The sequence below is a fragment of the Paraburkholderia sp. HC6.4b genome (assembly GCF_014200875.1).
Classification (GTDB): Bacteria; Pseudomonadota; Gammaproteobacteria; order Burkholderiales; family Burkholderiaceae; genus Paraburkholderia; species Paraburkholderia tuberum.
In genome coordinates, this window is the sequence record NZ_JACHDC010000004.1 from 1 (window position 1) to 230686 (window position 230686).

At 62.8% G+C, this 230686-nt stretch carries 203 protein-coding genes and 21 pseudogenes (1 of these 224 cut by a window edge); 109 read left to right on the forward strand and 115 right to left on the reverse strand.

Annotated elements, in window-relative coordinates:
• Nucleotides 1-321: pseudogene (locus HDG34_RS06645) on the forward strand (integrase core domain-containing protein); the annotation flags it as partial.
• 29 nt (nt 322-350) lie between these two features.
• Here the strand turns inward: HDG34_RS06645 and HDG34_RS06650 are convergent.
• From HDG34_RS06650 to HDG34_RS06665, 4 genes and pseudogenes are all read right to left on the reverse strand, one after another.
• Nucleotides 351-815: pseudogene (locus tag HDG34_RS06650) on the reverse strand (DUF2778 domain-containing protein); the annotation flags it as partial.
• A gap of 16 nt (nt 816-831) precedes the next feature.
• Entirely contained in the window at nt 832-1356 is a 525-nt protein-coding gene (locus HDG34_RS06655; protein ID WP_184058633.1) for a type VI secretion system tube protein TssD, read from the reverse strand.
• Between the two features lie 207 nt (nt 1357-1563).
• Entirely contained in the window at nt 1564-1818 is a 255-nt protein-coding gene (locus HDG34_RS06660; RefSeq protein WP_184058635.1) for an AlpA family transcriptional regulator, read from the reverse strand.
• Nucleotides 1815-2138: pseudogene (locus tag HDG34_RS06665) on the reverse strand (hypothetical protein); the annotation flags it as partial. The gene HDG34_RS06660 and the pseudogene HDG34_RS06665, both read right to left, overlap by 4 nt.
• Nucleotides 2139-2578: 440 nt before the next feature.
• On the opposite strand from HDG34_RS06665, the gene HDG34_RS06670 reads away from it, so the two are divergent.
• Complete coding sequence (locus tag HDG34_RS06670) at nt 2579-3496, forward strand: mechanosensitive ion channel family protein (protein ID WP_184058637.1); 918 nt, start codon at nt 2579-2581, stop codon at nt 3494-3496.
• 83 nt (nt 3497-3579) lie between these two features.
• Here HDG34_RS06670 and HDG34_RS06675 read toward each other — a convergent pair whose 3' ends face one another.
• Nucleotides 3580-5529 (reverse strand): M48 family metallopeptidase, encoded by a 1950-nt coding sequence (locus tag HDG34_RS06675; RefSeq protein WP_184058639.1) that lies wholly within the window; start codon nt 5527-5529, stop codon nt 3580-3582.
• 51 nt (nt 5530-5580) lie between these two features.
• On the reverse strand, nt 5581-6180 hold the full coding sequence (locus HDG34_RS06680) for a LemA family protein (RefSeq protein ID WP_184058641.1): 600 nt from the start codon (nt 6178-6180) through the stop codon (nt 5581-5583).
• 327 nt (nt 6181-6507) lie between these two features.
• On the opposite strand from HDG34_RS06680, the gene HDG34_RS38605 reads away from it, so the two are divergent.
• Nucleotides 6508-6669, forward strand: coding sequence for a hypothetical protein (locus HDG34_RS38605; protein ID WP_176078954.1), 162 nt, complete (start codon nt 6508-6510; stop codon nt 6667-6669).
• A 52-nt stretch (nt 6670-6721) separates the two neighbouring features.
• On the opposite strand, the gene HDG34_RS06685 is transcribed toward HDG34_RS38605, so the two are convergent.
• The gene (locus HDG34_RS06685) at nt 6722-7048 is read right to left on the reverse strand and encodes a LysR substrate-binding domain-containing protein (RefSeq protein ID WP_311734863.1); all 327 of its coding nucleotides are present in this window, start codon (nt 7046-7048) and stop codon (nt 6722-6724) included.
• A gap of 155 nt (nt 7049-7203) precedes the next feature.
• Here HDG34_RS06685 and HDG34_RS06690 point away from each other — a divergent pair, with 155 nt between their 5' ends.
• The 6 genes and pseudogenes from HDG34_RS06690 to HDG34_RS06715 form a co-directional block, all read left to right on the forward strand.
• Nucleotides 7204-8064, forward strand: a complete 861-nt coding sequence (locus HDG34_RS06690) for a transporter substrate-binding domain-containing protein (protein ID WP_184058643.1) — start codon at nt 7204-7206, stop codon at nt 8062-8064.
• 95 nt (nt 8065-8159) lie between these two features.
• Complete coding sequence (locus tag HDG34_RS06695) at nt 8160-8882, forward strand: ABC transporter permease (RefSeq protein ID WP_018422333.1); 723 nt, start codon at nt 8160-8162, stop codon at nt 8880-8882.
• Nucleotides 8883-8900: 18 nt separating this feature from the next.
• Nucleotides 8901-9647, forward strand: coding sequence for an ABC transporter permease (locus tag HDG34_RS06700; RefSeq protein ID WP_184012210.1), 747 nt, complete (start codon nt 8901-8903; stop codon nt 9645-9647).
• A gap of 25 nt (nt 9648-9672) precedes the next feature.
• The gene (locus tag HDG34_RS06705) at nt 9673-10467 is read left to right on the forward strand and encodes an ABC transporter ATP-binding protein (protein WP_184058645.1); all 795 of its coding nucleotides are present in this window, start codon (nt 9673-9675) and stop codon (nt 10465-10467) included.
• Between the two features lie 19 nt (nt 10468-10486).
• Complete coding sequence (gene hutH, locus HDG34_RS06710; RefSeq protein ID WP_184058647.1) at nt 10487-12097, forward strand: histidine ammonia-lyase; 1611 nt, start codon at nt 10487-10489, stop codon at nt 12095-12097.
• Between the two features lie 52 nt (nt 12098-12149).
• Nucleotides 12150-12383 (forward strand): annotated as a pseudogene (locus HDG34_RS06715) (GntR family transcriptional regulator); the annotation flags it as partial.
• On the opposite strand, the gene HDG34_RS06720 reads toward HDG34_RS06715, so the two are convergent.
• Complete coding sequence (locus HDG34_RS06720; RefSeq protein WP_409259253.1) at nt 12376-12498, reverse strand: hypothetical protein; 123 nt, start codon at nt 12496-12498, stop codon at nt 12376-12378. The pseudogene HDG34_RS06715 and the gene HDG34_RS06720 overlap by 8 nt on opposite strands.
• A gap of 175 nt (nt 12499-12673) precedes the next feature.
• On the opposite strand from HDG34_RS06720, the gene HDG34_RS06725 reads away from it, so the two are divergent.
• Nucleotides 12674-13741: a purine nucleoside permease gene (locus HDG34_RS06725; RefSeq protein WP_090811167.1), complete on the forward strand. Its 1068-nt coding sequence runs from the start codon at nt 12674-12676 to the stop codon at nt 13739-13741.
• Nucleotides 13742-14091: 350 nt separating this feature from the next.
• On the opposite strand, the gene HDG34_RS06730 is transcribed toward HDG34_RS06725, so the two are convergent.
• The 4 genes from HDG34_RS06730 to HDG34_RS38910 form a co-directional block, all read right to left on the reverse strand.
• The gene (locus HDG34_RS06730) at nt 14092-14628 is read right to left on the reverse strand and encodes a nucleoside deaminase (RefSeq protein WP_184058649.1); all 537 of its coding nucleotides are present in this window, start codon (nt 14626-14628) and stop codon (nt 14092-14094) included.
• 26 nt (nt 14629-14654) lie between these two features.
• Nucleotides 14655-15767, reverse strand: coding sequence for a BMP family ABC transporter substrate-binding protein (locus HDG34_RS06735; RefSeq protein WP_184058650.1), 1113 nt, complete (start codon nt 15765-15767; stop codon nt 14655-14657).
• 232 nt (nt 15768-15999) lie between these two features.
• Nucleotides 16000-17436 (reverse strand): AAA family ATPase, encoded by a 1437-nt coding sequence (locus HDG34_RS06740; protein WP_260321054.1) that lies wholly within the window; start codon nt 17434-17436, stop codon nt 16000-16002.
• Between the two features lie 63 nt (nt 17437-17499).
• Nucleotides 17500-17868, reverse strand: a complete 369-nt coding sequence (locus tag HDG34_RS38910; protein ID WP_260321055.1) for a winged helix-turn-helix domain-containing protein — start codon at nt 17866-17868, stop codon at nt 17500-17502.
• 328 nt (nt 17869-18196) lie between these two features.
• Between HDG34_RS38910 and HDG34_RS06745 the strand changes: the two genes are divergently transcribed.
• Nucleotides 18197-19126 (forward strand): LysR family transcriptional regulator, encoded by a 930-nt coding sequence (locus tag HDG34_RS06745; RefSeq protein WP_184058652.1) that lies wholly within the window; start codon nt 18197-18199, stop codon nt 19124-19126.
• A gap of 203 nt (nt 19127-19329) precedes the next feature.
• Here HDG34_RS06745 and HDG34_RS06750 read toward each other — a convergent pair whose 3' ends face one another.
• The gene (locus tag HDG34_RS06750; protein WP_409259281.1) at nt 19330-19542 is read right to left on the reverse strand and encodes a tyrosine-type recombinase/integrase; all 213 of its coding nucleotides are present in this window, start codon (nt 19540-19542) and stop codon (nt 19330-19332) included.
• A 153-nt stretch (nt 19543-19695) separates the two neighbouring features.
• Between HDG34_RS06750 and HDG34_RS06755 the strand changes: the two genes are divergently transcribed.
• The 4 genes from HDG34_RS06755 (at nt 19696) to HDG34_RS06770 (ending at nt 23754) form a co-directional block, all read left to right on the forward strand.
• Nucleotides 19696-19992, forward strand: coding sequence for a hypothetical protein (locus HDG34_RS06755; RefSeq protein ID WP_184044542.1), 297 nt, complete (start codon nt 19696-19698; stop codon nt 19990-19992).
• Between the two features lie 640 nt (nt 19993-20632).
• Entirely contained in the window at nt 20633-22051 is a 1419-nt protein-coding gene (locus HDG34_RS06760) for a DUF4384 domain-containing protein (protein ID WP_184058654.1), read from the forward strand.
• A gap of 117 nt (nt 22052-22168) precedes the next feature.
• On the forward strand, nt 22169-23164 hold the full coding sequence (locus HDG34_RS06765) for a tetratricopeptide repeat protein (protein ID WP_184058656.1): 996 nt from the start codon (nt 22169-22171) through the stop codon (nt 23162-23164).
• A 17-nt stretch (nt 23165-23181) separates the two neighbouring features.
• Nucleotides 23182-23754, forward strand: a complete 573-nt coding sequence (locus HDG34_RS06770) for a pentapeptide repeat-containing protein (protein ID WP_184058658.1) — start codon at nt 23182-23184, stop codon at nt 23752-23754.
• Nucleotides 23755-24099: 345 nt separating this feature from the next.
• Here HDG34_RS06770 and HDG34_RS06775 read toward each other — a convergent pair whose 3' ends face one another.
• Both HDG34_RS06775 and HDG34_RS06780 read right to left on the reverse strand, forming a co-directional pair.
• A complete protein-coding gene (locus HDG34_RS06775) occupies nt 24100-24471 on the reverse strand; it encodes a hypothetical protein (protein WP_184058660.1) in 372 nt (123 codons plus the stop codon).
• 73 nt (nt 24472-24544) lie between these two features.
• Nucleotides 24545-25456, reverse strand: a complete 912-nt coding sequence (locus HDG34_RS06780; RefSeq protein WP_184058661.1) for a hypothetical protein — start codon at nt 25454-25456, stop codon at nt 24545-24547.
• Between the two features lie 63 nt (nt 25457-25519).
• On the opposite strand from HDG34_RS06780, the gene HDG34_RS06785 reads away from it, so the two are divergent.
• On the forward strand, nt 25520-31447 hold the full coding sequence (locus HDG34_RS06785; protein ID WP_184058663.1) for a DUF3320 domain-containing protein: 5928 nt from the start codon (nt 25520-25522) through the stop codon (nt 31445-31447).
• 118 nt (nt 31448-31565) lie between these two features.
• Here the strand turns inward: HDG34_RS06785 and HDG34_RS06790 are convergent, their stop codons facing one another.
• Complete coding sequence (locus HDG34_RS06790; protein WP_184058666.1) at nt 31566-32285, reverse strand: IS6 family transposase; 720 nt, start codon at nt 32283-32285, stop codon at nt 31566-31568.
• Nucleotides 32286-32524: 239 nt separating this feature from the next.
• Between HDG34_RS06790 and HDG34_RS06795 the strand changes: the two genes are divergently transcribed.
• Nucleotides 32525-34522, forward strand: coding sequence for a PhoX family phosphatase (locus tag HDG34_RS06795; RefSeq protein WP_184058668.1), 1998 nt, complete (start codon nt 32525-32527; stop codon nt 34520-34522).
• A 223-nt stretch (nt 34523-34745) separates the two neighbouring features.
• On the opposite strand, the pseudogene HDG34_RS06800 reads toward HDG34_RS06795, so the two are convergent.
• Nucleotides 34746-35165: pseudogene (locus HDG34_RS06800) on the reverse strand (integrase); the annotation flags it as partial.
• Between HDG34_RS06800 and HDG34_RS06805 the strand changes: the two are divergent.
• From HDG34_RS06805 to HDG34_RS06825, 5 genes are all read left to right on the forward strand, one after another.
• Complete coding sequence (locus HDG34_RS06805; protein WP_409259256.1) at nt 35050-36183, forward strand: DNA-binding protein; 1134 nt, start codon at nt 35050-35052, stop codon at nt 36181-36183. The pseudogene HDG34_RS06800 and the gene HDG34_RS06805 sit on opposite strands and share 116 nt — an antisense overlap.
• A gap of 24 nt (nt 36184-36207) precedes the next feature.
• Nucleotides 36208-36420 (forward strand): hypothetical protein, encoded by a 213-nt coding sequence (locus HDG34_RS06810; protein ID WP_184059275.1) that lies wholly within the window; start codon nt 36208-36210, stop codon nt 36418-36420.
• Nucleotides 36421-36431: 11 nt separating this feature from the next.
• Entirely contained in the window at nt 36432-37337 is a 906-nt protein-coding gene (locus tag HDG34_RS06815) for a hypothetical protein (protein ID WP_260321056.1), read from the forward strand.
• Between the two features lie 254 nt (nt 37338-37591).
• Nucleotides 37592-37954 (forward strand): DUF1016 N-terminal domain-containing protein, encoded by a 363-nt coding sequence (locus HDG34_RS06820; RefSeq protein ID WP_184058672.1) that lies wholly within the window; start codon nt 37592-37594, stop codon nt 37952-37954.
• A gap of 206 nt (nt 37955-38160) precedes the next feature.
• Nucleotides 38161-38763 (forward strand): SCO family protein, encoded by a 603-nt coding sequence (locus HDG34_RS06825; protein WP_184058674.1) that lies wholly within the window; start codon nt 38161-38163, stop codon nt 38761-38763.
• A 329-nt stretch (nt 38764-39092) separates the two neighbouring features.
• On the opposite strand, the pseudogene dmeF reads toward HDG34_RS06825, so the two are convergent.
• Together dmeF and HDG34_RS06835 are read right to left on the reverse strand one after the other, a co-directional pair.
• A pseudogene (gene dmeF / locus HDG34_RS06830) lies at nt 39093-39638 on the reverse strand (CDF family Co(II)/Ni(II) efflux transporter DmeF); the annotation flags it as partial.
• Nucleotides 39639-39646: 8 nt separating this feature from the next.
• Entirely contained in the window at nt 39647-39955 is a 309-nt protein-coding gene (locus HDG34_RS06835; protein WP_184059198.1) for a metal/formaldehyde-sensitive transcriptional repressor, read from the reverse strand.
• 728 nt (nt 39956-40683) lie between these two features.
• On the opposite strand from HDG34_RS06835, the gene HDG34_RS06840 reads away from it, so the two are divergent.
• Together HDG34_RS06840 and HDG34_RS06845 are read left to right on the forward strand one after the other, a co-directional pair.
• The gene (locus HDG34_RS06840) at nt 40684-40908 is read left to right on the forward strand and encodes a helix-turn-helix transcriptional regulator (RefSeq protein ID WP_260321057.1); all 225 of its coding nucleotides are present in this window, start codon (nt 40684-40686) and stop codon (nt 40906-40908) included.
• Between the two features lie 256 nt (nt 40909-41164).
• Nucleotides 41165-41512, forward strand: a complete 348-nt coding sequence (locus HDG34_RS06845) for a hypothetical protein (protein WP_090811191.1) — start codon at nt 41165-41167, stop codon at nt 41510-41512.
• An 80-nt stretch (nt 41513-41592) separates the two neighbouring features.
• On the opposite strand, the gene zigA is transcribed toward HDG34_RS06845, so the two are convergent.
• Together zigA and HDG34_RS06855 are read right to left on the reverse strand one after the other, a co-directional pair.
• Nucleotides 41593-42783 (reverse strand): zinc metallochaperone GTPase ZigA, encoded by a 1191-nt coding sequence (zigA, locus tag HDG34_RS06850; protein WP_184058676.1) that lies wholly within the window; start codon nt 42781-42783, stop codon nt 41593-41595.
• A gap of 103 nt (nt 42784-42886) precedes the next feature.
• Nucleotides 42887-43894: a GTP-binding protein gene (locus HDG34_RS06855; RefSeq protein WP_184059200.1), complete on the reverse strand. Its 1008-nt coding sequence runs from the start codon at nt 43892-43894 to the stop codon at nt 42887-42889.
• A 227-nt stretch (nt 43895-44121) separates the two neighbouring features.
• Between HDG34_RS06855 and HDG34_RS06860 the strand changes: the two genes are divergently transcribed.
• The 4 genes from HDG34_RS06860 to HDG34_RS06875 are packed head-to-tail and all read left to right on the forward strand — an operon-like array spanning nt 44122 to nt 47758.
• Nucleotides 44122-45138 (forward strand): metal ABC transporter solute-binding protein, Zn/Mn family, encoded by a 1017-nt coding sequence (locus HDG34_RS06860; RefSeq protein ID WP_260321058.1) that lies wholly within the window; start codon nt 44122-44124, stop codon nt 45136-45138.
• Nucleotides 45139-45143: 5 nt separating this feature from the next.
• The gene (locus HDG34_RS06865) at nt 45144-45965 is read left to right on the forward strand and encodes a metal ABC transporter ATP-binding protein (RefSeq protein ID WP_184059204.1); all 822 of its coding nucleotides are present in this window, start codon (nt 45144-45146) and stop codon (nt 45963-45965) included.
• 6 nt (nt 45966-45971) lie between these two features.
• Complete coding sequence (locus tag HDG34_RS06870) at nt 45972-46883, forward strand: metal ABC transporter permease (RefSeq protein WP_184058678.1); 912 nt, start codon at nt 45972-45974, stop codon at nt 46881-46883.
• 17 nt (nt 46884-46900) lie between these two features.
• Nucleotides 46901-47758, forward strand: a complete 858-nt coding sequence (locus HDG34_RS06875; RefSeq protein WP_260321085.1) for a metal ABC transporter permease — start codon at nt 46901-46903, stop codon at nt 47756-47758.
• 103 nt (nt 47759-47861) lie between these two features.
• On the opposite strand, the pseudogene HDG34_RS39805 reads toward HDG34_RS06875, so the two are convergent.
• Nucleotides 47862-48056, reverse strand: a pseudogene (locus HDG34_RS39805) (hypothetical protein); the annotation flags it as partial.
• Between HDG34_RS39805 and HDG34_RS06885 the strand changes: the two are divergent.
• Nucleotides 48049-48222 (forward strand): hypothetical protein, encoded by a 174-nt coding sequence (locus HDG34_RS06885; protein ID WP_184058680.1) that lies wholly within the window; start codon nt 48049-48051, stop codon nt 48220-48222. The pseudogene HDG34_RS39805 and the gene HDG34_RS06885 sit on opposite strands and share 8 nt — an antisense overlap.
• Here HDG34_RS06885 and HDG34_RS06890 read toward each other — a convergent pair.
• A complete protein-coding gene (locus tag HDG34_RS06890) occupies nt 48204-48857 on the reverse strand; it encodes an IS6 family transposase (protein ID WP_184058682.1) in 654 nt (217 codons plus the stop codon). The two genes, HDG34_RS06885 and HDG34_RS06890, sit on opposite strands and share 19 nt — an antisense overlap.
• 220 nt (nt 48858-49077) lie before the next feature.
• Here HDG34_RS06890 and HDG34_RS06895 point away from each other — a divergent pair, with 220 nt between their 5' ends.
• The gene (locus tag HDG34_RS06895) at nt 49078-51819 is read left to right on the forward strand and encodes a LuxR C-terminal-related transcriptional regulator (protein WP_311734860.1); all 2742 of its coding nucleotides are present in this window, start codon (nt 49078-49080) and stop codon (nt 51817-51819) included.
• A 55-nt stretch (nt 51820-51874) separates the two neighbouring features.
• Here the strand turns inward: HDG34_RS06895 and HDG34_RS06900 are convergent.
• Nucleotides 51875-51973: pseudogene (locus tag HDG34_RS06900) on the reverse strand (transposase); the annotation flags it as partial.
• A 51-nt stretch (nt 51974-52024) separates the two neighbouring features.
• Complete coding sequence (locus HDG34_RS06905) at nt 52025-52495, reverse strand: YbhB/YbcL family Raf kinase inhibitor-like protein (RefSeq protein WP_184058686.1); 471 nt, start codon at nt 52493-52495, stop codon at nt 52025-52027.
• A gap of 539 nt (nt 52496-53034) precedes the next feature.
• Here HDG34_RS06905 and HDG34_RS06910 point away from each other — a divergent pair.
• Entirely contained in the window at nt 53035-53229 is a 195-nt protein-coding gene (locus HDG34_RS06910; RefSeq protein ID WP_184054110.1) for a hypothetical protein, read from the forward strand.
• A gap of 241 nt (nt 53230-53470) precedes the next feature.
• On the opposite strand, the gene HDG34_RS06915 is transcribed toward HDG34_RS06910, so the two are convergent.
• The 10 genes from HDG34_RS06915 to HDG34_RS06960 all read right to left on the reverse strand — a co-directional run bounded on the left by HDG34_RS06915 (nt 53471) and on the right by HDG34_RS06960 (nt 64551).
• Complete coding sequence (locus HDG34_RS06915; RefSeq protein WP_260321059.1) at nt 53471-54208, reverse strand: GntR family transcriptional regulator; 738 nt, start codon at nt 54206-54208, stop codon at nt 53471-53473.
• 84 nt (nt 54209-54292) lie between these two features.
• A complete protein-coding gene (gene hpxZ / locus HDG34_RS06920) occupies nt 54293-54691 on the reverse strand; it encodes an oxalurate catabolism protein HpxZ (RefSeq protein ID WP_184059208.1) in 399 nt (132 codons plus the stop codon).
• Nucleotides 54692-54696: 5 nt separating this feature from the next.
• A complete protein-coding gene (locus HDG34_RS06925) occupies nt 54697-55359 on the reverse strand; it encodes a cysteine hydrolase family protein (protein ID WP_184058688.1) in 663 nt (220 codons plus the stop codon).
• Nucleotides 55360-55402: 43 nt separating this feature from the next.
• Nucleotides 55403-57016, reverse strand: coding sequence for an ABC transporter ATP-binding protein (locus HDG34_RS06930; protein ID WP_184058690.1), 1614 nt, complete (start codon nt 57014-57016; stop codon nt 55403-55405).
• 2 nt (nt 57017-57018) lie between these two features.
• Nucleotides 57019-57711 carry a cysteine hydrolase family protein gene (locus tag HDG34_RS06935; protein WP_090811211.1) on the reverse strand — a complete coding sequence of 231 codons (693 nt, stop codon included), beginning with the start codon at nt 57709-57711 and terminating at the stop codon, nt 57019-57021.
• A 79-nt stretch (nt 57712-57790) separates the two neighbouring features.
• Complete coding sequence (locus HDG34_RS06940; protein WP_184054130.1) at nt 57791-58717, reverse strand: ABC transporter permease; 927 nt, start codon at nt 58715-58717, stop codon at nt 57791-57793.
• Complete coding sequence (locus tag HDG34_RS06945; protein WP_184058692.1) at nt 58710-59864, reverse strand: ABC transporter permease; 1155 nt, start codon at nt 59862-59864, stop codon at nt 58710-58712. Before HDG34_RS06945 ends, HDG34_RS06940 begins: the two co-directional genes overlap by 8 nt.
• Before the next feature lie 30 nt (nt 59865-59894).
• On the reverse strand, nt 59895-60992 hold the full coding sequence (locus HDG34_RS06950; protein WP_184058694.1) for a BMP family ABC transporter substrate-binding protein: 1098 nt from the start codon (nt 60990-60992) through the stop codon (nt 59895-59897).
• A 32-nt stretch (nt 60993-61024) separates the two neighbouring features.
• The gene (atzF, locus tag HDG34_RS06955) at nt 61025-62875 is read right to left on the reverse strand and encodes an allophanate hydrolase (protein WP_184058697.1); all 1851 of its coding nucleotides are present in this window, start codon (nt 62873-62875) and stop codon (nt 61025-61027) included.
• A 956-nt stretch (nt 62876-63831) separates the two neighbouring features.
• Nucleotides 63832-64551 carry a TetR/AcrR family transcriptional regulator gene (locus tag HDG34_RS06960; RefSeq protein WP_184058699.1) on the reverse strand — a complete coding sequence of 240 codons (720 nt, stop codon included), beginning with the start codon at nt 64549-64551 and terminating at the stop codon, nt 63832-63834.
• A gap of 343 nt (nt 64552-64894) precedes the next feature.
• Here HDG34_RS06960 and HDG34_RS06965 point away from each other — a divergent pair, with 343 nt between their 5' ends.
• The 5 genes from HDG34_RS06965 (at nt 64895) to hydA (ending at nt 72058) form a co-directional block, all read left to right on the forward strand.
• Complete coding sequence (locus HDG34_RS06965) at nt 64895-66160, forward strand: Zn-dependent hydrolase (RefSeq protein WP_184058701.1); 1266 nt, start codon at nt 64895-64897, stop codon at nt 66158-66160.
• A gap of 127 nt (nt 66161-66287) precedes the next feature.
• On the forward strand, nt 66288-67682 hold the full coding sequence (locus HDG34_RS06970) for an NAD(P)-dependent oxidoreductase (RefSeq protein WP_184058703.1): 1395 nt from the start codon (nt 66288-66290) through the stop codon (nt 67680-67682).
• A gap of 39 nt (nt 67683-67721) precedes the next feature.
• Nucleotides 67722-69002 (forward strand): NAD-dependent dihydropyrimidine dehydrogenase subunit PreA, encoded by a 1281-nt coding sequence (preA, locus tag HDG34_RS06975; protein WP_184058705.1) that lies wholly within the window; start codon nt 67722-67724, stop codon nt 69000-69002.
• Nucleotides 69003-69055: 53 nt separating this feature from the next.
• Nucleotides 69056-70558 (forward strand): NCS1 family nucleobase:cation symporter-1, encoded by a 1503-nt coding sequence (locus HDG34_RS06980; RefSeq protein WP_184058707.1) that lies wholly within the window; start codon nt 69056-69058, stop codon nt 70556-70558.
• A gap of 42 nt (nt 70559-70600) precedes the next feature.
• Complete coding sequence (hydA, locus tag HDG34_RS06985) at nt 70601-72058, forward strand: dihydropyrimidinase (RefSeq protein ID WP_090811231.1); 1458 nt, start codon at nt 70601-70603, stop codon at nt 72056-72058.
• Nucleotides 72059-72285: 227 nt separating this feature from the next.
• Here hydA and HDG34_RS06990 read toward each other — a convergent pair whose 3' ends face one another.
• From HDG34_RS06990 to HDG34_RS07000, 3 genes are read right to left on the reverse strand one after another with little or no spacing between them, the layout of a single operon-like run.
• Nucleotides 72286-73395 carry an oxidoreductase gene (locus HDG34_RS06990; protein ID WP_260321060.1) on the reverse strand — a complete coding sequence of 370 codons (1110 nt, stop codon included), beginning with the start codon at nt 73393-73395 and terminating at the stop codon, nt 72286-72288.
• Nucleotides 73396-73413: 18 nt separating this feature from the next.
• Nucleotides 73414-73752: a type II toxin-antitoxin system RelE/ParE family toxin gene (locus tag HDG34_RS06995; RefSeq protein WP_184058709.1), complete on the reverse strand. Its 339-nt coding sequence runs from the start codon at nt 73750-73752 to the stop codon at nt 73414-73416.
• Entirely contained in the window at nt 73752-74036 is a 285-nt protein-coding gene (locus HDG34_RS07000; protein ID WP_184058711.1) for a type II toxin-antitoxin system Phd/YefM family antitoxin, read from the reverse strand. The genes HDG34_RS06995 and HDG34_RS07000 overlap by 1 nt, the downstream gene beginning before the upstream one ends.
• Before the next feature lie 222 nt (nt 74037-74258).
• On the opposite strand from HDG34_RS07000, the gene HDG34_RS07005 reads away from it, so the two are divergent.
• Both HDG34_RS07005 and HDG34_RS07010 read left to right on the forward strand, forming a co-directional pair.
• Nucleotides 74259-74444, forward strand: coding sequence for a hypothetical protein (locus HDG34_RS07005; protein ID WP_260321061.1), 186 nt, complete (start codon nt 74259-74261; stop codon nt 74442-74444).
• Between the two features lie 77 nt (nt 74445-74521).
• Nucleotides 74522-74731 (forward strand): annotated as a pseudogene (locus HDG34_RS07010) (helix-turn-helix domain-containing protein); the annotation flags it as partial.
• Between the two features lie 340 nt (nt 74732-75071).
• Here the strand turns inward: HDG34_RS07010 and HDG34_RS07020 are convergent.
• Together HDG34_RS07020 and HDG34_RS40090 are read right to left on the reverse strand one after the other, a co-directional pair.
• Nucleotides 75072-75389 carry a CcdB family protein gene (locus tag HDG34_RS07020; RefSeq protein WP_184058713.1) on the reverse strand — a complete coding sequence of 106 codons (318 nt, stop codon included), beginning with the start codon at nt 75387-75389 and terminating at the stop codon, nt 75072-75074.
• Entirely contained in the window at nt 75389-75487 is a 99-nt protein-coding gene (locus HDG34_RS40090; RefSeq protein ID WP_260331844.1) for a type II toxin-antitoxin system CcdA family antitoxin, read from the reverse strand. Before HDG34_RS40090 ends, HDG34_RS07020 begins: the two co-directional genes overlap by 1 nt.
• Before the next feature lie 726 nt (nt 75488-76213).
• Here HDG34_RS40090 and HDG34_RS40095 point away from each other — a divergent pair.
• Nucleotides 76214-76687 carry a TOTE conflict system archaeo-eukaryotic primase domain-containing protein gene (locus HDG34_RS40095; protein WP_409259257.1) on the forward strand — a complete coding sequence of 158 codons (474 nt, stop codon included), beginning with the start codon at nt 76214-76216 and terminating at the stop codon, nt 76685-76687.
• Nucleotides 76671-79121, forward strand: a complete 2451-nt coding sequence (locus HDG34_RS07030) for a glycoside hydrolase family 15 protein (protein ID WP_184058715.1) — start codon at nt 76671-76673, stop codon at nt 79119-79121. The genes HDG34_RS40095 and HDG34_RS07030 overlap by 17 nt, the downstream gene beginning before the upstream one ends.
• Before the next feature lie 515 nt (nt 79122-79636).
• Here the strand turns inward: HDG34_RS07030 and HDG34_RS07035 are convergent.
• From HDG34_RS07035 to HDG34_RS07050, 5 genes and pseudogenes are all read right to left on the reverse strand, one after another.
• On the reverse strand, nt 79637-80440 hold the full coding sequence (locus HDG34_RS07035) for a transglutaminase family protein (RefSeq protein ID WP_090811454.1): 804 nt from the start codon (nt 80438-80440) through the stop codon (nt 79637-79639).
• Nucleotides 80441-80750: 310 nt separating this feature from the next.
• Complete coding sequence (locus HDG34_RS07040) at nt 80751-80987, reverse strand: hypothetical protein (RefSeq protein ID WP_184058717.1); 237 nt, start codon at nt 80985-80987, stop codon at nt 80751-80753.
• A gap of 470 nt (nt 80988-81457) precedes the next feature.
• A pseudogene (locus HDG34_RS38920) lies at nt 81458-81640 on the reverse strand (LysR family transcriptional regulator); the annotation flags it as partial.
• A gap of 94 nt (nt 81641-81734) precedes the next feature.
• A complete protein-coding gene (locus HDG34_RS07045) occupies nt 81735-84761 on the reverse strand; it encodes an ankyrin repeat domain-containing protein (protein ID WP_184058719.1) in 3027 nt (1008 codons plus the stop codon).
• Between the two features lie 427 nt (nt 84762-85188).
• A complete protein-coding gene (locus HDG34_RS07050) occupies nt 85189-85962 on the reverse strand; it encodes a helix-turn-helix transcriptional regulator (RefSeq protein ID WP_184058721.1) in 774 nt (257 codons plus the stop codon).
• A 116-nt stretch (nt 85963-86078) separates the two neighbouring features.
• Between HDG34_RS07050 and HDG34_RS07055 the strand changes: the two genes are divergently transcribed.
• A complete protein-coding gene (locus HDG34_RS07055; RefSeq protein ID WP_184059214.1) occupies nt 86079-87158 on the forward strand; it encodes a zinc-binding alcohol dehydrogenase family protein in 1080 nt (359 codons plus the stop codon).
• 231 nt (nt 87159-87389) lie between these two features.
• Here HDG34_RS07055 and HDG34_RS07060 read toward each other — a convergent pair.
• Nucleotides 87390-87515 (reverse strand): annotated as a pseudogene (locus tag HDG34_RS07060) (IS30 family transposase); the annotation flags it as partial.
• Between the two features lie 75 nt (nt 87516-87590).
• Between HDG34_RS07060 and HDG34_RS07065 the strand changes: the two are divergent.
• From HDG34_RS07065 to HDG34_RS40100, 5 genes are all read left to right on the forward strand, one after another.
• The gene (locus HDG34_RS07065) at nt 87591-87809 is read left to right on the forward strand and encodes a hypothetical protein (RefSeq protein WP_090811471.1); all 219 of its coding nucleotides are present in this window, start codon (nt 87591-87593) and stop codon (nt 87807-87809) included.
• Nucleotides 87810-88005: 196 nt separating this feature from the next.
• Nucleotides 88006-88314 carry a hypothetical protein gene (locus HDG34_RS07070; RefSeq protein ID WP_184058723.1) on the forward strand — a complete coding sequence of 103 codons (309 nt, stop codon included), beginning with the start codon at nt 88006-88008 and terminating at the stop codon, nt 88312-88314.
• Between the two features lie 318 nt (nt 88315-88632).
• Nucleotides 88633-89433 carry an alpha/beta hydrolase gene (locus HDG34_RS07075; RefSeq protein WP_184058725.1) on the forward strand — a complete coding sequence of 267 codons (801 nt, stop codon included), beginning with the start codon at nt 88633-88635 and terminating at the stop codon, nt 89431-89433.
• Nucleotides 89434-89436: 3 nt separating this feature from the next.
• On the forward strand, nt 89437-89778 hold the full coding sequence (locus HDG34_RS07080) for a hypothetical protein (protein WP_184058727.1): 342 nt from the start codon (nt 89437-89439) through the stop codon (nt 89776-89778).
• A gap of 175 nt (nt 89779-89953) precedes the next feature.
• Nucleotides 89954-90271 carry a DDE-type integrase/transposase/recombinase gene (locus tag HDG34_RS40100; protein WP_409259258.1) on the forward strand — a complete coding sequence of 106 codons (318 nt, stop codon included), beginning with the start codon at nt 89954-89956 and terminating at the stop codon, nt 90269-90271.
• Here the strand turns inward: HDG34_RS40100 and nirD are convergent.
• The 9 genes and pseudogenes from nirD to HDG34_RS39810 all read right to left on the reverse strand — a co-directional run.
• On the reverse strand, nt 90165-90485 hold the full coding sequence (gene nirD, locus HDG34_RS07090) for a nitrite reductase small subunit NirD (RefSeq protein WP_090811477.1): 321 nt from the start codon (nt 90483-90485) through the stop codon (nt 90165-90167). The genes HDG34_RS40100 and nirD overlap by 107 nt on opposite strands.
• Before the next feature lies 1 nt (nt 90486).
• On the reverse strand, nt 90487-90855 hold the full coding sequence (locus tag HDG34_RS07095; RefSeq protein WP_090811480.1) for an SUF system Fe-S cluster assembly protein: 369 nt from the start codon (nt 90853-90855) through the stop codon (nt 90487-90489).
• 8 nt (nt 90856-90863) lie between these two features.
• A complete protein-coding gene (sufU, locus tag HDG34_RS07100) occupies nt 90864-91319 on the reverse strand; it encodes a Fe-S cluster assembly sulfur transfer protein SufU (protein ID WP_184058729.1) in 456 nt (151 codons plus the stop codon).
• Entirely contained in the window at nt 91316-92569 is a 1254-nt protein-coding gene (locus HDG34_RS07105; RefSeq protein ID WP_311734859.1) for a cysteine desulfurase, read from the reverse strand. Before HDG34_RS07105 ends, sufU begins: the two co-directional genes overlap by 4 nt.
• Nucleotides 92566-93888 (reverse strand): Fe-S cluster assembly protein SufD, encoded by a 1323-nt coding sequence (sufD, locus tag HDG34_RS07110; protein WP_184058731.1) that lies wholly within the window; start codon nt 93886-93888, stop codon nt 92566-92568. Before sufD ends, HDG34_RS07105 begins: the two co-directional genes overlap by 4 nt.
• Entirely contained in the window at nt 93885-94676 is a 792-nt protein-coding gene (sufC, locus tag HDG34_RS07115) for a Fe-S cluster assembly ATPase SufC (protein ID WP_184058733.1), read from the reverse strand. Before sufC ends, sufD begins: the two co-directional genes overlap by 4 nt.
• Before the next feature lie 29 nt (nt 94677-94705).
• Entirely contained in the window at nt 94706-96154 is a 1449-nt protein-coding gene (sufB, locus tag HDG34_RS07120) for a Fe-S cluster assembly protein SufB (RefSeq protein WP_184058734.1), read from the reverse strand.
• The gene (locus HDG34_RS07125) at nt 96126-96611 is read right to left on the reverse strand and encodes an SUF system Fe-S cluster assembly regulator (RefSeq protein ID WP_409259259.1); all 486 of its coding nucleotides are present in this window, start codon (nt 96609-96611) and stop codon (nt 96126-96128) included. Before HDG34_RS07125 ends, sufB begins: the two co-directional genes overlap by 29 nt.
• A 940-nt stretch (nt 96612-97551) precedes the next feature.
• Nucleotides 97552-97973 (reverse strand): annotated as a pseudogene (locus HDG34_RS39810) (AraC family transcriptional regulator); the annotation flags it as partial.
• 369 nt (nt 97974-98342) lie between these two features.
• Between HDG34_RS39810 and HDG34_RS07135 the strand changes: the two are divergent.
• Complete coding sequence (locus tag HDG34_RS07135) at nt 98343-99485, forward strand: porin (RefSeq protein WP_184058736.1); 1143 nt, start codon at nt 98343-98345, stop codon at nt 99483-99485.
• Nucleotides 99486-99497: 12 nt separating this feature from the next.
• A complete protein-coding gene (locus HDG34_RS07140; RefSeq protein WP_184058738.1) occupies nt 99498-101225 on the forward strand; it encodes a tannase/feruloyl esterase family alpha/beta hydrolase in 1728 nt (575 codons plus the stop codon).
• Nucleotides 101226-101284: 59 nt separating this feature from the next.
• On the opposite strand, the gene HDG34_RS07145 is transcribed toward HDG34_RS07140, so the two are convergent.
• On the reverse strand, nt 101285-101515 hold the full coding sequence (locus HDG34_RS07145) for a helix-turn-helix domain-containing protein (RefSeq protein ID WP_311734857.1): 231 nt from the start codon (nt 101513-101515) through the stop codon (nt 101285-101287).
• Here HDG34_RS07145 and HDG34_RS07150 point away from each other — a divergent pair.
• The 5 genes and pseudogenes from HDG34_RS07150 (at nt 101498) to HDG34_RS38935 (ending at nt 104105) form a co-directional block, all read left to right on the forward strand.
• Nucleotides 101498-102300: pseudogene (locus tag HDG34_RS07150) on the forward strand (sulfite exporter TauE/SafE family protein). The gene HDG34_RS07145 and the pseudogene HDG34_RS07150 sit on opposite strands and share 18 nt — an antisense overlap.
• Before the next feature lie 44 nt (nt 102301-102344).
• The gene (locus HDG34_RS07155) at nt 102345-102776 is read left to right on the forward strand and encodes a YeeE/YedE family protein (protein WP_184058740.1); all 432 of its coding nucleotides are present in this window, start codon (nt 102345-102347) and stop codon (nt 102774-102776) included.
• A 1-nt stretch (nt 102777) separates the two neighbouring features.
• On the forward strand, nt 102778-103215 hold the full coding sequence (locus tag HDG34_RS07160) for a YeeE/YedE family protein (RefSeq protein ID WP_184058742.1): 438 nt from the start codon (nt 102778-102780) through the stop codon (nt 103213-103215).
• A 63-nt stretch (nt 103216-103278) separates the two neighbouring features.
• On the forward strand, nt 103279-103809 hold the full coding sequence (locus HDG34_RS07165; protein WP_184058744.1) for a cytochrome b: 531 nt from the start codon (nt 103279-103281) through the stop codon (nt 103807-103809).
• A 101-nt stretch (nt 103810-103910) separates the two neighbouring features.
• A complete protein-coding gene (locus tag HDG34_RS38935; RefSeq protein ID WP_260321064.1) occupies nt 103911-104105 on the forward strand; it encodes a hypothetical protein in 195 nt (64 codons plus the stop codon).
• Nucleotides 104106-104245: 140 nt separating this feature from the next.
• On the opposite strand, the gene HDG34_RS07175 is transcribed toward HDG34_RS38935, so the two are convergent.
• Complete coding sequence (locus HDG34_RS07175; protein ID WP_311734856.1) at nt 104246-104815, reverse strand: cytochrome b/b6 domain-containing protein; 570 nt, start codon at nt 104813-104815, stop codon at nt 104246-104248.
• A gap of 536 nt (nt 104816-105351) precedes the next feature.
• Between HDG34_RS07175 and HDG34_RS07180 the strand changes: the two are divergent.
• Nucleotides 105352-106472, forward strand: a pseudogene (locus tag HDG34_RS07180) (putative bifunctional diguanylate cyclase/phosphodiesterase); the annotation flags it as partial.
• On the forward strand, nt 106473-106601 hold the full coding sequence (locus HDG34_RS38940) for a hypothetical protein (protein ID WP_260321101.1): 129 nt from the start codon (nt 106473-106475) through the stop codon (nt 106599-106601).
• 78 nt (nt 106602-106679) lie between these two features.
• Here HDG34_RS38940 and HDG34_RS07185 read toward each other — a convergent pair whose 3' ends face one another.
• Entirely contained in the window at nt 106680-108713 is a 2034-nt protein-coding gene (locus tag HDG34_RS07185) for a glycoside hydrolase family 28 protein (protein WP_184058746.1), read from the reverse strand.
• Between the two features lie 415 nt (nt 108714-109128).
• On the opposite strand from HDG34_RS07185, the gene HDG34_RS07190 reads away from it, so the two are divergent.
• Entirely contained in the window at nt 109129-110850 is a 1722-nt protein-coding gene (locus tag HDG34_RS07190) for a ShlB/FhaC/HecB family hemolysin secretion/activation protein (RefSeq protein WP_184059220.1), read from the forward strand.
• 61 nt (nt 110851-110911) lie between these two features.
• Here the strand turns inward: HDG34_RS07190 and HDG34_RS07195 are convergent, their stop codons facing one another.
• Together HDG34_RS07195 and HDG34_RS07200 are read right to left on the reverse strand one after the other, a co-directional pair.
• The gene (locus HDG34_RS07195) at nt 110912-111589 is read right to left on the reverse strand and encodes a phosphoribosyltransferase (RefSeq protein WP_184059222.1); all 678 of its coding nucleotides are present in this window, start codon (nt 111587-111589) and stop codon (nt 110912-110914) included.
• A 231-nt stretch (nt 111590-111820) separates the two neighbouring features.
• Complete coding sequence (locus tag HDG34_RS07200) at nt 111821-112771, reverse strand: acetyltransferase (protein WP_184058748.1); 951 nt, start codon at nt 112769-112771, stop codon at nt 111821-111823.
• 174 nt (nt 112772-112945) lie between these two features.
• Here HDG34_RS07200 and HDG34_RS07205 point away from each other — a divergent pair, with 174 nt between their 5' ends.
• Complete coding sequence (locus HDG34_RS07205) at nt 112946-113254, forward strand: hypothetical protein (RefSeq protein ID WP_184058750.1); 309 nt, start codon at nt 112946-112948, stop codon at nt 113252-113254.
• A complete protein-coding gene (locus HDG34_RS07210; RefSeq protein WP_184058752.1) occupies nt 113251-114912 on the forward strand; it encodes a bifunctional aminoglycoside phosphotransferase/ATP-binding protein in 1662 nt (553 codons plus the stop codon). Before HDG34_RS07205 ends, HDG34_RS07210 begins: the two co-directional genes overlap by 4 nt.
• A 111-nt stretch (nt 114913-115023) precedes the next feature.
• On the opposite strand, the gene HDG34_RS07215 is transcribed toward HDG34_RS07210, so the two are convergent.
• The 3 genes from HDG34_RS07215 to HDG34_RS07225 all read right to left on the reverse strand — a co-directional run bounded on the left by HDG34_RS07215 (nt 115024) and on the right by HDG34_RS07225 (nt 117265).
• Nucleotides 115024-115266 (reverse strand): hypothetical protein, encoded by a 243-nt coding sequence (locus HDG34_RS07215; RefSeq protein ID WP_184058754.1) that lies wholly within the window; start codon nt 115264-115266, stop codon nt 115024-115026.
• A 248-nt stretch (nt 115267-115514) separates the two neighbouring features.
• On the reverse strand, nt 115515-116396 hold the full coding sequence (locus HDG34_RS07220; RefSeq protein WP_184058756.1) for a F0F1 ATP synthase subunit gamma: 882 nt from the start codon (nt 116394-116396) through the stop codon (nt 115515-115517).
• A gap of 341 nt (nt 116397-116737) precedes the next feature.
• The gene (locus HDG34_RS07225) at nt 116738-117265 is read right to left on the reverse strand and encodes a flavodoxin (RefSeq protein WP_184058758.1); all 528 of its coding nucleotides are present in this window, start codon (nt 117263-117265) and stop codon (nt 116738-116740) included.
• 368 nt (nt 117266-117633) lie between these two features.
• On the opposite strand from HDG34_RS07225, the pseudogene HDG34_RS07230 reads away from it, so the two are divergent.
• From HDG34_RS07230 to HDG34_RS07245, 5 genes and pseudogenes are all read left to right on the forward strand, one after another.
• Nucleotides 117634-117888, forward strand: a pseudogene (locus HDG34_RS07230) (universal stress protein); the annotation flags it as partial.
• Nucleotides 117885-118712 carry a universal stress protein gene (locus HDG34_RS07235; protein WP_184058760.1) on the forward strand — a complete coding sequence of 276 codons (828 nt, stop codon included), beginning with the start codon at nt 117885-117887 and terminating at the stop codon, nt 118710-118712. The pseudogene HDG34_RS07230 and the gene HDG34_RS07235, both read left to right, overlap by 4 nt.
• A gap of 247 nt (nt 118713-118959) precedes the next feature.
• A complete protein-coding gene (locus tag HDG34_RS38945; protein ID WP_260321066.1) occupies nt 118960-119088 on the forward strand; it encodes a hypothetical protein in 129 nt (42 codons plus the stop codon).
• Between the two features lie 65 nt (nt 119089-119153).
• Nucleotides 119154-119801 carry a response regulator transcription factor gene (locus tag HDG34_RS07240; protein WP_090811511.1) on the forward strand — a complete coding sequence of 216 codons (648 nt, stop codon included), beginning with the start codon at nt 119154-119156 and terminating at the stop codon, nt 119799-119801.
• A 142-nt stretch (nt 119802-119943) separates the two neighbouring features.
• On the forward strand, nt 119944-120975 hold the full coding sequence (locus HDG34_RS07245) for an Acg family FMN-binding oxidoreductase (protein ID WP_184058778.1): 1032 nt from the start codon (nt 119944-119946) through the stop codon (nt 120973-120975).
• A 250-nt stretch (nt 120976-121225) separates the two neighbouring features.
• Here the strand turns inward: HDG34_RS07245 and HDG34_RS07250 are convergent, their stop codons facing one another.
• A complete protein-coding gene (locus tag HDG34_RS07250) occupies nt 121226-122215 on the reverse strand; it encodes a zinc-dependent alcohol dehydrogenase family protein (RefSeq protein ID WP_184058780.1) in 990 nt (329 codons plus the stop codon).
• 151 nt (nt 122216-122366) lie between these two features.
• Nucleotides 122367-124400, reverse strand: coding sequence for an ATP-binding protein (locus HDG34_RS07255; protein ID WP_184058782.1), 2034 nt, complete (start codon nt 124398-124400; stop codon nt 122367-122369).
• A gap of 259 nt (nt 124401-124659) precedes the next feature.
• Between HDG34_RS07255 and HDG34_RS07260 the strand changes: the two genes are divergently transcribed.
• Nucleotides 124660-125778 (forward strand): patatin-like phospholipase family protein, encoded by a 1119-nt coding sequence (locus HDG34_RS07260; RefSeq protein WP_184058783.1) that lies wholly within the window; start codon nt 124660-124662, stop codon nt 125776-125778.
• Between the two features lie 142 nt (nt 125779-125920).
• On the opposite strand, the gene HDG34_RS07265 is transcribed toward HDG34_RS07260, so the two are convergent.
• From HDG34_RS07265 to hppD, 3 genes are all read right to left on the reverse strand, one after another.
• Entirely contained in the window at nt 125921-127126 is a 1206-nt protein-coding gene (locus HDG34_RS07265; protein ID WP_184058785.1) for an amino acid aminotransferase, read from the reverse strand.
• A 44-nt stretch (nt 127127-127170) separates the two neighbouring features.
• Nucleotides 127171-128553, reverse strand: a complete 1383-nt coding sequence (locus HDG34_RS07270) for an amino acid permease (protein WP_409259263.1) — start codon at nt 128551-128553, stop codon at nt 127171-127173.
• A 94-nt stretch (nt 128554-128647) separates the two neighbouring features.
• Complete coding sequence (gene hppD / locus HDG34_RS07275) at nt 128648-129721, reverse strand: 4-hydroxyphenylpyruvate dioxygenase (RefSeq protein ID WP_184011854.1); 1074 nt, start codon at nt 129719-129721, stop codon at nt 128648-128650.
• Nucleotides 129722-129991: 270 nt separating this feature from the next.
• Between hppD and HDG34_RS07280 the strand changes: the two genes are divergently transcribed.
• A complete protein-coding gene (locus HDG34_RS07280) occupies nt 129992-130465 on the forward strand; it encodes an Lrp/AsnC family transcriptional regulator (protein WP_090811524.1) in 474 nt (157 codons plus the stop codon).
• Between the two features lie 126 nt (nt 130466-130591).
• On the opposite strand, the gene HDG34_RS38950 is transcribed toward HDG34_RS07280, so the two are convergent.
• The 5 genes from HDG34_RS38950 to HDG34_RS07300 all read right to left on the reverse strand — a co-directional run bounded on the left by HDG34_RS38950 (nt 130592) and on the right by HDG34_RS07300 (nt 135875).
• Nucleotides 130592-130789: a hypothetical protein gene (locus HDG34_RS38950; protein ID WP_260321089.1), complete on the reverse strand. Its 198-nt coding sequence runs from the start codon at nt 130787-130789 to the stop codon at nt 130592-130594.
• 136 nt (nt 130790-130925) lie between these two features.
• Nucleotides 130926-131678: an AAA family ATPase gene (locus HDG34_RS07285; RefSeq protein ID WP_184058787.1), complete on the reverse strand. Its 753-nt coding sequence runs from the start codon at nt 131676-131678 to the stop codon at nt 130926-130928.
• A 9-nt stretch (nt 131679-131687) separates the two neighbouring features.
• Nucleotides 131688-133262, reverse strand: a complete 1575-nt coding sequence (locus tag HDG34_RS07290; protein ID WP_260321090.1) for a tryptophanase — start codon at nt 133260-133262, stop codon at nt 131688-131690.
• On the reverse strand, nt 133184-134716 hold the full coding sequence (locus HDG34_RS07295) for a B12-binding domain-containing radical SAM protein (protein WP_184058789.1): 1533 nt from the start codon (nt 134714-134716) through the stop codon (nt 133184-133186). Before HDG34_RS07295 ends, HDG34_RS07290 begins: the two co-directional genes overlap by 79 nt.
• Nucleotides 134717-134765: 49 nt before the next feature.
• Nucleotides 134766-135875 (reverse strand): hypothetical protein, encoded by a 1110-nt coding sequence (locus HDG34_RS07300; RefSeq protein ID WP_184058791.1) that lies wholly within the window; start codon nt 135873-135875, stop codon nt 134766-134768.
• Nucleotides 135876-136467: 592 nt separating this feature from the next.
• Here HDG34_RS07300 and HDG34_RS07305 point away from each other — a divergent pair.
• The 11 genes from HDG34_RS07305 to HDG34_RS07355 all read left to right on the forward strand — a co-directional run bounded on the left by HDG34_RS07305 (nt 136468) and on the right by HDG34_RS07355 (nt 152709).
• Nucleotides 136468-137238 (forward strand): Coq4 family protein, encoded by a 771-nt coding sequence (locus HDG34_RS07305; protein WP_184058793.1) that lies wholly within the window; start codon nt 136468-136470, stop codon nt 137236-137238.
• 17 nt (nt 137239-137255) lie between these two features.
• On the forward strand, nt 137256-137585 hold the full coding sequence (locus HDG34_RS07310) for an acyl carrier protein (protein ID WP_184058795.1): 330 nt from the start codon (nt 137256-137258) through the stop codon (nt 137583-137585).
• A gap of 107 nt (nt 137586-137692) precedes the next feature.
• Nucleotides 137693-138499, forward strand: coding sequence for a hypothetical protein (locus HDG34_RS07315; protein ID WP_311734854.1), 807 nt, complete (start codon nt 137693-137695; stop codon nt 138497-138499).
• 26 nt (nt 138500-138525) lie between these two features.
• The gene (locus tag HDG34_RS07320; RefSeq protein WP_184058798.1) at nt 138526-139608 is read left to right on the forward strand and encodes an SDR family oxidoreductase; all 1083 of its coding nucleotides are present in this window, start codon (nt 138526-138528) and stop codon (nt 139606-139608) included.
• An 18-nt stretch (nt 139609-139626) separates the two neighbouring features.
• The gene (locus tag HDG34_RS07325; protein WP_184058799.1) at nt 139627-141288 is read left to right on the forward strand and encodes a nucleotidyltransferase domain-containing protein; all 1662 of its coding nucleotides are present in this window, start codon (nt 139627-139629) and stop codon (nt 141286-141288) included.
• Nucleotides 141289-141303: 15 nt separating this feature from the next.
• A complete protein-coding gene (locus HDG34_RS07330; RefSeq protein WP_184058801.1) occupies nt 141304-144048 on the forward strand; it encodes a phosphoenolpyruvate synthase in 2745 nt (914 codons plus the stop codon).
• Between the two features lie 51 nt (nt 144049-144099).
• Complete coding sequence (locus HDG34_RS07335) at nt 144100-145089, forward strand: fatty acid desaturase (protein ID WP_184058803.1); 990 nt, start codon at nt 144100-144102, stop codon at nt 145087-145089.
• A 30-nt stretch (nt 145090-145119) separates the two neighbouring features.
• Complete coding sequence (locus HDG34_RS07340; RefSeq protein ID WP_184058805.1) at nt 145120-146790, forward strand: fatty acyl-AMP ligase; 1671 nt, start codon at nt 145120-145122, stop codon at nt 146788-146790.
• Between the two features lie 20 nt (nt 146791-146810).
• Complete coding sequence (locus HDG34_RS07345) at nt 146811-147899, forward strand: efflux RND transporter periplasmic adaptor subunit (protein ID WP_184059227.1); 1089 nt, start codon at nt 146811-146813, stop codon at nt 147897-147899.
• Entirely contained in the window at nt 147896-151147 is a 3252-nt protein-coding gene (locus HDG34_RS07350; RefSeq protein ID WP_260321067.1) for an efflux RND transporter permease subunit, read from the forward strand. The genes HDG34_RS07345 and HDG34_RS07350 overlap by 4 nt, the downstream gene beginning before the upstream one ends.
• A gap of 2 nt (nt 151148-151149) precedes the next feature.
• A complete protein-coding gene (locus tag HDG34_RS07355) occupies nt 151150-152709 on the forward strand; it encodes an efflux transporter outer membrane subunit (protein WP_409259265.1) in 1560 nt (519 codons plus the stop codon).
• A gap of 34 nt (nt 152710-152743) precedes the next feature.
• On the opposite strand, the gene HDG34_RS07360 is transcribed toward HDG34_RS07355, so the two are convergent.
• Complete coding sequence (locus tag HDG34_RS07360) at nt 152744-153532, reverse strand: class I SAM-dependent methyltransferase (RefSeq protein WP_260321068.1); 789 nt, start codon at nt 153530-153532, stop codon at nt 152744-152746.
• A gap of 285 nt (nt 153533-153817) precedes the next feature.
• Between HDG34_RS07360 and HDG34_RS07365 the strand changes: the two genes are divergently transcribed.
• Complete coding sequence (locus HDG34_RS07365) at nt 153818-154123, forward strand: CPBP family intramembrane glutamic endopeptidase (protein WP_184058809.1); 306 nt, start codon at nt 153818-153820, stop codon at nt 154121-154123.
• 18 nt (nt 154124-154141) lie between these two features.
• On the opposite strand, the gene HDG34_RS07370 is transcribed toward HDG34_RS07365, so the two are convergent.
• Nucleotides 154142-157435, reverse strand: coding sequence for an adenylate/guanylate cyclase domain-containing protein (locus HDG34_RS07370; RefSeq protein WP_184058810.1), 3294 nt, complete (start codon nt 157433-157435; stop codon nt 154142-154144).
• A 250-nt stretch (nt 157436-157685) separates the two neighbouring features.
• On the opposite strand from HDG34_RS07370, the gene HDG34_RS07375 reads away from it, so the two are divergent.
• Nucleotides 157686-159914: an SLC26A/SulP transporter family protein gene (locus HDG34_RS07375; RefSeq protein WP_184058812.1), complete on the forward strand. Its 2229-nt coding sequence runs from the start codon at nt 157686-157688 to the stop codon at nt 159912-159914.
• Nucleotides 159915-159950: 36 nt separating this feature from the next.
• Here the strand turns inward: HDG34_RS07375 and HDG34_RS07380 are convergent, their stop codons facing one another.
• The 5 genes from HDG34_RS07380 to HDG34_RS07400 form a co-directional block, all read right to left on the reverse strand.
• Entirely contained in the window at nt 159951-161072 is a 1122-nt protein-coding gene (locus HDG34_RS07380; protein ID WP_184058814.1) for an asparaginase, read from the reverse strand.
• A gap of 73 nt (nt 161073-161145) precedes the next feature.
• Complete coding sequence (aspA, locus tag HDG34_RS07385) at nt 161146-162564, reverse strand: aspartate ammonia-lyase (RefSeq protein ID WP_184058815.1); 1419 nt, start codon at nt 162562-162564, stop codon at nt 161146-161148.
• Between the two features lie 95 nt (nt 162565-162659).
• Complete coding sequence (locus HDG34_RS07390; RefSeq protein WP_184058818.1) at nt 162660-164126, reverse strand: aspartate/glutamate racemase family protein; 1467 nt, start codon at nt 164124-164126, stop codon at nt 162660-162662.
• The gene (locus tag HDG34_RS07395; protein WP_090811568.1) at nt 164123-165418 is read right to left on the reverse strand and encodes a dicarboxylate/amino acid:cation symporter; all 1296 of its coding nucleotides are present in this window, start codon (nt 165416-165418) and stop codon (nt 164123-164125) included. Before HDG34_RS07395 ends, HDG34_RS07390 begins: the two co-directional genes overlap by 4 nt.
• A 122-nt stretch (nt 165419-165540) precedes the next feature.
• Nucleotides 165541-166455 carry a LysR substrate-binding domain-containing protein gene (locus tag HDG34_RS07400; protein WP_184058820.1) on the reverse strand — a complete coding sequence of 305 codons (915 nt, stop codon included), beginning with the start codon at nt 166453-166455 and terminating at the stop codon, nt 165541-165543.
• A gap of 160 nt (nt 166456-166615) precedes the next feature.
• Here HDG34_RS07400 and HDG34_RS38955 point away from each other — a divergent pair.
• Nucleotides 166616-166862: pseudogene (locus HDG34_RS38955) on the forward strand (transposase); the annotation flags it as partial.
• Nucleotides 166863-166929: 67 nt separating this feature from the next.
• Here HDG34_RS38955 and HDG34_RS07405 read toward each other — a convergent pair.
• Genes HDG34_RS07405 through HDG34_RS07460 form a run of 12 tightly spaced genes read right to left on the reverse strand, consistent with a single transcriptional unit; the run spans nt 166930 to nt 176227 of the window.
• Nucleotides 166930-167634: an aspartate/glutamate racemase family protein gene (locus HDG34_RS07405; protein ID WP_184058822.1), complete on the reverse strand. Its 705-nt coding sequence runs from the start codon at nt 167632-167634 to the stop codon at nt 166930-166932.
• Nucleotides 167635-167655: 21 nt separating this feature from the next.
• Nucleotides 167656-168357: a hypothetical protein gene (locus HDG34_RS07410; RefSeq protein ID WP_184058824.1), complete on the reverse strand. Its 702-nt coding sequence runs from the start codon at nt 168355-168357 to the stop codon at nt 167656-167658.
• 32 nt (nt 168358-168389) lie between these two features.
• The gene (locus HDG34_RS07415) at nt 168390-169466 is read right to left on the reverse strand and encodes an asparaginase (protein WP_184058826.1); all 1077 of its coding nucleotides are present in this window, start codon (nt 169464-169466) and stop codon (nt 168390-168392) included.
• 4 nt (nt 169467-169470) lie between these two features.
• Nucleotides 169471-169896: a non-heme iron oxygenase ferredoxin subunit gene (locus HDG34_RS07420; RefSeq protein WP_260321069.1), complete on the reverse strand. Its 426-nt coding sequence runs from the start codon at nt 169894-169896 to the stop codon at nt 169471-169473.
• Nucleotides 169893-170831, reverse strand: coding sequence for a dihydroorotate dehydrogenase (locus HDG34_RS07425; protein WP_018422043.1), 939 nt, complete (start codon nt 170829-170831; stop codon nt 169893-169895). Before HDG34_RS07425 ends, HDG34_RS07420 begins: the two co-directional genes overlap by 4 nt.
• Nucleotides 170825-171694, reverse strand: coding sequence for a dihydroorotate dehydrogenase electron transfer subunit (locus HDG34_RS07430; RefSeq protein WP_184058828.1), 870 nt, complete (start codon nt 171692-171694; stop codon nt 170825-170827). The genes HDG34_RS07425 and HDG34_RS07430 overlap by 7 nt, the downstream gene beginning before the upstream one ends.
• On the reverse strand, nt 171691-172335 hold the full coding sequence (locus HDG34_RS07435) for a nuclear transport factor 2 family protein (protein ID WP_184058829.1): 645 nt from the start codon (nt 172333-172335) through the stop codon (nt 171691-171693). The genes HDG34_RS07430 and HDG34_RS07435 overlap by 4 nt, the downstream gene beginning before the upstream one ends.
• Nucleotides 172332-173663 (reverse strand): NAD(P)/FAD-dependent oxidoreductase, encoded by a 1332-nt coding sequence (locus tag HDG34_RS07440; protein WP_184058831.1) that lies wholly within the window; start codon nt 173661-173663, stop codon nt 172332-172334. The genes HDG34_RS07435 and HDG34_RS07440 overlap by 4 nt, the downstream gene beginning before the upstream one ends.
• A gap of 9 nt (nt 173664-173672) precedes the next feature.
• A complete protein-coding gene (locus HDG34_RS07445; protein WP_184058833.1) occupies nt 173673-174023 on the reverse strand; it encodes a cupin domain-containing protein in 351 nt (116 codons plus the stop codon).
• Between the two features lie 12 nt (nt 174024-174035).
• Entirely contained in the window at nt 174036-174440 is a 405-nt protein-coding gene (locus HDG34_RS07450; RefSeq protein ID WP_184052474.1) for a cupin domain-containing protein, read from the reverse strand.
• A 52-nt stretch (nt 174441-174492) separates the two neighbouring features.
• Entirely contained in the window at nt 174493-174900 is a 408-nt protein-coding gene (locus HDG34_RS07455; RefSeq protein ID WP_184058835.1) for a hypothetical protein, read from the reverse strand.
• A gap of 13 nt (nt 174901-174913) precedes the next feature.
• Nucleotides 174914-176227 carry an SRPBCC family protein gene (locus tag HDG34_RS07460; protein WP_311734853.1) on the reverse strand — a complete coding sequence of 438 codons (1314 nt, stop codon included), beginning with the start codon at nt 176225-176227 and terminating at the stop codon, nt 174914-174916.
• Between the two features lie 313 nt (nt 176228-176540).
• Here HDG34_RS07460 and HDG34_RS07465 point away from each other — a divergent pair, with 313 nt between their 5' ends.
• The 3 genes from HDG34_RS07465 (at nt 176541) to HDG34_RS07475 (ending at nt 179887) form a co-directional block, all read left to right on the forward strand.
• Complete coding sequence (locus HDG34_RS07465) at nt 176541-177134, forward strand: TetR/AcrR family transcriptional regulator (RefSeq protein ID WP_018422052.1); 594 nt, start codon at nt 176541-176543, stop codon at nt 177132-177134.
• Nucleotides 177135-177386: 252 nt separating this feature from the next.
• Nucleotides 177387-178694 (forward strand): MFS transporter, encoded by a 1308-nt coding sequence (locus HDG34_RS07470; protein WP_184058837.1) that lies wholly within the window; start codon nt 177387-177389, stop codon nt 178692-178694.
• 149 nt (nt 178695-178843) lie between these two features.
• Nucleotides 178844-179887 (forward strand): porin, encoded by a 1044-nt coding sequence (locus HDG34_RS07475; protein ID WP_184058838.1) that lies wholly within the window; start codon nt 178844-178846, stop codon nt 179885-179887.
• 157 nt (nt 179888-180044) lie between these two features.
• Here HDG34_RS07475 and HDG34_RS07480 read toward each other — a convergent pair whose 3' ends face one another.
• The 6 genes from HDG34_RS07480 to HDG34_RS07505 all read right to left on the reverse strand — a co-directional run bounded on the left by HDG34_RS07480 (nt 180045) and on the right by HDG34_RS07505 (nt 186986).
• Nucleotides 180045-181448, reverse strand: coding sequence for a DNA-binding protein (locus tag HDG34_RS07480; RefSeq protein WP_184058840.1), 1404 nt, complete (start codon nt 181446-181448; stop codon nt 180045-180047).
• Nucleotides 181449-181636: 188 nt separating this feature from the next.
• Entirely contained in the window at nt 181637-182605 is a 969-nt protein-coding gene (lipA, locus tag HDG34_RS07485; RefSeq protein ID WP_184058842.1) for a lipoyl synthase, read from the reverse strand.
• A gap of 5 nt (nt 182606-182610) precedes the next feature.
• A complete protein-coding gene (locus tag HDG34_RS07490) occupies nt 182611-183720 on the reverse strand; it encodes an acetoin dehydrogenase dihydrolipoyllysine-residue acetyltransferase subunit (RefSeq protein ID WP_184058844.1) in 1110 nt (369 codons plus the stop codon).
• Between the two features lie 3 nt (nt 183721-183723).
• Nucleotides 183724-184728 (reverse strand): alpha-ketoacid dehydrogenase subunit beta, encoded by a 1005-nt coding sequence (locus tag HDG34_RS07495; RefSeq protein ID WP_184058847.1) that lies wholly within the window; start codon nt 184726-184728, stop codon nt 183724-183726.
• Between the two features lie 136 nt (nt 184729-184864).
• Nucleotides 184865-185848, reverse strand: a complete 984-nt coding sequence (locus tag HDG34_RS07500; protein ID WP_184058848.1) for a thiamine pyrophosphate-dependent dehydrogenase E1 component subunit alpha — start codon at nt 185846-185848, stop codon at nt 184865-184867.
• Nucleotides 185849-185930: 82 nt separating this feature from the next.
• Nucleotides 185931-186986, reverse strand: a complete 1056-nt coding sequence (locus HDG34_RS07505) for an NAD(+)/NADH kinase (protein ID WP_184058850.1) — start codon at nt 186984-186986, stop codon at nt 185931-185933.
• Between the two features lie 439 nt (nt 186987-187425).
• Here HDG34_RS07505 and HDG34_RS07510 point away from each other — a divergent pair, with 439 nt between their 5' ends.
• Nucleotides 187426-189366 (forward strand): sigma-54-dependent Fis family transcriptional regulator, encoded by a 1941-nt coding sequence (locus HDG34_RS07510; RefSeq protein WP_184058852.1) that lies wholly within the window; start codon nt 187426-187428, stop codon nt 189364-189366.
• A gap of 326 nt (nt 189367-189692) precedes the next feature.
• Nucleotides 189693-191489 (forward strand): hypothetical protein, encoded by a 1797-nt coding sequence (locus HDG34_RS07520; protein ID WP_221309065.1) that lies wholly within the window; start codon nt 189693-189695, stop codon nt 191487-191489.
• A 217-nt stretch (nt 191490-191706) separates the two neighbouring features.
• On the opposite strand, the gene HDG34_RS07525 is transcribed toward HDG34_RS07520, so the two are convergent.
• The 7 genes from HDG34_RS07525 to HDG34_RS07555 form a co-directional block, all read right to left on the reverse strand.
• A complete protein-coding gene (locus HDG34_RS07525) occupies nt 191707-192873 on the reverse strand; it encodes a porin (RefSeq protein WP_184058858.1) in 1167 nt (388 codons plus the stop codon).
• A 136-nt stretch (nt 192874-193009) separates the two neighbouring features.
• Nucleotides 193010-193381, reverse strand: coding sequence for a hypothetical protein (locus HDG34_RS07530; RefSeq protein ID WP_260321070.1), 372 nt, complete (start codon nt 193379-193381; stop codon nt 193010-193012).
• Nucleotides 193382-193432: 51 nt separating this feature from the next.
• Nucleotides 193433-194857: an ammonium transporter gene (locus HDG34_RS07535; RefSeq protein ID WP_184058860.1), complete on the reverse strand. Its 1425-nt coding sequence runs from the start codon at nt 194855-194857 to the stop codon at nt 193433-193435.
• A gap of 28 nt (nt 194858-194885) precedes the next feature.
• A complete protein-coding gene (locus HDG34_RS07540; protein WP_026226100.1) occupies nt 194886-195224 on the reverse strand; it encodes a P-II family nitrogen regulator in 339 nt (112 codons plus the stop codon).
• A gap of 691 nt (nt 195225-195915) precedes the next feature.
• Nucleotides 195916-196188 (reverse strand): hypothetical protein, encoded by a 273-nt coding sequence (locus tag HDG34_RS07545; RefSeq protein ID WP_184058863.1) that lies wholly within the window; start codon nt 196186-196188, stop codon nt 195916-195918.
• A 441-nt stretch (nt 196189-196629) separates the two neighbouring features.
• Nucleotides 196630-197757 (reverse strand): aminotransferase class V-fold PLP-dependent enzyme, encoded by a 1128-nt coding sequence (locus tag HDG34_RS07550; RefSeq protein WP_184058865.1) that lies wholly within the window; start codon nt 197755-197757, stop codon nt 196630-196632.
• A gap of 147 nt (nt 197758-197904) precedes the next feature.
• On the reverse strand, nt 197905-198414 hold the full coding sequence (locus HDG34_RS07555) for a DUF1269 domain-containing protein (protein WP_184058868.1): 510 nt from the start codon (nt 198412-198414) through the stop codon (nt 197905-197907).
• 264 nt (nt 198415-198678) lie between these two features.
• On the opposite strand from HDG34_RS07555, the gene HDG34_RS07560 reads away from it, so the two are divergent.
• The 5 genes from HDG34_RS07560 to HDG34_RS07580 all read left to right on the forward strand — a co-directional run bounded on the left by HDG34_RS07560 (nt 198679) and on the right by HDG34_RS07580 (nt 206161).
• On the forward strand, nt 198679-199341 hold the full coding sequence (locus tag HDG34_RS07560; RefSeq protein ID WP_184058870.1) for a dihydrofolate reductase family protein: 663 nt from the start codon (nt 198679-198681) through the stop codon (nt 199339-199341).
• A gap of 62 nt (nt 199342-199403) precedes the next feature.
• Nucleotides 199404-200351 carry a pseudouridine-5'-phosphate glycosidase gene (locus tag HDG34_RS07565; protein ID WP_090811608.1) on the forward strand — a complete coding sequence of 316 codons (948 nt, stop codon included), beginning with the start codon at nt 199404-199406 and terminating at the stop codon, nt 200349-200351.
• A gap of 303 nt (nt 200352-200654) precedes the next feature.
• Nucleotides 200655-203960 (forward strand): adenylate/guanylate cyclase domain-containing protein, encoded by a 3306-nt coding sequence (locus HDG34_RS07570; protein ID WP_184058872.1) that lies wholly within the window; start codon nt 200655-200657, stop codon nt 203958-203960.
• A 118-nt stretch (nt 203961-204078) separates the two neighbouring features.
• Nucleotides 204079-205524 carry an adenylate/guanylate cyclase domain-containing protein gene (locus HDG34_RS07575; RefSeq protein ID WP_184058874.1) on the forward strand — a complete coding sequence of 482 codons (1446 nt, stop codon included), beginning with the start codon at nt 204079-204081 and terminating at the stop codon, nt 205522-205524.
• Between the two features lie 226 nt (nt 205525-205750).
• Nucleotides 205751-206161, forward strand: coding sequence for a BON domain-containing protein (locus tag HDG34_RS07580; protein WP_184058875.1), 411 nt, complete (start codon nt 205751-205753; stop codon nt 206159-206161).
• A gap of 105 nt (nt 206162-206266) precedes the next feature.
• Here HDG34_RS07580 and HDG34_RS07585 read toward each other — a convergent pair.
• Together HDG34_RS07585 and HDG34_RS07590 are read right to left on the reverse strand one after the other, a co-directional pair.
• A pseudogene (locus tag HDG34_RS07585) lies at nt 206267-206698 on the reverse strand (glycine cleavage T C-terminal barrel domain-containing protein); the annotation flags it as partial.
• Between the two features lie 8 nt (nt 206699-206706).
• Nucleotides 206707-207621 (reverse strand): AraC family transcriptional regulator, encoded by a 915-nt coding sequence (locus HDG34_RS07590; RefSeq protein ID WP_184058877.1) that lies wholly within the window; start codon nt 207619-207621, stop codon nt 206707-206709.
• A 99-nt stretch (nt 207622-207720) separates the two neighbouring features.
• On the opposite strand from HDG34_RS07590, the gene HDG34_RS07595 reads away from it, so the two are divergent.
• Entirely contained in the window at nt 207721-208470 is a 750-nt protein-coding gene (locus HDG34_RS07595) for an SDR family oxidoreductase (RefSeq protein ID WP_184058879.1), read from the forward strand.
• 32 nt (nt 208471-208502) lie between these two features.
• Here the strand turns inward: HDG34_RS07595 and HDG34_RS07600 are convergent.
• Nucleotides 208503-209128, reverse strand: a pseudogene (locus HDG34_RS07600) (Tn3 family transposase); the annotation flags it as partial.
• 1229 nt (nt 209129-210357) lie between these two features.
• Here HDG34_RS07600 and HDG34_RS07605 point away from each other — a divergent pair.
• The 13 genes and pseudogenes from HDG34_RS07605 to HDG34_RS07665 form a co-directional block, all read left to right on the forward strand.
• A pseudogene (locus tag HDG34_RS07605) lies at nt 210358-210480 on the forward strand (IS5/IS1182 family transposase); the annotation flags it as partial.
• A gap of 386 nt (nt 210481-210866) precedes the next feature.
• Nucleotides 210867-211175 carry a ferredoxin family protein gene (locus tag HDG34_RS07610; protein ID WP_184058881.1) on the forward strand — a complete coding sequence of 103 codons (309 nt, stop codon included), beginning with the start codon at nt 210867-210869 and terminating at the stop codon, nt 211173-211175.
• A 15-nt stretch (nt 211176-211190) separates the two neighbouring features.
• Nucleotides 211191-212243 carry an iron-containing redox enzyme family protein gene (locus HDG34_RS07615; RefSeq protein ID WP_221309066.1) on the forward strand — a complete coding sequence of 351 codons (1053 nt, stop codon included), beginning with the start codon at nt 211191-211193 and terminating at the stop codon, nt 212241-212243.
• A gap of 34 nt (nt 212244-212277) precedes the next feature.
• Nucleotides 212278-212985: a 2OG-Fe dioxygenase family protein gene (locus tag HDG34_RS07620; RefSeq protein ID WP_184058883.1), complete on the forward strand. Its 708-nt coding sequence runs from the start codon at nt 212278-212280 to the stop codon at nt 212983-212985.
• A gap of 25 nt (nt 212986-213010) precedes the next feature.
• Nucleotides 213011-213856 (forward strand): ThiF family adenylyltransferase, encoded by an 846-nt coding sequence (locus HDG34_RS07625; RefSeq protein ID WP_184058885.1) that lies wholly within the window; start codon nt 213011-213013, stop codon nt 213854-213856.
• 10 nt (nt 213857-213866) lie between these two features.
• Entirely contained in the window at nt 213867-214940 is a 1074-nt protein-coding gene (locus HDG34_RS07630; RefSeq protein WP_184058887.1) for a pyridoxal phosphate-dependent aminotransferase, read from the forward strand.
• Between the two features lie 19 nt (nt 214941-214959).
• Nucleotides 214960-215910 carry an N-acetyl-gamma-glutamyl-phosphate reductase gene (gene argC, locus HDG34_RS07635; RefSeq protein ID WP_184058889.1) on the forward strand — a complete coding sequence of 317 codons (951 nt, stop codon included), beginning with the start codon at nt 214960-214962 and terminating at the stop codon, nt 215908-215910.
• A gap of 59 nt (nt 215911-215969) precedes the next feature.
• Nucleotides 215970-216848, forward strand: a complete 879-nt coding sequence (dapF, locus tag HDG34_RS07640; protein WP_184058891.1) for a diaminopimelate epimerase — start codon at nt 215970-215972, stop codon at nt 216846-216848.
• Nucleotides 216849-216872: 24 nt separating this feature from the next.
• The gene (locus HDG34_RS07645) at nt 216873-217391 is read left to right on the forward strand and encodes a GNAT family N-acetyltransferase (protein ID WP_184058893.1); all 519 of its coding nucleotides are present in this window, start codon (nt 216873-216875) and stop codon (nt 217389-217391) included.
• A gap of 89 nt (nt 217392-217480) precedes the next feature.
• Nucleotides 217481-217894, forward strand: a complete 414-nt coding sequence (locus HDG34_RS07650) for a hypothetical protein (RefSeq protein ID WP_184058895.1) — start codon at nt 217481-217483, stop codon at nt 217892-217894.
• 20 nt (nt 217895-217914) lie between these two features.
• Entirely contained in the window at nt 217915-218835 is a 921-nt protein-coding gene (locus HDG34_RS07655; RefSeq protein WP_184058897.1) for a DMT family transporter, read from the forward strand.
• Nucleotides 218836-218899: 64 nt separating this feature from the next.
• On the forward strand, nt 218900-219796 hold the full coding sequence (locus HDG34_RS07660; protein ID WP_184058899.1) for a sterol desaturase family protein: 897 nt from the start codon (nt 218900-218902) through the stop codon (nt 219794-219796).
• A gap of 274 nt (nt 219797-220070) precedes the next feature.
• Nucleotides 220071-220428: pseudogene (locus tag HDG34_RS07665) on the forward strand (Tn3 family transposase); the annotation flags it as partial.
• Between the two features lie 75 nt (nt 220429-220503).
• Here the strand turns inward: HDG34_RS07665 and HDG34_RS07670 are convergent.
• On the reverse strand, nt 220504-221244 hold the full coding sequence (locus HDG34_RS07670; protein WP_184055638.1) for an SDR family NAD(P)-dependent oxidoreductase: 741 nt from the start codon (nt 221242-221244) through the stop codon (nt 220504-220506).
• Between the two features lie 121 nt (nt 221245-221365).
• Between HDG34_RS07670 and HDG34_RS07675 the strand changes: the two genes are divergently transcribed.
• Nucleotides 221366-222256: a LysR family transcriptional regulator gene (locus HDG34_RS07675; protein WP_184058901.1), complete on the forward strand. Its 891-nt coding sequence runs from the start codon at nt 221366-221368 to the stop codon at nt 222254-222256.
• An 87-nt stretch (nt 222257-222343) separates the two neighbouring features.
• Here HDG34_RS07675 and HDG34_RS07680 read toward each other — a convergent pair whose 3' ends face one another.
• Complete coding sequence (locus tag HDG34_RS07680) at nt 222344-223234, reverse strand: LysR substrate-binding domain-containing protein (protein WP_184058903.1); 891 nt, start codon at nt 223232-223234, stop codon at nt 222344-222346.
• A 100-nt stretch (nt 223235-223334) separates the two neighbouring features.
• On the opposite strand from HDG34_RS07680, the gene HDG34_RS07685 reads away from it, so the two are divergent.
• Together HDG34_RS07685 and HDG34_RS07690 are read left to right on the forward strand one after the other, a co-directional pair.
• Entirely contained in the window at nt 223335-223925 is a 591-nt protein-coding gene (locus HDG34_RS07685; protein WP_184058905.1) for a LysE family translocator, read from the forward strand.
• A gap of 2 nt (nt 223926-223927) precedes the next feature.
• Nucleotides 223928-224089 (forward strand): annotated as a pseudogene (locus HDG34_RS07690) (cupin domain-containing protein); the annotation flags it as partial.
• A 144-nt stretch (nt 224090-224233) separates the two neighbouring features.
• Here HDG34_RS07690 and HDG34_RS07695 read toward each other — a convergent pair.
• The 3 genes from HDG34_RS07695 to HDG34_RS07705 form a co-directional block, all read right to left on the reverse strand.
• Complete coding sequence (locus tag HDG34_RS07695) at nt 224234-225583, reverse strand: NAD(P)/FAD-dependent oxidoreductase (RefSeq protein ID WP_184058907.1); 1350 nt, start codon at nt 225581-225583, stop codon at nt 224234-224236.
• A gap of 312 nt (nt 225584-225895) precedes the next feature.
• Nucleotides 225896-226153, reverse strand: a complete 258-nt coding sequence (locus tag HDG34_RS07700; protein WP_184058909.1) for a hypothetical protein — start codon at nt 226151-226153, stop codon at nt 225896-225898.
• Between the two features lie 7 nt (nt 226154-226160).
• The gene (locus HDG34_RS07705) at nt 226161-226631 is read right to left on the reverse strand and encodes a ribonuclease (protein ID WP_184058911.1); all 471 of its coding nucleotides are present in this window, start codon (nt 226629-226631) and stop codon (nt 226161-226163) included.
• A gap of 160 nt (nt 226632-226791) precedes the next feature.
• Between HDG34_RS07705 and HDG34_RS07710 the strand changes: the two genes are divergently transcribed.
• Complete coding sequence (locus HDG34_RS07710; RefSeq protein WP_184058913.1) at nt 226792-227211, forward strand: DUF1810 domain-containing protein; 420 nt, start codon at nt 226792-226794, stop codon at nt 227209-227211.
• A 73-nt stretch (nt 227212-227284) separates the two neighbouring features.
• Here the strand turns inward: HDG34_RS07710 and HDG34_RS07715 are convergent, their stop codons facing one another.
• Entirely contained in the window at nt 227285-228439 is a 1155-nt protein-coding gene (locus tag HDG34_RS07715; RefSeq protein ID WP_184058915.1) for an SMP-30/gluconolactonase/LRE family protein, read from the reverse strand.
• A gap of 278 nt (nt 228440-228717) precedes the next feature.
• On the opposite strand from HDG34_RS07715, the gene HDG34_RS07720 reads away from it, so the two are divergent.
• Both HDG34_RS07720 and HDG34_RS07725 read left to right on the forward strand, forming a co-directional pair.
• The gene (locus tag HDG34_RS07720; RefSeq protein WP_184058917.1) at nt 228718-230403 is read left to right on the forward strand and encodes an FAD-dependent oxidoreductase; all 1686 of its coding nucleotides are present in this window, start codon (nt 228718-228720) and stop codon (nt 230401-230403) included.
• Between the two features lie 5 nt (nt 230404-230408).
• A complete protein-coding gene (locus HDG34_RS07725; RefSeq protein WP_013094246.1) occupies nt 230409-230600 on the forward strand; it encodes a DUF2783 domain-containing protein in 192 nt (63 codons plus the stop codon).
• A 10-nt stretch (nt 230601-230610) separates the two neighbouring features.
• Here HDG34_RS07725 and HDG34_RS07730 read toward each other — a convergent pair whose 3' ends face one another.
• A protein-coding gene (locus HDG34_RS07730) for an IclR family transcriptional regulator (RefSeq protein WP_184058919.1) crosses the window boundary here: on the reverse strand, nt 230611-230686 show its end. Its footprint extends 779 nt past the window's final position; 76 of the gene's 855 nt are visible here — the last part of the coding sequence; the start codon falls outside the window, past its right edge; its stop codon occupies nt 230611-230613.

Consider the following 230686-nt stretch of genomic DNA (forward strand, 5'->3'; position numbering starts at 1 on the left):
CCGGAGTTTCCGGTCACAGGCTTCGAGGACCTGAACGCTGCTCGCACCTGGGCTGCCGGCTTCGTGCAGTGGTACAACTTCGAGCATCGTCATAGTGGCATCCGCTACGTGACGCCTGCGCAGCGTCACGCCGGTGACGATCGTGCGCTTCTCGCCGCTCGGCATGCACTGTACGAGAGGGCCCGCGAGCGCAATCCGGCCCGCTGGTCGCGCCACACGCGCAACTGGACACCGGTTGGTGCCGTGACGCTTAACCCCGAACGCGACTCAGTCGTCGAGATGGCGTCGATCAGCGCAAATAAACAGCCTCTGGCTGCATGAGTGAGGCGACAACTTGCTTGACGCGCGCCGCCCGAACTGCCGGCCGGGATCGTCATGGTGCGCAGCAGCGCCGAACGGATTCTCAGGAAATCCGCACGGCTCGGCAGGGTAATGCAGCCAAGTGACACCCCCGCACCACCTGCGGGATGTAACCGGAACTGTCCACGTTTGACGCCACCAACCCACGTTACATCGTCAATCATCCCGTCATCGCGATATAGCGCGAACCATTCGAAGTGATCCGATGGCGTGCCGAATGTTGAGTTGAAGGTGTCTTTAGCCCATGCGTAAGCCTGAGAGCGGATACCGCTAGTGGGCCTGTCAACGATCCAATATTTGCCAGCCGGTATTGGGCCATCGTTAGGCAACGCTGTGCATCCGCCTTGATTGCGGTACTGATGATTGCCTGAAAACGCGTTGAATGTGCCAATGCCGAAGATGGTGAGCGGTGATAGAGGCGCGTTATTCACCAGAAACTTTCCCGAATAAGCCATGTTTCAATCCTCTCGCTTATGCGCGTTCGTTCCACGCGTCCGTGAATTTGATATTGCCGTCGAGATAATGCCAAGTGATGCGCTCGTACATCAGCGAGACCGCCTCAACGTGATTGAGCAGCGAGTCGGGTGACAGCTTGGTATTCATCATGCCAGGATTGATGCCGCAGACCTTTACGCCTTCGAGTAGCATCACGAAATAAACTTCCTCCTTCCCCGCGTCGTTGATGCGATACCACTTTATCTCAGCAGACTGCAACGTTTGCCCCTTTGCCACGGCCTTGTAAAGATAAGGCGTAGCAGCGTCAAACTCCTTTTCTAACGCAACCGGCGAGTGCGAGCGCGCGCCGGTAATCGTGCCGTTAGCCGCATCAACCGGCAGATTCACGCCGTGGCTGAAGCCGATAATTTCAATACTTCCCTCGCGATCCTGAACGGTTGACGAGCCTTTGATGTCTGCGCCGCCATCATCTTTCAGCCACATATGGGCAGGAAATCGGCATCTTGAATTTTTCCTTGAATGGTCAAATGAGCGCTGCATGGTTACGACCTCATTTTTAATAAGGTATGCGCTACGAACGGACAATTTTTTTACCCGGCTACGCAAGCATTTGCAACGGGGATGCTATGCACTATCAATACTTTGACGTGATTTAACAAACATCGGAAGTGTGACTGCGATCTGATCGAGCGCAGCGCGCAGGCAAAAAAAGACCCGCGCGATGCGGGTCGGGTGGATGTCCTGCGATCAGATCTCGGATCGCTGGCGCTTCGCCTTCCCTGGCGGCTTTATCTGCGCCTTGCCTGAGTCCGGGTTGTGCTGCAATGTGCCTGCCGCACAATCTGCGATCCATTGATTGACCTCGCTTTCACGCCAGCGCACCGCCGCCACGCCGACCGTGATGGGTTTGGGGAACTTGCCTTGCGCGATCTTCAGATAGATCGTCGATCCGGTCAGGCCGATACGCTGCTCGACCTCCGCGCGGCGTAGCAGGGCGCTCATTCATGCGCTGTGTGACCTCTTATCGCCGCGAGCCACCGGAAGGGTTGCCAGACCACGGCGATGCCCGCGCCACGAAAGAGTATGGCTTGGCCGAGCTCGACGAAATGCGTGGTGGGCGCGGCGAGCATGACGTTCTGCACGAACTGCGGCATGCTGCGCGCGAGCGTGGCCATGAAAATGCCCATCGAAGTGGTGGCGAACAGGTGCAGCGCCGCGCCAGCGAGAAAGAGCGCGACCGATCCTTGAATCGGTACGTGCAGCGCGCCGCGCACGATGAAGGTGAGCGAGAGCGCCGCCGCGGCGACGGCGGCTCGTCCGACACGCGTGTGGCCGCGACGCAGCCGACCTATCGGAAGCATGTGAGTGAAAACCAATGCGCTCAATGAGTTGAGCGAGTCATGAGCCTGTTGTCCACAGGCTTGTGCCCAGCTTCTGTGGGTATCTTGAGTGGTTTATCGAAACGCCTGCAGAGAAGGTCGAACGGGGCGTGAGGACATCGTTTCCGTCTCCTCAAAGTCACGCCGGCGGGGCCGTTCACGGAACTCGGGGCGGGCAGCCGCTAGCTCGGGCGGCTGCCGTTACGACAGAAGCGATCTGGATAACAGGCTCAGAAAAAACACGCAGCTTTAACCGCTGATAATGCCCAAAACGGAAGTTATCTGGTTAAATTCCCGGAAGCCAGTCGAGTTCGTCCACATATACCGTCGATGCTCGCGCGCGGCAATCTACCCGCTGTCCAATATAGGGATCGTCAAGACACATGGAGAATCTTCTCGTCGAAATCAGTCCGGGCAGATGGGCCTTCCTGCTCGATATGCTCACCGCGTTCTCGATTCATCTGGGCGCCGCTGCGGGCATACTGGTGATCGGATGGTGGGTCGCGCGCCGCGCTTCGATGTCGCTGAGCCGGCTCCTTGCGCGTCAGTCACGCATGGACGCCACGCTGCGACCGATCCTCTGCGACATCGGCCTGTGGGGCATTCGCATTGTCGCGATCGTCGGTGCGCTGTCGCAGTTAGGCATCCAGACGGCCAGCATCATTGCCGTGCTTGGCGCAGCCGGTCTTGCGGTCGGTCTCGCGCTGCAAGGCACGATGCAGAACATCGCGGCCGGCATCATGCTGCTAGTGTTGCGGCCGTTCAAGGTCGGCGAGTATATCGAGGGCGGAGCCGGCAGTGTCGCGGGCACGGTCGACGAAGTCAATCTGTTCACGACGCGTCTCACCAAACCCGACGGCATCTGCGAATACGTGCCGAACAGCGCGTTGTGGAGCAATTCGATCCGCAACTTCAGCCGTAATCCGATGCGCCGGCTCGATCTCGAAGTGGAGATCTCGATCGGTGACGATGTGGATCGCGCGCTTGAGGCGCTGCGCACGCTCGCCGCCGCCGACCCGCGTGCGCTCCGCGATCCCGCGCCGCAGGTGATGGTCATCCGCTTCGACGACAGCACGGCGGTGCTGAATATCCGCGTCTGGTCGAACACGGACATGTTCTGGACCATGCGCTGGGAACTCGCGCGCCGGGTGCGTCAAACACTGACCGACGCGCAATGTTCGCTGCCGTTGCGCACCCGTGAATTGCACATCGTGCCGAGCGCGACGGCCGCGTCGGTCACCGGCGCAGCCGCCGGTCAGGCAGGGTCATCCGCGATCAGAAAACCGGAGCAGGGGGTGTAACCCCCGGTTCTTCGATCCCGCGGCATAGCGATCGCAGTTGTTCTGCGTTCCTTGCCGCGACAAAACCCTGCATGCAAGGTCGTTCATCGTCTTTCCGATTCGCTCGCGACGAGCGGCGGTAGCGGGCAGTCGAGCGTATCGCAAATGGCGCGGAGCAGCTCCGCTTCACGGACGGTGACCTGCTGGTTCGCCACGATGCAGCCCGCGCAGGCGGCGACAATCCGCTGCTTGATGGCCGGGATGGATTGATCGAGCGTTTGCAGGGCCGCGTCGAACCCGGCGAGGGTGCATTTCTCGCGGGGCGGCAAGCGGTGGGTTTGGTCGCCGCCAATGTAGCCGCGCATGCCGGTATCGAAAGCCCGGGCGGCCTGGTCGGGTTCCGGCTGGCCTTCCCAGGCCAACAGCGCTAACACCGTCGCCACCGGCTGCGCCAGTTTTTGCGGCGAACTGTGCATTGGACGAGTCTGACGCTGCGGCAGGAACTGGGCGTCGAGATGGCGATGCAGCACACAGCGGAGCGTGTACTCGAACAGGCTCAGCCGCTGGTCGGCGATCACTAGCATCTCGACCTGGGCGCGGAAAGCCCGGTGCTGGCGCGGCGACATCTGCCGCAGGGCTGGCAAGGTCAGGTCCAGCAGCGGCAACCGATGCGTGTCCGGCAGTACCTGGACAGGGACAACCAGCCGCAAGGCTTCCGCGAAGTCCTGGGGCTCAGCGTCGGCCTTCAGCTGGGTCAGCTGGAGTTCCCGCAGGTCCGCCCGCGGGTCCATGAGAAGAGCATAGACCAGGGCGCGAGCACTGAACGGCTCCTGTGCGGCGACCCGGAGCACCTCGGGCATGCTGTCGTGCAGCTCGTGGGCGTAGTCAATCACTTGTGGATCAATGTGGCCGACGCGGGACGCCGCATCGGCGGCGAAGCCCAATACCGGCACCGGCACCTGCGGCAGCCCCGGTAACGTGGGAACCCCGGCGAACGGCGGGACGCGGCTGGGGCGGGTGCCCTCGAGTTGTTCCCGCTCGACATCGACCGGTCGCACTTCCGGGAACTGGCCGTCGAACTGGGGATGGAGCCGGCGGATGCGCTCGACGAGGGGCGGGTGGGTGGCCAGCAGTCCGGCGAGCCCCTCGCCGGCGAAAGCGTTGGCGAAAAACATGTGACCAGCCTCGGCGGCCCGGGGGGTGTCGATGCGCGACCCCTCGGCCAGCCCGCCGATCTTCTTGAGTGCCCCGCCAATCCCGTCGGGGTTGCGCGTGAATTGGACGGCGCTCGCGTCGGCCAGGTACTCGCGCTGCCGGGACACCGCTGCCATGATCAGCCGACCGAAGAACGCTCCCACCAGTCCCAGCACAAACACGCCCAGTCCTAGTAGCACCATGCCGCCGCGGGAATCCTGTCTTCCCGACGAGCGTGCGCGGGAAGCGAACATGAGGCTGCGGCCGATGATCGACAACGCCATGATCCCAAAGATCAGGCCGATCAGCCGGATGTTGAGCCGCATGTCGCCGTTGAGGATATGGCTGAACTCGTGCGCCACCACGCCCTGCAGCTCGTCACGGGTCAAGTAGTCGAGGCAGCCCTGGGAGACGGCGACCACAGCATCGCCCGGGGCGTAGCCGGCCGCGAAGGCATTGATGCCGGTCTCCGGCAGAACATATACGGGGGGCACCGGCACTCCCGCAGCGAGGGCCATCTCCTCGACGACGTTGAGCAGCCGCTTCTGCCGCGCGTCGGTGGTCGTGCCGGGCACCTCCTTACCGCCCAACATCAAGGCGACGGCCTGCCCGCCAGAAGCGAGCTGGGACACCTTGAGCGCGCTGGCACCACCGACCAGGATGCCCACCGCCGGCGCCGCGAGCAGGAGCATGTCAGGTTGCCACCAGGACACGGGCTCGTGAGCGCCATACATGCTGAGCGCCACCAACAGACCGTACACGAGGGCGATCAGAATCAGGATCGCGAGGACGAAATAGACCACCAGCTGGAAGGTCTTGCGCCGTGCCGAATCCTGCTGCTGAAAGAAATTGGTGGCCATGGTCGGCGCGGTTTTGAGAGCGTGAAGCGCACGGAGCCGTGGCGGTTCCGGTTACCGGAACGACACCTTGGGCGCTGCGCGCTCGGCCTCTGTGGTTTCGAGCAGTGACGCTTCCTTGAAACCAAACATGCCGGCCACCATGACGGCTGGGAAGACTTCGCGCTGGTTGTTATAGTCGGTGGCGGCGTCGTTGAAGGCTTGCCTCGCGAAGCCGATCTTGTTCTCGGTCGAGCTCAGTTCCTCCTGCAGGGCGAGCATGTTCTGGTTGGCCTTGAGGTCCGGGTACGCTTCGGATAGCGCAAAGAGCCGGCCCAGAATGCCGCCGAGCTGGGCCTCGGCCTCGTTAAACCCCCTGATGGCCGCCGGGTCGCTGGGGTTGGCGGCGACTTTCTGCTCGGCTGCCATCGCGCTGTTGCGGGCCTTGATGACGGCGTCGAGCGTCTCCCTTTCGTGACCCATGTAGCCCTTGACCGCTTCGACTAAGTTCGGAATCAGCTCGTAGCGGCGTTTGAGCTGCACGTCGATTTGGGCGAAGGCGTTCGCGAAGCGGTTCCGGGCGACCACTAGCCCGTTGTAGATGCCCATGAGGCGGAGCGCGAGCAGTAGCCCGACGCCCAGCAGCACGAGCAGGGTGACGACGACGGGACTCATTGGCCGTGACCTCCGACGAGAGGACTGCTGGTTTGGACCATCGCGCGACTATGGAAACAGGATAAGTGAAATGACATTTAATTCAATCAATTCGTGAAACTGTTATAAGACAAAGGGTACGAATTAAGCGTGCTCCATCAATTGCCGGGTACTGGAGTAAAGAGGGCGCAGTCCGCGTGTGTGCGACGTTTTTTCGAAGACGCTTTTCCACGATGGCGATCTGTGCGGAGAGCGTCGTAATGACCGCGACGTTCGCGCGGACCTCGGGTGCAACGTCGTCGGCGAGATGCAGCTGGTCGACAGGACGCGATCGACGAGCGGCAACTCGTGCTGCCGTTTAAAACCGCCGTTGGAAGTGGTGACGCGTATTACCTCACCAGACCGGAAGATTCCGACCAAGCGGCGCAGGTGCAGGAACTCCGCACCTGCCTGGAAAGCAGGCTGCCAAAACTCACCTGGCCGGGTATCCAGTTCAAGACACTGAGCTAGCGCCTAAGCCTTCGGTCGACTCATTGAGACGATCAGGAAAGGGCGAACTTCGTTACGCAGATCGGGAGCCTCCCGAGAGGTAGCTGGCCAGCAATGCAGAGCAGCGCTCGCGCAGGAAGGCATTCAACGCGCTGATCGTCGGTGTCAGTTGCGCACGGTGAGCACAAATCAAGTGCAGCGGCGAAGGCTCGCAATACGCCGGCGGAAACAACTCCACCAGTCGACCTGCCTTCAGATCGTCGATGAGGTCCAGTCGCGACTTGGAGACAAGGCCTTCCCCGGCTATCGCCCAGCGACGAACTGCATCGGCATCGTCGCTGATGCGATTACCCGTGACTGCCACTGTGCGTTCGCCGCCAGGCGGGGTAAAGCGCCAGATCCGAGACCCTGACCTGGTGGATACCCTGAATCGGCGACATTTTCAGAAATTGCGCTTGCGCCAAAATTCGACTTCCCGCATCTTGTCTAGACAAGACGAAACCGCGATTGGCGCGCTACCGTAATGAAGTTTTCGGCAATCCAAGGAGTGTGGACATGCAGGCGAAGTGCAGATGGTTGGTCAAGAGTTTGATCGGTGCCGCGTTTGGAGCGGCGGCGCTTGTGGGCAACACCGCCGAAGCGAAGGACTGGACGACAGTGACGATCGCCCTCGAAGGCGGCTACGCGCCCTGGAACATGACGCTGCCGGGCGGCAAGCTGGGCGGCTTCGAACCCGAACTCGCCGCTAACCTGTGCGCGCGGGCGCAACTCAAGTGCAATCTCGTGGCGCAGGACTGGGACGGCATGATTCCCGGCTTGCAAGCCGGAAAGTTCGATGTTCTGATGGATGCGATCTCGATCACGCCAGAGCGCGAGAAGATCATTGCCTTCTCGAAGCCGTATGCGTCCACGCCGGCGACCTTCGCGGTCACCGACACGAAGATCCTGCCGAAGGCAACCGGCAACCCGGCGCCGCTGAAGCTCGACACCGACGCCAAGTCGAACGCGCCCGCCGTCCAGGCGCTGCGCACGGCGCTCAAGGGCAAGACCATCGGCATTCAGTCGGGCACGGTCTATACGCGCTTCATCAACGAGAACTTCAAGGATGTCGCGTCGATCCGCGTCTACAAGACCTCGCCGGAACGCGATCTCGATCTGTCCAATGGCCGCATCGACGCGTCGTTCGACGATGTGACGTACTACGCCGCAAATGCCGACAAGAAGGAAGCGGTGCCGACGGTGACGGCCGGCCCGAAGATCGGCGGCCTGATCTGGGGGCCGGGCGAAGGCCTCGCGTTCCGCAAGCAGGACGCGGACCTGAAGGCGAAGTTCGACGCGGCGATAACGTCGGCGATTACCGACGGGACCGTGAAGAAGCTTTCGGAGAAGTGGTTCAAGACCGACGTGACGCCCTGAGCGTCGCTCACAACGTGACCGCGCGCTTCGGCCTGATCCGGCTCGAAAGGCTGATGCCGCGCGGCTTGTTTCGCAGGCTTGGTTGAGGTGGCGTGATGGCTCTTTTCGAAATGCTCGGCTTCGGGACCGATGGCTGGGGCGGCCTGCTCCTGCTCGGTGCGTTCATGACGGTGGTGCTGACGCTTGCGGCGCTCGCGATCGGCGCGGTATTCGGCGCGCTCGTCGCAGCGGCAAAGCTCTCGCGTTTTCGCACGGCGCGCGTGATCGGCGACTTCTACACGACCGTCTTCCGCGGCGTGCCGGAACTGCTTGTCATCTATCTGTTCTACTTTGGCGGCTCGACGCTGGTGTCCTCGATCGGGCAGTGGTTCGGTGCCGACGGCTTCATCGGCGTGCCGCCGTTCGTGATTGGCGCGTTCGCGGTGGGCATGATTTCCGGCGCGTATCAGACGGAGGTCTATCGCGCCGCCGTGCTAGCTGTCTCGCGCGGCGAACTCGAAGCTGCGCGCGCGATCGGCATGCCGACGCTCACCATGGCGCGCCGCATCCTGATTCCCCAGGTGCTGCGATTCGCACTGCCGGGTATCGGCAATGTGTGGCAGTTGAGCCTCAAGGACTCGGCGCTGATCTCGGTCACCGGTCTCGTCGAATTGCTGCGTGCCAGCCAGGTCGCGGCGGGATCGACACACCAGTACTTCCTGTTCTTCGTCGTTGGCGGAGCGCTCTATCTCGCGATGACGGGCGTTTCGAACCGTGTGTTCGGCCGGGCGGAGACGATCGTCGGCCGCTCCTTCAAGCGCAACTTCGCGCGCAACTGACGCAAGGGCGGCCTCATCATGCATATCGATTTCGATTTTCTTCTCGACACGACGCGCCAGCTCGTTGCCGCCGTGCCGACCACGCTGAGCCTCTTTTTCACCTCGCTCGTGCTCGGCGGCCTGCTTTCGCTCGTGATCGTCACGATGCGCGTCTCGCCGCACTGGCTGCCTAACCGCTTCGCGCGCGCCTATATTCTCGTGTTCCGCGGCTCGCCGCTGCTGATCCAGATGTTTCTCGTCTACTACGGGCTCGGACAGTTCGGCGTGATCCGCGAAAGCTTCCTGTGGCCCGTGCTGCGCGAGCCCTACGTGTGCGCCGTGCTCTCGCTCGCGCTGTGCACGGCGGGCTACACCGCCGAGATCATCCGCGGCGGCCTGATGGCCGTGCCGGTCGGGCAGATCGAGGCAGGTCATGCAATCGGCCTGTCGGGCTTCGCGCTGCTGCGCCGCGTGATCGGCCCCATCGCGTTGCGGCAGTGCCTGCCCGCCTATTCGACTGAAGCCGTGCTGCTCGTCAAGTCGACGGCGCTCGCAAGCCTTGTCACCGTCTGGGAAGTGACAGGTGTCGCGCAACAGATCATTCAGCAGACCTATCGCACGACGGAGGTGTTCACGTGCGCTGCGCTGATCTATCTATGCCTGAATTTCCTCGTGGTGCGCCTCATCGGCCTCGTCGAGCGGCGCCTCTCGCGCCATCTGCGCGCCGCGCCCACCGTCGTGCGCCGCCCCGCCACGCAACTCGAAACCCGCCGCGTCGCGTCTTGATCGGCCCATCTTTCCGGAGAATCGTATGAACGCAGTCGCACCGGTCGCCGCCCTGTCCGTGAGGAACATCCACAAGTCGTTCGGCGATCATCACGTGCTCAAGGGCATTTCGCTCGACGCCCACGAAGGCGACGTGATTTCGATCCTGGGTGCGAGCGGCTCGGGCAAGAGCACGTTCCTGCGCTGCCTGAACCTACTTGAGATGCCCGACGACGGCACCGTCGCGCTTGCCGGCGAAGCGCTGAAGATGAAGCGCCGCCGTGACGGCAAGCTGCAACCGGGCGACCGCCGCCAGGTGGACCGCGTGCGCTCGCAACTCGGCATGGTGTTCCAGAACTTCAACCTGTGGTCGCACATGACGGTGCTGCAGAACCTGATCGAAGGCCCGATGCGCGTGCAAAAGCGCAGCCGCGCCGAAGCGGTCGAGGAAGCCGAGGCGCTGCTCGCGAAGGTCGGCCTCGCCGACAAGCGCGGCCACTATCCCGCACATCTCTCGGGCGGCCAGCAGCAGCGCGTGGCAATCGCGCGCGCACTCGCGATGCATCCGAAGGTGATGCTGTTCGACGAGCCAACTTCGGCGCTCGATCCCGAACTCGTGGGCGAAGTGCTGCGCGTCATGCGCACGCTTGCCGACGAGGGCCGCACGATGCTCGTCGTCACGCACGAGATGGGCTTCGCGAAACACGTTTCCAATCGCGTGATGTTCCTGGATCAGGGCCAGGTCGATTCGGACGGCACGCCCGCGGAGGTATTCGGCGAACTGAAGTCGGAGCGCTTCCGCCAGTTCGTGTCGAGCCATCAGGACCGCAACGCACATTGATCCATAGTCAGGGTTCATCATGACCGTCATCCGTACCGGAAACCCGCTGGACTGGCGCGAAGTCTGCGCCGTCGCGGCAGGCGCACCGCTCGAGCTCTCCGAGCAAGCGCGCGAGCGCATTGGCGCCGCGCGCGCGCTCGTTGAGCAGATCATCGCGCGCGGCATGCGCGCCTACGGCGTGAACACCGGGGTCGGCGCGTTGTGCGACGTGGTGGTGTCGCCGGCCGAACAGCACACGCTTTCGCACAACATTTTGATGAGCCACGCGGTGGGCGTCGGCGCGTCGCTCGGCGCGCAGGAGACGCGCGCGATCATGGCCGCAGCCATCAACAATTACGCGCACGGGCATTCGGGCGTGCGCGTCGAACTCGTCGAGCGGCTCGTCGCGCTGCTCCAGGCCGATTGCCTGCCCGAAGTGCCCGCGCTCGGTTCGGTCGGCTATCTGAGCCACATGGCGCATATCGCACTCGTGTGCGTCGGCGCGGGGCACGTGAACTGGCGTGGTGAGCGCATCAGCGGCGCCGAGGCGCTGCGCCGGCTGGGGCTCGAACCCTTGTCGCTCGAAGCGAAAGAAGGCTTGAGCCTCGTGAACGGCACGCCGTGCGTGACCGGGCTCGCGGCGCTCGCGCTGCAACGCGCGCACCGGCTGCTCGACTGGGCCGACGCCGTGGCGGCGATGAGCTTCGAGAATCTCGGCGGCCAGATGGTGGCGTTCGACGCGGGCTCGCTCGCGTATCGCGTCTCACCGGGCCTTGCGCAGGTCGGCGCGCGCATGCGCGCGGCGCTGCTGGGCAGCGGTCTGCTGGCGGCGGCACTCGGACGGCGTACGCAGGATCCGCTCAGCATGCGCACGATTCCGCATGTGCACGGTGCGGCGCGCGATGTGCTGGCTGCGACGGCCGAAGTCGTGAACCGCGAACTCGCCTCGACGACTGACAATCCGATCATCGCCGGCACGCCCGAGGAGCCGCGCGTGTTCTCGCAGGCGCACGCCGTCGGCGCGTCGATCGCGCTCGCCATGGACAGCCTCGCGGTTGCGGTCGCGCAGGTGGCCGCGATGGCGGAGCGGCGTCTCGATCGTCTCGTCAATCCGCTCGTGAGCGGGTTGCCCGCGTTTCTCGCGCAAGCGAGCGGCACGCGCTCGGGCTTCATGATCGCGCAATACACGGCGGCGGCGCTGGTCGCGCAGAACCGCCGCGAGGCCGCGCCCGCGAGCCTCGACGGCGGTGTGACGTCCGGCTTGCAGGAAGATCACCTTTGCCACGCCACGCCGGCCGCGCTCAAGGCGCTGGCCGTCATCGACAACAGCGGCCGCATATTTGGCATTGAACTGCTTGCCGCGGTTCAGGCATACGACCTGCAGCCTATCGCAGCCGAGCGCGCGCCGTATACGCAGGCGTTGTATAGCCAGGTTCGCGCTGTCTTGCCGACCTACCGTGACGACCGTCCGCTTGCGGACGACATGACACGCGCATTCCACATGATCATGGATGATGGTCCGCCGCCGTTGCCCGGCCCGCTGACGGTCCGGCCCTCACGGGATTTCTGCATTCCGGCACCAACGGACTGCGTGGCGGGCAGTGCGGCGGCCTCGGCGAACGATGCTTTGCCCGGGGCGGTGGGTACTTGAGGCTGGCGTCGCGCGGCGCGCGCAAATCGTTCACGGTGCAACCAGGACAGTCATGACTGAGGCGGCGCGGGCGGGTGGAGAGGCGAAGCGGTTGAAGCTGCAGCGCAAGCTTGCGCCAGCATACGAACAGATCAAGCGCTATGTAATCGAGCGCATAGCCGATGGCACCTGGAAGCCTGGAGACGCAATCCCTTCGGAAACCGAGTTGGTCAAGGAGTCCGGAGTCGCACGCATGACCGTTTCGCGCGTGTTGCGCGAGTTGAGCGCACGACATGTGCTCACGCGGCGGTATTTTTGAGGCCGAGCTTCGCCAGGTTGACTTGGCCTTTGCGAATGCGATGCGTCAACTCAATGCCTGCCAGAGTGATCGCGGCGTTCCTGAAACGGTTGAAGCCGAGCATGACATTCGTCCGCCTGGCAATACAGATTTTTCTCTGCTTATACTCACTGTCACCTGAACGGCTCACGCCCAGGTCCCACGCTGCACGCCGACAAAAAACCACGACGTCAGTCGACAACACGGCACGCGACTCACTTTTCGCAACCGCAGTTCTTACATATCAGGTGGGACCTCTTATGCTAAATCGTGCTTTTGGTGCAGCGATTTCATCGTTGCTCGTGGCAGGCGCGGCAGTTGCACCGGCCATCGCGCATGCCGACGACAGCTTCGCGCAGGACGACGGCGCGTCGCATGGCCGGCCGGTCAAGGTGATGATCATTTCGATGTTCGGTCCGGAAGGCCAGGTGTGGCTCGATCATCTCGGCCCGTGGCAGGACATCACCGTCGCGGGCCTGTCTCCTGACTACCCTGCCGTACACTGCAATCGCCAGGAGGTCTGCGTGATGACGACGGGCATGGGGCACGCGAATGCCGCCGCGTCGATCATGGCGCTGACGTTCTCGCCGCGTTTCGACTTGCGTCATACGTACTTCATGGTGGCGGGCATCGCTGGTATTGATCCGCTTCAGGGCACCGTCGGTTCCGCTGCGTGGGCGAACTGGCTCGTCGACTTCGGGATTCAATGGGAAATCGACGGACGCGAAATTCCGCCGGGCTGGAATACCGGCTATCTCGGCATCAACACGACGGGCCCGACGCAGAAGCCGCCGCTCGACTATCGCACCGAAGTGTTCCAGCTCAATCCGGCGCTTTCGAACGCGGCATTCGCGCTGTCGCGCAACGTGACGCTGACCGACGACGCACAGGCGCAGGCTGCCCGCGCCAAATACAACTATGCGCCCGCGAACCGTCCGCCGACCGTGATCCAGTGTGACACGCTGGCGGGCGATACCTGGTGGTCGGGCACCGATCTCGGCGAGCGTGCGCGGCAATGGACGAAGATCCTGACCGACGGCAAGGGCACCTATTGCACGACCCAGCAGGAAGACAACGCCACTTTCGAGGCGCTGACGCGCGCGGCGACCGTGCATCGCGTTGACCTGAACCGTGTCGCGGTGCTGCGCGCTGGTTCGGACTTCGACCGGCCGTACGCGGGCCAGTCGAGCGCGGACAATCTGCTCAACTACTCGTCGCAGGGGGGCTTCACGATCGCGATCGACAATCTGTTCCTCACGGGCAATCCGCTCGTGCAGGACATCGTCACGCATTGGGGCGAGTGGCGCGACGGCGTACCGCAGCGGTAGCGCGTTTGCGGCATGGTGGAGCGTACCGCGTGCCGGTCTGCACAGCGATCGTGTCCACCGTTGTCGTCTGCTGCCGCGGCGCGAGCGGTGGCCACGCCTACGCCAACGCAGACCGGTGGTGTGCTCGGAGCACCGGCATGCGACCTGACGGGATCTGACCGCGCCATCTCAGCATTTGTGCTCCTACCTCAGCGTAGGGGTACGTTCGGGTGGTCTGATCCGGCGAACGGCCGCAACTGCGCAAGGCCCGAACTGAGCCCTGCGGGCGCGGTGGCCGCGGCGGCCGCTGCGCGGGCGGTGGCGGCTCCGCGCGCGGCATGATGCGAACATAAGGCCGCGATGCGCCATGCTCATCGGCGTCCCCAGAACCTGCGCTGCACCTGCATCACTTCTTCCTCGACCTCGGCCACGGGCCCAACCAGTTCAATGCGCTTCTGGCAATGGTCGAAGACATACCGCGACGACACACTCATCGTGGGATTCTCTGCATGATTGCCCGTGGCTTGCAGCAGGCGCTCTTCCGTCATTGCAAAAACCACCCGCCCAATGTTGGCCCAATATGCCGTGCCTGCGCACATGCAACATGGCTCAACCGTCGTATAGAGCGTGCAACCCCACAAGAATTGCGGCGTAAAGTTGAGCGCGGCGATACGCGCGAGCACCGCTTCCGCATGATTGACGGAATCGACATTGCCCTGTTCTATTAGAACCGACTCCTGATCAGGCCCGACGAGTATGGCGCCAAACGGGTGACGGCCCAACAGCATCGCACGTTCTGCGATGACGCTTGCATGACGCAGATGGCGGACGATCTGCTCGCGTGTCGGCGCGAGCCCCTGCTCAGGGAACGCCGACGCGTTCTGTTTCGGGGAAATGACAAGGCTCAAAGTGTGTCTCCTCCACGTTGGCTGAGTTACTTCGGCAACGTGCCCTCGACCCCCTGCACGAACCAGTTGAGCCGCAGCAACTCGGCGTCGGGCAGCGACGTGCCGGCTGCCACCTTGATCGCGCCATTCTGATCCCTGATCGGTCCGGAGAACGGATCGAATCTGCCCGCGATAATGTCGTCGCGCTTTTGCGCCAGCGCCTTTTGCGCGGCAGGCGATACGGCTGCAGTGTTGATGTCAGCGAGGTCGATTGCTTTTTCCTTGAGACCCCACCACGTCGGCGCGTTGGTCCACGTGCCGGATTGCACCTGTTCGATCAGGTGAGAGTAGTAGACGCCCCAGTAGCTCACGCATGCGCCCAGTTGGGCATTCGGGCCGAACTTCTTCATGTCCGAGTCCCAACCGAACGCGTGCACTTTCTTCTGCTCGGCAGTCTGCATTGTCGCCGTCGAATCGGTGTTCTGGATCAGCACGTCGGCTCCCTGGCCAATCAGCGTTTCGGCCGCCTGTTTCTCCTTGCCTGGATCGAACCAGCTATTGATCCATATGACCTTTACCTTCGCATTCGGATTGATCGAACGCGCACCCATTGTGAAAGCGTTAATGTTGCGCACCACTTCCGGGACCGGCACCGAGGCGACGAAGCCGAGCGTATTCGTCTTCGTCGTATAGCCGGCGACGAGCCCAGCCAGATAGGCGCTCTGGTACGTGCGCACGTCATAGGTCGCAAAGTTCGTGGCCTTCTTGTATCCGGTCGCATGCTCGAAGACGACGTCGGGATAATCCTTTGCAGTCTTCAGTTCGAAGTCCTGGAATCCGAAGCTCGAGCCCACGATAATCTTGTTGCCCTTGTTCGCGAGGTCGCGAAACACGCGCTCGGAGTCAGCGGATTCGGGTACGTTCTCGACGCGCGTGACCTTGATCTTGTCACCGAACCTCGCTTCGATCGCCTTCACACCCTGTTCGTGTGCGTAGGTCCAGCCAGCGTCACCGGGGTTGCCGAGGTAGACGAACGCGACGCCCATCGGCACCGCGGCGGTGGCAGTGGGGCTCAACGCGACATAGATGCCAAGCGCGGCTAAAAGCGTAACCGCAGGGCGCAGTGAGCGCACCACCGCGCGAGTGAAGTTTGTTCTCATGGAGTCTCCGAAGATGGGGAACGGGAAGGAGACGACGCCAGTCGTCCAGCCGACTGGCTGCGTCGCGTCAGCGATGATGGTGGTGAGTCAATATCAAGGCCGAAATATCGATTCGTTATGTGTCGTATAACGGAATGGATATGAATCCATTGGGAAATTGGCCTGCGGATCGCGGAGTTCGAATAGGAGACAGCGATCGTCGTGTGGACCAGCGACAGGCCGCGCTCGGACATCATTGTCGAATGATGAGATCGGGGGGCAACACCTTAACCGATTCACCTTCACTATTTGCACCAGAACCGTCGCCTCTATCGCCAGCAAGAGCCAGCAGTTCCGTCCACGATTGTGCCGACTTTGACACGGGCCCCTGAGCATAGATCAATGCCGAGGCGAGAGTGGCACGTACGCGCATTTCGGTGTCTGAGTCCACCGAGGCAGGGGGCAGTTCTTCAAGCGCATCGATGGCCTGCTCAGCACGCGTGCGGCATTCGTGAATCAGGCCCGCATCGAGCAGCGCCTCTGTGAGACCTGCCGCGAGCTCGACTCCAATCCGCGTATCGCCATGCCGCGAGAACGCCCAATCGAAAGCGCTGCGTGCATCATCCAGCGACTGCCGGAAATCGATTTCCAGGTCCAATTGTTCAGCGACACTGTCAGCCAGACACGGTCGCAAGCAATGGGAGGCATAGCGTGCATGGCGCGCCGCGATCAGCCTCTGCTCGCCTTGCGCATGCAGCTTCTCCAGCGCATAGGCACGTGCCGAATCGGAAAGGCGATACCTGCTTACCGGCCCCTCCAGCTCAATGTTGACGAGCGATTTCGCCACCAGATCGCCGATGCCGCCGATCGCGTCCGCCACAGCGTATTTCTCGTCGCACATCACCGCGCACATCGCATCGAACGTAAAGCCGCCGCTAAATACCGCGAGGCGCTGATGGCATGGATTCAGGATGAAGAAACTCCAGTCGAACGTCGCACGTAAGGTTTGATGGCGTGGCAGAGCGGTCCGGTAGCCGCCCGTCAGCAAACTGAAACGGTCGTGCAGATAGCGATGAACACCCCCAATGCCGAGGCCAGCGACGCGCGTCGCTGCCAGCTCGATCGCCAAAGGAATGCCGTCCAGCCGGCGGCAGATCTCGCCGATGAGATGAATTTCCTCGCAGCCGGCGTATGCATACCGTTGGATTGAATTGACGCGCAGCAAAAACAACTTTACCGCTGGAAACTGGACGATCTCCGCATGGGTTGAATGCGAAGGCGGCACGTCGAGTGGCTCGACCCGGTACACCGTCTCTTGCATCAGGCGAAGTGGTTCACGACTCGTTACCATCACACGCAGAATTTCGCTTGTCGCTACGAGTGCGTCGACGATCCGCGCGACGGCGTCGATCACATGCTCGGCGTTATCCAGCACGAGGAGCAGACGTTTGCCGGAAACCGCCGCAGCCAGTTGCGCAATGTCGACTGCAGCATCGAGCGTGGACAGCCCGCATGCTTCGGCGACCTCGCATAGGACCGCATCTTCGGTTGTTGCCGTGGCAAGTTCGACAAAACACACAGCGCGGGAAGAATCGTTCGATGCCTGCCGTGCTACCTCTATAGCCAGGCTCGTCTTCCCTATACCGCCGGCTCCAGTGAGCGTCAATACCTGCGTCGTCTGGAGCAACATGCTGATCTGCCGAACGGCTGCGTCGCGGCCTGTGAGCCGGGTTTCGCGTAGCGGCAGGCTACGTCAGAAGGCTCTGGACTCGACCGCAGGAGCCCGGCTCTCAACGGGTCGTTGTCGCAACTGATACCCGCGACCAGGGATCGTGACAATCAGGTTGCGATCCTCACCAAGTATTTTGCGTAACGCGGACAGATGGACCTGGATATTGTTTTCTTCGACGACGGTTTTCGGCCAGACACTATCCAACAACTCGTCTTTCGTAACGAGTCGTCCAGCGGCCGACACGAGCACGGCAAGAATATCGAAGGCGCGAGATCCGACAGGTACGAGCGTGCCGCTTTGGTGCAGCGTCCGCATCTCCAAATCGATCTGAAACCGGCCCAGGCCGATCATGCTGGTGCCGTAATTCGCGGGTCGCTCGGTAACCGTCATGTTTGTGCTCGCATTGATCGAGGTGAGTTGCGCGCCGGCTTTATGCCGATGTCAGTCGCATTCCGGCTAAGCAGAGTTAGTTGCCCGCCTGGTCTGCGCAAGCCTGAACGTCGCGGCGTATGTCTCCAGAAACAGCCTGTTTGATTTATTAAATCTCCGTGACATTGGAGAAAGTTTTGTCTCACCAGACTCGACAGCGCGCCTGCGCCTTCCGGCGGCTGTATTCCCTCGCGAAGGAATTGAGGATTCTGACGGACCGAGTCTGCCAGCTTTACTTTTGTTCACAAAACCGGTCTATAAACAAAATTCTTTTGAAAAGAAATCAAGAATGAATATCACCCTCGACGAATTGGCGACTTTCATGGCCGTGGTCGATACCGGCTCGATGACGGCAGCTGCCCAACATCTCGACCTGACAGTGTCGGCGGCCAGCCGGACGCTGGGGCGCCTCGAGGAAAAGCTGAAAACGACCTTGATGCGCCGGACCACGCGCAGGATGGAGCTGACCGAGGAAGGGCGCGCGTTCCTTCAACACGCGCGCGCCATCATCGATTCCGTGGAAAGCGCGGAGGAACAGATGGTCGCGCGGCGGGAAAACCCATCGGGGCTCCTGCGGATCAATGCAGCGTCGCCTTTCATGCTGCACGTGATCGCACCGCTTGTGCAAGGCTACCGCGTGCGCTATCCGCACGTTCACCTGGAGCTGAACACGAACGACGGCATCATCGATCTACTCGAGAGCCGCACCGATGTCGCTATTCGAATTGGCCGGCTCAAGGATTCGACGCTGCATAGCCGGCTTGTTGGCAGTAGCCGCATGCGTGTTCTTGCGAGTCCCGACCACCTTGAGGCGCACGGACATCCGCGCGAGGTCGCTGACCTTGGCAAGCACGTACTGCTGGGCTTTACACAACCGGAGTCGCTCAATGTCTGGCCGTTGCTCGGTGCCGACGGTGAGCCGTACCGTATCGAGCCGGTGGCAAGTTCATCGAGCGGCGAGACGCTTCGTCAACTGGCGCTCGAAGGCGTGGGCGTTGTCTGCCTGTCGGATTTCATGACCGACCGGGACCGTGAAACAGGGCGTCTCGTGCAGATCCTCGCCCGTCAGACCAAGGACGTCCGTCAGCCAATCCATGCTGTCTATTACCGCAATACAGCCGTTTCTTCGCGAATAGCGTCGTTCATCGATTATCTGATGGGCGAGATTGGAGGCAACGGAGCGACTCAGCATCAGACTGCGCGGGCGCGTCAAGCTTAGCCCGGATCGACTACAGCCCGTGCCTGGCTATTTGCGAGGTTTAACGTTTCCAGTCGCTTGAACGTCCGTTACGGAGAAATCCAACTGTCCCTTGTGGGTCGGGATGGGCCGATCAGCGTCGGGCAGAGGTCGGCCAGGAGCCTCTCAAAGGCGCGATCGATTGCGCAATGCCCTCAATAGCCATAAGGTGAAGTGGATACCCCTCACCAGTCGATGTGGTGTTTCAGTTCTGTTTCCTGATGTCGCTGAACATCGTCGCTGTGCAGATACAGGCTTGTGGTCGTCAGCGACGCGTGGTCGAGCTTGTCGTGTGCGAGCCGCAGATCGAGGTTGCCATCGGCCATGTTCGACCCCGCGCTATGGCGAAACCAGTGGACAGAAGCGCACTTGAGCCGCGCCGCGCATGCGACGTCCACCCCTGGCAAATATAAACTTGTAATTTAAGAGTACTCTTATTGTATGTTTCGATGAAAAGTCGGAAGATGGAGCTGTTGCATGAACAATGGTTGCAAATGATATTTAACGGCCGTTGCATTTTTTCATTCTATTTTTACATTTTTGGATAACTAATGAAGTCATACATTCTGTGCGCGCTTCTCGCCTGTTCTGCCAGCGTCGCTATAGCTAAGGTGGAGATCGCAGGAAATAATAACCAGAGCACCACGATCAAGAACTCCGGGATTGCCAACTCGGCTGTCGGTGTTGGATCGGAATCTGTTCTAAACGCCAATTCGGTCGAAGGCAACGTGAAGATCGGCGGCAATAACAAGCAAACGCTGAGCATCGAGAACAGCGGTTTGGCCAACTCATCCGTCGGTGCCATGAGTAAGGCGAAGCTCAACATCGGCTCCGTCTCGGGCAAGTAAGACTTAGGCGCCGCGAACATCGTATCTCGCGGCCTTAGCGGAGCTCACCGAGTGCGCGCCATTCTCTTCGCAATAGTTACTAATGCTGTCATTTTCGCCGCACTGCATGGCGCGTCCACGCGCGCCAACGAAATTGGTTCTCGAACCGGTCTTGATCCCAGTCAACAGAGCAAGGTGACCAGTGCACTGGCGAGAAATCGTCTGTTGTCGAAAAGCACCGGGGCGGATTCCAACCCTGGCTCTTCTTCGTCCAGTAGTTCCGCGTCATCAGGCGCGTCTGTTGGCAAGGGCTGCACAACAGACATCGGCAATGTAGACCTTGGTAACCAGCGTCCAGGGGTCAGGGCGCCGAAAGATAATATCGTCGTTATCAAGGGTCCCATAGTTAACGGCTGTTGAGTGCCACTTATTGTTTTTTCAGGCGAATCAATTGGGAATTTACCGTTATTTTCAACGGAGGCCGCACCCTGTCGCCTCCGTTGCAGGTCGTGTTTGCGCGGCCATCACAGCGGTTTCGGTCACATCGTGTGCGCTTACGCCTCGCGACCATAAGGAAGTCATTTCGCAGGCCTATTCCGAAGGCAGTCCCGTCGTCGAGCCGGTTCGTTCGATCAGCTCCTTCAGTCGCTCGTTGGCGTGCATGGACGAAATGCTCGCCAGCACCCATCAGACTCCTATCCGCATCACGAGTAAATCTATCGCCGATCCCTCCGGCAAGGCTGGAACATCGGTCAAGGACCTCGTGATTACCGCGCTGGCGCAAATGTCCGAGCGCAGCAAGACGTTCCAGTTCGTCGATTACGAAATCAATCTGGTTCAGCAGGACACTGTTCAATATCTCAGCAGTCTGCTGCTCGGAATGAACGCAATGAACATCGAGCCGCCGCAGGTCTATGTGTCCGGCGCGGTTAGCTATATCGACGAAAACGTTGTCGGCAAGCGGCGTAGCCTCGGCATTTCGGCAGACGGGTTGATTCGTGGTCACGAATTCAGCACAGACTTGGCCTATGATGGCGACGTGCATGCGTCGATTATTGCGCTTGAATTGCACCTGGGCGAGTTACGAACCCGCACGCTGGTGCCAGGTATCTATGCGGCCAACTCCGCCATCGTTGCAAAAAGCGGCAGCGGAATCGAAGGGGGCGGCACGATCTTCAAGACGGGGGTGCAGTTCTCGTTGAGCAACGACCATAGCCAGGGGTCCGGACTCGCACTGCGCAGCCTCGTCGATCTCGGCATGATCGAGCTGGTCGGAAAGTGGCTGAAACTGCCATATTGGCAATGTCTGTCGCTCAACGAAGCAGCGCCGGAATTCCAGCGGGAACTGCGCACGTGGTACGACGCGGCAACACCGGCATATCTCACGATGCTCGCGCAGACTGTCCTGCGCCGGGAAACCTATTACGACGGTCCCGTGGACGGTATATCGTCCACCGAACTGAAGGCTGCGATTGCGGAATTCCAGATGGACCAGGACATTCCGTCCACGGGATTGCTGAGCTTCCCGACCTATCAGGCGATGCTTGCGAAGCGAGTTCCGGTTGACGTCCACGGAAATGTACAGAAGGTTGATCTATCCGCGGTCGCTCCGGCGTCGGACGCCTTGTCATTGAAGGAGGGAGGGCAAGGTCCGATCGACGTCACGCTGAGTGCAGAAGGCGGCGATCATCCCCGGGTGGGTGACGAGCTCAATCTGGACGTGCGGCTCAATCGAAGTGCGGCGCTGCGTTGCTACTACGAAGATGCGAGCCATACCGTTACGCAGATTTATCCCAACCCTTTCGAGCCGATGAGCGAGGTGCAAGCCTATTCGAGCACATCGATTCCTGTTAAAGACAAGCGATTTTCAATCCGTTTCGAAAAACCGGGCCACGAGGAGGTGCTGTGTTTCGCTGCAAACGCTTCTGTGTTCGAACATCTTCCATCCGAGTTGAAGGGTCCAGGGCTCGAGACCATCACGGGATTCCCGGCACTGGTAGACATTACGAACGCGATGCTTGCGCTCAATGCGCCGAGCCTCAGTGTGGGTCGGCTAAACGTCGCTGTCGGCAGCCGATAGTGGGGCTCATCCGAGCCCCGCAAACTCAAGTGAAATCGAAATATGCAAAGAAAGATACGTGGCCGATTTCGGCAAAGATGGACTTGCTCGGCCAGCTTCCTTCCGCTGATCGTATCGATGAGTATGCCTTCCGCGCACGCGACCGTGGTCATTCACCAATCCACGATAGCGCCGGATGTCCAGGGACTGTCTGACAGGTTTTCCGACTTCCGTATTCGCGGTGAGAGCGATGCATCGTTCTCTGCAAAGCGCGGCGTGACCGAGCAAGGCGCAACCACATACGACGATCTGGCCGACAAGACCTATGACGACGGCCTTACGGCGTATCGTGCTGGCATGGCGGCAATGGAATCGGATGACACTGGTCGCCAGTTTCAATACGCGGCAGCGATCTGGCAGCAAGGTCTAAATTCCGGTGACGCTCGGAACTATGTTGCAATGGCTGTGCTGTACCTGTACGGGCGTGGTGTTGCACGCGACCTCTTCTCCGCTCAGTCCTACGCGAATGATGTGGCTGTGAAGGGCAATGCCGGCGGACGACTGGTTTTGGGACTCGTTATGCGGGCAACTGGAGATGTGGAGAAAGGACTACGTGAGATTCGTACGGCGGCGTCAGCAGGCAACCGGGTCGCCGAGAACGAACTCGGAGTAATCTACGAGTCGGGCGACGGAGTCCCGGAAGATCTGGCCGAAGCAAAGCGATGGTACGCCTCTGCCGCTATGAAGGGACTGGTTGCTGCCTCTCGCAACCTGATGCGATTGAATGGCGGGAATGAACCGAAAACAGCCCGCGAGCAATTTGCCGATGTACGTCAGGAAGCAGAGAAGGGCGATCGGGTTGCGATGTATGAACTCGCGACGATGTACCACATCGGCAAGGGGACCACTATCAATTATTCGGCGGCGCTCGTCTGGTACAGGCGCTCCGCAGAGCGACAGTACTCCCGCGCGAAGAATATGCTTGGATTGATCTTCTCAGCAACTAATGGCGAGCAGCTTGATCCTGCCTGGATGAGACAGATTGCGCAGACAAGCATTGCTTCGTCCTCCAATATCTCCGCCGACAAGCCGCTACACGCAGATATTCTCTCGGAAGAGGTTGTTGAAAAATGAATCTAGGAAGACACGTAATGGCAATGTGCCGCGCTTTGCTATTTGTCTATGTGGCGCTATTCGGCCGCGCTGCGCTGGCCGAAAATTCATTCACCGAATCCAATCAGGTACTCGAGCTGCATAATGTCACTATTACTAACAGGCAAATCGGTCTGGGTTCGACGGCGACAATGAATATCAGTGGTGTTCGGCCGTCCAGCGTGACTAAAGGATCTGCATCGGATCAGGTTTCGTCGTCACACATCGTCCTTCAGAATACTGAATTGAAGGGGGTGAGCTGGAAGAAGAAGGATCTGTCCCATGCGACTCTTGAAAACGTCGGTGCAGTCCGTGCCGACCTCGCCTCGGCATCGTTGCGGGAAAGCGTGAGCAAAAATGTGGATTTCAGTGGCGCGGATCTATCTGGTGTCGACTTTTCTCGAGCCGACCTGACAAACGTCTCGTTCGATAACGCGAATCTACGCAATTCCAACTTCGAAGACGCGCGGTTTGTGAATGTAAGCTGGAGCGGATCTGATCTGTCTGGTGCCCGATGGACCCACGGGCAACGGTGTCTGCCTAAGTCGATCAATGGGTGCAAGCTGGAATAAGGCTCGGCTGAGCAATGAGCGCACCGAGACCTGCCTGGCGGGGCGACTCGAGCGGCAGACGGCGTGGTTCGAAAAGCGCCGATTTTGGGTAACACGGACGAACTGAGCCGCACCGCTCGTGGAGGGCGGTGTGTTGATTGTTGATTAGTATCCCGATGTATTTGGAGGTCTTGGGTATCGACCTTCCGCGCTCAGGCTTGCCGCGGTTGAAGCGCTCCGAGTCCCAGCATCGTGAGCCAGTGCGGGTGGTCCAGCCCTGTCATCAACTCGCACGGACTTTTGCCTTGACGCTCGGCCCGGCGGCTGCGCACGAAGCGCCGATGATTCAGGAAGAAGCGCAGTAGGTCAAGGTAAGGGGGCGCCCAGATGGCGACGCAGCGTGAAATAGTTGCGCAAGCGCGAGTTCAGATTTTCGACGAGCGCACTGCTGCGCGGCGTGTGGGCCATGGCCTCGGACACCGCGGCGAACACGGCGTGGAACTGGCCGCCCAGTCTGGCGCGTAGCCGGCCCCATCCCTGCCAGTACGCGGGTGAGGTGCGCGGCTTGCGATGCAGCACACACGCGGCGCGCACGAGCTCATCCGAGACGTTGGCGCGCTGCGCGATCGCGGCGAGCTTCTCATCGAGCACGCCGGCGAACGCGAGCAGGTCATCGCGCTGGCTCTGCAGCGCGATGCGCACCGGGCGGATGCGGCACGTATCCAGCGCTTCGCGCACGCCCAATTCCTAGACGATGAAGTCGAACAGCGCTTGCCGCGTGGCGAGTTGCGGACCCGCCAGCGACACGATGTCATGACTGAGCCACTGGGTCAGCGTGCGGATGTCGCAGGCAAACTGATGCGCCTGCGCTTCTGTCCGGCGTGCCCGCCTCAGCTGGGCAGCGAAGCCGCCGGCGCACCCCCGCGAGCGCGGCTGGTTGAGCCTGGCTTGCAGCTTCTCGCGCCGCGACCGGGCGCCCCTGGCGAGGGTTGCCCAGCGTGTTGGCCAGTCCTTCGCACTGGCGCTGGATGTGGAACACATCGCCATGGCACGGCGTGTCGCCCCAGGCGGCCTTCTGCCCGGCGCGCAGGCCCCGGCCGGCATCGGCAATCGTGTAGTCGGGCGCCAGTCCCTGCTGCGCCGCGTCCAGCAGGTGCACGCCCCAGGTGTCGCCGTCGCGATGGGCCTCGGCCGCCAGCAAGTAGCAGTAGGTCGACTCGGCATCGACGCCGGCCAGCACCGGCCGCGAGCCCTGGAAGATCTCGTCGTGCAAGCCCACGCGAATGCCGGACAGGTCTTGCTCGCGGTTGAGCGCGGCCGCTTGCTGCGCGGCCCATTGCTGCACGTCGTGAACGTTGCCCACACTGGTGGACACGCCCAGCAAGTCGCGCATGAACTCCACCACGCCGCGATACGAGCTGCGGCAGATCAGCGTCAGCGCGACCATCACCTGACGCAGCCACCTCTTGCTGACCGGCAACTCGAACAGCACTTCATCCTCCGGTACCGCTGACGCAAACGCGTCCGCCAGCGCGACGCCGGCCTTGCGCGTTTGCGCGTAGACGAACTTGCGGCTCACGCCGTCCCGCGCGGCCAGCGCGCTGATCGTCTCGGATCCCTCGAGACAGGGGTGGCAAAAGCGTGTCCGGGCCAGATTGCTTGAAACAGCCCGCGATTCAATGCAGCCAATAATGCGATTTCGGCTTTCCCGATTGACGGCCATCTGGCGTATTCTTACGTGCAAAACCTGAGAACGATTTAAAAAGAACGCTGATAAGGGGGTACGATGGACGTCCAACAAGAACCGGATCTGGAATCCGTAACCGCCGAGGAAACAACCCCTGCGCCGCTGCTTCTGGAGATCGAGGCCGACCCTACACTGGGCTATGCGTCGATCCAGAATTCCGTGCCCGTAGTCCGTGCCTTGCGCGTAACGAACCGCGGTAGCGAACCTCTCGAGGCCGTGGATGTCCTGGTCGGGTGCAATCCTCGCTTCGCTCAAGGCGTGAAGCTTCACTTTGCAAAGCTCACTCCGGACGAAAGCAGGCGCATATCCCCTTTAGATCTGGCAGCCGACCACGGTTATCTGGCCGACCTCCAGGAGGCTATTACCTCATCGGTTACTGTGGTCGCGCAGGCCGGCGATATAGAACTGGCCCGGATAAACCACCCCGTCGAGATTCTGGCCTACGATCAATGGGCCGGTACGCGCGCCATGCCCGAGTTGCTCGCGTGCTTCTCAATGCCGAACAACCCGGCGATCGACATCCTCATTGGCAAGGCGTCCAAGTTGCTTCGCGAGCAGCACAGCGACCTGTCGATGAATGGATATCAGTCGAAGAGCCGCGATGTGGTGTGGAAGCAGATTTCCGCGATTTACAGCACGCTGGCCGCGGAGAATTTGCAATACGCTGAGCCGCCAGCTTCTTTCGGGGTGGATGGTCAGAAAATCCGAACCCCTGACCGTGTTATCGAGGGAAGAGTAGCCACTTGCCTTGACCTCGCGATGCTTTTCTCGTCATGTCTGGAGCAGGCTGGTCTACGTCCCGTTGTCTTGCTCAAGGATGGTCATGCCTGGGTAGGTGTATGGCTTCATCAGGCCTGTTTCGCCGATCCTCTCACCGACGATGTTCAGGCGGTACGGAAACGCGTCGATAGCGGCGAGTTTCTGGTATTCGAGACCACGGCAGTCGCACAGCATTCGAGCCGTCGCCCCTCGTTGAGAATCGCCCTGGAACAGGGTGCGGTCCATCTGCTCGAAGAAGGCACGTTCCGGTATGCGGTTGATATCCATCGGGCCCGAGAACTGCAAATCAGGCCATTGCCGTCCCGCGTAGCAGGGATTAAGCGATCCGAGACCGAAGACGCGGAAAAGCCCGCGGCCATTGAACCGACGCCGGTCCTCCCACCGCTTGACCCAGAGTCTCTGACGTCTCTCGATCTAGGTGGCGACGAGACCCCGGAAGGGCGCTTGTCGAAGTGGAAATCCCGGTTGCTGGATCTGACGCTTCGTAACCGGCTTCTCAACTTCAAGTCGACTAAATCGACACTGGCGCTGGTCGCGCCGGACCTGGCCAAGCTCGAGGACGCCATCGCCGAAGGCGTCGAGTTTCGCGTGCGGCCAATGCCGACCCTGATGGAGGGAAATGATCCGCGCATGGCCGAGGTCCGTGCGAGTCGCAGCGGACACCACCCCCTTGACGACATGGCACTCAACGCCCTGGATAACAAGGAGTTGATCGCACGGATGCCGCAGGAGGCGTTGGATGGCAACCTTCTGAGCATTTTTAGTGCGGCGCGGACTGGTTTGGAGGAAGGCGGCGCGAACACACTCTATCTCGCCTTGGGCATGTTGCGGTGGACGGAGGCGGAAAGCGCCGAGAGCGTGCATCAGGCGCCTATCATCCTGGTTCCCGTGGCGCTACAGCGCCAGTCGGTGCGAAGCGGTTTCCGGCTTAGCCGTCATGACGATGAGACGATCATCAATCCAACGCTGCTGCAGATGTTGCGTTCGAACTTCGAATTGCGCATTCCAGGTTTGGACGTTATGCCGATGGATGAGAAGGGCGTCGACGTCGGGAAGGTGCTCCAGGCGTTCCGTCTGGCGGTGCGCGAGATCCCCAAGTGGGAGGTCGTCGAGCAGGCGCACCTGGGTATTTTCTCTTTCACCAAGTATTTGATGTGGAAGGATCTCCAGGATCGGACAGAGCAACTCAAGGCGAATCGAGTAGTCCGACATCTCATAGAGAACCCCGGGCAAGCATTTGAGAAGGAGGAGGGCGACGAACGTTTCGAGAGGCTGGATGAATCGCACAAGCCTCAGGACCTGTTCACGCCAATGCTGTCTGACTCGTCGCAGCTAAAGGCCATCTGCGTAGTCGACTCCGGGCGTGATCTGGTTCTTGAGGGCCCGCCCGGTACGGGCAAAAGCCAAACCATCACAAACCTGATTGCCCATTTGTTAGCGAGAGGTAAGACGGTCCTGTTCGTATCCGAGAAGATGGCCGCGTTGGAGGTTGTGCATCGGCGACTCGAGTCGGTCGGTCTGGGGCCGTTTTGTCTTGAACTGCATTCGTCCAAAGCGCGGAAGTCGGAAGTCCTGCAGCAACTCGGCAAGGCTCTGGATTTCAGCGGCCAGCGAACGAGCGAAGACTGGAGCCGGGAAGCAGGACGTCTGGCCCAACTGCGGCAGGATCTGAACGATCTCGTCGATGCATTACATCACCCGCACTCCAACGGGCTCACCGTATATCAGGCAATCGGAACTTGCATCGCGCACGATGGCGAGGAAGCCTCCCTGATGTCTTGGGCAGATGCATCCGCTCACGATCGCAAATCCCTCGAAAGCCTGCGAGAAACATCGAGACGGATGGCCACCCTTTCCGGGGCGCTCGTCGCGCTGCATGGCCATCCGCTTGAACATATTGGCAGAACCGACTGGAGTCCGAGCTGGCAGGACGAACTCTTGACAACTGCGCGTTCGCTTGAGCAGGCGATCCAGGCATTCAAAGGCGGTGCAGCCGAGGCGGAACGCAGCCTGGGACTTCCGGTTTCCGGTTTGAGCCTTGAGGGATACGAAAAGGTTGACCGTTTGGCAGACGTTCTGCTCGGAGCGCCACAGGTGCCTCAAGGCGTTGCCGCACAAGCTTACGACGCTGAAGTCCGGGCACAACTGCAACGGCTTGCCCGGCATGGGAAGGCGCGCAACGAGTCATGGAGCAATCTCGAGGCGAGTTGGACTGAGCGGATCTCAGAAGTCAGCGCGAAATCTCTAAAAGACGAGTGGGCGCAAGCGTCGAACACCTGGTGGCCTAAATCAGCGATCAAGAAGCGCGCTATCCGCACACGGCTTGCGAGCTACAGCATTACCGGAGCGCGGCCGACGGACGAAGCTGTTGGAGCAATGTTGCCTCATCTTGCAGGCGTCAATGCCGAGGACGAGCAGCTTCTCGCGATGAAAGGCAACGCGGAACGTGTACTGCAGGATACGTTCAACGGCGTGAAGACGGACTGGGACCAGGTATTGCGGTGCGAGCAATGGGCTCAACGTTTCTCAGATGCTGTCACCTTGGTTGCTGGAGATCCGGTCGCGGCAGCTGAACTGCGAACCCGTTTCCAGCATATGGTGGTCGAAAACCGTGCTTTGCTGCAGCCGGGAGGTCCGATGAGCAAGTCGCTGGTTGCTTATCGCGACGCGTGGCGTGAAGTGCGTGCCAGCCTGTCGGCGCTGGAAGCACTGGCAGAACCGACTGCACCATTGCAGGGGCCGACTGACACTGACGGCGCTCTGGAGCGGATGCTCGGTATTACTGCGGCGTGGCATCGGGCGAAGAGCCAGTTTATGTCATGGTGTCTGTGGCGGCAGGTTCGAGAGCAGGCCGTGCATCTGGGGTTGCAAGGCGTCGTAACTTCGCTGGAAGATGGCCGTGTGCCACTGGATTGTGTCGAGGAGCACTTCGAGTACAGCTACCAGAATTGGTGGGTGAAAAAGGTCATCGACAAAGACTCGGTGCTGCGCACGTTTTCCAGCGCTGACCACGAACGGAAGATTCGTGAGTTCCGCCAGTCCGACGAGCGATTCCAGCATCTGACGGCGCAACATGTTGCCGCGACGCTTGCTGGCAAGGTGCCGGCGGGAAAAGGCATGGTGGTCAGCAGCGATAGTGAACTCGGGCTGTTGCGAAGGGAACTGCAAAAGAAGACACGCCACGCGCCGGTGCGCCAACTGATGCACGGACTTCCGAGTCTGCTCCCCAAGCTGAAACCGTGTCTGTTGATGTCGCCGCTATCTGTGGCTCAGTATCTCGACGCTGGGCACGCACAGTTTGATGCCGTCGTCTTCGATGAGGCTTCCCAGATTCCCGTGTGGGACGCCGTGGGCGCCATAGCGCGTGGCAAGCAACTGGCCGTTGTTGGAGACACGAAGCAGCTGCCACCCACGAGCTTCTTCAGTAAGTCGACGGATTCAGACGACAACGGCGGCGATGATGCTCAGATCGAAGACCTCGAAAGCATTCTGGACGAATGTCTGGGTGCGGGGATGAATCGTCAGCGGCTGCAGTGGCATTATCGCAGCCGGCATGAGAGTCTGATTACCTTCAGCAACGTTACCTATTACGACTCGCAACTCATCACCTTTCCGTCGCCGGTGACGGACGACGTGGCGGTGCGCCTTGAGCGCGTCACGGGTGTCTACGACAGAGGTGGTAGCCGGACAAACCGGGCAGAGGCCGAAGCGATTGTGCGTGGAATCGAGCAACACTTTCTGGATTCAAAGCACCAACATCTGACTTTGGGCGTTGTCACGTTTAATCAGCCGCAGCAGTCGCTCATTGAGTCGTTGCTTGACGCGCGTCGCCGAGCCAATGCCGCGCTCGACAAGGCGATCTCTGCGCAGTCGCGCGAGCCGTTGTTCATCAAGAACCTTGAGAACGTTCAGGGCGATGAGCGCGACGTGATTCTTTTTTCGATTACCTACGGTCCCGACGCAGCCGGCAAACTCACCATGAACTTTGGGCCACTGAACAGCGAGGGTGGACAGCGACGACTCAACGTGGCGGTGTCCCGTGCTCGCGAAAGAGTGGTGATTTTCAGCACCCTGCGACCGGAGCAGATCGATCTTTCCCGCGTGAGGGCTGCGGGTGTGCGCGACCTGAAGCACTATCTCGAGTTTGCGCTGAAGGGCCCCAAGGCGTTGCTGGAGCAATCATTGCCTACTGGAATGGAGCCGGACAGTCCGTTCGAGGGCCAGGTCATCAAGGTGCTCCGCGACCACAACTGGGTTGTTCATCCTCAAGTGGGTTGTTCTGGGTATCGCATCGACATTGGCGTCGTTGATCCCCGAGCACCGGGCCGTTATCTCATCGGGATAGAGTGCGATGGTCGCGCCTACCACTCGGGTGCGACTGCGCGTGATCGAGACCGCCTTCGTCAAGTAGTGCTCGAAGGGTTGGGATGGCGCATACATAGAATCTGGTCGACCGACTGGTGGTTAAATCCGGATGTCGAGGTTCAGAAGCTCCTCGCTCGTTTGGACAAGCTACTTCTCGATGATGATGGTGCCGACGAGGAGGCTCCAGCAGCGGCGTCAATCCCGGAGACGGTAGAGACCGAAATCGTCGACAGCGTTCCTTCGGCCACTCTTGCATCGGACATTGACGTCTCTCTACCTAAGTACACGGTCATCATCCCAGCGGGAGGCAAGCCGGAAGACTTTTACGACCTCACCCACGGCCGGAAGCTGACGGAACAACTGATCGAGATAATCGAAGCTGAAGGACCGATTCACGAGAGTGTCCTTCACCGCAGAGTCGCAAGAGCGTGGGGTTTGGAGCGAACGGGTACGCGAATTGTTGATCGTCTCCGGATGCTGACGCCTCGCGAGCAAGGTCGAACCTCGGACGGAAACGCGACGTTTTACTGGCCAGCTAAGGTAAATCCGGCAGAGTGGGGCGTTTTTCGTGAGGCCTCGGATGAGGAGACTTCACGTCGGAAGGTCGATGATGTGTGCCTGGAAGAGTTAGCTAACGGTGTGCTTCATGTGCTTGAAGAAACGGGCAGTGCACCAACCTCTGACGTCGCCAAATCCGTGTGTCGGCTGATTGGAATGTCGCGTACGCCGGGAGATGCCGAAGCTAGGGTTGGGCTTGCGATATCACGTCTTGTATCAAGTGGGAGCGTGACGATGAGTGGCACCGTTTTGAAGCTTTCGTAATCGAAGGATCGTATGCGGGGCGTGGAGCAGCAGTCGTCAAGACGAGGCTCCACATACGTAAGGTGGCTGTGGTGCAAACTGGGTAGGCGGGCGAGAAATCGCCCATGTTTCGGAGACCTCAACGAGCTGAAAGAACCGGCATCCAAATCGAGGGCGAAGTGGTATCTTTGAGGTGCATGCTGGTGAGATCGAACTGGCCTTTGCGAATGCGATGCATCAGTTCGATGCCGGAGAGGGTAACGGCGGCGCTGTGGAACCGCTTGAACCCGAGCATCACGTTCACCCGCGATTTGATGTGGCAGTGATCCTGCTCAATGAGGTTATTCAGGTACTTCGAGGATCGCAATTTCGTTCGCCTGGGTAGCGACTCGTCGGTCCTCATCTCGCGGACCGCCCGAAGAGATGCCGCGTAGCCGTCCAGCGTAATCGTCTCAGGAGCGCGTCCCTGAGTTCTGATTGCCTTCGCGAAGAACGCCTTTGCTGCCGCCACGTCGCGCCTCGCGCTGAGGCGAAAATCGATCGTCTTTCCCGCTCGGTCAACGGCGCGGTAGAGATAGGCCCATTTGCCGCGAATCTTCACGTAGGTCTCGTCGACTCGCCACGACTGACCGGCTGTCGTAGCCAACCGATTCCAGCGTTTGACGAACTCCGGCGTGTAGCGCTTCACCCAACGCAGGATCGTAGTGTGGGCGAGGGACAGGCCGCGCTCAGCCATCATCTCGACAAGATCACGCAGACTGAGCTTGTAGCGCAGATACCAACGCACGCAAAGGACGATGACTTCGCGGTCGAAATGACACCCGTTGAACAACCGTTCGAGATCTTTCAGCTTGCTCATTGGCTCGTGGTCGTCAAAAGCTCAAGAGTAACAGACCGACGCACCGGAATTGCACCACAACCGGGCAGGCCGGCTGACCAGGTTGATTCAAAAATTACTAAAACCTGTCAATATACTTTCATATTAACTTCATAGAATCCTCGCGTCATAGCGGCGCGAGCGTGAACCATGTGGTTTCGGGCTGACTGCGTGCCGGCTGTGCATTCACCCACGCTACCCGAACCCTGGATCACGACAACATGGCAGAGCCGTTCGACATTTCCCGCCGCAAGGCCCTGAAACTACTTGCCGGTGCGCCGATGCTGCCGCTAGGCGGCATCGCCACGGCGTCGATGCTGACCGCTTGCGGCGGCGATCTGGCGACTCCGTCGGCCAATTCCGCCACGCCTACTACGCCTGCCACCCCGGTCGCGAACTTCACTTCGGCGTCTTTCACCAGCATGCCGGCGCCGTCGCTCGCCAATCCGTCGCTGATGGCAACCACCACGGTCGGCTCAGGCCTGACGGTTTCGTATTCCGACGGCTCCCAAAAGGCTTACAAACTCGCGTACCAGCCGTTCTTCATGACCGGCGATCTGGTCCCGGACGGCAACGGCGGCACCGTGCTGGCAGGCGGGTACTTCGACATCAACAACCAGCCGATCGACGACGATTCGGTGCCCGCGCAACGGCGCCAGTTCTTTTCGGACTCGCCGGACGGTACGTCGCTGCTGAAGATCGATGGCGCGAAGGTCGCCGGCGTAAAGGGCAACACGGTGTTCGCTGTGGTCCAGTTCGAATACACGACGCGCTCGCAGTCCGGCAGTGACATGTATGGCCGCCTCCCGTCGCCGATCGCGGTGCTGACGCTGGATCAGGATCCGGCCACCGGCAAGTTGACGCTCGTCAAGTATCACAACGTCGACACGTCGCCCGCGAATGGACTGTGGATCACCTGCGGCGCGAGCCTGTCGCCGTGGAACACGCATCTGTCGAGCGAGGAATACGAGCCGGATGCGTTCACGGCCAGCTCGAGCAATCTGGCGCAGTACAAGGCGTTCAACGATAACCTGTACGGCAACACGAACATTGCTTTCAACCCGTATCTCTATGGTCATCTGCCGGAAATCACGGTCAAGGCGGATGGCACCGGCTCGGTCAAAAAGCACTATTGCCTCGGGCGCATTTCGCACGAACTGGTGCAGGTGATGCCGGACAACCGCACGGTCCTGATGGGCGACGACGCGACCAACAGCGGCCTCTTCATGTTCGTGGCGGACAACGAGAAGGACCTGTCGGCCGGCACGTTGTATGTGGCGAAAGTGGGCGCGGGCTTCTCGGTCGATCCGGCCGCGGCGGGCGCGGACCTGACGTGGATCAGGCTGGGTCACGCGACGAGCGCGGAAGTCGAGGCCATGGCGAAGTCGAATCGGCCGCAGGACGTCATCGACGTCAAGTGGACCGATCCTGCCGACGCTAACTACCGGAAGATCTTCGCCGGCGGCACCGCGCAGTGGGTCAGGATCATGCCGGGCAAGGAGAAGGTTGCGGCTTTCCTCGAAACCCATCGCTACGCTTACCTGGCGGGCGGCAGCATGGGCTTCACGAAGATGGAAGGGACGACGGTCAACATCAAGGACAAGATCGCGTACTCCGCTTTGCAGAACATCGTCGACTCGATGGTGAAGGGCAACGCGAAGGGCTGGAACGCGGAGAGCAACATTTCCGTCGACGCCGCGATCAACGCCGGCGGCGTGCTTCAGCACAAGCTCGCGGGCGGCCAGAAGGATAACCAGGGTGCCGCGATCAACAGCGAGTGGGTGCCGGTGCACACCAGCGCGCTGCTGGTCGGCAAGGACATCGCCGCCGACGCGCTCGGCAACAAGGCCGACCCGGAGTTGGTCGCCAACCCGGACAACCTGAAATTCTCGGAGAAGCTGCGCACGCTCTTTATCGGCGAGGACAGCGGCTACCACGTGAACAATTTCCTGTGGGCGTACAACGTCGACACGAAGCAGCTCACGCGTCTGCTGTCGACACCCGCCGGCGCCGAATCGACCGGTCTGCATGCGGTCGACGAACTCAACGGCTGGACCTACATCATGAGCAACTTCCAGCATGCCGGCGACTGGGGCAGCCAGCATACGCAGGCGCTCAGGGACACGCTCGATCCGCTTGTGCGCGTGAATTACAGGGATCGCTTCGGCGCGTCGGTCGGCTATCTGACAGCAGACCCGACATCGATCAAGCTGGTGTGACGGCAAGGCTCGCAGAGATCCTCGCAAGTCTCATTGTGGGGAAATTGATGGCGCGTTGATCCGATACGAAAAGCACGGTTCGCGAGCGGTTCATCGCCCCCTCTCTGGAGGGGGTTTTTTATTGGAGCCGGGAGGCAAAGTTGTGTGTTCGCAAGACACTCTTCGAACTGTGACATAGCCCTGCATTCAGGCAACTGCGTGGTGACAGTCAGCGACTACGGGGCGGATTGCCAGCCGGATAGCCGGCTTCGACGAGCCACGCGAACAGCGCGTTGATGATCACCATCGCCTGGTACTGGCTACTCGGCCGGAGCGTCCTGTAGAACGGCCGCCAGCGCGGATCATGGCGCGGGTATTTGCGCCCGCCGTCGGCGACCCAGCGCGCGTGCGGCAACGGGTCTTTCAGGAATTGCCGGAAGAGTTGCAGGTCTTCGTGCGTGAGCCACGACAGCGGCTTGCCCAGTTGCACGATCGCCCATAGCAGCAGCCGTTCGGCTTCCTTGCGGTAATTCTCGAAGGTGGCCTTTTTGTCGGCGACCCGCGCGAGCCATGCGCGGACCGCATTCAGGTCGTCGTGGGCGGCGATCTGTGAATGCCCGCGCGCCCGGTTGCTGCCATCGCGGCCGTCGAGATCGGCGGACAGTTCAAGCGCATCGAGGGGCGTCCTGCCCGACGAAACCCGCCTCTCGGCTGAAATCGACCGCCTGAAAGGCGAATTCCCGAAGACCCGCGAGCTGTACCGCGAAGTCTGCGCGCTACTGTTCTTCCGCTTCGGGATCACGCCGACCGCGAACCGGCTTTACCAACTGGTGAAGCGCGGCAGCATGAGCACGCCGACCCAGGTGCTCGGTGAATTCTGGGCCGAACTGCGCGAAAAGAGCCGGGTGCGCATCGAACACCCCGACCTGCCCGCCGATCTGGGGCCGGCTGCCGGCGAACTGGTCGCGGCGCTCTGGACCCGCGCAACCGCCTCTGCCGAAGCCGCGCTCGACGCGCTGCGCGACGAGGTCGAGGCGCAACGGTCGGTCGTTGCTGCCCGCGACGAACTGGGTCGCGTCGAGACCGCGCTCGAACAGCGCACGGCGACGCTCCTTGCCGCGCAGGTCGAGGTGCGCGAACTGGAAAAGGCGCAGACCGAGGGCCACGCGGCGCGGCAGGCGTGCGAGGCCGAGGTCGTCCGGCTCAAGGCCGAGGCGCTCGTGCGCGACCGTGAACTGGACAAGGTGCGCGAAGGTTTCTCGCGGGATCTCGAGAAGCTGCGCGAGAGCGCGGAACGCGCCGAAGAGCGCCTGCGAGCATCGGAAAAGCGCGCGCTGCTGGAGATCGACCGCGAGCGGGGTGCGGCCGCGAAGCTGCGGAAGGACCTCGATGCCGCGGTGAAGCGGGCCGACAGTCGCGGGGCGGACCATCACCGGGCGGTCGAGGCGCTGCAGGCGCAGCTCGGGGACGTGCGTCACCAGGCGGGCGTGCTGCAGGGACGGCTCGATGCCGTGCTGGCCACGAACGTCACGCTGCAGCAACAGCTGGCGGCACTGCGGCAGGCGGATACACGCGACGCCCGTCCAGCCCGTGCGAAGTCCGCCTCCACCCGGCGCGCCCGGTGGCGACACGCCCTTCACGCGCGCCGCGCGTCACGCCCGCGCCAGCCAGCAAGACCGTAGTGCACCGCAAGCGGGGAAAGAGGGATGGAAAATAGAACCCGCCCGCGCAAGAGACGGAAGGCCCCGGTCTGTCCGCCGATCGGCGCGCTGTTGCGCCATGGCGAGCGGACCGTGCGCGTGATCGCCGAAGCGAGCGGCCAGCGCGCGATCATCGAGTCGGTGCACGAAGACGGAAGCACCTTCCGCAGCACGGTGAAGTGGGCTAATCTGGCCGCTCTTCACGATCAGCTCTTCTGAGCGGGATGAACATGCAGCAGCCCACCATTCAGCAGCTCGACATTTTCGCCGACAGCCGTGATGTCATGTTGCGTAACGACGTGCTGGAGCCGCTGCAGCGGCGCGATGCGGTGGCGGCGCGAACGGCACTGGAGCTGCTCGCCGGCGAATATCCGGACGATGGCGCGCTCCCAGCGATGAGCGTGCTGGTTCGTGAGCTGGAACGCGGATCGCCCACGCCCTTTTCTGATCACGAGACGCTGGCCAGCGCACGCCGGCATCTCGAGGACGAGGTCGTACCTGCCGCCCGGCGGGTGCTGCCCGCGCAGAATGTTCAGTCGTGGCTCACGCCGTGCTGGCGAGCGCTTGCCCAGCGGGCCGAATCGCTACCGTTTCGTACCGCCGACGCAGACAGTCACGCCGTGCCGCTGTGGCTTTTGGCGGGCGACGGGGCGGCTGCGATTGAAGCAGTCGAAGCCATTGAGTCCTGGTCGCGCATCCCGGCACCGCTTGCGTGGATGACCGAGGCACGCTACCGGGCGGCCGGCCTGGATGCGGCGTGGCCGCTGCTCGCGCAGCTGGCGTGGCTGGCGCCGGCGAGGTTCGTGGCGTTGTTGCCCACCTTGGGTGATGCTTCGCTGGACGCGCTGCGCCGGCGCTTCGATGCCGAATTCCCTGGCACCGGCGAGGTCGACGACTATTTGTGGTTCCCGGCATGGCTACTGTTGGTGAAGCCGGCGCTCGCCGGCAGGTTAGGTGAGGTGCGCGTGCAGCGTGACCAGGCGGCATCGCGCGCGACGGCCCTGCTCGGAGAGATCCGGCGCCGGGAGCACGAAGGCGACCAGCATGAACTCATCGGGCTGCGCCAGGAGCTCAGCCGGCTGCATGCGGGCCTGTTCGACACCTACATGGCGACACGGAAAGTGCAGCACCGTTGATCGGTGAGCGAGGCCGCGAATGGTCACATCGGGCAGTCGTCCTGCAATCATTCGCGAGATGCGACCCGGGGGCGGACGGTTCGCCCGGGCGAGGAGACGGCCGCGAGGCCGAACAGGTATCCGTAATTGTCTCCGCACTGCGGAGACAATTCGGACGCTCGCCGGCGCAAGCCCCGGTGACGGGTTTGAAGACAGATTGGGCCGTCCGCGGGCAGTTTTAACGCGGCGGTAGCCGCACACCTGAGCATGAAAGTATGAACGACCTTACGCCTTCCTCCTTGCTTGACGAAGTCCGACTGCTGATCGATTCGGCGCGCGAACGGGCCGCGGTTGCGATCAATGCAGAACTGACACTGCTGTACTGGCAGGTGGGGCATCGTATTGAGGCAGAGGTATTGCGGGGCGCCCGCGCGGAGTACGGGCAACAGGTGATCGGATCGTTGGCGCGTCAGCTTACCGCCGAATACGGGCGCGGTTGGAGCGACAAGCAGTTGCGCCACTGCATGCGTCTTGCGGAGGTTTTTGCCGACGAAGCGATGGTCTCCGCAGTGCGGAGAGAATTGAGCTGGACGCACCTGAAGACGCTGATCTACATCGACGACCCGGTGAAGCCTTAAGCATTCCCTCTTCGCTTCCCGCCTTACGCGCGACATTTTGGCGCGCTCGGGTGACGCGGCCTGTGGCGCAACGGCCCTCGAATGGAGCCTTGTCGTTGAGAGTTGTAAAGCGGATGAGGCACTACGCGGGCAGACGAATGAAAGCTCTCCGCAATAGACTGTACTTCCCAATCCTGATCTTTGCGACGGCAATGCCGCACCAATCCATGCCCCCATTCTTTGATCGCTGTGTGCGTCTCGTTGTCGGCGCAACGCTCTCTGTTTCACTTGCCGCCTGCCACCATGAAGAGCCGTGGAAGCTCACGGACGTCCAGGGGCATTTGCCCGATCTGGATTTCGCGCTGACCTCCGACGCCGGCAAGCAGATTAGCCAGGCGAACCTGGCAGGTGATGTCACACTCGTCTACTTCGGCTACACGCATTGCCCGGACGTATGCCCGGAGACGCTGGCCAAACTGGCCCAGGTGACGCATCAACTGGGCGGCGCCGCACAGCATGTGAAGGTCCTGTTCGTGAGTGTCGACCCGGCGCGGGACACGCCCGCAGTGATGCATGCGTATGTCGATGCGTTTGACGCAAAGCACGACGTCGGCCTGACCGGTTCCGACAGCGCGATCAAGGCGCTCGCGCAACGCTATCGCGTCGCGTACCAGGCTGACAAGCCCCGCGCGAACGGTGGATACGAGGTAACCCATAGCTCGGCGATCTACATATTCGATGCGAAAGGGCGCGCGCGCCTGATCGGTGCGAACGACGATCCGGTCGACGCATTTGTGCACGATCTGCGTCAATTGGCCGACGAGACCTGACGACAGGCGCCCGCGACGGTGCTGAAGAGGCCGCGAACGAGCCCGCGCACCCACGGTGTTTTCAACAGATAGAGTCGGACGTACGTCGGAGATTCCGGCCAGATTCGCCCGGAGGAGCGCTTGTTGTCGTCGCCCGAAGTTCCACGCATACCACCGCGTTCAGCTGGTCAATAACCGGCTACGACCAGAATCCCTATGCACGCTCAACGCAAGGTTTCCTGGCATACAAGTGTGTGGCGCCGGTAGCATCGTGGATCACGCCACCGCTTGAGCAGGCTGGACCTCGACCGTGACATGGGACAACCCCTTAAAGCGCTGGAGCACCGCATGATGCCATCTTCGAAGATGGAAACGGCAAACACACCGGACGGAGCGAAGATCTTCTGCGCCTCGTCTTCGTAACCATGCCCGTGATGGTCGCCGAGCAGCCACGCGCTCGGCAGGTTGACCAACAGGCCTACCACCGCGATGGGAATCGCTTCGCCGAAATGAATCGATACTGGCGGCAGAAAGCGCGACACAGCCTCGTACCCAATCAGCACTGCGATCATGGCAAGTACGATGGCACTCGTGAAGCCCGCGAGATCGCCAAGCTTGCCAGTACCGAAAACGAAGCGGGGGTCGGCAGCATGCTTACGCGCGTATGTGTACGCGAGGGCTGCAATCAGCATTGCTCCAGCGTGCGTCGACATGTGCAGACCGTCTGCAACAAGCGCCAGTGAGCCGAACATATTGCCGCCGATGATTTCAATCAGCGTCATCGCGCTGCACAGCGCAATGACCGCCCAGGTCCTGCGCTCGTTCTGCTCGTGAGCCGCGCCCAGAAAGATGTGGTCGTGTCCTGCGCCGAACGCCGAGTCTTTGAAATCACTCATGTGCTGCTCTACTTGAAATAGCTGTGAACGACTTCGATGAGCTGGTCAGTCGCGCTGCCGGCCGGCTCTTTGTGGATTTCGGCATCGACGAGATGCGTGCGGATATGCTCCTCGAGCACTACCGCCAGCAGGCCATTCATCGCGCCGCGACAACTGGTTATCTGCTGCAGGACGTCGATGCATCCACGCTCTTCCTCAAGCGCCCGCTCGATGGCTTCGACTTGCCCCTTGATGCGGCGGACCCGGTTGAGAAGCTTCTGTTTCTCACGAATGGTGTGGCTCGTGAATGACCTCCGATATACCGCAGGAGCGTATATGCCAGATAGGGTGGAGGGATATGCTAATTCTCCCCCGGTGAACGAAGGCGAATTGAAAGAATTTGACTGCATTAGACCCGGCTTCGCCTTTCGGGCAGCGGCCTTTATGGATGGACTTTGTTTGCGCGAGGACGGCACGTGCAAGCGAATCCACGATACGCGATAGGGCGTCACCGTCCCACCGGGACGCGCCAGGCGCGCGATCATTGCGATTGGCTCGTGCCGCTTTGGCGTCCGGTCACCAGGAAGAAGCAGGCATACGTTTTCCTGACGTGATCGGCTGCTTCTGGCCGGACACAGCATCGTGTGATAAGAATATGCGCCGCGTGCTTCAGATGCTGCGAGCGACGCTACGCGAACCCGTCGCGGCCGTTCGACCTGGCTCCGATCGAAAGGCTACCTTGAAGGTGCAGCCGCCATCGCTCGGTTGCGGATAGCTAATCGCCCAATTCGACCCTTCGTACATAGCCTTTTCGTCGCGCCTGGGTGCCGTCCACGTTAATGTGTCGAGAACTATTGGTCGACTTCGATATCCCGCTGGCCCCTGGCAGGAGACGGGCAACCGTGGTATTTCCGTGCATGCGGCGGTGCGTCATCTATTGGCGACGTGACTCTTTGGAATGCAAAAATGCAGGCATCCGAGTTGACCGACGACCAGGTCGCGGAACTGGTAGAGATGTTCCGATCCGACCCGCCTGAAAATAATTGCAGCATGCCTTCGCGTGCCGATGTGCGTTTCCTACATCGCGGCCAAATATGGCTTGGCGCAAACGCTCGTCAGCCATCACCTGCGGCTTTTGCGAGCAGCCCGGGTGCTGCGCGCCGATCGGTGCGGAAAACAGATTTTCTGTGTAGCAACTGACGAGCACGTAAAGCTTGTCATCAGCGACATGGCTGAACACGAGTGTGAGCATCCGCCGTCCGAATTTGATGAGTCACCGAAGGAGGAATGACGCGTTTTGCGGCTGACCTGCAAGGCAAGCCCCGATGTTTTCCGGCTATCGAACCCACCGCGCCGGTTAATTAAAGCACAGACGCGTTTACTTCATCGGGGGGTATGGCATCATCTAGACGGAAACAAAGGGCGTTGACTTCGGCGTGCGTAAGGAGGATCGCTTAACATCTGCCCGGATTAACCCTTGCCCATTGGGGGCACGCCGCGAAGCCCACGTCATGCGTTCACTATCACGTGAGTCGAGGAGCACTGCTATGAGCACCTGCAACGAACCGCATCATGCCCATCATGACCATCAGCATGGTCCGAACTGCGGACACACTGCGATCAGGCATGGCGATCACACTGACTATCTGCACGATGGCCACCTGCACCATCCCCATGGCGATCACGTGGACGAACACCGGCTGGAGGTGAGCGCAAAAAATCCGGATCAATGTACTTCCAACTGCGGCGGTCATGAGTCGGGACATGTCCACGGGCCGGCATGCGGCCACGAAGCGGTACCGCATGGCGATCACGTCGACTACCTGGTCAACGGCCACCTGCACCATCCGCACGGCGATCATTGCGACGACCACGGCCCGGTTGAGCTCGCCTGAGTGCCCGGCGCCAGGCAGGCGAAGTACCTCAATACGATTGAGTATGCCTGGTGCCAGGTTACTGCCTGGGTGGACACACCTTACTGCGTCCACTCAGGGAACGGGTCGGTAAATTTGTGCCACTCGACTTCATCACGGGCCAGTTCGTCCTCGCTTAGCAGGCAGGCATCAAAGGACGCGCGCAAGGCTGCCTCGTCCATTCCGGTGCCGATCAGGACCAGCTCCTGTTGACGATCCCCGAAACGCTCATGCCAGCGGCTTCGGATGATAGCCTGTGCTTCGGGCTCCTGCGGCCAGGCGTGCCTGGGCACGGCCGCCCACCAGGTCCCGGCGCGTCCGTGACGCGAGACCGCGCCGGCTTGCGACCATTCGCCGACCGCATGGTTGCGCGAGGCCAGCCAGAAGTACCCCTTTGAGCGCACGACGCCCGGCCATTCGCACTGAATCCAGTCGAAGAAACGCTGCGGATGAAACGGACGGCGCGCGCGGTAGACGAAGCTGGTGATGCCATATTGTTCGCTTTCGGGAATGTGTTCGCCGCGCATCTCCTTGAGCCACCCAGGCGCTTGCGCAGCGGCTTCGAAGTCGAACAGGCCGGTATCGAGGACCTGCCCGATCGGCACCTGGCCAAAGCGGCTTTCGACGATCTTCGCGCGGGCGTTCAGCACCCGCAGCACGCCTTTGAGCAACTCCAACTCGCTTGCGCTCACAAGGTCCGTCTTGTTCAGCACGATCACGTCGCAGAACTCGATCTGCTCGGTCAGCAGATCGACCACGGTGCGGCGGTCTTCCCCGCCCATCGTTTCGCCGCGATCCGCCAGGAAGTCATGGGAACCGTAGTCGCGCACAAAGTTATAGGCGTCGACGACCGTCACCATCGTGTCCAGGCGAGAGATATCCGAGAGGCTGTGACCTTGTTCGTCGCGAAACGTGAAGGTTTCCGCCACCGGCAAGGGCTCGGATATGCCCGTGGATTCGATCAGCAGATAGTCGAAGCGCTTCTCCCGCGCGAGCCGCTGGATCTCGATCAGCAGGTCCTCGCGCAATGTGCAGCAAATGCAACCGTTGCTCATTTCGACGAGCTTTTCGTCGATGTGCGAGAGCTGGCTGCCGCCGTCACGAATCAGCTGAGCGTCGATGTTGACTTCCGACATATCGTTCACGATTACGGCCACCCGCTTGCCTTCGCGGTTATTCAGGACGTGGTTCAGGAGCGAGGTCTTGCCCGCGCCGAGAAAGCCGGACAGTACGGTGACGGGGAGCTTGTGCATGGGAAAAGTGGAGCCTCAAACGTGGTGAAGAAGATCGCATGAATCGACACGGCCAGCCTGCTGGCCGAGGCGGGTGCGCGGCAAGCAGGCGCGATCCTTCGTGTCAGTTCTGCAGGACTTCGCCAACCATACAGTTGTCGAGGCCCGCCTTGAAAAGATCATGTGGCAACTGTTTGCCGATGAAAACAATCCGGGTTTCGCGCGTTTCATTCGCGCCCCAGGACTTACCGATATCCGCGCCAAAAATCATATGTACGCCCTGGAACACTGCGCGACGGTCGACACCCGCCAGGTTCAGCACACCCTTGTAGCGCAGCATCGCGGCACCATAGATCGCAACCGTGGCGCTGAAGAACGCCTCGAGCTTGTCCCGATCCAGAGGCGCAGTAGCGCGGTAGACGAAGGACGTCACATCGTCGTCATGCTCGTGCGAAACGTCTTCAAGGAAATCGGGCTCGATGTCGACAATGGCATCCAGACTGAAGCTGCGGATGTCGAGCAGTTGCTTCAGGTCCGTCTCGCCAAAATGTGCCGGCCTGATCGTCGCGCGCGGGTTCATCTGCCGCAACCGGCGCATCAGTTGCTGCGCCTGCTCTTCGCCAACGAGGTCCACCTTGGATACGAGGATACGGTCCGCGAATCCGACCTGCTCCTGCGCTTCGTGATGTTCGTCGAGCTGCTCGCCGCCATGCCGTGCGTCGACCACCGTCACGATGGCGTCGAGCACGTATTTCTCCTGCACGACATCGTCAACAAAGAACGTTTGCGCGACGGGCGCCGGATCGGCAAGTCCCGTTGTCTCGATGATGACCCGCTCGAACGCGAGTTCTCCTGTCTCCCGTCGCGCGGCGAGCGTCGAAAGAATGCGCACCAGGTCGCCACGCACCGTACAACAGATACAGCCATTGTTCATTTCGACAATCTGCTCGTTACCGTCCTGCACCAGCAATTCGTTGTCGATGCCCGCTTCGCCGAACTCGTTTTCGATGACCGCAACGCGTCCGCCGTGATGCTCGGTCAGGATGCGGTTGAGCAAGGTCGTTTTTCCGGCGCCGAGGAAGCCGGTCAGGATGGTCGTCGGGATACGCTGGAAGCCGGTTGCATCTTGCATTGCATTCTCCTGTGAGCGGCACGCGCTCAAGCATGTTCGCCCGTCGAGGTGCCCGGGCGCTGAGCAAATGGTTACGGTCGAGATGCCCCCATGCGGTGACAGCCCGCTTCGCTGATGCCACCCTCCGGGACGGCCAGTCTGTCTGCTGGGAACGCTGGACACCACATGTGTTATGTTATAACGTATCTAATCCTATCGGATTGTTATTTTTCGTGCCAGGAACGCCAATGAGAAAAATCGCCGCCAGGCTTTGCAACTCCGTTCAGCACCGCGCATCCTGGAGTTCAGGACAGCCAGACCGGTTTGTTTGGCGCGCCGCACTAAAGCCCATCGGTAGCCTTGCGGCTGCATTGGTACTGCTTGCCGCGCATCAGGGAAGCGCCATGGCGGCATCAGCAGCGGCTGGCGTAATCAACGCCATCGGTGTCGAAAACGAGTACGCCGACGTCATCGCCCAGATCGGCGGCAAGTACGTTCAGGTGAGCGCGATCGAAACGGATCCCAATACGGATCCACACACGTTCGAGGTCAACCCGAAGGTGGCAGCGCAGCTTGCTTCCGCCGATCTGATCGTCAAGAACGGCGTGGGATACGACGCCTGGGCCGACAAGATCATCGCAGCCGCGCCCAACAACAAACGCAAGGTCATTGACGCCCAACACCTGCTTGGCCTGCCCGACAGCACGCCGAACCCGCATCTCTGGTACGACCCGAAAACCATGCCGGCGGTTGCGAAGGCAGTGGCAGCGGACCTTTCCGCATTGAACCCCGCGCAGGCAGCCTACTTTCAAGCCAACGTGAAGAAGTTCGACGCATCACTCAAGCCCTGGCTGGCTGCAATTGCATCGTTCAAGGCGCACTACGCGAAAACGCCTGTCGCGGTGACGGAGCCGGTCGCCAACTACATGCTCGAAGCGGTCAGCACCGATATCGCCACACCCTTCAGCCTGCAGGCGGCGATCATGAACGGCACCGATCCCTCTCCGCAGGACGTGACGAAACAGAACAGCCTGTTCACGGACCACAAGGTCAAGGTGTTCGTCTACAACCAGCAAGTCACGGATGCGCTCACACAGTCGTTCCTCAATCTGGCCAGGAAAAATGGTATTCCGGTGGTCGGCGTCTACGAGACCATGCCAACCCCCGGCTTTACTTACCAGTCGTGGATGCTGGCGGAAGTCAATGCGCTGGAAAAGGCAGTGACTTCCAAAGTGTCCACCGAAACCTTGCAGGCTGTGCAGTGAGCGGCATGTGCCCTGGCAACGAGGTCCTTGCGGTCGACCGGGTGAGCGTCTCTTTCCCGGGGCACAGCGTGCTACATGAGGTGAGTTTCAGTCTGGAAGCGGGAGAGTTCTGCGGCCTTATCGGTTCGAACGGTTCGGGCAAGACCACGCTGCTGCGTACGATCCTCGGCTTCCAGGTAGCGAGTGCAGGTAGCATCAGGATCAATGGTGCGCGCAGCCTGACCTCGGTGGGTTACGTCCCGCAGAAGATCGCGCTCGACCCCTACCTCCCGATGCGTGCGCGGGATCTGGTGTCGCTCGGCCTCGAGGGCCACAGGCTCGGCTTGCCGTTACCGTCGAAAAAACGCCGCGAGGCGGTCGACGGGATGCTCAAAGCCGTGGATGCAGAGCCTTTCGCGGACCAGCGCATCGGGGAACTGTCCGGAGGCCAGCAGCAGCGGGTACTGATCGCACACGCTCTGGTTCGCCGTCCGCGGCTGCTGTTGCTGGACGAACCTCTGGCCAACCTCGACATGCGCAGCGTCGCCGAAATTGTCGCGCTGTTGCGCCGCCTGAGCGTCGAGCACGGGCTTGCGGTCCTGCTTTCGGCGCATGACATGAATCCCTTGCTGCCGGTGATGGACCGGATCGTCTACCTCGCCAATGGCCACGCAGCGAGCGGGGCGACGGACGAAGTGGTGCGTACCGAGGTCCTGAGCAGACTGTACGGCTATCACATCGATGTCGTCCGCGTGCACGGCCGCGTGCTGGTGATTGCCGCCGGCACCGAGGCCGAAATGCTTGCCGCCGTTCGGCGAGACCCCGCCCACATTGTGCAGGTTCCCTGATTCAAGATGGATTCCCTGCTCACCCTCATCTTTGAACCGGGCTTCTTTAGCAGCGAACCGGTGCATACCGCGATGGTAGTCGGCGGCGCCGCCGCAGTCGTGTCCGGCGTAATTGGCGTATTCACCGTCATGAGGAGCCAGTCCTTCGCCGGCCACGCGCTGGCCGATGTGAGCAGCGCGGGCGGTGCTGCGTCGTTCCTGCTCGGCATCAACCCGTTGCTGGGATTTCTCATCATGGCGGTCATGGCAGCGGGCGGCATCGAACTGGTGCGGGTGCGCCGCGCCCGTGAGCGCGATCTTGTGACCGGCGTCGTGCTGGGCGCGGGGCTTGGCCTTGCCGCGCTGTTTCTTTACCTCGACGTGACATCGAAAAGCACGACTGGAGCGGCGATCACCGTCATGTTCGGATCAATGTTCGCCATTCCGGCATCGATCATTCCGCTCGCACTGGCGGTGGGCACGGGGGCGTTGATTGCCGCGGGCGTGCTTTATCGTCCCTTGCTGCTCAGCTCCGTTGACCCAGAGCTGGCTGCGGTCATGGGCGTGCGGGTACGGACGGTCGGACTCCTGCACCTGCTGGTATTGGCGCTGGCCGTTTCCCTATCAGCTATTACGGTCGGCGCCATCCTGTCGACCGCACTCCTGATAGGTCCGGCGGCGATCGCCTTGAGGGTGGCAAAGCGGCCAGGCTGGGCCACGGGTCTGTCCGCGTTAATCGGCCTGGGCACGACCTGGGGTGGCATCCTCCTCGCGTACGACAGCTACTACTGGACCCCCGGGCACGGCTGGCCAGTGAGCTTCTTCGTGGTGACGCTTATCTTCGCCCTGTATGTCATCACAGGTCGCGCCGGACCTGCACGGAAGCCCCCAACGGGCGCGCGGATCGCCCTGAACGCCCGTGAACCGGGTGAGGCCTGACCATGTTCTCCAGCTTCATGACCAACACGTGGATCGTGGCGAGCATCGTGGCAGCGGTCGCCGGATTCATTGGTTTCTTCGTGGTGATTCGAGGCGCCTCGTTCGCCGCGCACGCCTTGCCGCTCGGCACCTTTCCGGGTGCTGCAGCGGCAAGCCTGCTCGGTATCAATCCGCTCTTCGGCCTGATCGTCTTCGCTGGTCTCGGCGTGATCGGAATCAGTTGGCTGAGCCGGCGCGGAAGACACGAAGTCGCAACCGCCCTGTGCCTCGTCACGCTGCTAGGCTTCGGGGCGCTGTTCCTGAGCATGACGAGCGAGTATTCACAAGCGGTCTATGCCCTTCTCTTCGGCGAAGTACTGGGCGTGAGCAACACCGATCTCGCGCCGGTTGCCGCGATCAGCGGGTTCTCGATTGCGGTTGCGGTTGTGCTCTTCCGGCCACTCCTGCTCAGTTCGGTATCGCCCGATCTGGCGAAGGCGAGAGGCGTATCGAGCCGCGCGATGGAACTTGCGTTCATGAGCATCCTGGCGCTTGCGACGGCAATGGCGCTCCCGGTAGTGGGCGCGCTGCTAGTGTTCAGCCTGATGATTGGACCCGCGGCTGCGGCCCGCTCGCTGACTGACCGGCCGATTCTTGCGATATGCGTGTCGGTTGGAATTTCGCTCGTCACGGTGTGGACATCGATCGCCCTCTCCTATGTCTCCAACTGGCCAGTCGGTTTCTTCGTTGGCATGCTTGGGGCCGCCTGTTACGGAGTGGGGCAGGTGTGGACCCGGGCACGAGCCTTCGGGCGCCACCACGACGAACGGCCGGCCTCGGAGGCACCAGTCGGCTCACTGACGGGACCGCCAACCGGCGTGAAGCCGAGCGCATGAGACTTGGCCTCAATCGCGGCAAGCGACGTGCGGTCCTCGTCGAATGTGAGGTCAGGCTTTCCTGGCCGTAGCTAACGTTGATGTCGGACACGACTGGCAGCCGCTTCATCGCGTTCTCGATCTTCAATGCACAAGACGCGCAGTGCGTGCCCCCGATGCGCAGTTTCAGCGGCAGAGAAGAGTTCACCGTTTCGACCTCGACGCGTCTCATCACGGTGACTACGATAGACCCTGTAGCTACTACAAAGGTCAAGTTGCTTCGAGCAAACCGGTCGGCGAGCGCAAGCTGAATGGCCATCACACTACCTGGCGACGGCGTCCAGATAATGTCGGGCCGCACGCATGACGTGCCGCTCGGCGAGCAGCGCGGCAAGCGCCGCATCTCCAGACGGTTCAGTCGCGGTAAGGCGATTTTGGTGGACGATTGCGATGTGAGAAGGATTGCTCACATCGCCAGCGAGTAGAATTGCCGGGCGGCCGATGGCTTGAGTTTGCCGGAGTCTCTCATCTGCCCCTTGGCGATCATATGCATGAGTTCAATGCCACTCAACAAGATGCGGGCAGAACTGAAATCCTTGAATCCCAACATGGGTCGGGTACGTCGCTTGATCGCCCGATGGTCTTGTTCCACGATATTCTTGAGATACTTGGCCTGGCGGATCTTGATGGGCGTCTCACGGTCGGCGTTCACGGCGTGCAGCCCGGCCAGATTGGCACCGCTTTTGTCGATGGTTACGGTTTCGGGCGCGCCATTCTGATCGATGGCCTTCTCGAAGTACCGTCGGGCCGCTCCCTTGTCCCGCTTGGCTCGCAGCAGGAAATCAACCGTGTTGCCGGCCTTGTCGACGGCGCGGTAGAGATACTTCCATGTGCCCCGGACCTTCACATAGGTTTCGTCCATCCGCCAGCTCTTGCCGACCGGGCGCTTGCAGCGGCGGAATGCCTTTTCAAGCACTGGCAGAAGCTTGATGGCCCACCGATGCACGGTCGAATGATCGACCGCGATCCCGCGTTCGGCCATCATCTCCTCGAGATTGCGCAAGCTCAGCGGGTAGGCCACGTACCAACGCACGCACACCAACATTATCTCGAGCGGCATTCTGTTAGGTCCCGCAGCATACCAGCCTCCGCTATTGCAACAGAACCGGTGCGGCGGGGTCGCGGGTCTGATGTCCGTCTGCTGAGTGACCTGGACGGAGCGGCGTGCAATGGGTCGCAGCAATAGCGCTGGCAAAATTTCGCGCTATTATTTCTGGATTGGGGGCCAGTAGAGGACAAACATGCATGCGTCTTCAGACAGTACCGATCGCCCATGGAGCGTGTCGCTGATTCAGACCAAGATGCTCCCGCCCCGTCTTCCGTCTGGCTGCGTGCAACGATCCGTGTTGCTTAAGTGGTTGCGTAAGCAGCCGGTTCGCAGCATCACCGTCGTGACCGCCCCGGCGGGGTTCGGCAAGACGACATTGCTTGCTGGTTGGTGTGAAGCGCTGTCGCAGCGAAAGCATGTTGTTGCATGGCTCAGCCTCGACGCAGAAGACGATGATCCGCAGCAGTTCTGCGCTTACCTGGTGGCCGCATTCGCCAGGGCCTCGACGGAAATTGCCTCGCAAGCGCAACAGATCCTTAATAACGATCCGCTGACTCCTATCAGAACGGTCATTTCACTTCTCCTGAACGGGATCGCTGCATCCGGCAGGCGCGTTTTCCTCGTGCTGGACGACGCCGACCGTCTGACTGCGAAACCAGTTCTTGCGATTACTTCCCGTCTGCTTCGCTATGCCCCCGAGAACATGCATATCCTGCTCGGGGTGCGAGGTGAACCGGCCTTGATAGTTGGTCAGTTTCGAGCTCCAGAGGAACTAGTTCGTATTGATGTCGACGATCTCCGTTTTTCGATCGCCGATGCGCAGGCATTTTTTGACCGGACAGGCACCGTGCCGCTTGACCGGACCAGTGTCGAGTTGCTGAACGAGGCAACGGAGGGGTGGGTCGCTGGCTTGCAACTTGCTGCTCTTGCGCTACGCGATGTGGGCGATGCGGCCAAGGTCGCCGGTGCGCTGGTCGGAGTCAGCTCCGGAATCGATTCGTACCTGAACGATACCGTGCTCGCACATCTGCCGCTCCATATGCTGAAGTTTCTGCTGTACACGTCGATTCTTGAACGACTCGCCCCTGAGTTGTGCGATGCCATCATGGGCAAGGGAAGTGGAAGCGGGGGCGAGCTCGACTGGCTCGAGCGGCACAGCGTGTTCATCCGGCCGCTGGATGAAACACGGCACTGGTACCGCTATCATGCGCTCCTGTCCGACGCACTTCGTCGGCGCCTTCTTCGCCAGATGCCGCAACACGTCCCGTTGCTGCACCGTCGTGCGTCCCAATGGTTTGCAGGAGCACGTCTTTGGCCCGAGGCAGTCAGACATGCCTTGGCTGCAGGCGAACTCGAGCAGGCGGCACAGTGGGTTGAAAACTGTGCGACGGAGATGCTCGAGCGCGGTGAGTTGAACACGTTGCTAGGATGGATCGGAAAACTGCCACCGGATGTCATCCAGAAACGGCTTCGTTTGCGCCTGACGAAAGCATGGGCGCTCGTGTTCTCGATTCAGCCGGACGCCGCCTCAAGGGAGGTTGCTGCTGTTAACAACGAATTCTTTCGCGGGCGTCGCAAGGATACCAGCATGGTAGAGGAAGCGGCATTGGCGGAGATCAACGCGATCAGCGCACTGATCGCCACCATGGTGGAGGAAAGCGAGCGGGCGCTCGAACTAGGGCGTGCTGCTCAAGCCTCAATGGCGCCTACAGCGCCGTGGGTGCAGCGCTGTGCGCAATTCGCGCAGCTCTTCGGCTTGATGCACAGGGGTAGGTTCGACCAGATACGTGAAATACGCGACGCCGTCGGCGAGCGAGTTGAACAGGGTCAGGAGCCCGACTACTCGGATATGTTTCGACGCTCGTCGTTCGGTGTTGCTGCATTTATGCATGGCGAGCTGTCTGAATCAAGGCGAATTTTTGAGGCGATGTTCCACCGCATCGAAAAAGCATGGGGCCACTCGTCATCCTGCGCAACCTGGGCGGCCAGTTGCCTTGCTGCGATCTACTATGAGTGCAACGAACTGCCTGAAGCGCGGAGGATGATCGCGGGCCGCACGACCGCTGCACTGGAAACCTCGCCGCTAACTGGTTTGATGCGCCATATACTGTCTGCAGCACGCTTGCTGTGGCGCGACGGGGAGATGGGTTCGGCGCTGGCTATTCTCGAAGACGGTCGACAGGCCGCCGTAACCCGACACTGGCTACGTCTGAAGTTGGCGCTGGATGCCGAAACGGTAAGATTGCTCCTTGTAGAAGGCAACGTTGCTCAAGCGAGACAGATCGCCGACGAACTGAGCAAGAGCGTGCCAATGATGTGCGAAGGGCGGACTGGGTGCGCGGTAGACACCTGGACGAGCTATTGTCTCCTGCAGGCTCGCGTACTGATCGCCGGGAATCGTGCAGATGAAGCCGTCACGCTTCTCACACCTTTGCTCGATACTCTGGCTGCTACGGGCAGGCGCTATTCGGAGGCTGTGGTTTCCTTGCTGTTCTCATGCGCGCTCGCGCAATGTGGAGCGTCCGAAAAGGCGCTTGGTGCGCTCGAACGAGCGCTACGGCTCGGAAGGCAGAGCGGCATGATTAACAGCTTCGTGGATGAGGGAGCACCCGTGCGCGCGTTGCTACAGCAATTTCGCTTGGCTTCAGCGAATGTTCCTACGGCAGAAACGGCGTATGTCGACAGGCTGCTTACAGCTTTTGATGCCTTCGGCAACTCACCGGCTGCGTCGCCCGCGCATGTTGAGGCCGTGCCGCTGTCACCGGATGCTCTTAGTGCGAGGGAGTTTGAGGTACTCGAGTGCGTTGCCCGCGGTCTTTCGAATAAGGAAATCGGCCGGTCGTTGAAACTGGCACCCGAGACGGTCAAGTGGCATTTGAAAAATATCTTCGAAAAGCTCGACGTAAATTCGCGAATTGACGCCGTACAGAGAGTTTTTGGACTTGGGGTAGGAGAGGGCCGCGCGGCCATGTAGTGACGAGCCATATGCAATAGCCCTCACCAGATTCGGCGCGGACATCCCCAGATCGCCTGGACTTTTTTCTCAGAATCACAAGTGCAGCCGCTTCGGCCAGCGCCTTCTCCTTGCGCTGCAATTCCTTCTCAAGCTGCTGGATGCGCTTCTTGTCATCGACGCGGAATCGACAATCCCGGACAAGTAGCGTCCAGGGGTCTGCGTGTTACTTCTTGAATGTGCCGAGCAGTTCGGTGTGCGCCACGACATGGCCTTGCATCGCCTTTTCCAACGCCGCCTTTGTGGGCTTGTGAAGATCGGGCAGCACGGTGTCGAGCGCGTAGAGCTTATGGAAATACCGATGACGGCCAGTGGGCGGGCATGGGCCGCCATACGTGGTGCGATGGAAGTCGTTGGTGCCTGCAAGTGTGCCTGCCGGAAGCGCGCCCGCAGTGACGCCCTCCTGAACACCAGGAGCCGTCGTCGGGATGTTGTAAAGCACCCAGTGGACCCATGTCATCCGTGGCGCGGCCGGGTCGGGCGCGTCGGGGTCGTCGACGATCAGCACGAGGCTTTTCGCGTTGGCGGGTACCCCGGACCACGAGAGCGGCGGGGAGACGTCCGCGCCCGTGCAGGTGTAGCGCCGAGGAATCTCGCTTCCTTCGTGGAAAGCTTGTGAGGTGAGGGTGAAGGCCATGGTGCGCTCCTCGGCGTCAGCCCGCGCCGCCAGCTAGTGCTTGCGATGCATCCAGCTCATATGATGTGTATCGAGCCACTGACTCAGGCTCTCTCCCGGGTGATCGTGCCTGTAGCGCCTGGACAAGGCCGATGCAACGACAACGAGAACCACAAGGCCAACCCAAAAACTGATCATTGATTGAGCCATGGCAGCCTCCTTGGGGAATGCGACTATCCCTAAATTGTAGTCATTGGCGGCCGAACTGGCTCAACTCGAGAAGGCGGCTTACAGCCCGAACGGCTACGTCGACGATCCTCCCAATCTCCAGCGTGCCGAAACCCCGTATTTGCGTGATCGCCACCGCATCTGTTGCAGTGCGGCACTCTCCAATCGACCCAATATGCGGGACGACCCTGGATTGCCGCGCCGCTGCGCTGCCCCTACCATCAACTCCCCGCGCCATTGCAGCGAGCGCGCCATCGGCAGGCGACGTCAAAAGCGAGTGTCTCAGCCAACACAATCCGTACAGCACCTACTCAAGCTATCAGGAGGCAAGCATGCTCAGCGCCCATGAATTTGCGACATTGATGCTGGTCAGGGACTCGGCTGACCACATTGCCGAGCGGGAAGAACTCGATACGCTGCTTGAACGTCAGCTCGTCACCATGGAGAGGCTTGCCGGCGGGGCAGTGCGACCTCGCGTGACGCAGGACGGCGATTCGCTCCTTCGTAACCTCGCGCGCATACACTGAGAAGTCGAAACCTGCCGCGTGTCGGCTGGGACTCGAGCGAGCAGCTAGCCTCAACCGACGAACCGCGAAGTACCGACGAGCCCTCGGATCGTCGACTTCCTCGTAGTCGCCGGGGTGGAATGCCAAATTCTGCATGGAAAGTACGATTACCCCTTGAAGGGCGTCTCGAAGACATGAAGGCTGAAGGCTGTGTCTGGAGACCGCGCCAGATAGTTGCGCCAAAGCCCCGGAAAGGCACTCTCTAGCTGACGAAGGGCAGCTTCTCGTCGCGCGCAGTCGCGAGCATCGACAGCGTGATCTTTCGCACCTCGAGCTTGCTTTGCGTAATGTGAGCGCGCAGCAGGATGGCAGCCTCGCCAAACTTGCCGCGATCGATGAGATGGAGCATCGCCGAATGCTCGTCGTATGTCGCGCTCGTGCGATGCGCCTTGAGAAAATCGAGCCGCCGCACGATGCGGATGCGCTCGGTCACTTCGTTGTGCACGCGCAGCATCTCATTGTTGCCGGCAGCACTCACGAGGCCGCGGTGAAAGCCCTCGTCGAGCACGAACATCGTGGCCGGACGGCTTTCGCGTTCCCGTTCGTCAACGCACCATACGGCTCGCAACGCATCCATCGCATCGTGTGACGCTCCCGAGAGCCGCTCGAGCGCCGCCAGTTCGAGAACGATGCGCAAGTCATACAACTGGTCGAGTTGATTGAAGTCGATATCGCAGACTTTCCAGCCGCGCCGGAACCCCACCTCAAGATAGCCTTCGCGCGCGAGACGGAACAGCGCATCGCGCATCGGCGTGCGCGACACGCCGTGGTGTTGGGCAATGTCGTTTTCGGAAAAGCGGTCGCCGGGAAACAGTCGAAAACTGAAGATGTCCTGCTTGATGAGCTGATACACCTGCTCGGCAAGGGGGTTTGCGCTATAGGTCACCTTCGTGCCAGATGCTGCGGGGGCTTCGGCGGCGGCTTCGGTCAAGTCGTCCATGAGTCAGGTATCGATAACGTCGAGAGTGGTGCGGCGCGTCGGTGCAATGGTGGGCGACGGGGGCCAACTCCCTATTATCCGCCCTTAAACGGGCTCGATGAGGCTCACGTGCGCCGCCACGATCGTCCAGCCGCCGAACATATCGTTCGCCTCATGCAGCCGCGCCCAGGTCTGCATCTGGCGGCCCGTCAAAGGCGTGGTGTCGCTCGTGAACTCAGTGCTCACCGTCGCGTAGTCGCCGCCAAACGTCGTCACCACGGTGCGGTGCAACCGCCGCGAGCGGGGCACCGGCACGCAGGTTTCCCGCCAGCGGAGGATCGCGTCGCCACCATGCTGGATGTCGGCGATGCCATAGCGCACCGTTTCGGGTGCGTCCCAGAACAGGGCGTTCATCGTCTCGACGTCGTTGTCGACGAGCGCTCGCTCGTAAGCCTCGAAAGCTGCCGCGACCTGCGCGACGATCTCGGGCCGGTTCACTTCCATCGTCATCAGTCTGCCCCCAGCAGGGCGTCGAGGGGAGCGGTCCAGCCGACGATGCCGCCCTGCGAATGAATCATTGCAATCGTCGCTTCGCGAAACGCCGGTATGTAGCTTGCCGTCGCGTCCTCGACCAGCAGACACTCGTAGCCCCGATCGTTGGCCTCGCGCATCGAAGTCTGCACGCAGACCTCGGTCGTCACGCCCGCGAACACGAGATGCGTGATGCCTCGTATCGAGAGTTCCTCGCCGAGCTGCGTTGCGTAGAAAGCGCCTTTGCCGGGCTTGTCGATGACGAGTTCTCCGTCGATCGGCGCGAGCGTGTCGATGATCGCGTTGCCGGGCTCGCCGCGCACGAGGATGCGGCCCATCGGTCCTGCGTCGCCAATGCGCGCATCTGGCATGCCGCGCATGCGTTTGGCCGGGGGGCAGTCGGAGAGGTCGGGTGTATGCGATTCGCGGGTGTGCACGACCTGCCATCCCGCCGAGCGCGCATGCGCGAGCAGCCGCGCGACGGTCGGCACGATGCCTGAAAGCAGCGATACGTCGTTGCCGAGCGCCTCGCCAAAGCCACCCGGCTCGATGAAGTCGCGCTGCATGTCGATCACGATGAGCGCCGTATGACGCGCGTCGAACGTGAACGGCGCGGGCTTTGCGCTGGCGATGGTTGTCATCGCGACATTTCTCCGTTTGGGTTGTGTATCGTTCGCGCGCCGCTCAGGCGCTTGCGTGCAGCTCGGCCGGCTCAGCCGTCTGCGGCCTGCCTTCGTCGCCATGGCCCGCCATGTAACGCCCAAGCACCACTCGATCCGCCTCGTTTGCTGCAGTCTCGTAGACGAGACGTCCCTCGGCCATCACCATGATCCGGTCGGCAAGCTCCAGCAGTTCGTCGAGATCTTCGCTGACGAGCAGCACGGCCGCACCGGCATCGCGCGCCGCGAGAATGCGGGCGTGGATGTCCGCGACGGAGGCAAAGTCGAGTCCGAACACAGGATTCGCGACGATCAGCACGTTCACTGCGTGCCCAAGCTCGCGAGCCAGCACGGCGCGCTGTACGTTGCCGCCCGACAGCGAGCCGATGGCGCGCTCGGGCAGTGGAGGCCGCACGTCGAATTCGGCGATCAGCCGCTCGGCGCGCGAGCGCATGGCGCGACGATCGAGCCACCATCCGCCGCGCCGCAGCGGCGCGCGGTCGAAATCCCGCAGCGCCATATTCTCGGCCACGCTCATGCCTGCCACGCAAGCATTGCGCAGCGGCTCCTCGGGAAGGGCGAACACGCGCATGCGTGTCATCTCTACGCGCGTCGCGGCATAGGGCAAACCTTCCACGGCCATCGCGCCCGACTGGGCCTTGCGCTGCCCGACGAGCGCTTCGATCAGTTCTTTCTGACCGTTGCCGGAGACGCCCGCAAGCCCGAGGATCTCGCCCGCGCGCACGCTCAGCGACGCCTCGCGCACGGCAGCGTGCCCACGCTCGTCGACGACCGAAAGGCTCGATAGCGAGAGCCGCACCGGAGCGTCGGGCGAGTTCGGCCGGCGCGCAAGCCTGAACTCATCGGTGTCTTCAGCGGCGCCCTCGCGCGTTTGCGCGCTTGCGTCGCTGCCCATCATCCAGGCGGCCAGCCGGTCGCGGTCGGTGTCGGCCACCGCGCAGGTGCCGACGAAGCGGCCCTTGCGCAATACCGTGACGTTGTCCGAATAGGCCATTACCTCGCGGAACTTGTGAGTGATCATCAGCACCGTGAGGTCGCCGCGCGAGGCAAGCGTGCGCATGAGGCCGAGCACTTCGTCGGCTTCCTGCGGGGTGAGCACGGAGGTGGGCTCGTCGAGAATCAGGAAGCGCTGCTCCAGATACAACTGCTTGAGAATTTCCAGCTTCTGCTTTTCTCCCGCCGCGAGTGACGAGACCGGCGCATCGAGTTCGAGGCGAAACGGCATGCGGCGCATGAAGGCGTCGAGCGCGTTGCGCTCGGCCGCCCAGTCGACCTTCCATGACAGGTTGCCGCGCGCAAGGAGCAGGTTCTCCTCGACGCTGAGCCCCGCCGCGAGTGTGAAATGCTGATAGACCATGCCGATGCCGAGCGCTTGCGCATCGCGCGGGGATGCGATGCGCACCTCGCTTCCATCGGCCACAATCGTGCCGTGATCGAGCGGGCCGTAGCCCACGAGCCCCTTCACGAGCGTGCTCTTGCCTGCTCCATTTTCGCCGAGCAGCGCGTGAACCGTCCCGGGCGCAACCCTGATCGAAACGTCATCGAGTGCGCGGAACGTCCCGAACGACTTGCTCGCGCCGATCACCTCGACGCCGAGCGCGCGTGTCGCGGTGATCATGGTCACTGCTCCAGGGCAGCGACGAGCGCCGCCGAACTGGACACCGTGCCGAACACGCCGCCCTGCATCAGGACCATGTTCAGCGCAGCGTCATGGTTGCCCTTATCGGTCGCGCCGCAGCAGTCCGCGAGCAACGTGCATTCGAAGCCGCGGTCGTTTGCTTCGCGCATCGTCGTGTGGACGCACACATCCGTCGTGATGCCCGTGAGCACGAGATTCGCAATGCCGCGCGTGCGTAGGATCAGTTCGAGGTCCGTCGCGCAGAATGAGCCTTTGCCAGGCTTGTCGATGATGATTTCGCCCGGCAGCGGGGCGAGTTCGTCGATGATTTCCCAGCCCGGCTCGCCGCGCACGAGTATCCGACCGCATGGCCCCATGTCACCGATGCCGAGACCGTTCGTGCCCGCCTGGCGGCTGCGCCAGCGCTTGTTCGCCGGCAGATCGGACAGATCCGGCCGATGCCCTTCACGGGTGTGGATGATCGTGAAGCCGAGTTCGCGCATCGGCCCCAAAACGCGCTTGATCGGCTCGATCGGGGCGCGCGTGAGCGAGAGGTCGTAGCCCATCTTGTCGACGTAGCCGCCGTAACCGCAGAAGTCGGTCTGCATGTCGATGATGACGAGCGCCGTGTTGTCGGGGCGCAGATTCCCGTCGTAGGGCCAGGAATAGGGACGGGCTTCGATGGTACGGGTCATGTTGATTCTCCGGTCGCGCGCTACGCGAGCGCGGGCGATTCTGGATTCGGTCGGTCGGTCGGTCGGAAGCTGTCCGCGCTCAGCGCGTCAGGCTCAGCTCGCCGGGTGCGCCCGCCAGCGTGCGGTCCGGCCTGCAGTTGATGATCATGAGCGCGAGCGTCAGCACGTAAGGGGCGGCGTTGAAGAGGTAATAGCCGCTGGTCACGCCGATTGCCTGCAGGGCGGGGCCAAGCGCTCCGGCAGCGCCAAACAGCAGCGCGGCCCAAAGACAGCGCAGCGGCTGCCAGCGTGCGAAGATCACGAGGGCGACGGCCATCAGGCCTTGCCCGCTCGACAGTCCCTCGTTCCAGCTGCCGGGATAGACGAGCGAGAGATAGGCACCGCCCACGCCCGCGAAGAAACCACCCACCGCCGTCGCGATGACGCGTATCCGCGTAACGGGATAGCCCATTGCACGCGCGCTCTCGGCGTTCTCGCCGACGAGCCGCAGCGTCATGCCCCAGCGCATCGAGCGCAGTCCCCACTGCAAAGCGACGGCAAGCACGACGCCAATCACGAAGAGCAGATTGATATGCAGCGCGTTGTGCACTTGCTGCGAGGCGGCCCACGCGCCGAGATCGATCGACGGGAGCATCGCAGCCTGCGGCTCGATGAACGGCTTGCCGAGATAGAACGCCAGGCCGGTGCCGAACAGCATGAGCGCGATGCCGAACGCGATATCGGAAACACGCGGCAGCGAGCAGACCAGCCCATGCAGGCAGCCGAGCACCAGACCGGCCGCCGCCGCCGCGAGCACGCCGATCCACGGCGAACCCGAGAGATACGAGCCCGCATAGCCGCACATCGCGCCGGAGACCAGGATGCCTTCGAGACCGAGATTCACGCGGCCGCCTTTCTCGGTGAGGCACTCGCCGAGGCTCACGAACAGATAGGGCGTACTCACGCGAATGGCCCCCGCAAAGAGCGAAATCAGCAGTACCGCAGCGGGCGAGTGAAGGTCAGACATGGCGGGTACGCTCCAGTGAAGCAGACGAGGTGTCGAGCGCGACGGCCTGAAGTTTCACGCGCAAGGCGGCAAGACGGGGAGCAAGCGCCTCCCAGGCCAACAGGTTCGCGAAAAGCAGCCCTTGCAGCACGAGCGTGGCGGCGTCGGGCAGCTCGAGGTGACGTTGCAGCAGACTGCCGCTCGCCTCGATGCCGCCGACCATCAGGGCGCACACGATCACGGCGAACGGATTCTGGCGTGCCGCGAACGCGACAAGGATGCCCGCATAGCCGTAGCCCGAGAGCAGCGACGCATTCGCGCTGCCTTGCACGGCCGCAACTTCGAACATTCCGGCAAGTCCCGCTGATGCGCCGCCTAGCGCGCAGGCGGTGAGCGCGAGCCCGCCCACGGGCAGGCCGACGAGGCGCGCCGTGTGCACGTTGCCACCCGTTACGCGCATGGCGAAGCCGAGCGTGCTTTGGCGCACGAGCACCCAGGCAGCGAGACACGCGAGCACGCCCCAGAAGAGGCCCCAGTGCACGTCGAGTCCCGGCAGCGAGCCGATGCTCATGGCGTCGGGGAGGGGCAGCGTCGACGGTTTGTTGAGACTGGCGGGATCGCGCAGCGGCCCTTCGACGAGAAACTTGAAGACGGCGATGGCGATATACGACATCAGCAGGCTGCTGATGGTCTCGTTGACACCACGCCATTGACGCATCGCGCCCACTGCGCTGATCCACAGGCCCCCCGCGAGCATGCCTGCAATCGCCATCAGCGGCGTCGCGACGATCCACGGCGTAGCCTGCGGCAGGCACTGCGGCACGACGGCGGCCGCGAGCCCGCCCAGCGCGAGCGCGCCTTCGCCGCCAATCACGATCAGGCCGACCTGGGCAGGCAGCGCGACGCACAGAGCCGTAAGCATGAGCGGTGCGGCGCGCAGCAAGGTGTTCTGCCATGCGAACGACGAGCCGAACGCACCTTCGCCAATGAGACCAAGGGCCTGGATGGCCGGCTGTCCCTGCACGAGCAGGAAGATGCCGAAGATCGCCAGAGTTGCCACGATTGCACATACTGTCGGCAACGCAGGCAACAGGGCAAGCAGCAGGCGCGCGAGACTTGCAGGCAGCCTTCGCGACGGCCCGTGAGCGGGAGAAAGGGATGCGGACATCAGGACTCCTGGCGAGGACGCTTACGGCCGTCAGATCTGGCCAACCACACCGGCAACCAGATAATTCATGCTTTCGAGCGCGAGATCGGTCTGTGCGTAGCTCGTGCCGGCCGCAATGGCGCTGCCGCCCTTGTTGTCCTTCATCGGTCCCTTGAAGATGACGTAGTCGCCCGCGACCATCTTCGCCTTCACGGTGTCGGCTTGCGTGCGGGCATCGGGTGTCACCTTCGCGCCATACGGAGACATCTTCACGAAGCCTTCGCGCAGACCGCCGCGAAGAATGTTCGGCTGCGGCTTGCCCGTCTGCGCGTTTGTGACGAGCAGCTTGTAGGGCGTCGCCCAGTCCCATTCGGCGCCCGTCAGATAGCCCTTCGGCGCCAGCGCCGCCTGGCTTGCGTGGTAACCGCAGCTCATCGCGCCGCGTTTCTCGGCTGTCTCGATCACGACCTTGGGTCCGTCCACGTGACACGTGAGCACGTCGCAGCCCTGATCGACGAGGCTGTTGGCGGCCTCCGCCTCCTTCACCGGCATCGACCAGTCGCCCGTGAAAATCACGTGCGTGGCGATCGACGGATCCACCGACTGCGCGCCCAGCGTGAATGAGTTGATGTTGCGCAGCACCTGCGGAATAGGCTTGGCCGCGACGAAGCCGAGCTTCTTCGTCTTGCTCGCATGGCCCGCCACGACGCCGTTCAGATACTGGCATTCGTCGATATAGCCGAAGTAGCTGGAGATGTTGGCCGGATTGCCGCTCTTCCAGAGACCGCCGCAGTGGGCGAAGCGAACCTTCGGATATTTGGCTGCCATTTTCAGCACATGGGGATCGAAGTAGCCGAACGAGGTCGCGAAAATGAGCGTCGCACCGTCCTGCTCGATCATCGCCTCCATGGTCTTTTGGGCGGCGACGGTCTCGGGCACGTTTTCTTCCTCGACGACCTTCACGTTCGGCAGCTTCTTGATGACAGCCGCAGCTTGCGCTTGTGCCTGGTTGTAGCCGTAATCGCCGCGCGAACCGACGTAGATGACGCCGACCGTAAGCGGCTCGGCACCGAAAGCGAGGTCGAATGGGAGCGTGCTGCCAAGGGCGAGGGCGCCAGCGCCCTTGAGAAAATCGCGACGGTTTGTCATGGTTGGACTCCTCGTGAGTTCAATGCATATATTCAGAATTGCCGATCGGATTGGGCTTGCGTTCCGGCCGCCGTTGCGAGCCATGCACGCCAGCCGCCGAATGCAGTGATGTCGTGTGCGCCGCTGCCTGGTGCGACCGCCGAGGGCTCGCTGATAAAGCCCTTGACGATGAGTCCATCGGCTGTCTGCACGCTGCCGATGCCGAGCGGCGCCGGCACGTGGGCAACGAATGCGCCGAAGCTGCGCAGCGGCACTTCCCAGAGTTCGATTTCGATGGGCTGGCCGGCCTCGTGCGGTGTACGCACCAGAGCGGGCTTGGCCGGCTTCGTACCGGCGAGCGCGTAAAGGCGGTAGTGCGAAGACGTGGTGGTGGTCTCGACGAAACGCGCACCAGCCTCGAGCAGTTGCCAGCAGAGGGGCTGCCCGCGCAGATGAGCGCCGACCACGGCGAGTGTCACCGTCGGCTCTTCGAAGGGCAGCGGTCGCGCGGCAATCCTGGCAGCGTCGTCGGGTGTAGCGTTCGCCATGAAGAGCGCCTGGATGCGTGCGCCGAGCACTGCCAGGCGCTGGTCGGCGCCCGCTGGCGCGATCAGCGTCACGCCGGCTGGCAGGCCGTCCGCGCGGCGAACGCCCGGCACCGCCAGAGCGCACAGATCGAGCAGATTCACGAAGTTGGTATAGACGCCAAGCTGGCTGTTCGCCCCGATCGGGTCCGCACGTACTTCGTCGAAGGTTGGATGCGTGGGCGTGGTCGGCACGATGAGGACGTCGATCGCCTCGAACAGCGTTTCCACTTCGCGGCGCAGTGCGGCGAGTGCATACTGTCCGTCGAACGCATCGACAGCGCTGTAGCCGTCCGCTTTGGCAATCACCTCGGCGACAACCGGATCGATGTCGGCGCGATTCGTCTCGAAGAAGGAGCCGAGCGCGGCACGGCGCTCCGCTACCCACGGGCCGTCGTAAAGCAGCGCGGCAGTTCGCTGCATGGGTTCGAACGGCACGCTTGTTGGCGAAAGCGCAAGGCGCGAAGCGATCGTGTCGAGCGTGGCGGCAAAGGCCTGATGCGCCTGAGCGTCATCCTGGAAGGTCAACTGATCCGGCACGGCGAGGCGCAGTGGTGCATGGGGCAGTCCGAGTGCCGGCACTCGGCGCGCATAGCTGTCGTCTCCATCGTACTTCGCCATCTGCAGCAGGACCTCCCAGGCGTCGCCCACGTCATGCGCGAAGATCGACACGCAGTCCAGGCTCCGGCACGCCGGTACCACGCCGCGCTTGCTTACGATGCCAGGCGTTGGCTTGAGACCCACGAGGTCGTTGAAGCCTGCCGGAACACGCCCCGAGCCAGCGGTATCCGTGCCGAGTGAGAACGCAACCAGCCCAGCCGCAACAACGACTGCCGAGCCGGAGCTTGATCCGCCGGAGATGTGCGCATCGGATTCGAACTGTCGCACGCCGCCATAGGGCGAGCGTGTGCCGACCAGGCCTGTGGCGAACTGGTCGAGATTCGTCTTGCCGATGAGGATGGCGCCGGCGTCGAGCAGACGATCGACGGCGAATGCCGAGGCTGCGGGCGTGTACGCGAAGGCGTCGCAGGCTGCGGTGGTTGGCATGCCGGCGACGTCGATGTTGTCCTTCACCGCGAACGGTACGCCGAACAGCGGCATCCGCTCAAAGATCGCGGCGCCCAGGCGCGCGCGCGCTTCTTCGAGCGCGGCAGCCCGGCTGCCGAGATCGGCGGCACTCACGCGCGATATCCAGACTTCGGGGCGACAGGAGGCTTCGATCCGGGCGAACACCGTGTCGACGATGTCGCGAGGCGTCGTGCTTTTGGTGGCGTAGGATTCGAGCAGCGCTCGAACCTTGAAGAAGGCGTCGGGAAGCATGAGTTCAATCTTGAATACAAGTTTGAGCTCATGCTTGCAGCAACTGTGCCAGGCAGGGGAGGTTGGCAGGAAGTCCTTGCTCGGCAACGATTTTTACATTGGCGTAGACGCTGGTACTTGTCTACCCGTGATCCAGTGTGGGTCGCGATTGGTTTGGGTTGGTGCACGTGTCCCGCTCATCGTGCACCAACCAGAGGGAAGGGCGCGAGCGGTGGTTCGCTCGGCTATCGCCCCATCGTTGGCACCCACCGGATCCTGACGCTCGCAGGACTGAGCGAGCGGTAGTTAAGGCACTCCTGGCCGAAGCGAGGAAGCCTGGCGAAGACCATTACCACCGGCTCGGAGAGGAACTGGACGAGCATGACGGCCCGCCGCCCCGCGAAGTTCACAAGTGGGTGTGTTTGGGCGGGCGATACGAAATCCATCTCGAAATAAGACCCGCATATGCCCAGCCCGTGCCACCATCTTCGTGCTCCGGGTTTGGGACACAAGGCAAGACCGCTGATCAACGGGCGTGACCAGCCGGTCACTTTCCAAAGCTGCACGATCGGGGCACAAAAAAGAAAACGCCCGTGTTATTCACACGGGCGTTTCCGTGGCCCCGCTACCGCGCCCCAATGAACGATTTCTCGTCCGCTTCTGCATCAGGGGCCGGCTTCCGCGCGGCTCTCTTCAAGTATAGGGCGCTTGGCGGGATATCCAAGTCGGCGAGACCAGCTTTTTGCACGGAATGCGAGCGGATGATTCAGACGTTTGAGTACTCGCGCCGCCTCTGGACTCAACGCCGTCATTGAGCTTTCAGCCGTTCATGCCGTTCGGTACATGAAAGCGACGACCTTACTGCAAAGCCGGCTGGGTATTGCTGCTTGTTGGACATGTTAGCGCTTACATTAACGCGGAAAACAGCGACCGCGGCAACGAGACAATGACGTCCTCAGGGAAACTCCCTAAACGATTCATCGGACCGGCGATCGCGCTCCGCTCGCCCGCAGGATCATGCTCACCACTTCTTCCGTCGTAGCCTCGAAGCGCTTCGTCGAGAGCGCGCGTTTGCCCGAGAGCGCGCATATTTGAGCCTCGAAATCGGCGTAGTGCTGCGTGGTCGCCCAGATCATGAAGAGGAGCGTCCGAGGGTCGACGGGCGCGAGCAACCCTTTGGCTATCCATCGCTCGATCAGCTTCACGCGTGAGTCCATCCACGGCTTCACGCGTTCGAGCAGGATCTCTTGCATGTGCAGCGCCCCGCTGATTATTTCGTTGGCCCACACCTTCGATCCAAGTGGGCGGCGCCGTGACAGGGCCATCTTGGCGCGCACGTAGCCGCCAATCGCCTCGACCGGATCGTCGCTTGCATCGAACAGGTTGGCGGCGGCGTTCCATTCCTCGAACACATCGTCGAGTACGCGCCAGTACAGCGCCAGCTTGGTCGGGAAGTAATAGTGCAGATTCGCCTTCGGTAAACCCGCGCGCTCGGCGATCAGCGCCGTGCTCGCGCCTTCGAAGCCGCGTTCGGCGAACACGGCTTCGGCACAGGCGAGAAGATGGGATTCATTCGACGCACGAATGGAGGCTTTGCGCCGCTGTGGCTTGTGCGATGTGTCGGCGGCTCGTTGCGCCTGCGCGGTGCCGCGCGTCGCGAGGGGCGCGGCTCGCGTGGTGGGTTCGTCGTCGCGCATGTTCGGTCCATTCGGAAGAGAAAAGGAGCGCGGCGGCGCGCGCATGCCGGAATCATTGTAGCCACGATGCAAGTGCGCCGCGAATTCACCGACATCCGGAGAAACGCGCAGCACGGACGCCTGGTTTTTTCACGCACTGCAGCATCAATGGCACGCTTCTCGCTCGTAACTCCGCATTGAATTCGCGAAGTTTCTCGTCTAAAACCTGTCCAATCGGACAGGATTCGAAGGGCTGGGTTTCAGGGGCAGCGCAGTGCCATCGAGACGTGCACCGTCGTGATCCTTCGTGCCCCAACACGGTGGCATGCATGCACGTTTGACAAGCACGGACAGGAGAACACGCATGAACGCAGTAAGCGAAGCCGCGCTGACGACCGCGATCCACGTGAACGGTCAGCGATTGTGGGACAGCCTGATGGAGATGGCCAGGATTGGCGCCACGCCCAAAGGCGGCGTGTGCCGTCTGGCGCTGACCGACCTCGACAAGCAGGGCCGCGATCTCATCGTGCAATGGGCGAAAGAGGCGCGCTGCACGGTGAGTGTCGATCAGATGGGCAACGTGTTTATGCGCCGCGCGGGGCGCAACAACGACCTGCCGCCCGTGATGACCGGCTCGCACGCCGACTCGCAGCCAACCGGTGGGCGCTTCGACGGTATCTATGGGGTGCTCGGCGGCCTCGAAGTGATTCGCTCGCTCAACGATTACGGCATCGAAACCGAGCGCCCTGTTGAAACGGTGATCTGGACCAACGAAGAAGGCTCGCGCTTCGCGCCGGCGATGGTCGCCTCGGGCGTATTTGCGGGTGTGTTTGCGCTCGAGTACGGACTGTCGCGCAAGGACGTCGACGGCAAGACCATCGGCGAGGAATTGCAGCGCATCGGCTACGCGGGCGCGTTGCCGTGCGGCGGCCGCAAGATTCACGCGGCGTTCGAACTGCACATCGAACAGGGGCCGATACTCGAGGCCGAAAACAGGACGATCGGCGTGGTCACCGACGCACAAGGTCAGCGCTGGTACGAAGTCGTGCTCACGGGCCAGGAGGCGCACGCGGGGCCTACGCCCATGCCGCGCCGCCGCGACGCGCTGCTGGGCGCCTCGCGCGTCGTGCAGCTCGTCAACGAGATCGGCCTGCGTCATGCGCCGCTCGCGTGCGCGACGGTCGGCATGATGCAGGTGCATCCGAATTCGCGCAACGTGATTCCGGGCCGCGTGTTCTTCACCATCGATTTTCGCCATCCGCAGGACGAGGTGCTGGCGCAGATGAACGCAGAGCTGCGTGAAGGCATCGCGAAGATCGCGGAACAGGGCAAGCTCGAAGCCGACGTCGAGCAGATTTTCTACTACGCGCCCGTGCCGTTCGACGAGGCGTGCGTGAAGTCCGTGCGCGCGGCGGCCGAGCGCTTCGGCTATTCGAATCGCGACATCGTTTCGGGCGCAGGTCACGACGCGTGCTATCTCGCGACGGTCGCGCCGACCTCGATGGTGTTCGTACCGTGCATCGACGGCATCAGCCACAACGAAGTCGAGGACGCGACGATCGAATGGATCGAAGCCGGCGCGAACGTGTTGCTGCACGCCATGCTCGAACGCGCGAGCGAGCCCGGCTGACGCAATTTCGATCGAACGCAAGCGGTCTCAGCGCCGCGCTGTCTTTCCAACGATTCCCCACGTACCGGCCGCGCACGTCACGCACACGGCCGGCGGACCCGTGTTTTGCCTCGCAAGGAGCATCCGGATGTCCCAGACCACCTCGAATGCCGCCAACGGCATCGCGCCAGGCCGTCTCAGTGCCGAGCAACTGGGCTGCAATTTCGCCGACGTCGCGCCGCCGCTTTCCGCGAATGCGGCCGTGATCGCCGCCGACCGCTGTCATTACTGTTACGACGCGCCTTGCGTGAACGCGTGCCCCACGGGCATCGACATTCCCGGTTTCATCAGCAAGATCGGCAACGGCAATCTCAAGGGCGCGGCGCGCGATATCCTCAGCGCGAATCCGCTGGGCGGCATGTGCGCACGCGTGTGCCCGACCGAGATTCTCTGCGAAGGCGCCTGCGTGAGAAATCATCAGGATGGCGAGCCCGTTCAGATCGGCGCGCTGCAACGTCATGCCACCGACTTCCAGATGGTGCGCGAAGCCGCCGGTGCCCCTGCGCTCTTCAAGCGCGCCAGCGAGACAGGCCGTCATGTTGCCGTGGTCGGCGCGGGTCCCGCGGGTCTCGCCTGCGCGCACACGCTCGCGCTTGCCGGGCATCGCGTGAGCGTCTTCGACGCGCGCGAACATCCGGGCGGCCTGAACGAGTACGGCATAGCGGCGTACAAGACCGTCGACGACTACGCGCAGCGCGAAGTGCGGTGGCTTCTTTCCGTTGGCGGGATAGAACTGCGCCAGGGCCAGCGACTGGGGCATGACGTGACGCTTGCGGAGTTACGCGCGGCGTATGACGCGGTGTTCATCGGCGTGGGCCTTGGCGGCACGCATACGCTCTCCATCGAAGGCGAACTGCTCGACGGCGTGCTCGATGCCGTGAATTTCATCGCGCGCGTGCGCGAGGCCGACGATCTGGCCAGCGTGCCCGTCGGTCGCAAGGTGGTGGTGCTCGGAGGCGGCAATACGGCAATCGACGCCGCCGTGCAAAGCCGCAAGCTGGGCGCGGAGCAAGTGACGCTCGCCTATCGTCGCGGCGCGGCGCAGATGAGCGCCACCTGGGCCGAACTGGAATTCGCGCGTAGCCAGGGTGTGACGTTGGCCGAGTGGATGAAGCCGCTGCGATTCGTCGGCGACACGCAGGTGCGGGCCGTGGAATTCGAGCGCACCGGGCTCGATATGAGCGGCGCATTGCGCGGCACTGGGGAGATCGTGCGGGTGGAGGCCGATATGGTGCTGAAGGCAATCGGCCAGACGCTGTTACCCGAAGGCCTCGACGGGTTGCAACTCACCGAGGAAGGCGGCCGCGTCGCGGTGGATGCGAACGGCGCCACGTCCCTTGCGGGCGTTTTCGCAGGCGGCGACTGTGCCGGCCACGGCGCCACCGATCTGACCGTCCAGGCCGTGCAGGACGGCAAGCTTGCCGCGCATGCGATCGACCGCTTCCTTGCGAGTCAGTCCGCCAAGGCCGCCCGAGCCGCGTGATAGCTACACCGAATCCAGATAAAACGAAGGAGTCGCATCATGGCCGACTTGCGCTGCACGATTGCCGGCATTCAATCGCCTAATCCGTTCTGGCTCGCTTCCGCGCCGCCCACCGACAAAGCCTACAACGTCAATCGCGCCTTCGAGGCGGGTTGGGGCGGCGTCGTCTGGAAGACGCTCGGGCTCGACCCGCACGTGGTGAATGTAAGCTCGCGCTATGGCGCCACCACCTGGCGCGGCCAGCGCATGGCGGGTCTGAACAACATCGAGCTCATCACCGACCGGCCGCTCGACGTGAACCTAAAGGAAATCGCGCAGGTGAAGCGGGACTGGCCCGACCGGGCGCTCATCGTCTCGCTGATGGTCCCTTGCAACGAGCACGACTGGAAGTGGATTCTGCCTCAGGTGGAAGACACTGGCGCGGATGCTGTGGAGCTGAACTTCGGCTGTCCGCACGGCATGAGCGAGCGCGGCATGGGCGCGGCGGTGGGTCAGGTGCCCGAGTACATCGAAATGGTCACCCGCTGGGTGAAAGAAGGCACGCGCTTGCCTTGCCTCGTAAAGCTCACACCGAACGTCACCGACATTCGTCACGGCGCGCGCGCGGCGATGAAGGGTGGTGCGGACGGCGTCTCGCTGATCAATACCATCAACTCGATCGTCGGTGTCGATCTCGACGTGATGGCGCCGCTGCCCACCGTGGACGGCAAGGGCACGCATGGCGGCTATTGCGGTCCTGCCGCGAAGCCCATTGCACTGCACATGGTCGCGGAGATTGCGCGCGACCCGCAAACGCAAGGCTTGCCCATCTCTGGCATCGGGGGCATTTCCGACTGGCGCGACGCCGCGGAATTCATCGTGCTGGGAGCGGGCAGCGTGCAAGTGTGCACCGCGGCGATGCACTACGGTTTCCGGATCGTCAGCGACATGATCGACGGCCTTTCCAACTGGATGGACGACAAAGGGTACGCCAGCCTCGACGCGATTCGCGGCCGCGCCGTGCCGAACGTCACCGACTGGCAATACCTGAACCTCAGCTACGACATCAAGGCGCGTATCGATCAGGACCGCTGCATCGAGTGCGGGCTCTGCCATATCGCCTGCGAAGACACCTCGCATCAGGCGATCACCGCCACGCGCGACGGCAAGCGCCACTTCGAGGTGGTCGATGCGAACTGCGTCGGGTGCAATCTATGCATGCATGTTTGCCCGGTCGATCAATGCATCACGATGGAGCGTGTCGATTCGGGCGAGCGCTACGAGAACTGGACCACGCACCCGAACAACCCGGCGCGTGTCGCCGACCCGAAAGCCGCCTGACATTTCGAAGCCGGATCGAGCCGGACCCACGACAAGCACGGAGAACCCACCTCATGAGCCAGCCCTTTGCAGTCGACGCCAATGAGCGCCGCGCCGAAAGCGAGCTATACAACGATGACCTCGCGCCCACCGGCGTTGCGCAGCGCACATGGCGCTGGTATCACTTCGCGGCACTTTGGGTAGGCATGGTGATGAACATCGCCTCCTACATGCTCGCCGCCGGCCTCACCGAGCAGGGCATGGCGCCATGGCAGGCCGTGCTAACCGTGCTGCTCGGCAATCTGATCGTGCTCATGCCGATGCTGCTGATCGGTCATGCGGGTACGAAGTACGGCATTCCTTATGCGGTGCTCGTGCGAGCGTCGTTCGGTACCCAGGGCGCCAAGCTGCCTGCCATGCTGCGCGCCGTCGTGGCGTGCGGCTGGTACGGCATTCAATCATGGCTTGGCGGCAGCGCCATCTACACGCTCGTCAACATCCTCACGCACAACGCGCTGGTGGGCGACGCACTGCCGTGGCTCGGCATTTCGATCGGACAGGCTAGCTGCTTCCTCGTCTTCTGGGTGTTCCAGCTGTACTTCATCCTGCACGGCACCGATTCGATCCGCTGGCTCGAAAGCTGGTCCGCGCCCATCAAGGTGGTGATGTGCGCAGTGCTCGTGTGGTGGGCATGTTCGAAGGCAGGCGGCGTGGGCTCGATGCTGTCGCAGCCGTCGCAGTTCGCCGCCGGCGGCAAGAAGGCGGGCCTCTTCTGGGCGACGTTCTGGCCGAGCCTCACGGCCATGGTGGGTTTCTGGGCCACGCTCGCGCTCAACATTCCCGACTTCACGCGTTTCGCAAAAACGCAAAAAGACCAGTTCGTGGGCCAGGCCATCGGCCTGCCCATTCCGATGGCGTTGCTCTCGGTGGTCTCCGTGGTCGTGACCTCGGCAACCGTTGTGATTTACGGAAGGGCGATCTGGGACCCGATCGACCTCACGAGTCGCATGGAGGGCGTCGGTGTGGGCATCGCGCTCATCATCCTCACACTGGACACGATGTGCTGCAATCTCGCCGCGAATCTCGTCGGGCCAGCTTACGACTTCTCGAGCCTCTGGCCCAAGGGCATCTCGTACAAGACGGGCGGTCTCATCACCGCGGGTATCGCCATCGTGATGATGCCGTGGAAGATCCTTGCCACCACCCAGGGCTACATCTTCACGTGGCTCGTCGGTTATTCGGCGCTGCTTGGGCCGGTGGCCGGCATCCTGATGGTCGACTACTTTCTCGTTCGCAGCACACGCCTCGACACGGCCCAGCTATTCGAGGAAAACGGCGAATACGCCTACTCGAACGGCTGGAATCCGGCTGCCGTGATCGCGCTGATCGCAGGCGTGCTGCCGAACCTGCCGGGCTTTCTCAATGTCGCGTTCCCGAATGCGTTTGCCACCGTGCCCGATGCGTTCAAAAGCATTTACACCTATGCGTGGTTCGTGGGGCTCGCCATTGCGGCGCTCGTCTATGGCGTGATGATGAAGCTCGGCAAGAGCCGGCGCCCACGTGTTGCGAGCGCGTGAGCGTTTCAAGCGTGAATGTTCAACTGAAGGAGACTTGGCATCATGGCGATCCTGATTCGAGGCGGCACCGTCGTCAATGCAGACAAGAGCTGGCGTGCGGACGTGCTCTGCGAAAACGGCGTGATCCAGAGCGTTGGCGAGAACCTCGACGCGCCGGCGGGCGCGACCGTGGTCGACGCCGGTGGCCAATATGTGATGCCTGGCGGCATCGATCCGCACACGCATATGGAGCTGCCCTTCATGGGCACGACCGCCAGCGACGACTTCTACACGGGCACGGCGGCGGGGCTTGCGGGCGGCACGACATCGATCATCGACTTCGTCATCCCCAACCCGAAGCAACCGCTGATGGACGCCTTTCGCGAGTGGCGCGGCTGGGCAGAGAAAGCCGCTTCCGACTATGGCTTTCACGTGGCGGTGACGTGGTGGGATGAAAGCGTGTATCGGGACATGGGACTCCTCGTGAACGAGCATGGCGTATCGAGCTTCAAGCACTTCATGGCCTACAAGAACGCCATCATGGCCGACGACGAGATTCTCGTGAACAGCTTTGCGCGCTCACTCGAACTGGGCGCGCTGCCTACCGTGCATGCGGAAAACGGCGAGCTCGTATTCCAGTTGCAACGCCAGTTGCTTGCGCGCGGTTTCACGGGGCCCGAGGCGCATCCGCTTTCACGGCCGCCCGAAGTCGAAGGCGAGGCGGCGAATCGCGCCATCCGCATCGCGCAGGTGCTCGGCGTGCCGGTGTACATCGTGCATGTCTCGGCGAAAGACGCGCTCGAGGCGATCGCGCGCGCACGCGGCGAAGGGCAGCGCGTATTCGGCGAAGTGCTCGCGGGGCATCTCGTGATCGATGAGTCGGTCTATCGCGACCCGGACTGGACGCGCGCCGCCGCCCACGTGATGAGTCCGCCGTTCCGTACCCAGGAGCATCGCGACGCGCTCTGGCGCGGGCTTCAGGGCGGCCTGCTGCACACCACCGCAACCGACCACTGCGTGTTCTGCGCTTCGCAGAAAGCCATGGGCCGCCATGATTTCACGAGAATTCCGAATGGTTGCGGCGGCGTGGAAGATCGCATGGCGGTGTTGTGGGATCAAGGTGTGAACACCGGCCGGCTCACGCCGAACGAATTTGTGCGCGTCACCTCCACCAATGCGGCGCAAATCTTCAACCTGTACCCGCGCAAGGGCACGGTGGCCGTGGGTGCCGACGCCGATCTCGTCGTCTGGGATCCCGAGGCCACGCGAGCGATATCGGTCAAGACGCATCATCAGAACGTGGACTTCAACGTGTTCGAAGGGATGACGGTTCGCGGCGTGCCGACACACACCGTCTCACAAGGCGAACTCGTGTGGGCGGACGGCGACCTGCGCGCGCGGCGCGGAGCCGGGCGTTATCTGAAGCGGCCCGCGAATCCCGGCTATCTGCAGGCCTCGCGCCTCGCGAAGAGCCTGAAGCAGACGCAGCCGGTGCATCGCGAAGGTGACGCACCACAATAAACACGGCAACGCGTGGAGGCATTGCAGGGGATATCGGGGGCTCGACGCGACAGGATTCGCGTTGCGCCCCGGTAGTTCGAGTGCAAACCGGTCGGCGCTTTTTATCTGCGTCGGAGTTCGCCATTGAGCGATCAGATACAAGAACAGCGCGAGCCGGGGTGCGGTCATGGTTGAATGAGTAATCCGTATCTCGCGGTTAGTGTTTCCCGCGTTCCGCGATCCATGCGCTATCCGGTCGCTGTTCCAGTCAGCGATTCACAGGCCTGCCAGAGGCGTCTTGCATCGGTTCCGTTTCTTGCCTGACTGGCGACGTTCGCTGGTCCCACGTCTCGCCCACGTGTTTCGAACAATCCGAGCGGACCATAATAGCCGCCGTCGACGACATCGGCCGCGGTTGCGGCATAGAGCGTGGAAAGCGCGCCGGTCTGGTCACTGTTGAACAAGATATCGATCAGTCCGCCTAGCGCAGAGCGGACGATCGGGCTTGCGGCAAAATGGTCGGCACGGAACAGATTCGTATTGGCGACGCCGGGATGCGCGGCAACGGACATCACGCGCGATCGTGCGGCGCGCAACCGGCGATCGAGTTCGAACGCGAACATGAGGTTGGCGAGCTTCGACTGTCGATAGGCGGTCATCGGACGGTAACGACGGGTTGCCTGAAGGTCGTCGAAGTCGAGCCGCCCGGTCTTGTGTGCGATAGAGGCAACCGTGACCACGCGCGGCCGCTCGGCAGACGCACCTGCCGCCATCTCGAGCGCAGGCAACAGCAGGCGCGTCAGGGCGAAATGCCCGAGTACATTGGTGCCGAACTGCAATTCGAAGCCGTCGACCGTTTCGAGGCGTCGGCGGGGCGCCATGACGCCCGCATTGTTGATGAGGATGTCGAGCGGCCGGCATTGCGCGAGTTCGCGATCGCAAAAGGCGCGCACCGAAGCAAGGCTTGCGAGATCCAGTCGTTGAAGCCGCAATCGGGCGGCGGGCAGCTCCCTCTGCAGACGGGACAGGGCATCGGCGCCGCGCTGTTCGTCACGGCAGGCGAGTACGACTTCCGCGCCTGTGCGAGCCAGTATTGCAGCGACGTGATAGCCGATGCCGCTGTTGGCCCCCGTGATGATGACGCGTCTGCCGTGCTGAGGCGTGATGTCGTCGATGCTCCATTGTTTGTTCTGGTTCATTGGCGATTGTCGAGGGAAGGCCGTTAGCCGGAGAGAATGCTGATTAGCATACCCGTTGCACGCGCGCCGCATGTGCTGGACATTTTCGGGTTTCGCACGGGTCCGGCGGCTTCCTGAGTCGGGCGCGCAGCGCGCGCATGCAATGCGTGTGAAACGCAAGGCGGCCGTCCTGACCCGTTACATCAGCCGAAGCACGATTCTCTGAAGGAGGGAGGGCAGGTCGCGTCGAGCGTCGACCATGAGATGAACGAAAACGGTCTCGTCGCGGACCTGATAAATGATCCGGTTCTTGCCGGAAAGGCCTTGCCGGAAACCGTCCTCGAAGAAGCCCTCAAGCTCGGCAGGCGCATGACCGTTAGCGGGGAACTGGCGAATGTGCGTGATCGTCTCCTGCAGTTGCGTCGATGTCTGACGCCACATTTCCCATCCGAATGTGCGGACAACATAGCTTCTGAGTTCGTCAATGCCGATCCGCGCCGTCGGGAGGATGCGGTATTTCAGCAGCGGTGCCGCCATCAGCGGAGCTTTTCCTGACGATCGAGCTCGTTGAGTTCCGCAAAGAACTCGTCGCCATCGACGTGAACCCCGCGCTCGATGTGCTTCTGGCCGATAGCCAGGATTTTCAGGAGCGCGAGGGTCTGCTGCGTCGATTCGTAGCTTCGCACATCCTGGACGACGAGCTTCGCTTCACCGTTCTGCGTGATGATGAGCGGCTCTCCCGAATCAGTCAGGTCCTTGACGATTCGCGCCGCTTCGCTTTTGAGGTAGCTGATTGGCTTCACATGATCGGCGAGATGCATCAAGCGCTCCGGTGAGGTTCACATAGGACCAAATTTAAACCATTAACGTCCGGCGGCGATCTCCGGTGCGTCCATGTGCAGTTGCATTTGACATAATGTAATTTATCAACATTTTTTGATGTTAGTCCAAAGTTCAGATGTCGCGTTTCCGCTAAATTGAAATGTCGTGTTTTACCGTGACTGGCAAGCTGGCATTTTGCTGCGCGATCGCAGGAGCCAGTCATGAGCCCAGCCGCACTGGTGACATTGAACATGCGCGAACTCGACCGTCTGAAGGTGATCCAGGCCGTGGTGGACATCGGGCTCGAGCCCGGGCGTGGTGGACATCGGGCTCAAGCCCGGGCGTGCCGCCGGGCGACTTGGCCTGACCGTGCGTCAGGTCGAGCGGCTGGTAGCGCGGTATCGTGAATCTGGCCAGGTTCAAATGTCCGCTTCCGTGGCGCGTAAGCTGACCAGCGGCCCGTACCTCGGCGCTGGAGCCTGCGATGGCTGCGACCGAACGGATCACGATGACGATGCGCGAACTGGACAGGTACAAAGTGATTCAGCATGTTGCCGATGGCGTGCTCAGACCGTGGCGGGCTGCGAAGCGACTTGGGCTGACGACGCGGCAAATCCGTCGTCTTGTCGGCCGGCTGCGTGAACACGGACCGCAAGGACTCGTGTCAGGTCGGCGCGCCATGGCCAGCGCAAACGGTGAGCTGGTCACACTGTACAGGGAGATCAGACGGGACATCCTCGACCTGCAGAAGGAACCAGGCTGAGGGTGCCAGTGCCGTCGAGCGGCTCGCGCGCGATCTCGAGGCAGTGTTTCCCAACATGCGCGGGTTCTCGCCCGGCGGCCTCAAATACATGCGTACATGCGCGCGCAAGCCTTTCGCCGTTGGGAATTTGTGCAACAGCCCGTTGCATAAATACCGTGCTCGCACGCTGCCACACTTCTCGACAAGCTAGACGGCGCAGCTCGGCGACTCTGGTATGCCCGCCTGAGATAGCGGGAATGTCCTGCCCCGGCGTGTCTACCGTCCAGAATAATCAGTAAGCGCCCAGGAGGCGATCCAGCGCGGCCGTGATCCGGTCACGGTGTTCGACAAGCGAACCGGTCTTCGGCCCCAGTTCGCTTAAGGGCACGGCCGCGACAAACGCCGGATGCAGGATGCACCGGATGCCGCCGATATCGAATGATGGCGTGAAGTCCGCCGGGAGCTTCCCGGGCGGAAAAGCATCAGCCTGAATCAGCGGTACGACGACGCGGATCGACAGACCTTCTAGAAAGTCGCTTTGCACGTCGACAAGATACGGTGTACTGGCGCGGCCTCTACCGCTGTTGGCATAGACGTCGAATCGCGCCATCAGAACATCCGGTATTGCGCCAAAGGAAGTCCGTTCTCTTCGACCCACTGGTTCGTGTGCCTGATGAACTCGGCGTGTTCATGCGAACCACCCGGCAAATGAGCATCACGCTTCCGAACGAAATGGCCGAGGAAATCCGCAGGCGCGTCCGGAGCGGTGAAACGCGACGGAGTCAGAAGTCATCCACGACGGCCTGCCCGAACTCGCTTTACGTGAACGTGCTATCGAGGCCCGGTTGCGCGATTCGGTCGGGCTGGTCGCTGCCGCACTTGAAGCTGTGTGGTCTTTGCGCCGGACGCATGCGATCAACTGGCGAGTTGGAGGCAGCAATCGCGACCGCAGGCGCCCCACGGAAGGCGGCCGAATACGTCGACGCCATCGTCACACTCTGCGAGCTCGATACCCTCCCCGCGGCCGTGCTGTGATCGCATACCGCGTTTTGGGCGAGACGGTCGCGATGCTCGGCGTCTACTATGGCGGGCAGGGACTACGCGGCCAGGTCTCAGCCGAATCTTGATGACCCCGCCTGGCCGCGCGGCTGACACGGCCAAGAGCCCGGTCGCCCATGTCTTACCCCTCGGACAGCAACGGACGAGGCGACGAACGACGGCAACCTGTCACGCCCAGAGTGGGACGATCTCACGCGCGAAGAGTTGCGGGCAGAACTCGCCCGTCTGCAGGCCGAAGACAGCCGGCTCGCTGCCATGCTGCGAGCCATCGTGCCCGGTACCAGGCAACCCGGGGCAAGCGATCCCGCGTAATGCCTCGCCGGCTGTGCAAAATGCAGGCACTTCCTCGCTTTCCCCACTTCCCCACTACAGAAAGTGCAACTTTTCCGGAGGCTTTTCCGCGGCCGAACTGACGTCTATCCGCTTCGGTGGGAAAGCCGCAATTCCGGAAAATCCGGTTACGCGCCGGTGTGCGCGAACGAGTGGCACGCGGGCATCTGCGAAAAGCCCCGCATCCGCTGCGCGGACTGCACGCATCGGGTGCTGCTGTCACTGGACGATCAGGTCTTCTATGCGCATCTTTCCGGCGATCGTACCGTGGGCCTTTACCCGCTAATGGCGGACGGTACCTGTTACCTGCTCGCCGTCGACTTCGACGACGAGAGTTGGCGGGACGATGCGATGGCGTTCCGGCAGTTGAGCGGCCCCACGTCTGCCTCTCTATGCACGTCAAAAGCGCTATCCTCGATAGCTACAATGCGTAGCATGCCCGCTCTTCTGCTCATCACGTGGATTTCTGATCGATCTAAGCAAAGATATGGAGTGAGATGCGATGGCAAATCTGCTTGAATCGAATCCGGCTCCGGGCGCACCTGGCAATCCGCTGAACTGGAGCCGCGCGGACAAAGACGCCGTCGGAACGGCGTACTCGCTGTCGAGCCAGGTCTGGTACACGACAGCAGGCGGCATCCTCACGGAAATCTACTTCCCGGATGTCGACACCCCTCAGGTACGAGACTTCCAGCTGATCATTACCGACGGGTCGACCTTCTATCACGACGCGCAGAAGGACTTCGACCATCGATGCGAATGGCCGGAGCCGCCCGCCTTATCCTGCCGGCTCACATCCCAGGCGAAAGGGCAACCCTACACCGTCGTGCAGGACGTGATCGCCGAGAAGGGTTCGGCCTGCGTGCTGGTTCGCACGACACTGCAGGGGGACCAGGATTTCCTTAACACACTGCACGTCTATGCCTTGTTGACGCCTCACATGGCGGGATACGGCGCTGGCAACACCGCGCATCGCGTCAGCACCGCAAATGGCGATCGCCTGGTCGCGACGCGTGACCATTACTGGCTCGCGCTGGGCGCCGACTGCGGCTTCGGCACGACGAGTTGCGGCTTCGTGGGAGTGAACGATGGCTGGACCGACATCATCGCAAACAAGCGCTTGCCGGTCTGGAACTACGACGCAGCAAAGGACGGATACGTCGCCGTGACGGCAGAGATCAACCGCGCAGGGCAGAATCAATTCGTTCTGGCACTGGCGTTTTGCGTCGACGAACCGACGCCGATTACGCAGAGCACGCCCAACAAGGCGCTGACCGCCGTATCCGAGGCGCTGGCCTACCCCTTCGACGGACCCGCCGACCCATACAGCCACAAGCAAGCGTTCATCCAGGGCTGGAACGACGCTGTTCGCGACCCGTTCCAGCCCAAGTCGAACATTACGGGCGATGGCAATGCGCTTTTCAACATGAGCCGCAACGTGTTGCTCGCGCATGAGGACAAGACGGCCGACGGCGCACTGGTGGCTTCATTGAGCATCCCGTGGGGACAGACGGTGCGGGACCTCGCTGCCGGCTACCACATGGTCTGGCCGCGTGACATGTGCCAAAGCGCACTCGCGCTGCTGGCCGCGGGCGCGCAGGATGCGCCCCTACGCGGGCTGATGTTTCTCGCTGCGTCGCAATTGGCGGATGGTAGCTTTCCGCAAAAGTTTTTCATTGACGGCGAGCCTTGGCGGGACAATGCCTCGCAGCTCGACGAATATTCCTTTCCAATCATTCTGGCCTATCACTTGAGCGAAGCCGGTCTGCTGCGTCAGTTCGATCCCACCGGCATGGTGCTGGCCGCAGCAGGCGCATTGATCAAGAACGGCCCCATGACTCAGCAGGAACGATGGGAAGAACTCGAAGGATACTCCCCTTCGACACTGGCATCGAACATCGCGGCGCTAGTCTGTGCGGCTACTAAATGGGCGGACGCCAGTACCGCCCAGTTCCTGCTCGAATACGCGGATTTTCTGGAATCGCATCTAGAGACATGGTGCGTCGCTGCGGAAGGCTCACCGGTTCCGGGCGTGACGCAGCACTACGTTCGAATCTTGCCGACGCATGTCAATGGCGTCTTTAATTTTCCAGAAGATCCAGATAGCGCCCAAGTAACCGTCTGGAACAAAGACTACAACGCAAACACCATCGTGGACGCGGGTTTTCTCGAACTGGTGCGCTATGGCATTCGGGCCGCGAACGATCCGATCATCGTCAACTCGGTCAAGGTAGTCGATGCAGTAATCAGAAAAATTCTGCCGCAGGGGCCTGCCTTTTACCGATACAACCACGACGGTTATGGTCAAGGCAATCTCGGCGAGGACTGGTACGACGGCGCTACCTTCGGCGTTGGTCGACCCTGGCCGCTGCTCACTGGCGAACGCGGCCATTACGAATTGGCCGCCGGTGGCGACCCCACCCCCTACATCCGCGCTCTCGAGGCGTTCGCCGGAACGCGCGCTCTGCTTCCCGAGCAAGTGTGGGATCTGCCCGATCTGGCAAACCCGCCCTTCGTCACTGGCGGGCCGACTGGCTCTGCCATGCCGCTCGCGTGGGCCCACGCCGAATACATCAAGCTCGTTCGCTCCGCTTCGGACGGTCAGGTCTTTAACCACCTGAAAGTCGTCGCCGACCGTTATCAGTCTCAGCCCGGCCAGGCGCCGCGCGCTCGCAGCAATATCGAAATCTGGAACTTCAACCGCCCGCTGCCGTCGATTCCGGCCGCCACGACAATTCGGATCCCTTTGGCTGCGCCTTTCCGCCTGCGCTGGACGATCGACGACTGGGCCACGTCGGAGGACAGCGAAGCCACCGCAACGGCGCTCGGCATCTACTACGTCGATCTGGTCACGCAAGCAGCCCAGGCCGGTTCATCGCTTGCATTCACCTTCTTCTGGACCTCGAGTCAGACGTGGCAAGGGCAGAATTTTTCCGTCGCCCTCCAATCCTAAGCGATGCGTCGCCAACGGCAGACAATTGCTTCTGTCATGGAGAAACACACGACTTCATCTAAGCCGTCCATGATCTCCATGACGCTGGAGAACCGCATGTAGGTACGTGGGGTCATCGAACTGTTTGATATTCCCTTTGACGAGCAGCAGGTCCCAAGCGGGCTCGGTGGTGTCGAGGGCCAGATAGAACGCGCCGATGTGCGCGATGAAGTTGCGGGCGCTGGCCAGCCGGTTAAACCACTTCGCGCCCTGAGTCAGTCCATCAAGCGTTTCGAGGGGCCTCGCCGTCTCCGTCCAGGAGCATAGCGCTCATTCGCGGAGTAACTTTGCTGGACATACTCCGCCGCGCATCCGGTCGCCCATAGTCCACCGAACGACTGACGCGTGGAACGGGTGAACGACGCGGTGACGCTCAGGCGCGCAATCAATTAGGCCAGCGCGGTCCAAAATGCTTACGTTACCGGGAGGGGATCCAAAAATTCCCCGTCGGCTCAGCAATGGCCAATTGTGCGCGGTTATTCCTGATCGCAATGCACCTTGAAGTGCGTTAGCACGGCGGCCCCAAACGCATTGCTTATCGCAACATCGGCGGCGTCGCGACCGTATGCCATCAAAACGCGCCCGATGCGTGGTGCGTTGTTACGCGGATCGAAGGTTTGCCAGCTACCCCCTACGTAGGCCTCAAACCACGCCGCGAAATCCATTGGCGCTGCGACGGGGGGCAAACCGACATCGCTGATATAACCGGTGCAGTAGCGAGCCGGAATATTCATGGCGCGGCATAGCGTGATGCCCAGATGGGCGAAGTCCCGGCAGACGCCTCTTCGTTCGCGGTAAACGTCCGCTGCGGTTTTGGTCGGCCGCGCGTGCCGGTAATCAAATGCGATATGCCGGTGCACGAAGTCGCAGATTGCGAGAACAGTCTCGCGGCCCGGCGCGCACTGTCCAAAAACCTTCCACGCGACGTCGACCATCAAATCGGTTTCACAATAGCGGCTACCCAACAGGAAAACGAGCGTATCGTCGGGCAACTGCTCGACTGGATGGCCCCGACCGTCTTTCGGACGCGTTTCCATCGCATTTGGCACATTCAGAAGCGCGGTCGTGCTCAAGCCAACCCGCCCGGCGGGCGCGATTATCCGCGTGCACAGGTTGCCGAACAAGTCGCGGTACTGCCTCGTCGCCACCGGCGGATCGGTAACGAGCAGATCTGCCTCGACAATATCCTTTGCATGCGAAAAGTGCGTGTTCAGCATCAGCATCATCGGCGTCGGTTGTGAGCACTCGTACGACAGTTCGTATCCGACGCGAAGCTTCATATATTTATCCTGTTCGTCTGATCCCGGAGGTTGGGGCTGGCAACTCAAAGGCGTGCGGCCCGAGACAGCCACAACAGATGATCCCACGACGCCGGGCGTCACGCTCGCATTCAAAAACAATCGCCGCTACCTGGCCTGAGCGGCCCTATGGTCTGTTGAAATGAAATGAACGCCGTCTCCCGGTGAGAGATTGGGCCTGACGCCAATGCTCTCAACGGCGACGACCGTCGTGCGTGCGACGTCGAACGCAGCTAGTGACCGTACTCGGCGGGACGAGTGAGTGGGTCGAGGCGGCGAAACAGGAATGGAATCAGCCAGTCGGGCCAAGTAGCAGGTCGATTGCGGCTTGACCGGCGACTTCCCCAACCAGGTAGGCCCATCGTTCAGTAAAAGGGCCGTTGCGCAGCGCGATCCGGCCCCCCCGCGCGCCGAGCACTTCGAGGTTGGTACCGCCTTTGATCTGGACAGTCACGTTGAACGTGTCCTCCGCAGCCGGAGTCAATTCGACGTGAATCTCGAAGCCACGATAGGTGATCACTCGTTGCATGAAAGCCTCCATGTCGTTATCGGAGACTAACACGCGAACGTTGCATGGTTCATCCGGCTACAGGCGCTGATCCCGTACGAGGTCGGTAACCGGCGTCGTAATTCTGCTTGCGGAGGCGTTCGAGACGGCAATTGCCTATTGGTTGAACTGCGCGCCGAGTACTGATGGTCCTGACAGACGTGCCGAGCGTCGGGAAGGGACCGGGTGCCGCGAGATGCGTTCCTTCCGGCTGCACCAGATGCTTCAAGATTCCCCGACCCTTCGGCCGTGAGCCGCTGGTACCTGAATTCGCAATTCCCGACTTTCGCTTGCCCCGTGAAGGGCGGCTTGATGGCCGACTTGTGCCCGATGGCCCGGTCCTGGGAAGCCCATGCCTTGCCGCGCGCTTCCCGATGACACGAGATGGTCATACGTGGTGGCACGCAGCCGTTAGCACTCAACGTAAGAGCGACCTGTGGTCCGCACCGGTCTCACGGTTCCGATCCTATAAATCCTGCCAATTCCTCGGGTCTTCCCAAGGGGAATGCTTCCTTAATGTGATCGAGAAAGGCGGAAACGCGAGGGCTTAGCAAGCGCCGCGAAGGATAAAGCGCCCATAGTGCGATGTCAGGGCCATCCAGGCCACCCCAATGCGTAAGCCTGCCGGCTGCGATAACTGAGCGAAGCGGATCTTCGAATGTCCGCCCGGATCGCTGAGCGAACGACAGTTGATGGGCCGAAAGCCGCCCCAAAAGAAATATCGGCAAGTCAACCCTTCTTTCGTCTTTCGATTTCTTGTTTCACACGTTCGATTTCAAGCCGTTTAGCTTCCTTTGTTCCCCATCGTGGCGCTCTGCTCTGGGTGGCTTCGGCGGCTGCACGAATGCGTGCTTTGGCAGCAAGTTGATTGGCTCTGCGTTCGTCCAGCTCCCTGATTTTGGCCGCTTGCCGTTCGGCGAAGCGTTCAGCCGCGATGGGTGTGGTTCGTTCAGGCAGTCCAGCAAGGACCACAAGCTTGTCGATATTGTCCCAGGTGCTGATCCAGCCGTCGTTGTAGGCAAACTCGCTAATCAACGGGAGGTTGAGTGCGGTGTAGATCGGGACCCAGTTTTCTTCTTCGCCCTGGCGGCGACGCACAGCGAGTTTGGGATTGAACTGGTACCGCCCGGTGGATACGCGCAGGAACAGGGATCTATTGTAGGCATAGTCTCTGTCGATTTCGTTCCTCGCCAGCACGCCAGAAAGATGCTGGCGCTTATTGCGCTCTGGCCGCGCGATGTTAGCGGGTAAGTGTTGCCAGGCATCGAGGATGATTTGGGTCTGGAACGCGCTGTCTGTATTGCCTCGTATCTTGCTGAATCGTGCTTTGAACAATACCCACAGGGTCTGGAACAGAAAGTATTCAGACAGATGCCGGTCGATGCGGACCAAGCGATCGCCCGCTCTGACATCAATGCAGGGCGGAGCCAGGCATTCATAGATTGCCGCCAGCGGGCCAGCAGCGAACTTTGCATCGCCAAATGCCTGACGCAAAGCCCAGTGCAGGGCATTGTGACCATAGTGATCGACGGCATCGCGGTCGGCACCGCGCTCCAGCAGGGCTTCCACCAGCGCCACATTTCCTGCAGCCGCTGCGGCCATCAGCGGCGTCTGGTTCATTGGCAGACGATGATCGACGCCATGCTGGTCACACTGCCTGAGGATGTCCTTGAAGCGGTTGGCGAAGAAAGGGACGTAGCTCTTGCGGGCGAACACCGCGCGCTGCTGATCAAAGGTTCGTGCCTGCTCGAATTTCGCCTCGACTGCCAGCCACTCGGCGAGCTGCGGTTCATCGAAGCAGGTGGCATAGTCAAAGAGTTGCTGCTTGCCCTTGTTGCCCGGAGACTGCTCGCGGAAGACCTTGATCAGCAGTTCCCTGACCTTGGCCTCATCGAACACCGGCCACGGCACCGGGACCTGCTTCAAGATGGTGCGGCGGATGGCCTCCGCCTGCTCCTGCTTGCCCTGCAGTTCAAGTTTGCGTGCTTCCTTCTGCCAGTCTTCGAGCGTGGATTGCCTGGCCTCGATCCTGGTCTGGCCGACGATCAGATCCAGCAACCCGAACAGATCATGCCCTGTGTCCGACTCGATCATGTAGATGTTCTTGATGGCGCGCGTCAGCGCTACATACAGGGCATTGACGAAGAATTTATAGACTTCGAGCGACTTGTCACTCTTGTCTTTAGCGCGTTTGTAATCCAGTGTCTCGACCGCCAGATCGGTCTTGGCGATGCCCTCGACAATGTCGTTGAACTCGCCCCGGTGATCCGAGATGAAACGGTAGAGCACGATGTTCTCGTATTCGAGACCCTTGGCTTCGTGGATCGAGAACAACAGCGGCGTGGCAAAGTGCTTGCGGGCGTCGGCCTTGTCCTCATCGCGCATTACCAGGACGGCGAACTGCGCGGATTGGCGAATCTTCTGGTCCAGTTCCCGCTTGGTGGCGTCCTTGTCGGGTATCAGCGTAACCTGGCCGGTTTCGCCGCCGACGGCCTGGACCAGGAAGTTGCTCTCCCGGTCGATGGAGCCGAAGCGCCGCTGCTTGATCTTGAGCAACTGATTGGCGACGCGAGTGGCCTCCAGCCCGTTGCGAAAGTTGGCCATTAGCACGCGTAATTCCTGCCGCTCGGCCAGTTTCGGATCCTTCCAGAACAGGCTCTTGACTTGGCTCCAGGAAAAAAAATTGGGATGGACAATCTGGTTGGAATCCCCGCAGAGCATGAAATGGCCAGGCTTCTTCATGGTTTTCAGCACGAGCGCGAGTTGCACGGTGGTGATGTCCTGCACCTCGTCAATAACCACGAAGTCGTAGCGCGGCGCAGCCAGCGCTTGCCAGTCCTGGGCGACCAGATTCAGGTCGTAGAGCTTTGCCTCGGCCAGCCAGGCGCGATACTTCTCAAACAGATTGTAGAGTTGGTCGCGCCGTTCTACGGGAAAGATCGATTGACGCACCCCCAGTGCTTGATACTCGTCGCGCGACAGGACACCGCCCGACCCGGCGGCAATCACGCCGCGAATCTCCTCGAAAGCCTGGTGGGCATCGACATCCTTGAAGTTCTGCCGTATACGCGAGTACCAGCCCGCAAAGTCGCGCCAGCTAGCCTCGCGTCCTGCCGGAACGCGGATCGACTCGACAAACTCCCGGTAGGACAGAAATACGGCATCCTGAGCGCCATGCTCGAAACCGTTGGCGTAATAAAGGTCGCGGGCGCTCTGCGCCAGGAAGGCGGAGTGAGTGACGTAGAGGACCTCACCTTCGGCATGCTTGAGCTTTTCAAGCGTCAGTGCGGTCTTGCCGCTGCCAGCGCTGCCGACGACAACCAGGGGAGGTGGCTGTCGGTAAATGGTCTCCTGCGTGTCATCAAACGAGATCGGTTTGTCGAGCAGGTGAATGCCGGTACGCTCGGGATGAAGGTAGCGTAGAGCTTGCGCCTCCCTGATGGCGTCATCAGCGCTGATGTCTGGAATTTTGCTCTCGTCAATCGCCGCGCCGCGCAGGAAACGTGACTTATCGTAGGCGTGATTGGCGATCACTTCCAGCATCAGTGCGCAGACTTCATCCCCGTGGCGCACCAGCGAGAACAACAGCCGGTCGGCGTCATCCAGCTTCGCCCGGTAGAACTTGCCGTGGCTCAGATTGGCGAGCTTCTTGACTTGGGCAGCACGGAAGTCGTGGCGGGCGATGGCCGCGGACACCTTGTCGTAGCTGGCCTTGACGCGTGAGGTGTCGAGGCCTGTGTATTCGAGAATCTTCATGAGGCGATGAGGACAAGAGCAAGAGCAAGAAAGAATTCTCTCATGGCCGTCTGGCCTGCCAACCTCTCTAGCAAGTTTTCCGGTCATTCCCGAACGGCAGTTATCCGACCTGGACCGGACGCCCTACGACAGGGTATTTCCTCATGCTGAATGACCGGTTCGGGCCGTCTCCTGCCCGATACGCTTTGGCTCATGTCGACCCACAAGGGCCGGTCCCCTTTCTCCATAACGGTCGTCCAAGCTATGTGCGGAACTGTTTAGCTGGTACGCGACCAGCTTTCAGATATCGCGACGACCTGGCAACAAATTCGCATTCGCCCATGGGCTTGCCTGGCGCCAGGCGCAGTGGCGTCACAGGAAGGAGCAAGGCGGACGCATCTCGCTGAGCCATCCCCGGAATGCACCAAGCTTCCCGCCACACGACCGCTCAGACAGGCGTGTAGATCGCCAACTTTAGTGCAGGGTCATCGTTCGCCTGAAACGTCGTGTATTCGTAGCGCTGCGTGCCTCGCTGCGGGTGCGCGAGCACTTTCTGGCCGGCCACGCTGCTGCGGATGTCATGCGCGTCCCACCACCGCGCGAACTCCCGGCTACGGGCACGCACGCGCTCGACCAGTTCGATAAACGCCGGATCGTCGGCATGGAGATCGTGGGTCGCGCGAAAGAGCGCAATCATTCGACGGGCTTCATCGGACCAGGTGACCCCGAAGAGCCGCCGCGATTCCGGCTCGATAAACATGAAGACCAGGATGTTGCGGTCCGCTTCGGCGAAACGGTCGAAGCCCAGGAGGTCCGCAGCGGCGGTGTTCCACGTCAGGATGTCCCAGCGCCTGCCGGTTACGTACGCCGGCACATCAAGGCGCGCGACCAGACGTTCGATCGCCGGAGTGACGCTCTCGCGCGTGAACGCGACCCGATCGCCGTTGCCCGCGAGCGCCCGCAAATGTGCTGTTTCGACCTTGCCGAGGCGCAGGGCGCGAGCGAGCGCGTCGAGGGTGGTATCGGACGGCCTGACGGTTCGGCCCTGCTCGAGCCGCACATACCAGTCCACGCCGATGCCCGCCAGTTCCGCCACTTCCTCCCGTCGCAGGCCCGGTGTGCGGCGGCGCCGATCGTCGTTGAGTCCGACCGCGTCCGGACTCAGTTTTTCCCTGCGTGAGCGCAGGAAATCGCCAAATTCGTTTCGACTCGATGTCGTCATGATTGTCGTTTTCGCCTTGGGAGGCACGCTGAAGTCCTAGGATAGTGCTAGGCCTTGTTACGAATGCTACGCCTGCCAGAATGGTCTCGTCCAATTACCCTGACCGGAGACCGACAATGAAAGCTGCGATTCTGAAGACGCTCGGCATGCCACTCGAGATCGAACACATGCCGGCCCCCTTGATCGGCACAGGCGAGGTCATTGTCGATGTCGCCGCCGCCCCCGTGCTGCCCTACGCGAACGAAGTCTTCAGCGGCGAACGCCGATACCCAATTGACCTGCCGATGGTTCCCGGCTGCGGCGCGATTGGTCGCGTGCGTGCTATTGGCCCGGACGCCACGCACCTGAAGCCGGGTGACTGGGTGTTCTGCGATCCGACCGTGCGCTCGCGCGACGACGCCCTGATCCCCGACATCGCACTACAGGGCTGGAGCGCGCGCGGGGACGGCGGCAAACGTCTGCAACGGCATTTTCACGATGGCCCCTTCGCCGAACAGGTGCGAGTGCCGACGGAAAACGCCGTTCGCATCGGGGAGATCGATCCGGCCGATGTCGCCCGGTGGTGTGCGCTCAATGTCATGCTGGTGCCCTACGGCGGACTGCTCGCAGCTGGTTTGCAGGCAGGTGAGACGTTGCTCGTGAGCGGCGCGACAGGCAACTTCGGCAGCGCGTGCGTCGCCGTCGCCCTCGCGATGGGCGCGCGCTGCGTGGTCGCGCCGGGACGCAACGAACAGGCCCTCGCGGATCTGGAACGCCGCTTCGGCGAGCGCATCCGGACCGTGACGCTTTCGGGTCGTGAAGAAGAGGACCGCGAACGGATGCGGCTGGCGGCGCCCTGTCCGATCGATTGCGTGATTGATCTGATGCCGCCGTCGGTTAGCACGACCACGGTGCGCGCGGCGGTCACGACCGTCCGCGCTTATGGACGAGTCGTGCTGATGGGTGGCGTCGGCATGCTCGGCGGCGAAGGGCTTGACCTGCCTTATGCGTGGATCATGCGCAACGACATCACGATACGCGGCAAATGGATGTATCCGCCCGCAGCAGTGACGCGCATGACGGGCTTGATCCGTGCCGGGCTGCTGGATCTCGGCCACTTTGACGTCACAACCTTCCCCCTTGATGACGCTAACGACGCGGTGGCTCACGCAGCTGCGAACGGCGGCCCATACAGGATGACGGTGATCCGTCCTTAGACGGCGGACTCTCGCCTCACGCCGGACATACTTTGTCGACGATTCAGCCCCCAATGTCGAGTGACCGGTCATGGCCGATAGCACCAGTTCGATGAACGTTTTACAGAGGTGACGTTGGAATTCTCAACGGCAGCTTTCCCGTGGTTGGTGTGAACGCGTACTGCCGGCCATCAAGCGTCATTCGTCCGTTCCGTCGCGCAGACATTCAGACGGCGGGTCCGCCCGGCGGATTCAACCGGTGGATGCAATAGTTTGCTGGAATCGTTCGGCGGGCGTCTCGTAGTCCAGTGTCTTTCTTGGACGCTCGTTCAGTCGTCTTGCCACAGCGTTGAGTTTGGCCTGCGAATACACTGACAGAGCGACCTTGGCGGTGACAACGAGGTCCACCTCGTCCAACGCGACGACGATTAGGGCAATCGTTTGGAGACAGCCATGCATTTCGACTACCAACAATTCCACATCGACGCGTCACCTCTTGATGAAGGCGGCCGCTATTACGCTCGCGCAAAGATCTACCGGCGCGCCTCGGCGAGTGGCGATGCCGTCGAGGTAAAGTATTCGGGCGACCTCGGCGATTACCCCTCCGACGCGGATGCCATTGAGGCGGCGCAGCGTTGGGCGATTCAGTGGTGCGACGAGAACTCCGCTTAGGCTTCACTATCCAGGTCCGGGCTGTCCCGGAGTATTCGCCGCACGCACCAGACATCCAGTTCGGGGGCACGCGTCAGGCGAGAGCGATACGTGCAGCAAGGGCTGACAACGGCCCTCACGACCGATCCTGCTGATCCCCGGCAAAAGAAGCGGCGCATAATGCACACATCCCTTTGTCAGGATGATGGAGGTAGATGTGACAACTTTTGCTATCGACGCCGTTCGCATCAACCCGACGAACGACAGGTTTACCCATGTGCGTTGGGCTCCCGTCGATCCGGCGACGCGTGAATGGCTGTCCCCCCCGGCGATTGTGGAGGTGGTCGAAGTCGTCGCCGCGATCCGTCGGGGAGATGTTGTTTGGTCCCTTTTTACGCTTGGTGGCACACGGTATCTCGGGCCAAAAATTGTGTCTGTCTCTCACACCGACGGAACCGCCGGGATCGACACGGATGTCCCTGGCGATCATGTCGAAAAATGCATTGACGATTTGCCGCACCTTTGACGGCATACCTTTGAGGCCGTCGGCGACCGGACTGTGAAAGGTCTGGACGGGTCGGTAAGACTCGTTGATGGACAGAGAGCTGACATTCGCCGACGCCATCGCGCTCGATTTCAGTCTGTTCTGGGCTGCTTCGTACGGACCAACCCCGCGCCTGGTCGCGTCGCTCGGAAAATATCGAGGATACAAGGCAGGGAAATACTCTCCGTACCATAACTTAGACGCCCACATCCTGACGACACGCCTGAATATGAGCGGTGGCGACCGCGCGCTAAACTGGGTGTGTGCTATCGAAAAGTTCGGTGGGTCGAGCGCAAGACGATGAAATTCACCCGAATGATGGTCGGCCTCGCCGTCGCGTACATGATCGTGTTAGCCGGAGTCGCCATCTTGCAGGATCGTTTTCTCTACTTCCCTCAGAAGGCCGCAATCGAGGAGGTCACCTCCTCCGGCGGACTGCGCGCCTGGCCGACACCTGAGGCGTACCGGGGCCTCGTGGCGGAGCCGGCCGGGTCCGCGCGCGCCACGGTCATCGTCTTCCATGGCAATGCGGGGCATGCCGGCCACCGCTCGTTCTATGCGGCAGCGCTCACCCGGCTCGGGCTGCGCGTGATTCTCGCCGAATATCCAGGCTACGGGCCGCGCACCGGTGCATTAGGCGAAGCGAGTCTGGTCGACGATGCTCAACAAACCATCGCGCTCGCACATCGCCTCTATGGAGCGCCGCTGCTGCTCATCGGCGAATCGCTTGGGGCCGGCGTGGTCGCTGCGGCCGGCTCGCGTGAACGCGACAAGATCGCAGGCATGATGCTCATCACGCCATGGGATCGGCTCGAGCACGTCGCCGCTTACCACTATCCGTGGCTGCCCGTGAAGTGGCTGCTGCGCGACCAATACGACAGCGTGACCCATCTGGCGTCGTTCGACCGCCCGATTCTCGTCGTGGTTGCGGAACGCGACAGCATCGTCCCTACGCGCTACGGCGAGGCGCTTTACAACTCGCTGTCCGCACCGAGAAAACTCATGGTGGTGAAGGCGGCTGACCATAACGACTGGATTGGCCACGTCGACGAAACCTGGTGGCGGGAGGCGACCGACTTCCTTCTCACGCCTTTGCATTGAAATATGAAGACGCCACCGGTCCCGTCCAACTCGGAGCGCATCTATGTTCTCGATGCGAAGAACAGGCCTGTCGAGGTGTTCGACCACGGCGCGTGGTCGCGCTGGATGACGGAAAACGAACTGATCTTCCGCCGCACACTGCTGGACGACTACGGTGTAACGGTCACGACCCGCTTCCGTGGTGTGTCCAAACCGAAAACCGGGGAGGCTTTGCTGTTCGTGACGCGCGTCGCCGGAATGCAGGCGCAAGACAACAGGAGCTACGGAGCAAGTACGCTTGATGAGGCGCTGGAGCAGCATGAGCGCATCGTGCAGAAAATCCTCCGGATAATGACAGGGCGGTGACCATTACAGCACGACGATTCTGCGGAGTCGTAACCCCAGGGAGTCGTCCATACATGGTGCAAACGGCGCAAGCGAATCGGTTAGAGTGTCCTGCTGAACGAATAGAGAGCCGTCGTGGCGTGTCGATGAAACGTAGCTGAAGATCCGCGGCAGGTGGGTGTAGCTCCGCCGGGCGGTGAATCGGGCCGGCCAGACAGTTGACTTCATGCTACGTGCAAAGCGCGACGTGAAGGCGGCCAAAGCCTTTTTCAGGAAAGCTCTCAAACATCAGGGCAAGCCGCCGAAGACCATCTCACTGGATGGCTATGCCGCCTCACACGCGCGCGAATGGACGAACGGCCCAGCGGAGCCGCTTACTGAGAACGAGAGCCGGTCGACAGCGCACCTCAATCCCACCGCTCGTCACGCACCTGAACGACGCCCGCCTCGATCCGCACCGGAAACGCCACCACATCCTCATATGCCGGCGGCGCCAGCACCTTTCCGGTCCTGATGCAAAATCGTGCACCGTGGCGCGGACAGACGACCACGTCGCCTTCGACCACACCGCCAGTCAGGATGCCGCCGTCGTGCGGGCAGACATCCTCGATTGCATAACAGGTGCCGTCGACGTTGAACACAGCAACCTGCGCGCCGTCGACCTCGACGCTGCGAACAGACCCGGCCGGAAAATCCCCGATCGCAGCGACGTCGACCCAGTCTGACATGTCAAAGCATCCCCAATTGCAGGCGCGCCGCATCCGACATCCGGTCTCTCGACCACGGCGGATCCCACACCAGTTCAACGTGCACGTCGTTCACTCCGCTCGCCGAGAACACCGCATCCTCCACCGTCGCCGGGAAGGTCTGCGCGACCGGGCAGCCGGGCGCGGTCAGCGTCATGCGGATCCCAACGCGGCCTTCGGCTTCGTCCACGTCAAGACCATAAACAAGCCCCAGATCGTAGATGTTGACCGGAATCTCCGGGTCGAACACGGTGCGAAGTGCATCGATCACGCGTTCTTCAAGACCTTCTGTTGTCGTGCCACTGCCGGGTTGTGCGGCCTCAGCGCGCTTCAGCCAGTCGAATGTGCTCATCGTCTGCCTCACTCTGTCGAAACGGGGCGATCTTCGTCGTGCAGCGCGGCGTGGAGCGTATGCCAGGCCAGCGTCGCGCACTTCACACGCTCGGGAAATTCACGTACACCGGACAGCACCGCCAGCTTGCCCATCTCCGGCGCGGCTGTCGCCTGCCCTGCAGCGGGCGTTGTCACCATGTCGTGAAAGCGCCCGAACAGCGCTTCGGCCTCTGCTTCCGTTTTGCCTTTCAGCGCCTCGGTCATCAGCGACGCTGATGCTGTCGCAATTGCACAGCCCGCGCCTTCGAAACTCGCTTCTTTGACGATGCCGTCCTCGATTCGCAGATAAAGCGTAATTCGGTCGCCGCACAGCGGGTTATAGCCCTCAGCCGTGTGATTGGCGCCGGACAGTCCATGACAGTTACGCGGCCGCCGGTAGTGGTCGAAGATGACTTCCTGATACAGATCGCGCAGATCGCTCATTTTCCGAATATCTCCCTGACCTTTCCGAGACCTTCGATCAGCGCGTCGATATCCTCGTGCGTGTTGTAGAGGGCGAGCGACGCGCGCACGGTCGCCGGTACGCCGAAGCGCTGCATCACCGGCATCGCGCAATGATGGCCCGCACGCACCGCGATGCCGTGATGATCGAGAATCGTGCCGACATCATGAGCATGCACGCCGTCGAGCACGAACGACAGAATGCCTGCCTTGTCGCGTGCGCTACCGATAAAACGCAAGCCCGGTATCACCCGCAGGGCGGCCGTCGCATAGGCGAGCAGTTCGTTCTCGTGCGCGGCGATGACTTCCATGCCGATGCTGTCGACATAGTCGAGCGCCGCGCCCAGCGCAATCGCGCCGGCAATGTTCGGCGTACCCGCTTCGAACTTCCACGGAATCGCGTTGTATTCCGTTTTCTCGAACGTTACCGATCGGATCATGTCGCCGCCGCCCTGCCATGGCGGCATCGCTTCAAGCAGTGCGGCCTTGGCGTATAGCACGCCAATGCCAGTCGGTCCGTACACCTTATGCCCCGACAACGCGTAGAAATCGCAATCTATCGCGCGGACGTCGACCGGCAGATGCGTGATTGCCTGTGCACCATCCAGCAGCACCGGCACGCCCCGCGCGTGTGCCGCTGCAACGATGCGCTCCACCGGATTGATGCTGCCGAGCGCGTTGGCCAAGTGCGTCATCGCGACCAGCCGCGTACGTTCGCTTAACAAGCGCTCGTACGCGCCGGCATCGAGTGCGCCCGTATCGTCGATCGGCACGACTTTCAGCGCCGCGCCCATCTGCTCGCAGACGAGCTGCCACGGCACAATGTTCGAATGGTGCTCCATCGCGCTAATCAGGATTTCGTCGCCGGGCTTGATCTGCGGGCGAGCATAGCCCTGGGCGACGAGATTGATCGCTTCGGTCGTGCCACGCACGAACACGATCTCCTCCGGACGCTGCGCATTGATGAAGCGTGCAATCTTCGCGCGTGCGGCCTCGAATGAATCGGTCGCGCGCTGAGACAGCAGATGCACGCCGCGGTGCACATTGGCGTTGCTATGCCGGTAGTAAGCGTTTTCCGCGTAGATGACCGAGGCAGGCTTTTGCGTCGTGGCGCCATTGTCGAGATAGACCAATGGACGGCCATGCACGCGCTCGCCCAGAATCGGAAAATCGGCTCGCCAGTGCTCGACATTGCGCGGATCGGGCGTCTGCATCTGTTCGATCGGCTTCATAGCAACTCCCTGATGCGCTCGCCTTCCGGGGTGCGCGCGAACAGCAGGTTTTCGAGCCGGCCACGCAGCGAATCGATGCGCACACCTTCGACAATGTCGCGCGCAAATGCGTATGTCAGTAGCGCCCGTGCCATGCGCTCTTCGACACCTCGTGCACGTAAATAGAACAGCTGGTTGTCGTCCAGTTGACCGACCGTCGCGCCGTGTGTGCATTTCACGTCGTCGGCGTAGATCTCGAGTTGCGGCTTCGTGTCGATTTCCGCATCGCGTGACAGCAGCAGGTTGTGATTCGCCTGATGCGTGTCCGTTTGCTGTGCATCGCGATGCACGATGACGCGCCCGTTGAACACGCCGCGCGCCGCGCCGTCGAGCACCCCGCGGTAATGTTCGCGACTCGTGCCATGCGGCTCTGTGTGATCGATGCGCGTGTGGTGATCGACGTGCTGCCGGCCCCCGACAAAATAGAGACCGTTCAACGTCGCTTGCGCGTTCGCGGCGTTCAGGCTTGTGCCGATACCAGTGCGCGACAACGCGGCGCCGAACGCGAACGCATGTGAGGTAAAACAGCTGCCCCGTTGCTGCGCAGCGGCGACCGACGCGATATGAAAAGCCTTCGGGCCCTCTTGCTGCAACCGGTAGTGCTGCACGTCCGCCTGCTCGTCTGCGACGATGCGGGTAACCGCATTGGTCCAGTACGCGTCGCCGCTCAGCCCTACAAAATGCTCGACGATCGTGCAGCCCGAGCGTGCTCCTGCAAGCACGACATTGAACGGCTGCACCGCAAGACCCGCTTCGTCGGTCAGGAACAGGATCTGCAGCGGTTGATCGATGACCTCGCCAGGCGGCAGCACGATGGCAAACCCATCCGTCATAAACGCCGTATTTAGCGCGGCAAAGCCATCTGAATACGCCTGCGAGGCGAATGCCGATTCCAGTTGTTGTGGCATTTCTCTCAACGCCCGGGTGAGCGAGCCCACAAATACCCCGTGTGGCAAACCATTCAGTTTCGACGGCCGCGGCACATGCCGACCGTTGACAAAGACCAGTCGATGCGCGGCAGGGTCCAGCTTGAGTTCATCGATGACGTGCCGCACGTCGCTATCGTCCGTGCGTTGTGCCTTGAAATGCCAGGGACGCTTGCCAATCGCCGACACGTTCGTGTATTTCCAGTCCTCGTGCCGCGTGGTCGGCAAACCCAGCGCTTCGAACTGATCGAACGCGCTTCGGCGCGCGGCACGCAGCCATGGAAACTCAACGCCGGGCAACGTCTTCGCGAGTTGCCCAAACTGATGGAAATAGTCGAGAGATTCGTTTTTCATGGATGCCCCGCACTTTCCTGGCTTGCTGTATTTTCTGGTTGCACCGCTTCATCGTCGATCCAACCATAGCCTTTACGCTCCAGCTCCAGCGCCAGTTCACGGGACCCCGACTTCACGATCCGGCCATTCGCCAGCACATGCACGCGATCCGGCACGACGTAGTCCAATAGCCGCTGATAGTGCGTCACGAGCACGATCGCCCGTTCTGGACTGCGCATGCTGTTGACGCCCTGCGCGACAATCTGCAATGCGTCGATGTCGAGTCCGGAATCCGTTTCGTCGAGAATGGCGAGCCGGGGCTCCAGCACGACCATCTGCAGAATCTCGTTGCGTTTCTTCTCTCCGCCGGAAAACCCTTCGTTCACGGCGCGATACAGCAGACTCTCGTCCATCCGCATCAGCGTCATCCTCTCCTTGACCCGTTGCAGAAACTCCATCGCATCGAACTCCGGCTCGCCACGATACCGCCGCTGCGCATTCAGCGCCGCCTTCAGCAGATAAACGTTGCTCACGCCGGGTATCTCGACGGGATACTGGAACGCGAGAAACAGTCCTTGGTGTGCGCGCTCCTCGGGTGCGAGCGCCAGCAGGTCGCGGCCGAGATACGAGACCTCGCCGCCCGTGACAGCAAAGTCCTCGCGCCCGGCCAGCACCTGGGCAAGCGTGCTCTTGCCCGAGCCGTTCGGACCCATGATCGCGTGCACCTCGCCGGCCCGTACATCCAGATCGATGCCACGCAGAATTTTCTTGCCGTCGACTTCGACCTGCAGATTGCTGATTTCAAGCATGGTCCGAATCCCTCGCGAATCGCTGTGGGTTATCCCACGGCGCCTTCCAGGCTGACGCCGAGCAGCTTTTGTGCCTCGACTGCAAACTCCATCGGCAGCTCCTTGAAGACCTCCTTGCAGAAGCCGTTCACGATCATCGACACCGCATCTTCCGGCGACAACCCACGCTGCCGGCAATAGAACAACTGGTCTTCGCCGATGCGTGATGTCGATGCTTCGTGTTCGACCTTCGCCGTCGGGTTCTTGACCTCGATGTAGGGGAATGTGTGAGCGCTGCAACGGTTTCCGAGCAAAAGCGAATCGCACTGCGTGTAGTTGCGCGCGCCTTCCGCCGCACGGCCGACCTTCACGAGGCCGCGATACGCGTTCTTTCCGCGGCCCGCCGAAATGCCTTTCGACAGAATCGTGCTGCGCGTATTGCGGCCGAGGTGAACCATCTTCGTCCCGGTATCGGCCTGTTGATAGTGGTTGGTCAGTGCCACCGAATAGAATTCACCGACCGAGTTATCGCCCTGCAGGATCACGCTCGGATACTTCCACGTAATCGCCGAACCGGTTTCCACCTGAGTCCATGAAATCTTCGAATTGGCCTCGCGGCAGTCGCCACGTTTGGTCACGAAGTTGTAGATGCCGCCCTTGCCCGACGCATCGCCCGGATACCAGTTCTGCACGGTCGAATAGCGGATCTGCGCCCCTTCCAGCGCGACCAGCTCGACCACAGCGGCATGCAGCTGGTTTTCGTCGCGCATCGGCGCGGTGCAGCCTTCCAGATAACTCACGTACGCGCCTTTGTCCGCGACGATCAGCGTGCGCTCGAACTGCCCGGTGTTCTGGGCGTTGATACGAAAGTAGGTCGACAGTTCCATCGGGCAGCGCACGCCCGGCGGGATGTAGCAGAACGAGCCATCGCTGAACACGGCGGAATTAAGCGCGGCGAAGAAATTATCGGTGTGCGGCACGACCGAGCCGAGATACTTGCGCACCAGTTCGGGATGATGCTGTATGGCATCCGAGAATGAACAGAACACAATGCCGAGTTCCGCCAGCTTTTCGCGGAACGTAGTTGCTACCGACACGCTGTCGAATACCGCATCCACCGCTACGCCCGCCAGCAGTTCGCGCTCCCTCAGCGGCACACCCAGCTTTTCGTAGGTACGCAGCAGTTCCGGATCGACTTCATCGAGACTCTTCGGACGATTCTTCTGCGTCATCGGCGCGGAATAATAGATTATGTTCTGGTAATCGATCGCCGGGTGTTCGACCGTCGCCCAATGCGGCTCGGTCATCGTGAGCCAGTGGCGATAGGCCGCGAGTCGCCATTCGAGCATGAACGCCGGCTCGTCTTTCTTCACCGAAATGAGCCGGACCACATCCTCGCTCAGCCCGCGCGGAAGCGCATCGGCCTGCAGATCAGTCACGAAACCGTGCTGGTATTCGCGGCTGATCAGTTCATCGAAACCGGTTGTGGATGCGCTCATGCGTGGCCTCCGTCAATCGACTTGGCGCGGGCGTCGCGCCCGCGCGATGGTTGGGGATACTACGCGCGCGGATCGCGCTGATATCGACCGCGCGCAAGGTGGGGCCCGCCATGTCCGCCAGCGTGACCTGCTGCAACGCTTCGTAAATCAGGCGATTGACCTTCTGCCAGTTGGCGCGCACCGCGCACGCCGCCTCCTGGATACACAGGCCTGGCGTAGTGCTGCATTCGGTCATCCCGATCGGGCCGTCGACGACGGCGATCACCTCCGCCAGCGTGATCCGCGCAGGCGGCCGCGGCAGCAGGTAGCCGCCGTTTGTGCCGCGCAGCGACTCGACGACACCACCGCGCGTCAGCACTTTCAGCACCTTTGACACCGTAGGCCCCGCGACCCCGGTCGCCGCCGCAATACTGCTTGCGCTGTGGACGGCATCGGGATCGCGCGCCATCGCAGTCATGATCACCGTGCCGTAATCGGCAAGTTTGCTCATGCGCAACATCGGAACATCTCCCGTTTTAATCAGGACCCTTTTGGTCCAGATTACATCGAAACGAAAACCGCACGTTTGGAGTGAGCGACACTGTCCTGTGTGGGGATTCCTGGCCACGTCGCGAATCGCTTTCCGTTTCGGGAGAAGTATTTCGCGAACGGCCCAACGCCAATTTCATTCTAGACCTGTATATATAACCTTGTCAGTGTATTGGTCTTCGTGACGGACCGCTCTGGCGAGCCACGCTCCATCGACCGCGAATACCCACTCGCCGGACGAGACATCAATTGTTTGATATCCAGAATATCGAAAACTGATTTAAAAGCCGGAATCCGCGTGAAGGATGCGCGATGTGCATCGCCTATCTCGGGAGAGGCCCGCCGCATAGTACTTTGGACTGTTGTGGCATCCGGACCCAGTGGGGCTACTGCCCGATCTTTCTGGTGATTGTGGTTGTGTGGAGTGTTGAGCAGGTGCGCGGACTGAATGTCGAACGCGCCCATTGACCTCGGCCTACGTGTTCAGCGCATACATGAAAGCCCGGAATCCACGGTCACCGTTGCCAGTTGTCGCTGTCGGATGAATAATCCCCCGTCAAGATACGGACGTTTACGTGCGCTAACGATGACGGCCCCTTTCGTCCGTGCCTGCATGAGATTGCCCTTCAAGGCGTACAGGCAATTAACAATTTTGCGCCGATAAATTCTGATTATTTCATTTTCAGAAAAAGTATTTTACGAAGTAGGCGTTTACCCATGATGGACACCTCCTGTTCCAAAGGATAGGTGTCCACGAAAGCGGGTCAACTCCAAAAGGTCACATTCGGGTAGGTTTGGGTGCGACTTCTGTCCTTGCACTACACGATCTTTGACTTTTCAGGATGCATCGTCAGCCCACACTCCGTCAGCGAGAGCCGCTCGATCGTTAGCGGCTCCTGCAAATGCGCACGGATGTATTCCTCCACCCGTCGTACATAAAACGGCGCAAGCGGTCTGCGCTCGCGCGTCATGCCGCTTCCTACGCTGTTCGGTTGACCGTAGATAAGCGCGTTCAGGAGTGTCGACTCGAACTGCTCAAATGCGAGTGGATAGCGCAGCGGATGCGCCTCCGTACTCATGATTTCCGCGAGCATCGGCAGCAACTGCATCAGGCACACCCCTGTGCCGACGTCAGTGCGAATTCTGGCTCGAATTCGATTGCCCCACCCGCCGCGTCGCCGAAATGACGCTGTGCATGACGCTCGAGCACATCGCGCTCGATACGCAGGATGGCCTGCGGGCAAGCTTCGCCCCGCCGCATGCGCAGCGCCAGCGTGGGCGACACCAGCGAGCCGGCGAGCGTCCATATTGAAGTGGACCTGCGCGTAGGCGAGCTCGTACAGTTTGCGCTGCTCGTCGGAAGGGCGGCCGTCACCAATCAATGCTCGGCTCGCATCCATCCCGCTGCATAGGGTATCTACCGAACATTTCATGCTTGCGTTGTCAGGATACCTGATATCAAATACGGAACTATAGCGACGGACAGGCGCGTCTTCCAGGACGCGCTTTATTTTGTTCTTTATATCAGCTTGCCTGATATTGCATCAACGGTGATCGGCGCCAGCATCCCCGTCACGCTCATCGCTGCAATCGCCTGAAACCGAAGATCCCTCAATCGCAGTTCAACAAAAAAACATACAACTGGTCTGGAGACATCACCATGCAATTGAAGTCGACTCACGTTCTCATGTTCGGTGCGCTATGCGCGCTGAGCACTGGAGCCTTTGCGCAATCGAGCGTCACGTTGTATGGCATCGTGGACACGGGGATCGAGTATGTCTCGCACGCGAACGCGAAGGGCGACAGCGTCTTTCGCATGCCATCCGTTACCGGAGAGTTCCCATCACGCTGGGGGCTGCGCGGCAACGAAGATCTAGGCGGCGGCTACAGCGCTGTCTTCACGCTCGAAAGCGGCTTTAACGTGCGCGACGGCAGTTCTGGACAGGGCGGGAGGCTGTTTGGACGCCAGGCATTCGTCGGCATGAAAAGCCCGTACGGAACGCTCGCGTTCGGCCGTCAGTACACGATGACCTATCTTGCGGTTCAGGGCGCCGACATCATCGGTCCGGACATTTACGGCATGGGCTCCCTGGATGCCTATGTGCCCAACGCACGCGCCGACAACTCCATCACCTATCTTGGCTCGTACAAGGGCTTTACGCTGGGCGCGGGCTATTCATTCGGACGGGACGCTGCGGGTACCGGCAACTCGCCGGGACAAGGAACCTGTACCGGCTCGGTTCCAGGCCACGCCACGGAATGCCGCGACTGGTCCGCAATGCTCAAGTACGACTCTCAATATTTCGGCGCGGCTGCGTCGTACGAGGAGCAACGCGGCGGCGCGACCGCAGCCGCCAACTTCTTCGACGGAATTGCGCCGACACCTCTCATCAACGCCGCGGACAAGGACGCCCGTACGCAACTGAGCGCCTATGCGCAGTACGCAGGCGCGAAGATCGGCGCAGGTTGGATTGGACGCCGCGTAGTGACCCAGTCGCCGACAGTACCGAATATCCGTTCGGATCTGTTCTTCCTGGGCGCTTCGTACATGGTCACGCCTGCGTTCCTCCTCGATGGCGAAGTGTTTCGGATCATCAATAGCGACCACGATACCCGCGCCACGATGGGAACGTTACGCACCACCTATCTTCTGAGCAAGCGTTCGTCGGTCTATGCGCAGGCTGCGTATCTGGCGAACAGCGCGAAGGCGCGCTATTCGGTCAGCGGTGGCGGCGGTGGGACCACGCCAGGCGCGGGCATGGGTCAAACGGGCGTGATGGTCGGCATTAAACACATGTTCTGATAGGGGGCGAGAATGAAACGAACTTCAATTGCTATGTGCGTATCGGCAGTGTCCGCGATGCTGGCGGCCTGCGGCGGCGGTTCCGACTCGCTCTCCACCAGTGCGACACAATTGCCTCGGCTTTCCGCAGCACAACCCGCGACGCTGTCAGGAAACTGCAGCGCGCTCGCCGCCAGGCTGACGTTTGCGGCCACGACGTTCACGTCCGTTACCGACGTGCCGGCCGGAACGCTCACGGTGGCAGGAAAGTCCGTGCCCGAACATTGCGTGATCGAAGGGAAAATGAATCAACGCACGAGCGCCGTTGACGGCCAAACTTATGCGATTGGTTTTGAAATGCGGCTACCCATCGCGTGGAATGGTCGCTTTTTCTATCAGGCCAACGGTGGTCTCGACGGTAGTGTGACACCGGCGACGGGGGTGCTCAGTGGCGGGGGCCCGCTGAACAACGCTCTAAACATGGGCTTCGCCGTGATCAGTTCGGATGCAGGTCATTCCGGGTCGCAAAACCCGCTGTTTGGTCTCGATCCTCAGGCGCGCCTCGATTATGGCTATAACGCCGTTGCTACGCTCACGCCAATGGCCAGGCAGGTGATCAAGTTGGCCTATGGCAAGGGCCCCGACCGCAGCTACTTCGAAGGTTGCTCGAACGGCGGCCGTCATGCGATGGTGGCGGCAGCCAGGTCTTTCGCGGATTACGACGGCATCATTGCCGGCGACCCCGGCTTCCATTTGCCAAAGGCGGCGATCGGGCAGATGTGGAGCGCACAACAGCTAGCTACCGTCGCGACCGCCAAAACGTCGTCCGGAATTGCCGATATCACCACCGGCTTGACGACTGCTGAAAGGCAGCTCATCGCGTCGAAGATCATCGCGAAGTGCGATTCGCTGGATGGTGTAGCGGACGGGATGGTGCAAGACATCAAAGCGTGCCAGGCGAACTTCGACCTGGCCACGGACGTACCGACATGTTCGAGCAATGGGCGCGACGGCACCTGTCTTACGGCGGCTCAAAAGCAAGCCGTTGGAAATATTTTTTCTGGGGCGAAAAATAGCGCTGGCACTGCGCTCTATGCGAGCTTTCCGTATGACGTGGGTGTCAACGGATCAGGCTGGGCCGCGTGGAAGCAAGGCAATTCGATCAGCCTTGACCCGGCCGCGGCGGCCTTCGTATTTACGTCGCCGCCGCAGAGCGCTTCGCTGCTCAGCTCCATCGGCGCCTACGCTCTGAACTTCAACATGGACAGTGACGCGCCGAAGATCTTCGCAACGAGCGGTGTCTATTCCGAGTCTTCGTGGTCATTCATGACCCCGTTGAACGAGACTGATTTGAGCGGTCTGAGGAGCCGGGGCGCGAAGTTGATCGTCTATCACGGGACGAGCGATCCAGTGTTCTCGTCGAACGATACGACCGACTGGTATCAGCGCTTGTCCACGGCTAGTGGTGGTGACGCGAGCAATTTCGCCCGGCTCTTCACGGTAGCAGGGATGAACCACTGCAGCGGCGGTCCGACGGCCGATCAGTTCGACATGCTGACGCCTATGGTGGCATGGGTCGAGCAAGGGCAAGCGCCGAACCGGGTCATCGCAACGGCTCGCGACACGACCAACGCGATACCGAATAGCGAGGTGCCGACTAGCTGGGGTGCCGGCCGCACGCGTCCGCTCTGCGCGTATCCGAAGGTGGCCCGCTATACCAGCGGAGACGTGAACTCGGCAAGCAGTTTCACTTGCAGCTAAGCCACTGACCGTGCGAGGGGGAGAAGATGTGAACGCTCCCCCACCACGCCGAGGAAACGTTAGGCCCCCTCACCGCCCGCGATCGCTTTGATCCGGCGATAAAGCGTGCGCTCGCTCAATCCCAGCTGCGCGGCAAGCTCACTGCGTTTTCCGCGGAATTGCGCCGCTGCGCGCGCGAGTTCCGCATCGGTCAGCTTGCGCGGCAAACCCACGCCCACCGCCAGCGAATCCTGACCACCGCCGGAAGTCCTGTCGCGGACCGCCTGCGGCAAGTGTTCGGCGCGGATCACGCCACCGTCGGCGCGCTGGTCGGCGCGATTCTCGGGCTGACTGGCGCGGGCGGCAGCATTCTTGCCGTGCCCGGGCTCGTGTTCGGCATGGGCTGGCCGCTGCAGCAGGCCACGCCTGTCGCGCTCGTCGCGGTGGCCGGCAGCGCAGCGGTGGGCGCGCTCGAGGCATTGCGCAAGCGGCTCGTCCGTTATCGCGCCGCGCTGCTGATGGCCGCCGCGGGGGTGCCCGCGACCGCTGCCGGCGCGCGTCTCGCGCATGCGTTTCCGCAACGCGTGCTGCTCGCGCTGTTTGCCGCGGTCATGCTGGTGGTCGCGTTCCGGCTGTTGCGTCGGACGCTCGCGCGTCGCGCGAGGCACAATCGTCAATCTGCGTCGCGCATGTCGACCCGGCGACCGGCCACTTTCGCTGGACCTGGCCGACCGCAGCCGCGCTCGCGGCCACCGGTTCGCTGACGGGATTGATGACGGGGATGCTCGGTGTCGGCGGCGGCGTCATCATCGTGCCGATGATGCGCAAGCTGACGGACCTGTCGATGCACGGTATCGTCGCGACTTCGCTGATGGTGATCGCACTCGTCGACAGTGGCGGCGTTCTCGCGACGGCCACGCACGGCGCAACGCTTCCACTCGAAGTCGCGTTGTGGTTCACTGGCGCCACCGCCGCCGGTATGCTCAGCGGACGGCTTGCATCGCATCACATCGCCGCGCGTCAGGTGCAACTGGGCTTTGCGAGCATCCTCGTCTGCGTGGCGCTCGGCCTGCTGGTCAAAGCGGCGCTGATTTGAGCGCTGCCGCTTCCCTCCAACCCACACGACAGTCAACCTGAACGATGATCGATCTCGACCATTTCACCCCGCTCGCGTCCCTGTGCGGAGGCCTGCTGATCGGCGCCGTGGCTGCGGCGATGGTGCTTTTGCTGGGCCGCATCGCCGGAATCAGCGGGATAGTCGGCGGCCTGCTGCGCTGGACCAGGCGAGACGGCGCATGGCGCGTCGCCTTCGTTGCCGGGCTGGTCGCTGCCGCGGTAATCGCGCGCGCGGTCGGTGCGCCCGTCGCGATCACCGTCGACGCGTCGTGGCCGGCCGTGATCGCGGCCGGCTTTCTGGTCGGCATCGGCACCCGCTATGGCAGCGGTTGCACGAGCGGACACGGCGTGTGCGGGATTTCACGCGGCGCCATGCGCTCGCTCGTAGCGACGGCGACGTTCATGGCGGCCGGTTTCGTCACCGTCTATATCACGCGACATCTTCTCGGAGCATAGGATGGCAACAGTCGTTTCATTCGTATGCGGGCTGCTGTTCGGCTTCGGCCTGCTGTTGTCGGGCATGGCCAACCCCGCCAAAGTGCTGGGCTTCCTCGATTTCGCAGGACGCTGGGACCCGTCGCTCGCGTTCGTGATGATCGGCGCGGTGGCTGTCGCAGCAATCGGCTTCGCGATCGCGAAGCGCCGCGGCAAGTCGCTGCTCGGATTGCCGATGCAGATTCCCGCGTCAACGCACGTCACGCGAAGGCTGATGGTGGGCAGCCTCGCGTTCGGCGTCGGTTGGGGAATTGCAGGGTTCTGTCCCGGCCCGGCGCTCGTTGCGCTCGGACTCGGGTCGGTGAAAGCGTGGGTGTTCGTGGCGGCGATGATCGCGGGGATGGCGGTCTTCGAGTGGTTGGAACGGCGCAGACAGGCGGCCTTGGCGACTGCCCCTTAACCTGGCCTTAAGGCGCGGCCGTGTACGATCTGTTTCGACTGAATCCAACTCACAGGCTCCCCTATGCAAGTCTCCACTGAACACCGCTATGATATCGTCGCACGTTTGCTCCATTGGCTCGTCGTCGGGCTGGTTGCCGCGCAGTTCGTGATCGGCTGGACGATGCCGGACGTGCACCGCGATACCGTGCCGGACGGCGAAATCGCCTGGCACCTTGGCGTCGGCACCGCACTGCTCGCAGCGATGGTGTTGCGGGTGCTGTGGCGCGTGACTCATCGGTCGCCGCCGGACAACCTGCCGCCGCTGTTTCGCGCCGCTTCGAAGCTCACGCACCTCGCGCTGTATGTGCTGCTCGTGCTGGTGCCGCTGCTCGGCTGGATCAACGCTTCGTCGCGCACGTGGACGGTCCGCCTCGCCGGACTTGCTTCGTTGCCCTCACTGTCGGCACCGGGTTCGTCATTCGGACATGCGATGGGCGATGTTCACGGCGTCCTCGCTTGGGTTCTATTCGGCGTGATCTGCTTGCATATCGCAGCGGCGATGTTTCATCAGTTCGTCGCCGGCGACCGCGTTCTGCAGCGCATGAAGATCTAGCGGTAGTTCGAGCGCTGCCTATATTTGCCCGTCAAACAGGGCAAAGCTGCGTGGCATGTCACGCGGGCGGACAGTTTCCCGAACTGATGCCGTACGGTCGAATGTTCAAGCTGAACGGATATACCTTCGGTGAACGTACGATTCCAGTGGCCGTGATGGCGATGCTCGACGTGACCAGGACGAGGCTCAACCATGATGCTAGCGGCAATATCGTCTCTCCCAAAGACGGTCTGCCGATTTTCGATTCAGCCAGCATCTTCCTCGCCGGCAAGATCACCGACAGGATCGGCCACTGAGCATCGGACAACATTGATTTCCGTTGTGTCGACAGGATCATTGGGGAACGCAAGCGACCTGATTCTCGGTGAAGCTGGCGGGCCAACCACGGGTGTTCAAGGACCATCGTCGCCCAATCTCGCCTCGTGGCATTCGGGGCTTATCGGCCAGTACGTGCCCGTCCCGCCGGAAACCAGCGTGGAAGCATCGCGATCAGGACGTCGTCTTTAAGGAAGGCATGGTGAAAAATAGCCGCGAATGCGTGCAACCCCGCAAGCCACATAATGGCGTCGCCGAGCCACGCGTGCAGCGATGCGAGGGCTGAGCCTGCTCCATGCGAACTACTGAGTAAAGGCGGAATATCGTAACCGCCGATCAGCGTCAACGGATGCCCTTCGAGCCACGCGCCCGAGATGGCGGTAAGCGGAAGCGCGAGGAGAAGCAGATACAGCATCCATCGAACGGTTGTTGCCATCACAGCTATCCAGCGAGAAATTGGAGGTGTCTCGGGACGCGCGTCGTATGCTCGCCACAGCAGGCGGACGAGGGTGAGCGCGAACACGCACAAACCCAAAGTCTCGTGCAGTCGCCGGTCGAACTCGTGCACCGAAGAGTAGACGCGCTGTTCAGATCCGCCGGGCCCATACATGAACGTCACGAGCACGACAATTGCCGTGCACCAGTGGAGGAATTGGGCAATTGAACCGTAGCGTGTGGCAGAGCTTTTCACTATAGCGCTCCCGATGTGTGCCCATCGACGAACGGTAGGCACGACCGCGACAACGGCAAGCCAGTGGATAACACACGCAGCTGCATCGTATCGTGACGTGGCATACATGGCTGGCCGGACGCTGGCGTATTGGATTCGTGAATGGATTCTACGCGCAAACTCTTGGTGAAATCTCAAGCTGTTGGCGGCTCACGTTTCAAATCTTCTCCGTCCAGCCAGGCGGCGCGGTGTGCAGCCGGTCGCGTGGCGAGCGCCCGCAGATCGCAGATCATTCCGCGCGGCCGGAAACACCTGGATTGTGGAAACAGATCAGTACCGCTGTTGCCGAGAAACGCGAGGCAACCACGCTGACGAACAGCCGGCGCGCGAGCGGAACAGAGTTCTGGTATCAGCTGTACGTGGCACCGGTGAGTGACGAGGCGGAAAAGGTTACGCATCACATCAGCGTGGTGAGCGACCTGACGGAACTCATTGAGTCGCGCGATCTACTGGTCAGGCAGGCACGTCGCGATGGGCTGACGGATTTGCCGAACCGCGTGACGCTGCGTGAGCTGATTGACACGGCGATTCTCGATGGTCACGAATTCGCGCTGCTGTTCATCGACCTCGATCATTTCAAGGACATCAACGACAGCCTGGGCCATGGCGCAGGCGATCGCCTGTTGCAAGAAGTTGCGCGGCGGTTGTCGACATCGGTCGGAACGGATGGCGTGGTGAAGCGATATGGCGGCGACGAGTTCGTGACGATGTTGAAGGGTTCAACCGACGATGACGAACTCTCCGCGCTGTTGACGCGCGTGCGCAAGCGCTGGACAAGCCAGTGCAAATCGACGACATGCAACTGCGGGTCCGGATGAGCATCGGGGTCAGCTGCTATCCGCAAGACGGCACTGAGTGCGAAACTTTGCTGAAACATGCAGACCTTGCGATGTATCGCGTCAAGGCAGGCGGGCGTAACGGCGTCGAGCGATTTGCCCCTTCGCTCGCGCATGCGGCGACTCAGCGTATCGCGCTATCGCACAAGCTACGCAACGCCGTCGAGCAGAACGGCTTTGAACTGGCGTACCAGCCGCAAGTGGACATACGCAGCTACCGGCTGACTGGAGTCGAGGCGCTCATCCGATGGCACGACGCGGACTTCGGCACGGTCAGCCCAACGACGTTTATACCCCTGGCCGAAGACATCGGTTTGATTGCGTCAATCGGAGAATGGGTACTGCAAACTGCCTGTGCACAGGCAAAGCGCTGGGAGGAAGTGCTGCCGGGGCTGCGCATGTCGGTCAACGTGTCGCCCAGCCAGCTTACTTCGAGTGATTTCGGCGCCGTCGTGCGTCGCGCTCTTGCGGCGTCACAATTGGCCACGGACCGGCTCGAACTGGAGATTACCGAAGGAGGCCTGGTTGCACCGGGCGCCCTGCCCACCCTGCGCGCCCTGCACGACATTGGCGTGTCCATAGCGATCGACAACTTCGGCGCCGGTTACTCGAGCCTGGCTTACCTGCGCAGCTTTCACGCGGACCGTCTGAAGATCGACATGCCGTTCATCCGCGGCATTGGCAGCAGTCTCGTGGATGAGACGATTATCGGTGCGATCATCGCACTCGCCCGCAATCTGCGTTTCTAAGTCGTCGCGGAAGGCGTCGAACGAGCGGAACAATTGGCTTTTCTTGCCGAGGCCGGCTGCGAGATCGTTCAGGGATACTACTTCGCCGCGCCACAGCCAGCGGCGACTATTCCGGCCTACGCGGCGAGCCTGATGAGCGAGTTGCAAAGTGGCTCGTCTTGAGAGCCCCCGGCGCGACGACTTCACTTTAGCTGTGCGACGCCAAAGAGCGGCGCCTCGCCGCTCTTTGGTGCGTCGTATTTAACGCGGATCCGACAGCGTCTGATTGAGCGTCTGCCCAGCGATGATCACGTTCTGCAACGTAATGTCGTGCACGTTGTAGAGGTAGATCGGACCCGGCGTGCTGGCGCTCGCGGGGCCTGCGGCCACAGGCGTGCCGAAGTCGCAGTTGGAAATCGTCACTCCCGTGATTGCCGGTACGCTCGGCGCAGGCGCTGGACCGTTGTAGTCGAACGCAACTGGACCTTGTGCAACGATGGCCTGGAAACAGGAGCCGGTTGTACTGCCCAATGTCACGTTCGAAGCATTGACGTTCGCGATGTTGACGTTGTCAATGAGTGCGGGGCGTGTGCGAATCGCATCGGCGGCAGGCTGGTAATCGCAATCGAACGTGATCAGGCCGCCTTGAGACGCGGACGGGTTGGCGGCTGTTGCGGTGGCCACACCGATGGGCACGGTGCCGTTGATCGGACTGCCCGTCAGCATCTTGCTGCCGTAGCCTCCACCTGTCAGGCTCACGCCGTGCGGGAGCGTGACGCCGTTCACGTAGAAGTTCTTGACGTAGCCTCCACGGTTCATGTTCGTCTTGATACGGATCGCAATGTTCAGCGAATTCGTTGCCCAGAACTGATTGAGCATGGTCAGATTGCGCGCGTAGATGTTCTGCACGCCGCCACCCATCTCGCTGCCGAGCGTAATGCCGCCGTGACCGCTATTCATCATGCAGTTCTGGATCACATGGTTCTGCGCGGGTCCGTACTCCGTGTCGAGATCCTTGCCTGACTTGATCGCGATGCAGTCGTCGCCGGTGTTGAACGTTACGCTGTCGCACAGCACCGTGTTGCAGGCGTCGGGGTCGAAGCCGTCGTTGTTCGGTCCGATACTGTCGGCTGTCACGCCACGGATCACGACGTTCGTGCAGTCCGTCGGATGATGCTGCCAGAACGGCGTGTTGTTGGTTCGGTAGTTTTCCATCAGCACGTTCGTGCAACCGATGAACTCAACCATACACGGCCGCAGATAGTGGCCGAGACCAAAGACTCGCTGCGCGACCGGCACGCCCGCTTCGGAGAGCGCCGGCAGGTAGTTCTGGTCTTGCTGCCACGGCGTAGCCGGATTGGTCAATAGCGTGTAGAGCGAGGCCGAAATGGTGGGGGCGACCACCATCAGATCGACGTTGTTCGGGTTCGTATAGGCCTGGGACGGCGTGGTCGACCCCGCGCAGCCGTATGTGCCGCTGGAACCCTTGTAGGTCCACCAGCAAGTGCTGGTGTTTCCGCTTCCGGCGAACGGCGTCATCGCCTGACCGTTCAGCACCGAGGTCGGGCCTTCGCCAGTCACCGCGATGTTGTTCGCATTTCGCGCGTACACGGGCGAGCCGAAGTTCAGGCAGTCGTTCGCCTGCCAGCGGCTGTAGTAAAGATTGCCGTTGGCGCCGCAGTTGACCGGACCGTCCTTCGCATAGTCGGCGGGATTCGGGCTGAAATAGATCGTGCAGTTCGCACTCAGATGGAAGTTGACGTTGCTCTGCAGCACGATGGGACCCGCGCAATACCACGTGCCCGCCGGCACCACGACCCGGCCGCCACCGGCTGCACTGCAGGCCGCGATTGCCGCGAGGAAAGCGGGACGTGAATCGAACGATCCCGGTGCGTTGGTCGCGCCGGCCCCCGTACTCAGGGGCGATGAACTGCCGGTGTAGGGGTTGGCCTGGGCAATGACCGCGCACGGTTGCGCACCGTACTGCTCGACCTGGAAATCGACGGCCGGGAACGCGCTCTGCGTGATCTTCTGCAGCGCATTAATGATGTTCGTCGCTGAGCCGTTGGGACCCCAGATCGGGTCGGCCGCAGCCGTTGACGGCGTGCTTCCCGTCGCTGGCGTGGAACTACTGCTTCCGCCTGCCGCGGAAGCGGAAACTCCGCCGCCGCAAGCCTGCAGGAGTGCGCTGCCGGCGAGCGCGCCTCCGAGGCCAATGAAGCCACGGCGCGAAATGCGCAAGGTGTCGCCCGTTGCGGGCGCATTTTTATCAAGATCGCACGACAGCTTGGACATGGAGTCCCCTCCGGACAAATAGTTGTAGGCGCACGAGAGAATCGTCATCGCGCATGTTGTATGACAAGTCTAGAAGAGTAAAGACAAGACGCGGGTCAGTACATATCGTGGAAACCCTTACTAAATGTTTCCTCGATAGCATTTCGCGAGTGTGAAGAGGGTTCGGATCGCTTTTGGAAACTGGCGCAGGCGCTTCGACTAGAATAATTTCGACGTGCGGCTCCGGATTCGATGCACCACACCCGTTAATAGGTATCGCCATGAACGACGGAAGGCTCGTATTGCATGCGCGACATCGGGTTGAGGGCGGCGGCCTGCTGGTCGCCGCAGCCTGCGGCCAGCCTGCCAATAGGCACAGCGCTTTGCATATAAGCGATCGATGAAATCGCGATCCGCCGCCTGCACTGCTGTCCTGATGATCGCAACGTGCATTGCGGGCATCATGCAGACCTCACCAGTAGCGGCACAGGCATGGCGCGACCTCGCGCCGCAACCCGCACCGCAGGCGCCGCGAAGCGCGTCGTCACCCTCCTCCCCGGAAGCGCAGGCCGAGTCTGCACGGATCGCTGTCGAGCGGCTTGCCGGGCTCGTCTTCGAACCGGCCGGCGCGTCCGCGGCGGCATCGCCGAGGCAGCAAGGTCGTATCGTCGCGCAAGGATTGCCCGTACTCGACGCCGCCTTCCTGCAGAGCTTCGCCACGGACCTCGACAAGCCGCTGACCTTCGGCCGCCTCGCCGAGATACGCCGCGCCGTGGTCGCGCGTTATCGGGCGGCGGGAAAGCCGCTCGTCGACGTCTACGTGCCGGAACAGGACGTGAGCTCGGGTGTCGTGCGTATCGCCATTGCCGAATTCAAACTGGGTCGGGTTCACGCCAGCGGCAACACCTACTTCTCGAGCAGGCTTCTCGAACGTGAAATGCCGCTCGAGCCCGGCGGACCGATCCTGCAATCGGCGGTCTCGAAGGGACTTGCGGTGCTCAACGCGAATCCTTACCGACGGGTCGATGCTGTTTTTGCGCCCGGTGAGGCCGCCGACACGACCGACGTCGTGTTGCAAACCGAAGACCGGCTGCCGCTTCGCGTAAGCGCGGGTTATGACAATGAAGGCGTGCCGGAGCTCGGCCGTGATCGGTTCTTTGCAGGCATAGGCTACGGCAACCTGCTTGGTCTCGATCAGCAGATCGCCTATCAATTCACGGCCAGCAACGATTTTTTCAGCGGCAATCCGAATATCGAAGGCCGCCCGAACCGCGCCCGCTTCACCGCGCACGCGCTGAACTATACGGCGCCGCTGCCTTGGCTCGACAGTATCGAGTTGTTCGGCGTCTACGCGCAGAGCACGCCACGGCTGCCCGACACGTATGGGCAAACGGGCATTTCTGCGCAGCTCAGCTTTCGCTACGACTTGCGTCTGCCGACCATCACGGACACGACACAGTTGATCCAGATCGGATACGACTTCAAGCGCAGCAACAACGATCTGGAATTTGGCGGCTCCCAGGTTTTCAACTCGAATACGCACATACATCAGTTCGTGTTGTCTTACGACATCAGCAAACCGACCGAGGCTGGCACGGCGCACGCCGCGGCGACACTCGTCGCCAGTCCGGGCGGACTGGATGGCAACAATCAGGATTCGGCATTTAACGCCGCGCGGCAGGGCGCGACGGCCCGCTACGTCTATATGCAGTTGACAGCGTCTCGTGCCACCGCGCTTGGGGCTGGCTTCACGCTGATCACGAACGGAACGTTCCAGTGGACGCCGAACACGTTATTACCGAGCGAGGAGATGGGGCTCGGCGGGGAGTCCAGTGTGCGAGGCTACGACCCATACGTCACGCTCGGCGATCGCGGCTGGAACATTCAGACCGAGGTGCGCACGCCTGCGATCTCGCTCGGCGCGAGCAACGCAGTCGTGCAACCCTTTGTGTTTTTCGATGCGGGCCGCGTATGGAGCACGATCGACCAGCCAGCCGAAACTAACCCCGGTCTGCTCGCGGGCATCGGCGCGGGCGTGCGCGTCCAATGGTCGAGATTCGTGGATTTGCGCTGCACCTATGGCGCGCCGTTACGCTCGGCGATACCAAATGGTTCGAAGGCGCCGATCGTGCTCTTGTACGTGTCGGTCGGAACGTGAGCCGTCGATAGATGCCCCATGTTCGACACGGCCCGCCGCCGTGTCTGCCTTCGTTGCGCCGTCATCCGGCCGAGTCCGAGCCCTGCTCGGGCTCCCAATCGCGCGCGGCGGCGAGACAGGCGCGGACTTCTTCATCGGTCGTCTGGTCGAAATTCACATAGAACCCGCCGATCCCCATCAACCAATCCGGCTGCAGCACGCTCACGAACGCGTGCGCGATTCCTTCGAATGCCGTGCACGCATCGGATTGCGACACCGGGATCGCCACCACGATCCGAGCGGGATGTCTGCTGCGGAGTGCGTCGAGCGCCGCATGCATCGATGCCCCCGTCGCGATGCCGTCGTCGACCACGATCACCGTCTTGCCCTGTACTGGCACCGGCGGGCATTCCCCACGGTACGCCAGTTCCCTGCGCGCGAGTTCGGCTGTTTCGCGCGCGATCACGTCGGCCAATTCGGCGTCACTGATTTGCAGTTCGCGAAGCACCGACCTTTCCAGATGAAGGGCGCCCCCCGTCGCGATGGCGCCCATCGCCAGTTCCTCGTCTTGCGGCGCCCCAAGCTTTCTGACGACGAGAACGTCGAGCTTCGCATGCAATGCCCGTGCAACTTCGAACGCGACAGGAACGCCGCCGCGCGGCAGAGCCAGCACCACCAGATCGCCGCGACCCTGATAGTCGCGCAGTGCGTGGGCCAGTTGTCTGCCAGCGTCGGCGCGGTCGCGAAACAGGTTGCCCATCGCTTTTCCTCCCGCAACGTTGGTGCGCGTTGCCAGACCCACTATGCCATCAATCGGCCGCATCAAGCGTCCTCCTGAACGGAGAAGTTTTCACGGGTCTCGCCGGCGATGCCGGTACAGGGGCATGCTTCCATGGCCGCTACCTCGCGCTCGATGCGTCACCTGGCGAATTCGCACTGCCGACTGCGATGCGGCGGTGAATTACCGGTCACCCGCTCCTCGAACGTCGCGTCAAAACGCAACGCTGAACGCTGTCACGAATTCGTCGAGCCGCGCGCGATCGAGCCCGTCGATACCGGCGGCAGCGACCCTGCCGTTTCCTCCGAACTTCCTGCAAAGGACGTCGGCGCCTCGCGGACAATCGAGCGGAGCCCGTACGCTCGCCGTGTATCGGCCATCGGCGCCGGCCGTCAGCACCGCGTGCGCTCGCGCCGGGTCGCGTCGCGCGACGAGATTGGCGAAATCGCCTCGCACGCGCCGCGCCCACGCCGCGTCGGGAAGAATGTGCAGCGTTCCATTGGCGAGCCGCCGCGTTACCGCGAGTCCCAAGGCCAGTTCGAGGTCTTCCGTTCGTCGCGCCTGCAGTTCGGGCAGCACGCCGGTCGACGCAATGAACTCGAGGGGGTCCGAATAGGGTTGAATGGCGCGATACATCTCGACAGGATCGACGGCAAGATCGACGACGCTGTCCCCGTAGGCGTTGTAGTTGATCGCTTCGCCGAGTTCGCGCAGTTTGCGCTCATCGGACGAGTTCACCGCGCACGCACTGGCGGCCCGATGCGCGGCCCTATGCAGGTTGTCGCCATAGGCCGCGACCACCGCCCATCGCATGTACCGGCCTTGAAGATGGCGGTCCACGATCAGCGCAGTGCACCTATCCGGTGACGTATCGATATGCGTCGTCAGCAGCGCGTGTGCGGGGATGGGACCGGGGAAATGATGATCGAAATAGTCGATCTTTACACCAAGATCCAGCAACGCGATGAGTGGCTCGCGGTTCGAGTCGAGCGAAATATCCAGCACGGTCACGCTGTCGCCCGGCTGCGCGTTCGCGCGTTGCAGAAGCGTTATCTCGCGCTTGGCTCCCGTGATCAGGATGGTGTCGGCAGGCTCGGCGAGCCGCAACTGATGCAGCGCGCAGATGCCGTCGGCATCGCCATTGAAAATATCGAATCGCTTCATCCGCTGCTCCACCGGCGCGTTGCTGCCACGATCGCACGCGGCTTGACTGCGGTCAATCGGTGACCCACGCTCCATTTCGTATGGAAGCGTGCAGGCAGTTGCCGAGCGACTGGCGATGCCCGGCTACCGCCTCGTTGATACAGATCAAGCCGGTTACCATACCCGATGGCTTAAATGAGTAGACGATTCCGGCTCGCGCGCAAGGCGGGCGCCGGCCGTCCCACCACGCGGAGGTCAACCGTGCCGAATGAGACGCTCGTGCTTCACCATGACGCCCGGCAATGGCTGCTCGATGGCATCAATGCGCTCGCCGAGGCCGTCAAGGTCATGCCTGGTTTCGGCGGCCGCAGCGTGATCGTCGAACGCGCGCCCGGCGTGCCGCTCTTCGCGAATTCCGGTCTGGTTGTCGCGGGCCCGGTCGACTTGAGCGGTCGCCACGAAGAAATGGGCGCGCAGCTGCCCGCGAGGTGGAGTCCGGCATGAGTTCGCCACGGAGCCGCAAGCTTTCTTCACCACGCGCCAATGCAGGCATGCGCGGCATCCAGCATCTCGCCAACCGGGTCCGCGCCGCGCGCCGCAGCGTGCGCGGACTCGACGCGACGCTGCGCAGGCCGGGCACGTACCGTCATCCGGCGGGCAGGATCGTCCGGGTCGAAACGCACATATCCGTCGTGTATCTCGCCGGGCGCTTCGCGTACAAGATCATCAAACCCGTCGCCCCGGGTTTCGCGGACTTTACCGCCACCGCGACCCGCAAGCGCTGCTGCGAAGCCCAGCTCCGTCTGAACCGGCCACTCGCGCAAGGTATTTACGCCGGCGTGCTGCCGATTGCGCGCCACGCCGGCGTGCTGACACTCGGGGACGTCGGCGTGACAGTCGATCACGCGGTCAAGATGCGCCGCTTCGACGAGGCGATGCTCTTTTCGAGTCTCGCGGCGAAGGGAGCACTGACGCCGCGCGACATCGACGGCGCGGCGAAGCGGCTCGCCGACTATCACCTGAGGGCGCCCCGCAACGCGCCGTCGTCGCGCTACGGGAGCGCCACGCTGGTGCGAACGCAGATCGAAACGATCAACGCGGCGCTGCTGGCCAATTGCAGCCATCCCGCGCTGCCCGGCATTGCCGCGTGGTGCGCGCGACAGCTCGACCAACTCGCGCCGCTGATCGGGCGGCGCCGCGCCGAGGGTTTCGTGCGGGGCTGCCATGGCGATCTGCATCTGGACAACGTGGTTCGCTGGCGCGGCGCAATCGCGATGTTCGACTGTATCGACTTCGACGATGCGCTACGCTGGATCGACGTCGCAGCGGACGTCGCGTTTCTCGTGATGGACCTGTGCGCGCGAGCGGAGCCCCGTCTGGCCAATCGACTGTTGAACCGTTGGCTGGAAACGTCGGGCGATTATGCGGCGCTGTCGCTGATGCCTTTGTACGTCGCCTATCGCGCGCTGGTGCGGGCGTGGGTCGCGTGCCTGAAAGCGGGATACGTAGCGGGCCGCAGCGTCGTCATCCCGGATCCGGCCCTGCGCTACCTCGAGGTGGCACGCGCGCAAACGCAGAAGCCGGGACCCGTTTTGCTGCTGTGTCATGGCTACTCCGGTTCGGGAAAATCGGTCGCGAGCCGGGCCCTTGCGGACCTGTGCGGCGCGGTGCGAGTGTCGAGCGATGCCGAACGCAAGCGTCCGCGGCCGGCGACCGACGCGCAAACCTCGCTTGGCGCCGAACGCTACACGCCAGCCGCACGTCACGCGATCTACGACCACCTTCTTCGACTCGCGCACCGCGTGCTGCAAAGCGGCCACAGCGCGATCGTCGACGCGACCTTTCTCGAGTTCCGTCACCGCGACACGTTTTTCGCGCTCGCCCAACGGCTTGGTGTACCGGCTCGCATTCTCGACTTTCGTGCCGAACCAACGGTGCTCGCGCAACGCATCGAAGCGCGCCGGCATGGTCCGCGCGATCTATCCGACGCCGACACCACGACGCTCGCGCGTCAACTCGCGAGCGCCGACGCACTGACGCCGGCGGAACAGGCGTCGACCTTGTCATTCGACACCGCGGTACCGATGGCGGCGTTCGACTCCCCCGCGTTCTGGCGACCCGTGCTTGCACTGATGCAGTCAGCGCCGTTTGCGACCCGCTGATCGTGTTCCGACGCGAAGCGGGGTCATTGATCTGCGCGCGTGACCGAGGTCGCGTCCGCGTCGATCACGGCTGGCCGATGCTTCACCAGATCCGTTGATACCGGTGGGCGCTTAGAAGTAGCGCGCGCTCATTGCCGGTGCCTGTTCAACGGGCGGAAACACGTCCCACGAACCCTTGCCGTGCCGGAAAAATACGATCGTCAGCGGTCTCGAAGAAATCGCGCCCTCGAGCCAGACATACCGCGCCCGGGTGATCGCCAGGCGGCCCGTGCGCACCACGTGCGCCGGTGTCGTGCCGGTCGGCGCAAGCCATTTCTCGACCAGTGCGCGCAGCGGGATGATGGTGTCGTTCATTGCCGCCTCCCTGAACTCGCCGACCTTGGCGCCGGACATCGCGGCGTGTCGTCGAATCTATTATCGGCAACGGCTGGCGTTATCTAAATCAGCGACGGCGGAAATGGGGTTAGTCCGTCGTCGCCGGTCGTAGGAATCGGCTGACCCCAGTTGAACGATCGGACGACACGGTCCGTGCTCCACCGCCGAGGCTCAAACGCACGTCACCGAACCGGGCAGCGACACGCAGAGCCAGCACGCGGCGCGCTTCACGACTGCCCCCGTGCCGACGTAGCCGGCGGCACGCAGGCGCCCGTCGCGGCCAGTTCGGCGATTTCGGCGGTGATCTCGTCCTGCCGGACGATCCGATAGTCGCGCGTGAGTTCCTGCAGCCGGTCCTTCACATGACGGCTCGCCGCCAGCATCGCCCCGACGCGCGCCGCGCTTTCCGCCGCGAATGACTGCATCAGGCCTTCGCACAGTTCGAGGTGCACGTAGCGCTCGGTGAGGCCCCTCAGCAAGCCGTCGAGCGGCAGGTTCAAAAGCGGCGCCTGCCCGCGCGACGCCACCCTGAAGCGCGTGAAATCGAACGGCACCAGCCGCCGCGTCACGATGCGCCCGTCGAGTCCGGGGCCGGGCGTCGCGTGCACGAGCCACACCTGCGACGACGCCTGATCGCGAAAGCGCGCGAACACCGCGTCCGCGAGCTGACTGGCCACGCGCATCACGTCCTCCGCGTGCGAGGCCATTCCCACGGACCAGCCGTAATGCAATGCGCGTTCCTGGGCGAGCATCACGCCGCGCGTGCCGACGATGAAAATCTCGCCCGGCTCGTCCGCCTTCAATCGTTCGACGCGCGCCAGCAGATGCTCGTTGAAGCCGCCGACGAAACCCTGCTCGGTGCATAGCACGATCAGAATGCGCGCGGTGCCTTCCGGTGGCGCGTATTGCGCCGCATGTGCCGACGATGCGGCAGCCAGCACCATCCCGATCGCCTCGCCGACGGTCGCCGCCGTCGAGCGGATGCCCGCGAGCCGCGCCTGCGCCTCGCGCTCGCGCGCGGCGGCGATGCCGCGCATCGCGCCAATCACCGTTTCGAGTTGCCTCGCCGAAGCGGTGCGGCTTTCGATCTCACTGAGCTTGCTGCTCATCGGGACTCCCTGCTGCTTGCGCCGCGCGCGCACGTTCGTGCATCGCGCGCTCGACGAGCGGCTCCGCAACTCCCTCACGATAGCGGCCCGCCCAGCATGCAAGCTGATCCATCGCCTGCGCGCGCGACCGCTATGACGAAGCGGCACGGCGCTACGACGCGGCGCGTCACCGTTTTCCTTTCGACCTCGCGAATGTCATTCGTCCGGAGCTCGACAAGCCGGCTTTCACGGTACCGGACGCAACGCCGGTGCACCGTCATCCACGCACCGACTTCGGCGCGTTGCGCGGTTCGCTGCGGGTTTAGTTGCATCCTTCCCGACCGCGCGTGCGACCGCCCGCGCTACACCAGCCACTCCGTCTCCCGCCGCGCCGCCATTCTTTGCCTGATCTTCTGCGCGAACGCGTCGCGTTTGTCGGCGTCCCTGCGGCGGTACAGATCGCTGCCGCTGATCACGCAGGCCGCAAGCGGCGTCTTGCCCGCCGCCTCCGACATCTGCTTCAGCGCCGATCCGCTGCCGCGCGCGCCCTCGCAGCAGAACAGCGCCAGGTGACGGATCTGTCCTCCGTTCGATTCCAGCCACGCCCGAACCGGCGCGCACGCGCCGCCTGCCCAGACAGGCGCGCCGACGACGACCAGGTCGTACGCGGCGACGTCGAGCACCGCCGGCATCACGGCGGCGCGCCGATGGCACAGCGCATCGATCACCGATCTGACGTAGCCGCGTGCGCCATCACGCGATCGTGGCCCGGCGCGTTCGCGGATCGGTTCGATGTCGGCGTCGAGTTCGGACGCGAGCAGTTCGGCAACACGTCGCGTGGTGCCGGTTCGCGAGTAGTAAACGATCAGAATCCTGCAACGCTCGGTCATGTTCCTTCTCCGGCAGCAGACACTGGGCGCTCCGTCCGCCAATTGGGCGTCACTCGTTGCGTGCGCGAAGCGCGCACGCCGAGCCGGGGTATGGACTCAGCCCGGATTAACCGGAACATTCCCTGGCCGTGATCGTTGCCCTCCACAGACGGCACGCAACTGCAGGCACCGCTACGGCGCGACGTCCGCTGCTATCACTGTATTTGCGCGCAGCCGGCAGAGCTTGACCTACATCAACTGGCGTGCGGCATCGGCGCGCTTGATCCGCGTCAATAGTCGCGCCGGGCCGGCCCATAGACTCCATTTGACAACGGGCTTACGCCGGTGTCCCCACGTTCTGTCACGGCGCTTTGGCGATGAGCTACAAGCCACGCACGGTGGAAGCCTCGACACCTGGCGAAGACGTCGCGAAGCGCATCGTCGCGGCGGCGCTCGAATGGCACGCCGACGCGATTGTGATGGGCGCGCACGGCCGCCGTCGTGTTCAACGACTGATGCTCGGCAGCGTCGCCGAGCGCGTGCTGCGCAGTGCCCGCTGCCCGGTTCTGACGATCCCGGCCCATGCAGGCGTCGAACCAGCCGACCATTCCGTCCCGCCCTCAGCCGAAAAGGAACTGACATGAGCTATAAGACCCTGCTCGTTCACATCGACGACAGCCGCCGCTGCGACACTCGCGTCGCGCTCGCGCTCGATCTTGCGCAGCGTTGGGATGCACACCTGATCGGTCTGTATGTCGTGTGCGAGGGCCTCGCGAAACCGCTGTTCGGCACCGACGACGGTTTCGTTGCCCAACGCGCCGCACTGACGACCGATCGCCGCGAGACGGCGCGGCATGCATTTCTCGCCGCGGCCGAGCGCGCCGGCCGCGCAGCGCAATGGCGCGCGCCGGAGGGCTCCCCTGTCGCCGTGACGACGCTTCACGCGCGGCACGCCGACCTGCTGGTGCTCGGCCAGCCCGACCCGCGAGATCCCGCCAGCTACGTCGACCGGCATTTCGTCGGCGAGGTCGTGCTCGGCGCGGGGCGTCCCGCGCTCGTGATCCCGCGCGCGGGCGCCGTGCCGACGCTCGGCGAGAACGTGCTGATCGCGTGGGACGGCAACCGCGAAGCCTCGCGAGCGATCGCCGACGCGATGCCGCTGCTCGAACGGGCGCGCTTCGTTGGCGTCGCCGTCGTCGAGCCCACGCACGACCATGAAGCGGGACCCAGCGCGATCGACGTCGCGGCATGGCTCGAAGCGCACGGCGTGCGCGCGTCGTTCTCGACGACGCCGCGCCTCGGCATCGCCGGCACGGGCGCGACGCTGCTGAACCGGGTGTCGGATCTACATGCCGATCTGCTCGTGATGGGCGCGTATGGCCATTCGCATGCGCGTGAGCGCGTGTGGGGCGGCGTTACGCGGACGATGCTCGAATCGATGACGGTGCCCGTGCTAATGGCGCATTGACAGGACGCCGTGCCGAACGAACGCTGCTGCGCGGCGTGGGGCGGTACACGCCGCGCGCCTGCGCGCCGCGCATCAACTCCCGCGCCGCCTCGGTCCGCTCAATGCGAACCATTCACGGCGAAACGCGACACCGTCCTTCCGCCTCGTTCAGGACGCGCTGAATAAGGTCGCCGCCATGCGAAGGCGAAACACGGCCGAAGTGACATCTCACACAAACGGCCCGACCGCCCGCCACGGATAGCGGATAATGGATCGTGAACGAGACGCCGATCGCGAGACGGTTGGAGCCAGCGGTCATGAAATGCCGTTCGGATTGATCGGCGTGCGCGAACACGCGCCGATGCCCGGCGACTCCATGCGGATCGATATTGCGTAAAGCGCCGATTTCGCGATTGCGGTCAGGTTTCCCTGGCAATGGATGCAACCGGGAGAGATCACCCCATGATCAAGGTGTTGCTGGCCGACGACCACACGCTCGTGCGCGACGGACTGCGCCATATCCTGCAGCAGGCGAGCGGCTTCGAAGTGGCCGGCGAAGCTTGCGACAGCGCGACGACGATCGCGCTGATTCGCGCGACGCAGGCCCACGTGCTCGTGCTCGACCTGTCGATGCCGGGGCGCAATGGCATTGAACTGATCAAGCAGATCAAGGAGGAAAAACCCGGCCTGCGGATTCTGGTGCTGACGATGCACGCCGAGCAGCAATACGCGGTGCGAGCGTTCAAGGCGGGCGCGTCCGGCTATCTGACCAAGGAAAGCGCGAGCGCGGAACTGGTCGGCGCGGTGACGAAAGTCGCGTCAGGGGGCGTTTATGTAAGCCTCGCGATGGCCGAACGCTTTGCCCAGAACCTGAACGAGCCTGCCGACGCGCTGCCGCACCAGCGGCTGTCCGATCGCGAATTCGACGTGTTCCGGCGCCTGGTCGAAGGCGAGAGCATCACCGAGATCGCCAACGAACTATGCGTCAGCGTGAAGACGATCAGCACGCACAAGACGCGCATCCTCGAAAAAATGCAGATGCCGAACGAGAACGGGCTGGTTCGCTATGCGATCCGCCATAAGCTGTTCGACGACGGAAACGACCTGTAGCGCTTCTCCGCTGCGAGACCCGCGCAAAGCGTACGCGAGACATCTGAAACGTCGACCTGCCGCAAACCTGCCACGGTACCCGGCGACACGATGACGACACGAACCGCGTGCTCGCGGGAACGATCCGAAAGGAGACTTCGAGATGAACGATGCCGCCCAACATGACGCGTGGGAAATCGGCGAACCGCACTTCCACGCCTCCACGCCACTGGAACAGCAGCTGCGCTTTGCGCTGCATTATGCGGTGCTCGCGCCGTCGAATCACAACACGCAACCGTGGCGGTTCATCGTCGACGGCGAGACCGTACAGATCTGCGCCGACCGCATGCGCGCGCTTCCCGTGGTCGATCCTTTCGATCGCGAACTTCTGATGAGTTGCGGCGCGGCGTTGCTCAATCTTCGCGTGGCGCTGTGCCGTCTCGGTCTCGCTTATGCGATCACGCTGTTTCCATCGGAAGCCGACCCCGACATCGTGGCGCTCGTGAGCGTGTCGCGCGACGGGCTCCGCGATCCCCACCTGTGCGAACTATTCGACGCGCTGACGGCGCGCGTGACGACGCGTGCGCCGTTCGCCGACGAAGCCGTTCCGGCGGCACTGCAACGCAAGCTCAGCGACGCCTGCGACGACGAGGGCGCGATTGCCTGTTGCGTGGAGCAAACGAGCGCGCGCGAGGCGCTTGCGCAACTGATCGCCGACGCCGATCATGCGCAGTTCGCGGACCCACGCTTCCGGCGCGAGCTCGCCAGCTGGATCCACCCGCGCCGGCGCGACGATGGCATGCCGGCCTACGGTACCGCTGTCGGAGCATTGCTCGACTTCGCGGCGCCGCTCGTCGGCCTGGCCGTCCGCGTATTCGATGTGGGCGCGGGACAGCCCGCCACGCATCGGCACCTCGTGCAAGGCTCGCCGCTGATGGTCGGCATCGCCACGATGCGCGACGACCGCGAGGCATGGCTCGCGGCGGGACAGGCGCTCGAGCGGATGCTGCTGGTCGCGGCATCCGTGGGACTGACCGCTTCCTACCTGAACCAGCCGATCGAAGTGGACCCGCTGCGTGAGCGGCTCCGGACGCTGCTGGGAACGGAGGCGATTCCGCAGCTTCTGCTCCGCGTCGGCCGCGGCCCGCGCGTCAGTCACGCGCCGAGGCGGCCGCTGGCCGATGTGGTGTCCTGACACGCGTGGGTCCGGGCACGCGTGGAAACGGTACCGATGGGCCCTGATGAAGGTCGCGCGACAGCCAGACCAACGCCGGCATGCGCGATCCGACCGAAGGATCGCCATGTCATGCGCTACCTCAATGCCGCCACATGCTGCATGAACTGGACCTCAGCACTTCGCGATGACCGCGCTTGAGCGAACGCGGCCAGCAACGATATCAAGCGGAAAAGCAGCGCGTTGCCTCACCTCAATGTCGGTTCGCGGGCTACACCGTTACCACGATCTTTCCGAACTGCCCGTTGGTTTCGAGGTAGCGGTGCGCGTCGACGATCTCGTCGAACCCAAAGGTGCGATCGATGACCGGCTTCAGCGAGCCGCTTTCGAGCCCCTTGAGCACGAACTCCACCGCAGCCTTTCGGCGCGTCGGGTCGCCACTCGTCAGCCAGATGTTGTGCGCCTTCACGGAAATCATTTTGGCGATCATCGGCAGCACGGGCAGCGTCGTGGCACGTTCGTCTAGCGCGCCGTACAGATACGCGATCCCCTGGAAGGACAGCGCCGAGACCAGTTTCGCGAAGTTCGGGCCGCCGACCGGATCGAACGCGACACGAGCCCCCTTTCCATCCGTGATCCGCATGATCGCTTCGACAAGGTCCGACTCGTCCGTGACGACCACGTGTGCGGCACCCGCGTCGAGCAACTGCTGTCGCTTGCCAGCATGGCGCGTGACCGCGATCGACGTCGCCCCAGCGTAATTCGCTAGCTGGATCGCTGCCAGTCCAACGCTGCTCGAAGCGGCCGGTATGACGACATAGTCGCCGGCGCCCACCTTCGCATCTTCGATCAGCGCGCCATATGCGGTGACGAACATCATCCACACCGACGCGGCCTCGGCGAAGGAAAGAGATTTCGGATGCCTGACGACTGCATGGTCCGGCACGATGATGACTTCGCCGTAGGTGAAGTACTGATTCATCGAGAACGACGGGATCACATTGACCTCGTCTCCGGGCGCGAAACCGCCGACGCCCTCGCCCACCGCGTCGACGATGCCGGCCGCCTCGTACCCGAGCCCGGCCGGAAAGCGGACTGGTTCGATGTACTGGTCGGTGCGCCACATCGATTCCGCGCGATTGAGACCGATCGCTTTCACGTTGATGCGAACTTCACCGCGGCCGGGGCCGCGGACCGATTCGTCGACGAATCGAAGCACTTCCGGCCCACCGGCCTCGGCAAACCTGACAGTCCGTGACATCACTACCTCCTGGATGGATTGATGGTAGAGCATTGCGAAAATTGCCACGTCGTTCCCGCGAGGGAATTCGACTGATAAGCGGGGAAATCCTAACAGTGCTTTTCGTCGTCGCCCCAGAACGCCGCCTCGCACAAAGAGGGTCGATCGAAAACTACGCGGTGGACGGATTTTCGCTGGTCATTCGCCTGATGATCGCAAGCAGTTCTTCGATATCGACGGGTTTGACGAGATGACTATCACACCCCGCCCCCGCTGAGCGAGTCACGTCCTCAGGCTGTCCGTATCCGGACACGGCGACGATTTCAAGGCGCTTGCCGGCCGCCTGACGGTCCCTCAGCCGACGCGCAACCTCATAGCCGCTGATTCCCGGCAGACCAAGATCAAGGAAAACGATCTGCGGCTCGAAGGCAGCGGCAATCTGAAGCGCTTCTTCCCCGCTGTGTGCGGTGCGCACATCGTGCGCGTCGAGAATCATTGCGAGCGACAGCGCGGCATCGCTGTTATCGTCGACGATCAGAACACGCAATGGATCGGACGGCGGTCGACCTGCTTCGGCACCGTCCTTCGCCTGCTGGTTGCTGCCCTGGCAAACGGGTAGACGTATTTCGAATTCACTGCCTCTGTTCTTGCCTTCGCTCCTGGCGACAATGGTCCCGCCGTGCATCTCGGTCAGCGTCTTGCACACCGAGAGCCCGATCCCAAGACCGCCCCTGGACGGCTCGCCGTGGCAGGAACCCTGTACGAACAGATCGAACACGTGAGGCAGCGCGTCGCCCGAAATACCCGTGCCCGTGTCCGACACGGTAACGGATACCTCCTGACCGACGAGCGTCGCGCATACGACGATCCGGCCACCGTCGTCGGTGTATTTGATCGCGTTATCCAGCAGATTGGAAAATGTCTGGGTGATCCGCGCCGGGTCACCGTGGACGTACACTGGGTGCGCGAGCGGCAGACGCACGATGTCGTGATGCCGCTGCAACGCAGCCGGCATCGTGATCTCGAGAGCGTGGTCGAGTGCCAGCCTGATATCGAAGACCTCGCGCTTCAACTCGATCTTGCCGGTGGTGATCCTCGATACATCGAGCAGGTCGTCGATCAGATGCGACAGGTGGCCGGTCTGGCGTTCGATCACATTGCGCAGCCATTCACGTTTGGCGGGATCGGCTCCCGCGCCGTGGCCCAGCAGATGCGCGGCGTTACGCACGGGCGCCAACGGGTTGCGCAGCTCGTGCGCGAGCGTGGCCAGAAAGATGTCCTTGCGGCGATCGGCGTCCTGCAATTTCGCCTCTGCGTCGGTCCGCTCCGTCACGTCGCACAAGCTGCCAATGAACGTGTAATCGTCCTGCTGAACGGGCGGACGCAGATACCCGAACATTTCGACGGTTCTGAGCGCGTGGTCGGTTACGCGGTGCAGCCGGAACGCGACATGCACCGGCTCGCCGGAGACCAGCCGGGACTGAAAATGGCATTTCAGCAGTTCGACATCGTCGGGATGAACGACCGACGTCATGAACTCGGTTTCCGTCAACGGCCCCCTCTCCTCGGGCTGCCCGGTGATGTCGTACATCTGGCGGTTTTCCCACACGCCTTGTCGCGAGGCGCCACACCACTCGAAGATGCCGATGCCGGCCGCGCTCGTCGCGACACGCAGCCGCTCCTCGGTGAGCTTCAGCGCAGTCAGCGCCGTGTGCAGGCTGTCCTGCGCCGCCGCCACCTCGGCCGCCTGACGTTGCATTTGCGCCTCGATGGCGTTTTCGATCATCGCGCGAAACGTGCGCTCGACGATGTCGTGTGCCCGTATGTGAACGTCGACGGAAGCCGCAACCGGACCGAAATACGCGCGGATCTCGTCTTTCAGAAAGCGCTGCATCAGATCGATGTTGCGAAACAGATCCGTGACCCGCCAGCTCTCTGGCCAGAACCTGCCGGGGTACGCGACAGCCACATGCGCGGATAGTGACGCGTCGCTCTCGGCGACCAGCAGGGCGGCGCATACTTCGGCCAGCATATAGGCGAAACAGCCAATGAGTTCCTGCCCGCTGTCCGCATCGGTGTGCGCGGCCTGCTCCGAGGTCTCGGCGATCCAGCGATGCATCAGTTGCTCACGGGCACGCCCCAGCCTGTGCGCCAGCCCGTTTAGCGTGATCGCGCCTCGGGAATCCAGATCGAGATGCCGTTTCATCCAGGTACCCCCGGACAAAAGCTGTGAGCCCGCGATGCCGTCCCGGCACACCGGTTTGTGTCAGTCAACCTCTTTGTCATGGACCGTTTTAGTAGGTTACGCAGCGCGCGCTTATAAATAGTATCGCAGCATCCAGGGCGATCCGCCATGGCATGCGGGACAGGACGAAGCATTAAAAGCTAGACGTTTCCGACGCAAGTATCCTCGCGTGCGCGTAAGATTGCCGGGAACGCGATGAAGACGCGAAGGAGCCATGGCGATGGAGGAACCCCGGAACCCGACGCGACAGAACGGCCCCAAGGTCGCGTTTGCCCTGCAAGGCGGCGGTTCGCACGGCGCCTTCACGTGGGGTGTGCTCGACCGTCTGCTGGAGGCTTCGTCGCAGGCAACCCCGCTCGATATCGCGGCGATCAGCGGCGCAAGCGCGGGCGGAATCAATGCGACGCTGTGCGCGGCGGGTCTCGCAACCAGCGGCGCACCGAAAGCACGCGAGATGCTGCGCGCCTTCTGGGAAGCGGTATCGCGCGCCGGCGCGCTGGCGGGCAACGCGCTCCTCGGCTTTTCCGAACCCGGCCCATTCGGCGGCTGGAATATCGACTGGAATCCCGCCGCCATCATGCTGGAGGCCGTGGGACTCGTCGCTTCGCCTTACGGCAATCCGTTTTACCGCGATCCGCTCGGGCCGGTGATTCGTTCCGCCCTCCCCGAACAGGATCTCGCCGCGCTCAATACCACGCGCGATGGCCCGCAACTGTTCATCTGCGCAACCGACGTACGAACCAACCAACGCGCAATTTTCACCCGCCCCGAGATTTCCATTGACGTATTGCGCGCTTCCGCATGCCTGCCGAGCGAGTTTCGCACCATCAGCGTGGGCGGCATACCGTACTGGGATGGCGGCTATCTGGGCAACCCGCCATTGGCGCCGTTGATCGCCCATGCCCAGGACCTGATTCTCGTTCTCGCGAATCCGTTCGTGCGCCACGACATGCCGCCTAAAGACGCGCGCGGCATTCTCGACCGGCTCAATGAAATCGGTTTCAACGCGTCCGTCGTACTGGAGATCAACGCGATCGAAGCGGTCAACCGTGTGCTCGACTCGGTCGGCGAGGAAGCGGCGCGCAAAAGCCGCTTCAAGCCCGTCAGGTTTCACCTGATTCGCGACGACGATTTTCTCGCGAAGTTCGGTTTTGTTTCCAAGAGCAGCACGTCCTGGTCATTGCTCAAAACGCTCTTCGAGCGTGGCCGCGAAGTGGCGAACGTATGGCTCGAGAACGACTACGCGAAACTCGGGCAAGCGTCTTCGCTCGACGTCAAGGGTTCGTTGCTCGATCCGACGCTCAAGCACAGCGGCAACGCGAGCGCGCGACGAAACTGAAAAGGACGATTTCCATGCCGTGCACCGCATCGAGAGCGTTAGCGACGGCTTCGACGTCGGTCTGGAACCGATCCGCCATCGCGCGCACCTTAGCCGGACTGATCGCGTGTCCAGCCGCGGCTCCAGGCTTGCGGCAGTAGTCTCAATCGCCTGCCCGCGAGATGACCCTCGCGATGGCCTCCGCAGCCGTCGCAACGTTGTTGTCATTGAGCGCGGCGACGCACATGCGCCCGGACCGGATCAAGTAGACGCCGTGCCGTTCGCGCAGCGTGTCGACCTGGTCTGCCGACAACCCGGTGTACGTGAACATACCGCGCTGCTCGAGGTAGCGCGCGAGCATCGTGTCCGGCACCTTGCCGCGCAGGCGTTCATGGATCTCCGCACGCATACGCATGATGCGCCGGCACATCGATGCAAGCTCTCGTTGCCATGATTGCCGCATTGCCGGTGTTGTCAGCACGCGCGCTACGATCTTTGCGCCGTGCGTCGGCGGATTGCTGTAGTTCGCGCGCACAGCGCTCGTCAATTGACCCAATACGCGCCCGGCAACGTCCGGCGACTCGCAAATCACCGACAGTCCGCCGCAGCGCTCGCCATACAGCGAGAAGTTCTTCGAGAATGAATTGGCCACCAACGCCGGCACGTTCTGGCGCACGAGTTCACGAATCGCAAATGCGTCCGCGTCGATGCCCGCGCCGAAGCCCTGATACGCCATGTCGATGAATGGCAGCAGGGTCCGCTTCCTGATGACCTCGATCAGTTGCACCCATTGCGCGTCGTTCAGATCGACGCCCGTCGGGTTGTGACAGCACGCGTGCAACAGGACGACGCTGCGCGCCGGCAGCGCGTCGATGGCCGATAGCATCTCTTCGAACTTGAGCCCGCCGCTCGATTCGTCGTAGTACGGGTACGTGTCGACTTCGAATCCCGCGCGCTCGAAGATGAAACGGTGGTTTTCCCACGTCGGATCGCTGACCCATACCCGTGAGCCCGCAAAATAGCGCTTGATGAAATCCGCACCGACCTTGAGCGCGCCCGAGCCGCCCAAGGTCTGCACAGTCGCGATGCGCCCCTCGGTACGTGCCGGCGAGTCGTCGCCGAACACCAACGATTGCACGGCATCGCGGTAGTGGGCGAAGCCCGCCATCGGCAGGTACGGCTTTGGACCGAGCTCGGCGAGCAGTTGTCCTTCGGCCTCGCGTACGGCTTGCATCACCGGTAAGCGGCCTTGATCGTCGTAATAGATGCCGATGCTCAGATTGACCTTATGGTTGCGCGAATCCTTCGCGAAGTTCTCGTTCAAGGTGAGGATCGGGTCGCCCGCGTAGGCATCGATGTGTTCAAACATGCTGATTCCCTGGATTAGGCCAAATGGTTGCAGAAACGCGGTGCCTAGCGCATCGGCACACCAACTGGTACCGAGGCGTCCGCGCGTCGATTGCGCAAGCGATAGCCGACGCCCAGCGCAACGAGCCAAACGGGGATCAGGTAGACCGACATGCGCAGATCCGGTATCAGCCACATCACCACCAGGATGCCGCCAAGGAACACCAGACACAGATAGTTGGTAAGCGGATAGCCCAGGCTGCGGAATACGGTCGTCTCACCGGCTCGCGCTTTCGCGCTGCGAAAGCGCAAATGAATGATGCTGATCATTGCCCAGTTGATGATGAGCGCCGAGACGACGAGCCCCATCAGCAGTTCAAATGCCTTGCCGGGCATCAGGTAGTTGATCACCACGCAGGTGGCCGTCGCCACGGCGGAAACACCCAGCGCGACGAGCGGAATCCCGCGGGCGTTCACCTTCAGCAGAGCGCGCGGCGCATTGCCCTGGCCTGCGAGGCCGTAAAGCATGCGGCTGTTGCAGTAGACGCCGCTGTTGTACACCGACAGCGCGGCGGTGAGCACCACCGCATTCAGCACGTTGGCGACGAAGTTACTATTCATCGCGTGAAAGATCAGCACGAACGGACTACCGCCCGTAACGACTTTTTCCCACGGATACAGCGACAGCAGCACGCCGAGTGCGCCGACGTAGAAAATCAGGATCCGGTAGATCACCTGGTTGGTTGCGCGCGGGATGGTGTGCGAAGGATCTTCCGCCTCGGCGGCCGTAATGCCGACGAGTTCCAGTCCACCGAACGAGAACATGATGACAGCCATCGCCATCACGAGGCCCGACACGCCGTTCGGAAAGAAGCCGCCGTGGCGCCAGAGATTGGCCACGCCCGCGTCAGGGCCTGCGTGGCCCGAAATCAACAGGTAGCCGCCGAAGCCGATCATGCCGACGATCGCCGCGACCTTGACGATCGAGAACCAGAACTCGAGCTCGCCATACGACTTCACGCTGGTGAGGTTGATCGCGTTGATGACGCAAAAGCAGACGAGCGCGGAGACCCACGTGGGCAGACCGGGCCACCAGTACTGCATGTAGATGCCAACGGCCGACAGTTCTGCCATTGACACGAGAACGTACAGCACCCAGTAGTTCCAGCCGGACACGAAGCCGGAGAATTGGCCGCAGTATTTGCCTGCGAAGTAGCTGAAGGATCCCGCCACCGGCTCGTCGACGACCATTTCGCCGAGTTGCCGCATGATGAAGAAGGCGACGATGCCCGCGATCGCGTACCCGAGCAACACGGACGGCCCTGCCGTCTTGATGGTCTGCGCGATGCCGAGAAAGAGGCCGGTGCCGATTGCGCCTCCTAGCGCGATCAACTGAATGTGACGATTCTTCAGGCCGCGCTGTAGCGTGCCCTGTTGCTGGTGTGCCACGATGTTGTCTCCTGTGTCCTGCGGTTGGTTCTGGACGCCACGCCTCGCTTTTCGCCTGCTCTGGTCGAGAGCTATCAACGGGGTTGTACGCGCGTCAAACCTTCAGCGTGCCCCGCTCGATCTGATCGCGTTCGAGCGACTCGAACAGCGCCTTGAAATTGCCTTCGCCGAAACCTTCATCACCCTTGCGCTGGATGAATTCGAAAAAGACAGGGCCAAGCAGCGGCTTGGAAAAAATCTGCAGCAGCAGGCGCGGCGACCCGTCTGCCGTCGTTCCGTCGAGGAGGATGCCGCGCGATTGCAATTCGCCCACCGGTTGACCGTGGCCCGGCAAGCGCGTCTCGAGCGCATCGTAGTAGTAGCTGTTGGGCCCCGTCATCAGCGGCACGCCTGCCATCTGCAGATTGTCGATAACCGTTATCAGATCGTCCGTCAGGAACGCGATGTGTTGAATGCCCTCGCCATTGAAGGCCATCAGGAATTCCTCGATCTGCCCGCTCCCCTTGCCAGATTCCTCGTTCAATGGAATGCGGATCTTGCCGTCCGGCGCCGTCATCGCCTTCGACGTGAGACCCGTGTATTCGCCCTCGATGTCGAAGTAGCGTAGCTCACGGAAGTTGAACAGAGTCTCGTAGAAGTTGGCCCAATACGTCATGCGGCCGCGATAGACGTTGTGCGTGAGGTGGTCGACAAGGCGCAAGCCATGACCGGCCGGCCGCCGCTCGACACCTTCGATGAACTCGAAATCGATGTCGTAGATCGACTTGCCGTCCTCGAAGCGGTCGATCAGATAAAGCGGTGCGCCGCCAATGCCTTTGATTGCCGGCAATCGCAGCTCCATTGGACCGGTTGCGATTTCAATCGGCTGAGCCCCTAGCGACAGCGCGCGGGCGTAGGCCTTGTGCGAATCCTTCACGCGAAATGCCATGCCGCACGCACTCGGGCCATGCTCGGCGGCAAAGTAAGCGGCCGCACTGTTGCGCTCGCGATTGACGATGAAGTTGATTTCGCCCTGGCGGTAAAGCAGCACGTCCTTCGAACGGTGGCGAGCCACCAGTGTGAAGCCCATCTGCTCGAACAGCGGTTCAAGGACATTGGGTACGGGCGAGGCAAATTCAACGAATTCGAAGCCCATCAGTTGCATTGGATTGTCAAACAGGTCGGCCATGATCTCTCAGGTTCAGCAGAGGGTGAATGATTTGTTGCGAGCAACCGGCACCGAGTGGTGCCGGGTGTCGGAAAAATGAAAGCAAATTTCTCCAATCGCCACGCAGGCAGCGTCCTCGGACCACTCTCTCAACGCATTTTCCGGCGTCGTCGCAGCGCCATTTGGATTCAGTGTAAGTTTTTATCGACGCAATTGGATTTCCTTGCAGACGCAGACAAACCCTGATTTGTGCATTAATATTTCATTTCACTGGAGAACGAGGAAATAAAAGTGCAGGCAATCGACATCGACCGTATCGACGTGCGTCTACTGGAGATTCTTCAGTCCCAGGGGCGCATCTCCAATCTCGAACTTGCGGAGGCGATCAAACTGTCGCCCGCGCAAACGCTGAGGCGGCATCGCCGGCTCGAGGAAATGGGTGTGATCAAACGCTACGAGACGCGGCTCGACGCGCAGCTGCTGGGCTTTGGCGTAGTGGCCTTCATCCAGGTGACGATGGAGCGAGGCCATGTCCGCGACCTGTCGAAGTTCAAGCGAATGATCTCGGAACTCACCCAGGTTCAGGAATGCTTCGTCGTAACGGGTGATATCGATTACATGCTCAAGGTCGTGGCGCAAGACCTGAAAGCGCTGTCGGAGTTTCTGCTGGATACGCTGATGCGCATTCCGGGCGTGAGCGGAGTCAAGTCCAGCGTTTGCCTCGATGAAATCAAATGTACGGGCGCTGTCCCGTTGGCGGCCTAGCCCTCTGAGCGCGAGCGTCGCCCGGCACATTCCGGTGCTGCCCACTATTCCCCGCATGCGTGCGTGCGGATCAACGGTCACTTTGCTCCTGAAGGTCAAAGCTCCCAGGCGATGCAGAGCGCGACACTAGTTCACCCTCCCGACCGACCGCAATATCGAGCGTCCTTGCGCGGTCAGACGCCCTCGCGCGTATCCAGACGCGAGCTTTTCCAGAAATACAAGTTGGCGCTCGCACAACGCGTCGAGATCGCCGGGATCGAAATTTTCTGGACGGGGGTTTGTCTCGAGAAGCATGAGCGTTGCGATCTCATGTGGGCTAAGCATCGTCGTCTCCCTGGCTCTGATGTTCCATGCATCATGGTCCTTCCTCGAAGGATAGATGCTCATCAAAACGTGTCGACGCGCATTTTGTCGCATATCTCGATGCCCGAATCCGGCTTCCCGGGCGCAGGTCGAAGCCTCAGCATGCCGCCACGCTTCGTGTAAGACGTTCCGCCCCGATAGAGCCCAACCGCCCCGCAACACGGTCGATCGCCACGAGATGACTGAGTGCCTGACAGAACGTCTCGTCGAGACTGCGCTCCGCATCCAGCGCGACAACGCCGTTGACCTCGAACACGGCGCGATAGGCCGCCACCTGACGCGTCAGAAAGCTCATCGGCGGCGGCTGGTCGTTCTCGTCGTTCCTTGCCCGTACGCGACGGTGTGAAGTCGCGCCGGAAACGTTCAGACCAAAGGCGACGTCGGGACGCAGCAAGTGACCGGCGATGCTGCGGAGCACAGGCGCAGTCTCAGCGGGATCGGAACGCGTGCCGATTTCAGCCTGAGAGGTGAACACGTAGCGGTCGCAGAAAACGACGTCGCCGCGTTCCAGTGCCGGTACGACCGTGTCGGTCAGATGCTGGACGAGGTCTCCCATGATGGACAGCAGAATGCCCAGCATGTCGACGCGCCGTCGGTTTACGTCGAGTCCGGAACCGGCGCTCGATGTATGCCAGTGGCTGTCCACCATGTCCCGGAACAGCGCATCTTTGCGGATCCGACGGGTCGGCGTAAACGTCGTCACGCAGTTGAGCCCCGCACGCGTGCACGCGCTTTCGAGCCTTTCCATCAGTGACGACTTCCCCGCCCCATCCACACCGCACAACGTGACCAGAACCCCCGGATAAGCATGCGGTTTGAGCTCGAGCGTTTCGAAGACACCATTCGACATGAAATCACCTCAGACCATAACTTCCCGAGACTCCGCCAGCATCTCGTCACGGGCCTCGATCGGCGCGAGGACCGCGGTGAAGTGCTTGAGCATCGACGGTGCCGAGACGATGCGCATTCCCCGGATCGCATCGCGTCGTTGGTAGACCCGGATCAACGCGGCGGCAACCGCCGCGAGGTGGCTATCGGTGTAGACGCGGCGAGGAATGGCCAGCCTCAGCAGTTCCAGCCTCGGGGCGCTGACAGTGCCCGTCGACGGATCTTCTTTCAGGAACGCCAACGAGCCCAGACCGACGGCGCGCACGCCGCCCTCCAGATAAAGCTCGGCAGCCAGCGCCTCGGCCGGGAACTGCGAGCGCGGCAGGTGCGGCAGGAAGGCGGCCGCATCGACGTACACCGCGTGTCCACCGGTCGGCCTCAGTATCGGAACGCCGCTGGCAAGCAGTGTGTCCCCTAGCCGTTCGACCTGACCTACGCGGTGTTGCAGGTATCGGTCGTCGACCATCTCGCGCAGACCGATCGCGAGTGCCTCGAGATCGCGGCCCGCCATCCCTCCGTAGGTGACGAAACCTTCGTACAGCACGAGCAGCGGCACGACCTGCTCGTAGAGCGTGCGCGACCGTGTCGCGAGCAAGCCGCCGATGTTGACCAGCGCATCCTTCTTGCAGCTGAACGTGCAGCCCTCGGCATAGGAAAACTGCTCCTTCAGAATTTCCGCCACGGACCGGTTCGCATACCCGCTCTCGCGCTGCTGGATGAAGTAAGCATTCTCCGCGCAGCGCGCCGCATCGAAGTAGACCGGAATCGCAAACTCATCGGCCAACGCCCTCACCGCGCGCAGGTTCGCCATCGATACCGGCTGGCCGCCGCCCGCGTTGTTCGTCAGCGAGACCATGATCAGCGGAATATTGTCGCGCCCTTCGCTTTCGATCACGTTGCGCAGCTTCTGCACATCCACGTCGCCCTTGAACGGGTGCTCGACAGCGGGTTGGTAGCCGATTTCGGCGACGCACGGTATCGCGGTCCCGCCGGCAATCGATACGTGTGCCTCGGTCGAATCGAACGGCGCGTTGAATGGCACCACCTGGCCTGGGCGCACGAGGGTCCGAAACAGGAAGTGCTCGGCCGGCCGGCCCTGATGGGTTGGCAATACGTAGTCGAAGCCGAGCATGTCCCGCACGGCCTGCGTCAACTTCGTGAAACTGCGGGAACCGGCATATGATTCGTCGCCGGTCATGATGCCGGCCCACTGGTTCGCGCTCATCGCGGAGGTGCCGCTGTCCGTCATCAGATCGATGTAGACGTCGTCTGCTTCGAGGCGAAAGACGTTGTACCCGGCGGCGACAAGCCGCGCCTGCCGTTGCTCGCGGTCGATCAGCCTGATCGGCTCGACCATCTTGATCCTGTACGGCTCAGGCTGGCTGTTTTCTAAAAGCATGCACTCCTCCTGGGTTGAAAGTACGCGGGCCACTGGATGACTGGCCGCTTCGGGCATCGCACACCGCATCAGGCACTTTGCTCGATCGTCACAACCTCGATCGGTGCCCAATCCGCATCGCCGCCGGCCGCGGACGTGCGGTGACATCCGCGAGCGTCGTGGGCCGCTTCGAAGCGTTTCTCGATCCGGTTCAGGATCGACCAATACGCGCCCCGTTCGCCTTGCGCGATCGCTTCGACCAGCGCGTCGTTCGCGTTGTAGTTGAACAGACTCGCGTTGGTCCCGAAGAACCGCCGATCATTGCCGATCAGATCGGCAATGAATTGCTGCGGGTCCGGGCCCAATGCGGTCGGCAGATAGAACACCGGATGCAGCAGATGGTCGTTGCCTTCGATATGGCCGTGAAGATTCGGATTTCCGACGTGCAGGCCTTCGCCGCGAATCATCTGCTCGAGTTCGGTGCCGGGGAAAATCCTCAGCCCGACCGTCACCGAAACGCGCTCCGGATCGACCCGCTTGATGAACTCGATCGTCTCGCGCGCGGTTTCCTGCGTCTCGCCGGGGGCGCCGAACAGCAGCTCGATGATGTGCTCGAGGCCGTGGCGCTTCGCCGTATTGACCGCATGCTCGATGTCGTGGGCGCTAAAGGTGCGGCGCAGTATCTTCAGCATCGTTTCGCTGGCGGTGTCGACGCCGAAGTTCATGCCGACGCAACCGGCTGCTTTCATCGCGGCCGCGAGTTCATCGGGAAACGGCCGCGGCATCCCGTACGCATACCACTGGATTTTGCCGGCGAGCCCGTGCCGGATGATGGCCGCGCACAGCGCAAGAGGATGCGCGACGCTCAGATTGAATTCCGAGTCGTTGATGTGAAAGACGTTGACCCCGCGTTCTTCGAGCGATGCCATCTCGGCGACGACATCATCGGGTTCGCGCATGCGCACCGTGCGGCCTTTGATCAGCGGCTCGACGCAATAGATGCAGGAGCGATTGCAACCGCGCTTCGTTTCGATGCCGATCTGGCCGCCTTTGGCGAAATAGTGGGGGTTGTCGACCAACTCGCGTTTGTGAGGCCCGATGCTGGCCAGCGGTCCGCATGCGTTCGGGGCGAGCGGCGTAGCACGCACCCCGGCCGTATCGCGGTAGACCACGCCGGGTATGTGCGTGAAACTCCTGCCTTCTTCGAGGCAGGTCAGCAGCTCGGGAAAGCTGAATTCGCCTTCCCTGACGATGCCGAAGTCGGCGTCGAGGTAAGCAAGCAGTTTTTCCGGCATCACCGAGTAGCCCGCGCCGCCCATCACGACCGGAACCGCGCGCGCGCGCCGAAGCAACGCGACGATGTCCCTGATTCTGTCGAGAAAGCTGTAGCCGCTGGAAAAATAGACGTCGTCGGTATTTCGCAGCGTCACCCCCCAGTAATCCGGCGCGGCGGTGCGGCAGTGCGCGGCAATGGCCGCCTCGCAATCGTCGGAGAAGCACAGGTCGAGCAAATCGAGCGCGAACCCGGCTCGCTCCATCGGCGCCGACAGGTAGTCGAACGCAATCGGCGCAATCGCCGGTTTGATCTGGTTCGTGTTGACGAAGGTGACGCGCTTGGCCATGTTCGATCGGTCTCGGTGGAAAGGTTCGCGAGGGCTCGCAGGAATGCGCCTAGACGGCGACGTCGATGGACAGCTTCTGGCCCGCGCGGGCCACCGTCATCTCGCTCATGAAATCGCTGAACCGATGCATCATCACCGCCGCGAGGTGCTTCGCCTTGTCCTCGCAGTCGGAGAATGCATAGAAGCCCGGACCCGCGCTGCTCATCCCCGCGTACACCGCGCCCTCGCGTTGCATCGTCTCGTCGAACTCACGCATCACGTCGGTCCGGAAAATGCCTTCGAGCACCTTCATGTTGCTCATGCTGTTGAGTTCCCAGCCGTGCTTCAGAAACGCGAACAGGTCGTTGCGATGCAGTGCTGGCCGCAACTTCTGCTCGATGAAGTTGCGCCACGCGATGCCGTAGCGCTTCTGCCACTCGACAAAATGCGTCGGCACGAAGCCTGCCTCGGTGGTGCCGGACATGTCCGCGCCTTCGCCATGGGCGCGCAGCGCTTCGGTCGATAGCGTGTCGTAGTTGCCAACGGCGGTGGTCACCCACAGGTTTTCCGAACTCAGGTTGCCGAGAAAACGGCCGTTGCCGTGCTTCTCGTCGACCCAGACCAGACCGCCGAAGAACAGGCACGCTTCGCCAACGCCAGTCTCCAGTCCGAAATACACGTGCTCGTCATCCTTCGCGGTCTCGACGTAGTTGCGGGTGATCATTTCCCACATGTCGTGCGGCGAAAACGGTGAGCCGAACAACGCGTTCAAGCCGGCGAGCGTCGCGGTATTGAACGAGACATTCGAGCCGAAGCCGCTGTGCTGGTGCTGGATGCTGCGCACCCGATCGACGCGGATGTCGTCACGTGCGTAACCGACGGCTCGCTTGAACAACTCGAGCATGTGCCGCCCGCTCGGCACGTCGCAGCCGCCCTCACCGTTGGTCGTCTTCGTGACGGTAATCCGGTGTCCGACCGTGCTCGTCGATACGCCGAGTCCGCCGCCACCGAAGCCGGGCGCCATTTGCATAAAGTCGAATACCGCGAAGTGAAGGCGCCCTGGCACCGAGACCTCGGCACGAACGTAGCTCGGTACCGCGTCGCGCTCCCAGTGCGGCAACACAGTCAGATTCGCACCCGGCAGGAACTGCCCCGCTTTCGCCTTCCATGCCTGATTCATTGCTCTACCTCCATCCTCGTGAGTATTCCCAAGCGATACGTTTCGCGACCATCAATGCGCACCACTCACTGTTCGCGCTCCTGGCGCACGGTTCGTGCCAGGCGCGCTCTTGCAGCGCGACGTGAGTCCTCGTCAGAAGCAATGACGCAAGCGGGCAGCCAGATTTCAAAGGGCAGCGCGATACATGCGCACGTTTAGATGTTTGGACGTCGGCATGCGTACCGGGCCGGTATCGAATGTCCCGCAGTCGATCTGCAACCAACAGATGCGCTTCGCCTGTTGGCCCGGCACCGACATCCAGCAGGCTGCGACGGGCTCGCTCCGAACGTGCGTCGGCAAATCGCAGACTCCGCTTCAATCGGCTCGATACCCGCGCGGCCTTTTGAGATCTGGGCACTTCGGTCCGTTCTTGCAGGGAATGAGGACGACCTTCGTGCTGCCGACGCACGACTGGCATGAACCCTGCAAAAAGCATCCACAGTTGGTGGCCGGCCTGCCTTGATTCCTCTTTGCCGTATCCGAACCCGAATCGCGAGGCACCGGTCGATTGCCACTCGTGACTCGCCCTCTTGATCTTTGCCGGGAGCCGCAGATGACAGCAACCTCGAAGGACGACGCGCTGGCGCGACGCCACATCGATTGGCCGCGCGCCTTGCGGGCGATCAAGGCGTTGAGGGCGAACGTAGACGATATTCAGCATGCCTACGAAGTGATGATCGCGCTCGACGGCGGCCAGATGGAGACGATGTACCAGCGTTTTCTCGGCGAGCCCGGCGCCGGCGCGCTGCTTGCCGAGCAGCCGTCACTGCTCGGCACGCTCGCGGATTCCGACACGCTGCTGCGCTTGCCGCCGGGCTCGTTCGGCCGCGCTTACGTGGCGATGATGGAGCACAGCGGCTACAGCGCCGATGGTCTGCTGCAGGCGAGCCGGCTGGCCGCGGGCCTCGAAGAAATCCTCCCCGGCCCGGACCGTCAGTGGTTCATCGAGCGCACCGGCTGCATTCATGACCTGCTGCACGTGTTGACGGGCTATGGCCAGGACTGGGCCGGCGAGACCTCGCTTCTCGCATTCGACTGCGGGCTCGAACCGATGCGTGCGCGCATCGTCGGTCTGCTCGGCACCGCGCTGACCGCGCCGTGGTGGCCGAACTTCTGGGTCCATCGTTTTCTGCGCCGCGCGTGGCTGCGTGGCAAGCGCGCGCGCATTCCCCTTTCCTACCGCTGGGAAGAAGCGTTGCAGCGGCCACTCGAAGCCGTCCGCCTGGAGCTGGCGATCGAGCCTGTCGCGCTCGCGCATCCACAGGGCATCCTGGCCGGCGGCCAGACACTGCCTTGGCGCTACGCCGCGTCGAGCAACGCGTGAACGGAAAGGGATCCAGCATGGCCAGCACATCGAAAAATGCGTCGACGCGCAACACCGTATTCGGAGTCGTACGCACGCAGTTACTGCGCGTCTGCCGCGAGCATCAGCGTGACTTCAACACTGAGATTCGCCTCGACAGTTCGCTGATCGCCGATCTTGGCCTCGACTCGCTGTCGCTCGTCGAAGCCGTGGTCGCAATCGAGCAGGCGTTTGGCATCGAGCGTCTGCCTCTGGAAGCGTTGAACGAAGAACGCGCCGAAGCGTATTTCACGGTCGGCTCGCTAGTGGACCTGTGCATCCGGCACGCGGCGGTCCGTATAGACGCCAATGAGGGGATGCGCACATGAGCCCGCGCCTTTCGCTGGCCACCGCGCATGCGAGACGTGGCCGGCTTGCCGCCGCGGCAGCCGCTTTCGGCAACACGCTCGGCCGCTTGCCTCTGGCGACCGAGGCGGTGCCGATCGCCGGCGCGTTCGTCTGCTCGCTGCTGCTATACGGACGGATAGCCGGCGTCGCCATTGAACCGGGCTGGCGCTTGCTGGCCGGTCTTGCGTCGTTTTTTTTGCTGTTCGTCCAGCTTCGCCTGATCGACGACCTCGACGACCTCGAACGCGACTATCCCGCCGGGCACGCGCTGTTGGCGCGACGCGAGGCGCGACGCACACGCCTCGTCGCCAGCCTCGCGGCAAGCGCGATCCTGCTCGTTGCGCTGAACGCCGGCATGGAGCACGCGCGAACGGCCGCCGCTGCCGCCACCGCACTGGCCTTCGCTGCGCCGTTCGTCTTCAAGCGGCTGCTCCCGACCCACCCGCTGCTGTGCCTACCCGTTTTCGAGGGCGCGCCCTTCGCCATCTTCATATACGGCTTTTTCTTGTGGCGCGACGTTGCTGGGCGCGAACTGAGCTTCTACGTCGTGGCGTGCGTAGCGGGTTCGATGTGGACCGGCTACGAATTCTGGAAGTTCTCGCGCAAGGTCGGCACCACCGCACTGCAGCCCTATCTCCTGTCGGCGCGCGCCATTCGGGTCGCGCTGAATGCCCTGCTGATTCTGGCGCTCGGCATCACCGTGTCGCTCTCGCGCCTGGCAAGCCTGTCGCAAACGTATGCGATCTATGCCGCAACGCTGCCGCTCGTGTGGCTCGTGTGGCTCAACGCGAGCTGGCCGGGCCCCGCGAGCAGACCGGGCCGGCCACGCTGGGCTGGCACCCGCTTCATCGTCGCCGTCGAGCTCGGACTGCTGGCCGGGCTTCTCCTCAAATGACACGCAACCCTGGATGGTCACCCACGATGGATAAGCACGTTCTCGTCACCGGTGCGCGAGGTCTGTTGGGCGCCGAAGTGATCGCCCGGCTGACGGCGATGGGGTACCCGGTCGTCGCATTCTTGCGCTCCGATGGACCGGTTGTCCGCAACGACGGCACACCGCTCGCGGCAACACCGTACGGCGGCCACACACCCGCTGCCGGAACCTTCGCATGTGTGCGGGGCGACGTCGCCGAGCCCAGGCTCGGGCTCGATCCGCACACCTACGAGGCACTGCGCGCGGCAACGGGCACGATCGTCCACTGTGCCGCGCTAACCAGCTTCGGGCGCAAGCCCGAGGTCTACGACGCGATCAACTTTCGCGGCACCGAGCGCGTCGTCGAGTTCGCGCAAGGTAGCGGCGACGCGCCGATTCCGCTGCTCTACGTGAGCACCGCCTATGTCTGCGGCGAGCGCCCCGGCGTATTCCGCGAGGACGATCTCGAACTCGGTCAGCGTCTGGGCAACCCGTATGAGCAGAGCAAGTACCGCGCGGAACAGTCGGTGCGAGCGGCGATGCGCAGCGGTCTGCCGGCGGCGGTGCTGCGCCCGTCGATCATCGTCGGCGACTCGGCGAGCGGCGTGATCCGCAAGTTCGACACGCTGTACACCGTCGTGCGCCTGACGGCCGCGGGACTCGTGCGCACGATGCCGGGCGACTACGGCGCGACGCTGAACATCGTGCCGATCGACTGGGTCGCGGACTGCGTCGTCGAAGCGCTGGCGAAGTTTCCGCTCGTGCGCGGACGCACGCTGCATCTGACCTCGGGCACGCCGACGACGCTGCGCGAAATCAACGACGTCTGCGCGGAGTTTCCCTCGTTTCACGTGCCTCGCTATGTGCCGCGGCATGTCTTCGACGCCGCCGCGATGAAACCGCTCGAGCGGCGTTACTACGACGAGGTCGTGAAACTGTACGAGTCGTACCTGACGCGCCAGGTGCGCTTTGCACGCGACGCGACCGCCGCGATCCTGCCGGCCCTGCCTCGGGCGACCGGCAAAACGCTGCTGCGCAGGATCTTTCGTTACGGGATCGCGGCCGGCTACTTCGTGCCGCGTACGGCTTGACGCTCAGGGAGCCTAACTATGTTGATGACTGATCCGATGCTCGCCGAGCTCTGGCAAAAAGCGCGGGCCGCGCTCGGCGCCCAGTTCGAACAGCGGGCACCGAGCGCCGTGTTTCTCGAAGGCTCGATCGCCGAAGGCTTTGGCAACGAGCGCTCCGACGTCGACTTCGTCGCGATCGTCGATAGCGGGCTAGAGCCAGCCACGATGCCGTACATCCTGTTCATCGACGGCCGCCGCGTCGAGGTCAGGTTGCTGAGTCCGGGGCGGCTGCGCCGCGAACTCGCGCAGGTTCGCGCAGCGCTCGGCAAAGGCCGGCGCGCGGTCGCGCGCCTGTCGTGGAATCTGCTCGAACGGTGCCAGCGCTTTATCGGCGCGCTGCCGATCGACAACCCGGCGTTGATCGAGACGCTGCAAGCGGCGCTTGGCCGCGAGGCGCTCTGCGAGGCGGTGGCGCTGTGGTTCGAGGATTTCGCGCGTCAGACCGGCCGTTATGCGGTGGCGATGTTCGCGCTCGGCGAGCCCGACTACGCACGCGCCTGGATCAGGACCGCCGCGTTTCATGCGGCGAAGAGTCACGTGGCACGCCTCGGCGAGTGCTACATGAGCCCGAAATGGCTGTCGCTGCAACTCGAACGCGCGACCGTCGACGCCGGCCGCGTCGGCCGTCTGTGGAGCCTGCTGCACGCGCCGCGCGAGCATGGCGCCGAAAGCGGGTTCCTCGCGGCGGGGGTCGCGCTGATCCGCGAGTTCGGCGTCAACGGTGTGAGCCTCATGGCCGACAACGTGCTGATCGGCCCCGGCAAGGACACGACGACCTGGCAGATCGGCGAACGGGTCCACGTGCTGCGAGGTAGCGACGTCTTCGCGCTCGACGACGAAGCGGCCGAGGCCTGGCGAGCGATCACCTTCGACACGCCATGCACGGCCATCGCCAGACGTGGCGACGCGCAAGCGGCGAGCCGGCAGCGCGCGCTGATCGCGGACTTCAGCCGGCTGGGTCTCGTCAGCCTGCGCTGGAAGGGCAGCGGAGAAATCCACGCACGTCAGCAGGCGACGTCGACGCCGGTGTCGCGCGCGCCGTTGATTTCGATCGGCGGCGCGCGCCTCGCGGGCGGCCGCGCGAGCGGTGCCCAGTTGCTGCCGATGCCCGCCGGGCGCTTCGCCGAAACGGGTCTCGAGATGATCTGGGCCAACATCGGTCTCGAGAACGCGCGAGAGGATGCCCAGGGCGCACTCCAGCGCGGCCAATGGAAGGTGCTCGAGTACGCGCTGCAACGGATGATGCAGACCGCCTGCATGATCACGCTCGGCGCGCATGGCGTGACGCCGCAGTCGACGATGGAAGAAGCGACGCTCGACGCGATCCGGCTGCTGCCGCTCGATGCGGCGCTGATCGACGGCATCCGCGAACTCGAACAGTGCTCGATCGGATCGGCTCGCGATGCACAGCGCTCCGTCGCGCTCGCCGATGAACTCGCGCAGCGTCTGCGCGACCTCGGCGGCGACCCGCAGTTTCCGGCGAGCTTCGATACGGCGTCGGGCTGGCGCGGAACGATCCACGCCGCCTACGACTGGATCAACCTCGGCGCGCATCTGCACGCGCGCTTCCCGCAGACCGCTCACGGCGGGCGCGGTACAGCCGAGGAAGCAAGAGACCTGCTCGCTTCGTCGAGCACCTGAGCAACGGGGACCTCAATGACTTTCGACACCATTACGCGCGCACGCGGCGAATTCGAATCGGCCGAAAGCTGCGCCGCCCCGACAGCATCGCCACGCGTGATCCTGACCGCGGCGAGTCCGGCCGAAACGATCGAGCGGCTCGCCGGCAACAAGGGGCGATCGCTCCATCGGCTTGCCAACCTCGGCGTGGCGGTGCCGCACTGGGCGATTCTCGGCACCGACTGCTTCGCGGAGTTCCGCCGCGACGGCGGCCTCGATCAGACCATCGCCGCGCTATTGCGCGACTTCACGCCTGCGAACGCCGCCGCGATCGCGAGCGCGATCCGCGAGGCCGTGCTGACATGCGACATCAGCGCCGCGTTGCGCGCCGACATCGCTCGCGCGCACGACATCATTGGAGACGGACCGCTCGCGGTGCGCTCGTCCGGCATCGAAGAAGACAGCGCGAGCTTCTCGTTCGCAGGCCAGTTCGACACGTTCCTCGACGTCCGCGGGCTCGACTCGACGCTCGAACACGTACGCCGGTGCTGGGCTTCCGCGTATTCCGAGCGCTCGCTGCGCTACCGGCATCAGCACGGACTCGATATCGCCGGCGCCGGTATGGCCGTGATCCTGCAGCGCCTCGTTCAGGCGGACACGAGCGGCGTCGTGTTCACGATCAACCCGGCCAACGGCAACCGCGACGAGGTCGTGCTGAGCGCGGTCTACGGGCTTGGCGAGGGACTCGTGTCGGGCGCGGTCGACGCCGACACGATCACCGTGGACCGCCACACCGGACAGCCCAGGCAGGTGGTGATCGGTGAAAAACGCGAGCGTCATGAAGGCCGCCACATCCGCGAGGTGCCGGCCGCGCTGCGCGACGCAGCGGCCCTCTCTAACGGCGAGATCGAGCGCGTCGTGGCGGCGGCCCGCACGCTCGAAAGCGAGCTCGGCGAGCCGCTCGATATCGAATGGTGTATCGCGGAGCACCAGCTGTGGATTCTGCAGGCGCGCCCCGTGACCACGCCGATCGCACCGGCCCCGTCGCGGACCGGCGAATTTCAGCTGTGGGACAACTCCAACATCGTCGAGAACTATCCCGGCGTGACGACGCAACTGACCTTCACCTTCGCGCAGCACGTCTATGCGCAGGTGTTCGGCGAGTTCTGCCGGTTGCTCGCGATTCCGCACAAGCAGCGGCGCGAGATGGATGGCTTCCTCGGCTCGACGCTCGCGTTCCTGAACGGGCGCGTGTACTACAACCTGCTGCACTGGTACAAGCTTTCCGGGCTCGCGCCGTTCCAAAACCTCGGGCGCAAGATGATGGAAGTCCAGATGGGCGTCGACGAGCCGCTCGATCTGGCGAGCTTCGCCGCGCTGATCGCGCCGTACAAGACCGGCTCGCGCGCCGGACTCGCCTGCATCCGGGCCTTGAGCGGCACGAAGTTCGCGTGGCACTTCGCGCGTCTCGCGCGCAACGTCGAGCGCTTCCGCGCGTTTTTCTATCCGGTCTACGACGAGTTCAACGCGCTCGACTATCGCTCGCTTCCCGCCGACGCCGTCTATGCGCACTACTGCCGCTTCGAGCAGGCGCTGCTAGCACGCTGGGGCATGATGATCGTGCTCGAGTCGGCGATCGGGCTCAGTTACGGCGTCGTCCGGCGGCTGATCAAGCGGTGGATGCCCGGTGCGCCCGACTGGCTCGAAGTGGCGGTGATCGGCGGCATGGACGACATCGAGTCGATCGAGCCGGTCCGCAGGCTGAGCGCAATTGCGCAAGCCGTGCGGGCGAAGCCTCAGGTCGAAGCGCTGATCCGCAACACGCCGTCTGCCGTTGCGTATGCGGCGCTGCGCGGATGCGGCGCGCCCGAGATCGTCGCCGACATCGAGCGCTACCTCGCCGACTTCGCGTACCGCAGCAACAACGAACTGAAGCTCGAAGAGCCCGACCTGCGCGAAGACCCGGGCGTGCTGTTCGATATGTTGAAGGCCGCGCTCGCGCATGGTGCCGTATCGATCGATCGCAGCGCCACCGAAGCGCACATCGACGCGTTGTTGCGTGAGCGGCTCAATCCGCTGCAGCGCTGGATTTTTGCACGCGCGCGCGGCCGCGTGCGCGCCGCGATCCGGGCGCGCGAGACCGTGCGCTTTTGCCGTTCGCGCGCGTTCGGGGTCGCGCGCCGGATGTTCCGCGCAATCGGCGAGGGTCTCGCCGCCGACGGCGTGCTGGCGACGGGCCGCGACATCTTCCATCTGCGCCTCGAGGAAATTCGCGGGTGCTTCGAAGGCACCGTCTCCCACCGCGAACTGCGCCCGCTCATCGAGCAGCGCAAGCGCGACGATGCCAGCTATCGCAACATGGCTGACCTGCCGCCACGCTTCGTCACGCATGGCCCGGTAGCGGCCTGGCTCAGCAACCCGGCGAACCTCGCCGCGTTGCGCGCGGCGCCTGCCCACGCGGCCGGCGCGACGCTGCGCGGCACGCCCTGCTCGCCGGGCTTCGCCGAAGGACGGGCGAAGGTCGTGCGCGAAGCGAACGAGTTCGACGGCGGGATCCTCGTCACCTATCGGACCGACCCCGGCTGGGTGCCCGTATTCGCGTCGGCGACCGGGCTGCTGATCGAGCGTGGCAGTCCGTTGACCCACGCCGCGATCGTCGCCCGCGAAATCGGCATCCCGACCGTCGTCCAGATTCCGGGCCTCACCACGCGCGTGCAGTCGGGCATGCAGCTCAAGGTCGATGGCCATAGCGGCGTGATCGAGCTGCCCGAGCCGACCTGACATGAATTGACCGCCCGCTGACCACTGAAACCGCCCCTGAAGGAAACCACCATGTACCGCCTGCTCAATGATCGCCGCGACCTGCCGCATCTGCGGCTCTACCTCCAGTGCGCGCTGATATTCATTCCCGCCGCAGCCGTGCTGTATGGGCTCGGCCGCTTTCCCTGGTGGCTGGGCGTTGCATACGTGCTGGTCTGGAACGCGTTCGGCGACCGTTTCACGATGAGCTACCACTGCACGCTGCATCGGCGGCTCTTCAGGAAGCAGTACCGCGCGCTCGAAATCCTGCTCGACTGGGTGCTGTGTCCGTTCTTCGGTCAGACGCCGGGCACGTTCTATGTCCATCACATGGGCATGCATCACATCGACGACAACCTGCCACGCGACCTGAGCTCCACGATGCGGTTTCAGCGCGATAGCGTCATCGGCTTTCTGCACTACTACCTGCGCTTCGCCGCGCTGGTGCCGCTCGATCTGTCCGTCTATCTGTGGCGCTCGCGCAATACGAAGCTGATCAGGCAACTGCTCGTGGGTGAGGTCGCGTTCTACGCAGCGGTTGCCGCCGCCGCGTACTGGAACCTGCGGGCGACGCTGGTCGTGTTCGTGTTTCCGTTCGTGTTCGTGCGGCTGATGATGATGATCGGCAACTGGGTCCAGCACGCGTTCATCGACCCCGATCAGCCTGACAACCCGTACACGAGCAGCACCAATACGATCGACTCGCGTTTCAATGCGCGCGTCTTCAACGCCGGTTATCACATCTACCACCATGTCCGCAAAGGCACGCACTTCAGCGAGCTCACGAAGGAATTCGCGGCGAATCTCGAGAAGTACGGTCGCGAGGACGCGGTCGTGTTCGATCGCATCGACATCGCGCAGATCTGGCTGCTGCTCGTCACGCGCCAGCACCGCAAGCTCGCCGCGCATTTCGTGCGCTTGCCGGGCGCGCCGGTGCGCAGCGACGACGAGGTGATCGCGCTGCTGCGCCGCCGTCTGCAGCCGATCCGCGACTGGACGCCCGCTGCTTCGCTCGATCACTGAATCTAGATTACCTGACCGGGACCCGTCACCATGAACCAGACGCTAGTCGATGCCGTTGCAGCGCTGCCGCGCGGCGACGCTCGAGGCCTTCGCTTCGTCTCCACGCACGGCGACGAGCACTACTATCCTTACGAGGCGCTCGAACGCGAGGCGCGCAACCACGCGAAAAAGCTCGTGGCACTGGGGCTGAACAAGGGCGAGCGCGTCGCGCTCGTGGTCCTCGACCCGGAAGCGTTCATCCTGAGCTTCCTCGGCGCCTCGTTCGCCGGTCTCGTCCCGGTACCGATATTTCCGCGCGGAAGCCTGAACTTCAGGACCCGCACACGTTACGCCGAAACCGTCAGTCACATCGTGCGCTCGGCAGGCGCCCGGATGCTGCTCACGTCGAACTCGACAAGAGAGACCATCGAGGACGTGCTCGCCGTCGACACCGGTCTCGAACGTATCGTGACCATTGAAGCGCTGCTCGACGGCGAGCCGCCCGAGTGCGATTTGCCCACGCCGCATCCCGATGACCTGTGCTTCCTGCAATACACGTCGGGCAGCACGTCGCTGCCGAAAGGCGTGATGGTCACGCATCGCAATCTGGTCGCGAATGCGACAGCGTTCCTCGGACCCCGCGGCATCGATCTGCGCGAGCAGGACGTCTATGTCAGCTGGCTGCCGCTGCACCACGACATGGGGCTCATCAGCGTGCTCGGCGCGCTGATCTGCGACTTGCCGTGCGTGCTGCTGGCAACCGAAGCGTTCGTGCGCCGGCCCGGCCTCTGGATGGAGGCGATCACGAAATACCGCGGCACCATCAGCTTCGCGCCGAACTTCGCGTACGCGCTCGCCGCTCGCCGCAGCCGCGACCAGGACCTCGAGGGCCTCGATCTGCGGCGGCTGCGCGTCGCCGGCTGCGGTGCCGAGCCGATCAACGCGCAAGCGCTGCGCCAGTTCCGCGCGCGCTTCGAGCCGGCCGGTTTTCGAGCCGAAGCGCTGCTGCCGTGCTACGGGATGGCCGAAGCAACCCTCGCGATCACGTTTCACGACCACGGCCAGCCGCTCGTCACCGACGTCGTCTATGCGGCCGCGCTGGGGCTTGGTCGAGCGATACCGGCTGCGCGTGATAACGGCTTACGCACGATCGAACTGGTCGGCTGCGGCCATTGCTTTCCCGGCCACGAGTTGCGGATCGTCGACGAATCCGGGCGCGCGTTGCCCGAACGCTGCGTCGGCGAAATCGTCACGCACGGGCCCAGCATCACCGTGGGCTATTACGGCCAGGCCGACGCGAGCGCCGACGCGTACCGCGACGGCTGGCTGCAGACCGGCGATCTCGGCTACCTCGCCGGCGACCAGCTGTATATCTGCGGCCGCAGCAAGGACCTGATCGTCATTCACGGCTCGAACCTCTATCCGCAGGACATCGAATGGGCGGTGGCCGAGTTGCCGAGCGTGCAAAGCCGCGGTGTCATCGCGTTCAGCGTGATGCGCAACGGCGACGAGACACTGGTCGTCTGTGCCGAGGGCAAGCCGGCGGAGGCCACGGCGCTGCGGCGTGCGATCGCGCAGAAGGTCGCCGAATGCGCGGGCCTGCAGGTCGGTCACGTTGCGATCGTGCAGGCGGGCAGCTTGCCGCGGACCTCGAGCGGCAAGGTGCAGCGCCGCCGGACCAAGGCACAGTTCGAAGCCGGCGAGCTGGAGGAACACTCGTGAGCAAGCGCTGGCGCGAGATCATGCTGACGCTGTCGGGCGCGCTCACGCTCGCCGCCTGTCACGCGAAAGAAGCCGAGGTGACGCTGCCGCGCCCGGTCATCGCCGTGGTCGTGCACCGGGACAGCAAGCCCGTGCTCGCGACGCTGCCGGGCGAAGTCAACGCACGCTATGCGACGCCGCTGTCGTTTCGCATCGCGGGCAAGCTGATCGAGCGGAAGGTGCGGCTCGGCGATACGGTCACGGCCGGCCAGGCGATCGCGCGGCTCGATGCCGACGACGCGCAACGCAGCCTCGCGAGCGCGCAGGCCCAATTGATGGCGGCGCAGCATCGGCTCACCTTCGCCGAGCAGCAACTCGATCGCGACCGTGCGCAGGCGCAGGAACAGCTGATCTCGACAGCGCAGCTCGAGCAGACCCAGGATGCGTATGTGGCGGCCGCCGCGCAGCGCGATCAGGCGCTACAACAGTTCGCGCTGCTGAAGAATCAGACGCAGTACACGGTCCTCACGGCGGACCATGCCGGCGTCATCACCGCCGAAGACGCCGATACCGGGCAGAACGTCGCGGCGGGACAAGCGGTCTACCATCTCGCCTGGTCCGGCGAGCTCGATATTCTCTGCGACGTGCCCGAGAGTCTGCTGAACGCGCTGGCGGTCGGCAGCGCGGCCAGCGTCTCGCTGCCGGCCGCCACGGGCAGACGCTTCACGGCACACGTGCGGGAGCTGTCGCCGGCCGCGGACCCCGGCAGCCGCACCTATCGCGCGAAACTGACGCTCGATGCGCCAGGCCCCGAGGTCCGCCTCGGCATGACGGCCACCGTCACGTTCGCCGCCGCGGCCGGCGAGGCGCAAGCGGACGACCCGATCACGCTGCCCGCGAGCGCGCTCTTTCACGACGGCAACGCGCCGGCCGTCTGGGTCGTTCGGCCGGGCGACCAGGCGCTGGAACTGCGCCGGGTCCAGGTTGGCCGCTACGACGACCGCACGATCTCGGTCGCGCGAGGCCTCAACGACGGCGAGCGCGTCGTGCTGCAAGGGGTGCATACCGTCAGCGCCGGCGAAACCGTGCGCGCGGTAGCGCCGTTGCATCCCGAGGACTTCGCATCATGAGAGCGCCGTTCGGCCAGGGGCCCGACGGAGCGGGTGGACCCGGCGGACCCGGTGGAGCGGGCGGACCGCGGCGGCCGGCAGCGGACGATACCGGCCGCTTCAATCTGTCCGCGTGGGCGATCCGTAACCAGGCGCTCGTCATCTTCGCCGTCGTGCTCGCGACGCTGTTCGGTGTGCTCGCCTATGCCCGGCTCGGACAATCCGAGGACCCGCCGTTCACGTTCCGCGCAATGGTGATCCGGACCTTCTGGCCCGGCGCGACCGCACGCCAGGTCGAGGAGCAGGTGACCGACCGGATCGGCCGCAAGCTGCAGGAAACGCCTCATCTCGACTATCTGCGTAGTTACTCGCGTCCCGGCGAATCGCTGATCGTCTTCACGATGAAAGACTCCGCGCCGGTGAACGAAGTGCGCGAGACGTGGTACCAGGTACGCAAGAAGATGGCCGACATCGCGGATACGCTTCCGCCCGGCGTGCGGGGGCCGTACTTCGACGATGAGTTCGGCGACGTCTACACGAACATCTATACGCTCGCCGGCGACGGGTTCTCGCCGGCGCAATTGCACGACTATGCCGACGAACTGCGCGGCGTGCTGCTGCGCGTGCCCGGGGTCGCGAAAGTCGATTATTTCGGCGACCCCGACGAGCACATCACGATCGAGATTCCCAACGCGCAATTGACGCGGCTCAGTATCACGCCGCAACAGCTCGCGCGGGCGATCAACGCGCAAAACGCGGTCACGCCGAGCGGCACGCTGACCACCGCGTTCGACCGCGTGTACGTACGTCCAAGCGGCCAGTTCACCGACCTGAAGGCGATGGCCGACACGCTGATCGACATCAATCACCGCCTGGTTCGTCTCGGTGACATTGCCACGATCAGGCGCGGCTACGACGATCCGCCGGTCTCGCAGGTTCGCACCGGCGGCCGCGCGGTGCTCGCCATCGGCATCACGATGCAGGCAGGCGGCGATGTGATTCAGCTCGGCAAGCGGCTCGATGCGCAGACAGCGGAATTGCGTGCGCGTCTGCCCGCGGGGCTCGAACTCGTCGAGGTGTCGAGCATGCCGCACGCGGTCTCGCATTCGGTCAACGGTTTTCTGCGGGCCGCCGCCGAAGCCATTGTGATCGTGCTGGCCGTGAGCCTCATCTCACTGGGCTGGCGCGCCGGCGTGGTGGTGGCGATCTCGATCCCGGTCGTGCTCGCGGTCACCGCGCTATGCATGAACGGCTTCGACATCGGCCTGCACAAGATCTCGCTCGGCACGCTGGTCCTCGCGCTGGGCCTGCTCGTCGACGATGCGATCATCGCGGTCGAGATGATGGCCGTGAAGCTCGAGCAGGGCTGGGGCCGCGCGAGGGCCGCGGCGTTCGCCTACAGCAGTACCGCATTTCCGATGCTGACGGGAACCCTCGTCACGGTGGCGGGATTCCTGCCGATCGCGCTGGCAAAATCGGCCACCGGCGAATACACGCGTTCGATCTTTCAGGTGTCCGCGATTGCGCTGATCGCTTCGTGGTTCGCGGCGGTCATGCTGATTCCGTTGCTCGGCTATCACCTGCTACCCGAACGCAAGGACACCGCACGCGAGACGCCTCGGCGCGCGCTTCGCAAGCTCCGCCGGCGCGACGATGCGCAGACGCGCCGGAGCCCGGTGGCGGCGCCGCGCGCCAGCCGCTTTCATGACCGCCTGCGCGACTGCATCGCGTGGTGCGTGAAGCGGCGCCTCGTCGTGCTCGGCGTCACGGCCGCCTTGTTCGTTGCCGCGTTGGCCGGCTTCGCGCTCGTGCCGCAACAGTTCTTCCCGAGCTCCGAGCGGCCCGAACTGCTCGTCGACATGCGGCTGCCCGAAGGCGCGTCGTTCCAAGCGACGCTGCGCGAAGCCGCGCGCCTCGAAAAGACGCTGGCCGGCCGGCCCGAGATCGATCATCTGGTCGACTTCGTCGGCGCGGGCGCCCCCCGCTTCTACCTGCCGCTCGACGTGCAGTTGCCCCAGCCCAACTTCGCGCAGCTCGTGATCACCGCGAAGTCCGTCGACGATCGCGCAAAGCTCGAACGCTGGCTCGCGAGCACGCTGCAAAACAGCTTTCCCGCCGTGCGCGCGCGCGTTTCGCCGCTCCAGACGGGCCCCTCGGTCGGCTATCCGGTGCAGTTTCGTGTCAGCGGAAGCGACCTCGCCACCGTGCGGGAGATCGCGGAAAAGGTCGCGGCGACGATGAAAGCCGATGCCCGCACAACGGGCGTCCATTTCGACTGGGACGAACCCGGCGAACGCTCGGTGCGCTTCGAGATCGACCAGCAGAAGGCGCGCGAGCTCGGCGTCACGTCGGAAGACGTGGCGAGCTTCCTCGCAATGACGCTGTCGGGCTATACGTTCACGCAGTACCGGGTCCGCGACCGCTTGATCAGTGTCGATCTGCGTGCGCCCCAGCGCGAGCGGGTCGACCCCGACGAGATCGTGAACCTCGCGATGCCGACGCCGAACGGCCCGGTGCCGCTCGGCGCGCTCGCCCACCTCAACAACGAACTCGAATACGCGGTGATCTGGGACCGCGACCGTCAACCGACGATTACGGTCCAGGCCGACGTGCGCGGCAACGCGTTGGACATCGACGTGACCCAGGCGATCGATCGGACGCTCGCGCCGCTACGCGCGTCGCTGCCGATCGGCTACCGGATCGAGACCGGCGGCGCGGGCGAGATCAGCGGCAAGGCGCAGGCGTCGGTGATCGCGCAGCTTCCGCTGATGCTCGTCGTGGTGCTGACGCTGCTGATGATTCAACTGCGCAGCTTCGCGCGCGTGCTGATGGTCGTGCTCACCGCGCCGCTGGGGCTCATCGGCGTGGTCGCCGCACTGCTGCTGTTCGGCAAGCCGTTCGGCTTCGTGGCGATGCTCGGCGTCATTGCGATGTCCGGCATCATCATGCGCAACTCGGTGATTCTGGTCGATCAGATCGAACGCAATATCGCCGCGGGCCAGGGGCGCTTCGATGCGATCGTCGGTGCCACGGTCCGGCGCTTCCGCCCGATCATGCTGACCGCCGCGGCAGCCGTGCTCGCGCTGATCCCGCTGCTGCAATCGGCCTTCTTCGGACCGATGGCGACCGCACTGATGGGCGGCATCACGGGCGCCACGGTGTTGACGCTGTTCTTCGTTCCCGCGCTGTACGCGACCGCGTTCAAGGTGCGGCACTTCGAACGCGGTGTGCGAACCGCGACCCCGACAATCGAATATACGTGGAGCTGATCGTGGGCACAGACTGCAACCCCGTCGACGGGCCGGCGCTCGCGAGCGCGCCGCATTCGGCTGGCGCGCCGGGTCGAGCGCGGGCAGCGGCGATCCATGGTTGGCGCGCGGCGTTCGGCGCGGCCGCGACGATCGCGCTTGGCGCATGCTCGTTCGGTCCGAACGGCGAGCCGCCCGCGATGCCCTCTCCCGCCCATTACGGCGTCGAGCCTCAGCCCGCGCAAACGGTCGCCGCGCTCGGTGTCGCGCAGCACTTCACCACCGGCGCGCAGCCTGTGCCGCAATGGTGGCGGCTGTTCGAATCGACAGCGTTGAATGACCTCGTCGAAGAAGGTTTGCGCAACAGCCCGACCCTCGCTGCCGCCGACAGGCACCTTGCCGCCGCGCACGAACAACTGCGGGCGCAGATCGGCGCCTCGCTGCTGCCGTCGGTCGATCTGGTCGGGCAGGCCTCGCGCGGACGCGATCTCGGCATTCCGGTCCCCGGTGGCCCGAATACGCTGCTTTACAACGAGTTCATCGGCGTAGTCCAGGCGCAATATACGTTCGATCTGTTCGGCGCGGTGCGTAAAGCCAACGCGGCCCGATCAGCGCGTGTCGACATCGACGCGTATCAACGCGAAGCCGCGCGCCGCGCACTGGCCACCAACATCGTCACGGCGACGATCGAGGCGGCGATGTTGCGCGCCGAGATCGACGCGACCGAGCGATTGATCGCGCTTGCGGGCGATCAGGCTCACGATATCCAACGGCATTACGAACTCGGATCGCTGACGCGCGGCGACGTGTCGACTGCCCGGCAAGGCATCGCCGCGCTCGAGGTCAGCGTGGCCGATCTGCGGCAACGGCTGACGGTGACGAGACATGCGCTTGCGGTGCTGCTCGGCCGCACGCCCGACGCGGCGCCGCCCGAGCCCGAGCTGGCAAACCTGCACTTGCCGCAGGACCTGCCCGTCGTGCTGCCATCGGACCTGTTGCGCGCGCGGCCCGATATCGCGGCCGCCGAGTCGGCGCTGAAGGCCGCCGCAGACGACATCGGCGTCGCGACGGCACAGCTGTTTCCGAGCCTGACGCTGAACGCCTCGATGGGACAAGGCGGCTTCAACTGGCCGCTCGCGCTGTCGGGCGCAGGCGCGATCTGGAGCATCGCCGCGACGATGTCGCAAGCGCTTTTTCATGGCGGCGCGCTCGTCGCACAGCGGCGCGCGGCAATCGACACCTACGAGGCCGCCGTGTTCGAGTACAAGCAGACCGTGCTGGCGGCGTTCGAAAACGTCGCGGACACGCTTGCGTCGCTCGAACACGACGCGCAGGCGCTCGACGCGGCGAGCGGCGCTGCCCGTGAGGCACGCGAGGCGTTCGACGATGCCACGTCACGTCACCGGCTCGGCGCGCTGCCCGCTGCATCCGCCCGCGGCGGCGAGCAGCAGTACGAAGCAGCGAGGCTCGAAGAAATCCGCCTGATCGGCCGGCGCCTGGCCGATACGGCGACGCTGTTTCAGGCGATGGGCGAACTGCCGGCGGGCAGCAGCCAGACACCTGACCATCTGGCCGGCAAGTGATCGGCCCGCCGCTGCCGACGGCGCCCGCTTGCGTTCAGCCGGCGCGTCCGCGCGGAACGCCCACAAGGTAAGTCAGACCGATCGGCGAGCCCTGCACCGGCAGTGTGCCGATGTCCCATTCGAAGCTCTGCTGGTCCGGGATACGCGCCACCATCTCACGCAATTCGTCGGGGTTGTAGATGCGCAGCATCGACACGATGCCGTCGAACAGACACAGCAGCGGGATAGCCGGCAGCACATAGGTGAGCGCTAGTCGCGACCAGCGAAACGGTCGGATCAGCGGAGTCAGCGCGAGCATCATCAGCGGCATCGCCAGGATGAACACGACACCGAGCAGCCGGTGGTCGGCACCCTCGACGATGACGATCGCGCGGCGCTTCATCACCGCGTCGGCGAGGATCGCCCGCGCATCGTCCGGCCGAAAATGGTGGAAAGCGTTGAACATCGTGCGCACGCCGTCGAATCCCGATGGCACGTCCATCGCGTCCACCGGTTCGCTCACATAGGTGACGCGGCCGGCTGCCCCGGCGGATACGCGCTCGTACGCGGCGCGATTGGGATAGAAGTCGGTCAGCTGCACCGTCACGCGTCCGGACTGCGCGAGCAACGGTGCAAGCGTCAGCCACGGGCCGCCGCCGCCCGAACATAGATCGACGATCCGGTCGTTGCCGACCCGCCGCATCGCTTCGCGCAGCTTGCCCGCGATGACGTTGAAGCCCTTGAGGGTATTCGCCAGGAAATGCAGCCAGTCCGTCCCGCCGTCACGGATCGCCCGTGGGCACCACGGCTGGTCTTCGATTTCGAGCAGATGCAGGCGTCGCATGATCACGCGGGCAACCGAGGTAACTGAAAACCGGCGGATTTCATAACGTGCCCTGGCAGGGGTGCAACCGGGTAGACAGAGAAGGCCTGCACGCTAGGGCCTGTCAGCCTTGGCGAGCGGCAACTTGCTACCGAACTTAAACGAGCCAACGCGTGGGCTTCTTAACGACGTCAGTCGACTATACGCTGAGCCGCGCCGGCGACGTTAGCGGTTCGCATCCTGCATAATGACCACGCATGAGGATTTACCCGCATCATCCGCCGGACGGCGGCCGGGAGACGAGCGATGCAAAACGACAGACCCCCGCCGCGGCGGGTGACATATGAGAAAGGGATCCGGATCGGCGGCCCCGGCTGGTTCGGCCGGTTGCTGGCCGTCGCCCTGAGCGCGATCCTGTTCGTGGTGGCCGCGATGCTGTCGATCGTGCTGTTCGCCGTGCTGTTCGCGGTCGGCACGATCGTCGTCGGGTATCTGTGGTGGAAGATGCGCGCGTTGCGCCGGCAGACGGTCTCGTATGGCGACGACGCCCGCACCATCGACATGGAGGTCGTCCACAAGGACCCGCCCGACGACGATTCCGCGCCACGCTGAGGATCGGCTACGCGCGCCTCAAGCTGCAAGGGCCGCTTCGACCGCGCTTACGTAATTGCGAAAGCCGGCCTGCTGCAGCGCCTCTCGCAGTCGCAGCAGTTCATGTCGCGTGGCTTCGCTGAGCGGCGCCTGAAGCGCGAGTGCAAGCGCACGGCCGCGCGCCGCGAAAAGCTCGGACCACGGCAACGGTTCGCGCTGTGTATAGGCCTCGAGTGCGTCCACGTAGTGCAGCATGCCAGCAGGATCGCCCGCCCCCAGCATCGCTTCGACGGCGTCGCGATAAAACCACAGGTGATTGTGGCCGACCGCGCCGAGGCGCAACAGCGCCTCGCCTTCAGCTAGTAGCCGCGTACGCTCGCCGTTATCGTCAACCGCACGGCTCAGTGCGCTCAAGGCCTTTGGCCCGGAAAACTGAGTCCCTACCTCGCGTGAGATGGCGAGTGCTTCGCGCAGCGCCACCACTGCTTCACTACGGCATCCTTCGTCCAGTAACAGGCGCCCCTGCATCTCCAGATTCTGCGCTTCGAAGCGGCGCGCGCCCAATTGCCGGATCACACGCATTTCCTGCACCAGATGCTTGCCGGCCGCCTGCGCATCGCCTAGTTCCTGGCAGGCGAACACCCCCAGCGTCTCCCCCAGCAATTGCGCGCGAGGCTGCCCGATCAACTCGGCGGCGCGGGCGGCGGCGCTTGCGTCCTCGCGAGCCTGACTTGCGTCGTTCAGATAAATGCGGCTGAAGCCCTGCATCGACAGATTGGCAACCTCGATGCGGCCGAACCCATGTTCGCGGCTCATCGCTACGCATTCGCTGAAATGATGGAACGCGGTCCGCATGCGCCCCTGCGCATACGCCGCATCCGCCAGACCGCCGAGCGCGCGAGCCTCTGCCTCGGGCAGACCGAGGCGCCGCGCGTAGCCAAGACCGCGCTCATGCTCGGCGCTGCAGGCGTCGATCTTGCCGAGCGGAAAGAGAATGTTGCCGCGCAGATGATGGAGGCTTGCAAGCTCGGCCAGCCGGTTGTCTCGCTCCGCGATCTTTTGCGCTTGCGCGAGTAAGCCGAGTGCTTCGTCGAGACCCTCGCTGACACGCAGACCTTCCGCGAGCCCGAGTTGGCAGTCGCAACGGGCGGCGTCGTCGGTGGCGGCGACGAGTGCAGTGCGGTACGTCACGATCGATCCTGCGATGTCGCCCAGGTCGCGCTGAAGTTCGCCCTTGCAGCAGCTCAGTGCATGGCGGTCTGCCTCTGACTGCGCGATTTCGAGGCCGCGCTCGGCCAGCCGCAGCGCGGCTTCGAAACGATGGGCGGCACGCTGTGCGGCCGCCGCGCCCAGGTAGGCGTGCGGCGCGTGCTCGTCTTCGGCGCGGTCGAGGTGCTGGGCGTACAGCGTGACATCGCTCTGTGCGAACCATTCGGCCGCGCGCAGATGAAGTTCACGGCGGCGCGCGCGCAACAACGTCGAGTAAGCGCTCTCCTGGATCAATGCGTGGGCGAACAGGAAGTCCTCGCCTTCCGGCAGCACGAGTGCATTGACGAGCAGGCCGTCGCAGACGTAGCCAGGATCGTCCACCAGTTCTCGCAGCAGCGCGAGGTCGAAACGCTGGCCGATCACGGCGGCCGCCTGGAACGCCAGGCGGTCACGGGGCGCGAGCCGGTCCATCCGCGCGAGCACGAGACTGCGGATCGACGCGGGCACGTTGCCGCCGCTGCCTTCTTCAGCGTTGCGCAGCAGTTGTTCGAGAAACAACGGATTGCCGCCCGCGCGCTCGATGCAGGCCAGCGCGACGCGCTGGGTCGCATCGATGAAATTGCCCGCCAGGCTCAGGGCCTCGTCCTTGCGAAGCGGTCCGAGATCGATCGTGGCGAACGGGGTGTCGCGGCAACGTGCGCGCCAGCCTGCATCGATCGGATCGCCTTCCACGCGCGAAGTCGTGACCAGCAGGCCCGTGCCGTTGGCAATGCCTGACGCGAACGCCGACAGGTAGCCGATGAGTTCGGCATCGGCCCAATGCAGGTCTTCGACGACGATGAGCGTCGCCGCACGGGCGCAAGCGTCCTCGGTCAGCCTCACGGCGAGCGCCTGCTTGCCGCGCTTGCGCGCGCCGTGGTCCATGGCCTCGTAGATGGTTTGCCATTCGGCGGCCTGCGGGAGATCGAGGAAGTCGTGCAGAAACACGATCTGCTCGGCCTTGACGATACCTTGGGCCGCGACCTGCGCGGCGGCGACCTGCCGCGCTTCACTCGATGCACCGGCCGGTAAGCCGAGCAGGCTTCCAATGATGGTTCGCACCGGATCCTGGCCCTTGCCGACGCCGAAATCGAGCACGAGGCTCCGATGGAGCGTGAAGCCCTGTGCCTGCGCATGGCGGCGCATCTCGTCGACGAGCCGCGTCTTGCCGATCCCGGCTTCGCCTCGCACATGAACGACATGCCCTGCGCGCCTTGCCATGCACGCATGAAGGATGCCGTGAAACTGTTCGAGCTCGGCTTCGCGTCCGACGAAGCGGCTGCGGCTCGTCCTGACGGGCTCGCTGCCAAGCGCGACGAGCCGCCATGCCCGCACCGGCGTGTCGATGCCCTTGAAGCGCCGCTCGCCGATTGCTTCGCAACTGGCGGCGTCGCCGAGCGTGCGCGCCGCGTCGTCGGATATCCAGGTTTCGCCGGCGGCCGCGGCTGCCACGAGCCGAGCGGCCAGGTTCACCGGATCGCCATGCACGGTGTAGTCCTGCGCGTCGGCGCGGCCCAGCGCGCCCGCGATGACCTCGCCACTCGCTATGCCGATATGCGCCTGCAACGGCCGCCCGGTCTGCGCGGCCAGCCGCGCCAGGCCCTCGTGAATGTCGAGAGCGGCACGGGCGGCGCGCAGCGTGTCCGTCTCGTGCGAGCGGGGCGCGCCGAACAGCGCCATCACCGCGTCGCCGATGTGCTTGTCGATCGTGCCGCCATAGGCGAGCACGATCCCGTCGACCAGCGCCGTGTAGCGTCCGATCAGCGCGCGCAAGTCTTCGGGATCGAGCGAGCGGGACAGCATCGTGTAGCCGCAGAGATCGGCGAACAGAATCGTGACCTGCCTGCGCTCGTCCGCGGGCACCTCGTTGTCGGCGGAGGTCTGGGACGGTAGCGGCGCGGCCGCCGTTAGGGCGCCTGCCGCCGCGGCCAGAATGCGCTTACGGTGGCCGAGCGACTGTACCCCTAGCTCTTTCAGGTCGACGTCGGTCAGTTGCCCGAGCAGCGACATGTCGATGTCGTTTGCCGCGAACGCCTGAGCGTACTGCTCGAGCCCGAGGTCCCGCAGCCATTTCTCGATATCCATGTTCGTCGCCCCGCCTCCGATGCGTGGCCCCGCGGGCAAAAACTCAGACGAATAGCGCGCCTGCCGGCCGCCGGTGTGAACGGCTCCGGAGCTGCATGGCCTTTGCGTGGAGTTCGCCAGGTACGGGGCCGATGAATAATCAGTGTAGGTGTCCGATAAGGACGCTGCATCGCGTTTGACAGCCGTTCGAGCCGCGCAGGATACTGGCTTGCGCGCCTCACGGCGCCCTTGCATTCGACCGGGAATCCACGTGAAGCCGGGCAAGACCGTTTCCGTCTCCGAGATCCCGCTGCGCTCGCGTTTGGCGGGTCTGCCAGGCGACGTGGCGGCGGGCGCCGTTTCGACGCTCGTCATGCTGTGCTATGCGATGAGCCTCGGCACGATGATCTTTAGCGCCGATCTTGCCCGCTACGCGATGCTGGGCGTGCCCACCGCGCTCGTGAGCTGCGTCGTCACGGCGCTCGTGATCGCCTTGACGAGTTCGATGCGCGTCAACATTGGCGGCCCCGACAGCAACGCCGCCGCCTTTCTCGCCGGCGTGGCGGCGGGGGTGGCCAGCAGCGTGCGCGCGGACGGCGGTTCACCGCAGACGCTGATCCTCACTGTGCTGATCGCCATCGCGCTCTGTTCGCTCATGACGGGCATCGTGCTCTATGCGATCGGCTCGTCGAAGCGCAGCCGCTCCTTGCAGTTCCTGCCCTATCCGGTGCTCGGCGGATTTCTCGCGGGCACGGGCTACCTGCTGCTCGCCGGGGCGTTCCGCGTGCTGACGGGCCAGCCGCTGCAGTGGCACACGCTCGCGTTGCTCGCGCACCTTCACTGGCTCACATGGGTTCCGGCGCTGGTCGTCGGCGTGCTGGCCACGGTATTGATGCGCACGTGGCAGCACATCGCCGCGCTGCCGCTCACGCTGGCCTTCGGCGTCGTGCTTTTCTACGTTCTGCTGCAGGTTGCCGGAGTTTCGATCGACGACGCGCGCGGCATGGGTCTGCTGCTGCCGCGCGTCAAGCTGCACCTTGCCGGGCTGCCGGAGTTGCACCTGGCCGCTAGGCTCGGACGGGGCGGCATCGACTGGTCGGCGGTCGGCGCGCATCTTCCGGAGAGTCTGGTGGTGACCTCGGTATCGGCCGTGACGATCCTGATGAATTCAACGGCGATCGGCGCGGCCACCGGGGAGGACGTCGACCTCAATCGCGAGATGCGCGCCGCCGGCCTCGCCAATCTCGCGAGCGGACTGCTGGGCGGCATGGTCGGCTACCAGTCGTTCAATCGCTCGATGCTCAACGCGCGGGTGGGCGCGACGAGCCGGGTGGCGGGCGTGTTCGCCTCGCTCGCGTGTGTGGTCGTGCTCGCCACGTCGCCGGACGTCGTGGCGCTCTTTCCGGTGCCGGTGCTGGTCGGCCTTCAGCTCTTCATGGGGCTGCGCTTGCTCGTGCATTGGCTCGCGGGCGCCTGGACCAAGCTCAACTGGTATGAGTATCTGCTCGTGCCCGTGATTCTCGGCACTATCGCGGCGTACGGCGTGATCGTCGGCGTAGGGGTGGGCGTCGTTGCAGCGTGTGTGATGTTCACGCTGCTCTACGGTCGGGTCGGCTGCATACGCATGGAGTTCGACCTGCGCGCGCGGACCTCGAATGTTGAGCGCAGCATCGAAGACACCCAGGCTCTGCGCGCAATCGGCCCCCAGGTATGCGGAATGTGCCTGCAAGGGTTTCTCTTCTTCGGCACGGCCAATTCGATTCTGCAGCGCCTTCGCGAGCGATTCGGCGCCGGGAATCCGTCGCAGGTCCGCTTCGTCGTGCTCGACTTTGCGGCGACACATGGCATGGATGCATCCGTATCCATCAGCTTCGTCAAACTCAGGCAGCTCTGCGCCGCAAGAAGCGTGGACCTCGTGTTGACCGCGCTGCCGCCGCGCTCGCGCGATCTGCTCGTGAAGACCGGCACGCTCAATCTGAAGATTCATGAATTCGATACGCTCGATGCGGGTCTCGAATGGATCGAAGACAAACTGCTCGCGTCGAACTCGCTCGCGATCGCGCATGGCGGCGATCTGCGGGCGATGCTCGAGCCGCATTTCACGGCCGGCGCGTTGAACGGCTTGATCGCGTGTCTGGAGGTGCAGGATCTGCTTTCGGGGCAGGCGCTGTTTCGTCATCGCGAGCCGGGCGACGCGCTGTATTTCGTCGAGCAAGGACGTGTCGCGATCTCGCTGCCGCTCGGCGATGGCCGCTCGGCGCGTCTGCGCTCGTTCGGCCCGGGCACGGTCGTGGGGGAAATGGCGGTGTACACGCAGCAACAGCGCAGCGCGGATGTGATTGCCGAGGCACCGACGCGCGTGTACCGCCTGTCGATCTCCCGGCTGCTCGAACTCGAACAGCAGGATCCGGCGACGGCGCAACAGTTGCATCGGTTTCTCGTGAAGACCATTGCGTTGCGTCTTGCCGTTGCCGATGAGGCATTACGCGCGGCTTTGTAAGCGGCAGCGCCCCTGACCGGCGGCGCCCCCAACCCGTCACCACGTCCCGCTGAATGCCTGCTGTACCTTGACGGGATCGGTCACGCCGTTGGCCACCAGCAATTGCGTCAGCAATCGCGCCTTCTGCGGATTCAGATCGAGCGATGCGACGAATCCGCGCTTGTCGTCGTCCACCTCGACGTTGCGGTTCACGAACCCCGACACCAGGCGCGTCGAGCGAACCACCACGATGCCTTTTGCCGCCGCGCGGTCGAGCGCCGCGAGGGCTTCCTTCGACATGTCACCATCGCCTTCGCCGGCGACGACGATGCCCTTCGCGCCATCGGCGATCGCATGATCGATCTGGCGGCCATCCATGTTGCTATGCGCGTAGACGATATCGACGCGCGGCAATTGCCCACTCGCGGGCAGGCTCAGCGCAGCGCGCGTCGATTGCACCGCCGGCATCACGAAGCGCACGCTCGCCGGATCGACATAACCGATCGCGCCGGCATTCGGCGACGCGAACGCCTGTACCGCCGTGGTATTGGTCTTGGTGATCCAGCGCGGCGCGTGAATCTGGTCGTTCATCACGACCATCACGCCTCGGCCACGCGACTGCGGGCTCGCCGCCACTTCGACGGCTTCGTACAGATTGCCGGGACCGTCGGCGCTCGCGGAACCGCCCGGTCGCATCGAGCCGACCAGCACCACCGGCTTGTCGGAGCGCAGCACGTTGCTCAGGAAGAACGCCGTTTCCTCGATCGTATCGGTGCCGTGCGTAATCACGATGGCGTCGGCCTCGTTCCGCTCGAAGACCTCGTCGATCCGCCGCGCAAGCTGCAACCAGATCTTGTCGTTCATGTCCTGCGAGCCGACGTTCGAGATCTGCTCCGCGCTGATGCTCGCGAGCTTCTCGATGCCCGGCACGCCGCGCACCAGTTCCTGCCCCTTCACGTTGCCCGAGTTGTAGCCGATCGCCGAACGGGGATCGGCGGTTCCCGAGATCGTGCCGCCGGTGGCCAGCACCAGAACACGCGGCGTTGCCGTGACGGCGCTTGCCTGTTGCGATGGCGCGCCGGCAGCCTGTGCGCAGGTACCCGCGGCAAGTGCCGCGATCAGCAGTGCCGCCGAACCGCACAGCCGCTTTGCTTTTCGATCGATCGTGTTGCCGTTCATCTTTCTCTCCTCCATCGTTTAAAAGAGTCGCGTGCGTATGCACGCGACCTGTGAGCGGAACAACCTTCGTCGCTCACGCCGCCGACGACATCTTTCTTGGTTGCGTCAGCATGGCGGGTTGAAGAATCTCGTCGAGCTGCGCCTGACTCAACAGCCCTTTGTCGATCACGATCTGCGCGACGCTTTTGCCCGACGCAAGCGCTTCCTTCGCGACTTCGGTCGAGTGCGTATAGCCGATGTACGGGTTCAGCGCGGTCACGATGCCGATCGAGCTCTCGACGATCGCGCGCAGCCGCTCGTGATTCGCGGTAATGCCGTCGACGCATTTCGACGCGAGCGTGAGGCACCCTGCGCGTAAATGGGCGACGCTCTTGAACAGGCTGTGCGCGATGATCGGCTCGAACGCGTTGAGCTGGAGCTGCCCCGCTTCGGCGGCGAAGCTCACCGTCACATCGTTGCCGATGACTTCGAACGCGATCTGGTTGACGACCTCCGGAATCACCGGATTCACCTTGCCCGGCATGATGCTCGAACCCGCCTGCACCGGCGGCAGGTTGATTTCGCCGAGGCCCGCGCGAGGACCGCTCGAAAGCAGGCGAAGATCGTTGCAGGTCTTGGAGAGTTTTACGGCGACGCGCTTCAGTACGCCGGAGAGCTGCACGAACGAACCGACATCCTGCGTCGCTTCGATCAGATTCGGCGACGTGGTCAACGCGATACCGGTTATTTCGCTCAAGTGCCTGCATGCAAGCTGCGCGTATTCCGGATGTGTATTGATGCCGGTGCCGATCGCCGTCGCGCCGAGATTGATCTCGCAGATGAGCTGGGCCGCTTCCTTCAGCCGCTCTTCGTCTTCGCCGAGCATCACAGCGAAGGTGCTGAACTCCTGGCCGAGCGTCATCGGTACGGCGTCCTGAAGCTGCGTGCGGCCCATCTTCAGGTCGTTGCCGAATTCCACCGCCTTACGTTCGAACGATGCGCGCAACACGCCCATCGCGTCGACCAGTTGCATGATGCCCGCGTACGTGGCGATCTTGAGCGCGGTCGGATAGACGTCGTTGGTGCTCTGCCCGAGATTCACGTCCTCGTTCGGATGGAGAACCGCGTATTCGCCGCGCTGTTGCCCGAGATGTTCGAGCGCGAGATTGGCGATGACCTCGTTCGCGTTCATGTTGGTCGACGTGCCCGCGCCGCCCTGAATCACGTCGACGACGAAATGCTCGTGCGCGGTGCCTGAGCGCACTTGCCTGCATGCGTGCACGATGGCCTGCATCTTCACCGCGCTCAATAGGCCGAGATCGTAATTCGCGAGCGCGGCGGCTTGTTTCACGCTCGCCAGCGCGTTGACGAGGTTCGGATACACGGAGATCGGAATACCCGTGATGGGAAAGTTTTGCAGCGCGCGCAGCGTGTGTACGCCGTAGTACGCGGTCGCGGGCACGGCGAGATCGCCGAGAAGGTCGTGTTCGATACGTTCGGTCGGTGCAAGCATGATTACCTCTCAGGTTCTGAAATCGACAGGCGAGCGGGGTCATCCGCCACACCTCGTGTGCAGGTCCGTCGCATTGACTGGGTGATGCGGTTGGGTTATCGAGGCGGCGCTGTCGCGCAGGCAACACACTGCTTCGCGAGCACGTCGGTCGGATCGACCACGCTCACGCGCGCGCCGTTCGCGCCGATCACATACGGCTCGCGAATCAGCAGCGGCAGTTCCGTGCAGCCGAGAACGATTACTTCGACGCCGTCGGCGATAAGCCCGTCGATCGCCGCGGCGAGGTCTTGCTGGCACTGCCCCGCCGTGAATCCGGCCTTCACGCCTTCCTTGCCGTAGATCGCGTCCATCACGCGCGCCTGCAGCGCGGGTGCCGGGACGACCTGCCGCAAGCCGTGCGATTCGAGCGCCTTTTCGTAGACGCCGCTCGCGAGCGTGCCGCAAGTCGCGAGCACGCCGACCGAGCGCAGCGCGGGAAACGACTCGCGCAGATAACGCACCGTCACCGTCAGCATATTGACGATCGGCACGCCGAGATAAGGCTGTATCCGCTCGACGAAGGCATGCGCCGTATTGCACGGGATCGCGATCAGATCCGCGCCGCCCGTTTCGAGTTTCTTGCAGGTCGCATAGAGCGAGATGGTCGGGTCGGGTCCATCGCCGATCAGATTGTCCGTGCGATCCGGGATCTGCGGGTTCTGCTCGACGAGCAGCTTGAGGTGGTCCTGATCGCGCCGCGCGGGCGTCGCGCGCACGATCTTGTGAATGAAATCGACGGTGGCCGCCGGACCCACGCCGCCCACCACGCCGACCTTGAAGATCGTCTCGGGCGTGTGGTACTGGCCGGACACCACGTACTGCGCATAAGCCAGGTTCGAATCGACGAGCGGCACGCGCAACGCACCGAGTTCGTCCGCGACCAGCGCGATCTCGGTGAGCCCCGGCACGATGACGTTGGCGCCCTGTTCGATCAGGTCCTCGCACGCCGCCCGCAGCAACTCGGCCGGACGGCCACGCAGATTGCCGCTCTTCACGCCATCCTCGCCATAAACGGCCTCGGTGACGAAATCGATGCCGTCGCCGATGCGCGGGTGGATCACTTCGAACTCGGGCGCCGCGAAGTACTTCTCGAACAGGCGCCTGCGCCGCGTATGCGCCGACGCGAGCACGCCAACGCGGCGCACCGCGGGGAATCTTCTGCGCACGTGGCTGCGCACCGCATCGATCATGTCGACGATCTGCAGCGGCGAATTGGCTTTCAGTTCGTCGATGAACGTGTGACTCAGGAAGCACGGCAGCACGACCGTCGTCACGCCGCGCTTCTCGAAGCTGCTGATCAGATCGAAGATGTACAGCTTGCGCTGCGTCAACGTCTCGCTGTCGGCATCGGCGCTGCGAAACGGCTGCTGCTCGAAGATCGCATCGAAGTGCTCGGCGTCGCGCGTGGCCGGCGTCGATTTGATCAGTTTGAAGAACACGTCCGCGCTCGCGAGCGGGCCGAGCCCGCCCACCACGCCGAACTTGCGCGCGCTCGTGGCAGCCGTTGCGTCGATGCCGCTCATTTCGTCTCGCCTTCGAGCTGGCCGAACGAAGCCGTCGCCATCGCCGTGCGGCGTTCCTGCCGCGTCACGCGCTGGCCCTCCCACTTCGCGATGGCTGCCGTCGCGATGCTGTTGCCGATCACGTTGGTCGCCGTGCGCCCCATGTCGAGAATCTGGTCGATCGCGAGCACCAGCACGACGCCCGATGGCGGCAAATGGAACATCGGCGCCACGGCCGCGACGACCACCACCGAACCGCGCGCGACACCCGCCATGCCTTTGCTGCTCACCATCAGCACGAGCAGCATCACGATCTGCGTGCCGATCGGCATGTCGATGCCGAACGCCTGCGCGATGAAGATCGCGGCGAAGGCCTGATACATCATCGAGCCGTCGAGATTGAACGCATAGCCGAGCGGCAACGTGAAGCCGACCACTTTCTTGTCGACGCCGAATTCCTCCAGCTTCTCCGTCAGGCGCGGATACGCCGCCTCGCTGCTCGCGGTGGAGAACGCCAGCATCGCGGGTTCGCGGATCGCCTTGAGCAAGGCCCAGACCGGCTTGCCGAGAAACGCGTAGCCGGCGAGGATCAGCGCCGCCCACAGCAGCGCGAGCCCCGTATAGAAGCTGGCGACAAGCTTGCCGTAGGTCGTCAGCACGTCGAGGCCATGCACCGTGATCGCCGATGCCAGCGCGCCGAATACACCGACGGGCGCGAGACGCATCACATAGTCGGTCAGTTTCAGCATGGTGGGCACGAGCCCTTCGACGCCCGCGATCAGCGGCGCGACGCGCGGGTCGGACTTGATCACGCTGAGCACGATGCCGAACATCACCGAGAAGACGAGGATCTGCAGGATATCGTTGCGCGCCATCGCATCGACGATGCTGGTGGGGAACGCGTGTGTGACGAAGTCCTTGAAGTTCAGGCTCGACGTGTTGAGGCCGGTGGCCACGTCAGCGCTCGTCTGGGACATGTGCAAGCCCGCGCCCGGTTGCAGCAGATTCGCGAGCACGAGGCCGAGCGCGAGCGAGAACAGCGACGCACACAGGAACCACGCGATCGAGCGCAGACCGATGCGGCGCACGTCGCTCGTGCCTTCCATGCCGGCGAGACCTGACACGAGCGTGGCGAACACCAGCGGCGCGATGATCATCTTCACGAGCCGCAGGAAGATATCGGTGACGATGGAAAAGTAGCCGGCGATCTCCTTCGCCTGCGCGGCATCGGCCGCCGTGCGATGGCAGACATAACCGACGGCCACGCCGAGCAGCATGCCGGCGAGGATGTAGAGGGTAAGCCGATTCTTCATGTGTCTCCGTCCTGAGATTATTTGTGACTGGACGGAATTCTAGAGACGGCAGAAAAGACGTGAATGCTAGTGTTGCATACGGCTATGCAAGTTTCGCATAACGCGGGATAACCCTAGCGGCGCTATTCGGCTGACCCCGACGAGGCCCGCAGATGCCGCCACAGCGTATCGAGCAGTTCAGTGCGGTTCGTGAGGTCGCGATACACGCGCAACTCCAGCTCCAGTTGCCATTCGGAGCGGCCGGCGGCGACAAGCTGGCCACTGTCGAGTTCGGCGGCGATCGAACTCTTCGGCAGCCAGGCGACACCCTCGCCTTCCAGCACGAGCTTCTTCACGACCTCGGCCATGTCGGATTCATAGTGAAGTTGCAAGGCGGGCGACGCTTTGCTCTGCTCCATCAGCAACGCGAAGCAGCGCCCAAAGTAGCTCGTCTCCGTATAGGCGATGAACGGCATCGGATGTTCGATCACGCCGGGCAGACGGTACACGTGCGCAAGCCGCTGATTGGGCCTGCATACCGGCATGAAAGTATCGACGCCCACGGTCACGCATTCATACCTGGTCGGATCGAGATGCAACGGCAGCTGCGGATGGTGATAAGCGAACATCAGCTCGCAGTTGCCGTTGACCAGCATCAGTATCGAATCGTGCACGTTCGCCGGAATCACGCGCGCGCGCACTTCGCCGACATGCTTGGACAGCGTGCGCAGCCACGCGGGCAGGAAGTTGAGCGCGATCGTGTGGCCGGCTGCGATCTGCAGGCTCGTGCCGGCGATGCGTTGTTCGGTGCGAATGATGGCGCGCGTGTCGAACAGCTTGTCGAGGATGTCTTCGGCCGCGTCACGAAACAGTTGCCCCGCCGGGGTAAGGGTCGGCGGAAAGCCGCTGCGATCGACGAGATCGGCGCCGACCCATTGTTCGAGCGACTGGATCCGTCTGCTGAAACCCGACTGCGTGACGTTGCGAAACTCCGCCGCCCGGGAAAAGCTCTGATAGCGGGCGAGCGCGATGAAGTCTTCGATCCACTTGATTTCCATCAGCCATCGGTCTCCGGTCCGGCGACGAATGGACTCGCCGCTGCGCCCGCAATTCTACGCTTGGCCGTGCCGCACGCTGACTATCGGACCTGCGTCAAACCGCCATGCACAGGTACTTCGAGTTGCTCCGCCACGCGCCAGATGCGGCCGATATCGCGCCCTGGCGCGCCAGGTGCAGCAGGCAACGGGAGAAACCGTGAAAGTGGCCTTTGCCGATCAGGGTTACCCGGGCGAAGCTCCTGCGCAGGCCGACGGGTAGTCGAGCGCAGCTTCGGATGGGGCTCAACCGCTTTCGACGCCTCGCACGGGACTACGAACGCTTGCCCGAAACACTCGCAGGTCTGCATTTTGTTGTCTTCGCCATGCTTATGCTTGTCCATGCAATCCCAGTACTTCGGAGTTCCTGACACCGTCGAGCAAGTTTTATAGAACGGCGGTGCGTTTGGCAAGCCTGCGGCCAGGAAAGGGACCGTCTCAATCGCTTAACAGAACGCCATATCCCGGCGACTTCGCAGAGATGTTCAGCTTCCTCAAGCAGTACCACAACAGCGCGGAATTGCTGCTGATCACCGGGCGTCCGACTTCCGTCTCGATCGAAGCGATCACGCTGCTCACCCGAATGCCCGCGCAACTGATCAGCAACGCGTCAAAATCGCCCGGTAGTCGCGTCGCGATGTCGGACCAGACCTCGGGCTGCACCGTGCCCTGCTCGAAAGGCGTGCGGCACGCGCGGCTCGCTTCGGCGACGACACTCAGCCCGCGTTGCTCGAAAAATGCCTGCTCCGCCGCGACGACGCGTTCGCCGTAAGCCGTCACGAGTCCCAGCTTCTTCGCGCCCAGCGCGTCGCACGCGGCGAGCACGGCCTCGATCGTCGTGACCGCCGCGATGTTCGTCGCCGCCGTCACCCGCGCATTGATCGCGTCAGGTCCGTTCACGACGCCCGCCGCCGTGCAATTGGTCGCGATCAGGTCGACCTTCGCGTCGGCGAGCAGTTGCGCGTGCTGTTCGATGTCGTCGATCAACGTGCGATCGGATTCGATCGACGTGTCGCGAAACGGCAAACGCGTCGTGACGAATTGCACGCCGTCGGGCGCCATCGCCTGAATCTCGAAGTCGCACAGTCCACCCGACGGGTACAGATGCCCGATACGCGCGAGATGACCGAAGCCGATGCTCATGCTTGCCCCTTGCGAATCGCGTTAGTCGAAGAAGGTCGTGCGCGCCGCCATCGGATGATGGATGTTGCTGCCCTCGAACGGCGGAAATCGTTCGAAGTCCTGCCGCATCGCGTGGCGCACCGGCGAGTGCATCGCCTCGGTGATCGCCCGTGCGCTGTCGAACATCAGCTTGTTGCGCTGCATGTAGTGCACGCGTGTCCATGGCATCGCGTCGAGCCAGTCGATGCGCGTGAAAATCTCGATCTCGCGCACGCCCGGAAAGTCGAACATGATCTGCGGATGATGCCTGAGGTAGTAGTTGATCCATTCGTCGAAGTCGAGCGCGCGGCCCGGGTAGTGCACGAGGAACTGGCATGGCAGGCTGCCTGCTGGCACGCGCGCGTCGGCATCGGCCACCGGAAACGGACGGCGCAGCATCGCCTGCTGCTCCACGCGGCATCCGGCGAGGCTCGCGAGATTGGCCGCGGCGAGCGCCTGCAAATGGCCGCCTGCCGCGATCGGCGCTTCGAGATCGAACACCGAGTCGTAGTCGAGTTGCATCGCGAAGATCGGCGACGCGCCGTCCCGCGTGTAGTAATCGTCGGCGGATTCCGGCGTGTAAAGGCGGGAGCGGCGCAGCGCGGGCGTCGAGTTGACGATCGCGGCGATGCGTTCGAGGTCGTCGGCGCTGATGCATGCCGCCGGGTCCGGATGCACCCAGGTCACGAGGTAAGAGAACTGCATGATTCGAAATGCCTCCTTGCGTGCCGAAGCGTTCACAACGCGAGCAGAATGGTTTGAATGCGTTCGCGCCGTTGCGCGAAATCGGCTCGCGAATCGCCATCGAACGTGAGTGCGAGCATCAACGCAATGCGCAACTTGTGCGGCGCGAGATCGCCGCCCGCGACTACGCCGTCGCGTGCCAGAAACGCCTGAGGCGGCACCACGCCACGCGCCGCGCGGCTCGATTGCACGACCACGACACCGGCCTCAACCGCCTTGCGATATGCGGCCGCCTCGGCTGCCGCCGGCCGTCCCGGCACCAGTCCCGCGCTGATGATGCCGGCGCTGCCTGCCGCGACCAGCGCGTCGATCGCCACACCGTCGGCACCCGCATACGAGATCGCGATATCGACGCGCGGCAGCGCGAATGGCGCATCCGCTTCCAGCAGCGCTCGTGAGAACCATGCGGATTCGCTACCGCGACGCGTTGCAATCGCACCGCGCCGCCACGCAATACGCGCGTCGGGCTCGATGCGCGCGAGCGGACCGTAGCCCGGCGACTCGAACGCGTTCAGTTCGAAACTGGCCGCCTTGGTCACGTCGCGCGGCGAGAACAGCCAGCCGTCCATCGCGACCAGCACGCCGTGTGCCGCGCTCAGCGGATCGCGCGCTGCCGCAATCGCGCCGCGCAGGTTCGCGAGCACGTCGCTGCCCGCGGTGTTTGCGGGCCTCTGCGCTCCCGTGACGATCACCGGCCGCGCGATGTCGAGCACGAGTTGCAGGAACCACGCGGTTTCTTCGAGCGTCGCCGTTCCGTGGGTCACGATGAACCCTGTGATGGACGGATCGGCGAGCGCCGTGTGCCGTATCAGCCGAGCGAGTTCCACCCAGTCCGCCGGCTGGATCGCCACGCTGCCGAGGCTGCGAAACGTGACGGGTAGCAGTTCGACGTCGGGCGCGAGCTCGCCGAGCGTCGCGAGCAGGGTGTCGAGCGGATGCACGACGCCGCTTTCCGAATACTCGACCCAGTCGAACGGGCCACGCGCGTGCATCGCAAATGTGCCGCCCGTACCGATCACGGCGATTTTCGGCCCGCGCGCGGTTTTGGTTGCAGTCGATAAAAAGCTCATCGTCTCAGCGGCGCAGCCGAACGTAGAGATTGGCGCCGTCGATCCGGACCTCATGGCGCCGCGTATCGCGCACGATCGGCGCGGTCGTGCCCTTGCCCGTGCGCACGTCGACGAGGCCGGCGTGCAACGGACATTCGATCTCGTGACCGTCGAGCAGGCCCTCGCTCAGCAACGCGTTGCCGTGCGTGCAGAGATCGTCGAGCGCATGGATTTCGCCGGCGACGCGAAACAAGCCGACCTTCACGGTGTCGATCGTCACGCCCAGACAATCGTTACCGTCAAAACACCGATCGAGCTCGCCGACCAGATGCCACGCGTCGGCGCCCATCGATAGCGCCGGCGCCCCGCCGCTCGCGAGCGCCGCCTCAGCCGCGTGCGCAGGCGCGCGAACCGTGCGCCCGCATACCGAGGCAATAGGAATGACCTTCATAGCGCATAGTCCTTTTGCAGATTGATCACGTCATGACGCTGCATCGCGCCGATCAGGTCCGCGACGCGCGCGAGACCGCGCTGCTCGCAGAACGCACGCAGCCCATCGATCACGCGCGGCATCGCGTTCGGCGTAATGAAGTTGGCGGTGCCGACCTGGACCGCTGCGCAGCCCGCGAGCATGAACTCGATCGCGTCTTCCGCCGTGCTGATGCCGCCGCAGCCGATCACGGGAATCTCGACGGCCTCGGCGCACTGGTGGGCCATGCGCAGCAGAATCGGCCTGGTCGCGGCGCCGGTCAGGCCACCCATCACGTTCGCGACGCGCGGCCTGAAGGTCCGCACGTCGATCGCCATCGCCAGAATCGCGTTGCAGCACACGAGTGCATCGGCGCCGGCGGCTTGCGCGGCGAGCGCGACTTCGACCAGGTTGCCGGCGTTCGGCGTCATCTTGACCCACACGGGGACGCGGGTGCTCGACTTCATCGCGCGCACGACCTGATACGTCGCCTCGGGGTCCATGCCGAACGCCTTGCCGTTCTTTTTCAGGTTCGGACACGACACGTTCGCCTCGATCGCCGCAATGCCGCTCGTACCGATGCGCCCCGCCAGCTCGCCGAACTCGGCCGCCGAATTCGCGGAGATGCTGCCCACGATCGGCGGCGTATAACGCTGGTAGAACGGCACCGTCGTATTGATGTAATAGTCGGCGCCCTTGCTCGGAATACCGATCGAAAACAGCGTCGCGTCCTTGAACTCGGCGACCCGCGGCGGCGGTACGCCTTCGCGAATGTCGGCGGTGATCGTCTTGGTGACGATCGCGCCGAGGCAATTGAGATCGAACACGCGCGCGTTGCCGTCCGCGAAAGTGCCGGACGCGGGCATGACGGGATTGGCGAGCGTGAGTCCGCCCACCTTGACGCTCAGATCTACCATGATGTCGTTTCCTGCAAATCGAACACGGGGCCCTCCCAGCACACGCGCCGGAAGGTCAGACGGTCGGAATCGGCATGCGCGCGGAATGGACGCACGCACGCATAGCACGAGCCGATTCCGCAACCCATGTGCTGCTCGATCGCGGTTTGTCCCGCCACGCCCCACGACTTGCCGAGCTTCTGGAGCAGCATCAGAAGCCGGTTCGAGCCGCAGGTGGACAGGAAGTCGAACGGCGCTTCGGCGTGCAGCGCTTCGAGTTGCGCTTCGACGCGCGCGGGATCGCTGCTGCCGTCTTCGTCGGTGACGATATGAACCGTCGCGCCCGCCACGCGCAAACGCTCGGCGGACATCACCACGGCCTGGCTGCGCGCGCTTAGCACGGCGCTCACGCACGCGCCCCGCGCGGTGGCATGCGCCGCGAGTGGCGCGAGCGTCGCAAGGCCTACGCCGCGCGCCAGCAGCAAGACATGGCGCGTCTCTTCAGGCAATTCGAAGCCACGACCGAGCGGTCCGAGCGCATCGAGCGTGTCGCCTGGCCGCAACGTCGCCAGCCCTTGCGTGCCGATACCCTGCACCTTGTAGAGAAACTCGACGGTGTGCCGCAGCGGATCGGCGCCGTAGACGCTCATCGGCCGCCGCAGAAACGACGTGCCCGCGGCGCCCGGCGGGCACGCGAGATGGAAGAACTGGCCCGGTTGCGCGAGCGCGGCCCCGATCGGCGCGGCGACGATCATGTGACGATACTCCGCGTTGACGGGTATGTTCTGCAGCACGCGGCACGCGTGCTCGGCGATATCGAGCGCGACAGTACCGCGGCAAGAATCCGTATGGGTCGCGCAGGGCGACGCAATGACTTCTGTCATGACTGATTGTCCTCGGTGCGGTCGACGCGCAGCGCGTCGAGGTCCGCGAAATTGCTGGCGATCGGCAGCGGCCCATCCGCCAGGGTCATCATGTGGAGCGCTTCGAATTTCATGTAACTGATCAACCAGAGGCCGCTCGCCGCGTCGCGCCGGTAGTGTTCGGTCGTGACCGCGCCCAGCCACACCGCGCCTGCGCGCGTGTCCGCGTCCTCGCGCAGCGCCACCTGCATCAGCCGCCAGTTCGCCTGCGCCACGCCGCGCGCGACATCCACCTTGAGCGTCTCGCTGACGTAGTAGTGCATCGCGAAGCGCCACGGCGAATCGAGAAACCAGCGCTCGATCGCTTCACGTCCGACGAGGTCGCCGCCGAAACCGTTGCCGCCCGCCCAGACGGCATCGCCGGTGAAGCAGGCCGCTTGCTGGCGTGCGATGTCCGCGAGCGCTTCGCGGTCGAGCTTGCGGTAGTCGCCACCGTACTTCGCGTCGGCGAGCGCGCCGTAGTGCGCCTTGAGTGCGCGAATCGCTTCGATCGCTTCGAGCCGTTCGACGCGTTCCGCAAGCGCTGCCATCTGCGCGCCGCTGTATGTGGGCGTGTCGTTGCGGGTACGTGCGTCGGCCATTCCCATCGAAATCGCGCTCATCCGGCAAGCTCCTTGAGCGACGTGCCGGGGTCCGCGAGGCGCGCGACGTCCACGGGCATCGCGCTGGCGACAAGCTTTTCGAGGAAGCGCCGCTCACGGCCCGCGTTGACGAGCACACCCGCGACGATGCGACCGTCGCGCATGCTCAGCGCCGCGCAGGGTCCAGCGCCCGGTTCGCCGCGCAGCACGACCTCGTCGCGCGGATCGGGCTGGCCCACGACCTGGATGTTGTTGCCGAGCTGATCGGTCCACATCCATGGCGTTTCGCGATACGCCTGCGCGCGGCCGATCAGGGTCTGCGCGACCGCGAGCGCCTGGTTCTCGGCATTGCGCCACGTTTCCTGACGCAGACCACCGCGCTCGCTCTCGCCATCGAGCACATGCGCGACGTCGCCGACCGCGTAAAGCCACGGCGCATGCGGACTGCGGCAGGTTTCGTCGACGTCGACGCCCTGGCGTCCCGCGAGCCCCGTGCCCGCGAGAAACGCCGGCGCGCAATCGACGCCGATCGCGATCAGGATCGTGTCGGCGGCGACGTCGAAGGCTTCGCGTGATCGCGTTTGCGCGGTGTCGACGAGTTTGCAACGCACGACATAGCGCGTGCCGTCGGTGGCAAGTTGCGCCGCTTGCGCTGCGTCCGCGATCGACTCGACGGCGACCCCCAGTTCCACCCGCACGCCGCGCGCACGATGCTCGCGCAGCAGCCATTCGGACATCACGGGGGACAGGCAGCGGGCGAGCACGCGCTCGCCCGCTTCGAGCACCGTCACCGGCACGCCGAGCTCGAGCGCCGACGACGCCACTTCCATGCCGATCACGCCTGCCCCGATGATGGCGAGGCCACGGCTCTCGCGCAGCGCGCGGCGCAGCGCGAGGCTATCGTCGACCGTGCGCAGCAGGTGTACGCCGGGCCGGTTCGCGCCGGGAATCGCGCCGTCGCGCGGCGCGCCGCCCGTCGCCACGACCAGGCGATCGAACCGCACCTGGGTGCCGCTCGCGAGTGTCAGCACGCGCTCAGTCGCATCGAGCGCGACCGCACGTTCGTGCAGGCGGTCGATGCGCGCATCGCGCAACGCCGACGGCTCCCAGAACGCTGCGGGCGCCAGAACGAGCGGCGACGCCGCGAGCGTCGGCTCGGTTTCGCTCGTCAGCCATTCCTTCGAGAGCGCGGGCCGCTCGTAGGGCGGATGACGCTCGTCGCCTACGAGCGTGATGCGCCCCGCGAAGCCCAGCGACACGAGATGCTGCACGACGCGTCCGCCAGCATGGCCCGCGCCGACGACAACGACGTGCTTCACGTCATCCGGTTCAAATGGATCGTGCTTCATGATTGGATCTCACACACTGGTCCCGGCGCGATACAGCACGCCCTTGGCGCCGATGCACGTAAAGCGACGCGGCTCGCGCGGCGGAATCAGGATCGCCTCGCCCGCGACGAGCCGGTAATGCTCGCCGGCCGCATCGATATCGAACTGGCCTTCGAGAATCGCGACGACTTCCTCGCCGCGCGCTCCCGCTGCCTCGTCGCGCACTTCGCTCGGCTCGAACACCGCGAACTCCGTGCTCAACAGCGCGCCTTGCGCGCGCACCGTTTGGCTCGCCGCGTGCGGATCGCGCCAGCGCTCACCTGCCTGAACCGCCGTGCATTGCGCGATGTCGCCGGCCAGATTGTCAGTGCGATTATTCATTTGCGTCCCTCATCATCGATTGGCGAGCGGGTAATACGGCGTGTCGTCCTGCGCGCCATATTCCGCGCGCGGCGGCGACACCACGTTCAAGCGCATGCTCACGCCTTGCGCGCCGTAGCAGTTCTTGCCGTAGTGACTGAGGCCTGCGGGAATGATCATCGCGTCGCCTTGCGCGAGCGTGCGCTCGACGTCGGGCGTGTCCGGCCGCACCTCGAAGATCGAGCACGAACCGAGCACCTGCAGCGACGCTTCCTCGCCGTGATCGTGCGCCTTCGCGGGCAGATTCGTACCCTCCTGCTCGACGAACCTGATCACCGCAACACTCATCGTCGCGCCGATCATCGTCTTCATGTACAGGCCGTTTTCGACCACGGTCTTCAGGCCGTGATCGATGCCAAACACGCGGCATTTCGCCATTTGCTGTCTCCTTCAGGTTCAGACCGGACGCACCGGCCGATCGCGTCAACGCTCAGGGCAGCGGACGCATGACAAAAGTCTCGTCGGCGCGAAAACGCGCGGACTCGTATCCGTCGATGACGGCCGGCTGGTTATAGAACTCGATTGCAGGCGCGATCTCGGCCAGCGACAGCAGCAGGTACATCAAGGTCATCGCTTCGGGATGCTCATCGAGCGTCGCGAGCGCGTAGCCGTTCAGATATGCGACGACGTCGTCGACCTGCGGCAGGATCGCGTCGCGAAACGCAAGAATGGCTTCCATGCCGACCGCGTGGCGTTGCGCGTTGCGTGCGGTTTCGGTCTCGAGCGCCCAGATGTCGACGAACGGCGCGAGCGACTCGAAACCCGCGGGCAACGTGCGGGCGACGGGCGCTTTTCTGCTGACGAAATTGACCGGCTGGGTAGGCATTGCGGTGCTCATGTTCGATTCCTGGTTAAACCGTCGCACCGGCCGCGACGCCTTGCGCCAGCATCCGTTCGACGACGTGATACGCGTGGCGCACCAGCAGTTCGTTGTCCTGCAACACCATCACTTTTTTCGCGCCCGTTTCGGCCGCGCGTTGCGTGCGTTCGAGCGTGCTGAAGTCTTCGAGCAGCACGTCGCGCAGCGCGACTTTCATGTATTCGAGGAAGAAGCGGCCGCCGGGCGTCGTCATTTCGGGGTAGTACACGCGTGCGTCGACGAGCGTCTGGTTGTACGAGATCGGACGGAAGTTGTACGCCTGGCAATAGTTCGGACGCAGCGAAACGTAAAAGTCCGGGAACACGATGTTCATGTCGAACAGCCAGTTCGGGCTCCTTGTCCAGTTCACGCCTGACGGCAGCGCGTCGAGCGCAAACGCGTGCTTCGCGCTGCCGATGCCCGCGCGCAATGCCGCCGCCGCGATCGGGCGTTTATGTCCCTGCTCGGACAACGCGTTCTGCGCGGCGGCGCCGCCCTCGGTCACCGCCTTCGGGTTGCCATAGACGGACTTCTGGTTGCCCGCCAGCGAGAGCCGCCGATGAAATTCGCCGCACAGCGCGTCGAGCGGCGGCATGCTTTCGTTGTCGCTTTTGTCGATCGCGTCCGCGATCGAATTGCCGTGCACGTAGGCGACGTGATACGCCTCCTGGAACGCGTCGAGCGCGAGCTTCCAGTTGCAGTTGACGACCGTTTGCCAGCCGAAGCCAGCGGTGAGCTTATCGAACGGATAGCCCTCGATGTCGCCGAACATCGGCCTCATGTAATCCGCGAGCGAGACCGGCGGATTCGGGTCCATGTTCACGAAGATGAAGCCTTGCCACACTTCGCACGCCACACGCGAGAGGCCGAACTGCTCGCGATCGAGACCGAAGAAGCACTTCTCGTCGGGCACACCCGTGAGTTTGCCGTCGAGGTCGTAGGCCCAGCCATGAAACTTGCAGAAGAATTTGCGGGTGTTGCCGCACTTGTCGTAGACGATTTCGTTCATGCGGTGCGCGCACACGTTGTGCATGGCGCGGATCTCGCCCTGACGATTGCGCACCACGATGATCGACGTGTCGCACGCGGCAAGGTCCTTCACGAAGTAGTCGCCCGGCTTCGGAATCTCCTCCACCCGACCGACCTGCAGCCACGTCTTCTTGAAGATGTGTTGCTTCTCGCGCTCGTAGTACTCCGGCGAAATGTACGGCTCGACCGGGATCGGACCGGAGCCGAGTTCGGGATACCGGCCGGTCAGCGTGCCTGCCGGCGCGGGGACTTCGGGGGACAGCAAGGTCGTGGACACGATAGCTTCACCTCAAAAACGAATGTCGTTTATTAATGAATGGTATTCTGTTTTGAAAAATTTTGATCGTCAAGTGTCTTTTGTTGATTTCGCGAAACGCGGGGGCATGTCCGCGCGAATCCGGACGGGAGCGATGTAATGAAACACGGGAAGCATGAGTTGATCGCGCAAGCCGCACGCAGGCTCTTTCAGCAGCAAGGCTGTATCGAAATGGAAGTCGCGGTCGGCAGCGTCCGACACGCACCGGCGTGGGCGTGGCGGCTTGATAGAATGCCCCGAACCGACCACCGCCCTTCCGATAGAGAGCCCTCAAGTGCCGCAAATCAAAAAAGCCGTCAAGCGGGAAGCCATTTTGACGGCCGCGTTCAACGCCTTCAGTGAAAAGGGTTATTCGGCCACGACGATGACCGAAATCGCCCGTCTCGCGGGCACCACGGTCGCCAATCTGTATGTCTACTTCGACTCCAAGCTCGTCATCCTTTATGAAATCTACGAGCCCTGGCTGATCGAGCAATTGCATCGGCTGCGCAGCGAAGTGGCGTTGCTCAACGGTCCGCGCAGGAAGATCGAGCGCATCCTGGCGGGCATCTGGGACGACATCCCGGCCGCCGACAACGCCTTCGCGAACTCGTTGATCGACGCACTCGCGAGCGCGCCCGCGGGTCTCGCGAAACCGAACAATCTGCTCGTATCGGTCGAGAATTTCCTCACGCAGCTCCTCAAAGACGCGCTGCCCGCCGAGCGCGTCGCGGCCCTCGGCGGCGACCTGTTCGCTCACGTGATCTGGATGGCGTTCGACGGCTTCGTGATCAATCAGCGTATCGGCGATCACCGCGACATCCAGCGCATCACCGCGCTCATGACCACGCTGCTATTGGGCGAGGCGCCGCGACATGACGTAAGCTGAGCAGGCGACGCGGCCTCGACCCAGGATTTTCCCGAACCACGCCTAAATTTATTTTGAAATCTTTGACGCCTCGAAAATAGAATGTCATTCTGTATTCGAGCGCAGACAACAGCTTCCGCCTGCGCCGGGCGGGCAAGCCGCACAAAGCGCGGATAGACAAGTGATCGGCGCTTTCGGCCACGAGGTCATCCACGAGGGACTGGCATCGTGCTTGCCTGATCTTTCCGGTAGTTCGTTCGAAAAAGTCATCCCATGGCGGCCATCTCCGAAAGTCCTCTCGCACTCGCACTCGACCCGCCCGCGCACACCACGCGCCGCGTGCTGGCCCTTTGTTTCCTTACGATCGTGACCGAAGGCTATGACATCGGCGTCATGGGCACTATCGTTCCGTCGATGCTCGCCGACCCGGTGTGGAAGCTCACGCCGATCGAAGTCGGCGCGATGAGTAGCGCGGCGCTGTTCGGCACGCTGTTCGGCTCGTATTTCATCAGCGTTCTGACCGACCTGATGGGCCGCAAACGTCTGCTGATTGCGTGCGTGGCGCTGTTCTCGCTGTCGATGCTGGGCGCGGCCGTTGCGCCCACGCCGTTCATTTTCAGCGTGATGCGCTTCATCGGTGGACTCGGCCTCGGCGGCGTCATTTCCGCGGCGGCGGCGCTCACGGTCGAATACTCGCCGGCGCCCAGGCGCAACCTCAATTTCGCCATCATGTATTCGGGCTACGCGATCGGAGCGTTGGTTTCCGCTGTGATCGGGATGGCGTTTCTCGCGTCGCATGGCTGGCGCTTCGTCGTCGCGGTAGGCGCGTTGCCGCTGCTCGCCCTTCCCGTGCTGATCAAGCTGCTGCCCGAGTCGCTCGCCTATCTGATGGCGAGCGGCAAGCGACACGAGGCCGATGAGCTCGCGCAACGGCTCGGCCTGTCGATCGCGTCGCTCGACAGCATTCCTGTCGAGGCGGTGGCCAAGCCTTCGTTGCGCGTCGTGTTCGGCGAGGTGTTCTCGCACGGCAACTGGCGGTCGACGCTTTGTCTGTGGCTCGCGCAAGTCGCCGCGGTACTCGTGATCTACGGGCTCGGCACCTGGCTGCCGCAACTGATGCGCAAGCTCGGCTACGACCTCGGCTCGAGCCTGTCGTTTCTGGCGGTCTTCATGCTCTCCTCGGCGATCGGCGGCATTCTGATCGGCCGCGTCGGTGATCGGCTCGGCCCGCGCAAGACGATCGTCGGCGGCTACGTGATCGGCGCGCTCGCGATCTGCGGACTGACGGTGAGGGGCGGCGTGTTCACGAACTACGCGCTGGTGGCGCTCGCCGGGCTGGGCAGTATCGGGGTGGCGATGGTGCAGCTCGGCTATATCGCAAGCTTCTACCGGCCGTTCGCACGAGCGAGCGCGACGGGCTGGGCAGTCGGCATAGGCCGGATCGGCGCGATGGCGGGGCCGATGCTCGGCGCGTGGTTCGCCGCGTCGCATCTCGACGTGCGCCTGAATTTCATCGCCTTCGCCGCATCGGCCCTCGTCGCCGCGCTCGCCATCGCTCTGTGCAGGCCGCGCCACGCATGACACGCCGCAGAGCCGGTGCAAACCGGCCTGCGACCTGATCTCCTCCTCCTTCTTTTCCCCTACCTGCCATCGGCATGAGACCGTTCCCTAATCCTTTCGCATCCGCAATCAGTACCCCTTACGTTTCGTTGAGTTGTCTGATGTTGTGCATGGGTGTGACAGCATCGTCCGCACATGCGCAAAGCAGCGTCACGCTGTACGGCAGCATCGATGAAGGCGTTGGCTACGTGACCAATGCGAAGGGAAGCTCGCAAGTCGTCATGGGGCCGATCAGCGTGCCCGACCAGTTCGGCTTCAAAGGCTCGGAAGATCTAGGGGGTGGATCGAAAGCCGTATTCCAGCTGGAGAACGGTTTCTTCTCGAATACGGGCGCTTTCGCGACTTCGGGCGTACTGTTCAGCCGCAAGGCCTTCGTCGGGCTTTCCGACAACCGTTGGGGCACGCTCACACTCGGCAGGCAGTGGGATCTGACCGACGATGTGCTTCTGCCCAACGCGAACGGCGCTGTCCAGTACAACTACTTGCTGTACCGCCCCGCCAACATCGACAACGATGCGGTCACCCCCGTGAACAACACTGTGAAGTACGCAAGCAATCCGTGGCATGGAGTGTCGGCGCGCGCGATGTACGGCTTCACCGATCCTTCGACGGGACAGGGCCGCTATGTAGGCGGCGCGCTCCTCTACAAGTCCTCGGCGCTGCAACTGGGCGCGGTATATAGCGACACCCGCGACAAGTCGTACGCCTTCAATACGTCGCTTGGCTACGCCAGTTTCCTCGGACAGGACCTTACCGGCGGCACGCCATTCAAGGCGCGCAATACCGAGATCTTCGGTGTGGCCGGCACGTATATACCCAATCGCCAATGGGCGTTTCACGCTGTCGTCGATACGGTGAAAATCGCCAGCGATACGGATTCGACGCGTGCTACGACAACTGAGTTAGGCGTGGACTGGAACGTCACGCCATTCGACACCGTGCTGCTCGGCGGCTACCGCACGTGGTTCGGCGGAAAGACCTACACGACCGCCGGTCTCTCGAACCTGTATCACCTTTCGGTGCGCACCATGCTCTACGCCGAGCTGACCTATCAGCACGCGCGTGGCGGCGCGCAAGCGGCGCTGCTCTCGTTGTCGCCGTCGTCGCGCAGCGATCAGGCGTCGGTGCGCATTGGCGTGCAGCACTTCTTCTGACTGAGCTTGCGACCGGTGCTTCGATCGACGACAGCAAGTCGCATATGGGTGCACCGGTAACGACCTGGGAGAACGGTCGCATCGCGATGCGACGGCACCGGCTCCCGGCGCACAGAGAAAATCGATCGGCGCTGCCGCCACCCCATCGACGATCCCGTCACGCTGGCGAGGTTTCGATGTTCAGCTTCGACACCGCACCCGTCTTCTCGTCGTAGCGGTAGCCTTGTTTCTCGAGTTGAGCGCTGATCGTTTCGACGAGCACCTGCTGCTGAATCTCCTTGCGCAGCAATTCATGCTCCGGCTTGATCTGGCCCAGTTCAGCGGCAAGCCGGCGGCTCAATGTCGCTTCACCCGCGCCACGGGCAAGGACGACCACCATTTTTTCATTCGCCTGAGCCAGTTGCTGCTTCAGTGCGTTCGAGTAGTCGGACCATTTCCTGACGGTCTCCCGCGCTTCGGCAATTGCGGCGGCATGCGCGTCCGCGTCGCGCGTCATCTGCGCCTTCAATGCCTCGAGCTGCTGAGAGTCGGCAGTCACCGGCGACGCCGACTCCAGGCCCGCGACGTTCTCGCTCGCCACCGTGCTTTCGGCCAGCTCGGCCGCGCGCTGCTGCTCCGCGTCGGCACGCTCCTGCGCTTCGGACAAGCTGGCCGACAGTCTCGCGATTTCGGAGGCGCCCGCGTCACGCTCATCGGTCAGGCTGGCGATCTGCGTCTGGACATTCTGCAATTCAAGTGCGGCGGCATTGCGTTCAGCCTGCGCGCCCGCGACCTCTTCCCGGCGGGCCGCGTGCGCTTCCTGCTCGGCCTGCAGCTCCGCGCGAATCGCTTCGAGCTCGCTTTGAAGACGAGCGACCGCTTCGGAATGCGCCGCTTCCAGCGCCGCACGCTCCGTTTCGTCGGCCGGCGTTTCGACGACTGACCCAGCCGACTCGTTCGCCACCTCGCCCTCGCCCGCGGCGTCGGTCTCCTCGTGCGAAAGCGCTCGGCGCTCCGCGGCCAGTTCCGCGCTCTGCAGTTCCGCTTCGAGGAGCGAAACGCGCTCAGCAAGTTCCTGCGCGCGCTTCTCCGCCGCGTCGGTCCGTTGCACGGCGAGCGCAATGTCCTCTTCGAGCCCGGCTACTGCGTCCACTTTCTCGTCGTAGGCGCTCGTCATCTTATCCAGTTCGACTTGCAGCGCATCGAGTTCCTGGACGGTGGTTTGCAGCTCGGCGAGCGCGTCGTCGCGCTCGTTGCTGGCGTCCTCGACGCGCTGGCGCATCGCGGCAAGGCGTCGCGCCACCGCGCGTTCCGCTTCGTCCTGCGCTGAACTCCACAGCCGGTCGAGCGCATCGCGCATGGTGTCCGTCACGGTCTCCGGCAAAGCCGGACGTTCGACGACCTGCGGCACCCGCGGGGCGCGCGTTTCACGCCACTTGCGCAATGCCGCGGCCACCGCGACCACCGAGCCTGTATGGACTTCGGACCAGATGGCTACCGGAGACACCTTCTCGCCTTCTTCGGCCAACCGGTTTGCGATTTCAGCGACGAGTTCGTCCGTGATCGTAATGTTGCTTGACATGCCTGCCTCGACAAAGTGCACGTGGTGACGAATACCGTTTCGTCGTTCGGGAGGCGGCCCCGCGCTGGGACCCGCCTCGCATACCTACGAATTGTCGAGTACTTCCCCGGCGGTCAATCGTTCGAAAAGCCGAGGTTACGGGGAGGTATTCATCGGATTGCGCCACCAAAGGTCCGGCACACATGCATTCAGAGCTTTCCGGCGATCCGATCCGCGTGATACGACGAACGCACGAGCGGCCCCGACACCACTTCCATGAACCCCATCTTCAAACCTTCGTCGCGTAGCATGTCGAACGTCGCGGGCGGCACGTATCGCCGCACCGCCATGTGAAACCGCGACGGCGCGAGATACTGGCCGATCGTCAGCACGTCGACGTCATGGGCACGCAGATCACGCATCGTCGCGAGCAGTTCGCTGTCGGTCTCGCCGAGCCCGGCCATCAGGCCGGATTTGGTCAACACCGCCGCGTTCTGGCGTTTCGCGCGCGATAGCAGTTCGAGCGAGCCGAGGTAGTCCGCGCCTGCCCGCGCCGCCCGGTACAGCGACGGCACCGTCTCGATGTTGTGATTAAAAACGTCTGGCCACGCCACGGACAGAGCATCGAGCGCGCGGTCGATTCGCCCGCGAAAATCCGGCGTCAGGATTTCCACGCGAATGCCCGGCACGCGCTCGCGCACGAGCGCAATACAACGCGCGAAGTGCGCGGCGCCGCCGTCGCGCAGATCGTCGCGGTCCACCGATGTAATCACGACGTAACGCAGCCCGAGCGCCGCGACGGCGTCGGCAAGCCGCGCGGGCTCGTCGTCGTCGAGCGCTTGCGGCCGTCCGTGCGCGACGTCGCAGAACGCACAGCGCCGCGTGCAGATCCCTCCCATGATCATGAATGTCGCCGTGCGCTGCGCGAAACACTCGCCGATGTTCGGACACATCGCCTCCTCGCAGACCGAATGCAAGCTGTGCTCGCGCAGCACCGCCGCCATGCCCGCGACGGTTTCGCTCATCATCGGCCGCGCGTGCAGCCAGGGCGGCTTCGGCAATACGGTCGAATCGTCCGCCGGCACGATCTTCACGGGAATGCGGGCGAGCTTGTCGCGGTTGCGCTTGCCATGCTGGCCAAGCGCCGTGAGGCTGTCGGTATGAGGAGCGGCGTCCATCGCGGTTATCCGAAGAACTCGTTGAGCAGGCGGTTCACCTCCGATGCAGCCTCCATCTGCACCATGTGTCCTTTGCCGTCGATCACGTGCACACGCACCTGAGCGGGCAGCCCCTGCGCGTGCGCGGCCGGAATGATCTGGTCCTGCGCGCCCCAGATCACCAGCGTGCGAGGCGCGAGCGTGTCGAGCCGCTCGCGATAGACGCGGCTTTGCACCCCGCCTTCGAACGCGGACGCGGCAATCTTGCGCAACGCGTCGTTCACGCCTTCGAGCCGCTTGTACTTGACGATGTCTTCGATCAGTTGCCGCGTGACCAGCGACCCGTCGGCAAAAAGCTTCGCCAGATGCGGCTTCAGCGCGTTGCGGCTGCTGCCCTCGACGAATCCTTCGATGTACTCGCGATTGATCTCGTCGCCGAGCCCCGCGCCCGCGATCAATGCCAGCGAGGCGACGCGTTCGGGCGCCTTCGCGGCGACCGTCATCGACACGGCGCCGCCCATCGAATGGCCGACGAGATGCGCGCGCTCGATGCCCCGGTCGTCGAGAAACGCGATTACGCTGTCGGCCAGTTCGTCGAGGCTGCCCGTGTCGACCGCCTTGCCCGACTCGCCATGCCCCGGCAGATCGAGCGCCCACACGGCGCGATGCGCGGCGAGATCCGCATGATTGAAGAGCCAGTTGTTCAGATCACCGCCGAAGCCGTGGATCAGCACCGCGGGTGTGCCGCCGTCGCCGATCTTCAGGTAACGCACGGTGCGCCCGCCGATCTGCGCCTTTTCCGGCTGCGGTCCGGCCTCCGCCGTGTCCGTGGTGGCCGGCACGAAGTCGCGCTGGAACGCCTCGACCGCCGCATCGATGTCGGCCTCGGAGCTCGCTTCGTCGGCGACGACGCCGAGCAGCGCGCCGATCGGCAGCGTGTCGCCCTGCCGCGCGATCTGCCTGCGCAGCGTGCCGTCGAAAGCGCACTCGACGCCCGACGAAATCTTGTCGGTCTCGACATCAAGTATCTCGTCGCCCTTCGCGACTTTTTCGCCAACCTCCTTCAGCCAGCCGTTGACCTGTCCCTGCTCCATCGACAGCCCCCACTTGGGCATCGTGATCATGTGAATCGGCATTGCTCAGCTCCTCACTTTCCGCACGGCCACGGCGATGTTCTCCGCGGACGGGATATACAGATCTTCGAGCACGCCTGCGAAAGGCGCGGGCGTATGCGGCGCGGTCACGAGTTCGATCGGCGCCTTCAGCGAATGGAACGCGCGCTGCGCGACCAGCGCGGCGATATCGGTCGCAATCGAGCAGCGCGGATTCGCCTCGTCGACCACGACGACGCGCCCGGTGCGCTCGGCGCTTTCCAGGATCGTTTCCTCGTCGAGCGGGGAGGTCGTGCGCAAATCGATCACCTCGACCTGGATGCCCTCTTTCGCGAGCTTTTCGGCGGCATCCGTCGCGTGGTGAACCATCCGGCCATAGGTCACGATGGTCGCGTCGTCGCCTTCGCGCACCACGTTCGCTTCGCCGAACGGAATCGCATACGACTCTTCCGGCACGTCGCCCTCGCGGCCATACAGCAGCTTGTGCTCGCAGAAGATGACCGGGTCGTTGTCGCGAATCGCCTGGATCAACAGGCCCTTCGCGTCGTACGGCGTCGACGGGCACACCACTTTCAGGCCGGGGATATGGGTGAACATCGACGTCAGCATCTGCGAGTGCTGCGCGGCCGCGCGCAGGCCAGCGCCCTGCATCGTGCGAATCACGACTGGCGTCAGCGCCTTGCCGCCGAACATATAGCGAAACTTCGCGGCCTGATTGAAGATCTGGTCGAAGCACACGCCCATGAAATCGATGAACATCAGCTCGGCGACGGGCCGCATGCCGCATGCGGCCGCGCCGACCGCGGCGCCGATGAAGCCGCCTTCGGACAACGGCGTGTCGAGCACGCGCCCCGGATACTTGTGAAAGAGTCCTTTCGTCACGCCGAGCACACCGCCCCACGCATCCTGTTCGCCTGGGGACCCAGCGCCCCCCGCGTTGTCCTCGCCCATCACGATGACGGTTTCGTCGCGCGCCATCTCCTGGCTCAGCGCTTCGTTGATCGCCTGAGAAAACGTGATCTTCCTTGCCATGACTGTCTCCTGTCGATCGGAGTTAGCGCTTTAGCTGTCGAACAGAGTTGGCGCTTTAGCGCTTACTCTGGTCCCATGCAACGCACTTATTCCGATCCCATGTAAAGCTGAAGATTGAATGGTTTCGCGCCGCGGGTTACGGATAGGACACGTAGACGTCGGTCAGCAGGTCGGCGGCCGTCGGCAGAGGCGCGGCCTTCGCTTCGGTCACCGCGCCGTCGATCAACTGCTTCACCGTGGCATCGATGCCGCGCAGTTCGTCGGTGCTGAGCATTTCGGCGCGCACCACGCGCTCCTCGAAACGCTTCAGGCAGTCCTTTTCGTCGCGCAGCTTCTGCACTTCGCCGGGCGCGCGATACGTTTGCGCATCGCCCTCGAAGTGACCGAAATAGCGCGACAGCTTCACTTCGACGAGCGTCGGGCCACCGCCGCCGCGCGCCCGCTCGATCGCGGCGCCGAGCGCCTCGTGCACCGCGAAGAAATCGAAGCCGTCGACGATCACGCCGGGCATGCCAAAGCCGCTCGCGCGGTCGGCGATGTTGTCGGCCGCGACCGACCACGTCGACGAGGTCGCCTCCGCATAGCCGTTGTTCTCCGCGACGAAGATCGCCGGCAGGCGCCAGACGGAAGCGAGATTCATCGATTCGAAGATCACACCCTGGTTCGACGCACCGTCGCCGAAGAAGCACACGCCGACGCCGCCGGTCTTCCTGAGCTTCGCGGCGAGTGCGGCGCCGCACACGAGCGGACCACCCGCGCCGACGATCCCGTTGGCGCCGAGCATCCCTTTCGACAGATCGGCGATATGCATCGAGCCGCCCTTGCCGCGGCACACGCCGGTGCTACGGCCGTAGATTTCGGCCATCATGCCGGGCACGTCGACGCCCTTCGCGATGCAGTGGCCATGACCACGGTGCGTGGTGGCGACATAGTCCGCGTCGTTCAGATGCATCATCGTGCCGACCGCCGACGCTTCCTCGCCGGCATACAGATGCACGAAGCCGGGTATCTCGCCGGTGGCGAATTCGACGTGCAGGCGCTCCTCGAACTCGCGGATCGTGCGCATCATCCGGTACGCTTCCAGCAGCTTTTCCTTGCTCAACTGCGTCGATACAGACATGGTGTGTCTCCAGGGAATGATCTCGATGGTCACTGCTACTTCAGCCAGCTGTGCTTCAGGCGTTCGCTTCCTCCTGAGTTGATTACCTCCGACGCGCCGCCGCTTCACGCATCAACTGCCGCGACGCGCAATAGCGCAGCGTGCGGCCGACATCGACGGTGAGCGGTCCCGCCCAGTCGAGCGCGATCTCGTAGCGGTCGTCGCGTTCGAGCTCGATCTCGCGCTCGCCGTCGAAGGCGAGCGTCCCTTGTTCGGTATGCAGCGGCGTCCAGCAGCCCGCTTCGAAGCGCTCGCAGGTGCGCATCGTCACCCGATCGACACGGCCCGGCGCGAGCGGCGCGAAGATCGGCACGCCGGATTCGCCCGCGCGCGCGAACGTCAGATGCAGCCCGTACGGCGCGCCGCGCTCGACCGGCGCCCACGCGCCGCCGATCGAGGACAGGCCGATACCATCCGGCGCCGCGAAGGTCAGAAACAGCGCTTCGATATCAGCCGGCTCGCAGACGGCGCGCGCACCGACGAAACGCTGCCGGCTCAGGCACACATCGACCAGCGCGATTTCCTCGCGCCCCTTGTTCGGGCCCGCGACGCAACGGACCACGAGACGCTTGTTGCGCGTCAGCGCGACCTCGGGCGGCACGAGCCCCGAAGCGGCGAGCGCGCCCGCGAGGCCCGCCACCGTCGCTTCGCGCATTTCCGGAAACGCGTTGTTGGTACCCGTCGACAGCGTCAGCAGCGGCACCTCGCCGCAATGCGCGGCAACCGCGCGATGCGTGCCGTCGCCGCCGAGCACCGCGATCAGATCGACACCCAACCCGACCATCCGCGCGACACCCGCATGGGTGTCGGCCGCGCTGTCCGTGATCGGCAGTTCGAGAAATTCGACGGTCGGCCAAGGCTGCGGCTCGGCCACGGCCGCGTGCGTTTCAAGCGCACGCAGTACCAGTGCAGCGACACCGGTCCGGTCGCGCAAGGTCAGCACGCGAGCGACGCCGAGCATGCCGAGGCCCGCGAGCAGGCGCACGACCATGTTCGCCTTCTCGGCGGTCGGAAACACCGAAGCGTGCGTGGTGAGGCGTCGAATATCACGGCCCGATGCCGGGTTCGCGATCACGCCGACGGTGATGGGTGATGACACTGGCTTGTCTCCTGTGCGCGAGTAGCGAAGCGACTTGCTGTGATGAAGCGCGCTTGCTTTCGCGTTTGCTTGTCTGCCAGCGATACTGCAAAGGTCGGGCCAGTTGCTTTGCGCGTCGTGCGTACGCGCCGAAAGCGCCGTATTCACGGGGTGGACGCGGAGGTCGAACGGTCGCGGCCGCTTTCATCAGACCTGCGCCGCGCAGTTCACTGTGTCTCACGGGCCCGTCCCGCGACGTGGTGCGAGACTCACAGCACGTCGCGACGCTTGCGCGGTACCGCGCCAGACAAGGGTTTGCTCGATGCGACCAGCGTCTCGCTCATCGCTGAGACGTTCGTCTCACGCCCCTGACGTGCTGCGCCGCAATGTGATCGCTCAGTGTGGATGTGCTACAAGACAGGGACGCGCCCTACTCGGTGTCGCTCGCCTGGAGCCGGCCATGCCCTATGTTTCTCAAACGCAGCACGTCGATCGCGTACGCGGGGCCATCGAAGGACGCTTGCCGGCCCCTGCCAATTCGTCGCGCCTCGTGTCGTCGTGGCAGCGTTCGTACGAGCAGTACCGGCTCGACCCCAGTTCGGTGATCGGCCCGCGCGTGCTGACGTCCGCCGAACTGCGCGAAGTCCAGGGCAAGGAGGAAGCCTTTCTGCGCGCCTCGGGCCAGTGCCTGACGCGGCTGCACGAAATGATTCGTGTCGCCGACTATTGCGTGATGCTGTCCGACGCGCACGGCGTCACGATCGACTATCGGATCGACCGCGACCGGCGCAACGATTTCAAGCATGCGGGGCTGTATATCGGCTCGTGCTGGTCCGAGCGCGAAGAAGGCACCTGCGGCATCGCGAACGTACTCACCGATCTCGCGCCGATCACCGTGCACAAGACCGATCACTTCCGGGCCGCGTTCACGACGCTCACGTGCAGCGCTTCGCCGATCTTCGCGCCGACCGGCGAATTGATCGGCGTGCTCGATGCATCGGCGATTCGATCGCCCGACAACCGCGACAGCCAGGGGCTGGTTTTTCAGCTGGTGCGGCAAAGCGCGAGTTTGATCGAGGATGGCTACTTTCTGAATCAGACCGCGCAGCACTGGATCCTGTTCGGCCATCAAAGCCGCCATTTCGTCGAAGCACAGCCCGAAGCACTGATCGCATTCGACGAATGCGGCAACATCGCCGCCGCGAACCGCAAGGCGCACGAGAGCATCGCGGGGCTCGACGGGCCGCGTCACATCGACGAGATATTCGACACGTCCGAGGTCCGTCTGCACGACGTCGCGCGCACCGACATGATCGTGGCGCTGCGGCTGCGCGCGACCGGCGCGATGCTGTATGCCCGCATTCGCGCGCCGATGAGACGCGCGGCTCGCCCGCTCCTCGCGACACGGCCGGCCGATCCGCATGCGGACGGCAGCATCGGCGCGATGAGCCGCTTTTTGCACAGCTCGGACGAACGGATCGCGCGCAACGCGCAAGTCGCATTGCGGATCGCCGGCAAGCGGCTCCCGGTTCTGCTGCTCGGCGAAACCGGCGTCGGCAAGGAGGTGTTCGCGCGCGCGGTGCACGACTCGGGTTCGCGGCGCACGCGGCCGTTCGTCGCCGTGAATTGCGGCGCGATTCCGGAGCCGCTGATCGAGAGCGAGCTGTTCGGTTATGCGCCTGGCGCGTTCACCGGCGCGCGCAGTCGCGGCGCGCGCGGCAAGATCGCCCTCGCGCATGGCGGCACGCTGTTTCTCGACGAAATCGGCGACATGCCGCTCGGCCTGCAAACACGCCTGCTGCGTGTACTCGCCGAGGGCGAAGTGGTGCCGCTTGGCGGCGATACGCCGGTGCGCGTCGATATCGACGTGATCTGCGCGACGCACCGCGATCCGATGCAGATGGTCGAAGCTGGATCGTTCCGCGAAGATCTCTTCTATCGCCTGAGCGGCGCGACGCTGCGGATACCGCCGCTGCGCGAGCGCACCGATATCCGCGATGTGATCGATACGGTGTTCAACGAGGAAGCCCAGGCGGCCACGCATGTGCTGATGCTCGATCCGCAATTCGCCGGGCGTCTTGCCGCTTTTTCGTGGCCCGGCAACATCCGGCAACTGCGCAACGTGCTGCGCTATGCGTGCGCGGTCTGCGATTCGGCTCGCGTCGAGTTGCGGCACGTGTCGCCGGACTTCGCGGCGCAACTCGCGCCCGCCGTCACGCCGGCGCTCGCGGCGAACTCCACGTCGCCGGCCAGCGCCGACGACGAGCGGGCACGGATCGTCGCGGCACTCACGCGTTGCCAGTGGCGGCCTAACGCCGCCGCGCTGGCATTAGGCATATCGCGCGCGACGCTGTACCGGCGCATCGCGCGGCTGGGCATCGTCGGGCCGCATCGCACATAAGCGGCATTGCGATCGCCCGTCTGAGTCTGCCGCTGTGCAGACAGCGTCCGATTCCCACGCCCTCACCCGCAGAGTGAAATCTTTTCGCGGTTCGTCTATCGCGAGCGAAAAGATTTTATTTCGGCACAACCCTGCTCCCATGCGCAGTTTGTGCCGACAGACAGGCATGACTTGCCGGACTCAGTGATCGGTCGCAACGAGAGACCACCCACGAGCGCGCATCGAATGTCCTGAGCGGCTCACGCGACGCACTCGCGACCCGAAGGACTCCCCAACTTCTCTCCGGATTCCTTGCGGGCCGCCTCGCGGCAGCTCGCGCTATTGTCATGATTGCGCGACGTCAATTTCTTGGTTGTCTCACTGCGCTCGGCGGAAGCGTCGTATTGAGCGCCTGCGGCGGTGGTGGTGGTGGTGGTGGTGATAGCGGTACTGCGGATGCCGGCGGCTCTTCCACGGGAAATTCCACGAACCCGTCGAGCACGACGGCGGCACCCTCTGCGGGCACGGCAACCTCCGGTATCGCGACCTCGACGGGCACGACCAGTTCCGGTATTGCGACTTCGACTAGCGGCTCGACGACGGTGGCGAACGGCTCGTCGCCGACCGCCTCGACTGGAACAGCGTCCACCGGTACCTCCGGCTCGACCTCGGGCGACAGTTCTGGCGCTCCATCGGACCCGAACTCGGGGTCACCCGGCAACACATCGAACGCTTCGCCACAGAACACGACCATCCCCCCGGCGACGGTGATTATCGACAGCCAGAACGCGTCGTGGACCCTGGTCGGCGGATCTGTCTACAGGAACGGTGTCGCGGCGGGCAACACCTACAACGTCTCGTTGATACTCTGGTACGGGGGTACGATCTATCACGAGGGAACCGGCGGCCAATTTTACGGATGGAATGGTTCGGGATGGCAGTCGTGCAATGACCCACGTTTGGGCGGCACCTCCGCCGACGGCACCATGATCCCGCCCGCGTCGTATCTGATCGACAAGGTCGGCACGATATGGACCGTCGTGAACGGTGTCGTGTACCGCAATCGGAGTGCCGTCGGCACGATGTCGAATGCTGCGCTTCTGCTGTGGTACGGCGGCAAGTTCTGGGCACAATCGACCGGCGGTCAGTTCTACGTGTGCGCCGATGCGGATGAATGGTTGCCGTGCAACGATCCGCGCATCGCGACCGCGGCGCCGGCCGGCTCGTTTCACGGTATCAACGGGCATTACGATTATTTGTATTCCACATCGCAACTCGTGTCGATCATGCAAGCCCTGGGCTGCTCGACGTACCGGCTCAGCTGTACCGACTACGCACCGCAACTCGCCGCGGTCGTGGCGTTGGCACAAGCATTCCAGCCAGCGGGCTTGACCCTTTTCGTGCTGATCGATGCCGGCATCTACGACGGTAACGGCAACCTGTTCACGAGCGAATCGACCGCCTACACACGCGGCTTCAATTGCGCGGTAACTGTCGCGACGGCGTTGCAACCCTACGGCGTGACCCTGTATGAATGCGGCAACGAACTGACGCGCGCGAACGGAATCATTCTCGACTCCACCAACGCAGGAACGAGCGTCGTCGACTTCAACAATGCGAACTGGCCGCTGATGCGCGGCGTGATGCGCGGCATGATCGACGGGGTCAAGTCGGTGCAGGCGGATGCTAAATGCGGCGTCAACTTTTGCGTCGCGGACACCGGCGCATCCGACGCTCTGTGGGATGGCAAGCAGCCCGATGGCACGAGCGGCCATCCGACCGTCAGGTGGGACTTGACTACGTGGCACAACTACGAGGTGTACGGCGACATCTTCGATATCGGCTCCGACGGGTCCGGCCCGGGCTTCGATTTGCCCACCTATTGCAAGGCCCGATATGGCGTCCCCTTCGTGATCTCGGAATGGAACACAGGACCGGAGAAGACCGAGGCGTACCGGGCCAACTACATCACGTCGCGCCTGCTCACTTACTATCAGGCGAGAAAGACGAAGAACATTCAATCGGCGATGTATTACGAGCTCGATAGCGGGGATGCAACCTACGGTCTGGTGATCAACGGCACGGCGCTTGGGCTTCCGTACAATGCGTTCGCGAGTTTTGTCGCGAGCCATCCCGATAGCTGAGCGTCCGCACTCGCTGAGTCCGCGCGCTGCCTACGGTCGATCCGACCTGCGTGAGACGTTGACGGATAACCCGTCCCGGCCGAGACCGCGATAGGTCTCCTAGCCCGGGGCGACGAGTTGCGAGTCAGGCGACCTCTGTTGCAACGCGGCTGTGTCCGTGCATCAAGTTATGCCCACAGCCGCATCGCTACAGCGCACGATTCGTGCAATCAGAAGATCAGAACTGGTGTCGCAGTCCCACGGTGACCGCGACCTGCGTGCCCGTCGACGATGGCGAGAGGGTATTGATCATCGCATCTGCGAGCACGGAATCCGCCGGCGCGCCATGAACATGCTGATAGACCCCTTCCAGGTACACGTCGGTACGCTTGCTCAACGAATAGTCGGTCTGCAGCATGACCGAATTCCATTTTGGAGAGGCCTTCGTGGCCCCCTGGTTGTAAGCACCGTCAGTGAACGTATAGGCACCGGATACGCTCCACGCAGACGTCACCGAGTAGTGTGCGTTCACCTCGTAATTGTCCAATCGCAGATTACCGCCAAGCGGTAGATAGCTGCCGAGGCCCAGCGAGATGACGCCCGCCATGTTGTCGATCTGAGTATGGCTCCACACGAATCCGACAGTTGCGGGGCCGAACGTGTAATTGCCGCCGGCGCCCCAGATACGCTGGCGCTCCGCGATGAAGTTCGCGCTGCCGTCGCCCTGCGCGATTGCCCCATTCGGATTCGTGGCCGATACGCCACCGCCTGCGTTATTGAACTGCAGGTACCCGCCAGCAAGATTCACTGGGCCCTGCGCATAACCTACGCTAAAGCCGTACGCGCGATTGTCAGCGAATCCTCCCGCCTTGTTGCTGAACGAATACATGCCTTCGAACGTCACGCCGGCATAGGTCGGGCTCACATACTTGACCGAGTTGTTGACGACCACCGAATCAGCCGCCAGGTTGTCGTTCTCGAACGGGTGTGCGGCGAGGTTGCCACCCCACGTGTTGCTCCCCGCGGTGATCGGTCCGAGCTGGTCGTTCAGCACATCGAACTGGCGGCCCAACGTCACGGTGCCGAGATTGTCGCTTTGCAACCCGACCCAGGCCTGAGAACCGAAGGCGTCACCCGGAAAGGCCTGGCTACCGTTGTTCAGATTGAAGCCCTGCTCGAGTTTGAAGATCGTACGAACACCACCTCCCAGATCTTCGGTACCCTTGAGGCCAAACACCGTATTCTGCGTGGAGCTGGTCGCCATTTGCCAATTGCTATGACCGGCCTGGTTGTTGGTATAGATGAGTCCCGTGTCGATAAGACCGTACAGGGTCACGCTGTTTTGCGCATACGCGGAAACCGAAAATGCGCCGAGGACCCCGATTGCCAGCAAGGTTTTTTTCATGTCTTTATGCCCCATTTGCGATTACAGAAAAATAGAACAGCTTTTTCTTAATTGGAGTTCCATCCCGGGACATTCCACCTGGGATGGTCAGCTCGCGCCGATCTGCTTCTAAATCGAAATGTGCTTTCCAAGCGCATCAAACAAGCAGAATGGCCACTAGCTGACCGGCGGTCGCAATCACGATCGCCAGATCAACCGGATTGGCCAGAAGAAATCCGAGAAAATCTGAATCGACGGCGCGCGTGCGCCACATCCCGACAAAGCCGACCGACAGAATCAGCCCGAATAAAAAGTCGAATCCGAATCCTGCGGCGAGCCATCTGTTATGCCTGACGACAGGTTCGGCGAATGCGAACATTGCCAAAAAGGCGATTTGCGATATGAGAACGACCAATACGACAACATGCTGCTGATTATTCTTTTTCATCGGCTGGCGGAAATCCGGTTGCTCGAACCCGGCACGACCTCCTCGCTCGTCCGGGCGAGCTTCGGCAGTACCGGCGGCCACCCCCGCGAACGGAAAGTGACCGTCGTACCCGCTCCATCCGCGGCGCAACCGTTATTCGACCGCCTCGCCATGCAGCACCAGGTCCAGTCCTTCGCGCTCTTCTTCCTCGGCGACACGCAACCCCATCACTGCGTCGATTGCCTTGAGCAGAACAAACGAGACCACCCCGCTGTAGATCAGCGTCGTCGCGACACCCTTGAGTTGCAGCATCACGTCACCGTCCGCGCCGCCGATGTCCTTGACCGCGAACACGCCGGTCAGCAGCGCACCGACGATCCCGCCCACGCAGTGCACGCCGAACGCGTCGAGCGAATCGTCGTAACCGAGCTTGTGCTTGAGCCACGTGGCCGCCCAGAAGCAGACCACACCCGCGACGATACCGATCACGAGCGCGCCGAGCGTGCCGACGAAGCCCGACGCCGGCGTAATCGCCACCAGACCCGCGACCGCGCCCGACACGATACCGAGCACCGACGGCTTGCCCTTGGCTGCCCATTCGGCGAACATCCACGCGAGCGCCGCCGCGGCGGTCGCCACCTGCGTCGCGAACATCGCGAAGCCGGCACGGCCATCCGCTGCCACGGCCGAACCCGCGTTGAAGCCGAACCAGCCGACCCACAGCATCGCGCCACCGATCAGCGTGAGCGTCAGGTTGTGCGGCGCCATCGCTTCCTTGCCATAGCCGACGCGCTTGCCGAGCACCAGACAGCAGACCAGGCCCGCGATACCGGCGTTGATGTGCACCACCGTGCCGCCCGCGAAGTCGAGGATGCCCGCGCTAGCCAGCCAGCCGCTCGGCTCCCACACCATGTGCGCGATCGGCGAGTAGACGATGATCGACCACAGCGTCATGAACACCAGCATCGCCGAGAACTTCATGCGGTCCGCGAAGGCACCGGTGATCAGCGCCGGCGTGATGATCGCGAAGGTCATCTGGTAGACGAAGTAGACCGTCTCGGGGATCGTCGGCGCGAGGTGGCTGACGGTCAGCGTCGTGGCCTTGTCGCCCTTGATGTAGTTCATGCCCGTCATGAACACGCGCGAGAAGCCGCCGATGAACGAGCTGCCAGGCGTGAACGCGAGGCTGTAGCCCACCACGGTCCAGACGATCGTCACGACACAGGTGATCGCGAAGCTTTGCATCAGCGTCGCAAGCACGTTCTTCTTGCGGACCATGCCGCCGTAGAACAGCGCGAGACCCGGGATCGTCATGAACAGCACGAGCGCGGTGGAGGTCAGCATCCACGCGGTGTCGCCGGAGTTGATCTTCGATGAATCGACCGAGAACGGTGCGGTTGGGGCGGCCGGTGCCGATGCAGCGGCATCCGCCGCGGCCGGTGCCGCTGGAGCCGCGGACGCTTGCGCGACCGGTACGGAGGCGGCCGCGGGCGCCGAGGCGTCTTGCGCGAATGCGGAGCCCAGCCCGCCGGCGAGCAATGAGCCGGCCATCAACAATGTCATCAACAGTTTGCGCATCTTTCTTTCCTCTTATCCCAGTGTTTTTTTATAGGGCGTCGGCGCCGGTCTCGCCGGTGCGGATCCGGATCACCTGTTCGATCGGCGTCACGAAGATCTTCCCGTCACCAATCTTTCCGGTACGCGCCGCACGCTCGATCGCCTCGATAGCCTGATCGACGATGTCGTCCGGGACGGCGACCTCGATCTTCACTTTCGGCAGGAAATCGACGACGTACTCCGCGCCCCGATACAGTTCGGTGTGCCCTTTCTGACGCCCAAAACCCTTGACCTCCGTAACCGTGATTCCAGAGACGCCAAGCGATGACAAGGCTTCTCGAGCCTCATCAAGCTTGAATGGCTTGATGACCGCACTGATTAGTTTCAATTTGCCTCTCCGTTGACCGTCGATCCCGATGTTGGCCGCGAATGACCGTGGCTCAGCGCGGAGACGTTCAAAGCAACTGTCATGCCATTTGCACGGCGGGTACTGGAGCGGGGAGTTATCGGAGGAGCCGCGCTTCGGGTCCTATGGCGCTCGGATGGATATTGTGAGGAACGGAGCGGGATTGGGCAGTTGACCTGTCAGAAGGCTTCTTAGCGGAATTCGGCGTACGGACTGGATGTACCCAGGCACCATGTGCGAGCGCGTTTTCCCGTCGTCCGTCCAATCGGGGGCATGCGTGCACGGTTCTGCCGCTTGTCATTACATATTCATTAATCGAAGCTTCCAGGTTTCCACTCGCACGCCCGACGCTCGCGGAGCGTTCAAGAGATCGAGCGCAACTCCGCCGTAATAACGTGCAAAGTACGGGGCGTACTTCCGCGACCCGGAGGGAAACAGGATTTGCGTTTGTTGTCACGATCCCGTGACTCCGTAGCATTCGGAAAGCCCCGAACACGCTATACACCGGCCTATTTTCGAAGCGGTACCCGCTTCGACTTGAAAATTGCCGTCGAGGCGGCGCGAGCGGTCCACGGGATCGGGTCGGCTACTGTTCAGTGAACCTAACATTCGGTTGACTTCCCGAGGCATTCGTCACCCCCGATGATCCCGTCGAGGGCTTCCATTCAGCAAGTCAGTCGTTAGCCGAGGTAATCTTGATGAACGGCCTGAGTTCAGGATTTGAGAGAGCGAGAAGATTGAGCGTCGCCCCGCCGAACCGACGCGCGAACTCATCGTCCAGCGTATTGTTGTAGTCGGCCACCGGCAGTTCTAAAGGAAACTGTCGCGTGGTAACCGCCAGCACCTTTTCAACGTCAAGCGTATAGGAGTTGCCTTCAATATCTTCTGCATCGTTGATGGTTCTGAAATGCTCTCTGCGAGCACACATCCATGAATCTCTGCCCACCCATTGCCATCCGATAGGCAGTGCATTCGTCCATGTCTCGTTCGTACTGCGCGTGGCATTCTGCCTCGTGCGCTTCGCTCACTCCGCGCGCCGCGATGCTCTGCACATCGTCGCTTATCGCGTCCGGTGTGTACTTGAACGGCTGCGCATTGTCGAAGTTCTGCGGCACGCGTGGGGTGTCGCGGTAGAGCGACCTTAGCATGTCCGCATTGGCCGGTTTCTGCGCGCGCATGGCGGCTGAGCGGGAAGCCTTTTCCCGCTGCTGCCGTATCGCCTGCACGCAGCCCATCATTCTTCTTTGGAACGGTTTCTGTATCGCGCGGGAGACCTGTCGCACAGCCACTTGCAACCGGATAGTGCGCAGCCAGTCGCACCATCCGCGGCGCCGTGCGGCGGTCGGTCGCGAAAGCGAGCCACGCGCACGTGCTTTGGAAAAACGCTCTAAAGAATACTGTCCAACGCCTTGGCGAGCCTGGCGACCACACCTTCGACGTCATGCAGTTTATCCAGCCCAAATAATCCGACGCGGAAGGTTTTGAAGTCTTCTGGCTCGTCGCATTGAAGGGGAACACCGGCCGCGATCTGCAAGCCGGCATCGGCGAATTTCTTGCCGGATCGTATGCCGTCATCGTCCGTATAGCAGACCACGACGCCAGGAGCCTGAAAACCTTCAGCCGCCACGCTTTTGAAACCTTTGTCACTCATGAGCGAGCGAATGCGCTTGCCGAGTTCAAGCTGCTCAGCTTTGACTTTCTCGAAGCCATATGCCTCGGTTTCCTTCATGACGTCGCGCAGCGTCGCGAGACTGTCCGTGGGCATCGTGGCGTGATAGGCGAACCCGCCGTTCTCGTAGGCTTCCATGATCTGCAGCCATTTCCCCAGATCACAAGCGAAACTGGTGCTGGTCGTTGCGTCGATTCTTTCGCGGGCGAGAGGGCTGAGCATGACCATTGCGCAGCAGGGTGATGCGCTCCATCCTTTTTGCGGTGCGCTGATCAGGACATCGATGCCGCTGGCCTGCATGTCCACCCAGATCGTACCGGAGGCGATGCAATCCAGTACAAACATGCCGCCGACGGCATGCACCGCGTCGGACACCGCGCGCAAGTAGGCATCAGGCAGCATCATCCCGGATGCGGTTTCGACATGCGGCGCAAAGACCAGATCCGGCTTGTTTTCCTTGATCGCAGCGACGACTTCTTCGATCGGAGCCGGTGCATATGCGGCCTGCCTACCTCGTTCGACCGGACGCGCCTTCAACACCACCGATTCAGACGGAATGTCGCCCATGTCGAAAATCTGCGACCAGCGGAAACTGAACCAGCCATTGCGGATGACCAGACACTTCCTGTTCGTCGCGAACTGCCGGGCGACGGCTTCCATGCCGAAAGTCCCGCTGCCGGGGACGATAACGGCCGACTTCGCGTTGTAGACTTTTTTCAGGGCACCGGAAATATCGCGTACGACTCCTTGAAAGAGCTGCGACATGTGATTGATTGATCGGTCGGTGTAGACGACCGAATATTCGAGGAGTCCATCGCGGTCGACATCGGGAAGTAGACCTGGCACGTTCGCCTCCGGTAATTGACGAGTAAAAGAATCGAAAACAGATTCTAACGAAAGCCGCCTGCAACGGCAGCGGCCGAGACGCCCCCGCCCTTCTTCGATCGCAGTCGCCCCCAAAGGTGGCGCCGCTCGCCTCGTCCCGACTGCTTCTCAGGGGAAGATCGGTGTCGTGGGCTCTGCGCCCTCGATATCGGCCTTCGGAAAATGCCGCGCGACCATCTGCTCGATCTCCTGTTCGCGCGATCCGGGCACGTCGGCCATGATCAGGAGCTGGCCGTCACGGATGGCGTTTCGAAAGCGCTCGAGTCGTGCATTCGGTTCGGCGACGCCGATCATCGCGGCCGTCCAGGCCCCGAAGCCGGCACCCGCCAACGTCAATGCGACGACGGCTCCGCCCGCAATAGCGAGCTCCGCGGGAGGAAACGCCAGCGCCACGAGGCCGACAAGCGCTCCGGTCGCACCGCCGAGCGCCACGCCGCGTTCGAGCGAGTGCACGACGTCGCTGCTCTGCAGCAAAGTTGCCTCGGGTAACTGTTCGAGTGCGACGCTGTGATTCGCGAGAACATGGAGATGTCGCCATGTGATCCGCGTCCGCAGCAAGTCGTCTACGATCGCCTTCGCCGTTGACGTGTCAGATGCGAGGAAATAAAGACGTCTCATCTCGACCCTCCATCAATCAAGCCGTCCTCAAACGGGACTATGCCGTTCATCGTACGCCTGCGGCAGGCAAAAGTTGGCTCTTAGCAGGTGCGTGCCGTGTTTGGATGGCTGGTCGCCGCTGTATGCCAGCTTACAAATTCGGAAAACTTCTCCTGGAGACATAGGGTTGAGCAAAAATCTGCTGACAGACTATTTCGCGTAGTTCCGGCAAACCATGCAGCTTTGCGGTCCACATTACGTTAGGCGTCTAAACGGAGGCAAACGATGACACGCGTTCGCGTTGCGGGCTTCACCATTTCGCTCGACGGATACGGTGCAGGCCCGAATCAAGACATCAACAATCCGCTCGGCGTTGGCGGGACGGAACTGCATCAGTGGCTAGTCCCAACACACACGTTCCAGCAAGCCTTGTTCGGCAAGGACGGCGGTACGACCGGGGTTGACGATGATTTCGCCGCCCGCGGCTTTCGGAATGTCGGGGCCTGGATTCTTGGGCGCAACATGTTCGGACCCATTCGTGGGGACTGGCCGGACACAAACTGGAAAGGCTGGTGGGGAGACAATCCACCGTATCACGTTCCAGTCTTCATCTTGACCCATCACGCTCGTCCCCCCATCGAGATGGCAGGCGGCACGACGTTCCACTTCATAACAGGAGGCATTCGCGAGGCGCTCGACCGTGCACGCGAGGCCGCTGCCGGAATGGACGTGCGGATTGGCGGTGGGCCGGACACAATTCAGCAGTATCTTCGCGAGGGCCTCATCGATGATCTGCACATTGCCGTCGCGCCGGTCCTGCTCGGCCGGGGAGAATCGCTGTTCGAAGGGGTCGACTTGCGGGCTCTGGGATACGAATGCGTTGAATTCGTAGCGTCGGAGAAGGCCACGCATGTCGTCCTAAGGCGCCAGGGGCACACGGACGCCTAAGCACTCGCTGAAGGCCTCTTGTACCGCATACTTCAGTGAATCACACCACCGAAAGGATCGACATGGTTGCCGACCTTGCACGCTCCTGGTTGACCTGGAGCGCGCCTGCAGCCGCTGCGCAGGCCTCCGGTCGCCCGCTCGTGGCGCTGGAATCGACCATCATCGCCCACGGCATGCCCTACCCGGAGAACGTTCGCACCGCGCGCGAAGTGGAAGCCTTGATCCGTGACGCGGGTGCCGAGCCGGCGACTATTGCGCTGATCGATGGGCGAATCCACATCGGCCTTTCGGATGACGAGCTGGAAACGATCGGCCGATCGGACCACGTCCATAAGGTCAGCCGCCGCGACCTGCCGGCCGTGCTGGCCGGCGGCGGGCTGGGCGCCACGACCGTGGCTGGCACGATGATATGTGCGGCGTTGGCCGGCATCGAGGTCTTCGTCACCGGAGGCATTGGCGGCGTACACCGAGGCGCGCATGAAACCTTTGACATCTCGGCCGACCTGCAAGAACTGGCGAAGACCTCGGTGGCGGTGATCTGTGCCGGTGCGAAGTCCATCCTGGACATCGGGCTCACATTGGAATACCTGGAAACCCACGGCGTGCCGGTGCTCAGTTGCGAACAGGACAATTTTGCGGCGTTCTACACGCGTGACAGCGGCTTTCGCGCGGACTTCAGGCTGGACGACGCGGAGGAACAGGCACGGTTCATTCGCACCAAGTGGGACCTGGGCCTCGACGGCGGTGTGGTGTTGAGCACTCCGGTGCCGGAAGCCGCAGCGATGTCGTTCGAAGAGATCGACGCGCTGACCCAGCAGGCGCTCGACGAGGCCGCTGCACAAGGAATCACCGGCAAGGCCGTCACCCCCTTCCTGCTGGCGCGCATCAAGGCGTTGACAGGCGGGCGCAGCCTGGCCACAAACATCGCGCTCGTGAAACACAACGCCGAGGTCGGCGCAAGGCTGGCGCTAGCGTTGGCACGCTCAAAGCCCAGCACAGGCGCGGTGTAGCCTCACTGCCGTTTCGCGCGGCTGGTGATTTCCTTGACGACCACCGCGCTGATTTCGAGCCAGTGCCGAAGCTGTTCGCCCGGCCGCTATTTGAGGCGCTGGCTCGTCGATATCTGCCTCGCGGAAGTCCCAGTCGTCCAATCGGCAACGCGCGAGACGCACCTTCTCCGCTGCTTTCCACCGGTCGACAACCGCGCCGATGGGCGGCAGCGATGCGTCGGCCGCCGCCCGGGGCGCAGGGCTCCACGAAGCCAGCCCCGTGCTATCTTTGACGGATTCGACACCTTCCTCTCGGGAGGGCGCGTGGACGTCGCCGTGTGGCTGCACAGCCTCGGAATGGAGCGGTATGAACCGGTGTTTCGCGAGAACGCCATCGACGCCGACGTGCTCCGCGATCTCACCGCGGACGATCTGAAAGAACTGGGTATTGCGTCGGTCGGTCATCGCCGCAAACTGCTCGATGCCTTGACTGAATTGCGGGCGCGAACCGGGCCCCGGCATAGCGCCGCGAGCCCTGGCGAGGCGAAAGGCGAACGACGGCAGGTCGCCGTCCTGTTCGCCGATCTGTGTGGCTTCACGCGGATGAGCCGTGAAGTCGACGCGGAGGAAGTACTCGCCGTGCTCGATCGCTACTTCGAGCAGGTTGACCGCACCATCGAGCAGCATGGCGGGCACGTCGACAAGCACGTCGGCGACTGCGTCATGGCAGTATTCGGCGCGCCGGTCTCGCATGGCAATGATGTCGAACGCGCCGTGCGGGCGGCACTCGCGATCAGGGACGGGATGCCCGACCTGTCGCGTGCGCTCGGCCGCCCGGTCTGGGTGCATATCGGCATAGCCGGCGGCGAAGTCGTCGCAAGCGGCACCGGTAGCGCGACTCACAGGGAATACACCGTCACCGGCGACACGGTCAACCTCGCCTCGCGTCTCACCGATGCGGCTGAGCCGGGGACGATCCTGATCTCGGAAAGCGTGCGACGCCCGCTCGCTGAGCGCCTGGACTGTGTCGAACGCGGCGCGCTGTCGGTCAAAGGCTTCGCGCAAGCGGTCACGGCGTGGTGTATTGCCGGCCTTCGGCGCTCACGCCCGGGCCGGCCGTTCGTCGGCCGGCATCATGAGATGCGGCAGTTTCGATCTGTGCTCCATTCCTGCCGCGAGACCGGAGGCGGACGCACCGTTCTGCTGCGCGGTGAGGCGGGGATCGGCAAAACACGCCTGGTCGAGGAATTCGAACGCGAGGCGCGGGAGTCAGGATTCCTTTCTCATACTGGCCTCGTGCTCGACTTCGGTGCGTCAACCGGACGTGGCGCAATCCAGTCTCTCGTGCGCGGCCTGTTGGCAGCCGACGGCTCAACTGACGGAGCTGCGAGTGCCACTGGCGTCGAGCACGCGCTCGCCAGCGGTTTGATCGACGCTGGCGACGCACTCTTTCTCGAAGATCTGGTCGATTTGCCGATGGGGTTCGAGGACCGGGCAGTCTACGACGCCATGGACAATGAAATGCGCGTTCGCGGCCGACGCAACGCCCTGACCCGGCTCGTCCAACGCGCGAGCCGCCAGCAACCTCGGGTACTGGTCGTCGAGGATATTCACTGGTCGGACGAATCGACGCTTCGCGACCTCGCCGGACTATCGGAAACCATGGCGGGATGTCCGGCCGTACTCGTGCTGACAGTGCGGACGCACGGCGATTCGAGTGAAGAGCCGTGGCGCGTGGCGACCGGCGGACCGTATTCGCTGATCGATCTGGGTCCGCTGAGCGCCGGCGACGCGCATGCGATGGCCAGATCGTTTCCCGGGGCGCAGGCAGGTCTGGCGGGACGCTGCATCGAACGGGCGGCGGGCAATCCGCTGTTTCTCGAGCAGTTGCTGAACGATGCGCAGGACGGCGAAGGGACCGGCGTGCCGGGGTCGGTGCGAAGCCTCGTACAGGCGCGGCTGGATCGGCTTGATCCCGCCGATAAGACAGTGCTGCAGGCTGCCTCGGTGCTCGGCCAGTTGTTCGAGAAGGAGGCGGTCGATTTTCTCGTCGATGGCGCCGGCGCCGACGCGGATGCCGGCGTTGCGCTGGAACCGCTTGTGATCGGTCTGCTGTTACGACGTCAAGGCACCGGATTTATCTTCCATCACGCACTGATTCGCGACGCCATTTATGACGGGCTGCTGAAAAGCCGGCGCCGCGATTTGCATCGTCGCGCCGCACAGTGGTACGGCGAGCGCGACCTCGTCCTGCGAGCCGAACATCTCGATCGCGCGGGAGAACCCGGGGCAGCGCTCGCCTATTGCGAAGCAGCGCGCTCGCAGGCGTCGGGGCACCGCCATGAAGCCGCGCTCCGGCTTGTCGAACGAGGTCTCGATCTCGCGGATCAACGTAGCGACCGCGCCGCGCTCGAGTGTCTACATGGCAACGTCCTGCATGACCTCGGCGACATGAAGTCGGCACTTCATGCATTCGAAATCGCCCTCGAATATGCGACGACGGACGCGGAGCGTTGCCGCGCATGGATCGGGCGGGCCACTGTGAAGCGGATCATCGACGATCTCGACGGTGCATGGGCCGACCTCGACTCCGCCGCTGAAGCCTCCCAAGGCCTGTTGCGCGAAGAGGCGCGCATTCACTTCCTGCGCGGCAGTCTGTGTTTTCCCCGCGGCGATATCGACGGCTGCGTGCGTGAGCACGGGCGCAGCCTTGCCCTCGCGCGCGACGCGTGTGATCCCGAACAGGAGGCGGCCGCACTCGGCGGCCTTGGCGATGGCGAGTACATGCGCGGCCGGATGATCAGCGCCCACGCGGCCTTCAGCCGCTGCATCGAACTCTGCCAATGCCATGGCTTCGGACGGATCGAGGTGGCCAACCTTCCGATGCGGGCGATCACGACGTGGTTTACCGGCGAAGCCGCGCGCGCACTCGACGCCGCGCTTGCCAGCGTCGCCGCAGCGCAGAAGGTGGGGCATCCCCGCGCACTCGCCGTCGCCCATCACGCTGCCTGGCACTGCCTGCACGATCGCGCGGAGTGGGATCGCGCGTGGGAGCACGTCGCTCCTGCGCTACAGTGCGCGCGCGAGCTGAAATCAAGGCGCTTCGAAGGTGAAGCGCTCGCGTTTCGCGCGGAATTGCATCGGGTCGCCGGCCGTCCGCGCGAAGCGCGCGCCGATATCGAAGCGGCGCTGTCGATCAGCCGGGAGACCGGCATGAACTACCTAGGCCCCGCTTATCTCGGCGTGCTCGCGCGCACTACGGACGACCCCGTTGACTTCGCACAGGCGCTCGCGGAAGGCGAAGCTTTGCTCGCGGCCGGAGCGGTGAGCCACAACCACTTTCTGTTTCGACGTGATGCGATAGATGCATGCATCGACCGCAAACGCTGGGATGCGGCCGCGCACCATGCTGCGGCCCTTGAAGACTACGCACGCCGCGAGCCATCGCCCTTTTCCGGATTTTTCGTGGCGCGCGCACGGGCGCTTGTCTCGTATGGAACCGGCAATCGCGATCCGGCATCGCTAACGGAACTCCAGCGGCTACGGCAGGAGGGCAGCAGCCTGGGTTTCCTTTATGCGCTCCAGGCGATCGAGGCCGCGCTTTCGGGCGAGGCCGATAGAGGAGGATAGGGTCGCCGCGCTCACTCCTGTTGACGCCGTCCAACCATCACCGTATCTTGCAATCCAAGGTAAAGCGACATGACACGGCAGTTGTGTCTGACTGTTTTCCGTTGACCTGGCCACGACGATGAACATTGACGATCGGCTTCTCGAGAGCAAAATGATCGCGATCGAGCAGGCGAGATCATGGAGTCCGCGCGTCATTTCCAAACTCGAGACTCTGATCAGGAGCGGCGACGAGCTGTCCGTCTACCGGGTCAATCCGCTGGCGTTTGCGCGAGATCGCGGCATAAGCGAGGCTGAATGCATTGACCTCTTTCTTCATGCGGCGCGATACGGATTGTTCGAGATGAACTGGGACGTTCTTTGTCCGCAGTCGGGAATGGTCCTCCACAGCTTCGGATCATTGCGCACTCTCAAGACCCATTACGTCTGTGGGCTATGCGACGTTACGGGCGAAACCGACCTCGACGATTTCATCCAGGTCACGTTTTCAATATCGCCCGAACTTCGGAGGCTGACGTTCCACGATCCCGAGTCGCTTTCCGTGGAAGATTTCCACTGGAAACTGCGATTTAACGGTGACGGTCGGTTCGCCGGCCAGCAAGTCCGGTTTCTCGACTTCTTGCGGGGGCTAGTGCGCGGCCTCACGTTCCTGCCGCCAGGTTCGACGACGACCCTGCAGGCTGTTCTTGGCCCCGGTGCCTTGACGGGTGTGAATGTCGAGACACAAGCCGCTCTCATTGTTCCGATCGCTGGTGAGGCCGCTACCTCGCCGACACTGTTGCAGGTCGGTTATGACGGTCAACGGTTTGCCCCGGCGCTCTCCGTTGTGCCGCCTGGTCCTGTCGTCATTCAAGTAAGGAATACCGGGAGCACGCGCGGGTCGCTGCTCTTGATCAATTGGCCTCCAGAGGTCGTCGCTCAGGCCATCAAGCCGCCGCTCGAATTCGAACCGTATCTCTCCGGCGGGGCGCTGGTGGCGCGACAGACCTTCCGGCGCCTGTTCCGCTCGGAGAACGTTGACGAGAAGGAAGGCCTTGGGATTCGGCAAGTGACGTTCGTTTTCACGGATCTCAAGGGTTCGACGGCCATGTATGAACGCATCGGTGATCTGAATGCGTACGGCCTCGTCAGACAGCATTTCGCCTTGCTCGAGATGATCGCACAACGGTATTCCGGCGCTATCGTAAAGACGATTGGCGACGCTGTGATGGCCGTCTTTTGTCGACCGACGGACGCGGTTTCCGCGTCGTTGAGTATCGTGGAGGAAATCGGGCGCTTCAATCGCGAACGTGGAGAACCGGCGATCATCCTGAAGATCGGGGCACATTGCGGGCCGTCGATTGCGGTGACACTGAACGACAATCTCGATTATTTCGGTCAGGCCGTCAACGTCGCCGCGCGCGTGCAGTCTCTCGCCGACGCCGGGGAGATTTGCATTTCGGAAGCGCTCTATAGTGCGCCTGGGGTCCGCGACCTCCTTGGTGGCCGCACTGTCGTCGAATTTGAGGCTCCGCTTCGCGGCCTCCCGGGCAGGGCAAGCGTGTATCGCATCGTGTCCGAGTGGTGACGGCTTACGGCGCCGATCTTGCCTCCTCCTGGGGCTATTCCTGTTTGCTCAACGTCGAACCCGACAGGTGCCGTGATGGAGAAGAACGACGCAGCCGGTTTGCTCCCTATGCACGGCGTTCGGCCGCGTTCCGAGGAAACGCTCGCGACCTGGATCTGCTGGTCAAAGAAATCGTTCGACACGGACAGCGGATTTTGCAAGGTTGGTAGAACCCAAAGGAGCCAGCATGAACATAAGCAATGCGAGCAGAATAATCGGCGCAATGATAATTGCGGCCATCGCGAGCGGCGCGGCCTATGCGAACGCGCAACAAGGTATGAGCGCGACGGCCGGCGCGGTCGCACAAAGGGTGGCGGCCTCGGGCTCGCCGCCTCGACCCAGGCCGGATACTTCGATAGTTCGTGACGTTCGCCGCGCCCTCAGGCGTGTACCGGATATGGATGATTCAGAGATTCACATCAGGGCGAGCCACGGCGTCGTCACGCTCACCGGGTCGGTGCCGGAAAGCTGGCAGATCTCGCGCGCTGGCAATGCAGCAAGATCAGTGCTGGGAGTCAAGTCGGTGACGAACAGATTGACAGAGCGAAAGAGCGATGCAGCAAGCATTGAGCAACGTCTCGCGGCATCGGCCGGATAGGCTCGAGGTTGATTTCATCACTTCGGGAAGCTCCACGAAGACGCAACGCGCGACTGTTGCGCGAAAACCTGATTTCGGGGTCGTTCTCGCCTCAGCTCGCTGCATTTAGCCCTTCACGCGTTCCGATCGCGGATCGTATGGCGCCCTAAGATGCACGATTGCCCTCACCTGTTCGCCCGCCACGTCGATCGTATAGCGGCCTTGCGTGAGCCACGCGGCATCGGCGGCACCATCGGCACGGTTCACGAAACCCATTGCAACCGGACATCGCAATGTATGCCCAAACGCGGCTGAGGTTACCGCCCCTACCGGCTTGCCGTCGCGCAAGATTGCTTCGCCACCCCACAGCATCAGATGTGCGGCGCCGTCGACCGTCAGGATCGCGAGACGCCGGCGCAGCGGCGCCTCGCGCAGACGCAGAAGGGCGTCGCGACCGCGGAAGGCGATGTCCTGGTCGAGCTTGCAGGCGAACGCCAGGCCTGCCTCGAACGGATTGCAATCCGGCGAAAGCTCGCGGCCCCAGGCCCGATAGCCTTTTTATGACGCTATCGAGCGACGACATTCGCTGCGTCTCGAGCATACTGCGTGGGCGGCAGCCCGACATGACGCGTGAACGCGACGCTGAATGCGCTCGCCGAGCCGTAACCGACACGTTCCGCGATCACCGCGATGCTGACTTCGTTCCGGCGCAGCAGGCTCCTCGCGACGGCCATGCGCCACGACAACAGATACTCCATCGGTGCCACGCCGACTGCGCGGCTGAATCGATCGAAGAAAGAGGACCGTGAAAGCGCGGCGGTTTTTGCGAGTTGTGCGATCGTCCAGGGCTTGTGCGGACTCTCGTGCATATGACGGATGGCGAGCGCGAGACGGGCGTCGGCGAGGCCGCGGACGAGTCCGGGCGACGCCCCCGTCCCCGTGGCTCGCAACGCTTCAATGAAGAGCACCTCGAGCAGTCGCGCCAGCACGACCTCGCGCGCGGGCCGCTGCGCGCGCGATTCTTCCCTCACGAGCTTGACGAGCGTCGCCAGCCTGGGTTCACCGCGCACGTGCGCGAGCTTGGGCAAGAGCGAGACAAGCAAGGCCGCATCCGGCGAACCGAACGCGCAGAGGCCCGCAAGCCATTGGGCTTCTGGCGCGACCAACGCATCGCCGAAACGAAAGCTGCCGTCGGGCAGTGCCGCGGGCGCGATATCGGAGACGTCGTCATCGTCGGGCGGGTTGATGCTCGTCATCGTGAAGCTAAAAACTTCGGGCACGAGCACGAAGTCATCGGCCTGAAGAATGAGCGGCTCGCAACCATTGACGGATAGACGGAAGGAACCTTCGAGCACCACGCAATAGAACGGCTGGCCGACTTCCGTGCGGCTCGCGCGCCAGCGCCCGGCGCCGCTCAGCACTTTCGAGAACGTGGGCGTCGGCTTCAGCAATGTGACGATTTCGGCGAGCGGGTCGATCATGATCGGACGATTTCGAATGAAACCTGGACGCTCAATTGTAGCGAGTCCGGGTGGTCAGGACTTATTGTGTTGGGACTGTCACCAACTACAGGATTCGATATGAAGACCGTCTTGATTACCGGTTGCTCGTCCGGCTTTGGCCTCGAAATCGCGCGTTATTTTCTGGATCGCGACTGGCGCGTTATCGCCACGATGCGCGCGCCACGCGAAGACCTCTTGCCGCGCTCCGATCGTCTTTCGATTCTCGCCCTCGACGTGAAGGACCCGCAAAGCATTCGCGCCGTCATCGATGCCGCCGGTCGGATCGACGTGCTCGTCAACAATGCGGGTATCGGTTTTCTGAACGCGCTCGAAGGAACGCCGATGGACACCGTGCGCGATATCTTCGAGACCAATACGCTCGGTACCATTGCGATGGCGCAGGCCGTGTTGCCGCAGTTCCGCGAGCGCCGCGAAGGTGTGGTCATCAATGTGACGTCGACCGTCACCTGCAGACCGCTGCATTTGCTGTCGGTCTACACCGCGAGCAAGTCCGCGGTCAACGCGTTCAGCGAATCGCTCGCGCTCGAACTGGAGCAGTTCAATGTGCGCGTGCGTGTCGTGCTGCCGGGACGCGCGCCTTCCACCCGCTTCGGCGAGAACGCGCAGGCACGTATGAAAAACGGATTCGCCGAGCCGTACGGCGCGCTCGTGGAGCAGATTTTCGCAAACTGGCAGAAAGAAACGGCCGTCACGCACGCATCGGATGTCGCCGAAGCGGTTTGGCTCGCAGCGACCGATTCATCGAGCCCGTTCAACATCCCCGCCGGCGAGGACGCTGTCGAGTGGTACAACGCGGCCGCTAAATAGGGGTGCCCTCAAGAAACGGATTTTTTCGTACGCTAAGACTGGAGCTTGGTCGATTTCGCAGCGCGCAACGGCCTGAATCGCCCCTTGGCGACGCGTTTGTTGGCGTGCCATACATAGTCACCTGTCAGGTTGACGTGGTTCCAGCCGAGCGGAGCGACGTGCGAAATCAGGCTGTCGTCGATCTCACGCTGCTGCCGCAAGGCGGCAATTGAACGCTCCAGATACACCGTGTTCCACAGCGTGATCACAGCCACCACAGGTTCAGGCCACTGGCCCGGTAGCGCTGGTTTTCGTACGAACGGTCCCGTATCTCGCCCAGACGATAAAAGAACACCGCTCGCGCCAGTGAATTGCGGGCTTCGCCCTTGTTCAGCCCGGCGGACACGCGCCGACGTAGAGCCGGATCCTGAAGCCACTTCAGCGTGAACAGCGTGCGCTCGATGCGGCCGAGTTCGCGCAAGCCGACAGCGAGAGCATTCTGGCGCGGATACGCACTCAGCTTGCGCAGGATGAGTGAAGCCGTCACTGTGCCTTGCTGAATGGACGCGGCTAACCGGACCAGATCCTGGAATTCCCGCTCGATCAATTTCCCGCTGATCGATCCTCCGATCAGCGACGACAGCGCCGGCCAATCGCCCGGCTCGCCGGGCACATACATATATCAGATCCTGGCGGGCGGGCGCCGCCCGGAAATCGAAGGTGTCGAGGAAAGTCGGGGAATAGCGCCGCATCTGCGTGTAGTGGTCAACGAGGAGTGCCGTGGAATCGAATTCCGCGTTACGTGCGAGCTGTTCCGCTTCGCGCACGCTTGCGGTAAAAGTCTCCCACGGCACAATGGCCTCGATCGCGCGGAACGGATCGTCCCCGGTTTCCTTTGCGGCGATCAGTGCGCCGCCGACTTCCGCATAGAGACGCACCTTGTCATTGACGGCTTTACCCTCGGCCGCGAAGCGCTTTTCATACTTGTGCTTGGCCTTGGTGAAGAACGATCCAATCAGGCGATCATGCAGGTTGAGAGTCTGATCGGTCAGCGTCGCGGCCGTACCGGCGCTCGCACGCGTGGCGCTGACGACAATCATGATTGCGGCGGTGTAGACGCGCCGGCCGAGAAAGCGCACCGAGAATGGCGTGGTACGACCGGCGACAGTCGGCGCAGCAGAAGCTGTAGCGGAACTCGCAGTGGCAGCGAGCTTCGTATGAAATTCCGCGCGGCTTGCGCGGGTAGCGGGCGCTATGGAGTACGCCACCGCAGCGACAACGCTGCGCGCGGGTCTGTTTGGCGTAGTCCTGATCGATACGTAACAGCAGGTGATAGAAGTTGGGATCGCAGGCACTCACGTGGCACACTCTGGCAGTCTCGGTTCTTGGCAGACACGAGACTCTCCCCTGGGCGTCGTTTGTACAAGATGCCTGAGGGAGACCCCCTCCGCTACATCACGCAAGCTGCTCAAAACGCCCCCAATTCCCATCGATTTACGTGCTCACGCTCACTAGCGTACGAAAAAATCCGAATCTTGAGGGCACCCCAACTTCTCCACCGTAACCGGGTTGTCGGCCTGAATCACATCGGCAGCCTGCGTGAAGAAACGTCGCATCACACGCCATAGGCGTGCGCCGGCAATGCCGACGGTTCCTTTGCCGGAATTATGCCCGGCTCGGAAACCACCAGTTCCACTCATCGCACTGTTCAAATTTCCGGCCCCAGCTCTCGTCAGCATCTCATAACAACCTATTCAGATGAATAGGTTTATCTCAAAAAATATGTGAAGTAAAAATCATGACTCGGATTTCTGAAGTTAAGGAAACGCTGATTTATTCAGCTCGGTGATCATCGCTGGCGTAGGCGAGAACGCTATAGAAGGCAGCTCACGGAACAGACCCACGACGATGAAAAGGCAGATCGGCTTCGTGGAAGCGGAAATTGCAGTCCAGAAACGAGTGACGAGGTGCCAACGCTTCCTGGCCGAGATGGATAAGGTCGTTGCGTGGCAGCGCCTGCTGTCGGTAATCTAGCCGCCCTATCCGAAGGGCACGAGAGACCATCGTTTACGCGTCCAATTCACCGAATTGAGCGTCGATGCGCTTCGTCATCCGGAAAGTTCAACGCCATCTCGCCTGCAACTTGGGCAGTTTGTCCATTGATCAGCGTTTCCTTAACGATAATTCTGGATGTCGGTAATCACATGCCACTGAATAAAAAGTTCATTTATCCGATGACCGAAGTTCCTTGAGCAGCGCGCCATTGGTAAATGAAAGTGTCTATCGTTTAGCTATCGCGCAATTCGGTTGGTTCGACTGCGTGATATCGACGGATGTACCAGTATCGTATTGGTTTCACCGCCTGTCCGGGGGGAGCCTTTCAGACGAGTTCGAACCTGTGCAGGAGATATTGATAAATGACCTACATCGTTGGATCGGGTTGCGACGGGTGCAAATATACGACTTGCGTTGATGTATGCCCAGTCGACGCCTTTCGTGAGACTCCAACGTCTCTCGTCATCGATCCGGAGAGCTGCATTGATTGCGGCGTATGCGAGCCGGAATGTCCGGTCGAGGTGATTTTCAGCGCGCGCGACGTCCCGGTGGGCGAAGCGGGTGCAATCGAACTGAATCGCACGATGGCCGCCGTCTCGCCGTCAATCACGCAAAGCCGAAGGGAGCGTGCCAGACGTCCGGTACGTCCAGCTACCCCTTCTTTCCACTGACAAAGAAGCCTTCATATGATCACAATCCAAGATATGCCCGTTGCAGACTGGGTCGCACACATGGAACGCGCGGATGCGTCGGACTGGGCGAAGAGCAACGAGAACGCCACGCTGCGGGCCGAAATCGTCGCCGCATGCGCACGGCTAGGCGAACTCGCTTACCGCGACCGCGACGAGCGTGCACTGGCGGAGATGCACCTGACGCTCGCGCTGATCTATGCGAAAGATTTCGAGTCCGCCCGCATCGAGCATGTCGGCCGCGAGACGCAGCCGATTCTGCGCGACATCGCGGCGTCGCTCGAACGCGCGATGCTGAACGCCGAGCTCGGGCTGATCGACGATCGGCAGGTGAGCGACTATCCGCGGACCGGCACCAAGTATGTCACTTGGCTGAAGAAGCTGATTTCGCAGCACACGTCGAGCGTGCATTCGCTGTACAACGACTTCATCGCGAAAGAGGCGACCCGGGAAGATATCGCGTTCTACCTCGCGCAGGAGACGAACCTCGATCCGCGCTTCGACGACATCCTCGCGCTGATGCAGGTCGGCACCGAAGTCGGCCAGAAGCTCGAAATCGCGAAGAATTATTTCGACGAGATGGGCAACGGCGAGCCCGCGCGCGTGCACTCGAAGATGTTCAGCCATGCGCTCGGCTCGATCGGCGTCGACGGCGAATTCGTCGCCGAGAACATGCTGCTCGACGCTCGGATATCCGGCAATCTGTCAGCGTGCCTCTCGCTGTATCGGCGCCACTATTTCAAGGCGGTTGGCTATTTTGGCGTGACCGAATACATCGCGCCGCGCCGTTTCAAGCACGTCGCGGAAGCGTGGCGCCGTAACCGCCTTCCGGAAGCAGGTATCGCGTATCACGACGAGCACATCGTGATCGATACGCATCACGCGAACGGCTGGTTCAATAACGTCGTCGCTCCGTTGGTCGACGCGGATCCCGCGATTGGCCGGGAAATCGCGATCGGCGCGGTGATCCGGATGAACTCGTCGGAGCGCTATCTGGACAAGCTGCTGTCGGTGCTCGAAGCCCGCCGCCGCGTGCCGGTCGCGGCGTGAGCGGCAACCGCATCCCCCAATCTTGAGAACAAACATGCCCCTGAACGAACAAGGTTTCGACATCGTCAAGCTCCCGGCGGTTGACCAGGCACTTCTGAACAGCTTCGACGATCTGCATCCAGACATCTACATCGGCAACCGCAGCCGCTTCCGCCGTTTCTCGCAGTACAAGATGACGCATCGAGACGGTCGCTGGCAGTTCGAACTGCTACCGCATCGGCCTTACATGACGTTCTCCAAATACAACAAGGTCGCCGGAGGAATCCAGCGGCACTACGAGCCGTTGCGCGTTGATTTCACCGAGCAGATCGCTACTGGTGCCAAGGCCATTCCGTTGCCGACCAACGACGAATGGCAGATCAACGTTCACCAGTACCGCGTGATCGCCAACGACAAAGTTGCCGGCGTTCCGGTGCCCGAAGGCCCGCATCAGGACGGGCACGATTTCGTGATGATCGCTGTGATGAAGCGTCACGACATTACCGGCGCGGAAATGAGCTTGCTGCCGCTCGGCGGCGAGGGCGAAGCGTTCTTCAAGGCGACGGTGCAGGAAGGCGAGGCGGCGCTGCTCGACGATCGCCAGATGTTCCATTACGTCACCGACATCGAGCCGATCGAAACCGAAGGCCATCGCGACATCTTCGTGATCGCGTTCTCGCGCTGGGCCGATCGTTGGCACGGCGAGGATTTCGAGCGCAAAGTGGCCACCGAGGAACTGAAGGCCGGGGCCGGCGCAGCCTGATCGAACGAAACGAATGGAGATAACGATGAGTGAATTTTCACGCGACATTCTGTTTAGCCGAATGATCGGTCTGGTGACGCAAGCGCAGATGGATGCACTTGCGGGCAAGCGCGTCGCGGTGCCGGGCTGCGGTGGAACCGGCTACACATACGCCGAATGTCTAGTTCGGATGGGCGTGGGCGGGATCAACGTCGCCGACGCGGATACATTCGGTCCGGAAAACATGAATCGTCAGTTCGGCTGCACGGTGGACACGATCGGCAGAAAGAAGTCCGACGTGCTGAACGAGCGGCTGGCGTCGATCAATCCGGAAGTTTCGATTTGTACATTCGACTATCTGGACGAGCACAACATCGACGCGTATCTGACCGACGTGGACCTCGTGTGCGACACGCTGGATTTCTTCGTAATCCGACCGCGCCGTCTGCTGTATGCGAAGGCGCGCGAGCGCGGCATTCCGGTGCTGATTTGCTCGCCGGTCGCGTTCGGCGTGACCGGGCATCTATTCGATCCGCACGGCATGTCGTTCGACGACTACTTTGGTCTCAACGACGAGCAGGACGAACAGGCGCAGCTTGAGCGCTTCGGCAACGGGATAACGCCTGCGATGCTGTATCGCGCGTACGCGGAATCGCCGTCGCTCGACTTCGGCGCGAAGAAGGTGGCCTCGCTCAGCGCGAGCTGTCTGATGGCAACGTCGTGGGGCTCGTCGCTCGCACTGATGATGCTGCTGGGAATCGAGCACGAGTTCAAGGCCGTGCCGTACTGCTACCAGTTCGACATTCGCGCGGCCCGGTTCTGCGAGGTTGCGTCGCCGGCCGACACAGCCAGGAATGCGACCGCGCACGCGCGTGTCGTCGATTGCTGCTGACGGGGGGCGTATGTCGGGACCTGCCACTTACACGATTCAGGACTGGGTATTTCGCGATGCGGCCGGACGCTATGAGATTGATCTCGGCGACAGCAACGCGCCGTGCCTGACGGTCGGGGATATTGCGGACGCGTCGCGCGTCGTGCTCGATTACGGCAGCGATCGCGGCAGCGCGCGCCTGCGCGAGCAGGTGGCGGCGTTGTACCGGTGCCCGTCACGCGAGGTCGGCATCGCGCACGGCGCTCAGGAGGCGCTGTATCTGATCTATCGAGCGTTGCTGCGGCCAGACGATCACGTGATAGCGTTCAAGCCTGGCTGGGCGCAGTCGTGGAACGTGCCGGCACGGATCGGGTGCGCGCTAACGGTGCTCCGGTACACGCGCGACTTCGATCTCGATCTGGAAGCCATCGCACAGGCGATCCGGCCGAATACGCGGGCGCTCGTGCTGAACGTGCCGTGCAATCCGACCGGGCGCGGCATCACCGACGACGACCGACGGCATCTGATCGCGATGCTGCGCGCGCGGCGAATCCACCTGATCGCGGACGAGGAGTATCTGCAGGACTTTGGCGAATCGTTCGTGCACGACTACGAGCAGGCGGTTTCGGTGTCGAGCCTGTCGAAGCTGTTCGGTGCGCCGGGGTTGCGAGTCGGCTGGATGTGCGGACCGAAGGAGATCGTCGCCGCCGCGATGGCGTACAAGCACGAAACGACTATCTCGAACTCGGTGTTGTGCGAGTCGCTCGCGAGCGCGGTGCTTGTCGAGCGCGACCACTACCTGCGTCACTATCGCGCGTTGATCGGAGCCGGTAGCCAGATTTTGCGCGAGTGGGTGCGCCGTCATGCCGGGGAGGTCGAACTCGTCGAGCCACAGGGCGCGCCGTTCTGCTGGCTGCATCTGCGCTCGGCGGAGCCGTCGCTTGAGTTTTGTCGGCGTGTGTTGATCGATACCCGTGTGCTGACGATGCCGGCGGAGGTCTTCGATCGCGAGCGGGGGATGCGCCTGACATTCGCACGCGAAGCCGGGGAGCTTCGCGAGGGCTTGCGGCGCATCGCGTCTCAATTCACTTCGCAAGTCGCGTGAGTGCGACCGGAAAAGAGATATGAATAAACGACACATTTTCATCGACGGCGCGTCCGGCACGACGGGATTGCAGATCCGCGACCGTCTGACACGCCATCCGGGTGTGAAACTGATCGATATCGATCACGCGTCGCGCCGTGAGGTGGAAGCGCGCTACCGGATGATGCGTGCGGCCGACGTCACGATCCTGTGCTTGCCGGATGACGCGGCGCGCGACGCGGTCGCGCTTGCAGCGGATGCGGGCTGCCGGCTGCTCGACGCGAGCTCCGCGCATCGCATCGCGGACGGCTGGACGTTCGGTCTGCCGGAACTGCACCCGGGGCAACGTGCGCAGATCCGCGACGCCGCGCGCGTATCGAATCCCGGATGCTATGCAACGGGCGCGATCCTGCTGCTGCGTCCACTCGTGGATGCGGCGCTGTTGCAGGCTGATCGCGAGTACGCGGTGACGGCCGTGTCGGGCTACACGGGCGGCGGCAATCGGCTGATCGAGCGTTACGAGGCGGCGGGCGCGCACGCGCCGGCCTTCGCCGCTTATGGCCTCGATTTCGGACACAAGCACGTCCCGGAGATCGCCAAGTGGTCGGGGCTCGGAAGGGTGCCGTGCTTCCTGCCGGCGGTCGGCAACTTCCGTCAGGGGATGCTCGTATGCGTGCAGCTCGACGATCTGCCAGGCGTGCGTGCAAACGATTTACACCACGGTCTGTCAACCTTCTACGCGAACGAGCGTTGCGTGCGCGTGCGGCCGTACGGCGAAACCGATCCCGAGACCGCGCCGTTCCTGACGCCGCATGAGATGGAGGGCAGCAATCACGTCGATCTGTACGTGTTCGGCCCTCGTGACGGCTGTCGCGCGCTGCTCGTCGCGAAGCTGGACAACCTGGGCAAGGGCGCGTCCGGCGCCGCGGTGCAGAACCTCAACATTATGCTGGGCCTCGACGAGCACACGGCCACCGTGCTCGAACGGTGACGCGGATTGATCGCGTCTCCGACATCGACGGGTCGAGCTACCATTTTTCACCTTCTCACATGCGCAACGAATCGTTCGATTTTCGAAAATACGATGCTCTCGGCAACGACTATCTGGTTGTCGATCCGCGGCATTGCGGTCTGCGAATGACGCCGGAGACGGTGCGCAAACTCTGCGACCGGCATCACGGTGTCGGCTCGGACGGCATCGTGCTCGGCCCGATCGTCGACGGCGGGCGGCTGGGCTTACGGCTCTTCAATGCGGACGGCAGCGAATGCGAAAAAAGCGGTAACGGGCTGCGCATCTTCGCCCGTTCGCTGATCGACGCTGGCTATGTGAGTGCGTCGAAGTTCACAGTCCGGCTTGAATACAGTGGACAGGACATCGACGTCGACTGCCTCGACTGCCGCGACGACCTCATCAAGGTCGCGATGGGCGCGTATGCGCTGCACGGTCCGGGCCTTCCCGCGCGCGCCGACGGGTGTGACTTCATTGACCGGCCGATTAGGCTTCGTGACACGGAGGTGCGTGCGAGCTGCGTCGACATGGGCAATCCGCATTGCGTCGTAATCGGTGAGCCGGTGAACGAGGCAACGGCGCGTTCTTTCGGAAGGGAAATATGTAGTCATCCATATTTTCCGAACAAGACCAACGTCCAGTTCGTGGAAGTGATTGCCCACGACCGGCTGAGGATCGAGATCTGGGAGCGGGGCGCAGGATACACGCTCGCGTCTGGCAGCAGCAGTTGCGCGGCCGTCGCCGCGTGCCGCGAACTCGGGCTCGTAGACGATCGCGTGACGGTCGAGATGCCGGGCGGAACGGTCGTCGTAGAGATCGGCAGCGGCAGGAACGTATTCCTGACCGGCCCCGTCAAGTGCGTGGCTGCGGGCGTTTTGGCCGACGATCTGAAGCGCGGTCTGACTGACGCACAACGATAATTTTGCATGGAACCGGAGACGTCAATGAAATTCGTTCACCGCGACGCCGACGAGGGCGATCTGCCGCGCATCGTCGACATCTACAACGATGCGGTGCTGACGCGCGAGTGCACGTGCGATCTCCGGCCGATCGATGTCGAATCTCGCGTCGAATGGCTACGCAAGCATCGCGGGTCGCGCCGGCCGGTATGGGTGGCCATCGACGGCGATGCGCCCAGCTCGCCCGTAGCCGGCTATTTGTCGTTCGGCTATTTCATGAACGAGCGCGAAGGCTACTTCGTGACCGCGGATCTCGCGATCTATCTGCATCCGGACTATCACGGCAAGGGCCTCGGGCGCTATCTGCTCGACGCGGCGATCCGCCATGCGCCGTCGCTCGGCATCGAAGTGCTCGCCACGACGATCTTCGCGTCGAACACCGCGAGCATCAGGCTGTTCGAGCGGGCGGGGTTCGCAACTTGGGGCGTAATGCCGCGCGTCGCCCGGCTCGGAGACGTCGAACGCGATCTCGTGATGGTGGGGCGTCGCGTGACGACGGACTGAAGGCTAATCGAAAAAAGATATCGAATGTATACGACAGAAGCACCCCCAATCCCGATCAGAAACGTCCTTTCGTCGAGGAACATCCGCTGGTGGCGGAAGCGACGCGGCTCCGCCTGGTGAGGTTGGACCAGAGCCTGAACATCGTCGTCAGCGGACGCGACGGCGACGCGCTCGCGCAGTTCCGCTGCATCGGGTCGTGGTTTCGGATTTTTCTCGATCTGGACGTTCCAAGCGCGCGCGGCCTGTCGTTCTTCCGCCGCTTCGTCGCTCTGGGCGCCGCGCACCAGTGCGCGAACTCGTGGCGTCGACCGTCAACTTGCATTGGCACCGTCGACAGCCATGTGACGGGCATTCTGCGCGTGTTGGACGCCGCCAACCGCGGGCATGCGATCGCGAAGACGATCGAGCTGGAATTGAACTGCGCGTCCAAGACGCGACGATCCGGGACCTGCCGTACGCCGCGTAACGCGGCTGACGCGCAGCGGCGCCGGCCTTTTCTCTGACCTTAACTGACCACGTATTCATGAAACCGATCGATCTCGCCCGTCTAGTCCTCCTGTCGGCCATCTGGGGCTCGAGCTTCCTGCTGATGCGCATCGTCGTTCCCGGCACCGGCATCGTCACCACCACCTTCCTGCGCGAAGGCCTCGGCGCGTCCGGGCTCGCGCTGGTGCTGCTGTTCGCCCGTCTGCCGTGGCGGTTCGACGGCAAGCTGCATCTCGCGATGCTACTCGGTGTGTTGAACTCGGCCGTGCCGTTCCTGCTGTACAGCGTCGCGGCGGAAGTGCTGCCGTCAGGCTATTCCGCGATCATCAACGCGACTACGCCGATGATGGGCGTTGTGATTGGCGCGATGTTTTTCGCGGAGCGCGTCACACCTGCAAAGTCACTGGGCGTCGTGGTGGGTCTGTGCGGCGTCGGCGTGCTGACACAGCGCGGGCCCGTGACGTTCGGATGGCAGGAGTTGCAGGGTGTCGTCGCGTGTTTGCTCGCGGTCGCGTGCTACGGCTTCTCGGGCTTCCTGACGCAACGCTGGATCGCCGGTCGCGGCGGCCTCGACAACCGTCTGCTCGCGTTCGGCAGCCAGTTCGGTGCGGTGGTCGTGCTGGTGCCGCTGTTCGGGTATCAGGCATTCCTTCACGCCGCGCATCTGCCGTCGGAACCGGGCACGTGGCTCGCGATCGCGGCGCTCGGGTTCGGCTGCTCGACGCTCGCCTATTTGCTCTATTTCCGGCTGATCGCCGACATCGGCCCACTCCGCTCGATGAGCGTGACGTTCCTGGTGCCGCTGTTCGGCGTGGTGTTCGGCGCAATCTTCCTGCACGAGCGTCTGACGCTCGCGCACCTGACGGGCGGCCTGTTGATCGCCGTCGCGCTGTATCTGGTGCTTGTGCCATCGCGCTCGAGCGCGGTTCGCGAACGCGCGTCGTTGCCGAGCCGTTGACGCGGCGCGTTGCGCAGCGTCGCTACGATCCCGTGAATCTTTCATTGAGTGCCAGGAGTCATGCATGAAAACTTTGGCGGTAGCGCTGCAATGGACGCTTCCATTTCTTATCGTGCTGTCGGTGCTAGAGGGGCTGGCGTTCCGGTGGCTGGCCCGCAACGACTATGCGTGGAACGAGAACCTCGTGTCGGGCATACTCGGCGCGATGGACATCGGGTCCGAGGTGCTCGCAGCGAGCGTCGGCGTGGGCCTGTTTCAATGGCTGTGGGATCACCGCTTGTTCACGATCCCGGTCGCCACTTGGTGGGGCATGCTGCTGTTGTTCGTCGCCGTCGATTTCGCGTATTACTGGCAGCATCGGTTCGCGCACGAGATCCGCTGGTTCTGGGCGAGTCACATGGTTCACCACACGCCGACCCATTACAACCTCGCGATGGGATATCGGGTAAGTTGGCTCAGTAAGATCACCGGCATTTTCCTGTTCTACACGCCGTTGATCTGGCTCGGCTTCTCGCCGGGCTGGGTGTTCGTGATGCTCGGCCTGAACCTGCACTATCAGTTCTGGCTGCATTCGCCGTTGATAGGCCGGCTCGGCTGGTTAGAGCACCTGCTCAACACGCCGTCGCATCACCGTGTCCATCACGCGTCGAATCCCCTTTATCTGGACAAGAACTACGCCGGTGTTCTGATTTTCTTCGACAAGATGTTCGGCACGTTCGTCGAGGAGCGCGACGACGAACCTTGCCGCTATGGCCTGGTTCATCCGATCGGATCAAACAATCCATTGCGCCTTTCACTGCACGAGTGGGTCGCGATGGCGCGCGACGTCTGGAATGCGAAGACGCTGCGCGGATGTGTCGGCTACGTGTTCGGTCCGCCGGGATGGCGTGAGCGGGAGCGAGGGGACCGCGACGCGGGGCAGCAGGGCACTTCTCGAAACGTAAGCGCCAGTGTCGAGTAAGCGCTAGGGCATGTCATCTTGATCGGGAGGTAAAGTGAGCTTCCCCCGGAATTTCGCCTTCCAGTAGTGGCGGTTGTTTCGTCATTGCGGATGGCCTGGAGTGGTCGTACGGGTGGTCTGAGCGACGTGGGTCAAAGCCGCATTACACATTGAGCGATTGCGAGGGTGTCAGGCGAGAATGGTGCCCCATTTTCTACTGCGCGGTTTCCATGCTCCCAATCGCCCCATCCTCTTCTGACAAACTGACTGACGACGATCGCGCTTCAGGCGCTGACGGGTATCCGCCGGCCTGAACAAGGGCGAAGCCCGCAATTCACTGGCGCGAGCGGTGTTCTTTTATCGTCTGGGCGAGATACGGGACCGTTCGTACGAAAACCAGCGCTACCGGGCCAGTGGCCTGAACCTCGTGGTGGGCTGCGATCACGCTGTGGAACACGGTGTATCTGGAGCGTTCAATTGCCGCCTTGCGGCAGCAGCGTGAGATCAACGACAGCCTGATTTCGCACGTCGCTCCGCTCGGCTGGAACCACATCAACCTGACAGGTGACTATGTATGGCACGCCAACAAACGCGTCGCCAAGGGGCGATTCAGGCCGTTACGCGTGGCCAAATCGCCTAGGGCGAAGTCTTAGCGTACGAAAAAATCCGTTTCTTGAGCGCACCCCAAATAGCACGAGTAAAAATCGCGGAGGTGAGAGCCTCGGGCCTCAGACCTGGCCGATGCCGCCGTCATTCATCAAATCCGCGCCCGTCATATAGGAACTCTGTTCGGAGGCGAGAAAAAGCGCCGCGCTGGCCATCTCCTCGGCGCGGGCGAGTCGACCAATCGGGACCATGCTCTTGTACATGCTCACCAGATCCTCGCGTGTCGCCGACTGGGAGTCGAGAATCGGGGTGTCGGTGACACCAGGGCTAAGCATGTTGACGCGAATGCCGCGATCCTTGAATTCGGCGGCCCAGGTGCGGGCATAGGAACGCAACGCGGCCTTGGTCGCCGCGTAGGCGGTATGACCAGGGATGCCCATGACGTGCATGGCCGACGAAACCAGGATGATCGACCCGCCACCTGTCATCATCGGCAGCAGCTTCTGCACCAGGAATACCGGGCCGCGCGCCATGAGGTTGAATGCCTTGTCGAAATGCTCAGGCGTGATGGTGTCGATCGAAGCCTGCTCGGTAAAGCCCGCGTTCGACACGATGATGTCGACGACACCTTTTTCGTCCCTGACTGCCGCAGCGACACGGTCGAGGTCATCGAGATTCGCGGCGTCGGCCTGAAGCGCGGTAACGTTGCGTCCGAGCAGTTTGACGGCCTCGTCGAGCTGGCCTTGGCGCCGACCGAAGATAAAGACGTGAGCACCTTCGGCGACGAATCGCCTGGCGATCGCCAGGCCGATACCGGTCGTTCCGCCGCTAATAACCGCGATCTTCCCTGTGAGAGTAGACATTGAAGCTTCTGCCTGTTCGTGAATGGAAGTGACATCGTAATTGCGGCTCCTGCGAATGATAATCGGCGGATTTATCATAAGATCCATTCACCGAGAGAATAGATCGCACGAGAGAAATACAATGGATCGGTTTCACGAATTGAACGCCTTCTTCGCCGTCGTTGAAGCGGGTGGCTTTTCCGCCGCGGCGCGCAGAACCGGCGAGTCACAGTCCGCGATCAGTAAGTCGATCGGCGCGCTGGAAAAGCGCCTGGGCGTGCTGCTATTCAACCGAAGCACACGCAGCGTGACCCTGACGGATCAGGGGCAGAAATACTACGAACGCACCAAGCCGTTGCTGGACGAGATCGAGGTGGCCGACAGCGAACTGACCAGCAGCACGCTGGATGTCTCGGGGCTTGTCCGGATCGCCTCTGCCTCTACGTTCGGTCGCCTGCACGTTGTTCCGCTCATTCCCGAGCTGCTGTCGCGCTATCCTGGTCTGCGGGTCGATCTCGTGTTGTCGGATTTCGTACGCGATATGGTCGAGGATCGAATCGATCTCGCGATTCGAGTGGGCTCCGTCAACGATCCGGATTCGGTCGTGAAGCGGATTGCCAGCACCCCGCTGGTCTGCGTCGGATCGCGTCGCTATTTCGAGCAATACGGTGTACCGAAGGATCCTACCGAACTCGCCAATCACAATTGCCTGCTCTACGGCGGTCTGATGGAGTCGGCAAACTGGCCGTTTCATGGGCCGCGAGGCCGATTCAGCGTACCGGTGCGAGGCAACCTGTCGTCGAATAGCGTCGAGACAATACGATCGGCCGTGCTCGCGGGCGTGGGAATCGGCCTCTTCGCGAAGCTCTCGCTCGCCGACGAACTCAAGCATCCCGACATTGTGACCGTGCTAGACGACTTCATTCGCGACGCCCGTGATGTAAGCATCATCTGGCCGACGCGTCGTTTCGTGCCTGCGCGCGTGCGCCGGGTGACTGACTATTTTGCGGCTGCGCTGCCGCAGCGCTTGTAGGAGCGACGTCCGTGAACTAAAAGATGGCTGGCGGCACTGCGTGCGTCTGAATCAGTCGATTCCGGCGTGCACTTCAAACGCCGTCCGTCACGCAATGTTCGCGAGCGGCGCGCGTCGAGTGCCAGCGTCGCTCGACATCGACTCGCGTACGTGGCGTGCGAATTCCTGTGCCGCTGGCTGAACCGTCGCGGGCAAGCGCAGACAGATCGCGAACGCAGGCAGTGCGGGCAAGCCGGTTACTCGAGGCGTCAGCGTCTCCAGATCGGCCGGCACCGTGGAGGCGAGCCAGGCCGTGATCGCGAGGCCCGCGCGCACCGTTGCGGCCGTCGCCTCGATGTTTCCGCTCTCGAACACCGTGCGCCAGGCAATGCCCTCGTCCGCGAGCGCGCCGAGCACCACCGGACGGAAAGCACAACGATCGTCTACCATCGACAGCGGCAACGGCCGCTTCTGCCATGCATCACTGCCGCGCCCCTTGACCCACACCAGCGGCTCGATGCAGACCACTTCACCTTCGGCTTCGCTTGCGACATATTCGACCAACGACACGTCAACGCGACCGCTATTCACCGCTTCGCTCAGCTCTGGCGACGCCGCGCACACCAACGAAATTTCGACGTGCGGATGCGCGTCGGCGAATGCCTTCATCGCGGGCGCGAGCCGCGTCACGAGATCGTAAGGCACGCCCACACGCAAGGCGCCGCGCAACGGCTGGCCGGTCATGTCGGCCCAGATTTCATCGTTCAGCCGCAGCAGCTTGCGCGCCTTCACGAGAAACTGCTCGCCCTGGTGCGACAGTTCCAGCCGGCGCGTCTTGCGAACGAACAGAAGGCAATCCAGCACATCTTCGAGGCGCTTCACCTGTTGGCTCACGGCGCCTTGCGTCATGTGCAGCAGATTCGCGGCGACCGTCATGCTGCCGCTATCGGCGACGGCAACGAAGGTGCGGATAAGATCGAGGTCGAGGTTTCGGCTCATCTATGCATTATGCGACGTAATGTACCGCATCAATATTATTAGCTTTCACGATGCCTTGACGATCCGTACAGTGCGAATTCACTGATCCGAATGTGCACCGATGACCTCGATTCTGCCGCTTCTGCTCTTCGTCGCCGTCGCGACCGTGACGCCCGGCGGCGCGACCACGCTCGCCGCCGCCTCAGGCGCACGCTTCGGCTTCGTACGCTCGATACCGCTGATGCTCGGCATCGCGATGGGCCTCGCCTTGCTCGCCGCGGTCGCCGCGCTCGGGCTTGGCGGCCTGCTTCTGACGCTGCCGTCGCTGCAAACGGCGGTGAGGGCGCTCGGCTCGGCGTATCTGCTGTGGCTCGCGTGGCGCATCGCGCGCAGCGGGCCGCCAAACGCGAGCAACGGCCCCGTGCGCCCGGTTTCGCTCGTCAACGGTTTCCTGCTGCTCTGGCTCAACCCGAAAGGCTGGGCGATGACGGTTGGCGCGGCGGCGTCTTTCGCGCTGCTCGCAAACAATCCGAACCGCCTCGCGATGCTGCTCGGTGCAGCGTTCGGGGTGACTGCGTGCGCGTCGCTCGCGCTGTGGTGTGCGCTCGGCGTGCTATTCGCCCGGCTGTTTCGGACGCCGCGCCACTGGCGCATTCTCAATCTCGCGATGGGTGTGCTACTCGCCGCATCCCTCATTCCGACCTGGAGATAAGCATGTCTTCCCATCCGTTCGCCGAATCGTTCGACCTTGAAGCCGCGTTCGCCGATGTGTCGGATCATTGGTCGCCGAAAGTTGTCGCACAGGTCAACGATCAGTACGTGAAGGTCGCGAAAGTGCGCGGGCAGCTCGTGTGGCACGACCATGAGCACGAGGAGCTTGCCGAAGAACACGAGCACCCCGATATCGAGACCTTGCTGGATGAAGCCATTCGAGACGCCGGAGACGTCGGCATCGTCTGGCCGAGGTGCCGTTTCGAGCGTGCATGGCGCCTCCGCTCGAGTCGACGCTGAAAGGCGTGCTCAGTGCAGTTTGACGTGCGGCGCGGTGCTTCGACGGAGCCGATGCGCGAGGGTATTGACGATCATGCGTGCATAGCCATGCAGCGCTGCAACGTGCATCCGATACAGCGACAAATACATGAAGCGAGCAAGCAGTCCGTCCACGAGCATGCTGCCGCCGATAAGACCTCCCATCAGACTCCCTACCGCATTCGCGTGCCCGAGCGACACTAGCGAGCCGAGATCGCGATAGGCAAACTCCGGAAGCTTTTTCCCCTCGATGCGTCGCGCAAGTGCCTTGACTAAAAACGATGCCTGCTGATGAGCCGCCTGGGCGCGCGGTGGAACATTGCGCTCGAAACCCAACCATGGACAGGCCGCGCAATCGCCGAATGCGAATATATGGTCGTCGAGATCCGTTTGAAGCGTGCGACGCACACTGAGTTGCCCCAGATGATTGACGGTCAGCCCATCGAGCGTTGAAAGCACCGCGGGTGCCTTGATGCCCGCGGCCCACACCGTGAGATCCGCACGTATCGTCTTGCCGTTTTTCGTGCGGATGAGTCCGGGCGCGACCTCCGCGACCCGCTCGTCGACCATCAACTTGACATTGAGTTTGCCCAGCAGTCCGGCAGCTGCGGTGGACACGCGTTCTTTCAACGCTGGCAGAATCCGCGGCCCAGCTTCAATGAGCACGATCCCGACGTCGTGTGTGGGGTCGAGCCGATGCAAGCCGTATGATGAAAGTACCTTCGCCGTATTGCGCAATTCGGCGGACAATTCCACGCCCGTAGCGCCCCCGCCAACGATCGCGACCTGAACACGAGGCGCGTGATCGACCGGCACTCCACATGCACTCCGCTCACCGGCGTCTCGTTGTTGTTCGGCGCGAATGCAAGCTGAAATCAGGCGCTTTCTGAAGCGTTCCGCTTGAGCGACGTTGTCAAGCGCGAGCGAATTTTCCGCCGCGCCCGGCACGCCGAAGTAGTGCGTTGTACTACCGATGGCAAGAATCAACGAGTCGTACCCGATTCGGCGCGGCGGTACCAGTTCGGTTCCGTCGTCATCGAGCAGTGGCGAAAGCAGGACCTGCCTCGAGCCACGATCCAGTCCGACAAGTTCGCCATGGATGAACTGGAAGCCGTGCCACTGGGCTTGCGCGGCGTACGCCAGTTCCTGTGCGAATGGGTCCAGACTTCCCGCTGCGACCTCGTGCAACAGGGGCTTCCAGATATGCGTCGGGTTGCGGTCGATCAACGTAATGGAGGCACGTTGCGCCCCGCTTCTTCGCCGACCACCATAACGATCGCCTAGCCTCGTTGCGAGTTCGATGCCACCCGCCCCTCCTCCCACGATCACAAAACGATGCATGCAGATTCTCCCTGGACGACGACGCGCGGTACGGAAATCCAACACAACGGTTGAGAACAACTATCGCAGAAGCCCGACAGCAGGAAAATCTCATAGTTCTGATGGTTGCCTTCAGGTTTTCTGATTGAGAGATCTCCTACTGACCTCGCCCTCAACGGCGTACTCGCACTGTCTGGAAACCCCTCCAGGTTCACACGCACGATGCCCGAGACCCGACGCGCGACTTCACTTCGGCGCAGTCGGCTCGCCGCGATGGCCAGGCGCTCGAACGTACTGCTGAACGCAGTTCGGCCCTTCCACTCGACGTGGTCGTCAAAGGGGTGATCGTAGGTGCCGCGCTGATGGCTGGGGGTCGTTCTTCGCCAGATCTGTGGTGATCAGGATGAAGCCATCAACGTTCACACTTTCGGTCGATGGATTGATACCGTCGGCAGGTATCTCATCGTTGTGGGCCTCAATGGCACCATGACTGCGTCGCCGAACTCGCTGAAACAGCGCCATCGCAGCTAGCGAAAAGATGCCTTGCGACGCCGCCGCCAGTTCGCAGATAGCGTCGCTGACGCAGTTCATTCCGTCTTTATTCTCCAATGCGCTTGAAGCTGGCGTAGTAATCGTCGGTGTAATAGCACTCGCCGGTTTGCTTGCGCGGCCCACCACATACGATCCGACGCTGCCCCCGATCCGTCGCGCCTGGTGTGCGAACCGTATAGGTGTGGTAGTAACCGCGCGGATGCTTCGGCAGCAAAGCCGCACTGTTACGAAACAAGACGCCGTCATCGCTAAACGGGAAGGGGCCGCCCGCTTTGATCAGTCGCAGAGTTTCGGCCGCCTCCGCCGGCAACTGCGCCTTGGTGACGGTGACCAGCGCGCCCGTTCCTTGGGCGCCTGATGCAGCGGTTGCATTGCTCGCACCCTGTGCTGGCTGAACCGGCGCCGAGCTCGCGGATGCGCCCGATGCCTCAGTGGCGCTTTGCGGTCCCTGCTTGCCGCATCCGCCGAAGATCGCGCTCAATGCGACGATGCAGGAGACAGCCCACGCTCTCTTCACGAAACGGTTCTCCCTTCGTTGACCAGCACCCGACGACCTGGATAGACGTAAAGGTATCGCTAATGACGGAGCGAATCAACGATCCATCGTAGACCCGTGCCTGCATGCGCGCGAGAATCGTGGTTTAACGATGGTTTCCACGCCTGCAGCGGAGTACGAAATGGACGATCCCTATGATCTTCAGCGCTTCCTCGATGCACAAGAGCCGGTCTACGACCAGGTATGCGATGAACTGAGGCACGGACGCAAGCGAAGCCACTGGATGTGGTTCGTGTTTCCTCAAATCGAGGGGCTCGGAACCAGCGCAATGGCTCAGCGATTCGCGCTTTCGTCGCTGGACGAAGCGCAAGCCTATCTGCGCCACCCGATACTCGGCCCACGGCTGCGCGAAACGACGCACCTGGTCAACGTCGTCAGCGACCGCTCCGTCGAGGAAATATTCGGGTATCCGGATGACCTGAAGTTTCGCTCGTCGGTCACCTTGTTCGCGCGCGCCACGAACGACAACGACGTATTCATCGAAGCTTTGCGCAAGTATTTCGGCGGAGAAGCCGATCCGCGGACCCTCCAGCTGCTCTAGACCATTTTGGTAGCGGTCCCGCGCACGCGGGGCGCAGCGGACCGCGCAATTCCGCTCCCGGTGCAGTGCGTGGTCACTGCCCGCTCACATCGGCTGCACGGGATCGAAAGAGCAGCAGGTGATCCGTGCCGGATTCGGACAGCCAGACCTCGCCCGGACGACCCATCATCTGACGGACGTTCGCGTGGTCACGCGGCAGCGGCAACACGTCGAACCGCTCGGCACGCGGATCGAAGCGCACTAGCGCATTAGCACTCCATTCGCTGAGCCAGACGATGTCCTGGTCGTCGACGAATATTGCATACGCGTGCGGATCGTTGCCGGGCAGTCGCCATTCGCGCCAATGATGCGTGCCAGGATCGTACACGCCGACTTTTCCGGCGTTCCACTCGCTGACCCAGATGCGCCCCCTGGAATCGGCCCAGACGCGGCGCGCGCCCTGATTCGACGTTGGTGGCTCGATGACCTGTGCCGCGCCCGTGGTCGGGTCGATGCGACCTACGTAATTTCCCGCCAGCGAAGCGAAATACAGATCCCCGGAGCGGGTCACGCAGATACCGTAGGGCCCGGCGCCGCGTGGGGCATCAAAGACGCGCATGCGCGATCGCTGCGGATCGAGTTCACCGTAGATACCACTTTGCCCCGTAAACCACAGATGCCCCTGTTTGTCGAACACGGCGGTATTCAGATTGGCGTCTGGCCGGTCCTTGGGTAGCGGAAAACGCGTGACGGCGAGCGTCTTCGGATCGATACGCACGATTGCGTTCTGGCCGCCGTCAGTGACCCACGCCGCACGATCGGGGCCGACGATCACGCCATGTGGCGCCGATCCGGCGCCGAGCGCGATCGTGTCGGTTTTGCCGCTGCGCGGGTCCAGCCGCCCGACCGCTCCCCGCGCCTGCGCGGTGTACCACACGGTGCCGTCATGCGCCGGTGCGACGTCATGCGGTGCGCTGCCGGCCGGGATGGCGAAGCTCTCGAACGACGGCGGCTGTGCTTGAGCCTGCGCGAGGCCAAGGTTGTCTGTGCTGATCGCGCAGGCGATGGCGTACAGAGCCAGGGCAATCGCAGACCGGGCAGTCGATTGCGGGGCAAGCTTCGGAAAATGTTTGAAGTCCAAGCGGGCAAATTCCATCATCGCACGAAGTCGCTCGAGCGCCGCATGCCCCGGATGGATCGCGAACATCCACCAAAGAAGCCCCACAAGTAACAGCAGAGGAATCAGCATGGTGGTCTCCATCGCTGCTTGTGCCAGCTAACGTATCACGAATGCCACTTGCCAAGGTCAACCCGACGTTTCAATGCTTGGCGGCGCGCGCTTCCTCGACGTTGTCGAAAGTGCGATTCGCCGGGATATTCGTTGCCGGGTTTGCGTGCAATGGAACCGCACCAGGGTAAATACAGATTCGATCGCTCAAAAAGCTTTATAGAATGGCCAATATTAGCAAGGAGCAATACTGCTTGCTATAGATTAATCAAAGATATCCCGCAGAACCCGGAGACGCCATGCAGATCGACTACCAATCGATGCGGTTCGACTACGAGCGAGCCGCCGACCACGATGCCGGTGCACCGCTCACCTATCCGGTCGTGGTGATCGGCGCTGGCCCGGTCGGGTTGTCAGCGGCCATCGATCTGGCCCAGCAGGGCGTTCGCACCGTGCTGCTCGACAATGACGACACGCTGTCGAGCGGTTCGCGCGCAATCTGTTTTGCGAAGCGGACGCTGGAAATTTTCGATCGGCTCGGCTGCGGCAAGCAGATGGTCGACAAAGGCGTGAGCTGGAACGTCGGCAAGGTGTTCCTGCAGGATGAACTGATCTATACGTTCAACCTGCTGCCCGAGACAGGCCACGCGCGCCCAGCATTCATCAATCTGCAGCAGTACTACGTCGAGGGCTATCTGGTAGACGAGGCGAAGCGAACCGCGAATCTGCAGATGCGCTGGAAAAGCAATGTGATCGGTGTGACCCAGCAAGACGACCATGTCGAGTTGCGGGTCGAAACGCCCGACGGCATTTATCCGATGCGCGCGCAATACGTGGTCGCCGCCGACGGCGCGCGCAGCGCGGTGCGCAAGGCGCTCGGTCTCGACAGTCATGGTCGCACCTTCAAGGACCGCTTCCTGATCGCGGATGTGAAAATGAAGGCGCCGTTTCCGACCGAACGCTGGTTCTGGTTTGATCCGCCCTTCCATCGCAATCAATCCGTACTGCTGCACAGGCAGCCCGACAACGTCTGGCGCATCGATTTCCAGCTCGGCTGGGACGCCGATCCGGTCGCTGAAAAACAGCCTGAGAAAGTGATTCCGCGCGTGAAAGCGCTGCTCGGCGACGATGCCGGGTTCGAGCTCGAATGGGTCAGCGTCTACACGTTTTCGTGTTTGCGGATGGACAGTTTCCGGCATGGCCGCGTGCTGTTCGCGGGCGATTCGGCGCATGGCGTGTCGCCGTTCGGCGCGCGCGGCGCGAATAGCGGCGTGCAGGATGCCGACAATCTCGCCTGGAAGCTGCGGCTCGTCGTCAACGGCGACGCGCCGCCGGCGCTGCTCGATACCTATGCATCCGAGCGCGAGTATGCGGCGGACGAAAACATCCTGAACTCATCGCGCGCCACCGACTTCATCACGCCGAAAAGCGCGGTTTCGCGGATGTTCCGCGATGCCACGCTCAAGCTCGCGAAAGAGTGTCCGTTCGCGCGGCGCATCGTCAACAGCGGCCGTCTGTCGGTGCCGGCGGTTCTGCGCGACTCGCCCCTGAACTCGCCCGACGCCGACGCGTTCACCGGTGCGATGGTGCCCGGCGCGGCCAGCACTGACGCGCCGGTCAAGCTCGTTGGCGAAGACGCCTGGTTCCTGAATCAGACAGGACATGGCGGCTTCACGGGTGTGCAATTCTGCGGCCCGGGAGACGACCTGACGAAATGCGCCGAACAGCTTCGCGCGCTCGCATGCCTCGCGGTGCCGGTTCACTCGTTGATCGTCGTGCCGCGTGGCGCGGCCGCGACCGCTCTTCCGGAGATGCCTCACGTCACGGTGATCGAGGACGTCGAAGGCATCGTCACGCATCGCTTCGATGCGCGGCCCGGCACCTTTTATCTGCTGCGTCCGGACCAGCACGTCTGCGCGCGCTGGCGCGCCCTCGACACCGCATCGGTCGCCAAGGCCGTGGATCGCGCAACCTGCAACGGATAACCATCATGACCAAGCTGAACATCGAAACGAATATGGCCGATCCCGATGCGTTCTATGAAAAGCTCATCGACGCGCACAATGGACTGACCGACGAGCAAAGCCATTTCATGAACGCAAAGCTCGTGCTGCTGCTCGCGAACCACATCGGCGATGCCGACGTGCTGCTCGAAGCGCTGGCGCTGGCGCGCGCGGATTGACGACCCAGGCTCAGCGCCCGATCCAGCCGAACCGCCACGACAGCCGTCGTGTCGTGGCGAGCAGCCTCTGCGCGGTCGTGCCGTGC

Excerpts from the sequence above, each read along its gene's own strand:
- HDG34_RS07020 (WP_184058713.1), bottom strand. The coding sequence starts at position 75,389 with ATGGCGCGATTCGACGTCTATGCCAACAGCGGTAGAGGCCGCGCCAGT.
- HDG34_RS07660 (WP_184058899.1), top strand. The coding sequence starts at position 218,900 with ATGAAAACTTTGGCGGTAGCGCTGCAATGGACGCTTCCATTTCTTATC.
- HDG34_RS07345 (WP_184059227.1), top strand. The coding sequence starts at position 146,811 with ATGCTGACGCTGTCGGGCGCGCTCACGCTCGCCGCCTGTCACGCGAAA.
- HDG34_RS06725 (WP_090811167.1), top strand. The coding sequence starts at position 12,674 with ATGCTAAATCGTGCTTTTGGTGCAGCGATTTCATCGTTGCTCGTGGCA.
- HDG34_RS07190 (WP_184059220.1), top strand. The coding sequence starts at position 109,129 with ATGATCGCAACGTGCATTGCGGGCATCATGCAGACCTCACCAGTAGCG.
- HDG34_RS06755 (WP_184044542.1), top strand. The coding sequence starts at position 19,696 with ATGAAGTCATACATTCTGTGCGCGCTTCTCGCCTGTTCTGCCAGCGTC.
- HDG34_RS07480 (WP_184058840.1), bottom strand. The coding sequence starts at position 181,448 with ATGTCAAGCAACATTACGATCACGGACGAACTCGTCGCTGAAATCGCA.
- HDG34_RS07370 (WP_184058810.1), bottom strand. The coding sequence starts at position 157,435 with ATGGATATCGAGAAATGGCTGCGGGACCTCGGGCTCGAGCAGTACGCT.
- HDG34_RS07125 (WP_409259259.1), bottom strand. The coding sequence starts at position 96,611 with ATGACTGCGATGGCGCGCGATCCCGATGCCGTCCACAGCGCAAGCAGT.
- HDG34_RS07335 (WP_184058803.1), top strand. The coding sequence starts at position 144,100 with ATGTACCGCCTGCTCAATGATCGCCGCGACCTGCCGCATCTGCGGCTC.
- HDG34_RS07675 (WP_184058901.1), top strand. The coding sequence starts at position 221,366 with ATGGATCGGTTTCACGAATTGAACGCCTTCTTCGCCGTCGTTGAAGCG.
- HDG34_RS06790 (WP_184058666.1), bottom strand. The coding sequence starts at position 32,285 with ATGAGCAAGCTGAAAGATCTCGAACGGTTGTTCAACGGGTGTCATTTC.
- HDG34_RS07475 (WP_184058838.1), top strand. The coding sequence starts at position 178,844 with ATGGGTGTGACAGCATCGTCCGCACATGCGCAAAGCAGCGTCACGCTG.
- HDG34_RS07405 (WP_184058822.1), bottom strand. The coding sequence starts at position 167,634 with ATGAGCATCGGCTTCGGTCATCTCGCGCGTATCGGGCATCTGTACCCG.
- HDG34_RS07630 (WP_184058887.1), top strand. The coding sequence starts at position 213,867 with ATGTCGGGACCTGCCACTTACACGATTCAGGACTGGGTATTTCGCGAT.
- HDG34_RS06810 (WP_184059275.1), top strand. The coding sequence starts at position 36,208 with ATGGAAAATAGAACCCGCCCGCGCAAGAGACGGAAGGCCCCGGTCTGT.
- hppD (WP_184011854.1), bottom strand. The coding sequence starts at position 129,721 with ATGGCCGACCTGTTTGACAATCCAATGCAACTGATGGGCTTCGAATTC.
- HDG34_RS07695 (WP_184058907.1), bottom strand. The coding sequence starts at position 225,583 with ATGCATCGTTTTGTGATCGTGGGAGGAGGGGCGGGTGGCATCGAACTC.
- HDG34_RS07420 (WP_260321069.1), bottom strand. The coding sequence starts at position 169,896 with ATGAAGGTCATTCCTATTGCCTCGGTATGCGGGCGCACGGTTCGCGCG.
- HDG34_RS07495 (WP_184058847.1), bottom strand. The coding sequence starts at position 184,728 with ATGGCAAGGAAGATCACGTTTTCTCAGGCGATCAACGAAGCGCTGAGC.
- HDG34_RS06765 (WP_184058656.1), top strand. The coding sequence starts at position 22,169 with ATGAGTATGCCTTCCGCGCACGCGACCGTGGTCATTCACCAATCCACG.
- preA (WP_184058705.1), top strand. The coding sequence starts at position 67,722 with ATGGCCGACTTGCGCTGCACGATTGCCGGCATTCAATCGCCTAATCCG.
- HDG34_RS06795 (WP_184058668.1), top strand. The coding sequence starts at position 32,525 with ATGGCAGAGCCGTTCGACATTTCCCGCCGCAAGGCCCTGAAACTACTT.
- HDG34_RS38950 (WP_260321089.1), bottom strand. The coding sequence starts at position 130,789 with ATGCTTAGCCCACATGAGATCGCAACGCTCATGCTTCTCGAGACAAAC.
- HDG34_RS07440 (WP_184058831.1), bottom strand. The coding sequence starts at position 173,663 with ATGAAGCACGATCCATTTGAACCGGATGACGTGAAGCACGTCGTTGTC.
- HDG34_RS06935 (WP_090811211.1), bottom strand. The coding sequence starts at position 57,711 with ATGACCCGTACCATCGAAGCCCGTCCCTATTCCTGGCCCTACGACGGG.
- HDG34_RS38935 (WP_260321064.1), top strand. The coding sequence starts at position 103,911 with ATGTTCAAGCTGAACGGATATACCTTCGGTGAACGTACGATTCCAGTG.
- HDG34_RS07140 (WP_184058738.1), top strand. The coding sequence starts at position 99,498 with ATGAAACGAACTTCAATTGCTATGTGCGTATCGGCAGTGTCCGCGATG.
- atzF (WP_184058697.1), bottom strand. The coding sequence starts at position 62,875 with ATGCTTCCCGACGCCTTCTTCAAGGTTCGAGCGCTGCTCGAATCCTAC.
- HDG34_RS07235 (WP_184058760.1), top strand. The coding sequence starts at position 117,885 with ATGAGCTATAAGACCCTGCTCGTTCACATCGACGACAGCCGCCGCTGC.
- HDG34_RS07260 (WP_184058783.1), top strand. The coding sequence starts at position 124,660 with ATGGAGGAACCCCGGAACCCGACGCGACAGAACGGCCCCAAGGTCGCG.
- HDG34_RS06950 (WP_184058694.1), bottom strand. The coding sequence starts at position 60,992 with ATGACAAACCGTCGCGATTTTCTCAAGGGCGCTGGCGCCCTCGCCCTT.
- HDG34_RS07350 (WP_260321067.1), top strand. The coding sequence starts at position 147,896 with ATGAGAGCGCCGTTCGGCCAGGGGCCCGACGGAGCGGGTGGACCCGGC.
- hutH (WP_184058647.1), top strand. The coding sequence starts at position 10,487 with ATGACCGTCATCCGTACCGGAAACCCGCTGGACTGGCGCGAAGTCTGC.
- argC (WP_184058889.1), top strand. The coding sequence starts at position 214,960 with ATGAATAAACGACACATTTTCATCGACGGCGCGTCCGGCACGACGGGA.
- HDG34_RS07435 (WP_184058829.1), bottom strand. The coding sequence starts at position 172,335 with ATGAGCGCGATTTCGATGGGAATGGCCGACGCACGTACCCGCAACGAC.
- sufD (WP_184058731.1), bottom strand. The coding sequence starts at position 93,888 with ATGAAAAACGAATCTCTCGACTATTTCCATCAGTTTGGGCAACTCGCG.
- HDG34_RS07200 (WP_184058748.1), bottom strand. The coding sequence starts at position 112,771 with ATGAAGCGATTCGATATTTTCAATGGCGATGCCGACGGCATCTGCGCG.
- HDG34_RS07300 (WP_184058791.1), bottom strand. The coding sequence starts at position 135,875 with ATGAATCAGGCATGGAAGGCGAAAGCGGGGCAGTTCCTGCCGGGTGCG.
- HDG34_RS06840 (WP_260321057.1), top strand. The coding sequence starts at position 40,684 with ATGTGCGTTTCCTACATCGCGGCCAAATATGGCTTGGCGCAAACGCTC.
- HDG34_RS07625 (WP_184058885.1), top strand. The coding sequence starts at position 213,011 with ATGAGTGAATTTTCACGCGACATTCTGTTTAGCCGAATGATCGGTCTG.
- HDG34_RS07410 (WP_184058824.1), bottom strand. The coding sequence starts at position 168,357 with ATGCAGTTCTCTTACCTCGTGACCTGGGTGCATCCGGACCCGGCGGCA.
- zigA (WP_184058676.1), bottom strand. The coding sequence starts at position 42,783 with ATGCACAAGCTCCCCGTCACCGTACTGTCCGGCTTTCTCGGCGCGGGC.
- HDG34_RS07320 (WP_184058798.1), top strand. The coding sequence starts at position 138,526 with ATGGATAAGCACGTTCTCGTCACCGGTGCGCGAGGTCTGTTGGGCGCC.
- HDG34_RS06745 (WP_184058652.1), top strand. The coding sequence starts at position 18,197 with ATGAATATCACCCTCGACGAATTGGCGACTTTCATGGCCGTGGTCGAT.
- HDG34_RS06695 (WP_018422333.1), top strand. The coding sequence starts at position 8,160 with ATGGCTCTTTTCGAAATGCTCGGCTTCGGGACCGATGGCTGGGGCGGC.
- HDG34_RS07210 (WP_184058752.1), top strand. The coding sequence starts at position 113,251 with ATGAGTTCGCCACGGAGCCGCAAGCTTTCTTCACCACGCGCCAATGCA.
- HDG34_RS07080 (WP_184058727.1), top strand. The coding sequence starts at position 89,437 with ATGAAGACGCCACCGGTCCCGTCCAACTCGGAGCGCATCTATGTTCTC.
- HDG34_RS07185 (WP_184058746.1), bottom strand. The coding sequence starts at position 108,713 with ATGTCCAAGCTGTCGTGCGATCTTGATAAAAATGCGCCCGCAACGGGC.
- HDG34_RS07445 (WP_184058833.1), bottom strand. The coding sequence starts at position 174,023 with ATGAATAATCGCACTGACAATCTGGCCGGCGACATCGCGCAATGCACG.
- HDG34_RS06875 (WP_260321085.1), top strand. The coding sequence starts at position 46,901 with ATGACCAACACGTGGATCGTGGCGAGCATCGTGGCAGCGGTCGCCGGA.
- sufC (WP_184058733.1), bottom strand. The coding sequence starts at position 94,676 with ATGCTTGAAATCAGCAATCTGCAGGTCGAAGTCGACGGCAAGAAAATT.
- HDG34_RS07430 (WP_184058828.1), bottom strand. The coding sequence starts at position 171,694 with ATGACAGAAGTCATTGCGTCGCCCTGCGCGACCCATACGGATTCTTGC.
- HDG34_RS06770 (WP_184058658.1), top strand. The coding sequence starts at position 23,182 with ATGGCAATGTGCCGCGCTTTGCTATTTGTCTATGTGGCGCTATTCGGC.
- HDG34_RS07295 (WP_184058789.1), bottom strand. The coding sequence starts at position 134,716 with ATGGCCAAGCGCGTCACCTTCGTCAACACGAACCAGATCAAACCGGCG.
- HDG34_RS07305 (WP_184058793.1), top strand. The coding sequence starts at position 136,468 with ATGACAGCAACCTCGAAGGACGACGCGCTGGCGCGACGCCACATCGAT.
- HDG34_RS07555 (WP_184058868.1), bottom strand. The coding sequence starts at position 198,414 with ATGAGACGTCTTTATTTCCTCGCATCTGACACGTCAACGGCGAAGGCG.
- HDG34_RS07615 (WP_221309066.1), top strand. The coding sequence starts at position 211,191 with ATGATCACAATCCAAGATATGCCCGTTGCAGACTGGGTCGCACACATG.
- HDG34_RS07105 (WP_311734859.1), bottom strand. The coding sequence starts at position 92,569 with ATGAAGCCGATCGAACAGATGCAGACGCCCGATCCGCGCAATGTCGAG.
- HDG34_RS07580 (WP_184058875.1), top strand. The coding sequence starts at position 205,751 with ATGAACATAAGCAATGCGAGCAGAATAATCGGCGCAATGATAATTGCG.
- HDG34_RS07725 (WP_013094246.1), top strand. The coding sequence starts at position 230,409 with ATGACCAAGCTGAACATCGAAACGAATATGGCCGATCCCGATGCGTTC.
- HDG34_RS06910 (WP_184054110.1), top strand. The coding sequence starts at position 53,035 with ATGCTCAGCGCCCATGAATTTGCGACATTGATGCTGGTCAGGGACTCG.
- HDG34_RS07065 (WP_090811471.1), top strand. The coding sequence starts at position 87,591 with ATGCATTTCGACTACCAACAATTCCACATCGACGCGTCACCTCTTGAT.
- HDG34_RS06760 (WP_184058654.1), top strand. The coding sequence starts at position 20,633 with ATGGACGAAATGCTCGCCAGCACCCATCAGACTCCTATCCGCATCACG.
- HDG34_RS06945 (WP_184058692.1), bottom strand. The coding sequence starts at position 59,864 with ATGTCCGCATCCCTTTCTCCCGCTCACGGGCCGTCGCGAAGGCTGCCT.
- HDG34_RS06735 (WP_184058650.1), bottom strand. The coding sequence starts at position 15,767 with ATGAGAACAAACTTCACTCGCGCGGTGGTGCGCTCACTGCGCCCTGCG.
- HDG34_RS07610 (WP_184058881.1), top strand. The coding sequence starts at position 210,867 with ATGACCTACATCGTTGGATCGGGTTGCGACGGGTGCAAATATACGACT.
- HDG34_RS07205 (WP_184058750.1), top strand. The coding sequence starts at position 112,946 with ATGAGTAGACGATTCCGGCTCGCGCGCAAGGCGGGCGCCGGCCGTCCC.
- HDG34_RS07670 (WP_184055638.1), bottom strand. The coding sequence starts at position 221,244 with ATGTCTACTCTCACAGGGAAGATCGCGGTTATTAGCGGCGGAACGACC.
- HDG34_RS07680 (WP_184058903.1), bottom strand. The coding sequence starts at position 223,234 with ATGAGCCGAAACCTCGACCTCGATCTTATCCGCACCTTCGTTGCCGTC.
- HDG34_RS07215 (WP_184058754.1), bottom strand. The coding sequence starts at position 115,266 with ATGAACGACACCATCATCCCGCTGCGCGCACTGGTCGAGAAATGGCTT.
- HDG34_RS07330 (WP_184058801.1), top strand. The coding sequence starts at position 141,304 with ATGACTTTCGACACCATTACGCGCGCACGCGGCGAATTCGAATCGGCC.
- HDG34_RS07645 (WP_184058893.1), top strand. The coding sequence starts at position 216,873 with ATGAAATTCGTTCACCGCGACGCCGACGAGGGCGATCTGCCGCGCATC.
- HDG34_RS07520 (WP_221309065.1), top strand. The coding sequence starts at position 189,693 with ATGATTGCGCGACGTCAATTTCTTGGTTGTCTCACTGCGCTCGGCGGA.
- HDG34_RS06690 (WP_184058643.1), top strand. The coding sequence starts at position 7,204 with ATGCAGGCGAAGTGCAGATGGTTGGTCAAGAGTTTGATCGGTGCCGCG.
- HDG34_RS06940 (WP_184054130.1), bottom strand. The coding sequence starts at position 58,717 with ATGTCTGACCTTCACTCGCCCGCTGCGGTACTGCTGATTTCGCTCTTT.
- HDG34_RS06905 (WP_184058686.1), bottom strand. The coding sequence starts at position 52,495 with ATGGCCTTCACCCTCACCTCACAAGCTTTCCACGAAGGAAGCGAGATT.
- HDG34_RS07560 (WP_184058870.1), top strand. The coding sequence starts at position 198,679 with ATGACACGCGTTCGCGTTGCGGGCTTCACCATTTCGCTCGACGGATAC.
- HDG34_RS06780 (WP_184058661.1), bottom strand. The coding sequence starts at position 25,456 with ATGGCCGTCAATCGGGAAAGCCGAAATCGCATTATTGGCTGCATTGAA.
- HDG34_RS06660 (WP_184058635.1), bottom strand. The coding sequence starts at position 1,818 with ATGAGCGCCCTGCTACGCCGCGCGGAGGTCGAGCAGCGTATCGGCCTG.
- HDG34_RS07240 (WP_090811511.1), top strand. The coding sequence starts at position 119,154 with ATGATCAAGGTGTTGCTGGCCGACGACCACACGCTCGTGCGCGACGGA.
- HDG34_RS07720 (WP_184058917.1), top strand. The coding sequence starts at position 228,718 with ATGCAGATCGACTACCAATCGATGCGGTTCGACTACGAGCGAGCCGCC.
- HDG34_RS06680 (WP_184058641.1), bottom strand. The coding sequence starts at position 6,180 with ATGAGTCCCGTCGTCGTCACCCTGCTCGTGCTGCTGGGCGTCGGGCTA.
- lipA (WP_184058842.1), bottom strand. The coding sequence starts at position 182,605 with ATGGACGCCGCTCCTCATACCGACAGCCTCACGGCGCTTGGCCAGCAT.
- HDG34_RS07045 (WP_184058719.1), bottom strand. The coding sequence starts at position 84,761 with ATGAAGATTCTCGAATACACAGGCCTCGACACCTCACGCGTCAAGGCC.
- HDG34_RS07035 (WP_090811454.1), bottom strand. The coding sequence starts at position 80,440 with ATGAAGCTTCGCGTCGGATACGAACTGTCGTACGAGTGCTCACAACCG.
- HDG34_RS06865 (WP_184059204.1), top strand. The coding sequence starts at position 45,144 with ATGTGCCCTGGCAACGAGGTCCTTGCGGTCGACCGGGTGAGCGTCTCT.
- HDG34_RS07595 (WP_184058879.1), top strand. The coding sequence starts at position 207,721 with ATGAAGACCGTCTTGATTACCGGTTGCTCGTCCGGCTTTGGCCTCGAA.
- HDG34_RS07655 (WP_184058897.1), top strand. The coding sequence starts at position 217,915 with ATGAAACCGATCGATCTCGCCCGTCTAGTCCTCCTGTCGGCCATCTGG.
- HDG34_RS06820 (WP_184058672.1), top strand. The coding sequence starts at position 37,592 with ATGAACGACCTTACGCCTTCCTCCTTGCTTGACGAAGTCCGACTGCTG.
- HDG34_RS07400 (WP_184058820.1), bottom strand. The coding sequence starts at position 166,455 with ATGGAAATCAAGTGGATCGAAGACTTCATCGCGCTCGCCCGCTATCAG.
- HDG34_RS07265 (WP_184058785.1), bottom strand. The coding sequence starts at position 127,126 with ATGTTTGAACACATCGATGCCTACGCGGGCGACCCGATCCTCACCTTG.
- HDG34_RS07700 (WP_184058909.1), bottom strand. The coding sequence starts at position 226,153 with ATGAACTGCGTCAGCGACGCTATCTGCGAACTGGCGGCGGCGTCGCAA.
- HDG34_RS07000 (WP_184058711.1), bottom strand. The coding sequence starts at position 74,036 with ATGCATCTCGCCGATCATGTGAAGCCAATCAGCTACCTCAAAAGCGAA.
- HDG34_RS06720 (WP_409259253.1), bottom strand. The coding sequence starts at position 12,498 with ATGCTCGGCTTCAACCGTTTCAGGAACGCCGCGATCACTCTGGCAGGC.
- HDG34_RS07030 (WP_184058715.1), top strand. The coding sequence starts at position 76,671 with ATGGCAAATCTGCTTGAATCGAATCCGGCTCCGGGCGCACCTGGCAAT.
- HDG34_RS07500 (WP_184058848.1), bottom strand. The coding sequence starts at position 185,848 with ATGTCTGTATCGACGCAGTTGAGCAAGGAAAAGCTGCTGGAAGCGTAC.
- HDG34_RS06890 (WP_184058682.1), bottom strand. The coding sequence starts at position 48,857 with ATGCCGCTCGAGATAATGTTGGTGTGCGTGCGTTGGTACGTGGCCTAC.
- HDG34_RS06925 (WP_184058688.1), bottom strand. The coding sequence starts at position 55,359 with ATGACAACCATCGCCAGCGCAAAGCCCGCGCCGTTCACGTTCGACGCG.
- HDG34_RS07220 (WP_184058756.1), bottom strand. The coding sequence starts at position 116,396 with ATGAGCAGCAAGCTCAGTGAGATCGAAAGCCGCACCGCTTCGGCGAGG.
- HDG34_RS07490 (WP_184058844.1), bottom strand. The coding sequence starts at position 183,720 with ATGCCGATTCACATGATCACGATGCCCAAGTGGGGGCTGTCGATGGAG.
- HDG34_RS07340 (WP_184058805.1), top strand. The coding sequence starts at position 145,120 with ATGAACCAGACGCTAGTCGATGCCGTTGCAGCGCTGCCGCGCGGCGAC.
- HDG34_RS07040 (WP_184058717.1), bottom strand. The coding sequence starts at position 80,987 with ATGCAACGAGTGATCACCTATCGTGGCTTCGAGATTCACGTCGAATTG.
- HDG34_RS07095 (WP_090811480.1), bottom strand. The coding sequence starts at position 90,855 with ATGAGCACATTCGACTGGCTGAAGCGCGCTGAGGCCGCACAACCCGGC.
- HDG34_RS06845 (WP_090811191.1), top strand. The coding sequence starts at position 41,165 with ATGAGCACCTGCAACGAACCGCATCATGCCCATCATGACCATCAGCAT.
- HDG34_RS07160 (WP_184058742.1), top strand. The coding sequence starts at position 102,778 with ATGGCAACAGTCGTTTCATTCGTATGCGGGCTGCTGTTCGGCTTCGGC.
- HDG34_RS07450 (WP_184052474.1), bottom strand. The coding sequence starts at position 174,440 with ATGGCGAAATGCCGCGTGTTTGGCATCGATCACGGCCTGAAGACCGTG.
- nirD (WP_090811477.1), bottom strand. The coding sequence starts at position 90,485 with ATGTCAGACTGGGTCGACGTCGCTGCGATCGGGGATTTTCCGGCCGGG.
- HDG34_RS07470 (WP_184058837.1), top strand. The coding sequence starts at position 177,387 with ATGGCGGCCATCTCCGAAAGTCCTCTCGCACTCGCACTCGACCCGCCC.
- sufB (WP_184058734.1), bottom strand. The coding sequence starts at position 96,154 with ATGAGCGCATCCACAACCGGTTTCGATGAACTGATCAGCCGCGAATAC.
- HDG34_RS07565 (WP_090811608.1), top strand. The coding sequence starts at position 199,404 with ATGGTTGCCGACCTTGCACGCTCCTGGTTGACCTGGAGCGCGCCTGCA.
- HDG34_RS07135 (WP_184058736.1), top strand. The coding sequence starts at position 98,343 with ATGCAATTGAAGTCGACTCACGTTCTCATGTTCGGTGCGCTATGCGCG.
- HDG34_RS07055 (WP_184059214.1), top strand. The coding sequence starts at position 86,079 with ATGAAAGCTGCGATTCTGAAGACGCTCGGCATGCCACTCGAGATCGAA.
- HDG34_RS06860 (WP_260321058.1), top strand. The coding sequence starts at position 44,122 with ATGAGAAAAATCGCCGCCAGGCTTTGCAACTCCGTTCAGCACCGCGCA.
- HDG34_RS06965 (WP_184058701.1), top strand. The coding sequence starts at position 64,895 with ATGAACGCAGTAAGCGAAGCCGCGCTGACGACCGCGATCCACGTGAAC.
- HDG34_RS06700 (WP_184012210.1), top strand. The coding sequence starts at position 8,901 with ATGCATATCGATTTCGATTTTCTTCTCGACACGACGCGCCAGCTCGTT.
- HDG34_RS06785 (WP_184058663.1), top strand. The coding sequence starts at position 25,520 with ATGGACGTCCAACAAGAACCGGATCTGGAATCCGTAACCGCCGAGGAA.
- HDG34_RS07575 (WP_184058874.1), top strand. The coding sequence starts at position 204,079 with ATGAACATTGACGATCGGCTTCTCGAGAGCAAAATGATCGCGATCGAG.
- hpxZ (WP_184059208.1), bottom strand. The coding sequence starts at position 54,691 with ATGGAAGTGAACCGGCCCGAGATCGTCGCGCAGGTCGCGGCAGCTTTC.
- HDG34_RS07325 (WP_184058799.1), top strand. The coding sequence starts at position 139,627 with ATGTTGATGACTGATCCGATGCTCGCCGAGCTCTGGCAAAAAGCGCGG.
- HDG34_RS07380 (WP_184058814.1), bottom strand. The coding sequence starts at position 161,072 with ATGAACGGCAACACGATCGATCGAAAAGCAAAGCGGCTGTGCGGTTCG.
- HDG34_RS07195 (WP_184059222.1), bottom strand. The coding sequence starts at position 111,589 with ATGGGCAACCTGTTTCGCGACCGCGCCGACGCTGGCAGACAACTGGCC.
- HDG34_RS06970 (WP_184058703.1), top strand. The coding sequence starts at position 66,288 with ATGTCCCAGACCACCTCGAATGCCGCCAACGGCATCGCGCCAGGCCGT.
- HDG34_RS06855 (WP_184059200.1), bottom strand. The coding sequence starts at position 43,894 with ATGCAAGATGCAACCGGCTTCCAGCGTATCCCGACGACCATCCTGACC.
- HDG34_RS06915 (WP_260321059.1), bottom strand. The coding sequence starts at position 54,208 with ATGGACGACTTGACCGAAGCCGCCGCCGAAGCCCCCGCAGCATCTGGC.
- HDG34_RS06825 (WP_184058674.1), top strand. The coding sequence starts at position 38,161 with ATGCCCCCATTCTTTGATCGCTGTGTGCGTCTCGTTGTCGGCGCAACG.
- HDG34_RS07525 (WP_184058858.1), bottom strand. The coding sequence starts at position 192,873 with ATGAAAAAAACCTTGCTGGCAATCGGGGTCCTCGGCGCATTTTCGGTT.
- HDG34_RS07590 (WP_184058877.1), bottom strand. The coding sequence starts at position 207,621 with ATGATCGACCCGCTCGCCGAAATCGTCACATTGCTGAAGCCGACGCCC.
- HDG34_RS07165 (WP_184058744.1), top strand. The coding sequence starts at position 103,279 with ATGCAAGTCTCCACTGAACACCGCTATGATATCGTCGCACGTTTGCTC.
- HDG34_RS07390 (WP_184058818.1), bottom strand. The coding sequence starts at position 164,126 with ATGAGCGGCATCGACGCAACGGCTGCCACGAGCGCGCGCAAGTTCGGC.
- HDG34_RS06980 (WP_184058707.1), top strand. The coding sequence starts at position 69,056 with ATGAGCCAGCCCTTTGCAGTCGACGCCAATGAGCGCCGCGCCGAAAGC.
- HDG34_RS06870 (WP_184058678.1), top strand. The coding sequence starts at position 45,972 with ATGGATTCCCTGCTCACCCTCATCTTTGAACCGGGCTTCTTTAGCAGC.
- HDG34_RS07285 (WP_184058787.1), bottom strand. The coding sequence starts at position 131,678 with ATGTCGAATGGTGTCTTCGAAACGCTCGAGCTCAAACCGCATGCTTAT.
- HDG34_RS07005 (WP_260321061.1), top strand. The coding sequence starts at position 74,259 with ATGAGCCCAGCCGCACTGGTGACATTGAACATGCGCGAACTCGACCGT.
- HDG34_RS38945 (WP_260321066.1), top strand. The coding sequence starts at position 118,960 with ATGGATCGTGAACGAGACGCCGATCGCGAGACGGTTGGAGCCAGCGGT.
- HDG34_RS07245 (WP_184058778.1), top strand. The coding sequence starts at position 119,944 with ATGAACGATGCCGCCCAACATGACGCGTGGGAAATCGGCGAACCGCAC.
- HDG34_RS07290 (WP_260321090.1), bottom strand. The coding sequence starts at position 133,262 with ATGTCACCGCACGTCCGCGGCCGGCGGCGATGCGGATTGGGCACCGAT.
- HDG34_RS07075 (WP_184058725.1), top strand. The coding sequence starts at position 88,633 with ATGAAATTCACCCGAATGATGGTCGGCCTCGCCGTCGCGTACATGATC.
- HDG34_RS07050 (WP_184058721.1), bottom strand. The coding sequence starts at position 85,962 with ATGACGACATCGAGTCGAAACGAATTTGGCGATTTCCTGCGCTCACGC.
- HDG34_RS07250 (WP_184058780.1), bottom strand. The coding sequence starts at position 122,215 with ATGTCACGGACTGTCAGGTTTGCCGAGGCCGGTGGGCCGGAAGTGCTT.
- HDG34_RS07620 (WP_184058883.1), top strand. The coding sequence starts at position 212,278 with ATGCCCCTGAACGAACAAGGTTTCGACATCGTCAAGCTCCCGGCGGTT.
- HDG34_RS07710 (WP_184058913.1), top strand. The coding sequence starts at position 226,792 with ATGGACGATCCCTATGATCTTCAGCGCTTCCTCGATGCACAAGAGCCG.
- HDG34_RS38910 (WP_260321055.1), bottom strand. The coding sequence starts at position 17,868 with ATGACGGTTACCGAGCGACCCGCGAATTACGGCACCAGCATGATCGGC.
- aspA (WP_184058815.1), bottom strand. The coding sequence starts at position 162,564 with ATGCTTGCACCGACCGAACGTATCGAACACGACCTTCTCGGCGATCTC.
- HDG34_RS07155 (WP_184058740.1), top strand. The coding sequence starts at position 102,345 with ATGATCGATCTCGACCATTTCACCCCGCTCGCGTCCCTGTGCGGAGGC.
- HDG34_RS06670 (WP_184058637.1), top strand. The coding sequence starts at position 2,579 with ATGGAGAATCTTCTCGTCGAAATCAGTCCGGGCAGATGGGCCTTCCTG.
- HDG34_RS07360 (WP_260321068.1), bottom strand. The coding sequence starts at position 153,532 with ATGCGACGCCTGCATCTGCTCGAAATCGAAGACCAGCCGTGGTGCCCA.
- HDG34_RS06675 (WP_184058639.1), bottom strand. The coding sequence starts at position 5,529 with ATGGCCACCAATTTCTTTCAGCAGCAGGATTCGGCACGGCGCAAGACC.
- HDG34_RS06960 (WP_184058699.1), bottom strand. The coding sequence starts at position 64,551 with ATGCGCGACGACGAACCCACCACGCGAGCCGCGCCCCTCGCGACGCGC.
- HDG34_RS07425 (WP_018422043.1), bottom strand. The coding sequence starts at position 170,831 with ATGGTAGATCTGAGCGTCAAGGTGGGCGGACTCACGCTCGCCAATCCC.
- HDG34_RS06740 (WP_260321054.1), bottom strand. The coding sequence starts at position 17,436 with ATGTTGCTCCAGACGACGCAGGTATTGACGCTCACTGGAGCCGGCGGT.
- HDG34_RS07365 (WP_184058809.1), top strand. The coding sequence starts at position 153,818 with ATGCAAAACGACAGACCCCCGCCGCGGCGGGTGACATATGAGAAAGGG.
- HDG34_RS06705 (WP_184058645.1), top strand. The coding sequence starts at position 9,673 with ATGAACGCAGTCGCACCGGTCGCCGCCCTGTCCGTGAGGAACATCCAC.
- HDG34_RS06885 (WP_184058680.1), top strand. The coding sequence starts at position 48,049 with ATGGCCATCACACTACCTGGCGACGGCGTCCAGATAATGTCGGGCCGC.
- HDG34_RS07395 (WP_090811568.1), bottom strand. The coding sequence starts at position 165,418 with ATGAAGAATCGGCTTACCCTCTACATCCTCGCCGGCATGCTGCTCGGC.
- HDG34_RS07310 (WP_184058795.1), top strand. The coding sequence starts at position 137,256 with ATGGCCAGCACATCGAAAAATGCGTCGACGCGCAACACCGTATTCGGA.
- hydA (WP_090811231.1), top strand. The coding sequence starts at position 70,601 with ATGGCGATCCTGATTCGAGGCGGCACCGTCGTCAATGCAGACAAGAGC.
- HDG34_RS06815 (WP_260321056.1), top strand. The coding sequence starts at position 36,432 with ATGCAGCAGCCCACCATTCAGCAGCTCGACATTTTCGCCGACAGCCGT.
- HDG34_RS07225 (WP_184058758.1), bottom strand. The coding sequence starts at position 117,265 with ATGACCGAGCGTTGCAGGATTCTGATCGTTTACTACTCGCGAACCGGC.
- HDG34_RS07415 (WP_184058826.1), bottom strand. The coding sequence starts at position 169,466 with ATGAGCTTTTTATCGACTGCAACCAAAACCGCGCGCGGGCCGAAAATC.
- HDG34_RS06930 (WP_184058690.1), bottom strand. The coding sequence starts at position 57,016 with ATGATCACCGCGACACGCGCGCTCGGCGTCGAGGTGATCGGCGCGAGC.
- HDG34_RS07455 (WP_184058835.1), bottom strand. The coding sequence starts at position 174,900 with ATGAGCACCGCAATGCCTACCCAGCCGGTCAATTTCGTCAGCAGAAAA.
- HDG34_RS06655 (WP_184058633.1), bottom strand. The coding sequence starts at position 1,356 with ATGCAGCGCTCATTTGACCATTCAAGGAAAAATTCAAGATGCCGATTT.
- sufU (WP_184058729.1), bottom strand. The coding sequence starts at position 91,319 with ATGAGCGATCTGCGCGATCTGTATCAGGAAGTCATCTTCGACCACTAC.
- HDG34_RS07535 (WP_184058860.1), bottom strand. The coding sequence starts at position 194,857 with ATGCGCAAACTGTTGATGACATTGTTGATGGCCGGCTCATTGCTCGCC.
- HDG34_RS07715 (WP_184058915.1), bottom strand. The coding sequence starts at position 228,439 with ATGCTGATTCCTCTGCTGTTACTTGTGGGGCTTCTTTGGTGGATGTTC.
- HDG34_RS06995 (WP_184058709.1), bottom strand. The coding sequence starts at position 73,752 with ATGGCGGCACCGCTGCTGAAATACCGCATCCTCCCGACGGCGCGGATC.
- HDG34_RS07685 (WP_184058905.1), top strand. The coding sequence starts at position 223,335 with ATGACCTCGATTCTGCCGCTTCTGCTCTTCGTCGCCGTCGCGACCGTG.
- HDG34_RS07255 (WP_184058782.1), bottom strand. The coding sequence starts at position 124,400 with ATGAAACGGCATCTCGATCTGGATTCCCGAGGCGCGATCACGCTAAAC.
- dapF (WP_184058891.1), top strand. The coding sequence starts at position 215,970 with ATGCGCAACGAATCGTTCGATTTTCGAAAATACGATGCTCTCGGCAAC.
- HDG34_RS07510 (WP_184058852.1), top strand. The coding sequence starts at position 187,426 with ATGCCCTATGTTTCTCAAACGCAGCACGTCGATCGCGTACGCGGGGCC.